Source organism: Microbacterium canaveralium (assembly GCF_047238045.1).
Taxonomy (GTDB): Bacteria; Actinomycetota; Actinomycetes; order Actinomycetales; family Microbacteriaceae; genus Microbacterium.
Map to the genome: position 1 here is coordinate 736,243 of NZ_JBDFMA010000003.1, position 229,997 is coordinate 966,239.

Consider the following 229,997-nt stretch of genomic DNA (forward strand, 5'->3'; position numbering starts at 1 on the left):
AGCTTCAGGGCCTGACCCGCCTCGAGCGCGGCGAACGCGTCACCGGTCTTCTCCAGGGGAACCACGTCGGTGATCAGCGTGTCCGTCGGGATCGCGCCGCCCGCGAGCAATTCGACGGCGGTCTCGAAGTCGCGGCGCTGGTAGACGCGCGCACCGAGGAGTCGCAGCTCGCGCCAGAACACACGCTGCAGGTCGATCTCGCGAGGCTGCGAGTGGATGGCCACCACGACGATGGTGCCGCGGACCTTCGCCAACGCGGTCATCCCGCGGACAGCCGCGGCGGCACCCGACACCTCGAACACGACGTCCGCGCCGGCACCGCCCGTCCATTCCTCCACCCAGGCCGCCTGGTCGGTCGCGCGCGGATCGAGCGTGCGGAACCCGAGGTTCTCGATCGTGCCTCGGCGCCCGGCATCCGGCTCGATGACGACGACATCCGCCCCCGTGTGCCGGGCGACGCTCGCGATGAGGACGCCGATGGGGCCGCCCCCGATGACGACCGCGGTGTCACCGGCGGACAGCTCCGACCGACGCACGTCATGGACGGCGACGGCCACCGGCTCCACGAGAGCTCCCTCGCGCAGGTCGAGGTCCTCGGGCAGACGCACCACGGTGGATGCCGGGACGTTCCACAGCTCCTGCAAGGCGCCGGGGGAGTCGATGCCGATGAAGTCGAGGTTCTGGCAGATGTGCTCGTTGCCCGCGAGGCACGCGGGGCACGTGCCGTCCCAGTCCAGCGGCATCACGGTAACGCGGTCTCCCGGCATCCATTCGTCCACCTCATCACCGACGGCGGTGATGACTCCGCTCATCTCGTGGCCGAAGACGAGGGGTCGCTGGACGCGGGCATCCATGTCACCGTGGAAGACGTGCAGGTCGGTGCCGCAGAGGCCGGTGTACGCCACGCGGATCTGCACCTGTCCCGCGGTAGGAGCCTCCGGCGGGATGTCCACAGGGTCGACGGTTCGAGCCGAGATGTAGTGAAGTGCGCGCACGACGGGTCCTCTCCGATGAGAGCGGATGAGGTCGACATCCGCCCCTTCACCATACGGGGGTTTTCCTCATAGGTCACATGTATGATCTAATGAATGCGCGCCGCATCGCGGTGAGTCGTCAACGACGTCGACCATGTGAGGACTGGAAATGGCAACACAGCACCGTCGCTTCATCCGTTTCGCCCGATTCGGAGCCTTGGCCCTGGCGGGGGTGACCGCTGTCGCTCTGAGCGCCTGCAGCCCCGGCTCCGGTGGCGGAGACACTTCGCTGGGCTTCCCGCAGGCCGAGCAGGAGGCCGGCAGCCCGATCACGGTATGGGTGGATGCCACCCGCGAACCGATCATCGATGCCTTCAAGAAGGCGCACCCCGACATCCAGATCAACGCCGAGACCTACGACGGCAACGCCAGCGGTTCGGCGAGCCTCCAGACACGCATCGCGCTGTTCGACCAGGCCGGTGAGGGCTGGCCCGACGTGGTGTTCTCGACGCAGAACAACGACGCGTCCTGGGCCTCGAAGGAGTCCAACGGACAGCAGGCGTTCGCCGCTCCCGTGAACAAGGGCTGGTTCGACGAGGACTTCCTCGCCGGGTTCACCCCCGGATCGTTGGACCCGCTCACCATCGACGGCACCACCTATGGGCTGCGCAACGATCTCGCCCAGGTCGTGTTCTGGTACGACCAGGCCCTCTTCGACCAGTTCGGCTACGACGTTCCCACCACCTGGGAGGAGTACGAGCAGCTGAGCGACCGCGTCGCCCAGGAGCACCCCGGTTACCTGCTGGGCTCGGTCGGAGACGGGTTCCTCGGGTCGTACGTCTACTACTGGGGTGCGCAGGCGCCGATCTTCCAGCTCGACGGCAACGACTTCACGTCCGACTTCGGGGCCGAGAACTCGCAGAAGATGACCGACCTGCTCGACCACATGGTGGCGAACAAGACGCTGTCGACGGCTTCGGTGTTCGGTTCCGACTTCATCCAGCAGGCGCAGGGCAAGCTCCTCGGCATGCCGGGGCCCGTGTGGTTCACGGGCGCGCTGTTCCAGAACCCGGACAGCCTGAACGTCCCCTCCGGTCAGCTGGGTGCCGGCACCCCGCTGCACTGGGAGGGTGAGGACATCGGGACCGGAAACGTCGGCGGCGGCACGTGGCTCGCGTCGAGCCACTCCAAGAACTTGGATGCCGCCAAGACCTTCATGGAGTTCGCCACCAGCTCCGACGAGTACCAGGTCGACCTCGCGCCCGGATACCCGGCATACGCCGAGGCCGGCGAGAAGTGGATCGCCAAGCAGGCCGCGGACGGCTACTTCGTCGGCGACTTCGAGAAGAACGTGATCGACGCCGGCGGCCAGGTGTGGAGCGGATGGGGCTTCCCGAGCTTCAGCGCAGAGACCGCGTACAGCAAGGTGGTTCTGCCGGCACTCGCGGCGGGCAAGTCCATCGGTGACGTCACCAGTGACTGGCAGGCCGAGATCCTGAACGAAGCCCAGGTGCAGGGCTACACCGTCACTCGCTGACCCCGCTCGATCCCACGAAAGGCCAGGCCATCGTCACTTCCACGATGACGCCCCTCTCCGCCGGCGCCGAAACGCGCCGGCGGGGAGGCGAGCAACGGCGTCGAAACCCGAACCGTTCCCAGTCGGCGATGGCGTACGCCTTCAGCTCGGGGTACGGCATCCTGCTGCTGTTGTTCGGCCTCGGTCCGGCCCTGTACGCGGTGTATCTCGCGTTCACCAAGGCCGGAAGCTTCGCGGGCGTGGACAACTTCGTCCGTGTCTTCGGCGACTACCGCTTCTGGCCCGCGGTCCAGCACGTCTCGGCGTACCTGGTGATCTGGCTGATCTTCCAGATCGTGTTCGTCGTGCTGCTCGCGCTGATCGTGCACAACTTCGCGTCGCGGTGGCTCTCCACGTCGGTGCGGTTCGTCTACTACATCCCGGGAGCGCTCGCGGGCGCGTCCAGCGTCCTGCTGTGGCTGTTTCTGCTCGATCCCAGCGTGAGCCCGGTGTCCGGCATCCTGCGGGGTCTCGGCTTCGACTCCTTCGTGGCCACCGTCTCGCTGGACAACCTCCCCGTCATCTTCACGATCGTGTCGTTCTGGACGGGCGCGGGGCAGTGGATCGTCATCATGTACGGCGCCCTCAACAACATCAGCCCCGAGATCATGGAGGCGTCGCGGATCGACGGCGCCGGCCCGGTGCAGACCGCGTGGTACATCCAGCTGCCCCTGCTGCGGAAGTGGATCTCGTACATGGTCGTCATGTCGATCGCCGCGGGCAGTCAGCTCTTCGTCGAGCCCCGCGTGCTCTCCCAGGCGAGCAAGGGCGTCGTCCCGCAGGACTACTCGCTCAACCAACTCGCCTACCTCTACGCCTTCCGGCAGAACGACTTCAACGGTTCCGCCGCGATCTCCCTCATCCTTCTGGCCGTCGCCCTGATCCTGGCTGCCTTCTTCGTCTTCCGAGGAGGACTCTTTGAGCGCGACTGAAACCGCGACCCTGCTGCGCGCCGACGAGCGCGCCTTGGCCGCCCGCACGCGTCGTCGTCGGATGACGCCCGGCGAATGGCTCGGGCGTGCGCTCGTCGTCATCGTCGCCCTGTTCTTCGTCGTGTTCTTCCTGCTGCCCCTGGTGTGGCTGCTGCTGGCCCCGACGAAGACCCCGCGCGAGCTGCTGCTGAACGGCCCGTTCGACTTCGGGGCGTTCTCGACGCTGGCCGACAACTGGAACGCCCTCATGGCCTTCCAGAACGGCATCGTCTGGACGTGGCTCGGCAACGCCGCGCTCTATACCGGCGGCGCGCTCATCCTGACGTTGCTCGTGACCATCCCCGCCGGGTATGCCCTCGCGATGATCGACTTCCGGCTGCGTCGCACGCTGCTGGCGGTGACCCTCGTGGTGATGCTCATCCCGAGCACCGCCCTCGTGCTGCCGACCTTCCTCGAGCTGAGCGCCGTGCGGCTCATCGGCAATCCGCTCGCCGTGATCCTGCCGTTCTCGTTCTTCCCCTTCGGCGTGTACCTGACGTACATCTACTTCTCGACGAGCATTTCGAAGGACCTCCTGGATGCCGCCCGCATCGACGGCGCGGGGGAGTGGCGGGTCTTCTGGCGCGTTGCCATGCCGTTGGCGACCCCGGTCATCGCGCTCGTCGGCTTCTTCAACGTCGTCGGGAACTGGAACAACTACTTCCTGCCGTTCGTCATGGTGCCGGGCCGTCGCGCCCCCATCCAGGTCGGGCTCGCGGAACTGTTGTCGAACGTGCCGCTGTTCAACCCGACGTCGGCCGGTTCGGTGACCATCGAGCTTCCCGTGCTCGCGCTGGCGACCCTGGTCTCGGTCCTCCCCGTGCTGCTGATCTTCCTGTTCTCGCAGCGGTTCCTGGTCACCGGCATGACCGCCGGCGGGACGAAGGAGTGAGCGTGCTGCGCGTGGGCATGGTGTGCCGGATGGTGCCCGAGAAGCGCGAGGAGTATCTCGCGCTCCACCGCGCCGTGTGGCCGGGCGTCGAGCAGACGCTGCGCGAGGGGAACATCCGCAACTTCACGATCTTCGTGCGCGGCGACGTGCTGTTCGGCTACTACGAGTACGTGGGCGACGATCTCGCCGCCGACGATGCCAAGATGGCCGCCGATCCGGTGACGCAGGAGTGGTGGGCCCGGACCGGGCCGTGCCAGGTGCCGTTCGACGACGACGGGTCGGAGCCGAACTGGCAGATCATGACCGAGGCCTGGCACCTGGACTGACCCGGATGCCGACCCCGGTCGGTGTCCGCGCGTACCGTGCGTACGCGGTCGACCTCAGCGTTCGCGTGCGGTGGGGAAGCGGCGGCGCTGCCAGGCGTCGAGGATGTGCGCCCGCATCGCCGCCTCGGCCGCGGCGGGATCGCCCGCCGCGATCGCGTCGTGCACGCGCCGGTGCTCCTCGAGCGTGATGTGGAACGCGTCGGTGGACTGGTTGCCGACGAAGCGCGCGGATTGGCGCGCGCGCGAGAACAGGATCTTCGTGATGCTGCTGGCCAGCTCGTTGCCGGACAGCGTCATGACGAGGAAGTGGAAGTCGAGGTCGGCGTCCGGGAAGACCTCCGGGTCTTCGACCGATTCCTCCATACGCGCCAGGGATGCCGTGATCTGGGCGATCTGCTCGGGCGTGCCGTGCTGGGCGGTCGCCGCCGACATGGATCCTTCGAGCGCGGCGCGGATCACCGAGATCTCGTCGAGCACGCCGAGCGACGAGTCGTTCTCGAGCAGGACCGCGAGCACCACCGGATCGAGGACGTTCCACGAGGTCTTCGGCTGCACGGTCGTGCCGCGGCCGGGGGCGACGCTGATGAGCCCCTTCTCCTCGACCCGCTTGACGGATTCGCGGATGACCGTCCGGCTGACGGCGAAGTGCTGGGCCAGCTTCTCTTCGGGTGGCAGCGTGTCGCCCGGGGGGACGTCGCCCTTGACGATGGCCTCCACCAGGTCGTGCACCACGGCGACCCCGAGCCGGGCGGTCGGCGTCCGCGGCGTCGAGCTGCGCAGGGCCGACCCGATGCCGGTGGGCACGGTCTCCTCGCTCATGCGGTCAGCCTAGTCGCGCGTCATCTCGGCGTCGGGCCGTTCGTGCCGATCGGCTTCGGGCACCAGTCGGAGCCCCGCGCGGTCGGGGCGCACGTGCGGGCCCGCGCCCACGAGCCAGCTCGCGCCCCGGTCGCCGCCCTCGGCGATGAGCGCTTCGTCGACGCTCACGCCGTGCCCGGGAGTGTCGCCGAGGACGATCCCGCCGTCGGCGAAGTGCTGGTCGATGTGCAGGCCGAACGGTGCCCCGAGGTCCTGCACCTCGGCGCTGAGGTGATTCGGTACAGCGATGGCGGCGTGGGCGACGGCCTGGTTGGCCGTCACGCCGACGGGGCTGATCGGCAGGTCGCGGCCGTGGGCGAGGATGGCCACACGAAGGAAATGCGTCACGCCCCACGTGCACCCCACTTGCACGACGTCGACGCCCCCGGCATCCATGATCGGGCGGAACTGCTCGAGGCCCGTCAGGTTCTCGCCCGTCGCGACGGCGGCGCGGATGCTGCGGGAAAGGCGCGCGTGCCCCTCCGCGTCCCACCGCCGCAGGGGCTCCTCGACCCAGGTCAGGTCGATGTCGCGCTCGAGTTCGCTGACGTAGCGGACCGCCTGCTTGAGGTTCCACGACTCATTGGCGTCGAACATCACGGCCGGTCGCCGGGAGTTGCGGCCCATGGCGTCGCGCACGATGTGCAGGCGGCGACGGTCGGCGTCGAGGTCGCGTCCGCCCTTGAGCTTGCCGCTGCTGAAGCCGAGGTCGGCCATCTGGGCGTAGAACGCGGCGAGTTCCTCGTCGGAGAGGGCGATGTCGAGGCCCGAGGCGTACCCGGTGACGAAGCGGTCTCGGGCGCCGAGCAGGCGCCAGAGGGGCTCGCCTGCGGCCTTGGCCTTGATGTCCCACAGCGCCATGTCGAACGCGCCGATGCTGCCGAAGGTCGCGCCGGCGTGACCGGCCTTGAAGACGCGGGCGAGCATGCGGTCGTAGAGGGCGGTGACCGCGCGGGGGTCCTGGCCCTCGATGGCGGGGAAGAGGCGCGCGAGATCGGCGACGTGGCCCGTGCCGACACCGGTGATGCCCGCGTCGGTCTCGACGAGGACCACGGCTTCTTCGGTGATGCCCGACGCGATGTGTCCGTTCACGTCGCCGATGGGGCGTCCCCATTCGCGGAACGTGCGGAGCACGCGGTAACCGGTGACCTTCATATCGCCCTTGACTTCCTGCTGGGGGACTCGGAGCGAGCCCACAAAGAACATACATCATATGTTACTGTTCGATCGGAGCGACCGACAGGCCGGGCTCCCCGACGGAGGCGAAGATGCAGACGCGATCAACGGCGAGGACGCCGGTCCTGACCGAGATCGGCTTCGGCGGGGCGCAGATCGGGAATCTTTCGCGCGAGGTCGACGACGCCACGGCGCGCGGTGCCGTCGATGCGGCGTGGGATGCCGGCATCCGATACTTCGACACGGCTCCGCACTACGGACTGGGGCTCTCGGAGCGCCGTCTGGGGGCGGCGCTGCGTGACCGCCCTCGCGACGAGTACGTGCTGTCGACGAAGGTCGGACGCCTGCTCATCGACTCGCCTGACACCGCCGATCGCCAGGATGACGACGGGTTCGCCGTGCCGGCCACGGTCGTCCGGCGGTGGGACTTCTCGCGCGACGGCATCCTGCGCTCGGTCGAGGAGAGCCTGACCCGCCTCGGCCTGGACCGCATCGACATCGCGTACCTGCACGATCCCGACGAGCACTGGGATGCCGCCTCCACCACCGGTGTCGGCGCGCTCATCGAGCTGCGTGAGCAGGGCGTGGTTTCCGCGATCGGCGCGGGCATGAACCAGGTGCCGATGCTCGCCGACTTCGTCGAGCGGTGCGACGTCGACATCGTGATGGTCGCGGGCCGGTACACGCTCCTCGATGACGCGGCGGCGGATCGGCTGCTGCCCCTCGCGGCCGAACGCGGCGTCGGCGTGGTGGCGGCAGCCGTGTACAACTCGGGGCTGCTCAGCGTTCCTCGCCCTGCGCCCGGCGCGAGCTACGACTACACGAGCGCCCCGGACGCGTTGATCGAACGCGCGAACCGCATCGCCGACATCTGCGAGCGCTACGGCGTCGACCTTCCGTCCGCCGCGTTGGGGTACCCCCTGCGGCGTCCGGAAGTGGTCTCCGTCGTCGTGGGTGTGCGAACGCGGGCGCAGGCCGAATCGACGCTGCAGCGCTACCTCGCCACGGCGCCCGAGGAGATGTGGCGAGAGCTTTCCGCGGCGGGACTCGTCGCGGCATGACGCGTGCGCGGCGGGTGCACGCGACGACCCGACGGAAGGACGCTGACGCATGAGATTCGCCCGACGAGGAGTCGACGGCTCCGAACGGCTGATCGTCGAGATCGACGGCGAGGGCTACATCGTGCCCGCCGAACTCGGCGACCTGAACGGTCGCTTCCACGAGGACGGCCGGCTCGAGCGCCTCGCGGGGATGGATGCCTCGACCTTCCGCCCGTACGACCTGACCGGCGACGAGCGGTGGGCGGCACCGATCGCCACGCCCGGCAAGGTCGTCTGTGTGGGACTGAACTACCGGGATCATGCGGCCGAGACCGGTGCCGATATCCCGGCGGAGCCCGTCGTGTTCATGAAGGATCCGTCGACCGTCGTGGGGCCGTTCGACGACGTGCTCATCCCGCGCGGCTCGGTCAAGACCGACTGGGAGGTCGAGCTCGGCGTCGTCATCGGTCGCACCGCGCGCTACCTCGACTCGGTCGAGAGTGCGGCGGACTGCATCGCCGGATACGTTCTCTCGCACGACGTCAGCGAGCGCGAGTTCCAGCTCGAGCGCGGCGGCCAGTGGGACAAGGGCAAGAGCTGCGAGACCTTCAATCCGTGTGGACCGTGGTTCGTCCCGGCATCCGAGGTCGGTGATCCGCAGACGCTTCGGCTCTGGGCGAGCGTCAACGGTGAGATGCGCCAGGACGGCACGACGGCCGACATGGTCTTCTCCGTGCACGAGATCGTGCGCTACCTGTCGCAGTTCATGGTTCTGCGACCGGGTGACCTGATCAACACCGGTACACCGGCCGGGGTGGGGCTCGGGATGCCGACTCCCGTGTACCTCCGCGAGGGAGACGTCGTGGAGCTGGGGATCGACGGACTCGGAACCGCCCGGCAGCGGATGGTGCAGGCGTGACCGGCGGGCCGCTCGCGGGGCTCGTCGCGGTCGTGACCGGCGGGGGCTCGGGCATCGGCCTCGCCACGGCGCTGCTGCTGCGCGACCGAGGTGCCTCGGTGTGGTGTCTCGACGCCGCCGAGGGCGAGACCGCGGAGGGGACCCGACGCGTGCGGTGCGACGTGCGCGACGGGGCGTCCGTCGCCGCGGCCGTGGCCGAGGTCGGAGAGGCCGAGGGTCGCATCGACATCCTGGTCAACAACGCCGGGATCAGCGCCGTCGGGACGGTCGAGGCGTTCGACGAGGACGAGTGGGCGCGGGTGCTCGACGTCAACGTCGTGGGCATGGCCCGCGTGAGCGCGGCGTCGTTGCCGTTACTTCGGCGGTCTGCACACGCGTCGATCGTGAACGTGTGCTCGATCGCGGCCCTGAACGGGCTGCCCGAGCGTGCGCTGTACTCGGCATCCAAGGGCGCCGTCTATGCGCTGACCCTGGCCATGGCCACCGACCACGTGGGCGAGGGCATCCGCGTCAACGCGGTCAGCCCCGGCACCGTCGAGACGCCCTTCGTCACGCGCATGCTCGAGGGCTTTCCCGATCCGGTCGCGGAGCGGCGCGCCCTCGAGGCTCGCCAGGCCACCCGACGGTTGGTGCAGCCCGAGGAGGTCGCCCGCGCGATCGCCTACCTCTCCGACCCGGATGCCACGTCGACGACCGGCACCATACTCGACGTGGACGGCGGCGTGACCCGCCTCCGTGTGAGGGCGGGGACCGCATGATCGACGCGCACGTGCACCTGTGGGACCCTTCGGTGCTGACGTACGAGTGGCTCGAGGGGTCGGAGCTGCGGCGCCCGATGCTGCCCGCGGAGTACGACCGCGGGGGAGTGCGGGTCGACGGCGCGGTGTTCGTGCAGGCCGCCGACGGCCCGTCCGACCCCGTGGCCGAAGCGCGGTGGGTCGATGGGCTCGACTGGCCCGAGCTGGTGGCGATCGTGGCTGACGCTGATCTTGGGGCGCCCCCGGGTGCTCTAGAAGAACAGCTCGAGGCCCTGGCGGCGATTCCGCGCGTGACCGGGGTGCGGCATCTGTTGCAGGACGTCGCCGTCGACGCCTTTCCCGCGCTCGCGCCGGGGCTGGCCGCACTCGCCGCCCGCGGCGGGACGTTCGACGCATGCATCCGTCATGCGCAGCTGCCTGCGCTGATCGCGCTGCTGCGCGAGGTGCCCGAGCTGACCGTCGTGGTCGACCACGTGGCGAAGCCGCCCATGGGCGAGGGCATCGACAGCGCTGCGGGGTCGGCGTGGGCTCGTTCTCTCGCCGTCCTGGCTGAGCGGCCGAAGACGTTCGTCAAGCTCTCCGGCCTGACGGGCGAAGCACACGACACCGCGGAGGTCGAGCGGCACGCGCCCGCCTTCCTCGCGCACGCCGTCGCGGTCTTCGGCTCGGAACGCTCGATGATCGCGAGCGACTGGCCCGTGAGTTCGCACTTCGGCGCGGCGGGTTCGTTCGCGGAGTGGGTCGAGCTGGTGCGGGGAGTAGTCCCGGCCGCGGGGTGGGACGAGGTCGCCGAGGGCACGGCCCGGCGGGCGTACCTGCCCGGCGGCGCGCCGGCGCTCGCCCGCGGCGTGTAGGTCGGCACCGACGCCGCATGGTGTGTCAGCGCTCTCGACCTACTGCGGTAGGGACGCGCGAAGGCGCCGCGTCACTTCGGCGGCCGGCATCCGGCGGGGGAAGGCCGCGACGATGAGGTCGTCGCCCGCGGCATCGTTGCCGTCGGGGTGCACGCCGTAGCGGCGCAGCACGTCGTCGAGTGCACGACGGAGAGTGGATGCCGGCACCCGCGCGCCGCGCATCAGGCGGCGCAGCACATGGTTGTGTACGGCAGTGACGAGGGCAGCGAAGCCGACGGCATCCAGGGGGTCGAGTCCGGGGAGGGCCTCGCGCAGGTACTCATCGAAAACGCGCTCGTACCGGAACACCGTGACGATCTCGCGGTCGCGGAGCACGGGCACCTCGCGCACGATGGCGTAGCGGCTCCGAGCCAGCTCGGGGTCGGCGGCGAAGTGCCGGAACACCCGCATCGACGCGTCGCACACCGCGGCCCAGGGGTCGTCGTGCGGCTGCGAGAGGAAGGCGCGCGTCTCGTCGATGAGCACCTCGTGGTCGGCGAACACCACGTCCTCTTTGCCGCCGAACTGCCGGAAGAACGTCGACCGCGACACGCCCGCGGCCTGCGCGATCTGCTCGACCGACGTTTGGTCGTACCCGCGCTCCGCGAACAGCGCGATCGCGGCGGCCGCGACGGCGGTACGGCCGGGAGGGGCGGGGACGTCGGTCATGAGGGGAAGCCTAACGGCGGGGCCTTCGACCGATCATGCGCGACCGGCGGCTCGCCGCGTCGGGGTGCAAAGCTCACACGGTCCGCGCGCTGTCGTGAGAGAAAAGTTCGCCGGAGGTAACGCGGGCGAAGAGGTCGGCGAAACCTCACCTGTCTACCGTCGAGGCATGGTCACTTCGAACTCGTCGTCCGGTTCCGTCGTCGTGGTCGGTGCGGGAATGGTGGCGCACCGCTTCGTGGAGAGCCTGACCGCCCGCGACACCGAAGGCCGCTGGTCGGTCACGGTGCTCGGCGACGAGAAGTACGAGCCGTATGACCGCGTGGGTCTCACGGGATACTTCGGCGGCAAGACCGCCGAGGATCTCGCTCTCGACGCCCGGGTCCTCGCGCACGATCGGGTACGCGTGCACACCGGTGCGCGCGTGGTGAAGATCGACCGGGCGCAGCGCGAGGTCACCACCGTCGGTGGCGGCACCCATCGGTACGATCGCCTGGTCCTGGCCACGGGCTCGTTCGCGGCCCGGCTGGCGCTGGACGGCTTCGATCACGAGGGCTGCTTCGTCTATCGCACGCTGGACGACGTCGAGGGGATCCGGGCGTGGGTGGCACGCCGGGGTGCACAGCTCGGTCGCCCTCTCCGCGGTGCGGTGGTCGGTGGCGGTCTGCTCGGGCTCGAGGCCGCGGGAGCGCTTCAGGCCGAGGGCGTCGCCCCCTTCGTCCTCCAGTCGAACGAGCGCCTGATGTCGGCGCAGCTCGATCTCGGCGGGGCCAAGGCGCTGGAGCGTCTGATCGAGGCGCGGGGCATCGACGTCCGCACGTCCTCGGTGACGACCCGGGTGGATGCTGACCGGTCGGGGGCCGTGCGCGGACTGGAACTGCGCGACGGCAGCTGGGAGCCCGTCGACATCGTCGTCTTCACGGTCGGCGTGCGGCCCCGCGACGAACTGGCCCGCACCGCCGGCCTTCGTGTCGACCCGCGGGGCGGCGTCGTGATCGATGCGGGCTGCGACACCTCCGACCCGGCGATCCTCGCGATCGGCGAGGTCGCCAGCTTCGACGGCCAGTGCATCGGCCTGGTGGCCCCGGGCTACGCGATGGCCGAGGTCGCCGCGACTCGCCTCCTCGGCGGAGAGGCGGCTTTTCCCGGCTTCGACACCTCGGCCAAGCTCAAGCTCTCGGGTGTCGAGGTCGCCAGCTTCGGCGACGCGTTCGCCGAGACGCCGAACGCCCTCGACGTCACCTACGCCGACCCCGTGTCGGGCGTGTACAAGAAGCTCGTGCTGAGCGACGACGCGCAGACTTTGCTCGGCGGCATCCTGGTCGGCGACGCTTCGGCGTACACCTCGCTCCGCCCGCTCGTCGGTCGCGCGCTCGGCGGCGACCCGGCGGCCTACCTGCTCCCCGAAGGTCTCGCGCCCGCAGCGCAGGGCGACCTGCCCGCCGACGCGATCGTCTGCTCGTGCAACGGCGTCACCGCCGGGACGGTCCGGGCTGCCGTGACCGAGCACGACTGCGCGGATGCCGCCGAGGTCAAGGCGTGCACGAAGGCCGGGGCGGCGTGCGGTTCGTGCTTCACGCTGGTCAAGAAGCTCGTGGCGACCGAGCTGGCGGCATCCGGCAAGGAAGTCTCCGACGGGCTGTGCGAGCACTTCTCGTTCACCCGCGCGCAGCTCTTCGACGCCGTGCGAGTGTCGGGGCTCAGAACCTTTACCGCCATCGTCGAGCGCTTCGGCACCGGCCGCGGCTGCGATATCTGCAAGCCCGCACTCGCGAGCATCCTGGCGAGCCTCTACTCCGAGCACGTGCTCTCGGGTGAGCTCGCGACGATGCAGGACACCAACGATCACGTCATGGCGAACATCCAGAGGGACGGCAGCTACAGCGTCGTGCCGCGCATCCCGGGCGGCGAGATCACGCCCGAGGGGCTCGTCGTGATCGGCGAGGTCGCGCGCGATTTCGGGCTCTACACGAAGATCACCGGCGGCCAGCGCATCGACCTGTTCGGGGCCCGCCTCGACCAGCTGCCCGCCATCTGGAAGCGACTGGTCGACGCCGGGTTCGAGTCCGGGCACGCGTACGGCAAGTCGCTGCGCACCGTGAAGTCGTGCGTCGGGTCGACGTGGTGCCGCTACGGCGTGCAGGACTCGGTCGGCATGGCCGTCCAGCTCGAGCTGCGGTACCGGGGCCTGCGCTCGCCGCACAAGCTGAAGTTCGGCGTCTCGGGCTGCGCGCGCGAGTGCGCCGAGGCCCGCGGCAAAGACATCGGCGTGATCGCGACCGAGGCCGGGTGGAATCTCTACGTCGGCGGAAACGGCGGCTTCACGCCCCGCCATGCGGTGCTGTTCGCCGAGGGACTCGACGATGACGGGCTGCTGCGTGCGATCGACCGCTTCCTGATGTTCTACATCCGCACCGCTGACCGGCTGCAGCGCACGGCGCCGTGGGTCGAGGAGTACGAAGGAGGGCTCGAGGCACTCAAAGGCGTCGTGTTCGACGACACGCTCGGCATCGCCGACGATCTCGACCGGGCCATGGCATCCCATATCGACGCGTACGAGGACGAGTGGGCAGCGACCCTCGCCGACCCCGAAAAGCTGAAGCGCTTCCAGAGCTTCGTGAACGCCCCTGAGGTCGCCGACCCCTCGCTCGCCTACGTCGCCGAGCGCGGGCAGGCCCGACCCGCCACTGCAGACGAACGCAGCGCGGGCGCGGTCTTCATCGGTGGCACGACCCTGGCGGTGCGCTCATGACGATCCTGGATGCCACGCCCCCCGAGGCCGACACCATGACCACCGACCCGTGGACCCGCGTGTGCCGCGTCGACGACTTGCTCGTCGAGCGCGGGGCCGCCGCGCTCATCGACGGCCGTCAGATCGCGCTGTTCCGCACGTTCGACGGTCGCATCTACGCCACCGACCAGATCGACCCGTTCAGCGGCGCGGCCGTCCTCTCGCGGGGGATCGTCGGCGATCGTGCGGGCGTGCCGACCGTGGCATCCCCGATGTACAAGCAGGTCTTCGACCTGCGCACCGGCGTGTGCCTCGACACGCAGGGCAAGGAGCCGCTGAGCATCCGGGTGCACCCGGTCGCGGTGACCGACGGCGACGTGTTCGTCCGAATCTCAGGAGACCCCCGATGATCGCACTCGCAGGACTCGACTTCACTGACCGCCTCGTCGTGTGCGTCGGCGCAGGCTCCGTCGCCGAGAAGCGCATTGCACGTCTCCGTGCCGCCGGTGCCCGCGTGCGCCTGGTCGCCCCGGTCGCGACCGCGGGCCTTGCGGCGCTCGCCGCTGCCGGCGACATCGAGTGGCGCGGGCGCCCCTTCGCTCCCGAAGACCTCGACGACGCGTGGTTCTGCCACACGGCGACCGGGTCGGCATCCGTGGATGCCGCCGTCGTCGCTGCCGCCGAGGCGCGGCGGGTGTGGTGCGTCAACGCGGGGCACGGCGGCAAGGGCACGGCGCGCCTGGCCGCCGAGACCACGAGCGGTGACGTCATGGTCGGCGTCGTCTCGGCCGCGGGTGCCGACCCGCGCCGCACGGTCGCCGTGCGCGACGCCATCGCCCAGCGCCTCGCCGAAGGCGCCCTTCCGCTCCGCCGCCGACGGCGCCCGCTCGTGGGGAGCGTGGCGCTCGTCGGCGGCGGCCCTGGCCCGGTCGACCTGCTGACCGTGCGTGCCCGTGCCCTGCTGGCCGAGGCCGACGTCGTCGTGCACGACCGGCTCGGGCCCACGGGCGTCCTCGCCGAACTCGGCGACGACGTCGAGCTCATCGACGTCGGAAAGCGCCCACAGCACCACCCCGTGCCGCAGGAGGAGATCAACGCGATCCTCGTCGACCGCGCGGCCCGGGGGCTTCGTGTCGTGCGGCTGAAGGGCGGCGACCCGTTCGTCTACGGGCGGGGCGGGGAAGAGGTCATCGCCTGTCGCGCCGCCGGCATCCCGGTCGAGGTGGTGCCCGGTATCTCGAGCGCGATCGCGGTACCCGCGGCCGCCGGCGTGCCGGTGACCCACCGGGGCGTCGCCGGTACCCTTCATGTTGTGAACGGTCAGGAGCACCCCGGTGAGGCGACTCTCGCTGCACTGCGTGATGACCGCGCCACCGTCGTGGCGTTGATGGGCGTGAGCGCGCTTCCCCGCTTCGCCGCGGCGGCGCTGGCCGCCGGTGCCCCGCCGTCGCGCCCCGTCGCCTTCGTCGAGAACGGCCACACGCCGGCGCAGCGGACAATTCGTACAACGCTGGGATCGGCGGTTCAGGATGCCGAGGCGCAGAGCCTCGCCAATCCCGCGGTGCTCGTGTTCGGCGACGTCGCGCGCCCTGATCTTCTCCTGCCGACGTCGGACGCGGCGCCCGTGGCCGTGCTCGTCCGGGCGGCACCTTCGCAGGGCATCGGGTGACGGAATCTCCCCGCGCGATCAGCACGGTGCTCCTCGGATGCACCGTGCTGCTTCCCGTCGACCGGCGGTCGGGGGAACTGTCCGCCGCGCTCGAACGCCACGGGGCGCGCGTCCGCGTGGCGCCGGCGCTGACGATCGTGCCGCACGTCGACGATGAGGAACTGATCGCGAAGACCCGGGCGCTCGTTGACGACCCGCCCGACGTCGTCGTCGCCACCACGGGAGTGGGGTTCCGCGCCTGGATGGAGACGGCCGACGAGGCGGGGCTCCACGACGCCCTCGCGCCCGTGCTCGACACCGCGCGCATCGTCGCCCGTGGCCCCAAGGCGCGCGGGGCGATCCAGCAGGCGGGGTTCGAAGCCGACTGGGTGGCCGAGAGTGAGACGGCGGCGGAGCTGCGCGACTTCCTCGTCGCCGAGGGCATGGACGGCCTGCACGTCGCCGTCCAGCACCACGGCTCGGGTGCCGACGGCCTAGACGATGCCTTTGAGGCCGCCGGGGCGCGCGTGACGAGCCTGACGATCTACCGGTGGGGCCCGCCGCCCGACCCCGAGGTCGTCGCGGCGTCGACGCAGCAGGTCGCGCGCGGAGAGATCGACGCGGTGCTCTTCACCTCGGCGCCCGCGGCCCGCGAATGGATCCTCGCCGCCGGACGGGCTGACGCGCTCGAGGGTGTGGCATCCCGTGCCGCGCGGGGGCAGGTGCTGGTCGCCGCGGTCGGCCCCATCACCGCGGGCCCCCTGATCGAGGCGGGAATCATCCCGCTCATCCCCGACCGGGGCCGCCTCGGCGCGCTCGTGCGCGCCGTAGTCACGCACTACGGCGGGCCCGGCGCACCGCTCATCCCGACCACGGCCGGTCGACTCGGCATCCGCTCCTCGGGGATCGTGCTCGACGGGACGTTCACCGCCCTGCCACGCACGGGGGTGGAGCTGCTGCGCGCCCTCGCGATCCAACCCGGGGCCGTCGTCTCGCGAGCAGACCTGGTGGCCGTGCTGACGAATGCGGGGGCGTCCGCTCACGCGGTGGAGGTCGCGGTGGCCCGCACGCGCGAGGCACTGAACGGCACCGACCTCATCCGCACCGTCTACAAGCGGGGATATCGGCTTGATGTCGTCGAGGAGGCGGATTCGTGACCGCTGTGCTCATCGCCTGCGCCCACGGGACGCGATTCGAAGAAGGACGCGTGGTCGTCCGCGAGTTGCTCGACATCCTGCGCGCCACCGCGCCCGATGACGTCGAGGTGCTCGAGGCCTACGTCGACGTGCACGGGCCTTTCGTCACCGACGTGGTCGAGACGGCGCGCGAGCGCACGTCCGACATCGTGATCGTGCCGCTGCTGCTGTCGACCGGCTACCACACCGAGGTCGATCTGCGGGAGGCGGCGGCCGGCCTTCCCGTCGCTGCGCCCCTCGGCCCGCACCGGCTGCTCGCCGAGATCCTCGCCGACCGCGTCCGCGACGCCGGAGCGGGGCCGGACGACACCGTGATCCTCGCGGCCGCCGGTTCCACGCGGCCCGGCGCGGAGGTCGATGTCGAGGGCATGGCGGCGATGATGGCGAATGCCGGGGTGCGCGGGCCCGTCGTCGCGGCCTACGCCGCCGCATCCGAGCCACGGATCCCCGACGCCGTGGCGTCGGCGCGGGCCGACGGGCGGCGGACGGTGGCGGCGAGCTACGTGCTCGCGCCCGGGCATTTCTCGCGCGTCATCGAGACTGCGGATGCCGATCTGACCTCGGCCCCCATCGGGGCGGATCCGCGCGTGGCGGCCGTGGTGTGGGAGCGGTGGCGCGCGGCGCGCGAGGGCGCATCTCTGCCCGACAGCGGCGACCGGCCCTGACCCGCGCGTCCGCGCGATGCTCTCGCGCGCAACGGACGCTCAGACGGTGACGGTCTCGCGGGCCAGCAGTTCGGTGATCCGTCCGACGCACCCGCCGCATCCGGTTCCGGCGCGTGTGGATGCCTTGACGCAAGCGACCGTCGGCTCTCCGGCCGCGGCGGCGTCGCGAATCGCGCCCGCGCTGACGCCGTTGCACCAGCACACGGTCGCATCCGCGGCGAACGGGTCGGCGCTCACCGCCATTCCGGCGTCGTCCGCGTCGAGCCGCAGCAGTGACGACCGGTCGGCGGGCAGCTCCGACCCGCGCTCGAACAGCAGGGTCAGCTCGGCGCCCGTGCGCGGCATCCCGACGGCGACGAAACCCGTCAGAACGCCCTCGACGGTGATCAGCTTGACGTAGGCGCCGCGCGCGGGGTCCGCCCAGATCGTGACCTGGGGGCCGTGGCATCCCGGGGTGTGCGTGAACGGGTCGGCGTCCACCGCTCCACCAGCGACGACATCGATGCCCTCGGCTTTGAGCATGACCACCGCGGGGCGTTCGGCGGGTGCCGGGGCAGCGGTCGGCGCCGTCTCCGACGACAGCAGTGCCGCGAGTCGGTCGGCCTGCCGCCACCCCGGCCCGACGAGTCCGCTCGGCCCACCCGGCACGTGGCCGTGCGCGTCGGCGTTCGCCCGGTCGGCGACGTGCGCGCAGTCGCCGATCGCGTAAACCCGCTCATCGCTCCATGACCGCGACGCGACGTCGACCAGGATGCCGGTCGAGGTCGCGAGCCCGGCGTGGAAGGCGAGTTCGGTGCGCGCGCCGACTCCGCACGACAGCACGAGCAGGTCGCCCGCGAGCACTCGGCCGTCGGCGCACGCGAGGCCGTCGAACCAGGCCTGGCCGTGATCGTCGTAGCGGTGCACGATGCTCTCGGCGCGCGCGTGATGCGCCATCGTGACGCCCGCCGCGCTCGCCGCGGCCGCCAGCACGCGTCCGCCGTTCTCGTCGAGGGTCCGGTTCATGGGAGCGGCGGAGTGGTACGCCACGGTCACCTCCGCACCTGCCTCGGCCGCGGCGAGGGCCAACTCCATTCCGAGCACGCCCGCACCGAGAACGACGATCCGCCGCCCGGCGGTCACCGCGGCGCGTACCTGTTCGGCGTCGGCGAGGTCGCGGAGGGCCACGACTCCGCGCGGGAGCGGCGCGGCCCCGAGGTCGAGCGCCTCCGGGGGCGCGGGGCGCGCGGCGCGGTCGCGGCGCGATCGTTCCATTCCGGCGAGCGTCGGCACGTTCGCGCGGGCGCCGGTGGCGAGCACCAGCCGGTCGTAGGGCATCCGGATGCCATCGTGCAGGCGCACCGCACCCGGGTGGCGGTCGATCCCGACCACCGCACTCCCGAGATGGAACCGCACGCCGGCCTCTTCGGCCGCGCGGCGGTCGCCCATGTCGAGGGCGTCGCGGTCCAGGCGTCGAACGGCATACTCCGCCAGAAGCACGCGGTTGTAGACGTCGTGCGTCTCGGCGCCGACGACCGTGAGGTCGACGCGCCCGTCGCGGACCGCGGGCAGCATCCCCTCGACGAATCGCGCGCCGACCGGTCCGTATCCGACCAGAACCACCCGCTCAGGCATGCGCGCCCTCCTCGATCGACAGGCGCACGCGCGTACGTTTGAACTCCGGCATCGCCGATGTGGGGTCGACGATGGCCTCGGTGAGCCTGTTGGCGCACGCGTCGCCGGCGTAGTGGAACGGCAGGAACACGGTGTCGTGCCGGATGTCGGTCGTCACGCTCGCCCGCGCCCGCACGGTGCCCCGCGCGTTCGACACGGCGACGAGATCGCCTTCCCGGATGCCGAGACCCGACGCCGTCGCCGGGTGGATCTCGAGCCGCGCCTCCGGGCGGGCCGCGTTCAGCTCGGCGACCCGTCGCGTCTGCGTCCCGGACTGGTACTGCTGCAGATAGCGGCCGGTAACGAGGGTCAGCTCGCCACCGCCGTCGGTGGGCGTCGGGGGAGTGGCATCCACCGGCACGAGCCTGGCGCGACCGCCGGGGTGCGCGAAGCGCTCTGCGAACGGCCGCGGGGTGCTCTCCGAGCGGTACGGCCAGTACGCCTCGACGCCGGTGTCGAGCAGCGCGTGCGACAAGCCGGAATAGTCAGCGGTGCCGCCCTCGGACGCGCGGGCGAGTTCGTCGAAGACCTCTGCCGGATCGGTGGGCCACGTGGATGCCGCGCCCAGGCGCCGCGCGATCTCCGACAAGATCCACAGCTCGCTGCGTGCTCCCTCGGGCCCGGGCAGCGCGCGGCGACGGCGGATCACGCGGCCCTCGAGGGAGGTCATCGTGCCCTCCTCCTCGGCCCACTGCAGCACCGGAAGCACGATGTCGGCGATCTCGGCGGTCTCGCTGAGGAAGAAGTCGCAGACGATCAGGGTGTCGAGCGCCTTCAGCCGCGCCCGCACCGCCTCGACGTCGGGAGCGGAGACCAGGACGTTCGACCCCACGACGAGCAGCGTCTTCACCGGCCCGCCGAGTTCGGCGAGCAGAGCGGTGGCCGGGATGCCGGCATCCGGGATCTCGTCCGGGTCGATGCCCCACACCCCGGCGACGTGCCGGCGGGCGTCGGGGTCGCGGATCGAACGGTAGCCGGGGAGTTGGTCGGCTTTCTGTCCGTGCTCGCGACCGCCCTGGCCGTTGCCCTGGCCGGTGAGCGTGCCGTAGCCCGAGCCCTCGCGGCCGACGAGACCGAGGACGAGCGCGAGGTTGATCGCGGCCGTGGCGGTGGCGGTGCCGTCGACGTGCTGCTCGACGCCGCGTCCGGTGAGGATGTACGCGCCGCCCTCCGCGAGGCGCCGCGCGGTCTGCCGCAACAACGCGACCGGGGCGCCCGTCGTCGCGGACGTCCGCTCGGGCCACCACGCGGCGACGCTGCGGCGGACGGAGTCGAAGCCGGTCGTGCGCTCCTCTAGATAGGCGTCGTCGGCCAGTCCTTCGGCGATCACGATGTGCGTCAGGCCGAGCAGGAGCGGCAGGTCGGTGCCGGGCGCGGGCTGCAGGTGAGTGCCGGCGCCGTCTTCGGTGAGGCGCGCGGTCGCCGACCGGCGCGGGTCGACGACGATGAGTCCGCCGTTCGCGCGCGCTCCGGCCAAGTGCGCGAGGAACGGGGGCATGGTCGCGGCGACGTTGGATCCGAGCAGCAGGATCGTCCGTGCGTCATCGAGGTCGGTGACCGGGAAGGGCAGGCCCCGGTCCATCCCGAAGGCCCGATTGGATGCCGCGGCCGCCGACGACATGCAGAACCGGCCGTTGTAGTCGATGCGCGACGTGCCGAGGGCGACGCGGGCGAACTTGCCGAGCTGGTAAGCCTTCTCGTTCGTGAGGCCGCCGCCGCCGAAGATGGCATTGGCGTCGGGTCCGTGGGCGGCGCGTGTGTCGCGGAACGCCGCGGCGACGGCATCCAAGGCGTCGTCCCAGGTGGCTTCGGCGAGGGTGCCGTCGCTCTGCCGGAGCAGGGGCATCCGGAGTCGGTGGGGGGATGCCAAGAGCTCCGCCGACGTCCAGCCCTTGGCGCAGAGTCCTCCCCGGTTGGTGGGGAAGTCGCGTCCCGTGACCGTCGTCTCGCTGTTGTGGACGACGGTCATCGCGCACTGCAGAGCGCAGTAGGGGCAGTGGGTGTCGGCGGAGCTCCTGGACATCAGATGCGGGTGCCGGTCTTCTTCGACATCGTCAGGTAGACGCCGGCGGTGATCGCGAGGAAGACGCCGTACGCGCCGATGAACCACGTGAGGGCGGGGACGTACGAACCGAACGACGTCTTCGACAGGCCGAGCAGCTGCGGGATGAAGAACCCGCCGTACGCGCCGATCGCCGAGATGAGTCCGAGGGCGGCGGCGGCCTTGCGCTGCGCGCCGACGCCGTCCGTCGCGCGGAGGGCGAAGATCGTCGGGATCATGCGGTAGGTCGATCCGTTGCCGATACCCGCCGCGGCGAAGAGCACGAGGAAGCACAGCAGGAAGATCGCGAAGTTCTGCAGCGGCAGCGTGACGACGACGCTCAGGATGCCGAGCCCCATCGCCGTGAAGGCGCCGATCGTGATGACGGTGCCGCCGAAGCGGTCGGCGAGCTTGCCGCCGTACGGGCGTGCCAGGGAACCGACGAGCGCACCCAGGAACGCGAGGGTGACGGTGGCCGTACCGATCGCGATGCCCTTGAAATCGGGGAACGTGTCGGCCAGCAGCTTCGGGAAGACGCCCGCGAAGCCGATGAACGAGCCGAAGGTGCCGATGTAGAGGATGGCGAGGATCCACAGGTGCGGCTCTTTCAGAGCGGCGAGGGATGCCGCGATGTCGGACTTGGCAGTCGAGAGGTTGTCCATGCGGAAGTACGCGCCGACCATGGCGACGAGGATCAGCGGAACCCAGATGAGACCCGCGAGCGGCAGGTTCAGGGTCGCCGCGGCGCCGACGGTGATGACGATGGGCACGACGAACTGCGCGACCGAGGCGCCGAGGTTGCCGCCGGCGGCGTTGAGTCCGAGCGCGTACCCCTTCTGGGCGGCCGGATAGAAGAACGTGATGTTCGCCATGGAGCTGGCGAAGTTGCCGCCGCCGAAGCCGGCGAGGGCGGCGATGAGGAGGAGCACGCCGAACGGGGTCGTGGGGTTCGACACCGCGATGGCGAGGCCGATGCTTGGGATGAGCAGGAGTCCGGCCGAGACGATCGTCCAGTTGCGGCCGCCGAAGCGCGGAACCATGAAGGTGTAGGGGATGCGCAGGGTCGCGCCCACGAGGCTCGGCATCGAGATGAGCCAGAAGATCTCACCGGTCGAGAGCTGGAATCCCGCCGCCGGGAGCGAGACGACGACGACCGACCACAGCTGCCAGACGACGAAGCCGAGGAACTCGGCGAAGATCGACCACCGCAGGTTGCGGGCGGCGATGGCCTTGCCTTCTGCAGCCCACTGCTGGGCGTTCTCAGGGTTCCAGTTGTCGATCCAACGGCCGGGGCGGTGGTGGAGCTCTGGTGCTGCTTCTTGCGTTGCGGCCGCGGGCGGCGTTGCGGTTTCGGGGCGCGGGTCGGTGACGGTCACGGGGATCCTCCGGTCGGCGATGGGGGAGGTGCAGCGCCCCGTATCGGAGGGGCGTGCCGTCAGCGTAGGGAGGAGGCGTTACCCCCGACCGCGTCGGGTGGGGCGGCGGGGTAACGATGTGCTCACCGGGGGAGGGGGTGGGGGAGAGGGGGAGTTTACGTGCGCGTTACATGCGCAGGGGAAGGACGTGAGTGCTCAAGACCGACGTCAATCAGACGCGTTGAACCGCCCCGAGTCCAACACTCGACAACCTGGATCGGTCCGATCAGCATCAGAGGTGACCGCGGTAGGAAGTGCGTCGTCAAATACTATGCGGTGAGGGACTTCGTTCCCGCTTCGCTAGTTGTCCTGCAAAACGTTCGACGCAGCTTGCGGCTGAAATGACGGTGCGTCGCCTGCGGTGGTGCCGGAGGCTCGACGTCTCCGATCCGGAAAGCCGGCCCACATCTTCGCAAATTCACCCGTGAATCTCCTGGTGAAGCGCAAGACTTCATTTGGATCTCCGAAGCTTGCTGACGTCATCAGGTGCTGGGGGCTCTTTAGCCCGGGCAAACCCATCCAATCCAGGGTGGTTGGTCGAACGAAACTGTGTTCGTAACTTCGAGGGCCGGTAAAGTCGTGCCGCGCTTGGCCCCATTCGTCACGACGCATTGCTGTGGGCGTGTATAGCAATCTAGCAAAGCCCAGGTTCTCGATTCGTGTGACGCTCGATCGGGTAGCTTCCAATGCGTGTTCCACTCTGGAAATGTCCGGTGCCGAACGTCGGTAGTGCGCGTAGTCATTTCTGACCATGTACACTTCCGCTTTCGCCATTGAGTCAGAAATCGCCCGCAATCCCTCGATGATTCGGTCTTGACTCGGACGTGACAGATCCAGGAAGGGTATCGTTGACCTCAACGCGAATCTCTTGAGGTCGGTTTTTCCATCATAGAGTGGGAATTCTGACCTCTTTCTCGCGTAAACGGCCGGGCTCTGGCGACACTCTTCAAGGCGTCGGGCTAGGGCGTTGAATCCTTCGATCAAATTCCGAAGCTCGACTTTCTCGCTCGGGAAGTTGGGAGTGAAGGCCGAGGTCTCGGCTCCATCCGTAAATGCCGTCTGGAGTAGCGCAAGCCCATCCCGGCGGTCATCTTCGTCGTCGTAAGAGAACGGGTACGCACTCTGAACATGATCGAAGAGAAGGGCCCATGCTGTGAATGCAAGCGAGTTCAAGAGAATGCCCTCAAGCTCGGCGAAGTACGGGGCTGCTGCTTCGATGAAGCGCTCAGAACTACCAAAGGCGGAAGACTGCGTCAGTGCCCAAAGTCGTTCGTGGCGCCTCCAGAAATCCGCATGGGGGTCGTCTTCGGGGTGCGGCTGAAATCCGAGCTTCCAAAGCAGGGCGTCGACGAGTTCAGTGTCGGAGAGTTCGTCCCCGTTCTCGATTCCGACTTCGTGGCAGGCCGTGACCATGTTGGTCTTGCGGGCCAAGACCAGCCGTTGTAGGGCTTCTTTTGGCGATCTTGTTTGAAAGAAGTTCTCAAGTCTCTCGTCGAGATCTTCAATTTCAATGCCGCGTAGCTGCCACTCAAGTTCCTGCACATCGGCGCTCGCGTCTCGCACGTAAAGCTGGTTGAGCAGTCGCCGCTGGCGGAGGAGGGCGACCCCTAGGTCGTCAGCCACGAAGCGAACCCCGTAGTGTCCCAATTCTGCGCGTAAAGAAAATGCCCCAGATCGACTGTTGGCGGTGACGGTTCGCCGGACGTCTCCGAGGGGGACGCTGATGTCCCCTCGGCGCACCAGACGGTCGAGCGCGGCGGCTACCGCATCTTCCTCGGCGAGAAGGGTTAGCTGCAATAGCTGGGCTCGCGATAGCCCCGCGGTCATTTCCGCAGCGCTTCCGGGTTCGATCAGCCCGACAACTGCTGTGCGAAGTGAGCCTTTCGTCGAGTCGAGCAGCTCTGCCACAAGCCCGGCTAGCTCGGTGTCGGTCAGCGCGTCTCCGATTAGTGGGAGTAGGACGCCAGCGCGTTTGTCGCCATAATATGAGGCCGTTAGCCCGCTCAGATCATCAGCCAGTTCCCACCATTCACTTGCTTCCCCGCCGATCGACTGCAACACCGACTCAAGTTTGCCGCGGTCGCGATTGATGGGAGCTTCCTGCGATGTCTGGAGCACGACGGGGTGGAGGGCGGGGCAACTGGTTACAGCGCAGTGGTAGGCCGCGACACGCTTCGAGGCGTTGATCTTTCGCGCGGTACTACTCCTTCGTAGCCCGAACGGACCGATTGTGAACCTTCCATACTGAAATACACCGGGTGGCAGAGCCTGAAGAAGCTTCTGTGTTTCTTCGACTGTCAGGAAGTCCTTCTCGCCTTCGTGCTGATTTGCAAAAACGTCGTATAGGGCGCGCCCAAGTATGTATGGAAACTTTATGGCACCCTCAAGCAGCTCTTCGTGAATAGCTTCCGCGATCTCGGTCAAGTCCGTGGCCAGCAAGTCGACGAATATCTCCGAATGGCCAAGGTGTAGGGCGCACATCAGTGGTCCGTCTTTGGCATTGACTTTTTCTTTGCGAGAGAGCTTGTCGAGGACCGCTTGGCCAGCCTCTGATAGCTTTATGGCGGCGTTGAGACGGTCGGGCACAACATAACTGTCGTCGATGATGCAGTCACCAAGTAGATCCATCAGGTCGGCGAAGTCCACAAACCTTTGCCGCCACTCAGCGTCCGTGCGCTCAATCTTCAGTTCGTCCACAGACCGCGCCATGACTTTCCCCCTGGTGTCCTGTCCCTTGACTAACCGTAGTGCGGAAGCGGGGGGACGCACAAAGACCATCGCCTTCTCGTGGCGGTCCTTCATGTTCGCCGAGTATCGCTCGCTGGACCGGGCCGCAGTCCGGTCTTCGAGGGTGAATCATTCGCTGCGGATGGAGAGAAGTGCTGCTGGGACCAATCGTAACGGGTGCTGTCCACGTCCTTCGACGACCTATGGAGGCCACAGATTCGGCGCGCGCAGCGCGGCCCCTCCTGTGTGCCTTGCCCGAACTTCAGATCGGATCATGCCGTTGACGGGTTGCCCCGGCGTTAGGGTCCAGGTGGTTGTGGACGAGTGGTGCGTGTATCGGCGTGCTGCTGATCGCCTGACGCATTGTGCGGCCTGCCGTCGAGCGTTCATCCGAGTAGGGGGCGCCTTAGGCCCAAGTCCGCCAGGCTCCGTGAAAACGGGGCTAGAAATGCTCAAAACCGCGGCGTGGCGTTCCTCAGATTACCCGCCGAAACCGCGGCCCCACATACCCGTCCCGCTCCACATGCGCCACGAACATTTCCACCGGCCGCACCCAATACGAGTAGTCGTCGTAGAGCTTGCGGTACGAGACGAAGACCTCCTCGGTCTCCGAGTGCCGCGCTGTCCCTAACACCTCGTACCGCTGGCCCTTGAAGTGCTCGTAGATGCCGGGTTCGATGTCCATTCGCCCGTCCCCTTTCCGTAACGCCCCATCGAGTCTGTCAGCCGTGCGAACCTTGGCACTGCGCGCGCCCTGTTGAGGCTCTCCGGCATCCCGCCTCGTCGCCATTCCTTCTCGCGGCGATCGCAGGGGAGGACACCACGTGGTCGATCGCATCGAGCACATCTGGGGCACCCGCACGCAGTTCGGGCGAGGGGAGTGGTGACCGGTCCGCGTCGATACGGCCTTCACTGAGTGCTCATCAAGCGCGACACCGATTGTGTCGGGTGCGGTCGGCCGCGTGCTCGCGGGTAACCGCTGCGCCCCGATAGCGCGGTCGCTTGGTCACCGTGAGCGCGGCAGCCTCGGGAGACGTGGCTCGTGGGTATTGGCATCCTGAATCAGCTCGCAGAGGATGTCGGCGGCGGGGGCTATCGTCTTGAGCGCAGTGTCGAAATGGTGTGCTGCTCGGACGTCGGTGAAACCCCGCCGGCCCCGGTCTCAGCGGCCAGTGCCCCGACGGAACACGACGCGAATGGAGACGACCGGGATGGGAAAGCGCAAGAGCCCGGAGGAGAAAGCCGACGAAGAACGCCGTTACGCGCGTGCGTCGGCGGCGAGTTCCGTTGAGGATTTCGAGCCCTTCTTCACCGATCCGAACCAGGCGATCCGCAACGTCGCCGCGCTGAATCCGCACGCCAGCGCCGAGGTGCTGGATCGCTTCGCCGACGACCGCTTCTGGAGCGTCAGGATCGCCGTGGCCGAGCATCCGACGACGACGCGAGAGACTCTGCTGCGTCTGCTGGAACCCGACCCGCGGCGGCGGGGCGTCGTGCACCACGCCGCACGTGAGCGGCTCGAAGCCGAGGGCGTCAGGTTCGACGACGAGGGCACGATCGTCGCCGAGTGAGATTCTCGGCCGGCTGGGGCTCCGATCGCTGGATGACTCAGCTCTCGTGCACCACCGCCGTCAGCTCGGGCAGCAGATCCCGCGCGAGGAAGCCGATACCCACCCGCTCGGTGAGGCGGTCGCCCGCGCGGGCGTGCGTCCACCCGCCCCACACGGCGGCGCGTTCGGGCTCCATGCCGAGAGCTGCGAACCCGGTGATCGCGCCCGAGAGCACGTCTCCGCTGCCGGCGGTGCCGAGGCCTGAGCTGCCCGGCTCGGCCTGCCAGGTGCGGCCGTCCGGGTGCGCCACCGTGCCGAAGCAGTGCACGACCGCGTCGTATCGCCGCGCGATCTCGGCCACGTCGGCCGAGCGGTCGTCGCCGAGGTCGCGTTCGAGCAGGAGCGCGGCCTCCTCCTCGTTGGCGTTGAGCACAAGGTCGTCGGGAAGGATGCCGCGGTCCACCGATCCCAGGATGCCGAGCGCGAACGCGTCGAGCACCAGCCGATCGATCTCGGCGTCGGCGACGGAGTGGAGCGCCGCGCGGGTGGCATCCGGGTCGTCGAATCCCGGGCCCAGAAGCACGGCATCCGCGGACCCGAGTGCGGAGCGCAGGAAGTCGTCGATGGGTGCCGAACCCGGCGGCAGGGGATAGAGGCCCGCTTCCGGCATCGCGGGGCCGAGGTACGGCGCGATGTCGGCGGGGACGGCGAGGCCTACGCGCCCCGCTCCGACGCGGAGCGTTGCTTCGGCGGAGAGCAGGACGGCGCCCGGCGAGCGCGTCGAGCCGCCGACCACGATCACCTGACCACGTGACTTCTTCGAGCCGCCGGCATCGGGGAGCCCCCACTCCCGCAGCAGGGCGAGATCGACCCTCTCAGTCGTGCGCGACATCATCATCTCCGGAGTGCGTCGTGATGTCGGCGCCCTCGGCGGCGAGGTGCTCGACCGACGAGAACGTCATGAGCTTCCACCCGTCGTCCGTGTGCACGAGCTCGGTGACCGAGGCGTTGCGCACCGTGTGTTCGGAGGCGAAGGCGAGCAGTTCGGCTTCGCTCATCTCCAACAGCACGTACAGCGCGAGCATGATCACCGCGTCGTGAGCGACGACGAGCACGGTGGCCGGTGACGCCTCGAGCCGCTCCGAGAAGAACGACCGGAGGCGCAGCGTGACATCGGCCCATGACTCGCCGCCCGGCGGCCGGTGGAAGAACTTGCCGAGGTGCCGGCGTCGTGTCGCCTCCTCGGGGTGCAGCTCCTGGACCCCACGCGTCGTCAGGAGATCCAGGATGCCGAGTTCCCGGTCACGAAGTCGTTCGTCGACGATCGTCCGAGGCGACGCGGGCTGCCCGCCGAGCGCGAGCGACAGAGTCTGCCGTGCCCGAAGGTACGGCGACACCCAGTACTCGTCGACGGGCGCATCGAGCGAATCGACCCAGGCGCGCAGCGCCTCCGCTTGCTCCCTCCCCACCGGGGAGAGTTCCACGTCGGCATCCCGGGTGTCGAGCTCGATGACCGGCGCGCCAGTTCGCTCGGCCGCCGACGCGGCGACGTTGCCTTCGCTTTCCCCGTGCCGGATGAGCAACAGTCGTGTCACTGCCATACCGGGAAGGTAGGTCAGCGGCGGTGGAGTTCGCGCGGGCGTTGACAGAAGTCACGCCGACAGGCAGACCGCCACCATTCTGGGAGCCGGGGATGCCACGGGCTTGGGCCGGACTCGGCCTCACTCACTCGCCCGCGGGCGGGGGAGGAGTGAGACCGAGATCCTCGTCCAGTTGTTCTTCGGTGACCGTGTCGCCGGGGACCGGCGTCCGGAACGGCGGCGCCTCGGCCGACGAAGGGACCACGTCATTGCCGTCGTCATCCGCCTCGTCGAAGAGGACGTCGACGTCGTGGTCGATGTCGATCTCGCGCCCGTCCCGGTCTGGGGCGCCCTGGTGCGCGGGCAGGAACGGGTCGCTCATCGCCACGGTCGTGTCCTCTCCCTCGTCGTTGGGCTCAGCCGATCTCGGCGATCGCGTCGGTGATGACCTTCGCGACCTCGGCCGGGTGCGACTGCATCACGAGGTGCGGCGCGTCGATCTCGACGACCGAACGGAGACCGGCGCGCGTGTAGCCGAAGCGTTCGACATCGGGGTTGATGGTGTGGTCGGCGCTGGACACGATGCCCCAGGCCGGCTTCGTCTTCCACGCGGCGACCGGTGCGGGCTCGCCGAAGGCGAGCGCGGCCAGGGGCCGTTGCGACACCGCGAGCACCTCCGCCGTCTCGAGGGGCACGCCGTGCGCGAAGACGTCGGGGAAGGCCGAGATCTCCACCGTCACGTCGGTGCCGTCCTCCGCCCCTTCGACGGGGAACGGCGTGTAGACGAGGTTCTGCGCGAGGTCGGAGTCGGGAAAGCCGCCCTGGAGTTGCCCCAGGCTCTCGCCCTCCTCCAACGCGTAGCCGGAGACGTAGACGAGGCCGACAACGTTCTCTGCGACACCGGCGACGGTGATGACGGCGCCGCCGTAGGAGTGTCCGGCGAGCAGGACGGGTCCGTCGATGTGCTCGACGACCGAGCGGATGTACGCGGCGTCACCGAGGAGACTGCGGTTGGGGACGGCGGGCACTCGGACCGTGTAGCCCTGGTCGAGGAGCGCTCGCGTGACGGGCGCCCAGCTCGCGGAATCGGCGAAGGCGCCATGGACGAGGACGATGGTGGGGGAATCGGACATGGGGAACTGCTCCTCTCACGAACGGCGGAGGTGCCGCGCAGCCGGAGATTAAGACCTCGGCGGGGCGGGAAGCTATGGACAGGAGTCGAAATCCGGTGCGACCGGCGACGGAGGGTTCTGTCTCCTGCGCCGAACCCGTGACACGTGCCGACATCGACCTGGGATCATCGACGCATGCCCGACACCCTCACCCCGACCGAGCTCGCCCACCTCCGCCGCGCGATCCAGGTGTCCGTCGATGCCCGCGCCCACGGCAACCACCCCTTCGGCGCGATCCTCGTCACCGCGGACGGCCGGGTCCTCGAGGCCGAGAACACCGTCATCACCGACCGCGATGTCACCTGCCATGCCGAGACGAACCTCGTGCGCCTCGCCTGGCGCGAGCGGGATGCCACCGAGCTGGCGGCATCCACTCTCTACACGTCGTGCGAGCCCTGCGCGATGTGCGCAGGTGCCATGTTCTGGGCGGGCATCGGGCGCATGGTCTACGCCCTCTCGGGCATCGGACTCATCGCGCTCGCCGAGTCGGAGGACGGGGGGCGTGAGCTCGACCTGCCGTCGCGCGAGGTCTTCGCCCACGGCACCCCTCTCGTCGAGGTGTCGGGCCCGCACCTGGAGGACATCGCCGCCGAGCCGCATCGGGGATTCTGGGGCTGAGCGCCGTCGCTGTCGGCGATCCGCCGAAGCCTGGCAGTCGTCCGGCGGCGGAGACGCCGACGAGACCGTAGCGTCGGCGTCATGATCGTCCGTGTCTCCGAAGCGCATGTGCGGCCCGGGAGGGAGGCGGAGTTCGTATCGGTCCTCTGCGAACTCGTCGCCACGTTCCCCGCGCGGTACGCGGGGCTCCTCCGCCACGAGGTGCTCGTGGACCTGGCCGACTCCAGCCGGGTGCAATACGTGAGCGTCTGGAGCGACGCGGAGGCGCTCGTCGCCTACGCCGGGGAGAGCTGGCGCACCGACCCGGTGACGTTCCCCGACGAGGAGACGTATCTCGCCGGGCCACTCGTGCTCCGGCACTTCGGGTCGGTCGCCATCCCGGGCTGAGGCATCCGCGGGCGTCACGCCACGGCGCGGATGACCCCCGTGATGATCAGAGTCACCACGGTCGTCCACAGGGCGATCGCCGTTGCCTGCCACGCGATGACCCGCACCGGCGGCACACCCGTCGCCGTCAGCGCGGCGGCCGTGAACTGCGTGGGCAGCAGCAGGGGGCCGAGCAGGCTCACCCCCGCCGTGCCGTAGCGGTGGTAGGCGCGGTCGAACTTCTGCCGACGCGGGGACAGCGGCTCGGCCGCGCCACCCCGGCGCGTTGTCACGGCGGTGCGGACGCGCGAACTGACCAGCACGACGACAGCGACGCAGACGAGATTGCCGATCGCACCCGCCCCGGCCGAGAGGACGGGGTGGATGCCACCGACGATCCCGATCGCGGCGGCTCCTTCACCCTCGATGAACGGCACAGCGCCGGCGAGGGCGACGATGAGCGGCTGTACGAGGTCGGGCACCCCGGCGACGAGGTTCTGGAAGCCGAGGACGAGGTCCGAGACAGGGTTCGACATGAGTGCTCCTGGGGGATGAGGTGCGGTGTTTTCCGCGGTGGTTCCACTTCACCGGCCCCACGCGCGTCGCGGCAGTGTCGCCGTGTCACGGGCGAGCGGGAAGATGCTCCGATTCACCCGTGACGAATGTCACGGAACTCATCCGCTCGCGCACATTCGTTTAGCCTGGGGACGTGGGTTCGATAAACAGCGCGCTCCTGACGGGGCGCTTCTTCACTTTCCGCGACCGCCGCGCCTGACGGCGCGCTCGCTCCCGCTCGCATAAGCGCGCCGTCCTTCCGAGACGTCATCCGCACCTCGGAGGGTTTTTCGCGTACCCACCGACGCTGCCCTACGGGGTGCTCCCCTTCCCACACTCGGAGCACCGCTCATGTCTCGTTCCCCCCGTGGCGGCCGCCACGAACTCGGCCAGAACTTCCTCGTCCACTCGCCGTCGATTAAGACCATCACCGACTTGGTGAGATCGACGAGCGGCCCTCTCCTCGAGCTCGGCGCCGGAGACGGTGCCCTGACGCGCCACCTCGCCGCCTTGGGGAGACCCCTCACTGCGATCGAGATCGACGAGCGATGTGTCCGCCAGCTCGCCGCACGACTCCCCACCGTCGACGTCGTCCACGCCGATGCTTTGCACGTCGACCTCGACGCGCCGACCATCGTGGGCAACATCCCGTTCCACTTGACCACACCGATCCTCCGTCGTCTCCTCCGTGCACAGCGGTGGAAGCAGGCCGTGCTTCTGACTCAGTGGGAGGTCGCGCGGAAACGCGCCGGCGTAGGCGGCGGAACCCTGATGACCGCGCAGAATGCGCCGTGGTACCGGTTCGCGCTGCGCGGTCGCGTGCCACGCGGCGGATTCGCTCCGGCGCCGAGCGTCGACGGAGGCATCCTCACGATCGATCGCCGAGCCTCGCCGCTGATCGGAGCCGACGACAAGCGAGCGTACGAGCAGTTCGTCGCCGCGGTGTTCGCCGGGCGGGGCGGACGTCTCGAACGCATCGTTCATCATGCGACCCGATCGAGCCCATCCACCGCTCGGAGCGCGGTTCTGCGCGCGGACGCCCGCGGTGCGCTTCCCCGCGACCTGACGGCAGAGCAGTGGGCGCTCCTCTGGTCGGCGCTGCGCGGCTGAACGTGTGGCCTCGGCGACTTCGACTCCCGCCCGGCTTCGCACCCATGACGAATGTCACGGACGTACAGTGGCCGGGGTGAGCACACCAGCCGCCAGCACCGCGTACGCCCGCGACGTGAGCGTGACGTGGTGGTACACGGCATCCTCGATTCTGTTCTTCGTCATATTCAGCCTGGTGGTGTGGGCTTTCCCTGTTGCCGCCGACCCCGTCGTCTTGTCGGTGCCGTTCGCGATCACCGTGTACGCCGTCGGCGCCGCGGGGGCGATCGCGGTCTCCGTCCTCTTGCTCCGGAGTTACCGGCGTGAGCCCGTCGACGAGGAATCCCCGCCGCGGATGCCTCGGCTCCTCGTTCTCGCCGGGATCGCCTCCGCGGCCCTCGTCGGCTTCGGTGCCGGGTCGCTGATTCTCGGCACATGCTTCGCGGCGTACTTCCTATGTCTGGTGCGGTGGCGCAACGGCATCCGGCTTCGGCTGGTCGCTCTGCTGATCCTCGTGATCGTCGCGGTCTGGTACGTGGACGCCGCGCACGTGACGCCGCGTCGCGACCAGGCGCCGATGCTCGGTCTGGTGCTGTTCATCGCGATGATCCCCGCGCTGACCGCCGCGTCGCTGTGGTGGTGGGACATCGTCCGCGAACTCGACCGCGCACGCCGCGCGGAGGGGAAGCTCGCCGCCGCCCAGGAACGGCTGCGGTTGGCCGGCGACCTGCATGACCTCCAGGGCCACCACCTGCAGGTGATCGCGCTGCAGCTCGAGCTCGCCGAGAAGCTGCTCGAACGCGACCCTGCCGCAGCCGCCGACCAGGTGCGGGCGGCGCGCGTCAGCGTCGATGAAGCCCGACGCGGTACCCGCGATCTCGCCACTCGCTTCCGCGGGGTCCCGCTCCCGGACGAGCTCGCGAACGCCGCCGACCTCCTCCGGGCCGCGGGTCTCACGGTCGAACTGCGCGTCGACGCCGAGGCTCACCGCGCTCCCGCCGACGTGCTCGGACCGGTCGTGCGCGAGGCCACGACGAACGTGCTCAAGCACGGCGGGGGAGGCGTGGCATCCCTCTCTCTCGGCCGCCACCGCGACGACTGGGTCCTCGTCGTCGAGAACGACTCCGGCGCCGAGGGGTCGCCCGTCCACGGCAGCGCGGGGCTGCGCGGGATAGCCGAGCGCGTCGGAACGGTCGGCGGATCCATGGATGCCTCCCGCGCCGACGCCGTGTTCCGTCTCACCGTCCGTGTTCCCGAGGCGGTGACCGCATGATCCGTGTGCTGATCGCTGACGACGAGGACATGATCCGCACGGCACTCGCCGCCCTCCTGCGGCTGGAGGACGACCTCGAGGTCGTCGCCGAGTGCCGCGACGGAGAGAGCGCGCTCGCCGAAGCCGAACGCCTACGGCCCGACGTCTGCCTTCTCGACCTCGAGATGCCCGGACTCGACGGCGTGGACACTGCCGCGCGAATCCTGCGGCGCGTGCCCTCGCGCTGCGTCATCGTGACGCGGCACGCGCGGCCAGGGGTGCTGCGCCGTGCCTTGGGTGCCGGGGTCGACGGCTTCCTGCCGAAGTCGAGACCCGCGGATGACGTGGCCGCAGTCATCCGAGAGGTCGCCGCCGGGCGTCGCTACGTCGACCCCGAGATCGCGGCCGACGCCCTGAGCGACGAACGCAGTCCCCTCACCGACCGCGAGCTCGATGTGCTGCGCGCCGGCGCACGTGGGGAGACGGTCGCCGAGATCGCGGCATCCCTCCACCTCTCGGCCGGGACGGTGCGCAACCACGTGTCGTCGGTGCTCGGCAAACTCGGGCTCGCGAGCCGGCAGCAGGCGACGATCCACGCGCGCGAGCGCGGCTGGATCTGACCCGCACTTCGATCACGGCCGCCCACGCGCAAGACTGGGGCGATGCCCCTCTTCGACCATCTCAGCGTCAGCGTCCACGACGTCGAGCGCGCGATCGCGCAGTTCGACCCGATCCTCACCGCGCTCGGCCTGGAGCGGACCGACGGCGGCAACGGCGCCTCGTGGTACGCCGAAGGTGAGACCGAGTTCGTCGTGCTCCCCGCCCGCGATCCGGCATCCGGTCCGCACGAGCACGGCCGCGTCGGGTGGCAGCATCTCGCGTTCGCGGTGGCGTCGCGTGCGGAGGTCGATCGCATGCACGCCCTCGCCGTCGATTCGGGCTGGACCGTCGTCCGCGAGCCGAAAACCTACCCGCGGTTCACGCCGACGTACTACGCGTCGTTCGTGGAGGAGGCCAACGGCATCCGCGTGGAGTTCATGCACAACCCGGGGTGAGCCGGCGGCGTCCCGCTCTCACGCGCTCTTCCCCACCCGCGCCGATCCATGGGGCGCCCGTTCAAGATGGCAGGCCCGACTCGACGTCGTCATCCCCCGCTCAGGTATCGATGGACGAGCGTGACGGCCATGGCCCCCTCGCCGACGGCCGACGCGACCCGCTTGATCGAGTTCGAGCGGACATCGCCGGCCGCGAAGATCCCCGGCACGGACGTCTCCAGGAAGAAGGGGTCCCGCGCCAGCGGCCACGCCGCCCGCTGCTCCGCGGTCAGGTCTGGCCCGGTCGCGACGAAACCCCGGGCGTCGAGCTCGACGTCCGTCTCCGCCGCCCACCGCGTGTTGGGTTCCCCTCCGATGCAGACGAAGAGGTGCCGGGCATCCCGCGTCGTGCGGGTTCCGCTCTCGTCCAGGACGATCTGCCGCAGTCGTGTGTCGCCGTCCAGCTCGACGACACGGGTGTCGGTGAGCACCCGGATGCGGGGGTGCGTGAGCACGCGGGTCGAGAGGTAGCTCGACATGGTCGACGACAGAGAGGGACCCCGCACGACCAGGGTGACACGTCGCGCGTAGGCGGCGAGGTTCATCGCGGCCTGGCCCGCGGAGTTCGCGCCGCCCACGACGTAGACGTCCTGATCGGTGCAGGCCGGCGCCTCGCTGGTGCCGGCGCCGTAGTAGACGCCCGCCCCGACCAACTCCTCTTCGCGCGCCAGTCCCAAGCGCCGCCACTGGATGCCGGTGGCGCACACGGCTGCGTCCGCCGTCAGTCGAGAACCATCCGCGAGGACTGCGCGGACATCGTGGTCGCGAAAGGTCCGGTCGACCCCCTCGCGCATGAGGATGAACTCCGCTCCGAAGCGCACGGCCTGCCGGCGGGCGTGATCGGCGAGTTCTGCGCCGGAGATGCCGTCCGGGAAGCCGAGGTAATTCTCGATGAGGCTGCTGGAGCCGGCTTGTCCTCCGACCGCGTCCCGTTCGATGACGGCGACGTTGAGCCCCTCGGACGCGGCGTACACCGCCGCCGACAGCCCGGCGGGCCCGGCCCCGAAGATCAGGAGGTCGTAGGTCTGCCGCCGGGGCGGCATCACCCAGCCGAGCTGCGTCGCCACCTCGGCCGGCGACGGGTCTTCCATCACCACGCTGTCGTCGATGATCAGGAGGGGAAGTCTCCGGTGCGTCAGATCCACGCCGTGGACCACGCTCACGGATGCCGGAGTCACCGTCTCGGAGGTGAACGCGAGAGCACTGCGTGTCAGGTAGTCCCGAAGGGCGAAGCCGTCGCGGCTTTCGGCGACGTCGATGAGATGGAGGCGGGGCGCGATTCTGTCGCTCATGGCGTCTGCCGTTCGTGGTGCGCGGGACGGGTGCGCCCGAAACTAGCCCAACGCCGGCGGTCGCGCCTGCGACGAGCGTCGAAAGCTGCAGCGACGGGTATCGGCCCCCGCCCGGGCGGCACCCTCTCACGGTCGAGTGGCCGTGGCAACCCGCGAGAGGGACGTGATCGGCCGTCCCTAGCGTGGACGCATGAGCCAGAAGACGACCCATCGAATTCTGTCCGCCGTCCTCACCACCTCCGCCGCGGGAGTGCTGCTCGCCGGGTGCGTCGGCTCTCCCGACGCCGCCCCGGCGACCTCTCTCCCGGCGGCGTCGGCATCCGCGCCGACGTCGAGCGAGACGGCGACGCCTCCCGCGTCGGACGCCGCGGTGTCGCAAGACGACGCGATCGCGGTCGTCAAGAGCTACCTGTCGGCCGTGCAGGCCGAGCAGTGGACGGACGCCTACGCGCTGCTGTCGGACGGCGCGCGGACGGCCGTCGGCTCCGAGCAGCAGTTCGCGGATGCCGCGGCATCCGGCATCGTCCGACCGGATGCCGCCGCGGGGTATCTCGGTACGGACGGTGTGATCGAGGCGACGGAGGGCCCCGTCGCCGGGTCCGTGCTCGTGACGGCCGTCCGAGACCGCATCGCCGACGCCTGGCTGGTCCGGCCCGCAGACGGAGACGCGCGCATCGACGACGCCGGCGTTCCCCCCACGGGACAGAGCCCCTACGAATGGGTGAACCCCGCCGCCGGTCCCGAGGACGTTCGCGACGTCGCGCCACTCGATCCGAGCGCGCCCGCCGCGATAATCTTCACCGACCTGGCAGAGGACGCGGGGGAGAACCTCGTCGGGTACCCCGATGAGCTGACCGCCTACCTCGGGACCACCGAGGCGGCGGCGTCCCTCGCATCCAGTGAGGATCAGCTCCGATGGGACATCCCGGTCGACACCGAGCAGCTGGCGAGCGGGACTGTGCCGCTCACCGTGGTGTGGAAAGCCGGCGGCGACGGCGATCTGTGGCGCACGAGCACGACGGCCCTCTTCCTCCCCTGATCGTGGAGTTCTCGTCCGGGCCGTTCAGCCCCGTCTAGTAGGGTGGACGACGGGCGAGATCTCTTGATATCGAGAGATATCCCGCCATCTCCCACCACCGATCGCCCAGCGAAGGATCATCCGTGGATCTCTACGAGTACCAGGCACGAGACCTGTTCGAAAAGTACGAGGTGCCGGTGCTCGCCGGCATCATCGCCGACACCCCTGAGGAGGCGAAGGCGGCCGCGGAGAAGCTCGGCGGAGTCGTCGTCGTCAAGGCTCAGGTCAAGACCGGAGGCCGCGGCAAGGCCGGCGGCGTCAAGGTCGCGAAGAACCCCGACGAGGCGTTCGAGGCGGCACAGGCCATCCTCGGCCTCGACATCAAGGGTCACGTCGTCAAGCGCGTCATGGTCGCCGCGGGCGCCCGTATCGCCAAGGAGTTCTACTTCTCGGTGCTGCTCGACCGCGCCAACCGCTCCTACCTGTCGCTGTCCAGCGTCGAGGGCGGCATGGAGATCGAGGAGCTCGCCGTCGAGCGTCCCGAAGCTCTCGCCCGGGTCGAGGTCGACCCGCTCGAGGGCATCTCGCCCGAGAAGGCGCTCGAGATCGCGAAGGCCGCGAAGTTCGACGACGAGCTGGCCCCCAAGGTCGCCGACGTGTTCGTCAAGCTCTTCAACGTCTACAAGGGCGAGGACGCCACGCTCGTCGAGGTGAATCCGCTCATCCAGTCCGAGGACGGCGACATCATCGCTCTCGACGGCAAGGTCTCGCTCGACGAGAACGCCGGTTTCCGCCACCCCGAGCACGAAGAGCTCGAAGACAAGGATGCCGCCGACCCCCTCGAGGCGAAGGCCAAGCAGCACGACCTCAACTACGTCAAGCTCGACGGTCAGGTCGGCATCATCGGCAACGGCGCGGGCCTGGTCATGTCGACCCTCGACGTCGTCGCCTACGCCGGTGAGAACCACGGTGGCGTCAAGCCCGCCAACTTCCTCGACATCGGTGGCGGCGCCTCGGCGACGGTCATGGCCGCCGGTCTCGACGTCATCCTCGGAGACGAGCAGGTCAAGAGCGTCTTCGTCAACGTCTTCGGCGGCATCACCTCGTGCGTCGCTGTCGCGGAGGGCATCGTGAAGGCGCTGGAGATCCTCGGCGACGCCGCCACCAAGCCGCTCGTGGTCCGTCTCGACGGCAACCAGGTCGAAGAGGGTCGCGCGATCCTCGCCGCCGCCAACCACCCGCTCGTCACGCTCGCCGCCGGTATGGACGAGGGCGCCGACAAGGCCGCCGAGCTGGCGAACGCCTGAGCCGCGGCATCGGAACAAGGAACTAGGACTATGTCGATCTACCTCAATAAGGACTCCAAGGTCATCGTCCAGGGCATCACCGGCGGCGAGGGCACCAAGCACACCGCGCTCATGCTCAAGGCCGGCACGAACGTCGTCGGCGGCGTGAACGCCCGCAAGGCCGGCACGACGGTCACGCACAAGGATGCCGCCGGCAACGACGTCGAACTGCCCGTCTACGCCTCGGTCGAAGAGGCCATCCGCGAGACCGGCGCCGACGTGTCGATCGCGTTCGTGCCCCCGGCGTTCACGAAGGACGCGATGGTCGAGGCCATTGACGCCGAGATCCCGCTGCTCGTCGTGATCACCGAGGGCGTGCCCGTCGGAGACACCGCCGAGGCGTGGGCGTACGCGAAGTCGAAGGGCGAGAAGACCCGCATCATCGGCCCGAACTGCCCCGGCATCATCACGCCCGGTGAAGCGCTCGTCGGCATCACGCCCGCCAACATCACCGGCAAGGGCCCGATCGGCCTCGTCTCCAAGTCGGGCACCCTGACCTACCAGATGATGTTCGAGCTGCGCGACCTGGGCTTCTCGACCGCCATCGGCATCGGCGGAGACCCGATCATCGGAACCACGCACATCGACGCGCTCGCCGCGTTCGAGGCCGACCCCGAGACCAAGGCCATCGTCATGATCGGTGAGATCGGCGGCGACGCCGAGGAGCGCGCGGCCGCGTTCATCGCCGAGAACGTCACCAAGCCGGTCGTCGGCTACGTCGCGGGCTTCACCGCCCCCGAGGGCAAGACCATGGGCCACGCCGGCGCCATCGTCTCCGGCTCCGCCGGTACCGCCCAGGCGAAGAAGGAGGCCCTCGAGGCCGCCGGCGTCAAGGTCGGCAAGACGCCGTCCGAGACCGCCGCCCTGATGCGCGAGATCATCGAGGCCCTCTAAGCGGTTCTGTTTCCGGGCCCGGATGCCACTGGCATCCGGGCCCTTTCGCGTGCCTCGCGTGTTCGCGGCGCCCCGGGGTCGAGGCCCCGGTCGAGCGCACACGTTCGGGTCGAGCGCACACGGTCGGGTCGGCCGAATCGTGGGCGCTCGGCCGGATCGTGGGCGCTCGCGCTGTGAAGCGGGCCGGGCCGCGGGTCAGCCGAGCAGCGCCTCGACCGGGCCGCGCGCGAAGAACACGACGAAGCCGGCGGCGACGATCCACAGCAGGGGGCTCACGCGGCGTGCGCGACCGGACAGGGCTTGGATGACGACCCAGCTGACGAAGCCCGCGCCAATGCCGTTGGCGATCGAGTAGGTCAGGGGCATGATCGTCACGGTCAGGAACACCGGGATCAGCACCGACAGATCGCTGAGGTCGACGTGGCGGATCTGGCCCATCATGAGCGCACCCACGATGACGAGCGCGGCGGCGGCGATCTCGGTGGGCACGATGCTCGTCAGCGGCGTGAAGAACATCGCCAGGAGGAACAGCGCTCCGGTGACGACGTTCGCCAGACCCGTGCGGGCGCCCTCGCCGATGCCCGACCCGGACTCGATGAACACGGTGTTCGACGATGACGAGGTGGCACCGCCGGCGACGGCACCGATGCCCTCGATGATGAGGGCCGAGCGCAGCCGCGGGAACGTCCCGTCGGGGGCGGCGAGGCCCGCCTCGCGGGAGAGGCCGGTCATCGTGCCCATGGCGTCGAAGAAGTTGGTGAAGACGAGCGTGAACACGAGCATCAGCGCGGCGAGCACGCCGATGCGGCCGAACGAGCCGAAGAGGTCGACCTGGCCGACCAGCGACAGGTCGGGGAGCCCGACCCACTGCGCGGGCACGGTCGGGACGCTGAGACCCCAGCCCCCGGGGTTCTCGGCGGAGCGGGCGCCGAGCTGGGCCACGGCCTCGACGATCACGGCGATCACGGTGCCGCTCAGCAGGCCGATCAACAGCGCCGCCTTGACCTTCCGCACCATCAGCACGGCGGTGATCAGCAGCGTCAGGACGAAGAGCGCGGTGGGGATCGTGGCGATGGATCCCTGAACGCCGAGTCCGACGGGCGGCGACGACAGGCCCGTCGCGGTGACCAGGCCGCTGTCGACGAAGCCGATGAACGCGATGAACAGGCCGATGCCCACCGTGATCGCGGTCTTGAGAGCGAGCGGCACCGCCTCGAAGATCATGCGACGCAGGCCCGTGACTGCGAGCAGCACGATGATGAGCCCGTTGATGACGACGAGGCCCATGGCCTCGGGCCACGTCACGCCGCCGACGATGCCGACGGCGAGGAACGAGTTGATACCGAGACCGGCGGCGAACGCGAACGGCAGGCGCGTGACGAGGCCGAACAGCATCGTCATGACGCCGGCGGTGAGGGCCGTGACCGCCGCCACCTGCGGGAAGCCCAGAGCGTTCCCGGCGACATCGGGGGTGCCCGACAGGATGATCGGATTCAGGATGACGATGTAGGCCATCGTCACGAAGGTCACCACCCCGCCGCGCACCTCGGCGCTGACGGAGGAACCCCGGGCGGTGATCTCGAAGAACCGATCGAGCGCGTTCTTCGGTGCGGGGGCGGTGGTGGTCTCGGGAGCGGGCGTGCTCATGGGGGCTCCAGGAGGGGGGATGAGTCGGTGCCGAGGGCGGAAACGGGCCGTATCGTGGGGGACATGCCGCTTTCAGGACAGTATCTGCCCAGCACCAGCGAATGGGCCCGTTCGCAGGCCGAGACCTTCGAGGCCACCGGGGGTCAGGAAGGCGCCGAACTGCGCGGCGTTCCCATCATCGTCCTCACCACCGTGGGGGCAAAAACGGGTGGGCTGCGCAAGACGGCGCTCATGCGTGTCGAGCACGACGGCCGCTACCTCGTCGTGGCATCCAAGGGCGGCGCCCCCGAGCACCCCGCGTGGTTCTACAACCTCGTGAAGAACCCGCGTGTCGAGCTCCAGGATGGCGACGTCAAGCGCGAGTACGAAGCGCACCAGGCCGACGGCGCCGAGCGCGACGAGTGGTGGGACCGTGCCGTCGCCGTCTGGCCCGACTACGCCGAGTACCAGAAGAAGACCGAGCGTCGCATCGAGATCTTCGTCCTGGAGCCGGTCGACTGATCCGTTCGCGTGAGGGGTCATTTTTGTCGCCGCGAAGCCCTCCAAGCGACGGAAACTGACCCCTCACGCGGGTGACGGAGGGGGATGCCGCCGCGCCTGAGGGGCCCGGCGGGACAGCGCGGGTAGGGTCGGTCTGCTCATGCATCGTCTCCTCGTCGCCCTCCTCGCCGCCCTCGACGCGCTCCTGGCCGCCGCGGTCGGCATCGCCGTCGTGCTCGCCCCGCTCGCGCTCCTGTGGGTGGTCGCGCTGGGCGACGCCGATTGGTCGGCCCTCTGGCCCGCCGCCGCCGCCGTGTGGCATCTCGGTCACCTCGTCCCCGTCACGGTGACGCTGCCGGACGCCTACCTCGCTGCGACCGGCGTCGACCCGTCGCTCGCGACCTTCACGCTGTCCCTTGCGCCGCTCGCGTTCGCCGCGTTCACGGGCTTGTTCGCCGCCCGGTCCGGCATCCGCGGCGCCGAGTCGGGGGCCGCGCTCACCGGGTGGCTCTCCGGATCCCTCGTCTTCGCCGGAATCGCGGCCCTCGTGGCGTTCACGTCTACGGCTCCGCTGGTGTCGTTCGAAACCTGGCAGGCGATTCTGTTCCCGGCCCTGATCTTCGCCGCCCCGTCGTTGATCGGCGCGTTCGCGGGCGCGTGGCGGGTGGGCGACGACGGTCCGGTCGACCGCCTGCGTGCCTGGCGCGATCGGATGCCGACCGCCTGGGCGCTCGTTCCGACCCTGGCGCTGCGCGGTGCGGCGCTCACGACGTTGGGTCTCGTGGCCGTCGGCGGTGTCGTCGTCACCGCGGGGCTCCTCGCCCGGGGAACGCAGATCATCGCGCTGTTCCAGGCGAGCAACGTCGACGCGATCGGTGCGACTGTGCTCGCCCTCGGTCAGCTCGTCTACCTCCCGACACTCGTGCTGTGGGCGGTGGCGTTCGCCGCCGGCCCCGGGTTCGCGCTCGGAACCGACACGGCCGTGACCCCCGCGGCCACCCAGGTCGGAGCGCTGCCCGGCATCCCGATCCTCGGAATCATTCCCGAGACGTCGTCGTCATGGCTCCTGCTCCTCGCCCTGCTGCCGGTCGCCGTCGGTGCGGTGACGGGGTGGATCCTCCGTGCGCACATGCCGGAGCGCGACGGCCGCGAGCCGGTCGCGCCGCGGGTGACGGTCGCGGTTGCGGTCGCCGCCCTCACCGGGGGCATCGGTGCCCTGATCGCGGTGTTCTCGGGCGGGTCCGTCGGCCCGGGCAGACTCGCTGAGACCGGCCCGCAGCCCGGGCCCCTTGCGCTCGCGCTCGGTCTCGAGGTCCTCGTCGGCCTCGCGATCCTGCTGCTCGCGCCGCGCACCTCCCTTCCACGGCGCGCGTCGCAGGAGCGAACGGATGCCGACCGCGTGCCCGAGACCGTGGGCGTGTTCCGCGATCGCCCGTCCGAAGCGATGCTCACCGCGGCGGCCGCGGCGCCGTGGATCGCCGATCACCGACTCGAGGACACGACCACCCCCGCGCCGTCCGTCGACGCCGCCGACGACGACGTGCAGGCCCGGATCCGCGAGGCCTGGTCGCGCGCCGAGCCCCTGCCGGACGGGTGGGGGCAGGCCCCCGACACCGACGCGACCGGTGGCCGAGACGCCCGCCCCGTAGACTGACCCCCGTGCTCACGGTCGCCGTCCTCATCTCCGGCACCGGCTCCAACCTCCGCGCCCTGCTCGAGGCGGCCGCCGCCCCCGACTTCCCGGCGCGCGTGATCGCGGTCGGTGCCGATCGCGAAGCCGACGGCTTCGCCCACGCCGAGCACTTCGGCATCCCGACCTTCCTCGTCCCGTTCGATGCCTTCGAATCGCGCGCCGAGTGGGGTGCCGAGCTCGGGGCGCAACTGCGCGTCTGGCAGCCCGACCTCGTCGTGCTGAGCGGACTCATGCGACTGCTTCCCGCCGACCTCGTCGCCGAGTGGGAGCCGCGCATCATCAACACGCACCCCGCCTACCTGCCGGAGTTTCCGGGCGCGCACGGCGTCCGCGACGCTCTCCGAGCGGGCGTCGCGCAGACCGGCGCGAGCGTCATCGTCGTGGACTCGGGCGTCGACACCGGCCCGATCCTCGCGCAGGAGAGGATCCCCGTCCTCCCCGGCGACGACGAGGACGCCCTGCACGAGCGCATCAAGCCCGTCGAGCGGCGCCTCCTCATCGATGTCGTCCGTCGTATCGCCGAGGGCGACCTCGACCTGGATGCCACGGCATCCCGCCACCCTTGAACCCCCGCGGGCTTACACCCGCGTTCCGCACCCCACGAGACACAGGAGCCGCAGCCATGGCCGGACCCCGCCACGACCCCGCCGACTACCGTCCCCGTGACGTCGTCCCGATCCGCCGCGCGCTGGTGTCGGTGAGCGACAAGACCGGCCTGCTGGAATTCGCGCAGGCGCTCGCCTCGGCCGGTGTGGAGATCGTGTCGACCGGCGGTTCCGCGACGCTGCTGCGCGACGCCGGGCTCGCCGTCACCGACGTCTCCGCCATCACCGGCTTCCCCGAGTCCCTCGACGGGCGCGTGAAGACGCTGCACCCGAACGTGCACGCGGGCCTCCTCGCCGACCTGCGGCTCGCCAGCCACGAGACGCAGCTCGAAGACCTCGGCATCCTGCCCTTCGAACTCGTGGTCGTGAACCTCTATCCGTTCGTCGAGACCGTGGCATCCGGTGCCGAGGGCGACGACGTCGTGGAGCAGATCGACATCGGCGGCCCCGCGATGGTGCGCGCGTCGGCGAAGAATCACGCCAACGTCGCGATCGTGGTCTCGCCCGAGTCGTACCCGGCGATCGTCGAGTCGCTGCGACGTGACGGCGGCACCTCGCTCGTGCAGCGTCGCGAACTGGCCGCGCGGGCGTTCTCGCACACCGCCGCCTACGACACCGCGGTCTCGACCTGGTTCGCCGAGGGAACGATCGGCGACGACATCGACCTGCCCGCGCACCTGACGATCCAGGCGGAGCGTCTGTCGACCCTCCGCTACGGCGAGAACGCGCACCAGCGCGCCGCGATCTACACCCGCGTCGGCGGACACGGCATCGCCCAGGCGACGCAGCTGCAGGGCAAGGAGATGTCGTACAACAACTACGTCGACGCCGACGCCGCCCTGCGCGCCGCGTTCGACATGGTCAAGCCGGCCGTCGCGATCATCAAGCACGCCAACCCGTGCGGCATCGCTGTGGCGGCCCCGAACGCCCTCGACCCGATCGCCTCGGCGCACCTGCGCGCGCACGAGTGCGACCCCGTCTCGGCGTTCGGCGGCGTCATCGCCGCAAACCGCACGGTCACGCTGAAGATGGCGGAGAACCTCCGCGACATCTTCACCGAGGTCATCATCGCGCCCGACTTCGAGCCCGAAGCGCTCGAGGTGTTCAAGCTCAAGAAGAACCTGCGCGTGCTGCAGCTCCCGGCCGACTGGCGTCAGGAGCCCATGGACGTGCGCCTCGTCTCGGGCGGCCTGCTGCTCCAGGATGCCGACCGGTTCCCCGCCGACATCGAGTCGGTCGCGAAGAACTGGGAGCTCGTTTCGGGGGAGCGCCCCGCCGACGAGGACATGACGAACCTCATCTTCGCCTGGAAGGCGTGCCGCGCCGTGAAGTCGAACGCCATCGTGCTCGCGAAGGGTTCGGCGACGGTCGGCATCGGCATGGGTCAGGTCAACCGCGTCGACTCGTGCCGCCTCGCCGTCGAGCGCGCGGGCGACCGTGCGGCCGGTTCGATCGCGGCATCCGACGCCTTCTTCCCCTTCGCCGACGGGCCCCAGGTGCTCATCGACGCCGGGATCTCGGCGATCATCCAGCCGGGCGGTTCGGTGCGGGATGCCGAGGTCATCGACGCCGCGCGCGCCGCCGGCGTGACGATGTTCTTCACGGGCGAGCGCCACTTCTTCCACTGACGCGCTGTTCCCTCGCGATAAACGCGCTGTTCCCTCGCGATAAACGCGGTTTCTCGCGAGACACGCTGCGGCGCGGCGAGTCTGGGAAGAATCGGCGTTTATCGCCGTGGGCGTGCGGCAGCAGAGCGCGTGCGCGGGTGGGGCGGCGGGTGGGTGTCAGGCGCTCAGGTCGATCAGCTTGGCGATCGTGTTGGCGTTGCGCGCGGTACCGGTGACGCCGAGACGCTTCTCGAACCAGCCGGCCTGCAGCTTCGACCCGCCGATCCCCTCGGGGTAGCGCACGAACACCTCGCGCCCGTCGAGAACGGCTTCTTCCGGGATGCCGGGAGGCACAGCCAGCACGGTGGTGGGCGCGGCGTCGAGGAAGACCGTCTGCACCCACCGCCCCTCCGCGGCGTCGGCGAACGGGTTGCGGGCGCGGGCGTCGGCAAGCTCGGCGTGCGAGCGCACGATCACCGGTAGGTCGTGGCCGAACGCCCGGCGCACCGCATCCCGGATCGTCTCGGCCGTCTCGTCGTGTGAGCGGCCCCCGTCGTCGAGCACGACGTTCCCCGCCACCTGCAAAGTGACGACCCCACCGAGCCCCGCGGACGCCAGCACTTGGCGCAGCGCGGGCATCTTCAGTGCCGTGGGTCCGCCGACACCGCGGATGAGTGCGATGGCCTTCGGCATCCCGTCTTCTTCCTTCGCGGGTGAGGAGCCGTGATGTCTCGGAGACTTACGCCGAATCGCGGCCCAGAGTCTCGAGAAGGCGCAGCCACACCTCGCTGACCGTCGGGTACGAGGGGACCGCGTGCCACAGTCGCTTCACGGGCACCTCGCCGACGATGGCGATCGTCGCGGAGTGCAGGAGTTCGGCGATGTCGGGGCCGACGAACGTCGCGCCCACGAGGACGCCGCGGTCGAGGTCGACGATCGCGCGCGCCTTGCCGACGTACGCGTCGGACTGCTCGCTCGATCCGGCGACGTGGGCGAGGTCGTAGTCGAGCACCTTCACGGTGAGTCCGCGCTCCTCGGCCTTCTTCGCGGTGAGGCCGACGGATGCCACTTCCGGGTCGGTGAACGTGACCTGCGGCACGGCGTCGTGGTCGGCGGTCGCGACGTGGGCGCCCCACGGGGCGTCGTCCACCTCGCCGCCCTGCGCGCGGGCCGCGATGACGTCGCCGGCGGCACGCGCCTGGTACTTGCCCTGGTGGGTGAGGAGCGCGCGGTGGTTGACGTCGCCGACGGCGTAGAGCCAGTCGAAGCCCCGCACGAGGAGGGTGTCGTCGACGTCGAGCCATGAGCCCTCCTGAAGCCCCACGGTGTCGAGGCCGAGGTCGATGGTGCGGGGGACGCGACCGGTGGCCACCAGCACCTCGTCGGCAGTCACAGCGCTGCCGTCGGACAGCTCGAGGACGCGGCGCCCGGCGTCGTCGCGGCGGGCGGCGGTGGCACCCACCCCCGTTTTCACCGTCACCCCGCGCTCGCGCAGCGAGTCGGCGACGAGTTCACCGGCGAACGGCTCGGTGCCGCCCAGCAGCCCCGAGCGCGCGATGATCGTGACCTGCGCGCCCAGGCTCGCGAAGGCCGTCGCCATCTCGGCGCCGACGACGCCGCCGCCGAGGATCGCGAGCGAGCCCGGGACGCTCTGCACCGCGGTGGCCTCGCGGCTCGTCCACGGCTCGATGTCGGCCAGGCCCGGGATGTCGGGGAGCAGCGCCGCGGAACCGGTGCACACCGCGACCGCGTGGCGGGCGACGAGATCGGTGGTGGTGCCGTCGTCGGCGGTCACGCGGACCGTCTTCTCGCCGGTGAGTCGGCCGTGTCCGCGAACGAGCTCGATGCCGGCGCCCTCGAGCCACGAGACCTGCCCGGCGTCGTTCCAGTTGCTGGTCATCGAGTCGCGGCGGCGGAGCACGGCCGCGACGTCGAGGTCGCCGGTAACGGCCTGCTTCGCGCCGTCGACGTCGCGGGCGGCGCGAAGGGCGGCTCCGCTTCGCAGCAGGGCCTTGGACGGCATGCACGCCCAGTACGAGCACTCGCCCCCGACCAGTTCGGACTCGACGATCACGGCGGAGAGCCCCGCCTGCACGGCGCGGTCGGCGACGTTCTCTCCGACGGGGCCGGCACCGATGACGATCAGGTCGTATTCGCGTTCGCTCATGCCGCTCACGCTACCGACGGCCGGCGACATCGGGGAGGGGTTGCGGCGCGGGATGCCGGAGGGTGCGGCGCAACGCGACGCCCAGGAGGAGAACACCCAGGGTTGACGCTCGCCCTGAACCGGTTTAGCCTTACATCACTGAACCGGTTTAGATCGATGGATGCCACAACGAGGTGAAGCATGACGAACGAGACGCGACCCACGATCGCCGACGTCGCGCGCCGCGCCGGGGTCAGCAAGGGACTGGTGTCGTTCGCGTTGAACGGCCGGGCCGGTGTCGCCCCCGACACCCGCGACCGCATCCTCTCGGTCGCCGCCGAGATGGGGTGGAGCCCCAGCCTGCGAGCCCGCTCGCTCAGCGTCGGCCGCGCCTTCGCCTGCGGTCTCGTGATCGGCCGCAGCCCCGACGTCATCGCCGCCGACCCCTTCTTCCCGTCGTTCATCGCGGGCGTCGAGGACGAGTTCTCCGTCTCGGGCCAGGTGCTCGTCCTGGCGGCCGCGACCCCCGGTCGCCACGAGGAGGAGACCTACCGCGGACTCGCGGCGGATCGCCGCGTCGACGGCGTGATCCTCTCCGACCTCCGCGCCGGCGACCCGCGCATCGACCTCGTCGCGAGCCTCGGCATCGCCGCCGTGACGCTCGGCGTCCCCGACGTCGACAGCCCCTTCACGTCCGTCTCCGTCGACGACGGCGCCGGCATCCGGCTCGCGGTCGACCACCTCGCCGACCTCGGGCACACCGACATCGCCCACGTCGCGGGACCCTTCGCAATGCTGCACGGACGCCACCGCGCGGCCGCGTTCGAGGCCGCGGCGCGGGCGCGTGGCATCCATGCCCGTGTCGTCGAGACCGACTTCAGCGCGGCCGACGGCGCGCGGGCCACCACCGCCCTGCTCGACGCGGACGTGCCGCCCACGGCGATCGTCTACTCGAACGACAACATGGCCATCGCGGGCCTCGGCACGGCGCAGCGCCGCGGCCTGTCCGTTCCCCGCGACCTCTCGATCACCGGCTTCGACGACACCGAACTCGGCCGGCACCTGTTCCCCGCGCTGACCAGCGTCTCCACCGATGCGCGCGGCTGGGGCGCGGTCGCGGCACGCGCGCTGCTGCAGGCCATCGCGGGAGCCGAGCCCGAGGCGCTCGTCCTCGCCGACCCCGCACTCCGCGTGCGCGACTCCACCGCGGCGCCGAACCGAAGCTGACACCCGCGGGCCCCCGCCCGCCCCACAAGGAGGAAGACATGCGACGACGCATTCTCGCCACAGCAGTAGCCGCCACCGGCATCCTCGCCCTCTCCGCGTGCAGCGGAGGCGGCGGAGGTGCCTCGGGCCTGGACGCCAGAGGCCCCATCACGATCTGGTACTCCAACAACGAGGCCGAGATCGCCTGGGGCCAGCAGATGGTCGAGGCCTGGAACGCCGACCACCCCGACGAGCAGATCACCGCGCAGGAGATCCCCGCCGGCTCCTCGAGCGAAGAGGTCATCGGCGCGGCGATCACCGCCGGGAACGCGCCGTGCCTGGTGTTCAACACCTCGCCGGCGGCGGTCCCCGGGTTCCAGCGTCAGGGCGGGCTCGTGAACCTGTCGGAGTTCCCCGACGGCGAGCAGTACATCACCGACCGCAGCGGCGACTTGGCCGACCAGTACCGGTCGGACGACGGCGGCTTCTACCAGCTGCCGTGGAAGAGCAACCCCGTGATGATCTTCTACAACAAGGACCTGTTCGCCAAGGCCGGGCTCGACCCCGAGAACCCGCAGCTGTCGACGTACGACCAGTTCCTGAGCGCCGCGCAGAAGCTGAAGGCCGCGGGCGTCTCGGACTACGCCATCAACCCCGCGCCCACGAGCGAGTTCTTCCAGTCGTGGTTCGACTTCTACCCGCTCTACGCCGCCCAGACCGGGGGGAAGCAGCTCGTCGAGGACGGCAAGGCCACCTTCGACGACGCCGACGGTGAGGCCGTCGCCGACTTCTGGCGCACGATCTACGCCGACCAGCTCGCCGGCAACGAGCAGTATCAGGGCGACGCGTTCGCCGACGGCAAGGCCGCCATGGCCATCGTCGGGCCGTGGGCCGTGTCGGTCTATAAGGACAAGGTCAACTGGGGTGCCGTGCCCGTGCCGACCGAGAAGGGCACAGCGGCCGACCAGACGTGGACCTTCAGCGACGCCAAGAACGTCGGCCTCTTCACCGCGTGCGAGAACAAGGGCACCGCGTGGGATGTGCTGAAGTTCGCGACGAGCCAGGAGCAGGACGGCAAATGGCTCGAGGAGACGGGTCAGATGCCTTTGCGCACCGACCTGACCACCACGTACGCCGACTACTTCAGCGCCAACCCGGCATACCAGCAGTTCGGCGACCAGGCCGCGCGCACCGTGGAGGTGCCGAACGTCACCAACTCGGTCGAGATCTGGCAGGCGTTCCGCGACGGCTACTCCAAGGCGGTCATCTTCGGCGAGGGAGACGTGAAGACCTTCCTCTCGGATGCCAAGACCCAGATCGACCAGCTCACGGCGGGGCAGTGACATGACCGCCGACCTCACCCGCCCGACCGGGAGGACCGGGGGCGACCCCGGCCTGCCCGGTCGGGCGGGGGGAGCGGGGGATGCCAGGAAGAAGCGGCGCCGTCCCTTCGGAGCGCAGCCGCTCGGCATCCTGTTCTCCGCTCCGTACGTCATCTTCATCGGGGTGGTGTTCGCCTACCCGATCGTGTTCGCGGTGTGGATGTCGTTCCACGACTACTTCTTCACCGCCCCGGGCGCGAAGGTGGACCGTCCGTTCGTCGGCCTCGACAACTACGTCACGGCGCTGAGCGACCCCGCCGTGTGGCGGTCGTTCGGCAACGTGGGGATCTTCCTGCTCATCAACGTCCCGCTGACGGTGGTGCTCTCGATCGTGCTGGCCACGGCCCTGGACCGAGTGGTGCGCGCCCGCGCGTTCTTCCGCGTCGCGTTCTACGTGCCCTACGTCACGGCATCCGTCGCCGTGGTCGCGGTGTGGCTGTTCCTGTTCTCGAACTCGGGGATGATCAACAACGCGCTCGGCCCGCTCGCGCCGAGCCCGTCCTGGCTGGTGAACTCCGCCCTGGCGATGCCGACGATCGCGCTGTTCGTCACGTGGAAGGGTCTCGGGTTCTACATCCTGCTTTACCTCGCCGCGCTGCAGAACGTTCCGCGTGAGCTCCACGAGTCGGTCGCCGTCGACGGTGGCGGACGTATCCGGCAGTTCTTCTCCGTCACGGTGCCCGGAGTGCGTCCGGCGACGTTCCTCGTGGTTCTGCTGGCCACGATCACGGGCGCGAACCTCTTCACCGAGCCCTACCTGCTCACCAACGGCGGGGGACCCAACGGTGCGTCGACCTCGCCCGTGCTGCTGATCTACCAGAAGGGCATCGAACAGCAGAATCCCGACGTGGCCGCGGCCATCGGGGTGGTGCTCATCGTGTTCGTGCTGATCATCGCGGCGCTCCAGCGCCGGTTCGTGGGGAGGGAGGAATCATGAGGACCAAGGTCGTCACCTACGGTGTGCTGACGCTCGGCGCCCTGGCGTTCCTGTTCCCGTTCTATTACATGGTGGTCGGCTCGTTGCAGACGAGCCCCGACACCTCGATCGCGGGCGCGTTCCCGCACCCGTCGAACCTGACGCTCGAGAACTACACGGCGATCGACGGGCGCATCAACCTCCTGAAGGGCCTGGTCAACTCGGGCATCTTCACCGGAGGAGTGATCCTCGGCACGATCGTGTTCGGCGTGCTCGCCGGGTACGCGCTGGCGGTGCTGAAATGGCGCGGCCGGTCGGCGACCTTCGCGCTCGTGCTGCTGGTGCAGGTGATCCCGTTCCAGCTGCTGATGATCCCGCTGTACGTGATGATCGCCCGCGACTACGGCCTGTCGGACAGCTACCTGGGCATGATCCTGCCGTTCTTCATCAACTCCACGGCCGTCGTGATCTTCCGGCAGTACTTCCTGCAGCTCCCCAAGGAGCTGTTCGACGCCGCCCGCATCGACGGCGCCAACGAGTTCCGGCTGCTGTGGAGCGTCGCGCTGCCGCTCGTGCGCCCTGCGTTGCTGACGGCCGTCCTGCTGACCTTCATCGGTCCGTGGAACGAGTTCCTGTGGCCCTTCCTCATCACGAAGGACGCCACGATGCAGCCGCTGGCGGTGTCGCTGGCGAACTTCATCTCCACCATCGCGGCCTCCACCGCCAACCCCTTCGGCGCGATGATGGCCGGCGCCGTCGTGCTCGCCGCCCCCGCCGTGGCGCTGTTCCTGATCTTCCAGCGCTACTTCACCTCGAACGACCTCGGATCCGGAGTGAAAGGATGACAATGACCCCCGATTCCCCCGTCCCTTACCGCCTCACACGTGTGGGTGTGGTGATGACCCCCGAGCCCGGCAACACCGACGAAGCCGAGGGCGTGCTCAACCCGGCCTCGGGCCGTGGCCCGGACGGCGAGCTGTATCTGCTCCCGCGTCTGGTCGCGGAAGGCAACGTCTCGCGCGTGGGCATCGCCCGCGTCGTCGTCGAGGACGGCGTGCCCGTCGCCGTCGAACGCGAGGGCGTGGTGCTCGAGCCCGACCGGGGGTGGGAGCGCGGAGCCGACAACGCCGGCACCGAAGACCCCCGCACGACGTGGGTCGAGGCCCTCGGGCTGCACGTCATGACGTACGTCGCGTACGGCCCGTTGGGTCCGCGCACGGCTCTCGCCGTGTCGGAAGACCTGCGCGAGTGGCGTCGCCTCGGCCCCGTGCTGTTCCGGTACCAGGACGATCTCGACATGGACCTGAACCTGTTCCACAACAAGGACACGGTCTTCTTCCCCGAACCGGTCACGGCCCCCGACGGCACCGAGGCGTTCGCGGTCCTCCACCGCCCCATGTGGGACCTCGGCGAGACCAAGCCCGGGCAGGGCGTGCGGGTGCCGGCGGGCATCGACGACCCGCGGCAGTCGATCTGGATCAGCTACGTGCCCGTGGCATCCGTCCGCGAAGACCTCGCGAACCTCGCGCTGTGGGAGCAGCACCGGTTCGTCGCGGGCCCCGAATTCCCGTTCGAGGCCGTGAAGATCGGCGGGGGGCCGCCGCCGCTGCGGATCCCCGAGGGCTGGCTCGTGCTGCACCACGGCGTGACCGGCGTCATCGACAGCGCGTTCTCGCAGCAGCAGAAGGTCAACTACGCCGCGGGCGCTCTCATCCTGGATGCCGACGACCCCAGCCGCGTGATCACCCGGACGCCCGAGCCGCTGCTGGCCCCCGAGACCGACGACGAGCGCAGCGGCATCGTGCCGAACGTCGTCTTCCCGACCGCGATCGAGGAGATCGACGGCCGTCACTTCGTGTTCTACGGCATGGCCGACTCGAAGATCGGCGTCGCCCTGCTCGAGCGCACCGACTGAGGCCCGCGTCGCGTCCGACGCCAGTGGCGGCTCGGGCGCGGCGCGGTCACGACTCCTGCGATCTGCCGGCAGCGTCCGTTCGACGCGCCGGCGACCGATCGTGGGAGTCGTGCCCCACCCCCATCGAAAGGATCCCCCCATGAACGCACGATGGAGTGCGCGCGGCCTCGCCCTCGCGGGCGCGGTCGCCCTGGCGGTGCCGCTGAGCGCCGCCCCCGCGTCGGCTCTGGCGCCCACCACCGCCCCGGCGGCCGCGACCCCGGCCGGGCCGCTGACGAACCTCGACCATCTCGACTTCCTGCTGGGCGACCCCACGCCGCCCGCGGACGTCGCCGGTCACACCACCTACCGCCTGGCCGAGGAGCCGATGCTCCTCGCGCCGTGGACCTACGCCGACGCCCGCGACGGCGGGACGTTCGAGCGCGTCGGCGGCGGCACCCTCGACCCCGCGACCGGTGACTGGGGTCAGGGCGCGTACAACGCCGACGACACCACCCGCGCCGCCGTGGTGTACCTCCGCCACTGGCAGCAGACCGGTGACGCCGACAGCCGCCACAAGGCGTACGAGCTGCTCCGCACGGTCGCGTATCACCAGACCCTCGACGGCCCCGACGCCGGCAACGTCGTGCTGTGGATGCAGCCCGACGGCGAGTTGAACCCGTCCGCCGAGCCTGTGGAGCTGCCCGACCCGTCCGACTCCGGCCCCAGCTACTGGCTCGCTCGCACGGTGTGGGCGCTCGGCGAGGGGTACGCCGCGTTCGCCGCCGACGACCCCGACTTCGCCGCGTTCCTGAAGGAGCGCCTGGCCCTGTCGCGCGGCGCGATCGAGCGCGACGTGCTCTCGAAGTACGGACAGTACGTCGAGTCCGACGGCATGCGGGTGCCCGCCTGGCTCATCGTCGACGGCGCGGATGCCTCGGCCGAAGCCGTCCTCGGATTGACCGCCGCCGTGCGGGCCGGCGACGAATCCTCGACCACCGCGGCGCGTCAGCTCGCCGAGGGTGTGGCGGCGATGGCATCCGGGTCCTCCCGTGAGTGGCCGTACGGCGCGGTGCTGCCATGGGCGCAGTCGCCGGCCATGTGGCACGCGTGGGGCTCGCAGATGCCCGCGGCGCTCGCCGTGGCCGCGGACGTGCTCGACGACCCCGCACTCGCCGACCCCGCGATCGCCGACGCCACCGGCTTCACCACGACGCTGCTGACCGCGGGTGGCCCCGACAACGGCTGGTTCCCGAGCCCCACCGACCGGGTGCAGATCGCGTACGGTGCGGACTCGCGCGTGCAGTCGCTCGTGGCGCTCGCCGACACCACCGGATCGAGCGCGTTCGCCGACCTCGCCGGCATCCAGGCGGCCTGGTTCTTCGGCGGCAATCACGCCGGCGCGCGGATGTATGACCCCGCGACGGGTGTGACGTTCGACGGCCTGCAGCCCGACGGCACGGTGAACCGCAACAGCGGGGCCGAGTCGACGATGCACGGCCTGCTCACCGCTCTCGCGCTCGACGCCCATCCCGGCATCGCCGCGCGGGCGACCGCGCTCACGTCCGTCGCCGAGCGCGTGGGCCTGGAGTTCGTGCAGGCCGAGGATGCCACGGCGACCGACGGCACCGTGTCGGCGCCCGAGTCGTGGACGGGGGAGTCGAGCTGGTCAGGTGACGCGCTCACCCTGCAGCCCGGACAGAGCGCGTCGTGGGATCTCGGTCCCTCGGACTCGCGGCGCTGGGTGGAGCCGGTCGTGTTCTCGCGGTCGGGGGAGACCTCGATCTCGCGATGGCGGGGCAACGGCGTGCTCAAGGTCACGGGTCCCGCGCAGGGCATCTCGCCGACGCCCGGCGCGCTGCTGCCGCACGCGCTCACCGCAGCCGTGCCCGAGCGCCGAACCGAGCTGAACGTCACCGCGCTGCGCGGCGACCTCGTGCTGGACGGGCTCATCGTGCGGCCGTGGGTGTCGCGCCTGGTGTTGGAGGGCGGCGACAGCCGCAGCGAACTGATCCAGTCCAGTGCCCCGTCCCCCCAGCGGACGATCGTGTCGGGAGGCGGAACGGTCCGCGTCTACGACGCCCGCGGCACGCTGCGGCGCACGACCGCGTTCGACGGCGAGATCTCGGTGATCCTGCCCGCGGGAGGCTTCGCGGTCGCCGAGCGCTGAGTCTCGGGTGACCCCGGTTCGGGGCGCGATTCTTCGTTCGGGGCGTGCACTTCGTGCCCCGAACCGAAGAACCGCCCCGAACCCGTCCGCGGTGAGCCCGTCGCGGCGGGCAGCGGCGGTCCCTCAGCGGGCCGCGTGGATCGCCTCGACCACCGCCTGCACGTGCCGGCGATGGACGGCGGACGGGCTGACGGTCAGCGAGACGGTCCACGGTGGGAGGTCGTCCGCGACGGGACGGACATGGCATCCGGCCATCGATACCACGTCGGGGATGACGGCCACCCCGAGGCCGGCGGCGACGTACTCCGGTACGGCGGCGAGCTCGCCGACCTCCGCCACGACGTGTCGCGTCACGCCGCGGCGCGCGAGCTCGCCGTCGAGCTGCACGCGATTCCCGAATCCCGGCAGCACGTCGATCCAGTCGTCACCGGCGAGTTCCGTCAACGAGATCGGGCCGTCGACGCGGGCGAGGGGATGCGCCTCGGGCAGCACGGCCACGTAGGGGTATGAGCGGAGCGGTCTCGATACGGCACCGGATGCCGGGGGCAGAGCCGTCAGCGCGAGGTCGAGGCGGTCGCGGTCGAGGTCGTCGAAGAGTCCGCGCGAGCCCGCGGCCGAGACCGTGACCCGCACGTCGACGAGCGGGTGCGAGCGGCGGAGGCGGCCGAGGATCTCGGGGAGATCGATGACCCGCAGCCCCGCGAAGGTGCCGATGCGCACGAGTCCGCGGAGCCCGGTGCCGGACTCGGATGCCAGGCCGCGAAGCGCGTCGACGTCGGCCAGTAGCGTGCGGGCGAGGGGGAGGAGCGCCTCGCCCGCGGCCGTCGGTCGCACGGACTTCGTCGAGCGCTCGAAGAGGCGCACACCGAGGTCGCGCTCGAGGCTCGCGAGGCCCGCCGAGACGGTCGACTGCGCCGCGAACAGGCGGGTCGCCGCGGCCGTGACGTTGCGCTCGTCGGCGACGGTGACGAAGTACTCGAGGAGGCGTGTCTCCATGCGGTGATCATAGATGCAAACGATTGTTGTCATCGGAAACGTTCGTTTCCCTCGATGGTCGGATGGAGGCATCCTGAGGTCATGACTTCCTCGATCGCCCTTCCGGTGGCCGCTCCCGCGACCTCCGCGCGCCTCTCGCACCGGACCGGGTTCTGGGTCACGGCCGCCACGTTCCTCGCGCTCATGGCCTTCAACACGGTGCCGACCCCGCTGTACGCGCTGTACCAGGCGCGGGACGGCTTCCCCACCTTCCTCATCACGGTGATGTTCGCCGCGTACTCCATCGGCGTGATGGTGTCGTTGTACCTCGCCGGGCACCTCAGCGACCGCCTCGGTCGTCGCCCGCTGATCCTGGCGGCCACGGTGCTCGAGATCGCGGCCGCCGTGGTGTTCGTCCTGCGCGCCGACGTGGCGAGCGTGATCGCCGCCCGTCTCGTCGCCGGGCTCGGCATCGGTCTGCTGACCGCTTCGGCGACGGCGCACCTCGCCGATCTGCGCCGGGTGTCGCACCCGGCGTCGCCGGGCTTCGCGGCCACGGTCGCGGGCGTCGCCAACATGGGTGGCCTGGCCCTCGGACCCCTGGTCGGCGGTCTCTTCGCGGAGTTCACCCCCGCGCCGCTCGTCCTCCCCTACGTCGTCTTCCTCGTCGGGTTCCTCGCGCTCGGCCTCGCGTACGTGTTCGTGCCCGAGACCGTCGAGGTCGACCGCTCCTTCCAGTACCGCCCGCAGCGCGTCCGCATCCCGGCCGATGGGCGCCGCGCCTACTGGGCGGCGGGGACGGCAGCGTTCGCCGCCTTCGCGGTGACGGGCCTCTTCGGCTCGGTCGCGCCCACGTTCCTCGCCGGACGGCTCGGCGTCACCGACCACCTCGTGGCGGGTGTCGTCTCGTTCTCGGTCTTCGGTGCCGCGGCCGTGTCGCAGGTGGTGTTCGCGTCCCGCTCGACGCGCACGCAGTTGCGGCTGGGCCTGGTCGCCATGATCGTGGGCCTCGTCAGCCTCGGCGGCGCCGACCTGCTGACCTCCGGTCCGCTGTTCGTGGTCGGTGGCATCGTCGCCGGTGCGGGTGTCGGACTGCTCTTCCGCGGCGCTCTGGCCACGGCCGGGTCTCTCGCCGACCCTCGCGCCCGCGGCGAGATCACCTCGGGCGTGTTCCTCCTGGCCTTCGCCGGAATGACTCTCCCGCCGCTGGCCGTGGGCATCGCGCTGCTGGCGCTCCCGCTGGTGCCGGTGTTCCTCGGATTCGTGGTGCTCGTCCTCGCCCTCGTCGTCTGGGGTGGCGTCGTGATCCTGCGCGAGACCGCGGCGACCGCCTGACGCCGGGGCGGGTCGGTGCCCCGCCCCGCGCCCGGCCTTCGCCCGATGAGTGTCCAAGACACGCCGTATCGGCCCCACCCGACGCGGCGTGTCTTGGACACTCGACATCGTCCCCGCCCTCGTGTCCGATTTCCGCCGGAGGATGTCGGCGGTCGGTGGCAGGGTGGATGCCATGACCTTCACCGCCGCCGATGCCCGGGGCTTCGACGAGCGCTACCGCGTGATCCAGTCGCGCGACCGGCGCTTCGACGGGCAGTTCGTCACGGCGGTCCGCTCGACCGGCATCTACTGCCGCCCCAGCTGCCCGGCGCGGACGCCGAAAGAGGCGAACGTGACGTTCTACCCCACGTCCGCGGCCGCGCACGAGGCGGGGTACCGCGCCTGCAAGCGCTGTCTGCCCGAGGCCGCGCCGGGGTCTCCGGCGTGGGACGTGCGCGGTGACGTCGCCGCTCGGGCGATGCGGCTGATCGCGGACGGCGTGGTCGACCGCGAGGGCGTGCCGGGGCTCGCGCGGCGACTCGGGTACTCCTCTCGCCACCTTGGGCGGCTCCTCACGGCCGAACTCGGCGCGGGCCCCCTCGCCCTCGCCCGTGCGCAGCGCGCCCACACGGCGCGCGCGCTCCTCGTCGGCACCGATCTCTCGGTGACCGACGTCGCTTTCTCTGCCGGGTTCTCGAGCGTGCGGCAGTTCACCGAGACGATCGGCGAGGTGTTCGGCATGTCGCCGACGGTGCTCCGCGCGCGCCGCGCCCGCGCGGCCGGCGCCCTCCCCGCCGGCGAGATCGACCTGGCACTTCCCGCCCGCGGGCCCATCGACACCGTCGGCCTCTTCGGCTGGATGCGGGCGCACGCGATCCCGGGCGTCGAGGTCGGCGGCGACGCCTCCTTCGCGCGAGTCGTCCGGATGCCGGGTGGTCCGGCGTGGTTCGAGGTGCGGCGCGACGCCGACTCCCGTCTGCGCCTGCGGGCGCGGCTCACGGCGCTCGCCGACCTCGGCACCCTGATCTCGCGCGTGCGGCGTCTGTTCGACCTCGACGCCGACCCGCTCGCGATCGACGAGGCCCTCGCGCGGCATCCCGAACTCGCCCCCGCCGTCGCCGCGGTCCCCGGCGTGCGGGTGCCGGGAGCGATGGATGCCGCAGAGATGCTCCTGCGCGCGATGATCGGGCAGCAGATCAGCGTCGCCTCGGCGCGCACGATGCAGGGGCGCCTGTCCGCCGAGCTGGGCGAGCGCACCGACATCGGCGGAACCGCGATGACGTTGTTCCCCGATCCCGCGGTCATCGCGGAGCACGGCTTCGGCGTGCTGCGCGGACCCGAGGCCCGCCGCCGGGCGATCGTCGAGGCCGCCCGCGCGCTCGCGGACGGGACACTGGCGATCGGACCGGGCGACGACGGCGTCGAGCAGCGGCACCGGCTGCTGGCGATGCGGGGGATCGGTCCGTGGACGGCGGATTACGTGCGCATGCGCGTGCTCGGCGACCCCGACGTCCTGCTCCCCGGCGACGTGGCCGCGCGTGCCGGCGCCGCGGCCCTCGGCCTGCCGTCCGATCCGGCGAGCTTCACCGCGTGGTCCGAACGCTTCGCACCCTGGCGCAGCTACGCGATGGCCCACTACTGGTACGCGGCCCCGGTCACCCAGGCGTGGCGCAGCCCCGTGGCATCCCTCCCTCTCCCACCCGCCCCCGTCGAAAGCGAGCCCGCCCCGTGAGCACCGCGACCGCCCCCGCCACCTCCGTCGGAACCGCGACCCTCCAGTTCGTCGACACCCCCGACGGTCCGTTCGCGATCCTCGCCGACGCCGCCGATCGCGTGCTCGTCGCGGGATGGACGGACGACACGGATGCTGTGCTCGCGCGCCTTCGCCCGCCCCACCGGCCGGGGGAGGTCTTCGCGGGGGAGACCCGCGCGGCGACGGCGGTCGCGGCGTACTACGCCGGAGACCTGACCGCCATCGACGATGTCGAGGTCGTGCAATTCGGCACACCTCTGCAGCGTCGGGGGTGGGACGCGCTGCGGAGCATCCCGCCCGGGCGGCCGCTGACCTACACGGGGTTCGCCACGGCTCTCGGTTCGCCCACCGCCGTCCGCGCGGCGGCATCCATCTGCGCCCGTAATGCGCCCGCCCTGTTCGTCCCGTGCCATCGTGTGCTGCGCGGCGACGGCACGATGGGCGGGTTCGCCTGGGGCGTCGAGGTCAAGCGTCGCCTGCTCGAACGCGAAGCCGCCGGTTGACGCCGTGGTGCGCCGCGCATCCCTGCGCTGCGCATCCCCCCGGGCGCCGGGCGCCGCTCCGCGCGGCGCAATCTCAGTGATTCGCGCGATGTCCGTTGGATGGCGTGGGATGCCGCTGAGCTGGTGCAGATCGCTGAGGTTGTGCCGCGGCACGTCGGCCCGCCCCCGGCCACCCCGGCTCCACCCCGCAACCGCACCCCGATCCATCGAATTCGGTCTTGCCCTCAGCGAACTCTCAGTCATATCCTGAAAAGCTGCCGCGCCCCCCGGCGGCTGCGCACCGACTGAGGAGGATGCCATGGACCAGATCGACGTCACCGTCGTACGTGCCGCTCTCTCTGTCGCTGCCCGCCCCGCGCGGCGCCCGTAGCGCTTCGACCGCCCCCGCGTCGCACGTCCCGGCGGATTCCGCCGGAACCTGGCATCCCTTCTTCCGCGCTGCACACTGGCGCGTCGCTTCGACCCCACAAGGATCATGACCACCGCAGAAAACCGCCCTCAGCTGTCGACGCTCCGTTCCCTCGCCCGCCTCCTGCCGATCGCTCGGCCCGTGCTGGGGCGACTCGTCCTCGGCGCCGTCAGTGCCCTGGGAGCGAGCGTTCTCGCCCTGGCGATTCCTCTCGTCCTCGAGCAGCTCGTCGCCGGGCCCATCGGGTCCGGCGACCCGGGCCAGCTCGCGTGGGGCGCGCTCCTCATCCTGGGTCTGGGTCTGGCCGAGGCCGGCATGGTGTGGCTGCGCCGCTGGTTCGTCCTCGCCCCCGCGACGAAGGTCGAGTACGACCTCCGCCAGTCGTTCTACGCGCGGCTCCAGCGCCTCCCCGTGGCGTTCCACGACCGCTGGCAGTCGGGTCAGCTCCTCTCGCGCATGATGCAGGACATCAGCATGCTGCGTCGCTGGCTGGCGTTCGGCCTGATCCTGCTCATCGTCAACGTGCTGACGATCCTCATCGGCGCGGTGCTGTTGTTCCGCTGGCACTGGCTGCTCGGCACGCTGTTCCTCATCGCCTCCGCACCCCTGTGGTACTCCGGCTACCGCTTCGAGAAGCGCTACGGCGCGCTCACCCGCCAGAGTCAGGACCAGGCGGGTGACCTGGCGACCTCGGTGGAAGAGAGTGTCCACGGTATCCGGGTGCTCAAGGCGTTCGGTCGCGGGAAGCACGCGCTGCAGAAGTTCACGCGGCAGGCGGAGTCGCTGCGCGAGACCGAGCTCGGCAAGGCGCGCGCTGTCGGCTGGATCTGGTTCTGGCTGGTGCTGCTGCCCGAGATCGCATTCGCGGTGTGCTTGGGCGCGGGCATCGTCCTGACGCAGGTGGGCCAGCTGCAGGTCGCCGAGCTCGTGGCGTTCTTCGCCATGGCCACCGTCCTGCGCTGGCCGATGGAGTCGATCGGCTTCCTGTTCTCGTTCCTCCTGGACGCCCGGACCGCGACCGACCGCATCTTCGAGGTGTTCGACGAGCAGAACACGATCGTCGACCCTGCTGAGCCCCGCACCATTCCGGTGGCTCGCGGCGAGCTCGTGCTCGAGGACGTCCATTTCCGGTACCAGGATGCCGCGGACACCGAACCGGACCTGCTCGACGGCGTCGACCTGAGCCTGCGACCGGGGGAGACCATGGCGCTCGTGGGCCTCACGGGGTCGGGCAAGACCACCCTGACCACGCTGCCGGGTCGCCTGTACGACGTCACCGGGGGTCGCGTGCTCCTCGACGGCGTGGACGTGCGCGACCTGCGCCTCGCCGAGCTCCGGCGGCACGTCGGGATGGCCTTCGAGGATGCCACGTTGTTCTCGCAGACCGTCCGCGCCAACGTCCTGCTGGGTCGGGAAGACCTCGAACCCGGTTCGCCGGAGGCCGAGGCGGTGCTGAACGAGGCCCTGGAGGTCGCGCAGGCGCACTTCGTCCACGACCTGCCCGACGGTCTCGACACCGTCATCGGCGAGGAGGGGTTGAGCCTGTCCGGTGGGCAGCGCCAACGTCTCGCCCTCGCCCGTGCCGTCGCGGCCCGTCCCGCGGTCCTCGTCCTCGACGACCCGCTGTCGGCGCTCGACGTCGACACGGAGGCCCTCGTCGAAGACGCTCTCCGCCAGGTGCTGAGCGAGACCACCGCGCTCGTCGTCGCGCACCGCCCCTCGACGGTGACGCTCGCCGACCGCGTCGCGCTGCTGCAGGACGGCCGCATCACCGCCGTCGGCACGCACTCCGACCTGCTGCGCGAGAGCGACGCCTACCGACACGTCATCTCGAGCCTCGAGGAGGCCGAGGCCGAGCGCGAGGCGCAGACCGGCGCCATCCCCGTCCTGCGATCGGACGGTTCCCCCGCGGCATCCGCCGACGATCCCCGGCCCGCGAAGGAGGCGACCCGATGAGTGCCACGACCGTCACCGGCACGAGCGGCGAAGACCGCTCGGACTACACGCGCGAAGAGAGTCGCGCGATCCGCCAGCGCTCGCTGCGGCTCCTCGGCTCGCTCGTGTCGCCGTTGCGCTGGCAGCTCGTGCTGGCCGCCGCCGTGCTCGTCGTCTCGACCGCGCTGCGCGTCGCCGGACCCGCGCTGATCGCGATCGGCATCGACACGGCCCTGCCCGCGGTGATCCAGAACAACGACTGGATGCCGACCATCCTCGTCGTCGCGATCTACCTCACCGCCGGGATCGGCGGCGCGGTGCTGATCGGCTGGTACGTCGTGGTCGCTGCGCGACTGACGCAGGCCATCATGCTCGACCTGCGCAAGCGGATCTTCCTCCACACGCAGCGGCTGAGCCTCGAGTTCCACGAGTCGTACACGTCGGGCCGCATCATCTCGCGTCAGACGAGCGACCTCGACACGATCCGCGAACTCCTCGACGGTGGCCTGAACGAGCTCGTGTCGGGAGTGCTGTACGGTCTGTTCACCCTCGGGGCGTTGTTCCTGATCGACTGGCAGTCCGGTCTGGTGCTGACGGTCATGGGGATTCCGCTGTACCTGCTGATGCGCTGGTTCTACGGCCGCTCTCAGATGGTGTACCGGGAGTCGCGGGTGATCAGCGCGAAGGTGATCGTGAAGTTCGTCGAGAGCATGACCGGCATCCGCGCGGTGAAGGCCTTCCGCAAGGAACCGCGCAACGACGAGGAGTTCGGCGATCTCGCCGGCCAGTACCGCGACGTGAACATGCGCTCGATCCGCCTGTTCGGCACGTTCGAGCCCGGCCTCATGGCCGTGGCATCCGTCTCCGTGGCGCTCGTGCTGCTGTGGGGTGGTGGCCGTGTCATCGGCGGCGCGCTCGAGATCGGTGTGCTGGCGGCCGCCGTGCTCTACGTGCGGAACTTCTTCGCGCCGCTGCAGGAGGTGGCGTTCTTCCTGAACTCCTACCAGTCCGCCACCGCCGCGCTCGAGAAGGTGTCCGGCGTCCTGGAGGAGGAGCCCACGGTTCCCGACCCCACCGATCCGGTCGATCTGTGGACCGCCCGCGGTCACATCCGCTTCGACGAGGTCACGTTCGGGTACTCGGAGGATCGCGTCATCCTGCCGCACTTCTCGCTCGACATCCCCGCGGGGCAGACGATCGCGCTGGTCGGAACCACGGGTGCCGGCAAGTCCACGCTCGCGAAGCTCGTGTCGCGGTTCTACGACCCGACGAAGGGTGCCGTCACGCTGGACGACATCGACCTGCGTCGACTGCACCCGAAGGACCTCCGTCGCGCGATCGTCATGGTGACGCAGGAGGCGTACCTGTTCAGCGGCACGGTGGCCGACAACATCGCGCTCGGCAAGCCCGACGCGACGATGGAGGAGATCCGCGCGGCGGCGCGAGCGGTGGGTGCCGACGGCTTCATCGAGAAGCTGCCCGACGGGTACGAGACCGACGTGAACAAGCGCGGCGGGCGCGTTTCGGCGGGTCAGCGGCAGCTGATCTCGTTCGCGCGGGCGTTCCTCGCCGATCCCGCGGTGCTGATCCTCGACGAGGCGACCGCGTCGCTCGACATCCCCAGCGAGCGGCTCATCCAGGACGCGCTGCAGACGCTGCTGGCCGATCGCACGGCGATCATCATCGCGCACCGTCTGTCGACGGTGGCGATCGCCGACCGCGTGCTCGTCATGGAGCACGGCCGCATCATCGAGGACGACACCCCCGCGGCGCTCATCGCCGGGACGGGCAAGTTCGCTCAGCTGCACGCGTCGTGGCGGGAGTCGCTCGTCTGACCCCTCCCGCGTGAGGAGAACGGATGCCACGGCCTCGACGCCGTGGCATCCGTCCGTTCCGCTGGGGAAAGTGACACCCGCGGGCTGCGGTGGTGATCACTCTCGAACGCCGGGGTGATTCGCTCTCGCGTGGCCTCGCCGCCACCGATACACACGTATACATTCCCTTACGGGTCCCCCTCCTGAGGAGGGCCCCCGCGCTCCGGAAGTGCGCGGCGCAGTGGCGAGGGGATGGACGCGGTGACCCGACGGGCAGCGGATGCGCGCGACGCGCGCATCGTCGTGGAATGGATCACGGGGCGGCACGTGTCGTTCCAGCGCGCGGTGTTCTGCTCCCGAGGCGCCTCGACGGCCACGGCGGGCGCATCACTGGGTGTCGACGACGTCCTGTTCGCGCCCGTCGGCTCTCCGGTCGAGACGGCGGCGCACGTCGTCCGCTACGACGGCGACTTCGGCGATATCGGTGACGTCCTGCATGTGGCGGGGCACGCGGTCGAGCTCCAGCACTACTCCGCCGCCGCATACGTCGAACTCTTCGGACCCACCGCGATGCGCTTCCTCGATGCCGACGGGTGGCGCGCCTTCCTGGCCGACGCCGACCTCGCGCGCTCCGCCGGCGTCTTCACGTCGCCGATGACCGACGCCCGGCTGCGCCTCGCGGACGCCGAGGTCTTCAGTGCGCCGTTCACAGAGACGGCCCCCGTCTCCGTCCACGTCCGCGCCGACGATCGAGTGACTGTGGGTGCTCAGGGTTGGGCGATCGGGACGCTCGACGACGTCGATCGTGTGCTCTCGATGCCCCAGCCCCGCTGGGCGGCGTTCGCCGGTGTCGTCGAGCCCGGTGATCTCATCCGCGACCTGACCTCCCGTCCCTGGCTGGCGCGCTACGTGGGTGCCGCCGGACTGTCGAGCGTCTCGGGGCTCGCCCCCACCGATCGAATCGACGGCTTCGGGTGGTCTGCCCTGTCCGACCCCTGCCCCGGAGCCATCGCGCGGTTCGACGACCCCTTCCTCGCGCGGACGTCCGAGGGTCTCCTCCTGATCTCCCCTCGCACCCGGCGCCGTCAGCGTCTCTCCGAAACGACGGCCGTCGTCGTGGCGACGCTGCACGCGTCGGTCGATGTCTCGGATGCCGTCGACCGGCTGGCGCAGACGCTCGACCTGACCGTCGTGAAGGCTCGTGCCCTGTGCGGCGAGGCGGAGGAGCGCCTGGGTGTTCACTGCGGTGTGTCGATCGAGGCATCCGCCGCCATCGCCGGGGGAGAGGCGTGACCGCTGTCTGGCCGGCGATGTCGCCCGTCGACGTCCCGCTCGGTCCGGAGCGGATCGCGGTGTCGGCGAAGGGTCACCACGTTCGATTCGCCGACGACTCCGTCCGGCTCTGCGCGACGAGCGGGTTGTGGAACGTCCCCCTCGGATACGGCCACGCCGGCGTCGCCGAGGCTGTCGCCGCAGCCCTGCGGGATGCCTCCTACCTCACGCTTTTCCGAGCTGTGCACCGTCCCGCGGAGGACGCCGCTGCCGCGTTGCTCGATCTGGCCGGTGCGGACGCTTATCGCTCCGTGGTCTTCTCGACGTCCGGTGGGGCGGCGAACGACGCGGTGATGAAGCTCGCGCGCCAGTTCCACGGCGAACGGGAAGACCCGGCGCGCACGATCGTCGTCGGCCTCCGCGGCAGCTACCACGGGACGATGTACGGCAGCCACGCGCTGAGCGGCGATGCTCTGGGGCAGGGCGCGTACGCCCTCGACCGACGGGCCGTGCGCCACGTCGACGCCGACGACCCGGCCGAGCTCTCCGCGCTGCTCCAGAGGGAGGGATCCCGGGTGGGCGCGGTGGTCGTCGAACCGCTCCTCGGCAGCGGCGCGCACCCGCTCTCCCCGGCGTTCATCGAGGCGGTACTCGATCTCCGCGACGAGCACGGTTTCCTCCTCATCGCCGACGAGGTCGCGACCGGTTTCGGTCGCACCGGGCCGCTCTTCGCCTCGGGGGAGTGGTCGCGCACGCCCGACCTGCTCGTCCTGTCCAAGGCCCTGACCAACGGTGCCCTCGGCGCCGCGGCGATCCTCGTCGGTCCCCGCGTCTCGTCGCTCTTCGCGGAACGGCGGGCGATCTTCGTCCACGGCGAGACGCAAGCCGGCACGCCGGCGGTGGCCGCGGCGATCCTCGCGGTAGTTGCGGAGTTCCGACGACCCGACGTCCTTCTCGCGGTGGACCGCGTAAGCGAGGGCGTCCGCTCCCTGGCCGATGCTCTCGTCCGCGACGGACTCGCCGTCGAGATCCGGGGGCGGGGGGCGTTCGTCGCGATCGCTCTGACCGGACCCGCCGGCGCGCGTCTCACCGCCGACCGCGTGCCGGATGCCGTCGCCGCGATCGCTGCGGCCGGCGCCATCGTGCATCCCGGGGTCGACGGCATCCAGCTCATTCCCGGGTACGGCTACGGCGACGCCGAGTTCGCCGAGCTCGACCAGGCGATCCGCGTGGGCTGGGCTCGGATGACGGAGGCCTGGTCGTGAGGGCGGCCGTGACCCGCCGGCGCACGACGCTGGTGGCGGGATCCTCGATCGCCCGCTCCGCGTGCAACCGCTGGGTCGCCGGTCGCCGCGCGGTGGTGGTCGCGGATGCCGGTCTCGGGGGACTCGTCGAGGGGCTCGGGCGTTTCGTGACGGCCGTTCCGCTCGACGCCGGTCACGTGGATGCCGAAACCGTGAGAGACCTCGGCGTTCGGCTGCGCGCGTTGCGGCCGGAGGTCGTCGTGGCAGTGGGCGGCGGAACCGTCCTCGATGCCGCGACGATCGCGGCGATCGGCGTGGCCGCGCCCGCCACGCTGTCCTGGGCGCTCGACCGGACAGAGAGGGCGGCCGTCGTCTCCCTTCCCGCGCCGGAACCGGACGCGGTCGAGGTCGTGGCGGTTCCCACGACGGTCGGTACGTCGGCCGAATGCAACGCCGTCGCGATGATCCGGACGCCCCACGGCCACCGACTCCTGCTCGGTGACGCGCTGCGGCCGCGCTACGCCGTGCTCGACGCGGTGCACTACGCGACGCTACCGCCCGCCATCGTGCGCGCCGGATGCCTCGAGGCGCTCCTGCGTCTCGCCGGGACCAGCACCTCCGAGCGCGCACATCCCCGCGCCGGCGCCCACGCCATCGCGATCGCCCGCGCACTCATCGCTCTCGGCGATGGAGGGCTGTCGGCCGAATCGCGCTTACGCATCGCTCGCTTCAGTGCGGCCACGCAGCGCAGCGCTGCGCTGCGGGGGCGTGCACCGTTCAGTCCCCGCCAGTGGTACGTCGCCAACGAGGTATCTTTCGTCGCCCGAACGACGAAGATGCGGGCGACCGCCTCGGTCGTCGCCGGTGTGTGGCGGCGCATCGAGGAGGGCGACACCCGCTGGGGGTCGATCGAGCCGCTGGAGGCGTTCTGGCGTGGAGCAGTCCGCGACGCGCGGCTGCCTCTCGCCCCGGCGGCGGGCATCGATGCCCTCATCACGCGGTGGGGACTGCCGCTCGCCCCGCGATCCGACGCGGAGGCCCTGACGTCGATGTCCGTCAGGGCAGAGCGGTGGTGGGGCGGGCGGGGGCCCGCGCTTCCCGGCATCTCGGCCCCCGACGTGCGGGACGTTCTCGATCGAGCGTGGTGGGACCCGAACCCACCCGCCGAGGCATCCCGTTTCCGCCCCATGGACACACCGACACACGCGGGGGGAGGTGAACACATATGACGAGCCTCACGACCAGTCCGCTCCTGCAGTTCGAAGAACTGGACGCGCTGGAGGCGCCGAGCTGGGAGAGCTTCTACCAGGGAGTCCTGGCCGGACTCACCGTCGTCGGCATCACCGTCGCGGTCGCGACCTGAGACGTCACGACCGCGACCTGACGCACCGCGTCGACCCGTACCCGCCGAAGGAGGTGACTTGCACATGACTTCCGCTCTCGAATTCGTCGAGCTCGACGCCCTCGACGCCCCTGACGACGGATGGGACTGGTTCCGCGGCTTCAGCTACGGAGTGGCCCTCGGATTCGTCGCCCTGGCCGCCACCTGAGCGTCCTGCGGGTGCCGGGGTTTCCCGGCATCCCGATCCCTTCATGCACCCGAGGAGGTGACTCATGTCCAACGATCTCGCACTGCGCTTCGAAGAGCTCGACGAGCTCGACGCGCCCCTGGAGTGGTGGGAGCACGCCAGCTACATCATCGCCATCGTCGCCGGGACGGTCGCCATCGCCACGTGAACCGTCGAGGGGGAGACGTCGCTCACGTGTCCCCCTCGACTCCCCCGAATCCCCAGAGAGAGGTTTCATGACCGCCCCGCTCACCGATTCCGTGCGTCGCCGCCTGGCAGATGCCGGTTGTGTCGCGGCGCCCAGCGACGTGTACGCCGGCGATGGCGCCCGGTTCTACGACGACCTCGTCGGCCCCGATCGGTCCGAGATCCGCGAGGTGCTCGACATCGCACGCCGCGTCGGGCCGGACGTGCTCGACCTCGCCGCCGGAAGCGGCCGGATAACCCTTCCGCTCGTTCGGATCGGCAAGCGCGTCACGGCGCTCGACCTGTCGGCCGACATGCTGGCCCGCCTGCATGCCGCGCTCCCGACCGGCATGTCCTGCGACGTCGTCGTCGCCGACATGTGCGACGTCGAGCTCGGCCGTGACTTCGACCTGATCGTCCTCGCCGCGACCTCGATCACGCTGCTCGGGCCGACCGACCGCCGCAGAATGTTCGCGACCGTGCGCCGACACCTCGCGCCGGGCGGGTCGTTCGTGCTCTCGGTGGCGGGAGCCGGCGCCCTGCCCACGTTGCAGGAGTCGGGGGACCGAGAGATCCCGGTGGGCTCGACCCCCTACCTGCAGTCGCAGCAGATCGAGCGCGACGGTGCCCACCGGGTCGTCAATTGGATGCCGCTTCCGCTGCCACAGCCGGCCGGTCCAGTGCCCGTGCTCACGACACGCCTGCACATCCTCGACGAGACGTTCGTGACGGGGGAGCTGCGGGATGCCGGGTTCGCGCCGCCTGACGTGATTCCGGTGCTGACGAACGGAATCCGCTCGGGCGAGGGCATGGTGCTGCTGAGCACCCGGATCGATGACGGGGTCGCCGATGTCGCGTGACACTCCCGCCCTCGAGGACGCGGCTCCCCGGCTGGCAGACTCCGTTTGCATCGAGTCGGCGGCGAACGGGGAGCACTGGCTCGTGAGCGTCGACGGCGTGCCCGTCTCGCGCGCCTCCTCGACCGTCGCGGCGACGCTGCGGGCAATGGATGGAAAAGCAAGCCTCGATGCGCTGCGTCGGCGGTTCGCGCCCGACCAGACGCCCGAGGAGTTCGCCGCACTCGCAGACCGCTTCCGCCGGGCCGGTCTACTCCACGGCTCGGAACGCAGGACTGCGGGCCGCGTCACGTACCGCCCGCCGCTGACGATCCAGTTCGCGACGCTTCGCGCACCGCGCTTGTTCGACCGTCTCCACCGGCTCGTCCGTCCGCTGCTGCGCGGATGGGCCGTGTGGCCGCTCGCCGCGCTGATCGTCGGTGGTCTTGTCTTTCTCGGCCTTCAGGCCGCCGACGCCGTCGCGGCGCTGACATCGCCACTTCCGCTGCTCGACGTCGTCATCGTGGCCCTCGTGCTCGTCTTCGCAACGTTCGTGCACGAGGCCGCCCACGGAGTGACCCTCACCCACAGCGGTGGCCGCCCTCGACGCGCCGGGCTCATGCTGCTGTACCTCGGTCCGGCGTTCTTCGTCGACGTCACGGACGCCTGGCGGCTCCCGTCCCGCGCGTCGCGCGTCAGGGTCGCTCTCGCCGGCCCCGCCGTTCACGCGGCACTGGCGGGCGCGGCGGCGCTCTGCGCGCTCGCGGCGCCCGATCCCGATGGGCGGCGATCACTGCTCGTCCTCAGCTGTGCGTGCGTCGCCGTCGTCGCGCTCAACCTGCTCCCGTTCGTGCGGTTCGACGGGTACATCGCGCTCATGAGTGCGCTGGACGAACCGAATCTCCGCGCGCGGGCTCTGGCGGATGCCGCCGATGCACTGCGTCGCGGACTGTTCGGGGGAGCACCAGGGCACCGGGCTCTCGCCCGGTGGTGGAGCGTCCCCTTCGGCGTTCTGAGCGCCCTCGTGCCGGTCGTGCTCGTCGGGGCCGCGATCGAACGCACCGTACGTGCTCTGGCGGGAACGGGGCCGGTCGGTGCGCTCGTCGTGCTGGCGCTCCTGACGGCCGTGGCCGTCGCGGTCGGCGTCGTCGTGGTCCGCTGGCTCCTCGTCGGCTGGACGCGAGGACGCGGGCGAGCACGGTTCGTCTTGGTGACCCTCGCTGTCGCCGCGACCGTCCTGGGCGTCGCGGTAGCGATCCCCGTGGACGACACTCGAACCCTCGGCTTCACGTCCACCGGCGGCCGCATCGAGCTGGTCGTGCCCGTGGGCGAGGTCGACGATGATGCCCTCCCCATCGGCCTCCCGGTCGACCTGACGACCCGTGGGCTCCTCGCCGACGCCGTCGTCGCCCAGGGAATCACCCGCGGCGCACCCTCGCGGACGGTGACCGCGCCGCTCACGGCGTTCTCGCCGGTCGACGTGCGCGGCCTCGAGGTGGCGGCCCGGGCGATCGGCACTGTCGACGCGCCCGTCGTGACGATCCCCGCCTCCGGCCGCGCCGTCGTGCACCTCGGTTCGCGCTCTCTGCTGGAGACCGTGTGGTCGACGCACGTCGTCGATCCCGCCTCCGTTCTGATCTCCCTCTTCGGCCCCCCGCTGTCCGACACGAAAGAGTCCCGATGACCGACCACGCTCTCGAGGTGCGCCACCTCACCAAGACCTACGGCTCCCGCGTCGCCGTCGACGACGTCTCGTTCGCCGTCCGTCGCGGCAGCATCCTGGGACTTCTCGGCCCGAATGGAGCAGGCAAGTCCACAACACTGCGGACGATCGTCGGGCTTTCGGCACCGACCCGTGGCGAGGCCCTCGTCGACGGGATGCCGTTCGCGCGCCTCGGCCAGCCGTCGGCGCACATCGGCGTCCAGATGGACGGCTTCGGCTTCGAGGTGGGCATCACCGCACGTCGACACCTCGAGATCGCGCGCCTTGCCGTCGGTGCCCCGCCGCGACGGGTCGACGAGGTCCTCGACGAGGTGGGGCTCACCGCCGACGCCCGTCGGCGTGTGAAGTCGTTCTCGACCGGCATGGTGCAGCGGCTCGGCCTCGCCACGGCGCTCGTCGGTTCGCCACGGACGCTCGTGCTCGACGAACCCTCGAACGGCCTCGACCCCGATGGCATCCGCTGGCTCCGCCGCTATCTGCGGGCGTTCGCGGATGCCGGTGGCAGCGTCCTCGTCTCGAGCCACCAACTCGCCGAACTCGAGAACACCGTCGACGAGGTCGTGATCCTGAGGCAATCCGTACTGTATTCCGGTGCCCTGAGCGACCTCGTCTCGGGCTACGGTGGCGCGTCGCTCGAGGCGCGCTACTTCGACCTCGTCGAGGGGCGCGGCGCGTGATCGGCGTGATTCGCTCCGAACTCCTCCGAGCCCGCAGCGGCGCGAACACCCTCGCGGTCCTTCTTCTCGGTGCGTTCATCCCGGTCATCGTCCTGACCAGCGAAGACACGCTCGGACAGATGACATCGATGGATGCCACCACCGCGACGCAGCGCCTTCTCGCACCGCTCGCGTGGTCGTTCGTCGTGGCGGCGTTCGCCGGCGCCTTCGGGGTGACCCGCGAGTTCTACTACGGCTCGATGGGCCGCACGATCGCGCAGATCGGCTTCCGGCGCGCGTTCCTGGGGAAGGGGATCGCGGCGATCGGTGTCGCGGTCGCTCTCACGGCGGGAGTCGCCGCCGTGTGGTGCGGGGTCGCGGCGGTCGTCCTGGGCGTTAACGGTCTGGCGTTCAGCCCTAGCTTCGGGGCAGCGCGGACTGTGCTCGGGGCGCTCCCGGGAGCGGTCCTCGGCGCGGTCCTCGGCGCCTCGATCGGCTGGATCGTCGGCAACTACTACGCCGCGGCGGCGATCGTGTTGGCGGGACCGATCGCGTTCGAGCGGGCGTTCCTCGGGTCGGCGTCTGAGGCCGCCCGCTTCTCACCGGGGCTGTCTCTCGCTGCCCTCGCGTCGCCGAGCGACCACCCGGCCCTCCTCGAACCGTGGGCCGGCCTCGCCGTGGCCCTGGGCTGGACTCTGATCCTGGCCGCCGGGGCGTGGGTCGTCGGGTATCGGAGGTTCCGATGAGCGGGTCCGCGGCTCCGCTGGTCGGACTCGGGCGGGCTCTCCGGGCCCAGGCTCTTGTCGCGGTGGGCGATCTTCCCCTGGCCGGGACCTGCGTCGCGGCGATCGTGCTGTCGGCCTCGATCGGCACGAGTGTGCCCGGCGATCTCGTTGCGGCGCCCGATGCGGCGAAAGAGGCGATCGCAGCGGCGCTGTCGACCGTGATCGCGGTCTATTCGGCGGTGATGGCGGCGATCTATGGCTCGTTCCGGTACACGATCGACCGGCGCGGGGGAGTCGTCGCCCACCGCGCGACGCTCCAACCGCGACGGTGGGGCCTCGCCGCGCGGATCCCCTCCACCGCGCTCGGCGGTGCACTCGTCGGCGTGGCCTCTCTGGTCGGCGGCCGCGCGGCCGTGGTCGTGGCCCTGGGCGCGCGCGGTCTCGAGCCCGCCACCGTCGGCACGGTCGCGGTCGTCGGTGCCGCCGCGGCGGTGTGGGGACTGAGCGCGGGGCTTCTGGTGCAGGCACACCTGCCGTCGCTGTTCGTCGCCCCGCTGTCTCTCAGCGCGCCGCTGCTGATCGCGCCGCTCTGGCCCGCGGTCGCGGCGTGGTTCCCGCTGCCGACGCTCCTGCGCGCCGCAAGCTTCGACCTCACACCGCTCGGGATCGGCGCCGCCGTCGGCCCGGCAGCCGGCGCCGCGGTGGCGCTCGCCGTCGCGTGGGGTGTCCTGCTGCTCGCCGCGGGCGCGGTCTCGTTCCTCCGCCGCGACCTCCGCTGACCCGCCACGCGGCCCCTCGTCACGCGCCCCCTCGACGTGATCGAGGCGGCCGCCGGGGCTCGCGGGTTTCCGGACCTCAGACGCGAACGCGCGCCACCGTCTCGCCGTACTCCGTCTCGCCGACGGGCTCGAAGCCCGCGCGCAGGAAGAAGGCTTCGGGGCCGCCGACACCGGGTTCGTAGATGACGTCGACGTGGTCCATGCCGCGACGCCGCGCCTCTTCCAGAAGCTCGCCGAGCGCGAAGCGGCCGACGCCGCGCCCCTGATCGTCGGCGTCGACGTTGATGCGCCACAGCACCGACCGGAAGTGCTCCTCCTGCGCCTCGGGGTCGAAGTTCGCGCTCACGAACCCGACGACCTCGTCACCGTCGAGCACGACGCGCTGCCACGACGTCTGCGGATCCATCACGGTGGCGGCGATGCCGTAGCTGACCGGGGCGAGGAACTGTTCCTGCCCAGGCTTCAGCGACAGGTTGTTCACCGCCACGATCGTGGAGGCAGAGAGTTCGACGAGACGAAGGTCGGCCATGCGCCCAGGCTATCCGCCCCGCTGCCCCGCGCAACATTCCGGATGCCATTGCCCCGTCATCGCCCCCGCCCCCGCGGCGATAAACGCAATCCATGACGAGAAACGCGGTGCCGCACCGTTCCTCGTTGCGAATCGCGTTTATCGCCAGGAGTACGGCCGCGAAGTATCTCGACATCAAGAGACTTTGCGCCGGTGCGATAGGCTGAGAAGCAACCCTGGCCGCCTCTACGGAGAGATTCGACGTGCCCGATTCCACCATCATTTACACGTACACCGACGAGGCGCCGGCGCTCGCGACCGCGTCGTTCCTGCCGATCGTGCAGGCCGTCACGACGCAGGCGGGTGTCGACGTCGAGACCCGCGACATCTCGCTCGCCGGCCGCATTCTCGCGGCCTTCCCGCAGCGCCTCACCCCCGAGCAGCACGTGGGCGACGCCCTCGCCGAGCTCGGCGGTCTCGCTACCCTGCCCGAGGCGAACATCATCAAGCTGCCGAACATCTCGGCATCCATCCCGCAGCTCAAGGCGGCGATCGCCGAGCTGCAGTCGCAGGGCTACGACATCCCCGACTACCCCGACGACGCCGCGAGCGTCGAAGACAAGGACGTGCGGGCGCGCTACGACCGCATCAAGGGTTCCGCGGTGAACCCGGTACTCCGCGAGGGCAACAGCGACCGCCGTGCCCCGCTCGCGGTGAAGAACTACGCCAAGAAGCACCCGCACCGCAACAAGCCGTTCGCGGAGGGCTCGAAGACTCGCGTCGCGACCATGGGTCACGACGACTTCAAGAGCAACGAGAAGTCCTGGGTCGCCGCCCACGACGACGTGCTCACGATCCGCCACACCGCCGAAGACGGCACGGTCACGGTCCTCAAGGACTCGCTCAAGGTCCTCCCGCGCGAGATCATCGACGCCACGTTCCTGTCCGCCGCAGCCCTCGACGCGTTCCTCGCCGAGACGGTCGCGCAGGCGAAGGCCGACGACGTGCTCTATTCGGTGCACCTCAAGGCCACGATGATGAAGGTCAGCGACCCGATCATCTTCGGCCACGTCGTCAAGGCGTACTTCGCCGACGTGTTCGCCCAGTACGGCGACGAGATCGCCGCCGCCGGGCTCAACCCCAACAACGGCCTCGGCGGCATCCTGTCGGGCCTGTCCTCGGTCGAGGGCGGCGACGAGATCGCCGCGGCGTTCGAGAAGGCCGTCGACGAGGCTGCGCGCCTGTCGTACGTCAACTCCGACAAGGGCATCACCAACCTCCACGTCCCCTCCGACGTCATCGTGGATGCCTCGATGCCCGCGCTCGTGCGCAACGGTGGCAAGCTGTGGGGCGTCGACGGGGGAGAGGGTGACACGCTCGCGGTCATCCCGGACTCGTCGTACGCCGGCGTCTACCAGGCCGTGATCGATGACGTGATCGCCAATGGTCCGCTGAACCCGGCCACGATCGGCACCGTTCCCAACGTCGGCCTCATGGCGCAGGCGGCCGAGGAGTACGGCAGCCACGACAAGACCTTCGAGATCGCCGCCGCCGGCCGTGTCGAGGTCGTCGACGGCGACGGCAACGTCGTCATCGAGCACGAGGTGCAGCCGGGCGATATCTGGCGCGCGACGCAGACGAAGTACGTCGCGATCGTCGACTGGGTGGGTCTCGCCGTGCGCCGCGCCCGTGCCACGAACGTCCCCGCGGTGTTCTGGCTCGACGTCAACCGCGCCCACGACGCGCAGATCATCGCGAAGGTGTACCAGGCCCTTGCCACGATCGACACGCAGGGCCTCGAGCTGCTCATCCTGCCGCCGGCCGAAGCCACCCGCTACACGCTCGCGCGTCTGCGCCACGGCCTCGACACCATCTCGGTGACCGGCAACGTGCTGCGCGACTACCTCACCGACCTGTTCCCGATCCTCGAGGTCGGCACGAGCGCCAAGATGCTCTCGATCGTGCCGCTGCTCGCCGGCGGTGGTCTGTTCGAGACCGGTGCGGGCGGATCGGCGCCCAAGCACGTGCAGCAGCTCCTCGAAGAGGACTACCTGCGCTGGGACTCGCTCGGCGAGTTCTTCGCCCTCGCCGCGTCGCTCGAGCACTACGCCGGCTTCACCGGCAACGCCCGGGCGCAGGTGCTGGCGGACACGCTGGATGCCGCGACCGGCACGTTCCTCGAGAACGACAAGTCGCCCGGCCGCGCGCTCGGCACGATCGACAACCGCGGCAGCCACTTCTACCTGGCTCTCTACTGGGCGCAGGAGCTGGCGAAGCAGACGACGGATGCCGACCTCGCCGCCGTCTTCACACCGGTCGCCGAGGCCCTCGCCTCGAACGAGGACACCATCGTCGAGGAGCTCCTCGCCGTGCAGGGGCACCCGGCCGAGATCGGCGGCTACTACCGCCCCGACGTCGCCCTGGTCGAGAAGGTCATGCGTCCCTCCGCAACACTGAACGGGATCATCGACGGCCTGCGCTGATCGCCTGAACCCCGAGGGGCGGATGCCATCGGCATCCGCCCCTCTTCCGTTCCCGCCGCACGTTCCCGCCGCACGTTCCCGCCGCACGACTCCCCGCCGCGCGACCGCGCTGTACAACCGCGCGCACAACCGCCCGCCGCCCGAGCGTCCACGCCCGTCGCGCGCGCCCTGCGCCGCCTGTCCCCAACGAAGAAGGGGCCGGATGCCCTGGCATCCGACCCCTGTCTGCGGGTGGCTCAGTAGTGCACCGACACCTCGGTGCCGCGGTAGGCCCAGTCGTAGAGCAACTTGGCGTTGGCGATCGTGAGGTTGATGCAGCCGTGGCTCATGGGCGTTCCGAAGTTGTTGTGCCAGTAGGTGCCGTGGAAGCCCTCGTCGCCGTTGAAGTAGGCGACCCACGGGACGTCCTTGGTGCACCAGTCGTAGCCGGGCGCGCAGCCCATGTCCTGCAGGTCGGTCTTCCAGCCGATGCGGAAGTTGCCGGTGTGGGTCTCCCACCCGCTCTTGCCGGACGACATCGACCAGTGCTGGTACACCTGGCCGTTCTCGTACAGGGTGACGGTCTGCGCGCTGAGGTTGACGTCGATGTTGCGCTCGGTCTTGGTCGTCTCGAACGGCGTCTCGGCAACTGTCAGGACGTACTTGCCGTTGCCCTCGGCCAGCTGCGCGGCGAAGGCGGCGGCGACACCGGCCGTGTCGCCGAGCGAACGACCCGTCTGACCCTCGGTGAGCGTCTTGATGACCTCACCGCCGGTGTCGACGATGACGTCGGCGTTCACGGCGCCGCGGTCGACCGTCCCCGCGAGGCCATCGACGACCTTCTGGATGCCGGCCTGATCGGCGGAGATCGCGAAGGCACCGGTGCCGTCGGAGGTCACGGTCAGCCACGAGGCGGCGGTCGAACGGTCGACGGGAACGGTTCGCTCGTCGCCGATGTAGAAGCCGACCGAGTCGAGGATGCCGTTGAGCGTTGCCACCGCCGCTCCGGCCTCGTCGGTGCTGACGGGAGCGTCGACCGCGACGACCCCGGCATCCACGGAGGTCGTCGCCGAGCCGGCGTCGAAGGCGGATTGCAGGGCAGCCGTAACGGTGGCGACGTCGATGCCCTCGCCTGCCTCAGCGGGCGTCGAGACGTAGGACTGCGAGCCGGAGTCGAACGCGACGGTCGCATCGACCGGCGCGCGATAGGTCGAGGGTGCGCGCTCGCGCAGAACCGCCGAGGCCTCGGCGGGGTCGACCTGGATCTCCACGCCCGTGCCGGCGGGGAACCACGACGAGGGCTTCCACATCGGGTTGTCGGCGAAGGCCTTCTCGGCGATCGCGGTGGCGTCCACGGTCGCGCCCAGGTCGGCGCCCGAGACGGTGACTTCTCCCGCGGGGCTCTGCACGGTCACTTCGGTGCTCGCGAGTCGGGCCGAGATGGCCTGGGCCGCGGCGCCGGCGGTGAGACCGCCGATCTGGACTCCGGCCACCGAGGCGCCGGGCGCGATGAGCACCAGCGAAGCCGCGATCAGCGCGACCGCGGTCGCTCCCGCGGGAATCCCGATCCACAGCCCCGAGCGGTTCTTCCGCTTGGCGGGCTCGGGCGGAGCCCAGGCGTACGTGGCTCCGTCGGTGCCGTTCGCGCCGTCGGTCATGAGTGAACCCCCCGGGAAAGTCAGTCTTTCCATGCTAGGTGGGCATCCTCCGGCGCAGCCGTGAGGTTTGTCACGTTCTGGTTACACCGCTGCGCGATGCGTCACGTCGCGAAGACCTTGCCCGGATTCAGGATGCCGAGCGGGTCGAACACGCGCGCGATGTCGCGCTGCAGGAGCCACTGGTCGTCGCCGAGCTCGTCGGCGAGCCACCGTCTCTTGAGTACCCCGATGCCGTGCTCTCCGGTGAGGGTGCCGCCGAGGGCGAGGGCGGCGCGGAACAGGTCTTCCGCCGCGGACCAGACGACGTCGGGCACATCAGGGCCATCGAAGACGAAGTTCGGGTGGAGGTTGCCGTCACCGGCGTGGGCGACCGTGGGAATGACGAGGCCGTACTGCCGTTCGATGCGCGCGATCGCGTCGAACATCGCGGGAAGCGCGCTCCGAGGAACGGAAACGTCCTCGATGAGCGTCGCCCCCAGGGTCTCCATCGCGGGATGGAGCGCTCGGCGCACGGCGAGCAGCGTCTCACCCTCGGCCTCGTCGGCGGCGACGGACACGTGGCCGCCGGCGAGGTGCAGCACCTCGGCGATCGCGCGCGCCTCGTCGCCGGCGGCGGGCCCATCGGTCTGGATGGTCAGCTGCGCGGCACCCGGGGGAGGAGTCGACAGCGACAGCAGGCGGTGCACGGCCGCGAGGCTGGTGGCATCCATTAGCTCCATGACGGCGGGCTGGATGCCAGACGCCGTCACCGCGGCCGAGGCCACCGCCGCCGACCGGACGCCGTCGAACAACGCGGTCAGTGTCACGCGTTCACCGACGACCAGGCGGCGGAGCTTGAGCGTCGCGCCGACGACGACGCCGAGGATTCCCTCGGACCCGATGACCAGCGACGTGAGATCGAGGCCCGTGACGCCCTTGACGCTGCGGTGACCGAGCCGGAGGAGGCGTCCGTCGGCGAGCACGAGGTCGAGGCCCAGGACGGCGTCCCGGACGACGCCGTACTTCGCGCACAGCAGGCCACCGGCGCCCGTCGCGATGTTGCCGCCTACGGTCGAGATCGCGCGACTCGCGGGGTCGGGCGCCCACCACACCCCGTGCGGCTCGAGGAGCGCGTTGAGTTCGGCGTTCAGGATGCCGGGCTCCACCACCGCGAGCAGGTCGGCGGGGCGGATCTCCCGCACAAGGTTCATCGCTCGCAGAGACAGCGAGATCTCACCGCCGCCGGTGTTGGCACCCCCGGCGAGGCCGGTGCCGGCCCCGCGCGGGACGACGGGCGTCCGCGTCGCCGTCGCGATCCGCATCACTGCCTGCACGTCCTCCACCGAGGCCGCGTGGACGACCGCGAGCGGGGTGCCCGTCGCCGCATGGCCGGATTTGTCGGCGCGTGCGGCCGAGAGGGAGGCGGGGGAGACGTCGACGCGGTCGCCGAGTTCGGCCCTCAGCAGCGTGACGACGTCGACGGTCACGCCAGGCGCCGGCGGCCGTTCAGGGCACCGAAGGTGACGGCGACGATCGCGAAGATCAGCCCGATCCAGGCGTGCCCCATGCTCCACCAGGCGATGGTCGCCGCCGCGTAGACGAACAGCTCGACGATCGCGCGGATGAACGGGTGCACGGCGAGGACGGCGCGCGGCGAGACGAACAGGGCCCACACGACGAGCGCGAGGAGAGGTGCGCCGATCCCGGCGACGAGGTTCCAGGGGAAGGGCCAGCCGGTGAAGCCCCAGATGGCGAGCGTCACGAACGCGGCGATTCCGCACAGGACGCTGCCGATCTCGACCGCCGTCGGACGCGGGCGCATGCCGGGGGCGAGGGGCGCCTGCGCGCGGACGTGGGGAGAGTCGGTCACGCCGCCATTTTACGCGGGCGTCGCCGGCGCGCCTGCGGGATACCTCGCGGACGAGCGACTCGCCCGGGCGCGTCGCGCGCGAAACCCGGTAGGGTGAGGGCGTCGCGACTGGCGTTGAGGTGGGGAACCACCGGGGAGCGACCGCTTGACGGTATTCGACCGCACGCCTGGGTCGGTGCGGTATCTCCGCGGACTCGCCCGAGCCTGCGGCATCCGGAACCATCGTCAAGGAGATCGCATGACCGATCCGTACTTCAACGCCCCGCTCTCGGAGGTCGACCCCGAGATCGCCCAGGTGCTCGAGCGCGAGCTCGACCGCCAGCGCGGTTATCTCGAGATGATCGCGTCCGAGAACTTCGTTCCCGTCTCGGTGCTGCAGTCGCAGGGGTCGGTGCTGACCAACAAGTACGCCGAGGGTTACCCGGGTCGCCGTTACTACGGCGGATGCGAAGAGGTCGACGTCGCCGAAGAGCTCGCGATCGAGCGTGCGAAGGCGCTGTTCGGTGCCGGCTTCGCCAACGTCCAGCCGCACTCGGGTGCAACCGCCAACGCCGCGGTGCTGCACGCGATCGCCCGTCCCGGCGACACGCTGCTCGGTCTCTCGCTCGACCAGGGCGGTCACCTGACCCACGGCATGAAGATCAACTTCTCGGGCCGCCTCTACGACATCGTCGCCTACGGCGTCGACCCCGAGACCTCGATCATCGACATGGACGAGGTCCGCCGCCTCGCCGTCGAGCACAAGCCGAAGGTCATCATCGCCGGCTGGTCGGCGTACCCGCGCCAGCTCGACTTCGCCGCGTTCCGCGCGATCGCCGACGAGGTCGGCGCGTACCTGTGGGTCGACATGGCCCACTTCGCCGGTCTCGTCGCCGCGGGCGTGCACCCGTCCCCGATCCCGCACGCCCACGTCGTCTCGACCACCGTGCACAAGACGATCGGCGGCCCGCGTTCCGGCCTCATCCTCACGAACGACCCCGACCTGGCCAAGAAGATCAACACCGCGGTCTTCCCGGGCCAGCAGGGCGGCCCGCTCATGCACGTCATCGCCGCCAAGGCCACGGCGTTCAAGCTCGCGATGACGCCCGAGTTCAAGGAGCGCCAGGAGCGCACCCTCCGCGGCGCCTCGATCATCGCCGACCGCCTCACGCAGGACGACGTGAAGAGCGCCGGCATCGCCGTCCGCTCGGGCGGCACCGACGTGCACCTCGTCCTCGTCGACCTACGGGATGCCGAGATCGACGGCAAGCAGGCCGAAGACCTGCTCCACGAGATCCACATCACGGTCAACCGCAACGCCGTCCCCAACGACCCGCGCCCGCCGATGGTCACGTCGGGGCTGCGCATCGGCACCCCGGCGCTCGCGACGCGCGGCTTCGGTGACGCCGAGTTCACCGAGGTCGCCGACATCATCGCCCTGGCCCTGATCCCGGGCGCCGATGTCGAGGCGCTGCGCACCCGCGTCGCTGCGCTCACGGCCGCATTCCCGCTGTACCCCGGCCTGCAGCAGTGAGCCCCGCCGGGGCTCGACGTCGCGTGTTCCGCGGCGCCGGGCCCCGGCATCCGGCCTCGTCGCCGCCGTGTACGGCGTCGCGGGGAAGGTGGCCCGCGTCGGCGCCACGACGCGACACCCTACGAACGACAGAGACAGAACGAGGGATGCCATGACGGCGACGATTCTCGACGGCAAGGCCGCTGCGGCGGCGATCAAGACGGAGCTCGCCGAGCGCGTCGCCGCCCTGCGCGAACGCGGCATCGTGCCCGGCATCGCGACGGTGCTCGTCGGCGCCGACCCCGCCTCGCAGCTGTACGTCGGGATGAAGCACAAGCAGTCCGAGGCGATCGGCATGAACTCGATCCAGGTCGAGCTTCCCGCGGAGTCCACGCAGGAAGAGGTCGAGGCGGTCATCGACGGCCTGAACGCCGACCCGTCCTGCCACGGGTACATCGTGCAGCTGCCCCTGCCGAAGCACCTCGACACCGACGCGATCCTCGAGCGCATCGATCCGGCGAAGGATGCCGACGGCCTCCACCCCACGAACCTCGGGCGCCTCGTGCTCAACGTCAACGCCCCCATCACGACGCCCCTCCCGTGCACGCCGCGCGGCGTCATCGAGCTGCTGCTGCGCAACGGCTACGACCTGAAGGGCAAGGATGTCGTCGTCGTCGGACGCGGTGTCACGATCGGCCGCTCCATCGGGCTGCTGCTGACGCGCCGCGAGATCAACGCGACGGTGACCCTCACGCACACCGGAACCGCCGACCTGGCGAAGCATCTGCGCGAGGCCGACGTCATCGTCGCTGCCGCGGGCGTGAAGCACATCGTGCGCGCCGAGGATGTCAAGCCGGGCGCCGCGGTGCTGGACGTCGGTGTGACGCGCGAGATCGACCCCGAGACCGGCAAGAACCGCGTGTACGGCGACGTGCACCCCGATGTGGCCGAGGTCGCGGGGTTCCTTTCCCCCAACCCGGGCGGCGTGGGGCCGATGACCGTGGCCCTGCTGATGACGAACGTCGTCGAGGCGGCGGAGCGCGCGGCGACCGTTTCGGACTGAGGCGCGTTCACGCGTTTCGTTGCGGCCCCTCCTCCACAAGCGGCCATACGGACGCTCGTGGAGGGTGACCGTTCGGGTGATCGATAGGTCGCCCCGCCGAGCGGTGCACTGTGATGGGGCTGAATTTTCGGCGCTCCTGCAAAGTCACCCGCTCCCGTGACGCGACCCCCGCGTCTGTTCTGTTTCCCCGCAGCCTGTTACGTCGTCTCCGAGGCATACCCGATGCCTTCATTCGTATCTCGGGGCCGCACTGGGCGGCCCCCTCGATAGGGGAGACATTGTGACGATTGACGTGCCCACGCGGGGAGACCACCTCGAGGGAGACCCGCGCCCTTCGAAATCCGTCGGACGCCGCACCGTTCTTGCCGGCGCAGCCTGGACCGTTCCGGCCGTCGCTCTCGCGGCCGCCGCGCCCGCTCACGCAGCGTCCGGTCTCATGCTCGCGTTCGACAAGACCTCGTATCCAGCGGTCGGCTGCTCCACCGTTACGGGCATCACCCTGACGCTGATGAATGGAACGAGCCCCGCGCAATCCAAGGGTGTCACGGTCACACTCCCGGCCGGTTTCGCCTTCCTCTCCGGCGGGACAACCGTGAATGGTGTAACGGACGCGAACGGTGTCTATGTCGTCCCGGGCATCTCGGTTCCCAACGCCTCGAGCACGGCCGCGATCACCGCCATCGCCGAGGGGGTGACCGCGGTCTCCACGCTCCGCGTCCAAGCCAACAGCACTGCGGAAGAAGCCCGGCTCGCGCAGACGGCGAATCGCACGTGGCCCAACACACCTCCGGGATCGATCGCGATCGGAGCCAACTACTTCCTGTCGCCGACAAACCAATTGTGGTTCGAAGGCGTCAAGGTCGAAGAAGAGGTGGTCGAGGCCGCCGGGTGGCTTTACGCGCCGAATGGTACGCAGTACGCGGACTACCTTCTCCCCGGCAACGGCGGCATGAGACGTGCCTCCGGCACCGCACACGAAAACCCCTACCCGTCCGGTCTACCCACGGATGCGCGTCCGATCGGGCAGGCGTACTTCCTCACCGCCGACGGCGATCTCTACCACTACACCTCCCGGGTGACGGGAAACGTCAAGTCGGTCGTGACCTGGTGTGGTTCTGATGGACATCACGCGGACATCGAACTCAGAACGGGCGTGCTCCTTCGCGCTACCACATACACGATCGATCGGACTTTCTCTCCCTTGCCGGAGACTGCGCGGCCCATCGGCGCGGACTACTTCCTCTCAGACGATGGTGACCTCTTCTTCCGGAGGGATTTCGTGGCCACTCAGGTCACTTCGGCCGTCGGATGGTTCTACAACGGTGGGCCGCTTTATGCCGACTACACGACGGAGTCCGGCGAGGCGCTTCGCGCCTGGGAGAAGGCCCCGCGCGACTCGGTCTACATCGGTACCCCGGCGGGTGCACGCGCCCTCGGCACGATGTACTACCTCACAGACGTCGGCCAGCTCTACTGGAACGGGAAGTTCGCGATCAATGGCGTGGACAAGGCGATTGCGTGGTCCGCTGGCCATCAGATGACAGCTGACGTCCGCACCTTCTCGGGATTGTCGCTCCGTCTGTGGGACCAGACCATCGACTCTCAGTGGTCACCGATGCCCGAGAATGCGTTGTCGATCGGCGCTTCGTATTACTACGAGGCCGAAAAGCAGGAGTTGTACTACCAGGGCAAGCTCCTGGTGACGGGCGTAACGAGCGCGGCGGGGTACCACATTCGTGGTGCGGGAGATTTCTGTGGATACACCACGACCGCTGGTGAGTCGATCCGCGCATTCAACGCGAACCCTCGGGAGTTCGTCCACCAGAACGTCCCCGAAGGTGCGAAGGCGATTGGTTGCTTCTACTTCTTGCTCGACAAAGTGCTCTATCACCTCAACAGAGGAGCTGTTCTCCACGGTGTCTCCGCCGCGGTGTCCTGGGTCAACGGGGTGGAATCGGCGGACGTCCAGCTGGAGTCGGGCACCCTCGTGCAGATGATTGACGGCGCGATCGCCAAGACGTACTCGCCGATGCCGGCGAGCGCGGCTGCTGTCGGGGCCGACTACTTTCTCAATGACAAAGGTGAACTGTACTGGCAGGGCTCACTCATCGCGACGAATGTCGCGTCCGCAGCGGGTTTCTACATGCACAACTGGGGGCACCAGGTCTGCGACTACGTCACGCGCGACGGTGTCGGTCACCGGGCGGGCGACGCGCGGCCGGCGGACTGGACGAAGGCCGGTATCGGGTACGAGATAGCGCTTTCGCGCGGGTATTTCCTTGCGGCGGGTGGCGCACTCTATTGGTATGACAGACCCGTCCTGTTCTCGGACGGCACCCCCGTCACGTACGACCAGATCACGCCCTGGTCGGATCAGTTGTACATGCATGCTGACATCCACGCCAAGAACGGCAATCACTACCGCTTGATTGAGCAGAGTGTGCAGTACCAGTACTGGCGGAACTCGACCGCTCCGAGCGGCGTTCAGGCGGTGGGGATCTACTACTTCCTCACGCCCACCGGTGACCTCTACTACTGCGGCGCTGACGATAACCCGGTTCTCGTCGCGAACGGCGTCGTCGAGGCGAAGGGGTGGTACGACGCGACTCGAACCGTCGCCTGCGCGGACTACCGTGACGGCGGAGGGGTCGTGCGCCGCGCGGATGGGGGAACCCCGAACGTGGCGACGTACTCGGGAGCGCCCGTCCAGGCCGAGTTGCTCGGGTCGGGGTACTTCCTGACGTCGGCCAAGGTCTTGTGGTTTGGCGGCACCACCGTCACCACCAACCCGGCATCATTGGACGCCTGGAACGACAGCAGCTCCGCCGGATATCACGTCACGTACCGCACCTCGGATGCCCGGGCGCTACGTGCAAAGGGCGCCGACCCCGCCGAGCAGACGTGGCTCGCGGGTGGTGCACCCCTCAATTCGAAGCTCGTCGGTTCGAAGTACGCACTGGCGGCGGACGGCGAGCTCTGGTTCGCGGGAACGTCCGTCGCAACCGGGGTGAAAGACGCCGTGGGGTGGTCGCAGCAGGCCGACAGCGGACGCTTTTTCGCTGACTACTTTGATGCAAGCGGCGCGGGTCGAGTGGACTTGCAGAATGGAGTTCCGCTGTCGTCGCCCTACAGCAACGTGCCTCTCACCGCGACGCTTCTGGGGTACGGGTTCCAGCTCGCAGGAAGCGATCTCTTGTACCAGGGGAGCACCGTTGCGGCAAATGTCGCGTCGGGGGCCGCGTGGATCGATGGCGGATATCTGCCTTTCTGCGACTACCGGACGCAGGATCTGGGTGCTTATCGGCTTCAGGAGACGAACGGTGAGCTCAAGGACTGGACTCAGGGCCGCACGCCGGTGGGGTCGGAGCCGCGCGGCGCCGACTATTTCGTCAGCGGCGATGGTGTCCTCAGCTTCGAGGGGCAGATCGTGGACACGAATGCGACTGACGTCGTCGGCTGGAACTGGGGAGGAGATCGGTACGCGGATTACCGCGTTCCGAACTCCTCGTCGACGAAGCGTGTCCAGGCAAAGGCTCTCGACAAGACCGCCTTCGTGTATGCGTCGCCAGCTCTGGGAACCGAACCCGTGGGAGCGGGGTACTGGTTGAACGGCAAGACCGGCCAACTCTGGTACGCCAACGCGATCATCGTGGACGACGTCGAGATCTCGGACCTCGTGGGCGAAGAGGTTCAGATGGCGCGGGGATGGGTGTACGGGCAGCCCGCGGTCAACTATCGGGAGAGGGATGGTGCCGCCCGCCGTCGAGAGAAGAACGCGAATCCCTTGGTCACGACCTTCGTCCAGGGCAGTACCCCTCTGGGGTCTAAGCCGATCGGTGCAGAGTACTTCCTCAATGAAGGCGATCTCTGGTTCCAGGCAGGACAACCTGGTCCCGGTCAGATCGGCCCCGTGACGGGCGGCGTGGCCCGCGCGATCGGTTACTGGATCAACGGCTACTTCGCGGACTTCATGACGACGGACGACGTTGCGTCTTCTGCGGGGGGCTCGGACGTCACTGGCATCGACGGATCGAACACGGATCCCGCCGCGGTTCCGGTCGGCGCCCTGTATTTCCACGTCCCCAACGGCAAGCTGTACTACAACGGCGAGGCGCTCAAAGACTCACAGAACAACGAGCTCGGTTACGTGGCCAGTGTGGTGAGTTGGGGTCCAGGAGAACGGCGCGCAACATATGCATTGATCCAGGACTGCACTCCCGGTCGGTGAGATCAGCGGAGCGGGGGTACCGGAAACGGTGCCCCCGCTTCGTCGTTCCGTCGCCGAACGAGGGGTGACGGGCGGTTGAACTCCTCCCGCATCGTTGGCAAGGGGTGCGCGGAGGTCGCCGAACGTGGCATCGTCGTCTCATGACTGACTCCGTGCTCAACGACCTCCTCCGCCGCGTCACCGAGAGCGGCCTGCTCGACGAGCCGACGATCGACGAAGACACCGTGGTGGGCCTCGCCCACTTGGATGCTGCGGGCGTCGAGGTGGAGGTCGATCTCGACCCCGAGATCGAGGACGTCGACGACCCCGATGTCGACGCGATCGTGGCATCCCTCTCCGACATCCTGACGGTCAGCGAGGATCGTTGGCGCGCGATCGTCGATGAGGTCGCCACGGAGATCGAGGAAGCCGTCGAGGACGACGAGGTGGATGCCGAGATCGACCTGCGTACCGACCTGGAGGCCGTCGGGGTGGGAGTCTTCGCGGACGCGATCATCGTGGTGTTCGCGGGGGCGACGTCGTTCCCCGACTCGCTCGTGCACGTCCAGCTCACGCCCGAACTCGAGGTCGAGGACATCGAGATCGTGAGCGACGACGACGAGGATGACGAAGACGACGACGAGGACTGAGCCTCACCGCAGGCGAGAACGGCCGGGACGTACCCACGGGTACCCCGGCCGTTCGTTTTTCCGTGGAGGTCACCCCGGCGGGTGCCATCGGCGTCCGAGATCCCCCGCCTGGTCGCTCCACGCCGGTGTCTGGTGCAGGGGCGCGACGGTGAGGCGACAGCATTCTGCATCCGTGTTCGAACATCTACCGTCGGGGGCACACGGTGCGCAGAGAGGCGCTCCGCGAGAGCATCCACAGGAGGACGCATGACGAACATCGGCGTCGTCGGCGCTGGAACGGCGGGCCTGCATCTGGGCCTTCTGCTGCGGCAGCACGACATCCCCGTCACCATCTACACCGACCGCACCGCCGATCAGGTGGCCGAGGGCCGACTGCCCAACAGTGTCGCCCACCACGCGGTCACGATCGAGCGCGAGCGCGAGCTGGGTGTCGACCACTGGCCGGTGGAGGAGTTCGGCTACTTCTGCCACCACCACTGGGTGGGAGGCGCCGGCCTCTTCTTCCGTGGGAACTTCCACAACCCGTCACGCGCGGTGGACTACCGCATCTATCAGCCGACGCTCATGGGCGATTTCGAGGACCGCGGCGGTCGGATCGAAATCCGCTCGGTCGAGGCGGAGGACCTCGACGCCCTGAGCGAGAAACACGACGCGATCGTGGTCGCTTCAGGCAAGAAGTCCCTCGGCGACTTCTTCGGCATCAACGAAGCGAAGACCCCCTACGCCGGACCGCAGCGTCGCCTGATGGTGGGCCTCTGGCACGGGGTCGCGAACGAGGACACCAAGAGCGTGACGCTCAGCATCGCCCCCGGACACGGCGAACTGCTCGACATCCCGCTCTACAGCTTCGCCGGACACACCCACGCGCTGCTGTTCGAGAACGTCATCGGCGGAGACACCGAGGTGCTCGCCGATGCGCGGTACGACGACGATCCCGAGGCGTTCCGCCGTCTCGTGCTCGACAAGGTGCGGCAGTACCACCCGACCGTGTCGGCCCGCATCGACGAATCCACGTTCGAACTCGCCCGACCTCAGGATCTTCTGCAGGGCGCGGTGCGCCCGGTGCTGCGCAACGACTATCGCGTCCTCGACAACGGCACGGTGGTCATCGCTGCCGGTGACGTCCACTCCGTGCTGGACCCCGTTATCGGTCAGGGCGGGAACTCGGCCTCCTACTCGGGATACACCGTGGGCCAGGAGATCCTCGAAGACCGTGGCTTCGGCGCCGACCTCGGCCGCCGGGCGGCGGCACGGCGCAGTGAGCGCGTCGAGAAGGTCAGCGACTGGACGAACCTCATGGTCCAGGTCCCCCCGGCGGCGCACATGATCGATCTGCTGGGCGCGATGAGCCAATCGCCGACGTTGGCCGACGAATTCACCCAGAACTTCAACGACCCCATCGCCCAATGGGACGATGTCGTCGGATCGCCGGAGATCGCGGCCGCAGCCATCGCGCGCACCGCGGCCCACGACGCGAGCGAGGAGCCCGCCCATGCATAAGCTGCTCGTCCTCTACCCGGAGCCGGTCGATCGGGTCGCCTTCGAGGAGCATTACCGGACGGTGCATCTGCCCCTGTGCGAGAAGCTCCCCGGGGTACGCGAGATCTCGTTCACCCTGGCGGTCGACCCGGGGCCCGCTCCGTCGCCCTATTTCGCGGTGTTCGAGGCGACGTTCGATTCCGCGGACGACCTCGGGGCCGCGCTCGCGTCGCCCGAGGGCGAAGCCGTCCAGGCCGACGTTCCCCGCTACGCGACGAACGGCGCGATCGTGATGACCTTCGCCGTGGAGCAACTCGTCCGCGTGTGAGGAAGGCCCGCGCCGGGGCAGGAGCATCCGTTCCCGCCCCGGCGCGTCGTCGTGCGCGCGGCGGTCCCCCTCGGCGGGGATGCCGCGGCAGTTCAGCCGACCGTCGCCCCGCGGTACTCGCTGGGGGAGACGCCCATCTCCGCTCGGAACAGCTTGCTGAAGTGCGACGGGTCGGTGAAACCCCAGGCCGCCGCCACCGCCGCCACTCCTTCGCGGGCGTGCCGCGGATCGCGAAGATCGCGGCGCACGTGGTCGAGCCGGCGGTCGCGGACCCAGTGGGACACCGTCGTCCCACGCCGCTGGAACAGTGTGTGCAGGTGGCGCGTGGAGATGTACGCCGCCGCCGCGATGCGCTCGGGGCCCAGATCGGGTTCGTGCAGGTGCGCGTTGATGAACGTGTCGATGCGGAACATCAACTCGGCGTGCGGGTCCGACCAGGGAGCGTCGCGGAGTTCCTGTCCGACCATCGTCGCGATCAGATCCATCGTGTTGTGCGTCACCTGCACGCCGGTGGCATCGTCGAGGGTCGGCAGCGCGCTCGCCAGGCCGGCGAGGAAGTGCCCGACCGCACGGGCGAAGCCCTGGTCGCCCGGGATGCGCACCGCCGTCAGTCCGCGCAGGATCGTCGCATCGACATTGATCATGCGGTGCGGGAACATCACGACCACGGCCGCGAGGTCGTCGGCGAACGCGAGCGTGTAGGGACGGCTCGTGTCATACAGCACGATGTCGCCGGGGGAGAGCAGGGCGGTGCGATCGTCCTGCGTGAGGACGCCGGTCCCGCTGAGCTGCAGCGTCAGCTTGACGTACGACTCCGCCGACGCGTCGACAAGATCTTGCGAGCGGGTGACCGAATGTCCGCTGGCGCGAACGGTCGAGAAGAGGATGCCGTCGCTGACACGCCCCTCCAGATGTGCGCTGAAGCGCGTCCCCCGCGGGGATTCCACGGTGAGGGGGACGAAGGACCGGGAGGCGATCGCCTGCCACTGTTCCTTTCCCAGAGCGTGCTCGCGGATCAGGCCGGGGACCACCGCGGACGGCGTCGGGGATTGCATCGTCACTCACCTCACAACGTTGTGATCGAGCGAGCCGACATCGGCTCGGACACAAAGAGCGTACGTCGCCGCGCCCGCCACGCGGAGGGAACCGGCATCCATCCCGGCACTGGGAGCCAAGCCTCGTACGCGCATTCACCAGACGCTCACGCCACGGGCGGCGCACGATGGTCCCACCCGGTCAGAGAGGACCCCCCCCATGATGATGAGCTCCATCGAGACGTTCCCGCCCGAGTCGACGCTCTTCCGCCCGACCGCGCACTTCTTCCGTGGGGGACTCGGCCGGTTCGCGACGGGCGTCGCCGTGGTCACCTTCCACACGGCGGATGCCGAGGGCGAGCGGCCCCGTCACGGGATCACGGTCAACTCCTTCACATCGGTGTCGATGGAACCGCCTCTCGTCCTCGTGTCGATCCAACGCACCGTGCGAACGCACGAAATGCTGCACGACACGCCTTTCACCATCAATATCCTCGGCGCCGAGCAGCAGGGACTGGCCTTGACCTTCGCGGGTCGTCCGCAGGTCGAGCCGGTGTGGGAGGACGGGGGCGGGGCTCCGCGGCTCGCGGGGGTGCTCGGCTGGTTCGAATGCGAGCCGTGGGCGGAGTACGACGGCGGCGACCACACGCTCTTCATCGGGAAGGTCGTGGACTTCGGCTATCGGGCCGGCGACGCCCTCGGCTTCGTCAACGGCCAGTTCACGACCGTGCACGAGGCGCCCCGAGGGCACGAGCTGCTCTTCTGACCCGCGCGTCGACTCGTCCCGTCACAGGCTTTGCTCCCCGAAAGGTTCCCCCATGCCCGCACGCCCCGGTTCCGATTACCTCGCCCGCCTGAACGCTCGGCACCCGGAGGTGCACCTCGACGGCGAGGTCGTCACGGCCCGCATCGCGGAACACCCGGCGTTCGCGCCGGTCGCCCGCGAATACGCTCGGCTCGCGGACCTGTCCAACGACCCCGCGCGCCGCGACGAGGTCACGTTCGTCAGCGACACCGGTGAGGTCGAACCGATTGCTCACCTCGTCCCGCGCGCCCCCGAGGATCTGGCGCGCCGACGCCGCGGGATGCAGGTGTGGGCGGGGGAGAGCGCGGGGTTCCTGGGTCGCACGGGCGACTACCTGTCATCGGCGCTCGCCGCGTTCGCGGGCTCGTCGGCGTTCTTCGCGCGGGCGGGTGATGTCTACGCCGAGCGCGTGCTCGCCTACGCCGAGCGCGTGCGCGCCGGCGACCTCGTGCTCTCGCACACGCTCCTGCCGCCCCAGGTCAACCGCGCGGTGCCCGCCGTCGGACAGGGCGACGGGCAGCTCGCGGCACGCGTGGTCGAGGAACGCGCCGACGGCATCGTGGTCCGCGGGGCGCGGATCCTGGCGACCTCGGCTCCCGTCGCCGACGAGCTGCTCGTGCTTCCCTCGACCGTGCTGCGCAACGTCCCCGAGGATGCCGCCTACAGCTTCGCCTTCGCGATCCCCACTGATGCCCCCGGCCTCCGGCTGCACTGCCGCACTCCGCTGCACCGCGGAGGCTCCGCGTTCGACGAGCCCCTCGCATCCCGCTTCGACGAGATGGATGCCGTGGCCGTCTTCGACGACGTGTTCGTCCCCGCGGAGCGCGTGTTCATCCTGGGCCGACCCGATCTCTGCAACACGCTCTACAGCGAGACCGGTGCGGGAGCGCTCATGACCCACCAGGTCGTCACGCGCACCTTCGTGAAGACCGAGTTCTTCCTGGGCCTGGCGTCCACGATGGCGGAGGCGATCGGCATCCAGGGGTTCCCTCACATCCAGCAGCAGCTCGCCGAGCTCATCACCTACGTCGAGATCGAGCGGGCCCTGCTCCGTGCCGCGGAGGTCGACGGGGAGGCGAACGAGTTCGGCGTGTTCCTGCCGCGCTGGGCGACGCTGAACGCGGCCCGCAACTGGTACCCCACGCACGTCGCCCCGCGTCTGACCGACATCATCCGCACGCTGGGGGCATCGGGACTCATGGCGACCCCGAGCGACGCCGACTTCGCGTCCGACGTCCACGGCGATCTGGAGCAGTACCTGCAGTCGGCGACGCTCGGAGCGCGCGAGCGCACCGCCCTGTTCCGTCTCGCGGCCGATGCCGCCGTCTCCTCGTTCGCCGGCCGGCAGTCGCTGTACGAGTACTTCTTCTTCGGCGATCCGGTACGCATGGCGTCCGCGCTCGTGGGCTCGTACGATCTCGGCGGTGCGCGTGCGCGGGTGCGCGGCATCCTCGACCGCTCGGAATGACGCCCGCGCCGCCCTCACGGGGTGACGGATGACGCACCGTCATGCCCGGACGGTGAAGTCCTCCAGCGGCGTGCCCGCCTCGTAGGGGCCGAAGAACAGATCAGCGCCCGCCGCCGTCAGCGAGACGCCCGTGCCGGTCGATCCGTCGAAGCTCGCGACCTCGGCGAAGGGCAGCCGCAGCGCGGCGTCGTCGGGGTCGGCGATCTCCAGCATCCAGGTCTCCCCGTGCGCGGTGAGAGACGGGTCGGCGAGGACGACGCGCATCATGCCGCCGTGGCCAGTGAAGGTGACGCTGCCCGAGAAGACCACGCCCTCGCCGGGGAAGACGAAGCCGGCGGGGTCTTCGTGGGCGCCGCTCGTCGTCGCCACCTCTCCGTCGCTCATCCCGCGCACGTACGCGAGCAGCGAGCGCTTCACGGCCCACACCAGGGCGCTCACGCCGACGTCCAGCTGATCGAGCGGGCGAAGGACACCAGGGCTCGCACGCGCTCGGGCGGATCGATCGTCGCCGACCAGATCACGTCGATGCCGACGGGCTCGACGGGCGGGGAGATCTCCTTCATCGCAACAGGGTAGCCCTCGTAACTCGCCGGATTCGCGGGACGTTGGACGAGGATGCCGTACCCCAGCCCCCTTCCCACGAGCGTGCGAACCGCCTCGTAACTGGCGGTGCGATGACGGATGCGAGGGGTGAGTCCGCGGGCTTCGAACAGGGAGAGCGTGTGCGCGGAGGACGGAGGCGCGTCCAGCAGGATGAGGTCTCGCGACGCGACGTCCTCGAGCCGGACGGTGTCGGCCTGGGCGAGCGGATCGTCAGCGGCCAGCAGCACGTGTGCGGGCAGCGCGAACAGGCGTTCGCGGCGTGGGTGGCCCGGGACGAGCGTGTCGTAGACGAACGCGACGTCGACCTCGCCCGATTCGATCCGCCCCTCGAGCTGGTCGTGGGTGGCCTCGCGAATGTGCAGGTCGACGCGGGGATGGGCCTCCCCGAAGTCGTGCAGGAGCGGGGGGAGGACGGTGGGGGCGAGGGTCGGATAGCAGCCGATCGTGATCGGTCCGACGAGCTCCCCGGGATCCGCGCGGAGCCCGATCATGATCTCGCGCGAGGCCGCCAGCAGCGGGCGGGCGCGGTCGACGACGTGAACTCCCGCGCTGGTCAGGGAGACGCCGTGCGCGCGCCGCCGCACGGTGAGCGCGGTGCCGACGACCCGGTCGAGTTCGGCGAGAGCCTCGGAGAGCGTCGAGGAAGACACGCGCAGTTCGGCGGCCGCGGCGGCGATCGTGCCGGCATCCGCCACCGCCGTGAGGTATCCGAGTTGCCGCAGGGTGAAGTCGGGAACGGGGAGCACGGGGACACCTCACATCGGATATGACGAAGACAAAACCCGGAAAAAGCCGCTTTCCCCGGTGTTTGACTCGAACGATACTCGAAGTGTTCGCCGCTGAACCACGACACGAGGAAGTGCGCCGTGAGCCGACCCGCCCCCATCGCCGACTGGGTGACGATCCCCGATCTCTACCGTGACCCGTTCCCGATCTACGACCGTCTGCGTGCCGAGGGCGGCGTGCACTGGGTGCCGAACGTCGGGCGTTACCTCATCACGAGCTACGACGCGGTGCACACGACCGAGTTCGACCAGGAGACGTTCTCGGCGAACGAGGAGGGATCGCTCCAGATCCGCGCCATGGGGCACTCGATGCTTCGCCGCGACGATCCGGAGCATTACCCGGAGCGAAAGGCCTGGCAGCCGGTGCTGCGGCCAGGCGTGGTCAAGCGCACGTGGACGAGCGTGTTCGAGCGCAACGCGGATCGCTACCTCGACGAGATGATCGCGAAGGGACCCGGAGCCGACATCGTCTGGGACTTCGCCGCGCCCTACTCCGCGGAGAACCTGCGGGAGATCCTCGGCTTCCACAATGTGCACCAGGAAGACCTGCAGCGCTGGTCGCAGACACTGATCGACGCCACCGGCAACTACGCCGACGACCCCGAGGTCTGGGCCAAAGGAAAGCGGTCGTTCGACGAAGTCGACGCCGCGCTGGACGAGATGCTCGCGTGGCATGCGAAGAACCCCGACCACTCGCTCATCTCGACGCTGCTGCGGATTCCCGACTACGAGATGCCGATCGAGAAGATCCGGGCGAACGTCAAGATGACGATCGGCGGTGGCCTGAACGAGCCACGCGACGCCCTCGGCGTCGCCGCGTGGGCGCTGCTCGAGCACCCGGATCAGCGCCGGGCGGTCGAGGCCGATCCCTCCCTCTGGCCCGCGGTCTTCGACGAGGCCATCCGCTGGATCGCGCCCATCGGGCTCTATTCGCGGCAGGTCACCACCGACACCGTGCTCGCCGGGGTGCAGCTTCCCGCCGGGGCGAAGCTCGGCATCTGCGTGCTCTCGGCCAATCGCGACGAGAACGTCTGGGCGGATGCCGCGCGGTTCGACATCCGCCGTGAGGTCAAGCCGCACCTGGCTTTCAGCAAGGGCGTGCACGTGTGCCTGGGGGCGTGGGTGGCGAAGGCCGAGGTCGCCACGGTCGGCCTTCCGCGCCTGTTCGAGCGCCTTCGCGGGGTCGACCCGCATCCCGAACGGCCGGCCGTGATCGGCGGCTGGGTGTTCCGCGGCATGCTGGAGCTGCCGGTCACGTGGGACGCAGCCGCTGCCGCCACCCCCGCGACAGAGATGCGACCCACTGATCCCGGCGTGGCGGCGCCGCGTGTCGCCATCGTCGGGTCGGGTCCCGCGGGCTGCTTCACCGCGCAGGCCGTCCGCCGCTCCTTTCCCGCAGCGGAGATCGACGTCTTCGAGCGGCTGCCCGTACCGTACGGTCTCGTGCGCTACGGCGTCGCCGCCGACCATCAGGGCACGAAATCGGTGGCACGCCAGTTCGACCGACTCTTCACCGAGGAGGGCGTGCGTTTCCACGGGGGCGTCACGATCGGGCAGGAGGTCTCGCTGGACGCGATGCGCTCGGCCTTCGACGCCGTCGTGCTCGCGTCGGGGCTGTCCGCGGACGCGCGCCTGAACATGCCCGGGGCCGATCTCCCCGGGGTCGTCGGCGCGGGAACGCTGACACGCGTGCTCAACGGGCACCCCGATCACTCGGACGACGACATCGCTCTCGGGCGGCGGGTGGTCGTCATCGGCCACGGCAACGTCGCTCTCGATGTCGTGCGACTGCTATCGCGCACGAGCGCCGACCTCGACGGGAGCGATGTCGACGACGCCGTCCACGCGCGGCTGGCCGGCGCCGTGCGCGTCGTCCACGTCGTCGGACGCTCCGCCCCCCAGGTGGCGAAGTTCGATCCCGTCATGGTGCGCGAACTCGCGAGCATCGCCGGGGTGGGGCACACGGTGCACCAGCCCGACCTCCTCGGCGTCGCCGACGGGAAGGATGCGCGGGTCGACGCCGTCCGCGCCCTGGCAGCCGCATCCGACGATCGCGCGCGAGTGCAGGTGCACTGGTGGTTCGGTCTCGCTCCGCAGGAGATCCAGGGTGCGGCGTCGGTGCAGAGCGTGGTGTTCCGGGGGGACGGCGGTGAGGTGCGCCTCGAAGCCGATGCCGTGGTCACCGCCGTCGGCTTCGCCGCCGGCCCGGCCACCCTCGTCGAGCCGGGAGCGCACCCGGATGGCCGCATCGACCCCGGGCTCTACGTGGCGGGCTGGCTGCGGCGGGGGCCGCGAGGGACGATCCCCGACCAGCGTTCGGACTCGCGCGCCCTCGCCCGCGCCCTCGCCGACGATCTCGCCTCGGGCGCGCTCGCCGGGGGCTCGAGAGGCATCGACGCACTCGAGCTGCCCGCGCGCGTCGACTTCGACGGATGGCGGCGCATCGACGTCCGCGAGACGCTCAGTGCGGCGCCCGGGCGCGTTCGCGCGAAGCTGCGCACGCGCGAGGAACTTCTCGCCGCCGCGACGGACCCGTCGATCCCGCTTCCCGTGGCCGAGGTGTCGCGCCCGGGAGCAGGCGGCGCGGGCGCGGAGCACGTCACCATTCTCTTCGGCACCGAGTCGGGCAACGCCGAGCTCGTCGCGGAGGATCTCGCGCGCCACCTCGGCGATCGCGGCGAGACCCGTGTCGTCGACCTGGGCGACCTGGACCCCGCCGATCTCGACCCCCGACGCGTGCACCTGATTGTGTGTTCGACCTACGGCGACGGTGAACTGCCCACCAACGTCCGGGGGCTGCGTGAACGCCTCCTGGCCGAGCGTCCCGCGCTGGATGGCATCCGGTATGCGGTGTTCGGTCTCGGCGACCGCAGTTATACGAAGACGTACTCGCGGGGCAGCGAGATGATCGACGAGGCACTCGCCGCGTGCGGGGCGTCGCGGGTCGGCGAATACGGTCGCCACGATGCCGGCGGCCCGTTGGATGCCGCCGAGGTGGCGCGCGAGTGGGCGGACGGCGTGCTCGCCGAACTGTCCGCCCGCGAACTCGCCACCCGCTGAGGCGGACAGGAGGTCAGTAGCTCGCGCGCCCCTCGTCGGCGGCGTCCGACGACCAGCGCGCCGCGAGGGCCTCCGACCCCCGGGCCAGGAGAGCGACATCGGCGCCGACGAGGAGGAATGACGCTCCCGCCTCCACGTACGCCTGCGCGGCGAGGGGGTCGAAGGCGTTCACCCCCACCGGCTTCCCGACCGTGCGCACCGCCTCGAACGCCCGCAGCGCGGCGGCGACGACATCCGGGTGCGTCTGCCGGCCGAGGAGGTCCATGGATGCCGCGAGGTCGCTCGGGCCGACGAAGACGCCGTCGATGCCGTCGACGGCAGCGATCTCGCCCGCCGCGTCGACGCCGTCCAACGTCTCGACCTGGACGAACAGCGAGACGTGATCGTCGGCGCGGGTGAGGTAGTCGTCGACGCGGTTCCACCGGGCCGAGCGCGCGAGCGCCGACCCCACGCCCCGGACGCCCCGGGGCGGGTAACGCACCGCGGAGACGAGCTCCCGCGCCTGGTCGGCGGAGGACACCATCGGCACGAGGATGTTCTGCGCGCCGAGGTCGAGCACCTGCTTGAGCGTCACGGTGTCACCGATGGGGACGCGCACCACCGGCGTCGCCGGGTACGCGGCGATCGCCTGCAGCTGGCCGAGGACGGAGGTGAGCCCGTTGGGGGAGTGCTCCATGTCGACGAGGACCCAGTCGGTGCCCGACCCCGCGACGATCTCGGCGACGAGCGGGCTGCCCGAGCACACCCAGATTCCCGCGAGGGGACGGGAGGCGTCGGCCAGACGCTCGCGGAAGGTGGGGTCTAGACGAAGCGGCATTCGATTCTTCCCATCGGTCCGTAGTCGCACAGCACGCTATCGCCCCGCGACACCCACATCGGCCGAGTGAACGAACCGGCCAGGATGATCTCGCCGGCTTCGAGCCGGGCACCGTGCTGCGCGAACTTGTTGGCCAGCCACGCGACGCCGGTCGCGGGGTGTCCGAGCACGCCCGCGGCGACGCCGGTCTCTTCGATCTCGCCATTGCGGGAGAGGACACCGGGTACCCAGCGCAGGTCGATCTCGTCGGGACGCTTTCGGATGTCGCCGAGCACCATCGCGCCGTAGGCGGCGTTGTCCGAGATCGTGTCGACGATCGTGCGACCCTCGAGCTCGATGTGGGAGTTCAGCACCTCGAGCGCGGGGACCGCGTAGTCGATGGCCGCGAGAGCCTCCTCGAGCGTGCAGCCGGGCCCCTCGAGGGGATGCTTCAGCACGAATGCGAGTTCGACCTCGATGCGGACGTTCGAGAAGAGCTCCACCGGGATCTCCTCGCCGGAGCGGTATACGGTGTCGTCGAACATGACACCGTAGTCCGGCTCGGTGATGCCGGTGGCCTGCTGCATCGCCCTTGAGGTCAGCCCGATCTTGCGCCCCACCAGGGTGCGCCCGGCGGCGACCTGCGCGTCGCGCCAACGGCCCTGGATCGCGTACGAGTCCTCGACCGTGGCATCCGGGAATCGCGCCGTGATGCGCGGGATCACCGAGTGGGTGCGGTCGGCCTCGGCGAGCTCCGCCGCGATCGTGCGGATCTGATCGTCCGACAGCATGTCAGAGCTGGTTGCCGAGCTTGAACTCGGGCGTGGGTGCGGTGTCCTCGGGAGCACGCGTGTAGCTGAAGCCGTCCGCGCCGATCGTCACGGCCATCTCGCTCGCGTCGGTGCGCGCGCGCACCGGCTGCGGGTTGCCGTCGAGGTCGAGGACGAGCGAGGCCTCGGTGTACCAGGACGGCACGACGGGGTTTCCCCACCAGTCACGTCGCTGGTTGTCGTGGACGTCCCACGTGACCACGGGGTTGTCCGGGTCGCCGGTGTAATAGTCCTGCGTGTAGATCTCGACGCGGTGACCGTCGGGGTCGCGGAGGTACAGGTAGAACGCGTTCGAGACGCCGTGGCGGCCGGGACCCCGCTCGATGGCATCCGACCGCCGGAGGGCGCCGAGCTTGTCGCAGATCGCGAGGATGTTGTGCTTCTCATGGGTCGCGAAAGCGACGTGATGCATGCGGGGACCGTCACCCCCGGTCATGGCGGTGTCATGCACGGTGGGCTTGCGGCGCATCCACGCGGCATACACCGTTCCCTCGTCATCCTGGATGTCCTCGGTGACGCGGAAGCCGAGCGACTGCATGAAGTTCACCGCGCGGGGCACGTCGGGGGTGACCTGGTTGAAGTGGTCCAGGCGCACGAGTTCCCCGGGGGTGTGCAGGTCGTAACGCCACGACAGGCGCTCGACGTGCTCGGTGGCGAAGAAGAACTCGTAGGGGAACCCGAGGGGGTCTTCCACGCGGACCGAGTCGCCGATGCCCTTCGTGAAGCCGCCGGGGCGCCGCTCGACGCGGCATCCGAGTTCGGAGTAGAAGGCGACCGCTTTGTCGAGGTCATCGGCGCTGCGCACGCGGTACGAGAACGCGGCGACGGCCGCGACCGGGCCCTCGCGCAGCACGAGGTTGTGGTGGATGAACTCCTCGGTGGAGCGGAGGTAGATCGCGTTCCCGTCCTCCTCCGTGACGTACAGGCCGAGCACGTCGACGTAGAACTCGCGGGATGCCGCGAGGTCGGTCACCACGAGCTCCATGTACGCGCAGCGAAGGATGTCGGGCGCCGGCGCCACGGGTGTCGGGATGGGGTTCTCGGCCTGGATCGGCGCCTCCTGCGAGACGAAGAACCCCGAGGAGGTGCGGGTCATCTGGCTGCGGTCGGTCATCTCAGGCTCCTTTGCCGAAGGTGGGGTTGTGGGCGGGTCCGAGCGTGATGTGCACGGCCTGCTGGTCGGTGTAGAAGTCGATGGAGCGGTACCCGCCCTCGTGGCCGAGACCGGAGGCCTTCACCCCGCCGAACGGCGTCCGGAGGTCGCGGACGTTGTTGGAGTTCAGCCACACCATGCCCGCCTCGACGTTCTGCGCGAACAGGTGGGCGCGCTTCAGGTCGTTCGTCCACACGTAGGCGGCGAGGCCGTATCTGGTGTTGTTCGCCAGCGCGAGGGCTTCCTCGTCGGTGTCGAAGGGCGTGATCGCGACGACCGGGCCGAAGATCTCCTCCTGGAAGATGCGGGCGTCGGGGGCGACGTCGGCGAACACCGTGGGACGGACGAAGTTCCCCTCGGCGAAATCGTCCGGACGACCGCCACCGGCGACCAGGCGCCCCTCGGTCTTGCCGAGCTCGACGTACGACATGACCTTCTCGTAGTGCTCGGGGTGCACGAGCGCGCCGACCTCGGTCTCGGGGTCGTCGGGGTACCCGACCTTGACGCGGTCGGCCTGGGCGGCATACCGCTCGACGAACTCGTCGTACACCGACCGCTCGACGAGGATGCGACTCCCCGCGGTGCAGCGCTCGCCGTTGAGCGAGAACACGCCGAAGATGGTCGCGTCGATCGCGGCATCCAGGTCGGCGTCGGCGAAGACGATCGCGGGGCTCTTGCCGCCCAGCTCCATCGAGAGGCCCTTGAGGAAGGGCGCGGCGTTGGCGAAGATGATCTGCCCCGTGCGGCTCTCGCCCGTGAACGAGATGAGCGGCACGTCCGGGTGCTTCACCAGGGCGTCGCCGGCGTCTTCGCCGAGGCCGTTGACCAGGTTGAAGACGCCCTCCGGGAGTCCCGCCTCCTCGAAGATCCCCGCCCACAGCGAGGCGGACAGCGGCGTGAACTCCGCGGGCTTGAGGACGACGGTGTTTCCCGTCGCGAGGGCCGGACCGAGCTTCCACGACTCGAGCATGAACGGGGTGTTCCACGGCGTGATGAGCCCCGCGACGCCGATGGGCTTGCGGTTGACGTAGTTCAGCTGTCGCCCGGGCACCTTGAACGCGTCGTCGGTCTGCGCCACGATCAGGTCGGCGAAGAACCGGAAGTTCTCGGCCGCGCGCCGCGCCTGCCCAAGCGCCTGGGTGATCGGCAGGCCCGAGTCGAAGGACTCGAGCTCCGCGAGGCGTGCGTCGCGCGACTCGACGATGTCGGCGATGCGGTGCAGCACGCGGGAGCGCTCGCGGGCGAGCATGCGCGGCCAGGGCCCTTCGGTGAAGGCGGTGCGTGCGGCAGCGACGGCGGCGTCGATGTCGGCCTTCTTGCCCGCCGCGGCGCGGACGTACGTCTCGTTGGTGACGGGGTCGAGGACGTCGAACTCGTCACCGTCGATCGAGTCGACGAAGCGTCCGCCGATGTAGTGCTGGATGCGCGTGGGCAGATCGGCCGGAGTGCGGCGGGTCATGGATGCTCCTTCGATGGAGGGGTGGATGCCGGTGGCATCCGGTTCAAAAGGCGGGGAGACCGAGCGACTCGTCGGGGTGCTCGTGGATGAGGTAGGCGTCGAGCGTCGCGGACCTGTGGCGACGGGCGGTCTTCTCGATCTCGGCGAGCGGAGCGCCGGTCTCGATGAGGACGAGGATGTTCTCGTGCTCACGCACCGACTCGGCGGCGCGACCGGGCACGAAGCTGAACGTCGAGTCGCGCAGATGCCCGAGGCGGGCCCATTCGGCCCGAACGAGCTCGAGCATGCGCGGGTTCGCGCACTTCTCGAAGAGGATGGCGTGGAACTCCTGGTTCAGCGCCGTGAAGGCCCGGGGGTCGAAATGCTGCAGGGTCTCGACCATGAGTTCGTTCACGGCGCGGGCTCGACGGACGTCGTCGACGGTGAGCGATCTCGCCGACAGCGCGGTCGCGGCCCCCTCGAGGATGCTGAGCGACTGCATGCTGAACCGGTACTGCGAGTCGTCGACCATGGACACCCGCGCCCCGACGTTGCGCTCGAAGGTCACGAGCCCCTCGGCCTCGAGCTGGCGGATCGCCTCACGCACGGGGACGACGCTCATGTCGAGGTCTCCCGCGATCGAGCCGAGGACGAGCCGATAGCCGGGGGTGAACTCCTGACGAGCGATGCGCTCCTTGATCCAGTGATACGCCTGCCGTGACTTGCTGAGCGTCGCGTCGGGGGTGCTCACGAGCGCTCCTCCTCGAAGCGGGCGCGCCACTGCGCGTTCATCGGAAAGAGCCCCTCCACGGGGTGCCCGGCCGACACCTGGTCCGCGATCCACGCGTCCTCCTCCTCCTGGGCGAGCGCGGCGTCGACGACCTCCTCGACGAGCGCGGGCGGGATGACGATGACCCCGTCGCGGTCGCCCACGATGACGTCGCCGGGCTGCACCGTCGTTCCCCCGCATCCGATCGTCACGTCGGTGTCCCACGGCACGTGCCGCCGGCCCAGGACGGCCGGGTGGGCGCCCCGGGAGAAGACCGGAAGACCGACATCCGCGACGGCGGCGTAGTCGCGCACGCCCCCGTCGGTCACGATGCCGGCAGCGCCGCGGGCCTTCGCGCGCAGCGCCAGGATGTCGCCGAGCGTGCCGGACCCCGACTCGCCACGGGCCTCGATCACGATGACCTCGCCCTCGCCGACGGTGTCGAACGCGCGCTTCTGAGCGTTGTAACCGCCGCCGTGCGAGGCGAAGAGGTCTTCGCGGTGGGGGACGAAGCGGAGCGTGCGGGCGAGCCCGACGAGCGGGAGGCCGGGGTGCATCGCCGCCACGCCATCGATCGTGACGTCGTTCAACCCGCGCTTGCGCAGTTGTGCGGATAGACCCGCGACGGGGACGCGCCGGAGTTTCTCCCGCAGCTCGCTCGTCAGGCGGAACGGTTCGGGGACGGGGGGAAGGCCCGCGCTCTCGCGCGAACCCCATGCCTCGGTGCGCTGGTGGTCGTCGACCGACGGCAGGGAACCGAGTGCGCCGTCGAACGCCGCGTCGCCCTGGACCACGGTCGTGACCAGGCGTCCCGAGCTCGGGGCGCCGGGCGCGCCGGGTGCGTCGACCACGACCTCGACCACCGACCCCGGGAGAACCACGCTCGACCCCGCCGGGGTGCCGGTGAGGATGACGTCCCCCGGTTCGAGGGTGAAATGCTGCGAGAGATCGGCGACAAGCTGCGCGAGGGGGAAGAGAAGATCGCGGGTCGTGTCGTCCTGGACGAGCGCGCCATCGACCCACGTGCGCACGCGCAGTTCGGTCGGAGCGACGGTCGCCGCGGGAATGAGCCGAGGGCCGAGCGGGGTGTACCCGTCGCGACCTTTCGACCTCACGTTCGAACCCTTGTCGTTCGCGCGCAGGTCGTAGACGCCGAAGTCGTTCGCGGCCGTCACCGCGGCCACGTGGCTCCACGCGTCCGCCGCGGAAACACGGCGAGCGGGGGCTCCGATCACGAGGGCGATCTCGCCCTCGAAGGCGAGGAGCTCGGTGCCCGCGGGACGCTCGATCGTCGAACCCGAAGGTGCGAGCGAGCTCGAGGGCTTGAAGAAATAGGAGGGGTCGGCCGGACGTCGACCCCGTTGGTCAGCGCGAGAGCGATAGCTCAGGTGGACCGCGATGATCTTCCCGGGCCGGGCGGGCAGCGCCGCGAATCGCGGGTCGGCGGCATCCGTCGTGCTCACCATCGGGCTCCTTCGCTCATTGCGTCGTATTCGAAATCGTATATGATCCGAGACGGCGGTTCAACCGACCACCTGACAGTGACGTCGAAAAGGGACACCCAACGATGAGTTCTCCAACCTCACCCACAGCGGGCGGATTCACGCCCACCGGCACCATCTCCACCACCGCCGACCGGAGGCGCGTCGTCTTCGCCACCGTCGTCGGCACCACGGTCGAGTGGTACGACTTCTTCATCTACGCGCAGGCCGCGGGGCTCGTCTTCGCCGCGGTCTTCTTCGAACCCGCGGGCCCGGGTATCGCGCTGATCCTGTCGTTCCTGACGGTGGGTCTCAGCTTCCTGTTCCGCCCCCTGGGCGCCTTCCTCGCCGGACACTTCGGCGACAAGTACGGGCGCCGCGTCGTCCTCATGGTCACGCTGATCCTCATGGGCGTGTCCACCACCCTCGTGGGTCTGCTCCCGACCTACGCGGCGATCGGCATCGCCGCTCCGATCCTGCTCATCTTCCTGCGCATCCTGCAGGGGATCTCCGCCGGTGGAGAGTGGGGCGGCGCCGTACTGATGGCCGTCGAGCACGCCCCGAAGAACAAGCGCGGGCTGTTCGGCGCCTCCCCGCAGATCGGCGTGCCGATCGGCCTCCTCCTGGCATCCGGGATGATGGCGATCATGGCGCTCATCGCGCCCGGGGACGCCTTCCTCGAGTGGGGATGGCGCGTGCCGTTCCTCTTCAGCGTCGTCCTGATCTTCGTCGGCTACTACATCCGCAAGCGCGTCGAGGAGAGCCCGGTGTTCGTCGAACTCGCCGAGCGCCGCGAGGGGACGAAGACCCCCATCGTCCAGCTGTTCCGCAAGCACTGGGCGCTCGTGATCATCGCCGCGTTCGTCTTCGCGGGCAACAACGCCGCGGGGTACATGTCCACCGGCGGGTACATCCAGAACTACGCGACCAACCCGGCGGGCCCGCTCGGTCTCGACCGTGGCCCCGTGCTGTGGGCGGTCGCGGGAGCCGCGGTGGGCTGGCTCGCCTTCACGTGGGTGTCCGGTTGGCTGAGCGACATCATCGGCCGGCGCACCACGTACATCATCGGCTGGATCGCCCTGGCGATCGGTGCGGTGACGCTGTTCCCGCTCGTGAACACCGGCTCGATCGGCCTGGTGTTCTTGGGGCTCCTCATCCTGACGGTGGGCCTCGGCTTCACCTACGGCCCGCAGGCGGCGCTCTACGCGGAGCTGTTCCCCGCCTCCGTGCGCTTCTCGGGGGTGTCGATCTCGTACGCGATCGGCGCGATCCTCGGCGGCGCGTTCGCCCCCACGATCGCCACCGCGCTCGTGCAGTCCACCGGCACCACCTGGTCGGTCTCGATCTACCTGGTGGGGATGGCGGCGCTCGGTCTGATCGCCACCCTCCTGCTGCGGGATCGCCGTGGCATCCCCCTCGGACCCGACAACGAGGCAGAGCAGGCCGTGTCGCCGATCTACGGCGTGTCCCGGTCCTGAGACCGCGGGTCGTCGCCGACCCTCACCGGCGCACCGGATGGGCACACGCCCACCCGGTGCGCCGGCGTTCACCGCCGGAATCACCGCGTGATGACCTTGGGGGCGGCGACGGCCTTCAAACCCTCCCGGCCGAACTCCATCCCGTACCCCGACCCCTTCACGCCGCCGAACGGGACGAGCGGGTTGAGTGTGCCGTGCTGGTTGATCCACACGGTGCCGGCCTCCAGTCGCGCCGCCACGACGAGCGCTTCGTCGACATCGGCGCCCCACACGGAGGCGCCGAGTCCCTGGTCGGTCGCGTTCGCCCGGGCGACGGCGTCATCCAGGTCGGTGTAGCGCAGGACCGGGATGACGGGGCCGAACTGTTCCTCGGCCACCAGTGCTGCGTCGTCGTCGATGTCGGCGACCACGGTGGCGCGGTAGAAGTGCGGGCCCAGTTCGGGGGCCGCCTCACCGCCCGTGACGATGCGTGCGCCGCGCGTCCGAGCGTCGTCCACCAGACGGGAGACGATGTCGAACTGCTGCGCCGTCGACAGGGGACCGAGGGCGCTGCCCTCGTCGGTGCCCGCACCCATGGGCGTCGTCTCGGCGAGCTCCGCGAGCGCCGACACCACGTCGTCGTACAGCGAGTCGTGCACGTACAGGCGCTTGAGCGCCGCACACGTCTGACCGGTGTTGATGAAGATGCCCCAGAACAGTCCCTGGGCGATCGCCGCGACATCCGTGCCCGGCAGCACGATGCCCGCGTCGTTCCCGCCGAGTTCGAGGGTGAGCCGGGCCAGATTGTGCGCCGAGCCCTCGATGATGCGGCGGCCCGTGGCGGTGGAACCGGTGAACATGATCTTGTCGAGGTCGGGGTGCGAGGCGATCGCCTCGCCCACGTCGCGCCCGCCGGCCACCACCGTCAGAACACCGTCCGGCAGGTGCCGATTCAGCAGCGCCGCCACCGCGAGAACGCTGAGCGGCGTGTACTCGCTGGGCTTCGCGACCACCGTGTTTCCCATGCGGAGCGAGGGAGCGATCTGCCAGATCGCGATCAGGGCCGGCCAGTTCCACGGGCCGATCGCGCCGACGACGCCGAGCGGGGCGTAGTGCAGCTCGGAGCGCGTGCCCTCGGCCTCGAACAGCACCTCCGGCTCGAGCGCGGTGTCCGCCGCTTGACGGATCCACACGGCGCAACCCCCGGCTTCGAAGCGGGCGCCGGGGCCGTTGAGCGGCTTGCCCTGCTCGCGCGCGATGATCTGCGCGAGCTCTTCGGCGTGCAGATCGATCTCGTCGGCGGCCCGATGCAGGATCGCCGAGCGTTCGGCGTGCGTGAGGGCCGCCCACGCCGGTTGGGCGGCGCGCGCCGTCGCCACCGCCCGATCGAGGTCGGCCGCGGTGTGAACGGGCGCGTAGCCGATGGTGTCTCCGGTGGCGGCATCCGGGATCGCTCGGCCGACCGCTTCGTCGACCGTGATCTCGGCGAGCAGCGTCGCCGTCTGTGTCTGAGTCATCTGATCCTCCCTGAGCAGATTCGTGCGCCCAGTCAAGCCGCGCGGGCCGGATCGCTCTCGGGCTGTGGCGCACGCCACGTGTCGTGGAGCGAACAGTCCCGCGGCGCCGGGGATCAGCCGGCCAGAGCTGCGGCGTCGAGGTGCTGCAGACGGTGGTCGCGTGGGCCGTGCCCGTAGGTCGACTTGAACAGCTTGCTGAAGTGGCTCGGGTCGATGAAGCCCCAGGCTTGGGCGATCTGCACGATCGACCGTGAGGTCTGCGCGGCGTCTTCGAGATCGAGCCGGCAGCGCTCGAGGCGCCGGGAACGGATGTAGCCCGAGACGGTCTCGCCCTCCTCTTGGAAGAGGTACTGCAGCTGTCGAGCGGAGATGAAATGCGCCCGGGCGATCGAGTCGGTGTTCAGGCCGGGGTCGTCCAGGTGTCCGTCGATGTAGTGCGCGACGGCGTCGAGTGTCACACGCCAGGGTTCGCGGGCGGTCGAGCTCTGCAGCTCCGCCGAGAGCAACGCCGTGATGAGGTCGAAGGCGCTGCGGATGATGCGGGCGCCGTTGACGCCGTCCAGCTGATCGAGGTCCTCGGCCAGGTGCTGCATGAACGGGCAGATCACGCGGCCGATCCCCGTGTCACCGCGCAGGCGTACGGCCGTGACGGTGGGCACGAGGTTGGCGGAGAGCCCGAGCATGCTGTGGGGGAAGATCATCACGAGCGAGCGCATCTGACCGGCGTACTCGAGCGTGTACGGGCGGGCCGTGTCATAGATGGCGACGTCGCCGGGGGAGAGGTGGGCGCTGCGGCCGTCCTGCATCACGAGCCCGGTGCCGGTGAGCTGCATGCTGAGCTTCAGGTGGTGGGGGTCGTCGTCGCTGATCGATGCCCGGGAGCGGTGCACCCGGTGCGAGGATGCCGCGATGTCGGTGACGCACGTGCCGTCGACGACCCGCGTCCGAAGACTTCCGGAGAATCCGTCGGGGTCGATCGTCGACAGGACGAGGGGCACGAACCGGTTGCCGACCAGTCGGACCCATTCGTCGAACCTCACACCGTCGTAGTTCTGCATGTCGCGTGCGGTCGTGTCGGTGTGCTCCATCGCCTGCCTCCTTGCAGTGACGTCGAAACGTGAACCCAGACTAAGTGCGCTCGCGCACGGGGGCGCGGTCACCCGGTCGGCGTGCGCCGAACACCATGGCGCGTGCGCCGCCCGCCATGTGGTCGTGGCATCCGACCCGCCACACTGGTCCGACGGGACGCCGGTCCCGGACGAATCCATGCGAGGGAGCATCAGGTGATCCGCGACGAACTGTACGACACCGGTCTACGCCAGCGGCGTGACATGTTCGGGCCCGAGGGGGCGGAGGGACAGGTCGAGCACACGACCGACCTGAACGACAAGATCCAGGACTTCGTCACCCGCTACTGCTTCGGTGACATCTGGCAGCGCGACGGCCTGACCCTCACGGACCGCAGCAAGGTGACCCTCGCGATGCTCATCGCTCAGGGCAAGTCCCACGAGCTGCGCATCCACGCGCGCGGCGCGCTCGCCAACGGCGTGTCCGTGCTGGAACTGCGCGAGGTCATCGTGCACTCGATGCTCTACTGCGGGATCCCCGCCGCGGTCGAGGGGCTCCGTGCGCTCGAGGAGGTGCTCGCCGAGAAGGGGCTGCCCTCCAGCGTGGACGGCGAGGCGGCGAAGGCCGGGGTGCCGGCATGACCGGGGGCACCTCCGCGGCGGCCGACACGACGACCACGCGCGTGCGGACCGTCGGGTTCATCGGTCTGGGCACCATGGGCGACCCCATGGTCACCAACATCGCCGGGTCGGGCTCGTTCGAGCGCGTGCTCGTGCACGACGTCGATGTCGAGCGCGCCGCAGCCCTGGCCGCGCGCATCGGCGCCGAGGCGGCGGCCGACATCACGCAACTCGCGGACTGCGAGGTCGTCGTGCTCATGCTGCCCACGAGCGCGATCGTGCGCTCGGTGCTCGTGGACGACCATGGGACGCCGCGCATCCCGTCCGCGCGTGGCACGGTGTACGTGGACATGAGCTCGTCCGATCCGACCGAGACGGTCGAGACCGGACGCCTTCTCGCCGCGGCGGGACTGCACCTCGTGGACGCTCCCGTGTCGGGCGCCCGAGAGCGCGCGATCGCGGGCACCCTCGCGATCATGTTGGGGGCGGACGACGAGGATGCCGCCGAACGTGCGGTTCCCGTCATCGACACCATGAGCGCCCGCATCTTCCGCACCGGCGGCCTGGGCACGGGACACGCGATGAAGGCGCTGAACAACTTCGTGGCGGCGGCCGCGTACACCGCGTCGACCGAGGCGCTGACGGCCGGCGCCCGATTCGGACTCGACCCCGCGGTGATGGTCGACATCTTCAACGCGTCGACCGGGCAGAGCTTCGTGACAACGCACGTCCTTCCCGACCACATCGTCGGCGGCCGGTTCGCCTCGGGCTTCGCGCTGCCGCTCATGACGAAGGACGTGAGGATCGCGCAGAAGGTGCAGCGGGCGACCGGACACGAGGCTCCCGTGTGCGACGCGGTCGCCGGTGCGCTCGGCGATGCGCTCGATGCCCTCGGCAACGTCGACCACACCCGCGCGTACGAGTTCTGGAACGAGCGCTGACATGACCGTCACCGCCCCCGCGCCGGTGAAGACGTCGCGCTTCGACACCTACCTGCGTCGACAGAGCGCCGTCCTCGGGGTCGTCGCCGCCGGCGCGCTCGTCGTGCTGATGCTCGCCACCGTCCTCGACGTCGTCGTGCGCTTCATCGCCCGCGCGAGCGTTCCCGGAATGCTCGAGGTCGCCGAATCGGCCCTCATCGCCTCGGTGTTCCTCGGCCTGGCGTGGACGTCGATGCAGGGCGGGCACGTCGCGGTGTCGATCGTCACGGACCGCCTGCGACCCGCGCTCGCGCGCGCCGTGTCCGTCGTGATCTGGGTGCTCAACGCGGGACTGCTGGCCTGGATGACGTATGCCTCGGTCGCGCGCGCGGTCCAGGCGACGACGCGGAACGAGACGCGATTCGGTCTGGTCCAATGGCCGGTCTGGCCCCTGCGCTGGGTGATCGCGATCGGACTCGGGCTGTGGCTCGTCGTCGCGCTCGCGAACGTCGTGCGCACCATCCGAGGACGTGGGGCCTACGGCGACGACGCCGAGGCCACGGTCGACGCGTGAGCGCCGGCCGGAACGACAAGGGAGTGAATCCATGCTGGTGACGATCATCGTGCTCGCGATCGTGGCGCTGCTCATCCTGCTGCTGATGGCCCGGATGCCGGTGGCCCTCTCACTCGGTCTGTCCGGGGCCGTGGGTCTCGCGGTCCTGCAGGGCACCACGTACACGACGAACGTGCTCGGATCGGTGCCGTTCTCCGCCACCGCGAGCTTCTCGCTGACGATCATCCCGATGTTCATCCTGATGGGCATGCTGGCGATGCGCGCGCGGATCGCGGAGCACGTGTTCGCCATCGCCAACCATTTCGTGAGCCGGTTCCCGGGGGGCCTCGGCGTCGCGACCGTCATGGCGTGCGCGGGGTTCTCGGCCGTCTCGGGCTCGAGCATCGGTACGGCCGCGACCATGTCGAAGCTCTCCGTCGGCGAGATGCGCGCCTACGGCTATCCGGCGGCACTCGCGACCGGCATCGTCGCCATCGCCGGCACCCTCGGCGTCATCATTCCGCCGAGCACGTTCCTCGTGCTCTACGCGATCATGACGGGTGAGTCCGTCGCGCAGATGCTCGCGGCCGGCATCATCCCGGGCCTGCTGACGGCGGCGGGCTACATCACGTACATCTTGATCCTCGGCCACCGCCAGATCGTGCGGAACGACGTCGGGCTCGCCGACGTCGTGGTGGAGGCGCGCGCGGCGGCGGCGACCGCCGCGCGCGGCGGTGCCGGAGAGCCCGCGCCGGTGCACTCGGCGTCGGTCGACGCCGCGCTGCACGCCGCGCCGACGACGGGGGTGGTCCGCCAGTCCTACGGCCTCACCGCACGGACCCTTCCGTGGCGCGGACTCGTGCGCCTCGGGGTGATCTTCCTCATCATCCTCGGCGGAATGTTCTCGGGGGTCTTCACCTCGACCGAGTCGGCCGCCATCGCCGCGTTCGTCGCCCTGCTCATCCTGTTGTGGGAGTTTCGGCGCGCGGGCGTCGCCTCCCTGTGGAGCAACGTCAAGGGCGCGCTCCTGGACACCGCGCAGACGACGTCGATGGTCTTCATGATCCTCGTCGGCTCGAGCATCTTCTCGACCTTCCTCATCGCCGCCCACGTTCCCGACACGATCACGACGTGGATCGCCGGTCTCGACATCCCGCCGCTTCTGACGATCGGGCTCCTTCTGCTCCTGCTGTTGCCGTTGGGCACGGCGCTGGACGAGATATCCGTACTGATCATCACCATCCCGATCATCTATCCGGTCGCGATGGAGCTGGGGTTCGACGGCGTCTGGCTGGGCCTCATGATCGTCAAGCTCACCGCGATCGGGATGGTCACTCCGCCGGTGGGCATGACCTGTTTCGTCGTCTCGGGGGCGACCGGAGTGCCGACCGAGACGGTGTTCCGAGGCGTCCTGCCGCTGATGTCGATGGACATCATCGTCTCGGCGGTGCTGTTCTTCGTTCCCGCGATCGTGCTCTGGCTCCCCTCGCTCGTCGCGCAGACCGCGGGGTGAATCGGACGTGCGCGGATGACCCGGCGGTATGCGGCTGCAGCCATGGGGATGCCGCCGCGTGCCGCGCAGACTGAACCCATCCGCGACCCGTTTCCCGGCGGTGCGGACCGACAGAAAGGACGATGATGTTCTCACAGCACCTCACCCGCCGCTCGCGGCGAACCCTCGCGCTGGCCGGGGGTCTGGCCGCGGCCGCGCTCACGGTCTCCGGCTGTGCCGGTATCCAGAACTCGGCCGGCGGCGATGCCGGCGGCGACAGCGTGACCTTCACCCTCGCCACCGGCGCACAGGCGGGGACGCCGAACGCCGCGGTGCAGGACTGGTTCCTGGACCGCGTCGAGGAGGTGACGGAGGGGCGTATCTCCTTCGAGCGCACAGCGACCGAGGCGCTGTGCAAGGCCGCCGAAGTCGCCGACTGCGTCCGCGACGGCCGCGCGCAGATCGGAGTCACCGTGCCCGACTACACGCCGCAGTACTTCCCGTCGACCAGCATGGTGAGCATTCCGTTCCTGAGCCAGAACTCCCAGGCCATCATGCAGTCCATCTACGATCTGCACACCGACTACGACCCCGCGATCGCGGTGATGGACGGCAACAATCTGCACCACGTCGCGACGTGGCCCGTGGGGCGTTTCCTCCTCGGCAGTCGGGAACCCCTCACCGCCGCGGAGCAGTTCGCCGGGCTGCAGATGCGCGCCTCCGGCCCGATCATCCAGCAGGTGCTCAGCGACGCCGGCGCCAACATCGTCGCGATCACGGCGCCGGAGACGTACGAGGCCGTCGAACGCGGGGTGGTCTCCTCGATCGGCGGCGCGATCGACTTCCCGGTGAACTACAAGATCATGGAGCTGCTGCCGTACTGGAGCGACCCGGGTGTCGGTCAGTACTCCACGTTCGGCATGTGGGTGTCGAAGGACGCCTACGACTCCCTGCCCGACGACCTGCGCGCCCAGTTCGACAGCGTCGTCGAGGAGCTGAACACCGGTGCGGGCATCGCGGCGTTCAACGAGACCGCCGCCGGCCAGTGCCAGGAGATGCTGGACGCGCCCACCGTGGAAGGCCTGACCGCGTGGGACGAGTCGGCCACGAAGGCCTGGCAGGACTCGGTCGGCGACACCGGCGCCCGGAAGTGGGTCGAACTCGCCACGGGCCAGGGGCTGCAGGATGCCGAGGGCGTGCTCGAGCAGTACAGGGCCGGCCTCGACACCTACGCCGACGCTGAATACGACGACGCGACCAGCGACTGCGTGACGGCGTTCGCCGGCCGCTGACCGTCTGACCCGTGCTGTCGGGCCCCGGCATCCGGCCCGGGCCCGGCAGCACCCGCTTCATCGAGAGGATGCCGTGATGCACAAGATCGTGGTGCTGTACCCGCCGCCCGCCGACCGTGCGCACTTCGCGGAGTACTACCGCGAGACGCATCTCCGTCTCGCCGCGCGGCTGCCGGGTGTCGTCGAGATGGGCTATGCCCTCGATCTCGACGCCCGGGGCGGTCCGTACTACGCGATGTTCGAGGCGACCTTCGCCTCGCCGGAGTCCGCCCAGGCGGCGATGGCCTCGCCGGAAGGCCGCGCGGTGGAGGCCGACGTGCCGAACTACGCGACCGGAGGAGCCGTGGTCATCGGGGTGCCGCTCGTGGCCGTGAGACCCGCCGTCGCCCGCCCTCCGCTCGACTGACGACACGGTCACGCCCGTGCTGGCCCTCGCGGCCTCGCCCGGCGCGCCGGGCGACTAGGAGTTCACCCGGATGATCTCGCGCTGGTACGGCGCGATGACGTCCCCGCTGATCCGGAGATCGAGGAGGAGGAACGGGCGTTCGTGCGGCTCGCGCGCCGTCCACCGAGCGAGGGCGTCGAGGTCGGCCAGGTCGCGCACCACCACACCCTCGGCGCCGAATCCTCGGGCGACGGCGGCGAAGTCGACCTCGGGGATGAGCATCGGCTCGCGCGCGAGTCCCTTCAACCCGTACAGGTTCACCTCGGCGCCGTAGGCGGCGTCGTTCCAGACCACGGCGAGTCCGCGACCGCCCGCGACGCGCACGGCCGATTCCAGGTCGGCGATGGCCATGAGCCCCCCGCCGTCGCCCGTGGTGAGGACGATGGTCGATTCGGGTCGGGCGGCCGCCGCTCCCGGCACGCTCGGGAACCCCAACCCGATGGACTGGTACGCCGTGCCGACCATCATGACGCGGTCGGGGGAGGCCACCGGCCAATACATGTTGGACCAGCCGAGGAAATGCCCGCCGTCCGACACCACGACCCTGTCCGCCGGGAGGAGCTCGCCGATGCGCTGCGCCACCGTGCGCGGGTCGAGTCGACCGTCGGCGGCGATGCCGTCGCCCGTCTCGTGGGCGCGCAGCGCCGCGATGTCGACGCTCTCCCGCCATCCGGACGGCTGTGCGCCCCGGGACCGCAGGCGTTCCAGGATCGCGGTGGCGGCGTCGGCGGCGTCCGCGCGCACGAAGCCCCCGACCTGGGGGTGTGTCGCCGAGGCGGCCGTGTCGATCTGGAACACCCGCGTCCGCGGGTCGAAGAGTTCGCCGAAGCGCATCGTGAACTGGTTGAGGCCCGCGCCGAAGACGACGGCCACGTCGGCCTCACGGATGAGCTGCATCGCTCCCTCGGCGCCGAAGCCGCCGGTGACGCCGAGGTCGTAGCGCTGCTCGGGGAAGATGCCTCGGCCAAGGGCCGTGGATGCCGTCACCGCCCCGGTCGCTTCGGCCAGGGCGCCCAAGGTCTCCCCGGCGTCGGCGAGCCAGGCGCCCCGGCCGGCGAGCAGGAACGGGCGCTCCGCGCGCGCGAGCGCGTCGGCGACCCGCTCGATCGCCGCCGCGGTGAAGGGGATGGCGGGTGTCGCCGGGGCCGTCGGCGTCAGCGGGGTCGCGGAGGGAACCTCGCCCGCCTCGCGGGCCGCCACGTCGTACGGGATGGCGAGGATCGCCGGCCGACGGTAGGTCAACGCATGCTCGAGCGCGATGGCTGTCGTGGCAGCGGCATCCCGATCGCCCACGGTGTACGTGCGCACGCCGATGGCCGAGCCGAGCGCGATCTGGTCGACGCCCCAGGGGCGCGGGCCCGACGTCGGCTCGTCGCCGACGACGAGCACGAGTGGTGTTCGGGCTTGCGCCGCCTCGGCCAGGGCGGTGAGCGTGTTCGTGAACCCCGCCCCGTAGGTCGCGGTCGCCGCCGCGATGCGGCCGCTGGCACGGTGGTAGGCATCCGCGGCCACCACGCCCCCGGCCTCGTGCCGCATCGCGGTGAACGTTGCGCCGGTGCGGTCGAGCTCGTCGAGGAAGTAGGCGTTGCCGTTGCCCATGACGCCGAAGACGTGGTCGACGTGGGCGGCGAGGGTGCGGGCGACGTGCGCGGAGACAGAGGGCATGGGGGAGCCTTTCGAGACGGAACGGGAATCAGCCGTATGTGTCTCGCGCTCCTCGCGCTACGTGCCCCTTTTTCGAGCAGCGACGCACCGCTTCGTGCGCCTGACGGGACGAGTATAGGCCGCGATCGTCGCCAGGGCTCGTCGCTTACGGGGACCCCCGGCGACGCATCCTGGTGACTCACGCGGGGAGGCCGACGCGGGTCAGAGGCCGAGGCGGATCTCTTCCCGCGCGGAGGTCAGCCGAGCCGCGATGGCGGCGTCGTCGAGATCGGTTGCGACGTAGACGGCGGCGACGGCCGCGGGTGGGCGCCCCTGCACCGCGAGCGGCACCGCGACCGCACGCAGCGACGGCACCACCTCGTCGTGACTGGTCGCCCAGCCGCGCTCGGCGGCATCCGCCACTTCCGCCGCGAGCCTGGCGTCGACCTCGTCGGGCCAGCGCCGCGGCGGCAGCTGTGCGAGGACGGCGCGTCCGGGCGCGCCGCGGGTCACCGGATGCCGAGCCCCCGGCCGCTGCGCCACCGCGGTCACCGCGTGCCGCGGTTCGACGCTCGCGAGGGTGACGCACTCGTCGTGGTCGAGCACGACGAGGAAGCAGGTCATGCCCAGGTCGTTCGCCGCGGCGGTGAGCTCGGGCAGGGCCTCTGATTGCAGGTCGGCGGCCACGCCGGCGGCGAGGGCGGCGAGACCCGTCCCCAGGCGTACGGCGCCCGTGGCATCCCGCGACACCAGGCCGTGATCTTCGAGCGTGCGCAGCAGTCGATAGGCCACGGAACGGTGCAGGCCGACGCGCGCGGCCAGGTCGTCGATCGACAGGGGAGTGCCGGCCGCGGACAGTTCTTCGAGCAGCCGGATGCCACGGCTCAGCGTCTGCGACGCGGGCGCGGCGTCTTGCCGTGCGGACATGGAACGGCTAGCCTCTCGTTCGATAGGAGAACGTTGCGTTCGAATATAGAACACCGCATCGCCGCGGTGCAACCCGACATCGACGTCAGGAGAGGCATGCAGTTCCACCACCACGGATACGTCTCGGGTGATCCGCGCATCCAACCCGCCGCGGGCACGGGCATCGACCGTCCGGCGGACCTGCCCGACGAGCTCGACGTGCTGATCGTGGGGTCCGGGCCCGCGGGCATGCTGCTGGCCGCCCAGCTGTCGCAGTTCCCGCAGATCACGACCCGGCTCATCGAGAAGCGCGACGGTCGGCTCGTCCTGGGGCAGGCCGACGGCATCCAACCCCGTAGCGTCGAGACCTTTCAGGCGTTCGGGTTCGCCGACCGCATCACCGCCGAGGCCTACAACATCGGCTGGATGAACTTCTGGGCGCCCGATCCCGAGGCGCCCGATCGCATCGTCCGCACGACGCGCACCGAGGACTACGCCCTCAAGATCAGCGAGTTCCCGCACCTCATCGTCAATCAGGCGCGCGTGCTCGACTACTTCGCCGAGGCGGCCGCGAACGGCCCCGCGCGCCTCACCCCCGACTACGGCGTCGAATTCCTCGGCCTCACCGTCCAGGCCGACGGTGAGTATCCCGTCGAGGTGCGAGTGAGGGATGCCGACGGTGAGCGGACCATCCACGCGAAGTACGTCGCGGGATGCGACGGCGCCCGCAGCGGCGTGCGCCAGGCGATCGGCCGCACGCACGTCGGCGCCGCCGCGCAGCACGCCTGGGGTGTCATGGACGTGCTCGTCGAGACCGACTTCCCCGACTGGCGCATCAAGTGCGCGATCACCGCCGCCGCGGGCAACATCCTGCACATCCCGCGCGAGGGCGGATACCTCAGCCGCATGTACATCGACCTCGGCGAAGTCGCCGCCGACGACGACCACCGTGTCCGGCAGACGCCGATCGACGAGGTCATCGCCCGGGCGAACGCGATCCTGCACCCGTACTCGATCGACGTGAAGCAGGTCGCCTGGCACAGCGTCTACGAAGTGGGGCACCGGGTGACCGATCGCTTCGACGATGACGAGCAGAACCCGCGGGTCTTCCTCACGGGTGACGCCTGCCACACGCACAGCGCGAAGGCCGGACAGGGCATGAACGTCTCGATGCAGGACGGCTTCAACCTCGGCTGGAAGCTGGGCCACGTCCTCACCGGCCTCGCGTCGGCCGACCTGCTGCGGACGTACTCCGCGGAGCGCCAGCCCGTCGCCCAGCAGCTCATCGACTTCGACCGCGAGTGGTCGTCGCTCATGGCCCGTAAGCCCGGTGAGATCACCGATCCGGACGAACTGTCGACGTACTACCTCGCGACCGCCGAGTTCCCTTCGGGGTTCATGACGCAGTACGGTCCCTCGTCGATCGTCGGGGCTGACGCGGCGCAGGAACTGGCATCCGGGTTCCCCGTCGGCAAACGTTTCCAGAGCGTCGAGGTGGTTCGGGTGTGCGACGGCAACCCCGTGCACCTCGGTCATCACGCGAGAGCCGACGGACGCTGGCGCCTCTACGCCTTCGCGGATGCCGACGGCGGGGCGCTGCGGACCTGGGCCGAGGCCGCGCGTGGGATCGTCGAACGGTTCACCCCTGACGGGGCGGACCTCGACGCGGTGTTCGATGCGAAGGTCGTGTACCCCGGCCGGTGGGAGGATGTCGTCGACGTTCCGGAGCTTTTCCGGCCGCGGTCGGGCCCGCTCGGGCTCACCGACCTCGAGAAGGTGTTCGCCGCGACCCCCTCGGCGTGGACGACCGCCGACATCTTCGCCGAGCGGGGGATCGGCGCCGGCGGCGCGGTTGTCGTCGTCCGCCCCGACCAGTACGTCGCGCACGTGCTGTCGCTCTCGGATCCCGAGGGTCTCGAGCGCTTCTTCGACGGCGCCATGGCGCCCGCCGTCGCCCACTCCGGGCGATAAACGCGCGCGGCACTCGGACACGCTCGTCGCGAGCGTTTCCCGGTGCAGGACGCGTTTGTCGAGAAGGCCGCACGACCGGACGTCGCGGCGACCCACGCGCCACGGTTGTACGGCACGTATATCGGCACCGCCGCGCGGGCTGACCAGAATGAGCGGGGAGACCCGCACCGACCCAGGAGGACCCATGACCGATTCGCGCGAGAGCGAGCTGCTGGCATCCGTACCGACCGGCCTGCTGATAGGCGGCGAGTGGCGCGCGGCCGAAGGCGGCAAGACCGTGAAGGTCAGCGACCCCGCCACCGGCGAGGTCATCCGCGAGATCGCCGACGCCTCCGTGGCCGACGGTGTGGCCGCGATGGATGCCGCCGCCGACGCGTTCCCGTCCTGGGCGGCGACCCCCGCGCGCGAGCGGGCCGAGATCCTTCGCCGGGCCTTCGACCTGCTGCAGGAGCGCAAGGAGGACGTCGCGCTGCTGATGACGCTCGAGATGGGCAAGCCCCTCGCCGAGGCGCGCGGCGAGGTCGGGTACGGCGGCGAGTTCCTGCGCTGGTTCAGCGAGGTCACCGCGCACGCGCAGGGCCGTTACGGCGCGAACCCCGAGGGCACCGGCCGCATGATCGTGACGCAGCACCCCGTGGGGCCGTGCTACCTCATCACGCCGTGGAACTTCCCCCTCGCCATGGCGACGCGCAAGATCGCCCCCGCGCTCGCCGCGGGCTGCACCGTCGTGATCAAGCCCGCGACGCTCACGCCGCTGACCACGCTGTTCTTCGCGCAGATCCTGCAGGACGCGGGCGTTCCGGCCGGTGTCGTCAACGTCGTGACCACCACGAGCACCGCCGCGGTCTCGGAGCGCATCATCTCCGACCCGCGCCTGCGGAAGCTCTCGTTCACGGGCTCGACCCCCGTCGGAGTGAAGCTCCTGCAGCAGGCGGCCCCCGGCGTGCTGCGCACGTCGATGGAGCTCGGCGGCAACGCCCCCTTCGTCGTGTTCGAGGACGCCGACCTCGACAAGGCGGTCGAAGGGGCGATGCTCGCGAAGTTCCGCAACATCGGTCAGGCGTGCACGGCGGCCAACCGCTTCATCGTGCAGCGCTCCGTCGTCGAGGAGTTCACCCGCCGCGTCACCGAGCGCGTCCAGGGCATGAAGATCGGCCGGGGCACCGAGGACGGCGTGCAGATCGGACCCCTCATCGACGACCGTGCGGTCGACAAGGCCAAGACCCTCGTGGGGGATGCCGTCGAGCGCGGTGCCACCGTCACCACCGGTGGTTCGCCGATCGACGGACCCGGGACGTTCTTCGAGCCGACCGTCGTGTCCGACGTGCAGCCGGGGAGCGAGATCCTCCGTGAGGAGATCTTCGGACCGGTGCTGGCGATCGTCCCCTTCGACACCGAGGACGACGCCGTGCGCATCGCCAACGACACCGAGTACGGCCTGGTCTCGTACGTCTTCACCGAGTCGCTCGCGCGGGGGCAGCGCATGATCGAGCGTCTCGAGACCGGGATGATGGGCCTGAACGTGGGCGTCGTCTCCAACGCCGCGGCTCCGTTCGGCGGCTGGAAGCAGTCCGGCCTCGGCCGCGAGGGCGGCGACGAGGGCATCCACGAGTACCTGCAGACGAAGTACACGCTGACCGCGAACCCCTTCGCCTGAGAACACCGGATGCCACGGCCCCGGCGCCCTTCGGGTCGTCGGCGCCGTGGCATCCGTCGTTCTGCCGCCTCGCGTCGGGCGAAACTCCTGAGTTTCGGACGGGGATCGCGCGCGGGAGCTGAGGGAGGCTCGGGCGACTCAGGTTTCTCAGGAGTTTGGCCCGCTCACGCTGCGCGACTCATTCGTCCGATGGGGAGGCGTGACGATCAAGGAAGGCGAAGACCTCGGCGTCGTCGACGCCGGGGAACATGCCGCGGGGGAGCGGCGAGAACATGTGCCGGTGAACGCGGGCGCTCGGCCACGCCTTGCCCTGCCAGCGCTGCGCGGCCTCGGAGTCGGGGCGGCGGCAGCACGACTCGTCGGGGCAGCGTGAGATTCCGCGCGTCGTGGTCTCGCGGCCGCGGAACCACCGTGCGTCGTCGAAGGGCACGCCGACGGTGATGGAGAAGTCGCCGTCCGAGGTCGTGCCGGTCTGGGTCGAGCACCAGAACGTCCCGGCGGGGGTGTCGGTGTACTGGTAGTGCTCGGTGGTGCGGTTGTGCTCGGCGAACGCGGCGCGCGCCGAGAACTTCTTGCACACGATCTGCCCCTCGACCGACCCCGTGACGTCGGTGGGGAGCGGGAGGCCATCGTTCTCGTACACGCGCGAGATGGCACCGTCGCCATCCACGCGAAGAAAATGCTGACGGATGCCGAGGTGAGTGGTCATGAGGTTCGTCATGCGCATCGCGGCTGCTTCGTGCGTCACGCCGAACGCGTCGCGGAAGTCCTCGACGGCGAGGTTGCGGTCCTTCTTCGCCTGCGAGAGGAAAGCGACGGAGTTCGTCTCGGGCATCAGGCAGCACGCGGCGTAGTAGTTGATCTCGAGTCGCTGCTGCAGGAAGTCGGCGTAGTCGGTGGGCGGGCGGTGGCCAAGGAGCCGGTGCGCCATCGCCTGCAGCGCCATTGAGCGCAGGCCGTGGCCGCCGGGGATGGATGCCGGGGGCAGGTAGATGCGGCCGTTCTCCAGGTCGGTCACCGAGCGCGCCGAATGGGGGAGGTCCGCGACGTAGATCAGCTCGAAGCCGAGCTGCTCGGCCATGATGCTCACGGTGCGGTGGGTCAACGCGCCAGAAGTGTGCCCGGCGGCGCGAAGCTGCTTCTCGGCGAGCTTCTCGATGTCGGGGAGGTGGTTGTCGAGTCCGCGCATGCGCAGGCGCAGCTCGGTGTTCGCGCGCCGGGCTTCTTCGGGGCTGGCGATCGTCTCGCGCTCGCGGCGCTGGAGCTCGCGGTGAAGACCCAGTACCGCCTCGATCGTCTCGTCGCTCGTTCCCTTGGTGATCTTGATCGCCGGGATGCCGAGCTGCCGGAAGAACGGGCTCGACTGGGCCCGCTCGAGCTCGATCTCCAGCGCCGCGCGCCGGTTCGGCGGCTCGGTCGAGAGGAGCTCGGTGACCTCGGTCTCGGTCGCGCGCGCGATCTCCTGGAGCAGCGACAGCTTCGGCTCGCGCTTGCCGTTCTCGATCAGGCTCAGCTGGCTGCCGGCGACACCGACGAGCGCTCCGAGTTCGTCGAGTGTGTAGCCGCGGGCCAGGCGATGGTGCCGGATGCGGTGTCCGAGCGTGGTCAGTTCGAGCGACGAGGCCATTCCTTGACGTTACCGAAAGATCAGCGATTCTTGCGGAGGAAATCTGCTGAAAGTCGAGGAGGATCGTCCCACAGTGGAGGAAGACCACCGAATTCGCTCTCAATCGAGGAGATCGACATGGCACTCGCCGACATCTTCGCCGGACGCCCCTCCGGCCGCTCCGCCGCAACGTCCGCGGTTCGGGCCACTCGCCCGGGGCACGGCATCCGCCCCTCCGTCGAGGGTCCGGGCCTGGCAGCGCTCACCGCCTGGGTCGACCAGGTCGCCGCGCTCACCCAGCCCGACCGCATCCACTGGGTCGACGGCTCCGCGGCCGAGAACGACGCGCTCCTGCGCGAGATGGTCGACGAGGGGAAGCTCATCAAGCTCAACCCCGAGTGGCGTCCGGGCTCGTACCTGGCCCGCTCGCACCCGAGCGATGTCGCCCGTCTGGAGTCGCGCACCTACATCGCCTCCGAGCGCGAGGAGGATGCCGGTCCCACCAACAACTGGATCGCGCCGGCCGAGATCCGTCAGACGCTGGACGGCGTCTTCGAGGGCTCGATGCGCGGACGAACGATGTACGTCGTGCCCTTCTCGATGGGTGCCGTGGGCGGGCCCCTCAGCCACATCGGCGTGCAGATCACCGACAGCGCCTACGCCGTGGCATCCATCGGCATCATGACGCGCGTCGGCACGTCGGTGCTCGAGCGGATCGCCGCTGGCGCGCCGTGGGTCAAGACGGTGCACTCGGTCGGTGCGCCGCTCGCGCCGGGCGAGGCGGATGTGGCGTGGCCGTGCAACGACGACAAGTACATCGTCCACTTCCCGGACACCCTCGAGGTGTGGTCGTACGGGTCGGGCTACGGCGGCAACGCGATCCTGGCGAAGAAGTGCTTCGCGCTGCGGATCGCCTCGGTCATCGGTCGCGACGAGGGATGGCTCGCAGAGCACATGCTCCTCATCCGCGTCATCGACCCGAAGGGCAAGGCGTACCACGTCGCGGCCGCGTTCCCGTCGGCGTGCGGAAAGACGAACCTCGCGATGCTGCGCCCGACCATCCCCGGCTGGCGCGTCGAGACCCTCGGCGACGACATCACCTGGATCCGTCCCGGCGAGGACGGGCGGCTCTGGGCCATCAACCCCGAGGCCGGCTTCTTCGGCGTCGCCCCCGGGACCGGGGAGTCCACCAACGTCACCGCCGTCGAGACGCTGTGGGGCAACACGATCTTCACGAACGTCGCGCTCCGCCCGGATGGCGACGTGTGGTGGGAGGGACTGACGGACGAGGCTCCGCCGCAGCTCATCGACTGGGAGGGCAACGACTGGACCCCGGCATCGGGGCGTCCGGCCGCTCACCCCAACTCGCGCTTCACCGTCGCCGCCGCGCAGTGCCCGCAGATCGCGGCCGACTGGGAGACCCCCGAGGGCGTTCCGCTGGATGTCATCCTGTTCGGCGGTCGTCGCGCCACGAACGTGCCGCTCGTCCTCGAGGCCACGGACTGGTCGCACGGCGTCTTCCTCGGCTCGACCGTGTCGAGTGAGAAAACCGCGGCCCAGGAGGGCACCGTCGGCGAGCTCCGCCGCGACCCCTTCGCCATGCTGCCCTTCTGCGGCTACAACATGGGCGACTACTTCGGGCACTGGCTCAAGGTCGGCGAGAAGCTGCGCTTCGACCGCGCCCCCCGGATCTTCCAGGTGAACTGGTTCCGCAAGGGCGACGACGGTCGGTTCCTCTGGCCGGGCTTCGGCGACAACGCGCGCGTGATCGACTGGATCATCCGCCGGGTCGACGGTCAGGTCGAGGCGGTCGACAGCCCGATCGGCCGGCTGCCCCGCGTCGAGGACCTCGAGCTGTCCGGTCTCGACCTGCCGGCCGCCGACCTCGAAGAGCTGTTCTCGATCGACACGGAATCGTGGTTGGCCGAGGCCGACCTCACCGAGGAGTTCTTCGACACGTTCGGCAGCCACCTCCCGGCGCCGCTCCGCGCCGAACTCGCCGCGCTCCGCTACCGTCTGCAGCGCGCGTAGCCGCATCGACCCGCTCGCCCCGCCCGCCGCGTCGCGGTGCGGGGTGGGCGCACGCTCGACGCCCCTCCCTGCTCTTGGCGCGCGGGAGGGGCGTCGTCCTTCCTCCGCGCCCCCCGTGCGCCTTCCGCGGGTGGCGCCGCCGCGCCCCCCGTGCGCGTTCCGCGGGTGTTCTCCCGCGAGACTCCATCGCGCCGACGATTCCCTTGCAGCCTGCGCCGCATTTGTCGGCGCGATGAAGTCTCGGCGACCCGACAGGGGCACCGAGGGGGCAGAACGCGGACCTCAGACGAGGAGCTGGTGCTTCGCGAGCTCGCGGTAGAGGGGGACGGATGCCACGAGCTCGCTGTGCGTTCCCTGGCCGACGACGCGTCCGTGCTCGAGGACGACGATGAGGTCGCTGTCGACGACGGTCGAGAGGCGGTGCGCGATGACGAGCAGCGTTCGGCCGGTGGCGACGGCGTCGATGGCCTCGCGCATGCGCTGCTCGTTCACGCCGTCGAGCGACGACGTCGACTCGTCGAGCAGCAGCACGGGAGGAGCGGCCAGCAGCGCCCGCGCGATCGCGAGCCGCTGACGTTCGCCGCCGGAGAGCATGACCCCGTCCTCGCCGACCGGTGCGTCGACGCCGAGCGGGCTCCGCTCCAGGACGTCGCCGAGGTTGACCGCGCGGAGCACCCGCTCGCAGTCGGCGTCGGATGCCTCGGGCGAGGCCAGCCGGAGGTTGTCGGCGATCGTGCCGGCCAGGGTCGGGGCGTCCTGTTCGACGTAACCGAAGCGTGCGCGCAGCGCGTCGCGGGGCAGCTCGCGGGCGTCGATGCCGTCGACGAGGATCGCTCCCGCCGTCGGGTCGTAGAACCGCTCGACGAGCGAGAGCACCGTGCTCTTGCCGGCGCCGGACGGCCCGACGAGGGCGACGCGCGACCCGCGCGGAACGGTGAACGAGACCCCGCGCAGGACCTCGTGCTCAGTCTCCTCCGCCTCGACCGCGGTCTCGTCCGCCGCGCGGTCGAGATGCGCCTGGGCGAGCACGGAGCGCGCTTCCTTCGCCGCGGCCTCGCGCGCCTTGATGACGTGGTCGGGGTAACGGAACCGCACGTCGCGGAACTCGATCGCCGCGGCATCCGCCCGGGGTTCCGTCGCGCCCGGCTGGTCACCGTCCTCCTCGAGCGGAAGGTCGAGCACCTCCTGGATGCGGCCGAGTGCGCCCAGGGCCTGGTTGACCGACGTGATCGCGCCGATCGCCGAGGCGAGCGGCTGCACCAGCAGGAACAGGAAGATGACGAAGGTCACGAGCGCGGCGACGTCGATGGCTCCGGATGCCACGCGGAAACCGCCGACGCCGAGCACCACGAGCAACGACACCTGGAGGGCGATGCCGGCGACCGGAACGATGAGGGCCGACACCTTCGCAATGCGCACCCCCGCGCCGTACGCCTCGGTCGCGGCACCCGTCACCGACGCGACCTCGCGCTCGGTGGCGCCCGCGGCGCGGATCGTGCGGATCGACCCGACGGCGCGCTCGACCCCGGATGCCAGCTCGCCCACCTTCTCTTGCTGGGCGGCCGACGCGGCACGGATACGGGTGCTCAGGATGCCCACGGTCGCGATCGACGCGCCGAGCACCAGCACGATCAGGCCCAGGAGCAGCGGGTCGATGAACGCCATGGCGATGATCGCCCCGACGAGGATGAGCGCGTTGCCGACGGCATCCGCGAGCCCCTGTGTGAGGACGGCGTAGAGCAGCGTCGTGTCGGTACCGACGCGCGAGACGAGGTCACCGGTGCGGCGCGCGTCGAACTCGCTGACCGGCAGGTGGAGGATGCGCGCGATGAGGCGCCGTCGCGACGAGTAGACGACGGCGGTGCCGGTGCGCTGCAGGAGGTAGTGCTGGTAGCCCGAGATGACCGAAGACAGAACGACGAACCCGACCAGGAGCCACACGAGCGCGCCGAGCGGCACGGACGCCTGAACGCGCGAGATGACCTGACCCACGAGGAGCGGCTGCACGAGCGTGGCTCCCGCACCGAGGATGCTCAGCACCCCCACGACGACGAGCGTGCGGGTGTGCTCGGTCAGGAAGGGCAGGAGTTGGCGGAAGGACGCGCGCGGGCCCTCGGGGGCGCGACGGCCGCGACGGCCGCGCGCGGGAGCGGACAGAGACATGCTCACCTCGTTCTGGGGATCAGATTCGACCGTACTTCTTATGGGCGGCCTGTTTGGTCACGCCGAGGGCGCTCGCGATGGCGAGCCAGGAGTATCCGCGCAGCCGAGCGCGGCGCACCTGCGCTTCTTCGAGACGCGCGATGTCCCGTCGCAGGACCCCGAGGCGTCGGAGCTCGGCGAGAGGCTCGTCGTCGCCGAGTCCGCCGAGGGCCGTGTGGATCGCTTCGCTCATGCCGTCAATCCTGGTTGACATCCTCGGGTGTGTCAACTCACGTTGACTTCGCCCTGAGTGAACGACGGATGCCACGAGGCCGGGGCCCCGTGGCATCCATCGATCCGGTCGCGGGAATTACGGCGCGGTCGCTCCGGCGGCGATGTTGGCGTCGTAGTCGACGTCCTTGGTCTCGGGCGAGAGCGCGACCGCGATGAGCGTCAGCACGCCCATCACCGACAGGTACACGCCGACGAGCCAGGGGTTGCCTCCGCCCGCGGCCCACAGGGCCACCGCGACGATCGGCGCGAGAGCCGCACCGAGGATCGACGACACGTTGTACGAGATGGCCGAGCCGGTGTAGCGGGTGTTCGTCGGGAACAGCTCGGGAAGCACGGCCCCCATCGGGCCGAACGTCGTGCCCATGAGCAGGAACCCGATGATGAGGAACGCCTGCACGTAGACCCGAGTCAGGTTGGCATCCGCCTGCGGCAGCAGGAAGAACGCGAACGTCAGGCCGAACAGGATGATCGCGATCGTGACGCCCGTGAGCAGGCGCTTGCGTCCGATGCGGTCGGCGAGCGGGCCGGACAGCAGCGTGAAGATGCCGAAGAACACGACGCCGATGATCTGCATGATCACGAAGTCGGTGTAGCCGAAGCCGAGGCCGGGGACGTACACGGCGGCATCGAACGGCGTTCCCGCTTTCTCGGCCGCAGCCGCGGCGCCCGCCGCGGTCGGCTTGGTGCCGTACGACAGCGTGAAGCTCGTCATGAGGTAGAACAGCACGTACGTCGCCAGCATGATGAACGTGCCGAGGATCAGCTGCACCCAGTTGCGACGGATGACTTCGCCGAGCGGGAACTTGCGGATCACGCCGCTCTTCTCGGCCTTGGCGAACGACTCGCTCTCGACGAGGCGGAGTCGCACCCACAGGCCCACGATGACCATCACGGCCGAGAACAGGAACGGCACGCGCCAGCCCCACGCGAGGAACTCGGCCGACCGCTGCGCGGTGCCGTCGGGGTGGGGAAGGGCGAAGTTGATGATGAGGAAGACGCCGTTGGCGATGATGAAGCCGATGGGCGCGCCCAGCTGCGGGAACGTGCCGTACCAGGCGCGCTTGCCCTTGGGGGCGTTCTCCGTCGCGACGAGTGCCGCCCCCGACCACTCCCCGCCGAGGGCGAAGCCCTGCGCGAGGCGCATGATCAGCAGAAGCACCGCCGCCCAGACGCCGATCTCGTTGACCGTCGGGAGGCACCCGATGAGGAAGGTCGCGACACCCATTGTGAGCAGGGATGCCACGAGCGTGGCCTTGCGGCCGAAGCGGTCGCCGAAGTGGCCGAACACGATCGCGCCGAGGGGACGCGCGACCATGGCCGCGCCGAAGACGCTGAAGGACAGCAGGAGCGAGGTCGTCTCGTTGCCGGTGGGGAAGAAGAGGACCGGGAAGACGAGGACCGCGGCCGTGGCGTAGGCGTAGAAGTCGTAGAACTCGATCGTCGTGCCGATGAGGCTCGCGGTGATGACACGCGAGCGGGGATTAGCGGGAGTCGACGAGGAGCGGGTGGCGGGGGACGAGGAAGTGGTCATGGGGGCCTGACGAGAGATCGAGCGATCGCGTCCGTCGTGAGGGCGCAGCGGTGGCGCGGAGTCGGAGACGGTGGTGTCGTGTCCGAACGCGCGAGGGGCACCGGGGGAGGACCATGGTGGGGGTCCAGACCCTCCAGTCTATGCGCTCGCTCAGAGGGCGTCGGCGCTGAGGCGGCGTCAGCGCCAGATGACAGCGATGGCCGCATTCGCCAGCGTCAGCGGGCCGATGAGCCAGAAGAGGATCGGCGGCACCGCGCCGGTGCGCTTCTGCCGCGCCGAACCGATGCCGAGGAGCGCGCCGATGACGATGAGCACGACGAGCTTCACACCGAGCTTGGTGTAGTTGAGGTCGTACTCCAGCCCCCAGGGAGCCGCGAGAGCGAGCCCGGCCACGAGCGAGATCAGAAGCCCGTAGCTCATGAGCCGCGTCACCTGGACGCGGCGCGCGACGGCCTCCGCGACCCATGCGCCGAACAACACCGCGAATCCGACGAGGTGGATGACGACGACGACGTGACGCAGGATCTCCATGCCCGTCACCTTAGGGATGCCGGCACCCCACCGCCAGCAAGGCGCGCCTCACCCCGCGGGGAGGCGCGCCGTGCGGGGGACGGTCAGCCGCGCAGGTCGCGCAGCAGGAGCGCGGTACGCAGGGCGGCGTCGGCCGCTTCGGCGCCCTTGTCCTCCTTCGAGCCGTCGAGTCCGGCCCGGTCCAGACCCTGCTGCTCGTCGTCGAGGGTCAGCACGCCGAACCCGACGGGCTTCCCGGCGTCGATCGCGACACGGGTCAGACCGTCGGTCGCCGCCGACGAGACGTACTCGAAGTGCGGGGTCCCGCCGCGGATGATGACGCCGAGCGCCACCACCGCGTCGGCGCCGCCCGCGAAGGCGGCGACCGCGGCCACGGGCAGCTCGAACGAGCCCGGCACGCGCACCACGCGGTACGTCGCCCCCGTGGCATCCAGAACTCGCTTCGCCCCGGCGATCAGGCCGTCGGTGATGACTTCGTGCCATGTGCCCGCGACGACGACGACGTTCAGTCCCGTCGCGTCGACGCCGCCGGTCTGAGGTGCTCCGCTTCCCGCCATCAGACGAGTCCTTCCTTCATGTGCGCGAGCGCGTCGCGCAGATCGTCCTCGTCGATGATGTGACCCATGCGGTCGCGCTTCGTCTCGAGGTACTGGTGGTTGTTGGGACCGACGCCCACGAGCAGGGGAACCTGCTCGACGACGTCGAGGCCGAGGCGGCGCAGTTGCGCGACCTTGTCGGTGTTGTTCGTCAGCAGACGCACCTGCTCGACGCCGAGATCGGTGAGGATGCCGGCGGCGGCGGCGTAGTCGCGGGCGTCGGCGGGCAGGCCCAGGGCCAGGTTGGCATCCACCGTGTCCAGGCCGCGTTCCTGCAGGCTGTAGGCGCGCAGCTTGTTGATGAGGCCGATGCCGCGACCCTCGTGGCCGCGCATGTAGATGACGATGCCGCCCTCGCGGTCGATCGTGTCGAGCGCTGCCTCCAGCTGCGGGCCGCACTCGCACTTGAGGGAGCCGAACGCCTCGCCCGTCAGGCACTCCGAGTGCACCCGCACGAGCGGAGCCTCGTCGGTGATCTCGCCCGACACGACCGCGAGGTGATCGGTGCCCGTCACGCGGTCCTTGTACGCGAGGAAGCGGAACGTCCCGTGCGAGGTCGGCACATGCGCTTCGGCGCGGAGGCTCACGCGCCGCCGGGGGACCGGTGCGGTCGCGACGGGCTCGGTCTCGTTGAGGTAGGCGATGAGCTGTTCGATCGTCACGACAGGAACGCCGTCGCGCTCGCCGAGCTCGATGAGCCCGGGCAGGCGCATCATGCTGCCGTCTTCGGCCACGACCTCGGCGATCGCGCCGACCGGCTGCAGACCCGCGAGGCGCATCAGGTCGACGGCCGCCTCGGTGTGACCCGCGCGCTCGCGCACGCCGCCGTCGACGGCGCGCAGCGGCAGGACGTGACCGGGGCGGATGAGGCTCGACGGGACCGACTCGGGGTTCGCCAGGACGTTGAGCGTGCGAGCGCGGTCGGCCGCGCTGATGCCCGTGCCGACGCCCTCCGCCGCGTCGACGCTGACCGTGTACGCGGTGCCGCGGGCGTCCTGGTTGACCTCGACCATCGGGGGGAGGTCGAGACGGTCCGCCCAGTCGGCGGGCATGGGCGCGCACACGTAGCCGCTCGACCAGCGCACGGTCCACGCGAGCCATTCGGGTGTTGCGAGCTGGGCCGAGATGATGACATCGCCCTCGTTCTCGCGGTTCTCGTCGTCGGCGACGAGGACGGGTCGTCCGGCGCGGAGGGCCTCGAGGGCCTCGGGGATGGTGGACAGGCTCATGCGGAGCCCCTCTCGGTCGATGCGGCCGCGGCCGCGGAGTTCTCAGTGGTGCGGAAGGCGAGCATGCGCTGTACGTGGCGGGCGAGGATGTCGGTCTCGAGGTTGACGGGTGTGCCCGCCTCGGCGCGGCCGAGAGTCGTCGCCTCGAGGGTCTCGGGGATCAACGAGACCTCCAGCCACGGCTCAGGGTCGCCGGCCTCGCTCACGTCGCTCACGGTGAGCGAGACGCCGTCGATGGCGATCGAGCCCTTGTCGACGACGAGCGGGGCGAGGTGGGCCGGGATGCCGATGCGCACCACGCTCCACTGGGCGCCGGGACGCACCTCGCGCACGACGCCCGTGCCGTCGATGTGCCCCTGGACGATGTGACCACCGAGGCGTCCGTGCGCCGCGGTGGCACGCTCGAGGTTCACTGGGCGCCCGGCGGCCACGCCGGCGAGCGTCGACATGTCCAGCGTCTGCTTCATGACGTCGGCGGTGAACCAGTCGGGTCCTTGCTCGACGACGGTGAGGCACACGCCGCTGACCGAGATCGAGTCGCCGTGGCCGGCGTCCGACACCGACAGGGGCGCCTTCACGGTCACCCGCACGCCGTCTCCGGCGGGCTCGACCGCGGTGATCTCGCCGATCTCTTCGACGATTCCGGTGAACATCAGGAATCTCCTTGGGTGTCGTGGACGGGACGGGCGACGACGCGGATGTCGTCGCCGAGGATGTCGATGGATGCCACCTCGAGCCGCCGCGCGGCCGAGATGTCGGGGACGCCGAGGTCGCCGAGCGCGAGTCGCGACCCGCCGAGCAGGACCGGGGCGACGTAGACCAGCACCTCGTCGGCGAGCCCTTCGCGGACCAGGGCGCTCTCGAGAGTCGGCCCGCCCTCGACGAACACGCGCTGGATGCCGCGGCCGCCGAGGTCGTCGAGGACGGCGGGGAGATCGCGGGTGGGGAAGAACAGCGCTTTGCGCGGGTGGCGACGCACCGCGGCACCCGCGGGGATCGGGGTTTCGCCCACGATCACGGGCACGGGTTGCGACGGCAGGAGCCCGCCGTCGGCATCGCGCGCAGTCAGTGCCGGATCGTCGCCGACGACGGTGCCGGTGCCGGCGAGGATCGCGTCAGCGGCGGCCCGGCGCTCGTGCACGTCGCGGCGCGCTGCGGGTCCGGTGATCCACTGGCTCGACCCGTCGTTCGCCGCGGCGCGGCCGTCGAGGCTCTGTGCCCACTTCACGGTCACCCACGGGCGTCCCGTGAGCTGCAGGTGCACCCAGTCGCGGATGAGCTCGGTCGCGGCCTCGCGCTCGAGACCCGCCTCGACGTCGACGCCCCCGCCGCGCAGTCGCTCGGCCCCGCCCGCCGCAGCATCGGTCGGGTCGTCGAGCGCGTAGACGACGCGCGCGACGCCTGCCTCCAGCAGCGCGACGGCGCAGGGACCGGTGCGACCCGTGTGGTTGCACGGTTCGAGCGTGACGACCGCCGTGGCCCCACGGGCGGCGCCGGGCGCGAGCTTCGACAGGGCGTCGACCTCGGCGTGCGCGGTGCCCGCTCCTCGGTGGTAGCCCTCGGCGAGGACGTCGCCCGCGGGGGAGAGGATCACGGCGCCCACCTGCGGATTGAGTCCGCGGGGGCCGTTCCGCGCGAGACGCAGCGCGTGGCGCATGGCGTCTGTTTCGGCGGCGGATGCCATCTTCTCTGTCCTTCCCGTCGTCAAACGGGGCAGGAGGGCAGGACGACGCAGCGCGCCGACCGTGCTACCTCCTATCCGGACTAGAGGAGATCTCTCGCCTCATCACCGTCGGTTCCGGAATTCCACCGGATCGGCCCCACCGCGTGATGCGGAAGGGTTCGCGGACTGTCACCGCCGGTTCGGATTCACACCGACCCCGGAGCACGTATTGCTTGGTCGAAGTCTAATCAACACCGCCGACACGGATTCATTCCCGCCGACTCGGGGCGAAACCGTGCTACTTCAGCAGCCGCGACAGTCGCCGGTCCGCGAGGATCTTGCCGCCCGTCTGGCACGTGGGGCAGTACTCGAGGGAGTTGTCGGCGAAGAACACGCTGCGTACCTCGTCGCCGCACACCGGGCACGCCTCGCCGCGTCGACCGTGCACGCGCATGCCTCGGCGCTTGGCATCCTTCAGATCCGCCGGAGGCTTGCCGCGGGCGGCCTCGATCGCGTCGGTCAGTGTGCTGATCATCGCCGCGTACAGCGTGTCGATCTCGGCGTCCGTGAGGGCGGCGGCGAGGGCGTACGGAGACATCTTGGCGGCGTGCAGGATCTCGTCGGAGTACGCGTTCCCGACACCGGCGATGATCGACTGGTCGCGCAGGACGCCCTTGATCTGGGTGCGACGGCCCGCGAGCAGCGCCGCGAACGCGTCGCGGTCGAGGGAGGCGTCGAGGGGATCGGGCCCGAGACGCGCGATGCCGGGCACGTCGACGGGAGAGCGGACGACGTACACCGCGAGCGACTTCTTCGTCCCGGCCTCGGTGAGGTCGAATCCCGAGCCGTCGTTGAAACCGACGCGCAGCGCGATCGGGGTCTTGCCCGGTTTGATGAGCGTCGTCGGCAGCGCGTCGTACCACCGGAGCCATCCGGCCTTGGCCAGGTGGAACACCAGATGGATGTCGCCGCCCGCGGTGAGGTCGATGAACTTGCCGTGGCGGTTGACGCCGGTGACGGCCGAGCCGACGAGCGCGTCGATCGGCGGGTCATACGTCTTGAGGGCGCTGATCGCCGACACGGCGGCCTTCGCGACCGTCAGCCCCGTGATGCGGCCGCGGAGGAACTCGACGAGTCCTTGAACCTCGGGCATCTCGGGCATGGGACACATCATGGCATCCATCCCCACCGGCGGGGAGGGGGTGGCGCGGCAGGCGGGAGGGTCATCGGGTCGTTGCCGATGACCCTCGCCCTCACGCCGCTGAGCGACTCGGGAGGGGGCGCCGTCGAAGCGGGGGATCGGAGACCTCGGGCCCGCGGTAGACCATGTCCATCGCGCCGATGGACTCGCCGGGCGGGACGATCTCGTCGATCCGGTCCAGAACGTCGTCGCTCAGGACGACGCCCACGCACGACAGGGTGTCCTCGAGCTGTTCCATCGTCCGCGGGCCGGCGATGGCCGCCGTGACTCCGGGGTGGCTGATCGCGAAGGCCATCGCGAGATGGGACAACGGCAGACCGGCATCCTGCGCCAGTTCCACCAGCTGCTCGATGACGGCGAGCCGGCGCTCATCGCGGAAGTGTCGCATGCCCGTCTGTGCGCGGAACGTCGCGTTCTCCTGCCCGGCGCGATAGCGGCCGCTCAGCGCTCCACCGGCCAGCGGGCTGTAAACCAGCGAGCCCATTCCGTAGCGCTGGACGACGGGCAGGATCTCCCGCTCGATCTCGCGATCGAGGATCGAGTAGTTGGGCTGCTCGGTGCGGAAGCGTTCGAACCCTCGGCGTTCCGCCGCCCACTGCGCCTCGACGATCTCCGAGCCCCGCATCGACGACGTACCGATCGCGCGTACCTTCCCCTGGTGGACCAGATCGGTGAGCGCGGACAATGTCTCTTCGATGTCGGTGTCGGGGTCGGGACGATGCAGCTGGTAGAGATCGATCCAGTCGGTGCGCAGATTCCGCAGAGAGCGATCGACCGTCTGGACGATCCAGCGCCGGGACGCACCGCGGTGGTTGATGTCGTCATCCACCGGTCCGAAGAACTTCGTCGCGAGGACGACCTCTTCACGCCGTCCCTGAATCGCCTCCCCGACCACCTCCTCGGAGTCTCCGTAGCGATCAGCCGTGTCGATGATGTTGATTCCGGCGTCGAGGGCCCGACGGATGATCCGGATGCCCTCCTGTCGGTCGGGATTCCCGAACGAGCCGAGCATCATCGCGCCCAGTGCGAGCGGCGTCACCTTGATTCCGGTGCGTCCCAGGTTTCGGTACTGCATGGCGTCTCCTCTAAGCTGTATCGGAACGTTGTTCCGTATCAAGCACTATACGGAACGTTGTTCCGTTTATGCAAGGGGTCATCATGACGGCGACGCGGGCTCGGGCCGCACGCGCGGATGCGCGGCAGAACCTCAACGCGTTGCTCGACGCTGCGCGGGACGTTTTCGCGCGCTCCGGTGTCGACGCACCGGCGCGCGAGATCGCGGCCGAGGCCGGTGTCGGCGTCGGCACGCTCTATCGGCATTTCGCCAATCGTGCAGCGCTCGTCGCCGCAGTCTTCACCAGTGAGATCGACGCGACCGCGGCGGCGGCGGCTGAGCTCGCAGCCGCCCACCCGCCCGGCCGAGCCCTCGACCTCTGGGTGGAGAGGTTCACGCGGTTCGTCGCCACGAAGCAGGGGCTGTCCGCCGCGCTTCACTCCGACGATCCCGCCTTCGCGGCGCTGCCCGCACATCTCATCGACACGCTCGGGCCGGCGATGACGACACTGCTGGACGCCGCCGCCACCAGCGGGGAGGTGCGGGCCGGGGTCGATCCGCTCGACTTCCTGATGGCCGTCGCCGATCTCAGCCACCGCGCGCCGTCGAACGACGGCAGCCCGAACCAGATGGTCCGGCTGCTGCTCGACGGGTTGCGCACCCCGCCGGAGGAACGGCGCGGCGACTGAGACGGCCGCCCGGCGCGGTCGCTGTGGTTCGTCAGATGACGTCTCGAGTCGCGCTCGCCCGCGACGGAATCACCGTGGCCCGTGGCCCGTGGCCCGTGGCCCGTGGCCCGTGGCCCGTGGCCCGCGGCGGTCGGCCTTCAGCCGAGGGCGAGCGGCCAGTCCTGAGCTGTGCGGTCGTCGTTCCGCAGAAGGCCGCCGATCCACAGGTCGGCGCGACCGAGGCTGTTGATGTGCGCGTGACGGAGCAGACCCTCGTAGCGGAAGCCGAGACGACGGGCGATCCGCGCCGAGCCGATGTTGCCGACCACCGCCCGCCATTCGATCCGTTCGACCGCGGGTCGGTCCTCGGCGAACGCCCAATCGATCACGGCGGCGGCCGCTTCGACGGCGACCCTCTGCTGCCGCGATTCGCGCGCCACCCAGTAGCCGATCTCGGGCGCGCCGCTGTCGAGCTTCGCGAGACCGATCATTCCCGCGAGGCGCCCGTCGCATCGGATCGCCCACGTGGGCTGCGTCCCGTCCGCCCACCACTCGCCCGTCAGCTCGACGAAGCGCACCGCGTCCTCGAGCAGGTACGGGGACGGAACCGTCGTATAGCGCTGCAGGTCGGCATCCTGACACGCCGCATGAATGGACGCGATGTCGGCTGTCGTCGGGGCCGAGAGCTCCAGGCGGGCGGTGTACAGGTGGTCGGGCTCCATCCGCCCACGGTATCGGCCGTCGGTGGCGGAGCCCGGGATCAACCGCGGCGCAGCAGACCCACGCGGTCGTAGACGTCGGCGAGGGTCTTCTCGGCGACGGATGCCGCCCGCTCCGCGTTCGACGCCAGGACGCGGTCGAGTTCGGCGGGGTCGTCGAGCAGCTCGAGGGCGCGCTCTCGCACCGGCTCGAACTCGGCGACCACCACCTCGGCGAGGCCCTTCTTGAAGTCGCCGTAGCCGCGCCCGGCGTACTCGTCCTCGATCGACGAGATCTCGCGGCCGGTCAGGGCCGAATAGATCACGAGCAGGTTCGAGACACCCGGCTTGGCCTCGCGATCGAAGCGCACCGCGCCCTCCGAGTCGGTAACGGCGCGCATGATCTTCTTCGCGCTCACCTTCGGCTCGTCGAGCATCCACAGCACGCCCGCGTCGGACTCGGCCGATTTCGACATCTTGGACGTCGGGTTCTGCAGGTCGTAGATGCGGGCCGTCTCGCGCTGGATCATCGGCTTCGGCATCGTGAAGGTCTCACCGAATCGCTGGTTGAAGCGCTCGGCGAGGTCGCGCGTGAGCTCGATGTGCTGCTTCTGGTCGTCGCCGACCGGCACGACGTCGGTCTGATACAGCAGGATGTCGGCGGCCATCAACACCGGGTAGGTGAAAAGGCCGACATTCGTGGCATCCGCGCCGTAGCGGGCCGACTTGTCTTTGAACTGCGTCATGCGTCCGGCCTCGCCGAAGCCCGTCAGAGTCGACAGCACCCACTGCAGTTCGGCGTGCGCCGGGACATGCGACTGCACGTACAGCGTCGAGCGCGACGGCTCGATGCCGGCGGCGATGTACTGCGCCGCGGTGCGACGCGTCTTCTCGCGACGCTCGGCCGGGTCGCCGGGCTGGGTCAGGGCGTGCAGGTCGACGACGGAGAAGAACGCGTCGTACTCGTCTTGCAGCGCGCGCCACTGCAGAAGGGCCCCGATGTAGTTGCCGATCTGGAGGCTGTCGGCGGAGGGCTGCATTCCGGAGTAGAGGCGCTGCTGGGTCACCGTACGATCCTAGGCCGCTCAGCCGGTGCGGATCATGCTGCGGCTGCCGCCGCGGGACTCACCTGCCGAGCGTGTAGTCGGCGATGACCGGGGCGTGGTCGCTCCATCGCGTGTCGTACGAGGGGGCGCGGTCGACGCGGTAGTCGGTGACCCGCTCCGCCAGGGCGGGGGTGACGACGTGATAGTCGATCCGCCAGCCCGAGTCGTTGTCGAACGCCTTACCTCGCATCGACCACCAGGTGTAGGGACCCTCCACCTCGCCCGCGTGGCGACGGCCGACGTCGACCCATCCGAGCCCGGGCCCGGTGGAGCCATCGGCTCCCTCGACCTGTTCGCCGGCGGGCCCGAAGAACCGGTCGAAGTAGGCGCGTTCGCGCGGCAGGAACCCCGCGTTCTTGCGGTTGCCCTTCCAGTTCTTGATGTCGAGCTCGCGGTGCCCGACGTTAAGGTCGCCCATGACGATGGCCAAGGGCTGCGCCGCCGCGAGCTCGGCGAGACGCGCTTCCATGGCGTCCAGGAACAACCACTTCGCGTCTTGCTTCGGGGTGTCGACCTCACCGCTGTGCACGTAAGCGCTCACGACGGTCAGGGTCTCACCGTCGATGTCGAAGTCGGTCTCGATCCAGCGGCCCGAGGCGTCCAGCGGCTCGGGGCCGAGGTGGGTGCGCGTCTCGACGCCGGGCAGGCGGCTGACGATCGCGACGCCCGCGCGGCCCTTCTGCAGGGCCTCGTCGTTGACGATCTGCCACCCGGGAAGGGCTTCGGCGAGCTGTTCGGCGGTCGCCCGCACCTCTTGCAGGGCGAGGATGTCGGCGCCCGAGGCGTCGAGCCATTCAGTCATGCCCTTGCGGACGGCGGCACGGATGCCATTGACGTTGACGGAGACGATGCGTACGGAACGAGCCACCCGTCGAGCCTAACGGCGGCCTCCGACATGGCGAGGCGTGGGCCGACCTGCCGCCGAATCGCGGCCGCTCGAGCGCCCCGCCACCTGCGGCGCCGGGCGTCGCCGCCCCGCCACCTGCGGCGCCGGGCGTCGCCGCTCCGCCACCCGCGGCGCCGGGCGTCGCCGCCCCGCCACCTGCGGCAGATGGCGTCGCGCTCAATCCAGCAGCAGGGTCGAACGCCGCGGTGCGGGCAGTTCCGCCTCCAGCCGTGCCAGGTGGGCTCGGGCGGCCCGGAGGCGGCGCCGAGCCATCCACCGCCGGGGCCAGGGGGCGAGCGCTGCTCGTTCCTCGGCTTCGCGAACGGCGACCTGCGCGGCGATGACGAGGGCGGTCTGCTCCATCGCCCGCCGATCCTCGGGAGAGCGCAGGGGCACGTCCCGGTCGTCGGCCGCCACCGCGATCCACGCGGCAGCGACGAGGATCACGATCCCCACGAGCCGGAACCACAGCAGGAACCCGATGAGCACCGTGAATGTCGCCAGCAGCGGGTTCGAGGGGGTGTAGACGAACAGGAAACCCGCGGCGACCTGCAGCACGACGAGTCCGGCCGAGCCGACGAGCGCGCCGGGCCAGGTGCGCCGCCAGGTGAGCGCCGTGCCGGTGAGGAAGCGGAACAGCGACGCCAGGGCGAGGGTGTTCACGCCGAACGCGATGATCAGCGACACGCCCCGTGCGCCGAGCGACCACCACGCGGTCTCGCGCGTCCAGCCGATGAGACCGAAGATCAGGTCGACGGCGCCCGTCGTCACCGAGCCGAGCAGAGCGCCGATCAGCAGCGCGACGCCGAACAGCACCGACGCGAAGAAATCGCGCGCCTTCAGCAGGAGATAGTTGCGCAGATCGAAGGGGAGACCGAAGGTGTCGCGGACGGCCCGCCGGGTGAAGGTGACGAACCCGATGGTCGTCCAGATGACGACGACGCCGGCCACACCACCGGTCACGCCGAGGAGCTTGCCGCTCTCCTGCGCCACTGCCTCGACCTGCTCGGGCTTGACCAGGCCGTTCGCGCTGATGATGCCGGGAATGTAGCTGTTGACGATGCGGATGAGCCCGTCGATTGCCGTCTTGCTGCCGCCCAGCCAGATGCCGACCCCGGCGAAGGCGAGGTACAACGCCGAGAACATGGCGAAGAGGCCCTGATAGCTCATCCCGGCGGCGAGCAGGAATCCGTTGTGCCGCAGGAAGTGGCGCCACACGCGCACCGGGAACAGCTGTGCGACCTTCGCGGCCCGCGCGAGGGGCTGGTCCAGACGTCCTCGCACGGCGCTCTGCGCCGCCTCGAGACGCTCGCGCAGCGACGTCTCCTCGCTGGCCGCGCCGGGCAGCGGTCGAGGGTCGCGGCGGTCGTTCACCTGACGAGCCTAATGAATGGATGCCTCGGCCGGCATGCGTCCGGCCTCGCGCCGCGTCCTCTCGCAACGACGAACGCCGGGGCGCCGAAGCGCACCCGCCGTTCGAGAGGGCCAGGCTCAGCGACCGCGAAGGACCGCCTGCTTGACCTCGGCGATGGCCTTGGTGACCTCGATGCCGCGGGGGCACGCCTCGGTGCAGTTGAAGGTGGTGCGGCAACGCCACACGCCTTCCTTGTCGTTGAGGATGTCGAGGCGCACGTCGCCCGCGTCGTCGCGCGAGTCGAAGATGAAGCGGTGCGCGTTGACGATCGCCGCGGGGCCGAAGTACTGGCCGTCTGTCCAGAACACGGGGCACGACGACGTGCACGCGGCGCAGAGGATGCACTTGGTGGTGTCGTCGAAGACCTCGCGGTCGACGATCGACTGGATGCGCTCCTTGCCCGGCTCGGGCTTGCTGTTCGCGATCAGGAAGGGCTGCACCTCGCGGTAGGAGGCGAAGAACGGCTCCATGTCGACGATGAGGTCCTTCTCGAGCGGCAGGCCCTTGATCGCCTCGACGTAGATCGGCTGCGAGATGTCGAGGTCCTTGATCAGCGTCTTGCAGGCCAGACGGTTACGGCCGTTGATGCGCATGGCATCCGATCCGCAGATGCCGTGCGCGCACGAGCGGCGGAACGACAGCGTGCCGTCGACCTCCCACTTGATCTTGTGCAGGGCGTCGAGCACGCGGTCGGTGGAGTACAGCTCCACGTCGTAGTCGACCCAACGCGGCTCGTCGTCGACCTCGGGATCGAAGCGGCGGATGTTGAACGTGACCAGGAACGACTGGATGCCGGTGTCTTCCGGGGTCTGCTCGACGTCGTCGGAAGTGTCGACGGTCTCAAGGACGGTGGATGCCATCTCAGTACTTCCTCTCCAGGGGCGGGTAGCGCAGTTCGCCGGCGTCGTTCTTGGTGAAGACGACGGGCTTCCAGCCGAGTTCGATGTGGTCGGCGGGGTGCGACGAGTGCGGGTCGCCGGTCAGATACGCCATGGTGTGCTGCATGTAGTTCTCGTCGTCGCGCGTCGGGAAGTCGTCGCGCATGTGACCGCCGCGGCTCTCTTCCCGGTTCTGCGCCGAATAGACGACGACCTCGGCGAGGTCGAGGAGGAACCCGAGCTCGACGGCCTCGAGCAGGTCGGTGTTGTACCGCTTGCCCTTGTCGTCGACGTGGATGTTCTTGTAGCGCTCGCGCAGGTCGGCGATGATGTCGAGCACCTCGGCGAGGGAGTCGTGGGTGCGGAACACCTGAGCACCCTTGTCCATCTCGTCCTGCAGCGTCTTGCGCAGGACCGCGATGCGCTCGGTGCCACCGTTGTTGCGCAGGCCCTCGATCATCTCGCGGACCTCCTTCGCCGGGTCCTCGGGGAGGGCGACGAAGTCGGCGGTCTGGACGTACTCGACGGCGTTGCGACCGGCACGCTTGCCGAAGACGTTGATGTCGAGCAGCGAGTTGGTGCCGAGACGGTTGGAGCCGTGCACGGAGACGCAGGCGCACTCGCCCGCGGCGTACAGACCGGGCACGACCGTGTCGTTGTCGGACAGGACCTCGGCCTTGATGTTCGTGGGGATGCCGCCCATCGCGTAGTGGGCGGTCGGCATCACGGGAACCGGCTCGACGACCGGGTCGACGCCCAGGTACGTCCGGGCGAACTCGGTGATGTCGGGGAGCTTGGTCTCGAGGACCTCGGCGCCCAGGTGCGTGCAGTCCAGCAGCACGTAGTCGCGGTGCGGGCCGGCGCCGCGACCCTCGGCGACCTCCTGGACCATGCAGCGCGCGACGATGTCGCGAGGCGCCAGGTCCTTGATCGTGGGCGCATAGCGCTCCATGAAGCGCTCACCGCTCGCGTTGCGCAGGATCGCGCCCTCACCGCGGGCGCCCTCGGTCAGCAGGATGCCGAGACCGGCGAGTCCGGTCGGGTGGAACTGGAAGAACTCCATGTCTTCCAGCGGCAGGCCCTTGCGCCACACGATGCCGACGCCGTCGCCGGTGAGAGTGTGGGCGTTCGACGTGGTCTTGAAGATCTTGCCGAAGCCGCCGGTGGCGAAGACGACCGCCTTGGACTGGAAGACGTGCAGGTCGCCCGTGGCGAGCTCGTACGCCACGACGCCGGCGACCTGAGTGTTGCCCGCGTCGTCCTTCACCGTGATGAGGTCGAGTACGTAGAACTCGTTGAAGAAGTTGATGCCGAGCTTGACGCAGTTCTGGAACAGCGTCTGCAGGATCATGTGGCCGGTGCGGTCGGCCGCGTAGCAGGCTCGGCGGACGGGCGTCTTGCCGTGGTCCGCGGTGTGCCCGCCGAAGCGACGCTGATCGATCTTGCCCTCGGGCGTGCGGTTGAACGGCAGGCCCATGTTCTCGAGATCGATGACCGCGTCGATCGCCTCTTTGGCGAGGATCTCGGCGGCATCCTGGTCGACGAGGTAATCGCCGCCCTTGATCGTGTCGAAGGTGTGCCACTCCCACGAGTCCTCTTCGACGTTCGCGAGCGCCGCGGCCATGCCGCCCTGCGCCGCGCCCGTGTGGGAGCGAGTCGGATACAGCTTCGAGATGACGGCCGTTTTGGCTCCCGGCCCGGCTTCGATCGCCGCGCGCATCCCGGCGCCGCCGGCGCCGACGATCACGATGTCGAACTGGTGGTAGTGCACGCCGTCCTTGACGATCGTGTCCGCGCTGTTCTGGGTGCTCACGTGTGCAAAGCCTCTGCTGTCTCAGTCGGGAAGGAGGATGCCGCGGCTCACGCCTGGCAGATCTCCCACAGGGAGCTGCTCTCGGTCACGCCGAGGCAGGGGTCGAAGGTGAAGACGACGAGCGTGCCGAGCAGGATGAGGAACGCCGCGGACAGCACGATCGCGCCGACGAGGATGCGACGGACCTGGGGCGTCGTGACGTAGTCGTTGACGATGGTGCGCATGCCGTTGGCGCCGTGGATGAGCGCGAGCCAGAGCATCAGCACGTCCCACCACTGCCAGAACGGCGAGGAGAGCTTGCCGGCGACGAACGCGAAGTCGACCTGGTGGATGCCGTCGCCGGTCATCAGGTTGACGAAGAGGTGACCGAAGATCAGGACGATCAGCAGCACGCCCGAGGCGCGCATGTAGATCCATCCCCACTTCTCGAGGTTGGAGCCCTTCTTCCGCACGGCGGGCGTGCGGGGTGCGGGGATCGTGCTGGCTTCCTGGGCGACGGACATCAGTGGCTCCCCGTGACGGCGCTGAAGACGTTGATGAGGTGGCGCGGCGTGAAGCCGAGCATCGTGACGACCCACAGGCCCAGCACGCCCCACCAGAGCTGACGCTGGTGACGCGTGGCCCACGGCCAGAAGTCGACCAGGATGATGCGCAGGCCGTTGAAGGCGTGGTAGGCGATCGCACCGACCAGGGCGACCTCGCCCAGGCCCATGATCGGGTTCTTGTAGGTGCCGATCACGGCGTCGTATGCCTCGGGGGAGACGCGGATGAGGGCCGTGTCCAGGATGTGGACCAGGAGGAAGAAGAAGATCGCGACGCCCGTGATCCGGTGCAGGACCCAGGACCACATGCCTTCGCGGCCTCGGTAGAGAGTGCCGCGTGGCCTCTTCGAGGTGGTTTCTTTCACCGACGGCGTGGCACGTGCTGGTGCTGACACGGTCGTCCTCCCTGATCGAACACGGTGTGGGGGCCTGCGCAGGCCCTGAGCGTCACACGGGCGCGACTGAATACTACGTCGGGGCTATGAATCCGGGGGATGAGGGTCGCCTAACACTCTCTCGATGTCGAGATAGTTTCGCCTCCGTTTCTTCCCGATTTTGTTTCCCGCCGGGTGGGGGAGGGCGGCGGCTCGCCCGTTAGTGTCGGTGCCATGGCCGAACCTGCTATCGACGACTTCTACGCCGTGATCCCCGCCGGTGGGATCGGCAGCCGCCTCTGGCCGCTCTCCCGCGCGGACGCCCCGAAGTTCCTCCACGACCTGACGGGCTCGGGGCAGACCCTGCTCCGCGACACGTGGGACCGGCTCGCGCCGCTCTCCGGTGCCGACCGGATCGCCGTGGTCACCGGCCGCGCGCACCGCGCCGCGGTGGAGCGCGAGCTGCCCGGCGTGCCCGACCACAACGTGTTCCTCGAGTCCGAGCCGCGCGACTCCAGCGCCGCCATCGGCCTGGCCGCGGCCATCCTCGTGCGCCGCGAACCCGACGTCATCATCGGCTCGTTCGCGGCGGATCACGTGATCCGCCAGACGCGACAGTTCGATTTCGCCGTGCGTCAGGCGGTGGCCGTCGCCCGCGCCGGTTACATCTGCACCATCGGCATCCAGCCCAGCGAGCCCTCGGTCGGGTTCGGCTACATCAAGAAGGCCGACGAGCTGATCGTCGACGGGGCGCCCGAGGCGTACACGGTCGAGCGCTTCGTCGAGAAGCCCGACCTCGACACCGCGAAGGAGTATTTCTCCGACCGCGCGTACCTCTGGAACGCGGGCATGTTCATCACCCGCGCCGATGTCCTCTTGGCGGAGCTCGCGGTGAACGAGCCCGAGCTCCACGCGGGACTCATCGAGCTCGCCGAGGCGTGGGACGACCGCGATCGCCGAGGCCCGGCGGTCGATCGCCTCTGGCCCAGCCTGAAGAAGATCGCGATCGACTACTCCGTCGCCGAGCCCGCGGCCGAGAAGGGTCGCCTGGCGGTCATCCCGGGCCACTTCGACTGGGATGACGTCGGAGACTTCGCGAGCCTGTCCAAGCTCAACTCCTCCGGCGGGCGAAACGAGCTGGCGATCCTGGGGGAGGACGCGCGTGTCCTGGCCGATTCCTCGAGCGGGATCGTCGTGACCCAGACCAAGCGCGTCATCAGCCTCATCGGGGTGCGGGACATCGTCGTGGTCGACACCCCCGACGCGCTTCTCGTCACCACCAGCGAGCACGCTCAGCGCGTCAAGGGCGTCGTGGACGCGCTCAAACTCACCGGTCGCGGAGACGTCCTCTGACACTGGATGCCGCTGTCCGAGGCATCCAGTCCCGGATCGACGGTCGCTGTGTGGCGCGCGCGTCACGCGAGATTGCGTCTTTGTAACCATTGGCGTGGACGGCACGTCCTGGTACGCAACCGGTTCGTCACAGTGGGTAACGTGACTCCATCGTCCCCCGAACCCGTTGGGGGCCCCCGTCTTGGAGGACCATTCGTGAAGACCACGAAGAAGGCCGTCGTCAGCGGCCTCGCGATGATCGGCACGGCCGTGCTGCTGGCCGGCTGCGGTGCCGCGCCCGAGAGCACCGATTCGTCGGCGGCCGCCGGTGCCAGCGACTACCTGCCCTGCATGGTGTCGGACTCGGGCGGGTTCGACGACAAGTCGTTCAACCAGCTCGGCAAGGAGGGCCTCGACGCCGCCGCCGCCGAGCTCGGCTCGAAGAAGCCGATCGAGGTCCAGTCGCAGGCCGAGACCGACTTCGCCTCCAACCTCTCGAGCCTCGTCGACCAGGGGTGCAACACGATCATCACGGTCGGCTTCCTCCTCGCTCCGGCTGCCCTCGAGTCCGCGAAGGCGAACCCCGATCTGCAGTACGTCTCGATCGACGACACCGTCGACCAGGACTTCGACGGCAAGACCGATGCCGACAACATCAAGCCGATCATCTTCGACACCGCGCAGGCCGCCTACCTGGCCGGCTACCTCGCCGCGGGCGTGTCCAAGACCGGTGTCGTCGGTACCTTCGGCGGCATGAACATCCCCACCGTCACGATCTTCATGGACGGCTTCGCCCAGGGCGTCGAGAAGTACAACACCGACAACGGCACCTCGGTGCGCGTGGTCGGTTGGGACCGCGCCGCGAAGGACGGCTCCTTCACCGGTGGCTTCGAGGCCAACGACACCGCCCGTCAGACCGCTCAGGCGATCATCGACCAGAACGTCGACGTGCTCCTGCCCGTCGGTGGCCCGATCTACCAGTCGGCCGCCGTCGCGATCCAGGACGCGGGCCGCGAGATCGCGCTCGTCGGTGTCGACGCCGATGTGTTCGAAACCGACCCCTCGATCGGCAGCCTGCTGCTGACCTCGATCCTCAAGGGCATCGACGTGGGTACGAAGGACGCCATCGTCGCCGCCGGTAACGGCGAGTTCGACACCACCCCGTTCATCGGCACGCTCGAGAACGACGGCGTCGGAATCGCTCCGTACCACGACTGGTCGGACCGGGTTCCCGCCGACCTGACCACGAAGATCGACGCCCTCAAGGCCGACATCGTCTCCGGCAAGATCACGGTCGAGTCCTACCTGGCCGGCTGAGGCATCCATTCTCCTGGGGGAGGCCGGCTCCGTGCCGGCCTCCCCTCCCTTATGGGGTCGTCGTGCGGCCCCTGGACCGGACCCGCTCACGAGGCGGTTCCTCCGCCCGCACCCCGGATGCGGTGCCACAGAACTTAGGATCGGGAACATGAAGCTCGAACTCCGCGGGATCACGAAAACCTTCGGATCCCTGGTGGCGAACGATCACATCGACCTCACCGTCGAGGCCGGCGAGATCCACTGCCTGCTCGGTGAGAACGGTGCAGGCAAGTCCACCCTGATGAACGTCCTGTACGGCCTGTACCAGGCCGACGGGGGAGAGATCCTGCTGGATGACGCCGTCCAGCACTTCGCCGGGCCCGGCGACGCCATGCGCGCCGGCATCGGCATGGTGCACCAGCACTTCATGCTCATCCCCGTCTTCACCGTCGCCGAGAACGTGATGCTCGGACACGAACCCACGAAGTTCGGCGGACGACTCGACCTCGCGGCGGCGCGCGCGAAGGTGAAGGAGATCTCCGACCGCTTCGGTTTCGACGTCGACCCCGACGCGCTCGTCGACGACCTGCCCGTGGGTGTGCAGCAGCGCGTCGAGATCATCAAAGCGCTGTCGCGGGATGCCAAGGTGCTCGTGTTCGATGAGCCGACCGCCGTGCTCACACCGCAGGAGACCGATGAGCTGATGGCGATCATGCGTCAACTCAAGGCATCCGGGACTTCCATCGTCTTCATCACGCACAAGCTCCGCGAGGTCCGCGAGGTCGCCGACCGCATCACGGTGATCCGCCTCGGCAAGGTTGTCGGCGAGGCCGACCCGCGCGCCTCGAACGCTGAACTCGCGTCGCTGATGGTCGGCCGCGCGGTCGAGCTCACGGTGCAGAAGGAAGCGCCGACACTCGGTGACGTGGGCCTGTCCGTCTCGCACCTCACCGTGGTCGACGCGATCGGTCAGCTCGTCGTCAACGACGTGAGCTTCGACGTGCGGTGCGGTGAGGTCTTGGCGATCGCCGGCGTCCAGGGAAACGGCCAGACCGAGCTCACCGAGGCGCTGCTGGGACTCCAGGAACGCGTCGAGGGATCCATCGTGCTCGATGGCGCCGAGCTGAACGGGCAGAAGGTCCGGGCGGTGCTCGACGCCGGCGTCGGATTCGTTCCCGAGGACCGTAAGGAAGACGGGCTCGTCGGGGAGTTCTCGATCGCGGAGAACCTCATGCTCGACCGCGCCGACGGTGCACCGTTCGTCAAGGGCGGGGCCCTCCAGCTCTCGACGCTCGCCGACTTCGCTCGCGAGAAGGTCGACGAGTTCGATGTGCGCACGCCCTCGATCGAGACGCCCGTCGGCCGTCTCTCAGGCGGCAACCAGCAGAAGGTGGTCCTCGCGCGTGAGTTGAGCCGCGACCTGCGTCTGTTCGTCGCTGCCCAGCCGACCCGAGGTGTCGACGTCGGCTCGATCGAGTTCATCCACAAGCGCGTCATCGAGACCCGTGACACGGGGGTCCCGGTGATCGTCGTCTCCACCGAGCTCGACGAGGTCACCGCTCTCGCCGACCGCATCATGGTCATGTACCGGGGCCGCGTCGTCGGCATCGTCCCGGGCGACACCTCGCGCGACGTCCTCGGCCTCATGATGGCCGGCGAAGCGCCTCAGACCGAAGGAGTCGCCGCGTGAGCGATTCGCACAGCCCGCACGACCCGACGGCCGCTCGTGCCGAGCGCGCGACCGATGTCGCATCCGCGACCGACGCTGACATCGCGCTCGAGGGCGGGGCGGCCGTCGACCCCGCTGCCGGCGCCCGCGTCGTGACGCCCCCGCCGGCACCCGAAGAGAACCGGTGGAGTCGCGCGCTGCGCGAGATCGCCACGGGCAACGCGATCATCTCGGTGCTCGCCGTCATCCTCGCCCTGGTGGTCGGCGCGATCATGATCGCTGCCACCGACGAGAACGTGCAGGCCGCCTCGGCGTACTTCTTCGCCCGGCCGGGTGACACGCTCGCTGCCATCTGGCAGTCCGTGTCCGGGGCCTACGCCTCCTTCTTCCAGGGGGCGATCTACAACTTCCGCCGCCCCGAGTTCGCCACCGGCATCAAGCCGTTGACCGAAACCCTGACCTTCGCGACGCCCTTGATCGCGGCGGGCCTGGGTGTGGCCCTGGCGTTCCGCGTCGGCATGTTCAACATCGGCGGCCGTGGGCAGATGCTCGTCGCCGCGGCCGCGGGCGGGTGGGTCGCCTTCTCCTTTGACCTGCCGTGGGGCATCCACATGCTGATTGCCCTCGTCGCCGGTGTCGCCGCGGGCGCGATCTGGGCCGGTATCGCGGGCGTCCTGAAGGCACGCACGGGCGCGCACGAGGTCATCGTGACGATCATGCTCAACTACGTGGCGTACTACCTCGTGTACTACATGCTGCGCACGCCCGGCCTGCTGCAGGCGCCGGGGTCGAGCAACCCCACGACGCCGCCGATGAAGGACACCGCGGTCTTCCCCGACCTCTTCGGCTCGGGCTACAACCTGCACTTCGGGTTCATCCTCTCCCTCGTCGCCGTTGTGCTGGTGTGGTGGATCCTGGAGCGTTCGTCCCTCGGCTTCCGGTTCCGCGCGGTCGGCTTGAACCCGAACGCGGCGCGCGTGGCCGGCATCAACGTCAAGTCCATGTACGTCTACGCGATGCTCATCTCCGGTGCCCTCATCGGCCTCGCCGGCGTCGACCAGGTGCTCGGCACCGTCACGACCGGATTCTCCAGCGGCATCGACGCGGGTATCGGGTTCGACGCGATCACGGTGGCGTTGCTGGGCCGCTCCACCCCGGTCGGCGTGCTCGTGGCCGGCATCCTGTTCGGTGCGTTCAAGGCCGGCGGCTTCGCCATGCAGGCGGCGAACGGTGTGCCGATCGACATCGTCCTGGTCGTGCAGTCGCTCATCGTGCTGTTCATCGCCGCACCCCCTCTGGTGCGTGCGATCTTCCGTCTGCCGGCTCCCGGGGCACGCCAGCCCAAGGTCCGCGCCGCCAAGAAGAAGGAGGCGGCCCGGTGAGCACCACAGCCGCACACCCCCAGGCCGCTCCCGCGGCCGATGCGCTCGACACCGCCGTGGTCGTCAGCTGGAAGGCTCCGATCGTCTATGGCGTGATCACGGTGCTCGCCGCCGTGCTGTTCGTCGTCGCGCGGCAGGACGGCGACGCCGTCTTCCGCATCTCGAGCCCCGGAGAATTCATCCAGCTGCCCGAACTGGTTCTCGGCGGCGTGGTCACCGGCGCCGTGTGCACCGTTCTGCTCGCACTGGTGACGGTCGCGAGCGTCCTGATCGTGCGCGCGCACCGTCGCCCGCCGATCTGGTTGGCCGTGATCTTCGCGGTCGTGTTCATGGTCGGGTTCCTCACGTGGGCGGCCGCCGGCGCGACGACGGCGGTCATCCCGCTCACGGGTCTGCTCGCGGGCGGACTCAGCCTGTCGGTGCCCCTCATCTTCGGCGCCATGGCGGGCGTGCTCAGCGAGCGTGTCGGCGTGGTCAACATCGCCATCGAGGGTCAGCTGCTCGCGGGGGCATTCACCTCTGCGGTCGTGGCCACCGCCACGGGCAACCTGTTCCTCGGTCTTCTCGCCGCCTGCATCTCGGGCGTCCTGGTGTCGTTCGTGCTGGCCGCGTTCGCGATCAAGTACTTCGTCGACCAGGTGATCGTCGGTGTCGTGCTCAATGTGCTGGTCGTGGGGCTCACGAGCTTCCTGTTCTCGCAGCTGCTCTCCCCGCACGCCGACACGCTGAACTCGCCGCCGCGCTTCGCACGCCTGCCGATCCCTGTGCTGGCCGACATCCCGATCATCGGGCCGATGCTGTTCAACCAGACGATCATCGTCTACCTGATGTACGTCACGGTGGTCGCGGTGTACGTCGGGCTCTTCCACACCCGCTGGGGCCTGCGTCTGCGCGCCGTCGGTGAGCACCCGCAGGCGGCGGACACCGTGGGCATCAACATCGCCCGCACGCGATTCTGGAACGTCTCGCTGGGTGGTGCGATCGCCGGTCTCGGCGGCGCGTTCTTCACGCTCGGCTCGGTGGGAGCGTTCAACAAAGAGATGACCGCCGGCGCCGGTTACATCGCGCTCGCGGCGGTCATCTTCGGTCAGTGGGACCCCATCCGCGCGACCCTCGCGGCGCTGCTGTTCGGCTTCGCCTCGAACCTGCAGAACACGCTCGGCGTCATCGGCTCTCCGGTGCCCAGCGAGTTCATGCTCATGCTGCCGTACGTCGTGACGATCTTCGCCGTCGCCGGTCTCGTCGGGAAGGTCCGCGGCCCCGCGGCCGCCGGCAAACCGTATATCAAGGGCTGATCCGGCCCACCTTCCCCTTCACGAGAGGACCCTCCGCTCCACGATGACCGACATCGACTGGGACGAACTCCGTTCCGCCGCCACCGAGGCGATGCACCGCGCCTACGCCCCCTATTCCCGTTTCAAGGTGGGCGCCGCGGCGCTCGTCGCCGACGGGCGCATCGTCGCGGGCTGCAACGTCGAGAACGCCTCGTACGGGGTGACCCTGTGCGCCGAGTGCGGTCTGGTCTCCGAGCTGCACATGACCGGTGGCGGACAGCTCGTGGCATTCGTCTGCGTCGACGGTGAGGGGCGCACGCTCATGCCGTGCGGCCGGTGCCGTCAGCTCCTGTTCGAGCACGCGATCCCGGGCATGCTGCTCGAGACCGTCAGTGGCATCCGGACGATCGACGAGGTCCTCCCCGACGCCTTCGGTCCCCGCGACCTCGAGGAGGCCGCCCGGTGAGCGCCGAGCAGTACGACGCCGTCGACATCATCCGGGCCCAGCGCGACGGTCGCGCGATCTCGGAGGGGGAGATCCGCTGGCTGGTCGACGCGTATACGCGCGGCTACGTCATGGACGCGCAGATGTCGGCGTTCACGATGGCGGTGCTCCTGAACGGTCTCGGGCGCGATCAGATCCGCGTGCTGACGGATGCCATGATCGCCTCGGGCGAGCGGATGGACTTCTCGTCGCTCGGAAAGCCCACGGTCGACAAGCACTCCACCGGCGGCGTGGGTGACAAGATCACGCTGCCGCTGGCGCCGCTCGTCGCCTCGTTCGGGGTGGCCGTACCGCAGCTGTCCGGCCGCGGCCTCGGGCACACCGGCGGGACGCTGGACAAGCTGGAGTCCATCCCGGGCTGGCGCGCCGCGCTCTCCAACGACGAGATCCTCGCGCAGCTCGCCGAGGTCGGTGCCGTCATCTGCGCGGCGGGCACGGGACTCGCCCCCGCCGACAAGAAGCTCTACGCGCTCCGCGATGTCACCGGGACCGTCGAGGCGATCCCGCTGATCGCGTCGAGCATCATGTCGAAGAAGATCGCGGAGGGCACCGACTCGCTCGTGCTCGACGTCAAGTTCGGTTCCGGTGCGTTCATGCAGGACATCGACCGGGCGCGCGAGCTCGCCGAGACGATGGTCGCCCTGGGCACCGATTCGGGAGTGAACACCACGGCACTGCTCACCGACATGAACACCCCTCTCGGTCGCGCCATCGGCAACGCCAACGAGGTGCGCGAGTCTGTCGAGGTGCTCGCCGGAGGCGGTCCCGCCGACGTCGTCGAGCTCACGGTCGCGCTCGCCCGCGAGATGCTCACGCTCGCGGGGCAGCCCGACGCCGACGTCGAGGCCGCCCTCGCCGACGGCCGTGCGATGGACGTCTGGAAGCGCATGATCCGGGCGCAGGACGGCGATCCGGATGCCGCTCTCCCCACCCCCCGCGAAACGCACACGGTCGTGGCCGATCGCGCCGGCGTCGTCACCCGCGTCGAGGCTCTGCCGTTCGGCATCGGAGCGTGGCGCCTGGGCGCCGGGCGCGCGCGGGCCGAGGACGCCGTCGTGCACGCCGCGGGTATCGATCTCCACGTGACGGTGGGCGACTCCGTCGCGGCCGGTCAGCCGCTGTTCACCCTGTCGGCCGATGATGAGGCGCGCTTCGATCGTGCGCTCGCCGCGGTCGACGGTGCGTGGGAGATCGGCGACACCGCTCCCGCGCGCACCCCGCTCGTGCGCGAGCGCATCACCGCGTGATGGCATCCGACCCGAGGAGCACCATGGCAACCGACGACGTCCGCATTCAGGGCAAGAAGCTGAAGAACCTGCCGAAGGTGTCGCTGCACGACCACCTCGACGGGGGAATGCGGGCGCAGACGGTGCTCGAGCTCGCCGACGACATCGACCTCGAGGTTCCCGCCGACGATGCCGAGGGCCTCGCAGATTGGTTCTCCGACCACATCGAGTCGGGCTCGCTCGAGGACTACCTCGAGAAGTTCTCCCTCACCGTCGGTGTGCTGCAGACCCGTGAAGGACTCGTGCGGGCCGCGAAGGAGTTCGTCGAAGATCTCGCCGACGACGGCGTCGTCTACGGCGAGGTGCGGTGGGCGCCCGAGCAGCACCTCACGCGCGGCCTGAGCCTGGACGAGGTCGTCGACGCCGTGCAGGAGGGCATCGAGGAGGGCGAGGATGCCGCGGACGCACGCGGCAAGGACATCCGGGTGGGGCAGCTGCTCACCGCGATGCGGCAGGGGTCCCGCTCCCGCGAGATCGCCGAACTGGCGGTCGCGTGGCGCGGGCGCGGCGTCGTCGGCTTCGACCTCGCCGGTCCCGAGGACGGCTTCCCGGCCTCGAACCACCGTGCGGCGTTCGACTACCTCGCCGAGCAGTTCTTCCCCACGACGGTGCACGCGGGCGAGGGTGCGGGGCTGGCATCCATTCGTTCCGCCCTCATCGACGGTCGGGCCGTCCGTCTCGGGCACGGTGTGCGGATCGCCAACGACCTCGACGTCGTCTCGCGGGAGGGCGAGGAGGTGCTCGTCACGTTCGGCGACATGGCGCGCTGGGTGCGCGACCGCGAGATCACGCTCGAGCTGTCGCCGACGTCCAATCTGCAGAGCGGCGCCATCACGGCGTGGGGCGACACCTTCGACGCCCACCCGTTCGATCTGCTGTATCAGCTGGGCTTCTCGGTCACGGTGAACGTCGACAACCGCCTGATGAGCCGCACCACGCTGACGCGCGAGCTCGGGCTGCTGGCGCAGGCGTTCGACTACGACCTCGACGACCTCGAGGCGTTCCAGCTCAATGCCGCCGCCGGCGCTTTCCTGCCGGTCGAGGAGCGCGAGGAGCTCATCGAGATCATCGCCGAGGGCTTCGCGCGCTGACGCCACGGCCCTGCCGGGCGCGGGCGCTCGTGCGCGGCGGGAGGTGTGGCGCGTGTACCGCGTTCCGGCGGCGGCGCGGGAGGGCGCGGCGGCGGCGGTGCGTGCGGCGCGGGAGGGCGCGGCGGCGGCGGTGCGTGCGGCGCGGGAGGACGCGGCGGCGGCGGTGCGTGCGGCGCGGGAGGGCGCGGCGGCGGTGCGTGCGGCGCGGGAGGGCGCGTGCCGAACTCCTGAGTTTCCGGGCCGGATGCCGCTCTGTGCGGCGTCCCGCGAGGCTCGAGCGAGTGTTTTCAGGAGTTCGGCACGCGGCACTGTCGTCCGCCGGACGGCGGCGTCCCGATCCCACGGCGGTGTCGCCCGGGCCGAACTCCTGAGAAACCGCTCCTCCGCAGCTCCGGCCCCGGCAGCGCGGCGCCCGCGGGCCTGAACCTCAGGAGTTCGGGCCGGGCGCTCCGTGCGCGACGATCCGTTCGAGAGCGGCGCGGACCCGATCGGGGTGGAACAGAACGTCCTCGGCCAGGAGTCGCACGGTCGCGAAGCCGCGCTCCAGGGCGGCGAGGTCGCGTCGGCGGTCATTCTTGTGGCTGTGCCAGGCGCCGTGGAACTGCTTGCTGTCGCACTCGACGATGAGCCACCCGTTCACGACGAGGTCCACCCGCCCGACCCCGGCAATCCGCACCTGCAGTTCGACATGGCATCCGAGGCTCTTCAGGATGAGTCGGACGAGAGTCTCGGTTCCCGTCTCGCTGCGCGGGTCGAGCAGCCGCTGCAACACCTGAAACCTCCGTGGCAGGCGCTGGAACACCTCCGCGATGCCTGATTCATCGACGAGCCCGAGGTGCCACGCGCTGTCGAGGGTGGCCACCGCTGCTCGCGGCGCCTGGCATCGGACGGCTTGAGCCAGTGCCTCGACGATGTCGACGACGGGAGTCGTCGGCGTCGCTCGCGTCGGACGCCAGTGGTAGCGCACGCCGCGGGCGGCAGGAGGACGACGGCTGGCGAGCGGATCCTGCTGAAGGTGGAGACCGTCACGGTGCAGAACGAATACCCCCGACATCTCGAGCAGACTGATGCAGTCCAGGCGTCCGCCGACGCGAGCGGCCTCGACGATGCGGGGATCCGTGTCGGCGGCGAGGTACCGCCCCCGGCGGACCCGGATGAGCATTCCGTCTTCGGCGGCGCGCGCAATGGCACGCTTCGACCACCCCACAGCCCGCAATCGACGGGTCGACCAGACGACGGGTGCCGCGTGATGCGGGAGAAGGGATGCCATCGAGCCACCCTCGCCGCACCGGACGTGCGACGTCGGGGCCTCAGGGGGATCTGTGGATGACCGCCCGGGCTGTGGAGGAGGGGTGACCACGCCGCGCCGAACTCCTGAGTTTCTCGCCGCGTTCGGCTAAGCGACACCACGCACCGGCGAAACCGCGGGAGAACTCAGGAGTTCGGCGCGGAGGCCGAGCCGGGGCGACCAGGCCAGGGCGACCAGGCCGGCGCGGGGTTTGGCGCGGGCGGCGGGCGCGGGCGGCCGGCGCGGGCGGTCGGGGGCGCGGCCGGCGCAGGGTTCGGCGCGGAGGCCGCGGGGCGACCGCAGCACGGCGCGCCCCGGCGTCAGGGGGCGGGCAGGAAGACGTCGAGCTGCTCGGCGATGATCCGATCGACGTCGGCGGGGTCGGCGGTCGGGGTACCGTCGCCGGGCTGGGGTCCGTAGGCGCCGAACGACGCGTGCGAGGCGCCGGGGATCTCGACGAAGGCCGCGTCGGCGGGGAGCTGCAAGGCGGCGTCGGCGATTTTCTGTGGGGTCGAAAGTCCGTCTTCTGAACCCGAAAGGCTGAGGACGGGCAGTCCGGATGCCGACAGGTCGTTCGCGCAGTACGAGGCGAACAGCACCAGGGCATCGGCGTCCCCGGCGAGCTGGCAGGCCCGCACGCCGCCGAGGGAGTGCCCGCCGACCGCCCACGCCCGGACGTCGGGGGCGAGGTCGGTGAAGGTCGACAGCGGTCGCGGGTCGAAGAAGGCCAGGTTCAGCCACGGGCGGGTGATGACCACCGTCACGCCGTCATCGACCACGGTGTCCGCGAACGTTGCGACGTAGCCCAGCGCATCGACCTTCGCACCCGGGAGGAAGACCAGACCACGACCGGTGTCGCCGGCAGCGGGGGAGAGCACGATGCCCGCGCCGTCCTCGGTGATCGTCAGGCCCGGGTTCGCACGGGCCTCGGCGAGCGGATCGGGTTCGGCACCCATCACCCCGACTTGGCTGTAGATCAGGATGCCGGCGACGAGCAGCAGCACGACCCCGCCCAGCCCCGCGAGGACCCATCGCAGGACACGAAAACGCCGACGGGGCGCACGGGGCGCCCCGTCGGCGGACGGGCTGGTGTCGGTCACCTCACGAGCGTAACGCCGCCTGTCGTGCGGCGACGATCTCCTCGACCCGGCCGAACAGCGGGTGCTCGGGGTCGAGCCCGGTCACCTCTGCCGTGAAGCCGCGGGCGTCGAGCTCGCCGAGCAGCCGCTGCAGTTCCACGGCCTGCGCGTCCTCGGCATCCTGGAACTCCAGGGCCGCGGCCATCGCCGCGACGAGTGCGTCGACGGACAAGTCCCGTTCGATCGCTTCGGCGGCGGGACCGACGAAGCGCTCGTGGCGCGACAGCTTCCGCAGGGGCTGACGACCGACCCGCCACACGGTGTCGGGCAGCGCCGGGTTGCGGAAGCGCCGCAGGATCGTGTGGCGGTACTCGCTCTGCACCTCGGGGTCGAGTTCGTGCTTCTGCACGAGCAGCGCGCTGGTCTCCTCGAGCGCCGCCTCGACCTTCGCCGCGATCGCGGGGTCGGCGAGAGCGTCGGAGATGCGCTCGATGCCGGCCTGCGCCCCGAAGTACGCCGTGGTGGCGTGCCCGGTGTTCACCGTGAAGAGCTTCCGCTCGATGTAGGGCGTGAGGTCGTCGACGAAGTGGGCACCCGGGATGTGCGGCGGGTTGTCACCGAACGGACCACGCTCGATCGCCCACTCGTAGAACGGCTCGACCGTGACGTCGACGCCGCCGACGGCCTGCGCGGGGACGATGCGGTCGACCGCGGTGTTGGCGAACACGGCGCGGGAGTCCAGCGCATCCCACGATTCCGCGGCGATGTCGACGACGTGCTCGCGCAGCTGGTCGGTCGCGCCGATCGCGTTCTCGCACGCCATGATCTGCAGCGGCGGAAGTGAGGGGTCGCGGAGGGCCAGGCCCGCCACGATGTGCGGGGCGACGAACTTCAGGATCGTCGGGCCGACGGCGGTGGTCACGACGTTCGCGGTAGCGATCTCGTCGATCAGCTCCGCGGCGTCCGTCGAGCTGTCGATGGCACGGAAGCCGGTCACCGTCTTGTCGGTGCCGCCCTCGCCGACCTCGTGGACGGTGTACTCGGATGCCGCGTTGATCGCGGCCACGAGCGCAGCGGAGACGTCGGAGAAGACGAGCTCGTAGCCGCCCTCGTGCAGGAGCAGGCCGACGAAGCCGCGACCGATGTTGCCGGCGCCGAAGTGGACGGCCTTCATGCGTTGACGGAACCCGAGAGGGCCTCGAACAGCTCCTCGGGGGAGGAGGCGGCCTTCAGTCGAGCCACGTCGTCCTCCTCGGAGAAGAGGATGGCGATCTGCGACAGGATCTCGAGGTGCTCGTCGCCCTTGCCCGCGATGCCGATCACGAAGGTCACGGGCTCCCCGCCCCAGTCGACGCCGCCGTCGTAGCGGACCACCGACAGGCCGGAGGAGAGGATCGCCTGCTTGGTCTCGTTGGTGCCGTGCGGGATGGCGAGCTCGTTGCCCATGTACGTGGACACCGTCTCCTCGCGCTGCTGCATGGCGGCGAAGTACTCGCCGGTGACAGACCCGGCGGCCTCCAGCAGGTCGGCGGCTTCCTTCATCGCCTCCTCGCGGGTGGCGCCGCCGGGGTGGATACGAACGGATTCGATGCGCAGGACGTTGCTTGCCATGGATCTCGCCTTTCTCGTCGTACCGCCAGCCTCGCAGGAAGCGGGGCGGACGGGAAGCCGGAGGGGCCGGAACGAATGCCCCGGCCCCTCCGTGTGGGTGTTACTTCGTTTCGTGCTGGGCGCGGACCATCTCCACGACCTCGTCGTACTTCGGCGAGTTCATGAAGTTGTCCACCGAGACGTGGATCGCCTCAGGGTTCTGCGCCTTGGCGCGGTCGGTGAGCTGGTTCTGCGTGATGACCAGGTCGGCGGTGCCGTCGAGGTTGGCGATCGCCGCATTCGTGACGGTGACCCCTTCGATGCCGGCCTTCTTGATCTTGTTGCGCAGAACGCTCGCACCCATCGCCGAGGAGCCCATGCCGGCGTCGCACGCGAACACGATCGCGTTCACCTGCTTGGTGGCGACCGAACCCTCGAGGCCGCCCAGGGCGCCCTCGACATCGCGGTCGGCCGACGCGGTCACGTCGCTCGAGCTGCGGTTGCGGAGCGCACCGAGAGCCGAGGACTCCTTGCCCTTGTTCGCCTCGGTCTGGTCGATCGCGGCGGCGAAGGTGTCGCCCTCGGCCGCGAGGTCGCGCTTGCGCGACGCACGCAGGATGACACCGGCGACGAGGAACGTCACGACGGCGGCGACGATCACCGAGAGGTACACCACGAGCAGGTTGCCCGGCCCCGCACCGATCGCGGCGGCGGTCACGGCGATGATGCTTCCGGGGGCGGCCGGGAAGACCAGTCCACCGCCGAAGATCATGTTGGTCGTGACACCGGCGGCGCCACCGGCGATGAGCGCGAGGATCGTCATGGGCTTCGCGAGGGCGTACGGGAAGTAGATCTCGTGGATGCCACCGAAGAACTGGATGATGATCGCGCCCGGTGCCGAGGCCTTTGCCGCGCCGACACCGAAGAAGGTGAAGGCGAGGAGCAGACCGAGGCCGGGGCCGGGGTTGGCCTCGATGAGGAACAGGATCGACTTGCCCGACTCAGCGGCCTGTTCGATGCCCAGCGGGGTGAAGACGCCGTGGTTGATGGCGTTGTTGAGGAACAGGACCTTCGCCGGCTCGACGATGATCGACAGCAGCGGGAGCAGGTTGAACTGCACGAGCCACCCGACGATGCCGCCGAGGACCGCGCTGATACCGAGGAACACGGGACCGAAGGCGAAGAAGCCGACGATCGCGAGGATCATGCCGAGGATGCCGGCGGAGAAGTTGTTCACCAGCATCTCGAAGCCGGGGCGGATCTTGCCGTCCCAGATGCGGTCCATCTGCTTGGTGATCCAGGCCGCGAGCGGTCCCATGATCATCGCGCCGAGGAACATCGGGATGTTCGTGCCGACGATGACACCCATGACGGCGATCGTGGCGACCACGCCACCGCGCGCACCGTAGACGATGCGTCCACCGGTGTTGGCGATGAGCAGGGGCAGCAGGTAGGTGATCATGACGCTCACCAGACCGACGTAGCCCTGGTAGGTGCCGTCGGTGCCCTCGGTGAGCGCTGTCATCGCGCCCGGCCAACCGATGGCGGCCGCGTCGCCGCCGCCGCCGATGATCTCGGCGACGGGGGCCCAGTGCCAGCCGAACGGGCTGTTCGCACCGAAGAACCCGGCGGGGATGAAGAGCATGGTGATGAAGCCCCACGCGATGAAGGCCGCGATGTTGGGCATGATCATGCCGGAGAGGAACGTGCCGAATCGCTGGACCGCGACCCGTGCACCTCCCGGCTTCTTGGCTGTAGACGCCGTCGTCATTGCTGTGTCTCCTTGTTGTGGGATGCGACCGGGGTCGCGGGGATGGGGACCCGCGGCTCAGGCCGCGGTGGATGCGGAGGCTGCGTGGGCGGCCTCCCGGGCGGAGGCCGCGTCATCGGCGGCCAGGGCTGCCTCGGCGATGCGGCGTGCGTCGTCGAGAGTGTGGGTGAGCAGGGAAGCGCGCACGTCGGCGAGGGCGGTGGGTGCCATCGACAACGTGGTGGCGCCGAGCCCGACGAGGACGACCGCGAGCAGCGGGTCGGCCGCGGCCTCGCCGCAGATCCCGACGGGCTTGTTGTTCGCCCGGCCGGCGGCGCCGACCTCGCGGATCAGGCGGAGCACGGCCGGATGCCACGGGTCCTGGAACGACGCGACCGACCCGAGCAGCCGGTCGGCGGCCAGGGTGTACTGCGTCAGGTCGTTCGTCCCGATCGAGGCGAAGTCGGCGATCTGCAGGATGCGATCGGCCAGCAGTGCCGAGGAGGGAACCTCGACCATGACACCCGTGGTCTTCAGACCGTAGTCCTTCGCCAGAGCGGTGAAGTAGCGCGTCTCCTCGACGGTCGAGACCATCGGTGCCATGACCCACAGGTCGGCCGGGCCCGCTTCGGACTTGCGGGTCTCGGCATCCGCCTCGGCAAGGGCCGTGAGCTGCTCGCGCAGGATGTCCTCGCTGGCGCGGAGGGCGCGCAGGCCTCGGAGGCCGAGGGCCGGGTTCTCCTCGTGCGCGTCGTTGAGGAACGGCAGCGGCTTGTCAGCGCCGGCGTCGAGCACGCGCACGACGACCTTCTTGCCGGGGAAGGCGCTGAGCAGCTCGATGTACGCGGCACGCTGTTCTTCGACGGTGGGGGCCGAGCTGGAGCTGAGGAACAGGAACTCCGTGCGGAAGAGGCCCACGCCCTCCGCCCCGAGCGCGACCGCCTCGGCGGCGCCGCCGGGCTTGCCGAGGTTCGCCAGCAGCGGCACCTTGGTGCCGTCGGCGAGAGCGCCGTCGGTGATGGGCGCGGCGGCGGCGGATGCGCGGGCCTCGGCGCGGTTCGCGGCGCGCGCGAGATCCTCGTCGCTCGGATCGACCGTGACGACGCCGGCGGCGGCATCCACGATCACCGTCTGACCGTCGACCAGGTCTTTCGCGCCGGAGGCGCCGACGATGGCGACGATGGACTTCTCCCGCGCGAGGATCGCGGTGTGCGAAGTGGGGCCGCCCTCGGTCGTCACGAGCGCCAGGACCTTGTCGAGGTCGAGCAGCGCGGTGTCGGCGGGGGCGAGGTCCTTCGCCACCAGCACGAAGGGGTGGCCCGGGTCGGGCACGCCGGGAGCCGCGACGCCGCTGAGGCGCGCGATGACGCGCTGGGCGACGTCGTCGAGGTCGGCCGCGCGCTCGCCGAGGTAGCCGCCCAGGGCGACCAGCTGCTCGCGGAACGAGGCGAAGGCGTCGTGGACGGCGAACTCGCCGGTCTTGCCGGCCGCCAGGCGGGAGTCGACCTCGGCTTCGAGGGTCGGGTCCTCGGCGATCATGGCCTGCGCCTCGAGGACTTCGCGTGCCGCGCCGCCGGCCTGGGCGCCGCGCGCCTCCAGCTCGCGCGCGACCGCACCGACGGCCTCGCGCACCCGCGCCGTCTCCTCGTCCACCGAGCGCTCGCTGGGGGTGTCCTTCGGTGCGGGCAGGGGTTCAGCCATGCGCGCGATGGGTCCCTGGGCGACGCCCAGTCCGATTCCGACTCCGCGAAGTTCCGTCATAGTCCTGTGTGTTCCTTTACTCGGCGTCGTGGTCGGTGGTCAGCAGTTCGGCGAGGCGCTCCAGCGTCGCCTCGGCGCTGTCGCCGTCTGCGGTGAGCGTGACGTAATCGCCCTGCTCGAGGCCGAGGGCGATGATCCCCAGGATGCTCGCGGCGTTCACCGGGGCTCCGGCATCCTTCACCAGCGTCACCGGGATGCCGGACTCCTTCGCCGCCTGGGCGAAGAGCTTCGCGGGGCGGGCGTGGAGGCCGTGCGACGAGCCGATCCGGACCGTCCGGGTGATGTGGGGCATGCGTGTTCCTTTCCGGCGGCGGGTCAGACGGTGTCCGCGGATTCCCGCGCGCCCATCGCCTCTTCGACGAGAGCGAGCGTGCGGGTACCGGTCAGGTCGGAGAAGACGTCCTCGGGGAGCAGCGCGACACGCACCCCTCGTGTCGCGGCATCCTGTTGGATCCGTTCGAGCTCGGGACCGAGGTGCGGGCCGACGAGAACGATGTCGGTGGCGAGCAGGTCGATCGGGTACGACTGCACGGTCCCCGCCGAAGCGGAGTAGGGGAGGCCGCGATCGTAGGCTGCGCGTTGAACGCGCTGTGCGACGAATGTGCTCGACGCACCCGCGCCACACACCACGAGGATCTTCATCGACCCGCCTCCTTTCCCTCGATTCTGTGCGTCGCGGTTCACAGGAGACAACCAGGTTCGTTTCCCACCCCCCGGAACGCGGATGCCGCGGTCCCGCGCCGCGAAGGGAACCGCGTGGTTGGATGGAGGGAGCGCTGCCATTCGGGGACGGCGCGGAGGACGGATCGTGACGACGAAAGCTCGCCAAGACCGCCTGCTGGCCCTGTTGTTGCGGGACGCGGAGTGGTCCACGGCCGCGTCGCTGGCGGATGCGCTGGGCGTGACGCCGCGCAGCGTGCGCTCGTACGTCACCGCGGTCAACGCCCGTGTGGCCGGAGGATCGGCGATCGAATCCGGCCCGCTCGGATACCGCGCCGGGGCGGATGCGGCCGTCGCGCTGCGCGCCGGTTCGCCCGCCGACAGCGGCACACCGCGCGACCGTCTCCACACGCTCGTGCGGCGCCTGCTCGATTCCGCGGAGGGCATCGACGTCTACGAGACCGCCGACTCGCTTCACGTCAGCACGGCGACCCTCGAAGCCGATCTCGCGCGCGTGCGCGGCCTGCTGGGCGGCACCGAACTGACCCTCGAGCGCTCGGCATCCACGGCCCGCTTGCGCGGAACGGAGGTCGCCCAGCGGCGGCTCCTGTCCAAGCTCGCACACGACGAGATGGATGCCGGGATGTTCGACCTCGACGCCCTGCGGCGAACGCTCGGCGAGAGGTCCGTCGGGGCGCGGGCGTTCGGACCGTTCAAGGCCGAGCTCGTCACCGAGCTCGGTGCGCTCGGCTACTTCGTGAACGAGATCGGCATCGGCGACGTCGTCATGCACATCGCGATCGCCGCGGACCGCGTGACGCGTGATCGGGGCCTCGGGGCTGCGGCGGGGGAGCGCTCGGATGCCGTGGACGCGGTCGCGGACCTGCTCGACCGCCTCACCCTCAAACACATCGGTGTCCAGCTCGGCGCGGGGGACCTCCGACACCTCGCCACCCTCGTGCTCACCCGCATCGTGGCACCGGGTGCTCCCGCGGCCGACGACGTCCGCTCGCGCCTGGACCCCACGGTCGAGGAAGCCGTGCGCGCGGTCGTCGAGGCAGCGGCATCCCAGTTCCTCGTCGACATCGCGCACGACGACTTCGTTCTGCGCCTGGCGCTGCACGTGCAGAACCTCCTGCACCGATCGCGGGAGCAGGCGTGGTCGCGCAACCCCCTGACCCGGTCGCTGAAGTCGACGTACCCGATGATCTTCGAGGTCGCCGTGTACATCGCCAAGGGCCTGCAGGATGCGCTCGGCATCCCGATCCTGGATGACGAGATCGCCTACATCGCGATGCACGTCGGTGGGCGGCTCGAACGCAGCCGCCGCTCCGACCAGCTGCTCACCGCCACGATCGTGTGCCCCGGGTACTACGAACTCCACGAGCTGCTGCGCTCCAGCGTCGACCGTTCGCTCGGTCAGGCCATCGAGGTGGTCGGTGTCGAAACCCGGATCGATCCGACCTGGGATTCCATCGACACCGACCTCGTGCTGACCACCATCGACCCGCCGCGTCCGAGCGAGCGGTTCGTCCGCATCCAGCCGTTCCTCACCGACGCCGACATCGAACGCGTTCAGGCCGCGGCTTCGAGGGTGCGTCGAGGGCGCCGCCTCGCGCGGCTCCGAGCCGAGCTGGAGCGGTACTTCTCGCCAGACGCCTTCGTGCGGGGCCTGGATGCCGCCGAGGGCGAGGCCGGTGTCATCCGTCGGCTCGGTGGCCTCCTGGTCGCCGAAGGGGTGATCGACGACGACTACGTGGCACGGGCCGTCGAGCGCGAGGCGATCTCGTCGACGGCGTTCACCGATGCGCTCGCCGTGCCGCACGCGATGGGGATGACCGCGACCCAGACCCGCATCGCGATCGGCATCGCCGACCCGTCGGTCGTCTGGGGCGAGGGGCGCGTGCAGGTCGTGGCGCTCGTGGCGTTCTCGGAGGCCGACCGCGAGGCGTTCCAGACGGTGTTCGAGCAGTTCGTCGAGGTGTTCAGCGAGCGCGACAGCGTCCAGCGCATCGTCCGCCGCGCGACGGATTTCCCCGCGTTCCTCGACGAGCTGGTCGCGGTGATCGACGGCTGACGCTCCCCGCTGCCGGGGGATTCGGCGGTCCCTGTCTTGGGGCGGAATTCGTGCGCCGGGGCGGTCATTGTGCGCCCCGCTGCACGGATCGCGCCCCGGCGAGAGCGGGCCGGGCCTGTGGGATGGCGTCGCACGCCCCGCTGCACGGATCGCGGCCCGAGGACTCTCTGGTCAGGGCGGTGTGATGCCGAAGGCGGCCAGACGGCGCCCCAGCGTGGCCGCATCCCCCACGTGTTCCCACCCCCATCGAGCGAAGCGACGTTGAGTCGTGCCGCGGATCCAGTCCTCTCGGCGCTTCTCGTCATCGATGACGCGGTGCGGCGTCCGTCCCGCCGCGGAGGCGAGTCCACGGTACTTCGCCCTTCCGTCGAACTCACCCCAGGCGTTGACGTCGTCCAGGCCGAAGTCGACCCAGAACGTGCTGCCCCGTGGACCGGCGACCGGTACCTGGAGGGACGGCGGCGCGAAGCCGAGGTCGAGGAGCCGCAACCGGCTCAGACTCTCGCCCGGGAGCTGCGCCCGCCCGTCGGCGAGGAGCAGAGCCCGCTCTGCGGCGCGGCGACCGCGGGTGGAGAGCCGGGCCCACCTCAACGCCTCTTCGCGGAAGCGCGCCGCCTCTTCGACGTCGTAGGCGCCGGGCGGACGGAACGCTCGCTGCCGGAGTGCGGCGTCGGCGATACTCACCGCGACGTCGCGTGCTTCGGTCCGGGCGACATCCGCCACCGTTCGGGCCAGAGGTGTGCAGCGGATCCCGTCCAGCTCGACGTCGCGCCCGTGGCCGGCGACGTTTCGATGCCGGACGACCCCGACGGCACCGCTCGGGCGGGAATCGGGGGTCAGGACATGCAGCAATCCGTCGTCTCGTAGACAGGGCAGCCCGTGCATGGCAGCGGCCGTGAGGCCGCAGAACGTCGGACGCGTTGCGCTCACGAGGTCGAGCGCTCGCGCCCGGACGATGATCTTCTCCTCCCGGGTCAGCCCGTCGACATCGGCACCGCGGGCGTACACTCCGGGTCGGATCGCCCGCAGGTACCCGGTCTCGACCTCACGGCGGATACGGCGAGAGTGCCACCCGTGCTCGTCGAGGTGGGAGCGCCGGATGAGAGGCACGGTACCCGCTGTCATGCCTCCACTGTGGCGCTGTTCCGGGCTGCGCGAAGCGCCGATCCGGCGTTCTGTGGGCAGAAGTGTGTCCGCCGCGGCGGGGGAGGAACCACGCCACGATGCGGAGCGGGGCGCGATCCGTGTATTGGGGCGAAGGATGACCCCCCCACTACACGAAACGCGCCCCAAACCCGAGCAGCCCCGGGCCTCCTCAGCGCAGTGACGCGAGCAGATCCTCCGCACCGGCGCGTAGCGCGTCGAGGCGACGGCGGGCCTTCTTCGCCGTAGACCCGCGCACGTCGAGATACAGCTTCAGCTTCGGCTCGGTGCCGCTGGGACGCACGATGAGGCGCGAGCCGTCCTCGAGCCAGATGCGCAGCACGTCACCCGGGGGCAGCCCGTCGACGCCCTGCAGCAGGTCGTCGACCTTCGACACCGCGACCTCGCCGACCGCGGCGGGCGGCTGGGCGCGGAGGGATGCCATGATCCCGCCGATCTCGCTCAGGTCGGTGACGCGCACCGAGATCTGATCGCTCGCGAACGCGCCGAAGGTGTCGCGGAACTCCAGCAGCAGATCGGCGACCGTGCGGCCCTCGGCGCGAGCTGCGGTCGCGAGCCCGAGGAACGCCACGGCGGCCGAGATGCCGTCCTTGTCGCGCACGGTGTCGGGGTTGACGAGGTAGCCCAGGGCCTCCTCGAAGCCGTAGATGAGACCCGGGGCGCGCGAGATCCACTTGAAGCCCGTCAGGGTCGCGTGGAAATCGAGGCCGTAGTGCTCGGCCACGACCTGGAGCCCGGGCGACGACACCAGCGAGCAGGCGAGCGAGCCACCGGATGCCGAGCGGGCGGCGCGCCACCCCAGCAGCAGGCCGATCTCATTGCCGGTCAGGCGACGCCAGCCGCCCTCGGCCTCGGCGTCGGGGAGGGCGACGGCGAGGCGGTCGGCATCCGGGTCGTTGGCGATGACGAGTTCGGCGTCGACGGACCGGGCCGTCTCGAACGCCAGGTCCATGGCCCCGGGCTCTTCGGGGTTGGGGAAGGCCACGGTCGGGAAACGTCCGTCGGGCTCGATCTGCGCCTCGACGACCACGGGCGCGGGGTAGCCGGCCGCGGCGAGGACGCTCGACACGGTCTCCCACCCGACGCCGTGCATGGCGGTGTAGACCCACCGCAGGCCCTCGGCGCCGGCCGGCGCGGGTGCCACGGCGGCCGTCGCGGCGACGTACGCCTCGACGAGCGACTCCGGCGCGTTCTCGTAGCCGACCGAGCGGGGGAGGATCGTGACGTCGCCGGCATCGGCCACGCGCTGGATGTGCGCGGCGATCTCGGCGTCGGCGGGTGAGACGATCTGCGCGCCGTCGTCGGCGCCGCCGAGGTAGACCTTGTAGCCGTTGTCGTCGGGCGGGTTGTGGCTCGCGGTGACCATGACGCCGGCGTCGGCCCCGAGGTGCCGCACCGCGAACGCGAGCACCGGCGTGGGCAGCATGCGCGGCAGCAGGATCGCCCGGAGCCCCGCGCCGGCGAAGATCTCGACCGAGTCCCGCGCGAAGACGTCGGAGTTGCGGCGTCCGTCGTACCCGACCACGACCGTGGGCGTCCCCTCGGGCTGCTTCTCCCGCAGGTAGGCGGCGAAGCCCGCCGCGGCCTGTGCGACGAGCACGCGGTTCATGCGGTTCGACCCGGCGCCGAGCGTGCCGCGGAGCCCCGCGGTACCGAAGGCGAGACGCGTCGCGAAGCGATCCTGAAGGTCGGCGGCCGCCTCGGCATCCCCTTCGTCCACCCGGGAGAGCAGCGAGGTCAGCTCCTCGCGGGTCGTGGCATCCGGATCCTGGGCGAGCCACGCGCGGGCCGCCGCGACGAACTCGCTCACAGCGCGCCGATCACACGGGCCAGGAGCGCAGAGATCACGGGCTCGGCCTCGCGCCCGGCCTCCAAGACCTCCGCGTGGCTGAGGGGCGTCTTCTGGATGCCGGCGGCCAGGTTCGTGATGAGCGAGAAGCCGAGGATCTCCATACCCGCCTGCCGCGCCGCGATCGCCTCGAGCGCGGTGGACATGCCCACGATGTGCCCGCCGATGGTCTTGGCCATCTGCACTTCGGCAGGCGTCTCGTAGTGCGGGCCGCGGAACTGCGTGTAGACGCCCTCGTCGAGGGTGGGGTCGATCGTCCGCGCGAGGTCGCGCAGCCGCTTCGAGTACAGGTCGGTCAGGTCGATGAAGGTTGCGCCCTCCAGGGGCGAGTCGGCGGTGAGGTTGATGTGGTCGCTGATGAGGACCGGCTGACCGGGCTTCCAGGTCTCGCGGATGCCACCGGCGCCGTTGGTGAGGATCATCGTCGTCGCACCGGTGGCCGCGGCGGTGCGGACGCTGTGGACGACCCGGCGCACGCCGTGGCCCTCGTAATAGTGGGTGCGGGCGCCGATGACGAGGACGTTCTTGCCGCCGGGGGTGCGGACGCTGCGGAGCGTGCCGACGTGCCCCTCGAGGGCGGGCTTGCTGAAGCCGATGACCTCGGTCGCGGGGAACGCCGCGGTCTCCTCGCCGATGAGCTCTGCGGCGCGACCCCAACCGCTGCCGAGGGTGACCGCGATGTCATGACGCTCGACGCCGGAGAGGCGTGCGATGTCGGCGGCCGCCGCCGCGGCGATCTCGAACGGGTCGGCCGCCGGGTCGTCGAGCGGGTGAAGTGTGCTGTGTGCCATGGACCCACTCTAGAAAGCCGCGGCAGCAGAGGCCAGGCGAACGGGGCGCGCGTCGCACTAGGCAAGAATGGATGTCATGGTGCAGAGCTTCGAGCGCAAGCAGTCCGTCGCGATCGTCGGCGGTGGCCCCGGTGGCTACGAAGCGGCACTGTCGGCCGCGCAGTTGGGTGCCGACGTGACCCTCGTCGAACGCGCCGGCGTAGGCGGTTCCGCGGTCATCACCGACGTGGTGCCCTCCAAGACGCTCATCGCGACCGCCGATGCCGCCGTCGCCATCCGCAACGCCAGCGAGCTCGGCGTGCAGCTGTTCGCCAAGGACGACCGGGGCAAGCCGATGACGCCCGAGGTCGCGATCAACCTCGCCGCCGTGAACCAGCGTCTGCTCTCGCTCGCTCGGCAGCAGTCCGACGACATGCGTTCGTCGCTGCTCGAAGCCGGAGTGCGGATCATCTCCGGTCACGGACGTCTCGACGGCTCCGGCGCCGTGGTCGTCTCGACCGAAGCCGGCGGCACGGATTTCGACCGCATCGAGGCCGAGACCCTCGTCGTCTCCGTCGGCGCCTCGCCGCGCGAGTTGCCGTCGGCCCGGCCCGACGGGGAGCGCATCCTCACCTGGACGCAGCTCTACGGCATGAAGTCGGTGCCGCAGCACCTCATCGTGGTGGGCTCGGGTGTCACGGGCGCGGAGTTCGCGTCGGCGTACATGAACCTCGGCGCCAAGGTGACTCTGGTCTCCAGCCGCGACCAGGTGCTTCCCGGCGAAGATCAGGATGCCGCCGCCGTGCTCGAGCGCGTCTTCCAGCGCGGTGGCATGACGCTGCTGGCGAAGGCCCGCGCGGACTCGGTCGTGAACACCGGCAAGGGTGTGACGGTGACCCTCGCCGACGGCCGCACGATCGAGGGCAGCCACTGCCTCATGGCGGTCGGCTCGATCCCCAACACCGCGGGCATCGGCCTGGAGCAGGCGGGCGTCCAGATGACGCCGTCGGGACACATCCGCGTCAACCGCGTCGCCCGCACCTCGGTGCCGAACATCTACGCCGCGGGCGACTGCACGAACTTCTTCCCCCTGGCCTCGGTGGCATCCATGCAGGGCCGTCAGGCCGTGTTCCACGCGCTGGGCGACGTGGTGATCCCGCTCGAGACGCGTCGTATCACCGCGAACATCTTCACCGCGCCCGAGATCGCCACGGTCGGCTTCAGTGAGCAGGACGTCGTCGACGGCAAGATCGCCGGTGTCGTGAAGAAGCTGCCGCTCTCGGCCAACCCCCGCGCCAAGATGCAGGGCATCACCGACGGCTTCGTCAAGATCATCGCGCGGCAGGGGAGCGGCACCGTCATGGGTGGCGTCATCGTCGCCCCGCGGGCGTCCGAGCTCATCTACCCGATCGCGATCGCGGTCGAACGTCGCCTCACCGTCGACCAGGTCGCCCGCGTCTTCGCTGTGTACCCGTCACTCACGTCGAGCATCACCGACGCCGCTCGCGCGATGCACATCGTCGATCGCGACGACCCCGGCGAGGACTGATCGATTCCGGATGCCGGGTCTCCCGGCATCCGTCCCCGCCCGGGCCGGTCCCGGCCCAGCGGAGCGACGCGCGCGAGGACGCTGCACTGCGGCGAGGTCGACGTGGCGAGGCCGCGGTGCGAGGCGTGTGCGGTGATAAACGCGCGCTGCACGGACAAACGCCCTCGGCGCGCGTGTCTCGGTGCAGGGGGCGTTTATCAGGCCCGGGCCGGCCCGCCTCAGCCCGCCCCCGCTCCGCCCCGCGCTCCCGGCCCGCCTCAGCCCGCATGAACGACGGCGCCGCACCCCCGGAGGGACGCGGCGCCGTCGATGAAGGGATGCCTCAGCTGATGAGCAGCAGCTGGTGGCCCGCCGACACCGTGGCACCGGGGCTGGCGTCGATACCGCCGATCGTGCCGTCCTTGTGGGCCTGGATGGGCTGCTCCATCTTCATGGCCTCGAGCACGACGACGAGGTCGCCCTTGACGACCTGTTGACCCTCCTCGACCGCCACCTTGACGACGGTGGCCTGCATCGGCGACTTCACCGCGTCGCCGGTGGCCCCGGCGGTGGGCGCCGCGGAGTGCGACCGGCGCGAGGGCGGAGCGGCCGCGGGGCGCCCGGTCTTCGCGGCGGGAGCGGAGATGCGGTCGGGGAGGCTGACTTCCAGACGCTTGCCGCCGACCTCGACGACGACCGTGTGACGGCCGGGAGCCTCGCCGGGGGCCTCGAGCTCGCCGTCCCACGCCGGGATGTCGTTGACGAACTCGGTCTCGATCCAGCGGGTGTACACGCCGAACCGCCCGTCCTCGGCGGTGAAGGCGGGGTCGCGCACGACTTTGCGGTGGAAGGGGAGGACGGTCGGAAGACCGGCCACCTCGAACTCGTCCAGCGCTCGGCGCGCGCGTTCGAGGGCTTCGACGCGGTCGCGGCCGGTGACGATGATCTTGGCCAGCAGCGAGTCGAAGGCGCCCGAGACGCTGTCGCCGGCGGTCACGCCCGAGTCGAGTCGCAGACCCGGCCCGCCGAAAGTCTTGAAGACGTGGATCGGGCCGGGCTGGGGAAGGAAGTTCCGGCCCGGGTCCTCGCCGTTGATGCGGAACTCGATGGAGTGGCCGACGGGGGCGGGGTCGTCGTATCCGAGCTCCTCGCCCTCCGCGATGCGGAACTGCTCGCGCACCAGGTCGAGTCCCGTGACCTCCTCGGAGACCGGGTGCTCGACCTGCAGGCGCGTGTTCACTTCGAGGAACGAGATCGTGCCGTCGGCCCCGATGAGGAACTCGCACGTCCCGGCGCCGACGTAGCCGACCTCGCGGAGGATGGCCTTGGATGCCGAGTAGAGGACGGAGATCTGCTCCTCGGTGAGGAACGGTGCCGGGGCTTCCTCGACGAGCTTCTGGTGCCGGCGCTGCAGCGAGCAGTCGCGCGTGGAGACGACGACGACGTTGCCCGCGGCATCCGCCAGGCACTGGGTCTCGACGTGCCGGGGCTTGTCGAGGTACTTCTCGACGAAGCACTCGCCGCGGCCGAAGGCGGCTACGGCCTCGCGCGTGGCGGATTCGAACATCTCGGCGACCTCGTCGAGTTCGCGCGCGACCTTCAAGCCGCGACCGCCGCCGCCGTACGCGGCTTTGATCGCGATGGGCAGACCGACCTGTTCCGCGAACGCGATGACCTCGTCGGCCCCGGCCACGGGGCCCGGGGTCCCGGGTGCGAGCGGTGCGCCGACCTTCTCGGCGACGTGACGCGCGGTGACCTTGTCACCGAGGGCCTCGATGGCCGCCGGCGACGGACCGATCCAGATCAGACCCGCATCGATGACGGCGCGCGCGAAGTCGGCGTTCTCCGCGAGGAAGCCGTACCCGGGGTGAACGGCGTCGGCGCCGGAGCGGCGGGCGATGGAGAGGATCTTCTCGATGGAGAGGTAGGTGTCGGCGCTGGTGGCGCCGTCGAGCGCGTAGGCCTCGTCGGCGAGGCGGGCGTGCATCGCGTCTCGGTCCTGGTCGGCGTAGACGGCGACGGAGGCCTTGCCCGAATCGCGTGCGGCGCGGATGACACGGACGGCGATCTCGCCGCGGTTGGCGACGAGAACCTTGGCGATCTTCGGCATCCTCCCAGCCTAGCGACGGGCCGCCCGGGTCTTTTGACCCACCTCCACAAGAAACGCCGAAAAACGTGTGGGAATGTCTACGAACGGTTCCAGAGGGCGGTCCACGAGCCGCCGAGCTCGCGAACGAGCCCGCGGATGGTGGACAGTGACATGCCCACGACGGTCGACGGGTCGCCCTCCACACGCTCGATGAAGGCACCGCCGAGACTGTCGACGGTGAACGCCCCCGCCACGTGCAGGGGTTCGCCGCTGGCGACGTACGCCGCGATCTCGTGGTCGTCGATGTCCGCCGCGAAGCTGACCGAGGCCTCCGCGACGGCGAACGCCTCCTTCGGCTCAGCACCGGGGACGAGTCGGAAGACGCTGTGCCCGGAGTGCAGCACACCCGTGCGCCCGCGCATGTCGCGCCAGCGGGCGGTCGCCGCTTCCTGCGTGTAGGGCTTGCCGAGGATCTCGTCGCCGAGCGCGAACATCGAGTCGCCGCCGATGACGAACCCGTCGAACGACGGGTCGTCGGCGCGCAGCCGCATTGCGACGTCGGCGGCCTTGCGTCGCGCGAGCAGCAGCACGTGCTCGGGGGCGGGGAGGGTACGGGCCTCGGCGGCCTCGACCGCGGCGATCACCGCTTCCTCGTCGACGTGCGGGGCGAGAGCCTCGGGTTCGATTCCGGCCTGCCGCAGCAGCATGAGACGAGCGGGGGAGGTGGATGCCAGGCACACGCGCATGCGCCCACGCTACCGACGACGGGACCCCGGGGTGTCGCCGTGTGACAGGCTCAGGGGATGCAGAACGGCGACCTCATCGATCTCGACATCACCGGAGTCGCCCACGGTGGCATCTTCGTCGGGCGCTACGACGGCCGCGTCGTCTTCGTTCCGGACACTCTGCCGGGCGAGCGGGTGCGCGTGCGGCTGACCGACACTCGGAAGAAGGCCTTCTGGCGCGCGGAGGCCCTCGAGGTGCTCGAGCCCGCCCCGGAGCGGCGGCCGCACGTGTGGGCCTCGGCGGCGATCGATCGATCCCCCGAAGAACGCGTGGGCGGGGCGGAATTCGGCCACATCGAGCTCGGCCACCAGCGCGCCCTCAAGGAGCGGGTCCTCCGAGAGTCGCTCGAGCGGGTCGGACGGCTCGAACTGCCCGTCGCGGTGAGCCCCGCCGGCGCCGACGAGACGAGCGACGGCACGGGATGGCGGACCCGCGTGAGCCTGCACGTCGACGAGCACGGAAGAGTCGGTGCCTTCGCTCCGCGAACGCACCGGATCGTGGAGACCCCTGACCTGCCCCTCGCCACGGCCGCGCTCGCCCGGGTCGCCGCCGATCTTCGCGGCGCTGCGCCCGGCCGCATCGACCTCGTTCAGCCCGCCGACGGGCGTGTCCGTGTGATTCCGCGGCCCGACGGCGCGCGCACCGCCCCGGCGGGAGAGGTCGTGGAGGAGCGCGTCGGCGACCGTGTCTTCCGTGTCGATGCGGGTGGGTTCTGGCAGGTGCACCGGCTTGCGGCCGATGCCCTGACCGAGGTGGTTGCCGATCGCATCCGCGCCTCCGCCGGAGATCTCGACCCGGATGCCACTCACCTCGACCTCTACGGAGGGGTGGGACTGTTCGCGGCCACATTGGCTGGGCTCGGCGGTCCCTCGACTCGCGTCGTGAGCGTGGAGAGCGACGCACGAGCGACCGAACACGCGGGGGAGAACCTCGCCGAGTGGATCGGAGCCCGGGCGGAGACGGCGCGGGTCGACCGATACGTCGGACGGCTGCGGGCCGAGGCTTCCGAACGCGAGCGGGAACGCCTGTCTCGCGGTGTCGTCGTGCTCGACCCTCCGCGAGCGGGCGCGGGTCGCGAGGTCGTCGACGGGATCGCCGCCCTGGGCCCGCGTGCGGTGGTCTACGTCGCCTGCGATCCGGTCGCGCTGGCGCGCGACCTCGCGACCTTCGCCGCACACGGGTATCGCGCCGATGGCGGGGTCCGCGGGCTCGATCTCTTCCCGAACTCTCATCACGTCGAAGCCGTGGTCGCGTTGAGGAGATGACCCGCCGATCGGCGGGTGTGCACTCCCGGCCGGGAGGGGGTCGCGCGGATACGATATGGGGATGACGCGCGTCGCCCTCATCGATGACCATGAATCGGTCCGGCTCGGCCTCGAGGCGGCGCTCGCTCAGACCGAGTCCTTCCACGTGGTCTCCTCCGGCGCGAACGTGGCCGCCTACCTCGATTGGCGTCGTACGGCGGGCGAGGCCCCGGCGGACGTCGTCGTCCTCGACCTGACTCTCGGTGACGGGACGACGGTGTCCGAGAACGTCGACCGGGTGGTCCGTGACGGCTCGAGCGTCATCATCCACAGTGTCGCCGACCGTCCGGCCGCGGTGCGCGAGGCGCTCGCCGCCGGTGCGGCGGGCATCGTGAGCAAGTCGTCTCCCACGCACGAGGTCCTCGCCGCGATCGACACCGTCGCCCGCGGCGAACTCCTCGACAACGTCGAGTGGGCCAGCGCCGTCGAGGGCGACCGTGATTTCGCCGATGCGCAGTTGTCTGCGCGCGAGCGCGAAGTGCTTCGGCTGTACGCGGCGGGTCTTCCGTTGAAGGCTGTCGCGGAGCGTCTGGGCGTGGCATATTCCACGGCGAAGGAGAACATCACGCGTGTCCGCGTGAAGTACGTGGAGGTGGGCCGGCCCGCCCCCACGAAGGTCGATCTGCTGCGGCGGGCGATGGAGGACGGCATCCTTCACGAGACGCCCGAGACGCCCCGAGATGCCTGACGTCGACCGATCCGTTCTCGACGAGGCCTGGGGTCGCATTCCCCACACTCGCGAGACCAGCGATGACCCCGGTTCCTTCACGCAGAAGCGCATCGAACGCGTCATCACACTGTTGGTAGGCCCCGCGTGTCTGGTCCTCGGCGTGCAGGCGTTCGTGGCCGCTTTCGGGCCGAGCGATGAGGCGGAGGGGTGGCACCTGCCGCTGGTCGTCGGGGTGTTCGTGCCGCTGGTGGCGATGGTCGTGGCGTGCGGCGTCGGCCGGTTCGCGCGCCTGTTCTCCGGTGTTTTCGCTGTCCTGTTCATGGTCGCTCTGGCCCTCTGGCCCCTCGCCACGTCCGGCGGGCAGGCGCCCTCGCCGACCGAGAACCCCTGGATCTTCTACCTCATCAACGTCGCCACGGTGGCAACCGTGGTCGCGTTCCCGCTCTCGCTCCAGGTGGCGTGGACGGTCGCCGCGCCACTTCTGTTCGGAGTGGTCCGACTGCTGCAAGCCGGCGGCCGTCCCGAATTCCTGCTTCCCGTTGCGCTCGACGTCTCCTTCGCGTTGCTGCTGGGCAGCGTCCTGGTGACACTGACGTGGATGTACCGGTCGATCGCGGCCAATGTCGATGAGACCCGGGCACGCGCCGTCGCCAGCTATGCGTCGGCGGCGGCGACCGCGGCGACCGAACACGAACGTGTCGCCGTGGCCGCGCTCATGCACGACAGCGTCCTCGGGGCGTTGCTCGCCGCCGAGCGCGCGAGCACCCCGCGTGAGCGGACGCTCGCGGTCAGCATGGCGCGCGAGGCCCTCACCCGGCTCGCCAACGCAGAGAAGGATGCCCTCGAAGGCAGCGACGAGCCGATGGACGCCACCGCTCTCGCCGACGACATCGAGACCTCGGCGCGTGATTTCGGTGTGGAGCTCGTCGTGACGCGGCGGGTGCAGGAGGGCGCGCCGCGGGTTCCGGGTCGCGTCGCACGCGCATTGGTGTTGGCGGCGATGCAGGCCGTCGCGAACGCGGTGCAGCATGCGGACGCGCAGGCGCTCTCGGTCGAGGTGAGCGGCTCTGCCGAGCCCGGTGGCGTCACGATCCGAGTGCGCGACGCCGGTCGCGGGTTCGACGTGAACGCGATCCCCGCCGACCGGCTCGGCATCCGTGGCTCGATCATCGCTCGCGTGACCGCCGTCGGGGGTCGCTCGACGGTGGATTCCTCTCCCGCCGGCACGACGGTGACGCTCGAGTGGGAGAGCGGGGACCGCTGGTGACGGTCCGCTCCATCCTCTCCGGCATCGCCCTGGCCTTCACTGCGTATCTGTCCGCGCGCAGCCTGCTGTGGACGCTGCCCGAGACCGTCGAGCGCGGGTGGCTCCTGATCGCCGCGCTCGTGATCTATCTCCCGATCACGTGGCTCTGGGTGCTTCTGCCGACGCGGCACCACGAGGCCGCAACCGGGGGTGCGAGCGCGGACACGCGCGCTGCCCCTCCGCGCTGGGCTCTCGCTCTCGCCGTGCTCGCCGCTGTGCTGGTGCCGAACGCGGCGTTCGCCGCGGTGAATGACGCCGGCCGGGCGCAACCGTTCGTGACGTGGGTCATCGGCGGTATCGGCGCGCTCATGACCGTGGTGATGGTTCGTCGACGTCCCGCCATCGCGTGGATCGGGACGGGCTTGTTGTCCCTCTCGGCCGCCGTGTGGCTCGGTCCGCTGTCGGCCCTGAGTCTCGGCCTCGTCGGTTCCCTCGTGTGGGTCGCTGCGGCGCAGTTGATCACGTTTGCGCTCGATCGTGTCGCCCGCGACGCCGAGCAGCTCTCGGAGCTGCAGCAGGCGGCGTCGGCGTGGCAGGCTTCGCAGAGCGGGCGTCAGCGCGAACGTCGCCTGCACGTGCAGCGCGCGCTGCATGTCGCCGGCCCCGTGCTGGGCCGCACGATCGAAACCGGGGGCAATCTGCGCCCGAGCGAGAAGAGCGCCGCACGTCTGGCCGAGCAGAGTCTCCGCGATGAGCTGCGCAGCCCACGCCTCCTCGACGACGGCGTCCGCGCGCAGATCGACGCGGCCCGCCGGCGCGGGACGATCGTGATGCTCTTCGACGAGGGCGGGCTCGAAGATCTCCCGGCGTCCGCTCTCAGCGACATCCGCACCGAGCTGGCTCGCGTCGTTCGCGACGCGGCGTCCGAACGCCTCATCATCCGCACGTCGCCGCATCACGAGGTCGCCGTGACCGTCGTGGGGCGCACCGCGACGGCCGGTGCCGGCGCCGACGAGGACGACGTCGACCTGTGGCGGGAGATTCGTCGCCCCTCATGAGGCGAGACCAGAGTGCCCCCGCGGCGCGAACGCCGCCGGGGGCACCATCGGGTATTTGCATCCGGGGAAGAGTGCGAAAGATGAGGGGTGAGGGGCGGCGATGTCGCCTGCCCCTCACCCATGCGAACGGCTACCCGAAAACCGTCCGCGTGGCCGGAACCGGCTCGATGGAGCGGTCCGACCGAACGCGTGATGCGTTCCAGCTCCTCCAGTATTCGCGAACGATCTCGCGACGTCTGTAGGTATTTCGGGGGACAGTCAGCCTGTGAAGCTGTGCCACCCGGCCAGGCGATTGAGGGGGCGGCGCAGTCCGCGCGCGGAGAGCTCCCATCGGGACCGCGGGGCGGCCTCGGGTGCCGTGGCGTCCGCGGTCTCGCGGGCATACGCCTCACCCACGACGACGATCGCCGCGGCGAGCTCTTCGGGGGTCGCTGTCCCGCGGATCACCCGCGCGACGGTCTCTGCCGAGGGGGCGGCGACGTCGCTCACAGCGGGATGTTCCCGTGCTTCTTGGCGGGCAGGCTCGCCCGCTTGTTGCGCAGGGCACGCAGAGCCTTGGCGATCGACACGCGCGTCTGCGCCGGCTCGATGATGCCGTCGAGCTCACCGCGTTCGGCGGCGAGGAACGGTGAGGCGACGTTGTAGGTGTACTCGTTCGCCAGTCGCGTGCGGACCGCCGCGACGTCCTCGCCCGCCTCCTCGGCGCGCTTGATCTCGCCGCGGTACAGGATGTTCACCGCTCCCTGACCACCCATGACGGCGATCTCGGCGGTGGGCCAGGCGAGGTTGATGTCGGCTCCGAGCTGCTTGGAACCCATGACGATGTAGGCGCCGCCGTAAGCCTTGCGGAGGATGACGGTGACCAGCGGAACGGTCGCTTCGGCGTAGGCGTAGAGAAGCTTCGCGCCGCGGCGGATGACCCCGGTCCACTCCTGGTCGGTGCCGGGCAGGTAGCCGGGGACGTCCACGAGCGTCACGATCGGAACGGAGAACGCATCGCAGAAGCGGACGAAGCGGCTGGCCTTCTCACCGGCGTCGATGTTCAGCGTTCCTGCCATCTGCGAGGGCTGGTTCGCGATGATGCCGACGGTGCGTCCCTCGATCCGGCCGAAGCCGATCACGATGTTGGGCGCGAACAGCGGCTGAACCTCGAGGAACTCCGCACCGTCGACGATCCCATCGATGACGGTGTGGATGTCGTACGGCTGGTTGGGGGAGTCCGGGATGACGCTGTTCAGAGCGCGATCGGCATCCGTCGTCTCGAACTCGAACGGCGTCTCGTAGAGCGGGAGCTCGGCGAGGTTGTTGTCGGGAAGGAAGCCGATGAGCGTGCGAGCGTAATCGAGGGCGTCGTCCTCGTCCTCGGCGAGGTAGTGCGCCACGCCCGAGCGGGTGTTGTGCGTGTGCGCACCGCCGAGCTCCTCCATGCCGACGTCCTCGCCGGTCACGGTCTTGATGACGTCCGGGCCGGTCACGAACATCTGGCTGGTCTTGTCGACCATGATCACGAAGTCGGTGAGGGCCGGCGAGTAGACGGCACCGCCGGCCGCGGGTCCCATGATGATCGAGATCTGCGGGATCACGCCGGAGGCGGCGGTGTTCAGACGGAAGATCTCGCCGTACTTGCCGAGCGCGACGACACCTTCTTGGATGCGCGCGCCGCCGGAGTCGAGCATGCCGATGATCGGGATGCCGCTGCGGAGAGCGAGCTCCATCACCTTGATGATCTTGTCGCCGGCGACCTCGCCGAGCGAACCGCCGAAGGTGGAGAAGTCCTGGGCGTATACCGCCACGGTGCGGCCGTGGATCGTGCCGGTGCCGGTGACGACGGAGTCGCCGTAGGGGCGGGACTTGTCCATGCCGAACGCCGTCGTGCGGTGACGCACGTACTCGTCGAGTTCAACGAAGGAGCCGGGATCGACCAGCATCTCAATGCGCTCGCGGGCGGTGAGCTTGCCCTTCGCGTGCTGCTTGGTGCGCGCGGCGGTCTCGGCGTCGACGACCGCCTCCTGGAACCTCGTGCGCAGGTCGGCGATCTTGCCGGCGGTCGTGAAGAGATCGGGCTGGTCGGTCACGCTTTCCACCCTAGCGACCGGTTCCCCGCCGATGTTGGAGGGTGCGCACAAGCGCCCGGGCGGGACGCTGTGGCATCCATCCATCCCGTGCCCGGAGTGGCGCGGCCGATCACGGCAAGTGGATGCCGAGCCCCCCGCGTCGTGCCTAGGGTGTGCACATGCCGATCCACGCTGCCGGGTACCCCCTCACCGCCGCGCTCAGCCCGCGCGTCCAGGTCGTCGAGACCACCGATTCCACGAACGCCGACGTCGTCGCCGCCGTCACATCCGACCCCGCGGGGTGGCCGCATCTGTCGTTGCTCGTGACGGACGACCAGCGCGCCGGGCGTGGACGTCTCGACCGCACGTGGACCGCCCCGGCGGGCACCGCGCTCGCGGTGTCGGTCGTCGTGGACGCCGGTCGCATCCCTCCGGAGATGCGCGGGTGGATCCCGCTGGCCGCCGGCGCGGCGATGACGCGTGCGGTCGGTGCACGTCTGGCCGGCCACGGGTCGAGCGCGCAGCTCAAGTGGCCCAACGACGTGCTCGTGGACGGCGGCAAGATCTGCGGCATCCTCGCCGAGGCCGTTCCGGGCACGCTGGACACGGTCGTCGTCGGGTCGGGCGTGAACACGCGCATGACCCGTGCGGATCTGCCGGTGTCGACGGCCACGTCGTTCGCCGCGATCGGCGTCGAGGTCGACGAGGACCGGCTGCTCGCGGACTACCTCGAGGCCTTCGCGGGATTCCTCGCCGCTCTCTCCGAGGGTGACATGGCGCGCGTGCACCGGGACATCGAGAAGGCGTGTTCGACGGTCGGACGCGAGGTGTCGGTGTCCCTCCCCGATGGGACGACCGTTCAGGGACGAGCCGATCGCCTCGATGCCGAGGGACGTCTGGTCGTGGAATCGGGCACGATCCAGACCGTGGTCGCCGCGGGAGACGTCGTCCACGTTCGCTGACCCGCGCCCTCCCCGCGTGTGCGGGCGGCGGCGGGGGCCCGGCCCCGCAGAATGGGTACGTGACCCAGCCGACCAGCTACGGAGGGCGCCCGCGCACGCCGGCGCCCGGCACGGCGGCGCCCGAGCGGCGCATCGCGCGCTTGCGAGGACACGGGCGTCGGCTGCTCTTGTCGGCGGTCGTTCTCATCGCGGCGTCGGGGGCGACCGCCTACTACTACGACAATCTCCCCGCACCGTTCGAGAACTGGATGCTCCTGAGCGCGGCCGGTGCGACCGTGCTGTTCCTCGTCGTCATTCCGTACTTCTCCTGGTTGTCGCGATCGTGGACGATCACGACGCGCCGGGTGATCGAGCGCTCGGGCTTCTTCGGGTCGAACAGTCGCGAGATCTCGCACGTCCGCGGATACGCGATCCAGATGCGTCGCGGCATCCTCCAGCGCTTGTGGGGTGCGGGGACCCTCACGCTCTCCAACGGAGCCGAGCCCCCGATGCGCTTGAAGAACGTCCCCCACGCGGCCCTGGTCCACGAGACGCTCGTCGACCAGGTCGAGGTCAACCAGATCCTCGCGCACCGCGACTCGCAGGCGCAGGGATCGGGTTCCGTCGAGCTCTGACCTCATCGCCCCGGTGTGCGCGTGCGCGCTGCGGCGTCCACAATGGACGGGACGGAAGGAGCGGCATGGCGCTGCGAGTCGGAGTGGTCGGTGGCGGACAACTGGCGCGGATGATGATCGCGCCCGCCGAGGAGCTCGGGATCGACATCCGCGTCCTCGCCGAAGCCGAGGGCATGTCGGCCGGCCTCGCCGCGACCGCCGTCGGTGACTACCGCGACGCCGACACCGTCCTCCGGTTCGCGAAGGACGTCGACGTCCTGACCTTCGATCACGAGCACGTGCCCCAGGACGTGCTGTCGGTGCTCGTCGGCGCCGGTGTTGCGGTGCACCCGGGTCCGACGCCGCTCGCCGTCGCCCAGGACAAGCTCGTCATGCGCTCTCGCATGGCGGAACTCGGGATGCCGCAGCCCGAGTGGGCCGCCGTCTCCGACGTCGCGGCGCTGCAGGACTTCCTCGATGCCCACGGCGGCCGCGCTGTCGTGAAGACCCCGCGGGGTGGCTATGACGGAAAGGGTGTGCGCGTGGTCTCGGCCGCCACGGAAGCGGACGACTGGTTCGCCGCGCTCGCCGAGGACGCCAACGGCGGCGCGCTGTTGGTGGAGGAGCTGGTCGACTTCACGCGCGAACTGGCTCAGCAGGTTGCGCGCCGCCCCTCCGGCGAGGTGCGGGCATACCCCCTGGTGGCCACCACTCAGCGAGACGGCGTGTGTGCCGAGGTGATCGCCCCGGCCCCCCGCGCGGGGGAGCGTCTCGAGCGCGCGGCGGCCGAGATCGGTGTCGCGGTCGCCGAGGGACTCGGCGTCACCGGAATGCTGGCGGTCGAGCTGTTCGAGACCTCCGACGACCGCATCCTCATCAACGAGCTCGCGATGCGTCCGCACAACAGCGGCCACTGGACGCAGGACGGCGCCGTCACGAGCCAGTTCGAGCAGCATCTCCGGGCGGTGCTCGACCTTCCTCTTGGATCCACGGATGCCATCGCTCCATGGACGGTCATGATCAACATCCTCGGGGGGCCGGCCGAAGGCGGGCTGACGGAGCGCTTCGCCCCCGCCATGGCGGCGCACCCGACGGCCAAAATCCACACGTACGGCAAGGATCCGCGACCGGGTCGCAAGGTCGGCCACGTCAACGTCTCGGGGGACGACCTGGACGACGTCGTGTACGAGGGTCGTGCAGCCGCGGCATTCTTCGACTGAGCGCGCCGTTCCGGGATCTTCCAGCCACCCGCCCTACCCTGGACCGGTGACCCGGCCGCTGCATTCCTCCGAAACGCCGCTGGTCGGCGTCGTCATGGGCTCCGACTCCGATTGGCGCGTGATGAGCGACGCCTCGCAGGTACTCACGGAGTTCGGCATCCCCCACGAGGTGGAGGTCGTCTCGGCGCACCGCACACCCGACAAGCTGATCCGCTACGGCCGCGAGGCGCGGGCGCGCGGGCTCCGCGTCATCATCGCCGGGGCAGGCGGCGCCGCGCACCTGCCGGGGATGCTCGCGTCGGTCACGGCTCTGCCGGTCGTCGGCGTCCCCGTTCAGCTGGCGACGCTCGACGGACTCGACTCGTTGCTGAGCATCGTCCAGATGCCGGCCGGGATCCCGGTCGCGACCGTCTCGATCAACGGTGCGAAGAACGCCGGTCTGCTGGCGGCCCGCATCCTCGGCACCGTCGACGCCGCGCTCGGCGACCGCGTCGAAGCGTACGCTGCCGACCTCGAGGGACAGGTCGAGGAGAAGAACCGCCGCCTGAAGGAGTCCCTGTGAGTGTGGCGGCTCCGCCACGCCCGCGGCCTCGGGAGTCGCTCACGGAGTCGCGCCCGATGCGGAACCCGGATACCTCTTCCCGCGAGGTCATGACCCGGCGCGGGTGGTGGCTCGTGGTGCTGAACCTTCTCGTGCCGGGATCGGCGCAGATCCTCGCGGGGAACCGCCGGCTCGGTCGGTTCGGTCTCGGCGCGACGCTCTTTCTCTGGGCCGCCGTCGTCCTGGCGGCGCTGGGTGCCCTGCTGTGGCCCAGCGGGCTCTTCGCCCTGGCCACCGGTTCGTTCATTCCGGACTTCCTCTCCTGGTTCCGCTGGGTTCCGCTCACCCTCGTGCAGATCGTGCTCGTGGCATACGTGGTGCTGTGGGTCGTTCTCACGATCGACACGCTCCGAATCGTGCGGCTGGTGCGCACGGGCCCGATCGCGCGATGGGCCATCGCCGTGGTGTCGGTCGGCATGCTCGTGCTCACCGGTTCCGGGGCGGCGTGGGCCGCTCAGGCAGCCGGAACGACGAGGGACGCGTTCGCGCAGATCTTCGCCGAATCGGCTCCCGTCGTCCCGCCCTCCGACGGGTACTACAACATCCTCCTTCTGGGGGCGGATTCGGGTGAGGGCCGCGACTCGATGCGGTTCGACTCCATCTCGGTGGTGTCGGTCAACGCGTCGACGGGGGCCGTCACCATCACGGGGATTCCGCGAGACATGCCGAACTTCCCGTTCGCCCCCGGGCCGATGCAGGACGAGTATCCGAACGGCCACGAGGGCAAGTTCGGCGAGACCTGCGGCTGGGGCAGCGGCATCAATCAGCTCCGTACCGAGGTCGAGGTGTGTCAGGACGGCGACGCACTGTACCCGGACGCGCGGGCCAACGGTTCCGAGCCGGGCATCGAGGCGACGAAGGATGCCGCCGAGGGCATTCTCGGCATCCAGATCCCGTACTACGTGCTCGTCGACATGAAGGGTTTCGCCGACCTCGTCGATGCGCTCGGCGGCGTCGACATCACGGTCGACGAGCGCCTTCCCAAGGGCGGGCCCGCGTACGACGGCCAGCCCGTCGACGACTGGGCGTTCGGCTGGATCGAGGCCGGTCCGCAGCACATGGACGGCGACACCGCGCAGTGGTACGCGCGTTCGCGCTACACCACGAGCGACTTCGACCGCATGCGCCGTCAACGTCAGCTGCAGGAAGCGATCCTCGCTCAGTCCACGCCGCAGAACGTGCTCCAGCACTTCCAGCAGGTCGCGGCCGCGGGGACCAACATCGTCGAGACCGACCTCCCCCAGGGCCTGATCGCCCCGACCCTGGTCGACCTGGCTCTGAAGGCGAAGGACCAGCCGGTCACGACGATCGAGCTCACCCCCGAAGGCGGCGTCGACGAGTTCGACCCCGATTACGCGCAGGTCCAGCAGATCGTGCGCGACAAGCTCCACCCCCCGACCGAAACGGAGAGCCCTGCGCCGTGACCGTCACCCTCCGCGTCGTCCTCGACCAACTCGTCGCACCGACCTCGCGAGATCTCGAAGAAGCCTCGGCCTCACTCACTCAGGCCCTGGTCGACACCGCTCCCCGCGGCTGCGACGTCGCAGCGATCACGCCCTCGCCGGGTCTGCCCGACGACGCGAGAATCACCGGGCTGTCGGCCGAGACCCGTCTGTCGATGCGGCGTCGCGAGCTCGCGGCGTCGTGGCAGCTGGGGGTCGCCCCCGGGATCGGCCGGGGCCTCATCCACTCGCCGACCCCGCTCGCGCCCCTCGTCCGCCATGACCGCGTGAACGAGACGCACCAGATCGTCGTGACCCTGTGGGACCTTCGCGCGTGGGAGACTCCGGACGAGTTGCCGCGCGCCGAGGTCCTCGCGTCGCGTGCGCTGCTTTCGAGGATCGGCAAACACGCCGACGCCGTCGTGGTGCCCTCGCACGCCATGGCCGAGCGGCTCGCCGAGATCGCCAAGGCCAAGCTCGTGGCGAAGGTGCGCGTGATCGGCGGTGCTCCCGCCACGGGCTTCCGGGTGCCCACGGATGCCGTCGGGCGTCTGCGCGCCCTCGACCTCCCGTCCTCCTTCCTCGCCGTCTCCGGCGGCGCGGCGACCTCGGACGGGCTGTCCGCGGCCTTCGCCGGGATCGCCGCCTCCGGGTGGGACGGCGACGTCGTGGTCCTGGACGTCCCCGAGGGGGAGGAACCGGCCGTCGTCGACCTGGCCTCCGCCGCGGGGATCGCCGAAGCCCGCGTCCACGCGCGCGGGTCCCTCGATCAGTGGGATCGCGCCGCGGTGCTTTCTCATGCCCGGGTGTTCGTCGCCGGCAGCACCCGTACCGACTGGCCGTGGCGCGCCGTCGACGCGCTCGCTCTGGGTGTGCCGATCGTTGCGGCCGACACCGTCATCCATCGCGAAGTGCTCGCGGATGCCGCGCTGTACGCTTCCGGCGACGACTTCGGCTCCTCCGTCGCCGGCGCCCTGAGCGATGATGCGGATCGCCTGCGGGTCCTCGCCGGTGATCGGGCGAAGGGCTTCTCCTGGCAGGCGAGCGCCGACCGCGTGTGGGCGTTGCACGCCGAAATTTGACGGGCCTCCCGGCCGCGCAGGGTCTGCAGCCGCCGAGAGATCGTCCGTTCACCCCGCGAGGTAGGCGTTCAGGGCGGTCCGCCCGTCGCTCGGCCGAAAACCGGTCTCCTGGATCTTTCGGAGGTCGAGCGCACTGTTGCGGGGGCGGGGCGCCACCGCTCGCTCGGATCCGGCGAAGTACTCCTCGGTCGTGGTGTCGAGGACTCGTGACGGGTCAGACCCGACGCGTTCGAACACCGCTCTCGCCACATCCGCCCACGTGATCACGTCACCGGTGCACGAGAGGTTGTACGTCCCGTACGGTGCTTCCGAGTCCACCAGGTGCCGCACGGCCCGAGCGATGTCGGTCGCGAACGTCAGCCGGCCGTACTGGTCGTGGACGACGCGCGGCGACACACCCTTCGCCGCCAGACCGGCCATGGTCCGGACGAAGTTCGCTCCGTCGCCGATGACCCAGCTGGTGCGCAACACGTAATGGCGAGCGGCGGTGGCCGCCGCGACGTCGCCGGCTGCCTTCGACTGACCATAGACACCGAGAGGACTGAGCGGCGCGTCTTCCGGGTACAGCCCCTCGTGGGTGCCGTCGAAGACGTAGTCGCTGGAGATGTGCACCAAAGTGATCCCGTGCGCGGCGGAAATGATCGCCAGTCGCGCCACGCTCGCGGCGTTGACCTCCCAAGCCCGGACGCGACCGCTCGGCGTCTCCGCCTCATCGACCGCGGTGTAGGCGGCGGCGTTCACGATGACCGCGTAATCCTGCCAGGGCCGCGCCGCCGCCAATGCGGGATCACCGAGATCGATCTCCGCTCGCGTGGCGAACTCGACCGACGAATCGTCCCCGAAGGACGAGCGCAGCGCGCGGCCCACTTGACCGTCCGCACCGAGGACGAGCGTGCGGCGGGGCGCCATGGGCGCCACGGCGTCCAAACGCGGATGCTGAAGGTCCTTATCGCTGATCTCCGCCTGGGACAGGGGGATCGGCCACGGGATCGCGGCGGTCTCATCGGCGAGGTTCAACAGTGTGTAACGAGCATCGGGCGACCAATGCGCCGTCACGAGGTAGGAGTAGGCCGTGTCGGGTTCGAGGGTCTGGTAGGCGTTTCCGACCCCGCGGGGCACGAACACCGCCTTCGACGCGTCGATGACGGTCGAGTACGTCCTTCCGAATGCGGGCCCGGGTCGCAGGTCAACCCAGGCGGCGAACACTCGTCCGGTCGCTACGGAGACGTACTTGTCCCACGGTTCGGCATGGATGCCACGGGTGGTACCCACGGAATCGTTGAACGAGATGTTGTGCTGGACGGGAACGAAATCGCGCAGACCCTGCGCGGCCATCTTCTCCCGCTGCCAATTTTCCTTGAACCATCCACGGTTGTCTCCGTGAACCGGGAGATCCAGCAGCAGTAGTCCTTCGATTGTCGTCGGCGAGACCGTCAGTTCTTTCGCGAACTCGACCATGCCTCATTGCCCCCGTGCCGCGTAGAAAGCCTCGACACGGTCCTTGTCGGCGGCCCACCAGGACTCGTTGTCGCGATACCACTGGATGGTCGCCATCAGCCCCGCGTCGAAGTCGCGGTAGCGAGGCTCCCACCCGAGCTCGGCGCGGAGCTTCGAACTGTCGATCGCGTAGCGCAGGTCGTGACCCGGCCGATCGGCGACGTGGTCGTACGCGTCCGAAGATTCACCCATCAGGCGAAGGATCAGCTCGACGACGTCCTTGTTATTCCTCTCTCCATCCGCGCCGATGAGGTACGTTTCACCGATTCTTCCGGCCTCCAGAATGCGCAGGACAGCGCTCGAGTGATCGTCCGCGTGGATCCAGTCGCGCACGTTGTGGCCGCTGCCATACAGCTTCGGCCGTATGCCCCGGAGGACGTTGGTGATCTGCCGGGGGATGAACTTCTCGATGTGCTGGTATGCGCCGTAGTTGTTGGAGCAGTTGGACAACGTGGCCTGGACGCCGAAGGATCGCACCCATGCGCGCACGAGGAGGTCGGATCCCGCCTTCGTCGACGAATAGGGGGAGGACGGGTTGTAGGGCGTCGATTCGGTGAATCGCGCGGGGTCGTCGAGTTCGAGGTCGCCGTATACCTCGTCTGTGGAGATGTGATGGAACCGGACGTCCCGACGTCGCGCGGCCTCCAACAGCGTGAAGGTACCGATGAGGTTCGTCTCCAGGAACGGCCGCGGATCGTTCAGGCTGTTGTCGTTGTGGGACTCCGCGGCGTAGTGCACCACGGCATCGGCCTGGGCGACCAGGTCATCGACCAGAGCAGCATCCGCAATATCGCCCACGACCAGCGACACTCGGTCGTCGGGCAGGTCTGCGATCGAAGCGGGATTGCCCGCGTACGTGAGCTTGTCCAGGACCACCACGTGATAGTCGGTGTGTTCGACAATGTGGTGCACGAAGTTCGAGCCGATGAAGCCGGCGCCGCCGGTCACGAGGAGGGTGGTCATCCGCGGCCCCTTTCCAGGACGTCGAGAAGGTACGAGCCGTAGCCGGACTTGGCGAGGCCGGCGGCACGGGCGCGAAGGTCGTCGTCGCTCAGGAAGCCCTGGCGCCATGCCACCTCTTCGGGGACACCGATGCGCAGCCCCGTGCGCCGTTCCATCGTCCGCACGTACTCGGCGGCATCGGTCATCTGATCGAAGGTGCCCGTGTCGAGCCAGGCGGTTCCGCGCGGCAGGACCTCCACGAGGAGTTTTCCCCGGGACAGGTACTCCTTGTTGACATCGGTGATCTCGTACTCGCCGCGAGCGGACGGGGACAGGTGACGTGCGATCTCGACCACGTCGTTGTCGTAGAAGTACAAGCCGGGCACGGCGTAATTGCTCTTCGGCTCACGCGGCTTCTCCTCGAGCGAGACGGCGCGCCCCTCGTCGTCGAATTCCACGACGCCGTAGGCGGACGGCTCGGCGACCCAGTAGGCGAACACCGCTCCACCGTCGATCTGCGTGTAGCGCTTCAGCTGCGTGCCGAGTCCCGGACCGTACAGCAGATTGTCGCCCAGGACGAGCGCCACCTTGTCGTCGCCGATGAAATCGGCACCCAGAGTGAAGGCCTGTGCCAGCCCGTCGGGGGAGGGCTGCTGCGCGAAGCGGATCGTGATGCCGAACTGGGACCCGTCGCCCAGCAGCCGCTCGAAGAACGGCGCGTCGTGCGGCGTCGTGATCACCAGGATCTCGTCGATGCCCGCGAGCATGAGCGTCGATAGCGGGTAGTAGACCATCGGCTTGTCGTAGACCGGTATGAGCTGTTTGGAGACGCCGAGAGTGATCGGATGCAGGCGTGTTCCCGAGCCCCCGGCGAGAATGATTCCCTTCACACCCTCATCCTGGCATTTCGCGCGAGCTCGTCATTCCTGACCCGACGTGCCGCGGCCGGATGATTCGCGATCACGCGCGGAGCAGCGCGACGGCTTCCTTGCTGTCACCGTCGAAGACCGCCCGACCTTCGCGCATCAGGATGCCGCGGTCGCACAGGTCTGAAACCATGTCGAGGTCGTGGCTGACGACGACGAGGGTCTTGCCCTGACTGTGGAGTTCTCGGATGCGCGCGAGGCACTTCTGCTGGAAGGGTTCGTCTCCGACGGAGAGGATCTCGTCTATCAGGAGCACGTCCACCTCGGTGTGGATGGCGACCGAGAAGGCGAGACGGAGGAACATACCGGACGAGTAGTGCTTGACCTCCGTATCGATGAACTTCTCGATCTCGCTGAACGCCACGATCTCGTCGTAGCGTTCTTCGATCTCTCGTTTGGTCATCCCGAGGATGGCGGCATTGAGGAAGATGTTCTCTCGACCGGACAGATCCGGGTGGAAGCCCGCCCCGACCTCGATGAGGCCGGCGACTCGCCCGCGCGTCAGCACTCGTCCCTGATTCGGCTGAAGCACCCCCGAGATGAGTTTGAGCATCGTGGACTTGCCGGAGCCGTTCAGCCCGAGGAGTGCGACGGACTCGCCCTCGTCGATCCGGAAAGTTACGCCGTTGACGGCGTTGAAATTCGTCGTCAACGGCTTCCTGCGCACCGCGGCGAGGAACGTCTCCTTGATCGAGTGGGTGTGCCGGAGGGTGAATTCCTTCTGCACGTCCTCGACGATGATGCTGGGCTCGGTGGCCTCAGAGATCCTGGGCAAAGCGACCCTCCAAGCGACGGAAGACGAGCTGACCGACGATCAACGCGAGGACGGCTGTGCACCCCGCCAGTCCCGCAGCCAGCGGCAGGGATGGCATGACTTCGGCGCCCTTCGGGTTCAAGGGGAACCAGATGCCGTAATGGAACAGCTCGACCGCCGGGGTGAGGGGATTCAAGCGATAGAGGTCGAACGCCCAGTTCGGAAGCTCATCGGCGACCATGTGCCACTGGTACATGACCGGGGAGGCCCAGACCGCGCACATTGCGATGATCTCGACGAAACTCTGGGCGTCACGGAAGGTGACGTTGATCGAGCCGAAAAGAAGGCTCAGCCCCGTCGCCAACACTCCGACGATCACGAGGGCGAGGATGATCGCGCCGACCTGCAGAAGCGAAGGAGCCCACCCGAAGAAGAGGGAGATGACGATGAGCACGAGGATCTGCGGAAGCGTGTTCACGATCGCGATGAGCATGCTCGAGACGGGGAACATCTCGCGGGGGAGGTAGATCTTCTTGATCAACGCGGCGTTGTCGACGAGCGATCTCGTTCCGTTCGAGAACGCCTCGATGAAGAAGGTGACGACTGTGATTCCGGCCAGAAGGTACAGGGGGAAGTACTCGACCTGTCGGTTCTGCCCGAGGAACACGCCGATCGCCAGGTAGAACACAGCGAACTGCACCAGCGGTTTGACGTAGGACCAGAGCCACCCGAGGACCGAGCCCCGGTAGCGGATCTGCACTTCCTTCCGCACGATGAGGGACAAAAGGTAGCGTCGGCGGAAGACGTCGAGAAGACCGCCTCGCGACCCGGGACTGGTCATCGACCCGATGTCGGGGCCACGTTCGTGCATGCGGGTTTCGTCCTTCGCCGTTCGCTCGGTCGAGCAGCGTTGATCATATCGGCCGAGCCTGGGTACCCGGCTGAAGCCCAGACTCGGGCGCGCCTCCGGCGTTCCGGAGCCTCCCAGGACCGAGTGATAGCCTTCAGCGGTCCTCGGCCGACCTCAGGGATGGATGCAGCATTTGGTGAAGTATGTCGAGACCGCTTCCGCTTTCGGGTACCCGGCGCTCTTCGAAATCCTCGACGGTGCCGATATTCCCGAACTCAGCCCTCGGGAGCGGCGCATCCTCGCTGGCGCTGTGAACTTCCACACCGCGGTCGTCCCCGATCGTCCGTTGCGGTTCCACGTTTACGACGGTCCCGACGACCTGACTCCGCGCACGACGGACGACCGAACGTTCGACGGTCGAAGCCGAGTCTTCCGCCATCGCCTGTACAGCTTCACGGCGCAGCGGCGGGGCGCGTCCTCGAGCGTGCGGGGCTCCGCGGAATTCGAGGAACTCGTGCGCGGGACGGAGCGGCACCTCCACATCTCGCCGGATTCGGTGCTCGATCATGACCCCCGCAGGTGGGAGCCGAAGGATCCGCTCCGCAAGCTGGCGCGTCGCGTGCGGGCAGGTGCGCCTCTCCTCTATGACGAGCTCCGCGACCTCGAGCTTCGCCGCCACACGCGCGTGCTCCGCCACCCCGCCAAGAGGCGGAATTACCTCGCCGAGTTCATGCCCGGAGGGCAGCACGAAGAGGATGTCCTCGAACTCGCAGGCCCCGCGATCGCGGGCGCTCAGCCCGCCGTGCTCGTCGGCCTGCACTGGTTCGAGCTCGGCGGCGCGGAGCGCTGGGCGTTCGAGACGATCCGTGCGATCCGGGACGCGGGGCTTCTGCCGATCATCTTGTCCAGCGTCGACTCGCACCACCCCTACATCGCGCGAGCCGAACTCGACGGCGCGCTGATCATCCCGTTCTCCGAGCCGACCGCCGTCTCGCAACCGGCCGGTCAGGAGCCACTCCTGCGCCGACTCCTCGAAGGATTCGACCTCCGCGGAGTCGTCGTCCACCACAATCAGTGGTTGTACGACCGCCTCCCGTACCTAACCCTTTCCCGCCCCGGCATCCCGGTCGTCGATTCGACGCACATCGTCGAGCACCGCGGTGGCGGTTATGCGATGAGCGCGGTTCTCGCGGATGACTACATCACCACGCACCACGTCATCTCGCCCGCGTTGAAGAGATGGATGACGCAGGTTCAGCAGGTCGACGCGGCCAAGGTCATGATGGCTCCGCTCACCGGGCTCACCGTCGACCAGGCGGAGCGCCGTTTCTCGGAGCGAAAGCCCGGTGCTCCGTTCACCGTGGCGTTCGTCGGGCGCATGGCGCGGCAGAAGGCTCCGGAGATCTTCGTGGAGGCAGCGCGCCTGGTTCGCCGCGTGGACCCCGAGATCCGCTTCATCGTCCACGGCGACGGTGAGCACCAGGGCTGGGTCGGCGATCTCATCGACCGTGGCGGCCTGGGTGAGGCCGTCCTCCGGCGAACGTCGGCGGTGCCGGTCGCCCAGACGATGGACGAATCCGATCTGCTCGTCGTGACATCGGCGAACGAGGGTCTGACCCTCACGACACTCGAGGCGCTGGCTCATGGTATCCCCGTGGTGTCCACCGATGTTGGGGCGCAGTCGGACATCATCCCGCCCGAGGGGCTGGTGCCGCCGAATCCTCATCGTGCGGTGCGCGAGACGGCCCGGATCATCCTCGACCTTTCCAAGAATCCCGCGGCGCGGCGGAGTCTGTGGGATCACGAGGTCGCCCGCGAGCGAGCGCTCCTGTCCGAGACCCCCGCATCCACTTGGTTCGAAAGGATGGTGAAGGAATGGTCGATGTTGCAGCAGTCGTCGTGACGTTCAATCGCCTGGAAAAGCTCAAGACCGTCCTTCAGCGCGTGGAAGGTCAGACCCTCGCGCCCGCGCGTGTGGTCGTGATCGACAATGCCTCCACCGACGGCACAGCCCAGTATCTCGACGAGCGGGAGTTCTCGATTCCCTTCGAGGTCGTGCATCTGCCGACGAACACCGGCGGTGCCGGAGGTTTCGCCGAGGGAATGCTCCGGGGCTACGTCGCGGGTGCCGATCACGTCTGGATTATGGACGATGATTGCTACCCCCAGCCCACGGCGCTCGAGAACCTGGTTCGTGGTTTCGACGACGCCGTCGGCGAGCTGGGCGGGGACGTACCGTTCGCGTGTTCGGTAGTGGAGTTCGTCGATGGCTCGATCTGCGAAATGAACAATCCCGTCCCGACGTGGGACTGGGCCCGGCTCCTGGTGAAGGGGCAGTCCAGCGTCATGGTGACAGCTTGCTCCTTCGTGTCGGTCCTGATTCCGAGATGGGCCATCGCCGAATACGGCCTGCCCTATCGCGACTACTTCATCTGGTTCGACGACCGCGAGTACACCATGCGTCTCACTCGCCGGTGCCCGGGTGTCCAGGTCATGGACAGCACGGTCATTCACGACATGGGGGAGAATCGCGGGGTCAACTTCGCGATGGTGACGAAGCAATCGCTGTGGAAGTTCGCTTACGGGGTCCGCAACGAGTCGTCGTATCAGCTGCACCACCGTGGCTTCCTCTATTACATCGAGTTCGGTGCGCGCCTGTTCGTGAGCCTGCACCGAGGACGCGTTTCGTGGCCGCTGCGCCTTCGACTCCTCGGGCGATGGCTTGCGGGAGCGACCTTCAATCCGCCGATCGAATATCCCGACCGCGTTCCCGCAAAGGACGACAAGAGAGAGAAGCCGCTCGTTCGAATCGGGGGGTGAGCCGCTGCGTACCGGTGCGGACTCGAGTCTCGAGGGCCCATGGAAGAAGAGAGCCGGCCAAATACTCTCATTCTGATGTGACTTCCGTCACACTGGTCGCATGCACCTCCGCCTTCGGGTGACCCTTCGTCAGTTCGCGAACGTCGCTCTCGCTCTCCTCGTCGTCGGGGGCTCGCTCACCGCTTCCCCCATGCCGTCCGTTGCCGCGGAGGCTCCCATGACAGCGCGGACCGTTGTCGCGTCGCAGAGTGCGTCCGTGCGTCCGATGGCGGATCTGTCGCTCTTCACCCCGGGCAACGTCATCAGCGACGCGATCTTCTTCGATCGCACCGCGATGACGGCGGACCAGATCCAGCAGTTCCTCGAGGCGCGCGTCCCCCGGTGCGCGTCGGGGTACACGTGTCTTCGCGACTGGCGCGACACCTCACGCACGACATCGGCCGACGCGATGTGCAATGCGTATCAGGGGGCGGCGGACGAGCGCGCCTCGACGATCATCTACAAGGTCGCCCAGGCATGCGGGATCAGCCCACGCGTCATCCTCGTGACGCTGCAGAAGGAGCAATCGCTCGTCACCGATTCGCAGCCCTATCCGTCGAAGTTCACGATCGCGATGGGTCAGGGCTGTCCGGACACGGCGGAATGCGACTCCCGCTATTACGGCTTCTTCAATCAGGTTTACGGGGCGGCGTGGCAATTCAAACGCTACGCGAATCCCCCCGGCACCAGTCAGTACTTCACCTGGTACGCGCCAGGAAAGACCTGGAACATCCGCTACTCGGTCAACGCTTCGTGCGGCACGTCGCCAGTTCGCATTGAGAATCAGGCGACGGCGAACCTGTACTACTACACGCCTTATCAGCCGAACCGGGCGTCGCTGGCGGCGGGCTACGGCCGCGGTGACGGCTGTTCCGAATACGGCATCCGCAACTTCTATCAGTACTTCACGGATTGGTTCGGGTCGACCCGATCGTTCCCGGTGTCGGGTGGAATCGGCGACGCGTACGCCCGCGCGGGCGGTGCGTCGGGTTTTCTCGGGCTCGCCACAAGTGCCGAGACCTGCGGGCTGACTCAAGGTGGGTGTTTCCAGCTGTTCCAGGGTGGCCAGATCCACTGGACGAATGCGACGGGCGGCCATTCCACCCACGGCGCGATTCTGCAGCGGTGGAGCGACAACGGGTACGAGCGCGGGTGGATGGGCTTCCCGACATCCGATGAGAACTGCACTCTCGTCAAGAGCGGCTGTGTCCAGCTGTTCCAAGGCGGCCAGATCCACTGGACGAACGCCACCGGGGCCCAGGCAACGCGGGGAGCGATTCTGGAGCGCTGGGCGGCGACCGGCTACGAGGGCGGCGAGCTGGGTTACCCGACCTCGTCAGAGAGTTGCGGGCTCGTCGGCTCCGGCTGCATTCAGAGCTTCGAGAACGGTCAGATCATCTGGAGCGCTGCCACCGGTGCGCGTGTCCTGAGCGGCGGCTACCGCCAAGCCTGGATCGCTGCGGGCCGAGAGTCCGGTTCGCTGGGGTATCCGACGTCCGATGTCGCCTGCGGGCAGGCCGGTGCGTGCCAGCAGAAGTTCGAGCACGGCGGTCTGATCCGCGCCGCCGACGGTGCGATCTCGGTGGTGAGCGGTCCCATCGGCGACGCCTGGTCGGCCGCCGGAGGGCTTGACGGCGACCTTGGGAAGCCCACCTCCGCGCAGGTCTGCGGGCTCGCGCGGTCGGGATGCTTCCAGTACTTCGCCGGTGGCCAGATCCACTGGAGCCCGAACTCGGGTGCGCACGCCACCCGCGGTGCCGTCAAGGACGTGTGGGGGTCGTTGGGGTGGGAGAACGGCTCGCTCGGCTATCCGAAGGGTGACCTGACGTGCTCCTCCGATGCTCGCTGCGTGCAGGACTTCGAGCGTGGCGCCATTGCGGGGCCGAAAGCCGGTCCGTTCTTCGCGGTGATGGCGGGCATGATCGACACGTGGCGCGTCCGAAGCGTCGGTGACGGAGGACTTGGCATCCCCACCAGCAAGGAAACGTGCGGGCTCGCGCGAGGTGGGTGCTTCCAGTACTTCGCGGGCGGTCAAATCCACTGGAGCCCGACGACCGGCGCCTGGGCGACCTCGGGTGCCGTGAAAGACGCGTGGGGCGCCACAGGGTGGGAGAACGGAAAGCTGGGCTACCCCACGAGCGAGCTCGTGTGCGGGATCCGTGACGGCGGGTGTTTCCAGCACTTCGAGGGCGGTGATGTGCACGTCTCGAAGGCCGGGGCCTTCCCGACGTGGGGCGCGATCCGCAACGCGTGGGCGGCGAGCGGGTGGGAGAACGGTGATCTCGGTTACCCCACCGGCTTCGAGCAGTGCTCATCTCCGTCGTCGTGCACTCAACAGTTCCAGCGCGGGACAATCTCGTGGACGGCGCAGGGGGGCGCGGTGCTGCGTCGCGCGTGAGCCCAGGTCGCCCGGATAGGATGGGCGACCGTGTCCACCCAGCTTGCGTCCGCACGCCCGGCCGAGCGCCGCGAGACTGCGGGCCGGATCCTGCCGGAGATCCAGGGTCTTCGGGCCGTCGCGGTGGCGCTGGTCGTCCTGTTTCACCTGTGGCCAAATCGACTGCCCGGCGGGTTCGTCGGTGTGGACGTGTTCTTCGTCATCTCCGGGTTCCTCATCACGGCCCATCTGCTTCGTGAGGTCGAGCGCACGGGCACCGTGCGCATCGTGCAGTTCTGGGGGCGCCGCATCCGTCGTCTGCTCCCCGCGAGCTTGTTCGTCCTCGCCGTCATCGCCGTGGCCACGTGGGCGCTCGGCCCTCTGAGCGCCTGGCCGACGATCTACCGCCACATCGCCGCGGCGAGCGTGTACGTCGAGAACTGGGCGTTGGCGGCCGACTCCGTCGACTACTGGGCTCAGGCGGTGGCCGCGCCCCCGACGCAGCACTACTGGTCGCTTTCGGTCGAGGAGCAGTTCTACTTCCTCTGGCCCATCGTCTTCGCCGCCGTGGCTCTGGCCGTTCGCTCGGCTCGATCGCGCTTCCGCGGCGTGGCCCGCGTGACGCTCGGTGTGATCGTCGCGGCCAGCTTCGCCTACTCGGTGTGGTACTCGATCACCACTCCTTCCGTCGCGTACTTCTCGACCTTCACCCGTGCGTGGGAGTTCGGCCTTGGCGGGATGCTGGCTCTCGTTGGGCTGCAGAGCGTCCGTCTGACGCCCCTCATGCGCCTCGTCGTCGGGTGGATCGGTATCGCGGCGATCGCTCTCTCCGCGATCGTCATCCGGTCGAGCGACCCGTTCCCCGGAGCGATCGCGCTGCTCCCGGTGCTCGGTACGATCCTGGTCATATTCGCGGGTACGACGGGTGTGCGGGGCTCCTTCGACCAGGCGGCCGCCTGGCGTCCGGTGCAGTTCACGGGTGACATCTCCTACTCGGTCTACCTTTGGCATTGGCCGCTGATCGTCATGCTGCCCTGGGTTCTGGGTCCGCTCAGCACGGTGGCCAAGCTCGGCATCATCGTGCTCAGCGTGGTCCTGGCCTCTCTCACGAAGAATTTCATCGAGGATCCGTTCCGCAACGCCCGCTGGCTCACCGCCCGTCGCGCCGTCCCCACGTTCGCGGCTGCGGCAGCGGCGTCCGCCCTGATCGTCGGCGCATCCTTCGCGGCCCCCGCCGTCGGTCAGCAGATGGTCGGTGCCCGGCTCGCGGAGGCGAATGCGTTCGCCGTCACATCGTGCGCCGGCGCTTCGGCGGTCGTCGATCCGTCGTGCTCGGTTTCGACGCCGCCCGTTCCCGAGGCCGACATCGTATTCGGCGACGCCGATCCCGACATCGAGAAGTGCTTCAGCCAGGATGACAACGCGGAGATGATCCGCTGCAGCTTCGGCGACCCGAACGCGCCTGCCGGGCGGGTCGCCCTGGTGGGAGACAGCCACGCGGGCGCGATGGCCCCGGCGCTCATGCGATTGGCGCAGGAGCGCGGGTGGGGCCTGGACGTCTATCTCAAGCCCGGCTGCCCATGGTCCGAAACGCGGCGCTTCCGGCCGGACAACAACGTGACCGCGATCGAGAATTGCGTGTCGTGGCGCGACCAGGTGTCCGCTGCCGTCGTGGATGCAGAACGTCCGTATCGATTCGTCGTCACCACGTCGTACGCGATCGTCGGAAACATGGTGGATGCCGGCGGTGAGGGCACGCCGTACGATGCGTCGGTGGCGGGTCTCCGCTCGACCTGGGGTTCTTTCATCGCGCAGACGGGGACACCGGTCGTGGTCCTGCGCGACAACCCGAATTGGGATCGCTCGCCGGTGCAGTGCCTGTCGGAGACCAAGAACCCGGATGCCTGCACCGAGACGACCGCTCAGGCATTCTCGAACCCCGATCCGCAGATCGCTGCCGCCGAGCAGACGCCCGGGGTCGCGCTCATCGATATGTCGGACGTCTACTGCCCCGAGGGGACGTGCCGCGCCGATCTCGGCGGGATCACCGCGTACCGCGACGCCCACCACTTCAGCAAGTCGTTCGCCCTGTCGCTCGCGCCGGTGCTGGGTCAACGACTCGATGACGCCCTCTCCGTGCACACCGTCCCTTCGAAAGGCGCCTCCGGATGACTTGGACCCCGCTGATCCTGCCGTTCCTCGTGGGCGCGCTCGTGCTGCTCGTTCCCGGGGTGGTGATCATGGCCTTCTCGGGCCTGCCGGCACGATGGTGGGGGCTCAGTCCAGCCCTCAGCGTCGGCACGATCGCGGGAAGCGGAATCGTCTGGGGCGTCTTCGGCTGGGCATGGGGACCGTCATCCGTCCTAATCGTCACCGCCCTCATCGCGATCGCGGCATGGGCGCTCACCCGGCGCCGCCCGTCCCTCGCCTCGCCGACCGGGGGAGCCGCCCGTGCGCTCGTCCCGCTCGTGGTCGCCTTCGTTTTCGGGCTCCTGGTCTTTTGGCGGATGTACATGTCGGTCGTCCCTGGTCCGGAGGCGATCGGCCAGTTGCAGGACACGATGTTCCACATCGACGTCGTCCGATACATCATCGAGAATCAGGACGGATCGTCGGCCCACACCGGCTACATGGACGGCTCTGCCAACGCGTCAGGTTTCTACCCGGCGGGATGGCACGCGACCGCGGCTCTCCTGGTCGAGCTCACGGGCGTATCGATCCCGCTCGCGGCGACGGCGTTGTCGGCCCTGCTCACGGTGTTGGTGTTCCCCCTCTCGGCCGTCACGCTCGCTGTGACGGTTTTCGGGAACTCCCGTCTGCTGATCGGGTCGGTTGGTGTAGCCGCACAGCTGATGGGGGCGTTCCCGTGGCGATTCCTCAGCTGGGGTCAGCTGTACTCGAACCTCATGGCCATGTCGTTGCTGTCCGCTGTGATCGCTGGGCTTGTCCTGGTGTTCCGCACCTGGGCGTCGTCGTCGGCCACACAGCGGGTTCTCCGCATCGCGCTGGTGGGTCTCGCCCTCGTGGGCACCGCTCTCGCCCAGCCGAACACTGTCTTCGCGCTCGTCGTCGTCGGGTTCGCCTTCCTGGTCAACGCGATCGTCCTACGGCCGCGCTCGCCGTTGCGCAAGACCCTCTGGGTAGGGGCGTTGGCGCTCGGCTTCCTGGCTGGGTGGACCGTCCTGTACGTCGCCCCGTTCATGCAGCGCACCGTGACTTGGGTGTGGGACTCGTTCGAGACTCCGGCGCAAGCATTCGGGGAGTTCGCTTCTCTGGGTTTCAACGGGGGAGTCGGGCAGTTCGGCCTTGCGGCGCTCGTTCTGGTCGGGGGGATCCTCGTCGTTCGGCGCCGCCCTGCCGAGGCGTGGCTTCCCGGCAGCGCGCTCGCGTTCGGAGCCCTCTACGTCCTCTCGGCGGGCAGTGAAGGACGCGTCCGAGATTTCCTCACGGGATTCTGGTATCACGACTCCTACCGGCTGGCCGCCCTGGTCGCCTTGCTCAGTGTGCCTCTCGTCGGGTTCGCGGGCGCGGCGATCCTTCGAAGCCTCGGTCGCGGTTCGACGCGAAGTCGAGGCATTGTCTTCGTCGCAGCCGCGATGGTTCTCGCGGTGCTGACGGTCTTCATGCCGGGTGCGTCGCAGCAGCGCGAGTGGATCCGTCTCAGCTTTGCGACAGATGACGCCTGGATGATCTCGCCCGCCGAGGAAGACTTCCTGGCTCGCGTCGCCGAGGTGGTGCCACCAGGTACGATCGTCGCGAACAATCCCTATGACGGGTCAGGGCTGGCATACGGGCTGTTCGGCACCGACGTGCTGTTCCCGGCCATGGACGGCAACTGGCTGGGGGAGTGGGATCCGCAGAAGAAGACCATCGCTTCCGAGCTCACCACCTCTGGATTCTCCTCAGAGGTCTGTTCCGCAGTCAGGGACCTTGACGTCACGTACCTGCTGCAGCTCGACGACCGGTGGTACTCCGCGGGGGGCACGCTGCCCGAGTGGTCGGGTCTGCGCGTCGACGGTAGCGAGCCCGGATTCGAGCCGGTGCTCAGTGAAGGGGACATGGCCCTCTACCGCGTGACGGGATGCACCTGAGGGACACCTCGTGGGTCCGTAGATCGCACCAAACGCAGAAGAGGACGTCCCCCGCTGAGGACGTCCTCTTCCGCGTTGCCCGTTCGCTACGCAGCCGGGGGAGCCGAGTACGTCAGGTAGTTGAGCCGACTGACCTCTCGGCGCGCCTTGAGGACGCCGTCGAGGATGAGGCCGATGACGGCGGCGAGTCCACCGGCGAGCACGATGCCGATGGCGAGCACTGCCGAGGGGAGGCGCGGAACGAGTCCCGTGGCGAGAAAGTCGGCGACGACGGGGATGCCGACGAGGATGCCGATGAGCGCGAGGACGGTCGCAACGATGCCGTAGAAGAGCATGGGACGCTCATGCCGGACCAGCTGGGCGATGAGGTTCAGGATACGGAAGCCGTCATGGTACGTGCGCAGCTTGCTCTCGCTCCCCGCGGGACGGTCCTTGAAACCGACGCTCACTTCAGCCTGCGGTGCGCGCACGCTCATGGCGTGGACCGTGAGCTCCGTCTCGATCTCGAACTCCCGGGACAGCGCGGGGAAGCTCTTGACGAAACGGCGCGACATGACGCGGTATCCGCTGAGCATGTCGGAGACCTCGGAGCCGAAGATGTTCCCGACCAGCCAGTTGAAGCCACGATTACCCAGAGCGTGCCCGGGGCGATAGGCGCTCTCTGTCGTCTCTTGGCGCACGCCGAGGATGTGGTCATACGGGCCGCTCTGGAGTGTGCGGATCATCTTCGGCAGCGCGGACGCGTCGTAGGTGTCATCCCCGTCGATGAGGACGTAGATGTCGGCTTCGACGTCCGCGAAGGCGCGGCGTACGACGTTGCCCTTCCCCTTGCGCTCTTCCCGGCGGACGATGGCGCCGGCCTCCTTCGCGACTTCTGACGTGCGGTCAGTGCTCGAGTTGTCATAGACGTAAATCGCCATGTCGGGGACGGCAGCACGGAGGTCCCGGACGACGGAGGCGATCGACAGCTCTTCGTTGTAGCAAGGGACCAAGGCCGCGATGGTGGGGGACGTGGACATGTCCGGACGAACCTCGCGAGTATGATCTGAGTAGATGGAACCTCGGTGAGCAACCGCCGCCGAAGCCGCATCAGGCTATCACGGTCGCCATATCCGCCTTCGCCGAGAGGTAGCCATGAGCTCATCAGTCCGCGCGCACGCCGCGAAGATGGCGTCGTTCCTCGTCGTCGGCGGAGCGGCCTTCGTCGTCGATGCCGTCGTGTTCAATCTGCTGACGTTCTGGGTCACCGGGCGCGGACCGCTCTTCGATCAGCCGCTGCTGGCGAAGACCATCGCCATCGTTCTCGCATCCGTGGCGACCTACGTGGGCAACCGGTATTGGACGTTCGCGCGGCGCCGTCTCCGTCTGCGATTCTCGCGATACGTCATGTTCGCGGTGCTGAATCTGGTGGCTATTGGCATCCAGCTGGGCTGCCTGGCGTTCTCACGGCATGTGCTTGGCCTGGAAGGACCGATCCCCGACAACATCTCGGGGACGCTCATCGGACAGGCTCTCGCCACCATCTTCCGCTACCTGACCTACGACCGGCTCGTCTTCCGCGAGGACGAGGGTGATCCCGAACTGCTGACGGAGGAGACCGCGTGAGCGATCAGACCATCGACGTCGACGAGAGGGCGGAGCGCCAGCGTGCCGCTCTCGGGAACGGCCGGTGGGAGGGATCGGCGGCGGCGATCCTCTTCACCGTCGTGTCGCTCGTGATCGGGACGCTCTTCGTCCTGGTCAACCCGCCGTTCTGGGGCAACGACGGCCTGAGCCAGTACGCGCGGGCCTACCAGATCTCGCACGGTCACCTGCTGCCGGAGAAGATCGAGTGGTACGGCAAGGGAGACTCGTACGGAGGCGAGATCCCCGCATCGGTGTGGGCGCTGTACGGCCACGCCGCGACTGATCTGGGCGCCAACCCCGAGGAACCGCAGCGCTGGATCCTCGAGCCCGAGCAGTACCAGAATCTCGGGGGTGCACGCTATGCCGACTCGGAGCGCAACCTGATCTGGTTCTCCAACACGGCGGCTTACTCGCCGGTGCCCTATGCGCCGGCGGCGGTCGCGTCCCTCGTCTCCGAAGGGTTGAACCTCTCGGTCACGAGCGCCCTGCGCTTGATGGCGTTGTCGAGCCTGCTGGCCTACATCGTGCCGGTGGCGGCCTCTCTCTTCATGATCCGGCGATCGCGCCTGAGGTGGCTTTTCCTGGGGCTCGCGCTTCTGCCCCCGGCGCTCCTCCAATCCGCGACGATCACCGCAGACGCCTTCACCAACGGCCTGGCGTTCCTGTTCACCGTTCTGCTGGCCAAGACCATGCTCGAGAAGACCTCGTTGAATCCTCTCGAGACCGGGCTGCTGTACGCCAGCGCCGTGGCGCTGCCGCTCGGGAAGCCGTCGTACCTGCTCCTGGCCGCGCTGCTGGCGTTCGCGAGCGTACGCAGGCTGCGTGGCGGTGCATGGCTGAAGTGGGCGACCCTCGGCGTCTCGCTGGCGGCGTGGACGATATGGTTCTTCGTCACCCGAGGCATCGGCGACGTCTTGGCGTTCTACCGGTCCGATTATGAGACGAAGGAATTCGGCACCATGCCGATGATCCTGCATACCTTGGGAGATCCACTCGGGTTCCTCGGAAACGTGGTGCGCACCTTCGTCTACCGCGACAACTTCTTCTTCCTCGACCTCATCGGCTCGTCGAACGTGCGTGTTCCCAGCTCCGCGATGCTGCTCGCGGTGATCGGTGTCGTCATCGCGGCTGGCTGGCTGCCGCGGTTCGATGTCAGCCGCGTGACGCGCTGGGGCTGGGTCGCGGTGAGCGTCGTCTCGGTCCTGGGGCTATTCGGGACTCTGTACGTGACGTTCACACCGGTCGGTTTCTACCTCATCGACGGAGTGCAGGGCCGTTACTTCTTCCCCTTGTGGCCGCTCCTCGTACTGACGATCTTCCTGTTCTTCCCGCTGCGCTGGACTGACAGTGCGCGCAGCGCGCGAGTCCTGGCTTGGACGGTCGGGAGCATCGCCGTGGTCACCCCTGCCCTCGCGCTGTTCAAGTTCTGGTACGTCGTCTGGGTCGGTGCCTGAGCAGGACTTCGAAACCCCCGTGAGGTAGGTTGTTCAAGTTTGGTGAGCGTTTGCTGCCGCCCCACCCGAAGGAAGTACTGCACTCATGGACCTCATCGTCGTCGGCTCCGGCTTCTTCGGCCTCACGATCGCCGAACGGGCGGCCGCTGCGGGCCGGAAGGTAACCGTCATCGACCGTCGTCATCACATCGGTGGCAATGCCTACTCCGAGGCCGAGGCTGAGACCGGAATCGAGGTGCACCGGTACGGAGCGCACCTCTTCCACACGTCCAACCCGACCGTGTGGGAGTACGTCAATCGCTTCACCGACTTCACCTCCTACGTTCACCGCGTCTACACCACGCACAAGGGCGTCGTGTATCCGCTGCCCATCAACCTGGGCACGATCAACCAGTTCTTCCAGGCCGCGTACACCCCCGATCAGGCGCGTGCCCTCGTGCACGAGCTGGCGGGCGAGTTCGACGCGAAGGATGCCGCGAACCTCGAGGAGCGTGCGATCGGTCTGATCGGCCGGCCGCTCTATGAGGCATTCATTCGCGACTACACCGCGAAGCAGTGGCAGACGGATCCGAAGGATCTGCCGGCCGAGGTCATCTCGCGCCTGCCCGTGCGGTACACCTACGACAACCGGTACTTCAACGACACGTGGGAGGGGCTCCCGGTGGACGGGTACACCGCGTGGCTCGAGCGCATGGCCGATCACCCGAACATCGAGGTCGAGCTCTCCACCGACTTCTTCGACGAATCGCAACCGCTGAACAGGAAGGCGACCGTCGGCCAGGTGCCCGTCGTCTACACCGGTCCCGTCGACCGATACTTCGATTACGCCGAGGGCGAGTTGTCGTGGCGCACGCTCGACTTCGAACAAGAGGTGCTTCCGATCGGCGACTTCCAGGGCACCAGCGTCATGAACTACGCGGATGCCGATGTGCCCTACACGCGCATCCACGAGTTCAAGCATTTCCACCCCGAGCGCGCTGACCGGTACCCCACCGATAAGACCGTGGTCGTCCGGGAGTACTCCCGTTTCGCCACGCGCGCGGACGAGCCGTACTACCCCGTCAACACCGCCGACGATCGTGCGGGTCTCCTTGCCTATCGCGAGCTGGCGAAGGGCGAGAAGGACGTGCTGTTCGGCGGACGACTCGGGACGTATCAGTACCTCGACATGCACATGGCGATCGGTTCGGCGTTGTCGATGTGGAACAACCAGCTGGCGTGAGTCCCGCGGTCGAGGTCACCTCCCACCCGGCTGCGACGCGGCTCGGGGGTTCGAGACCACCGCGACGCGCAGACCTCGACGGTCTGCGCGCGGTCGCGATAACGCTCGTCGTCGTTTATCACGTCTGGATCGGACGGGTTTCCGGCGGGGTCGACGTCTTCCTGTTCCTCTCGGCGTTCCTACTCACCGGATCGTTCGTGCGCCGGATCGACGCGGGAGAACCCCTCCGTGTCGGCGACTACTGGCTGCGGCGCTTTGCGCGCCTCCTGCCGCTCGTCGCCGTGACGCTCGTCGGCGTTCTCGTCACCGCGATGCTCGTCTACCCGCCCGAGCGGTGGCGCGCGGTATGGGATCAGACGATCGGCTCGGTGCTCTATGTCCAGAACGTGGTGCTGTCGGGCGCCGCAGTGGACTATTACGCCCGCACCGATCAGACGAGTCCTCTCCAGCATTTCTGGTCGTTGTCGATCCAGGGGCAGGTATTCCTGCTGTGGCCGGTTCTCCTCCTGCTGGTCGCCGCGATCGCCCGTCGGTCACGACTCACGGCGCCCCGCGCCGCCGCTGTCGTTTTCGGCGTCGTGTTCGTATCGTCCTTCGCCTACTCGCTCGTGCTGACCTCGAGCAATCAGCAGGCTGCCTACTTCAGTACTCCCGCGCGGCTGTGGGAGTTCGCGCTGGGGTCGCTCGTCGCCGTCGCCGCATCTCGTGTTCGGGTGAGCGCCCTGACCGGCGCCATCCTCGCCGCGGTGGGTCTGGTCGGCGTCATCGCCTGCGGGATGGTCCTGGATGTCGAGAATGCCTTCCCGGGCTGGGCGGCCCTGTGGCCCACCGTGTGCGCTGCCTTCATCGTGGTCGGCGGCGCGTCGAGTCCGAGGTCGCTCCCCGTCCGACTGCTGTCTGCCGCGCCGCTCCAATGGCTCGCCGGTATTTCGTACGCCTTCTACCTCGTGCACTGGCCGATCCTCGTCACCTGGATGGTAGTGAGTGAGCGTGATCGACCCGGCATTCTCGCCGGCGGCTTCCTCATCGCCCTCTCGGCGGCGGCGGCGTGGGCGCTCAAGCGCTGGGTGGACGCTCCTGTCCAAAGGTGGCTCCGCCGGGGCGGCACCGTGGGGGCCGCCATCGCGATCGTGGTGAGCGTCGTGGTGGTGGTGGCGCCGACTCTCGCGTGGCGTCACCTCGAAGTCTCCTCTTCGGCGCAGCTGGGGCCGGAGCATCCGGGCGCGGCCGCCGTCCTCAGCGGCCAGGTGTCTGCGGAGTTCGGGGCGCCGCCACGTCCGTTCGCCGCGGATATCGCGTGGCCGTGGTTCGAACCGGGGGAGGACTGCTCGCGCGACGACCGCGGCCTGGGGGAGACGTGCTTCCACCGTGCCAGCGGGGTCGACGACCCCTACCGCGTCGCAATCATGGGGAACTCTCATTCCCAGCAGTGGGGCGCGATGCTCGACCCGGTCGCGTTGGATCGCGATTGGGATGTCACGCTTCTCGTCGCCGGCGGGTGCCCGCTGGGTCTCGACGATGTCGGCACGCGCGCTCCCGGGATCTGCGACGCGTGGCGCGAGGGCGCGTTCTCCGCCCTTGCGGACCTGCAGCCCGACCTCGTCGTCACGGTCGGCTCGACGACAATCGCCGGGTCTAAGGAGGAGTACATCTCGCCCGGTCTGGACCGCGCGATCGACCGTATTCGCGAGACGACGCATGCCGACGTGTGGGTGCTCCGCGACAACCCGCGATTCGATTTCGACATGTGGGAATGCGCGCACAGCGCCGATGCCGACACCTGCGAGGTCGACGCGTCGACGCTGCTCGCCGACGAGAATCCGCTCGACGCGTTCGATGACGGCGAGCGGGTGCGAGCGATCGACGTGACCCCGTTCGTATGCCCGGACGGCGTGTGCCGCCCGCTCGTGGGAAACATCTACGTCTTCTTCGACGACAACCACGTCACCACTGATTACGCTCGCTCCCTGTCGTGGGCGATCTCGGACGAGCTGCCCGCATGACCGTGACGCTCACCGCTGGACGTGCCGGATGACCTGGTTCGATCTCGGCCTCGCCGTCGCCGCGGGCATGGTTTCCCTTCTGACGCCCGGATTCATCGTGCTGGCGCCGGTGCGTGTGACGGTCGTTCCTCGCCTGGCTGTCGCCGGGATCACGGGAGTCGGCAGCGCCGGCCTGGCAGCCATCGTGTTCGGCGCCGTCGGCTTGGCCTGGTCGCCGTGGCAGCCGCTCGTTCCGGCAATCCTGGGTGCCGTGTTCGTCGCGGCGTTCACACGCCGAACCGTCCGCACGGCCGTTCCCTCCATTTCGTGGCGGGATGCCGGCCTGGCGGTCGCCCTGGTGATAGTGGGCGTCGTGGCCGCTGCGACCCTGTTCTGGATGCTTCCCGGGCCGGATCGGCTCTCTCAGACGTACGACAATGTCTTCCATATGTCGGCGATCGCCCACATCCTGGACGGGGGCAGCGCCTCGCCGCTGACCCTGCGTTCGCTCATCGAGACCGACACGACCTTCGCCTTCTACCCGTCGGCGTGGCATGTGATCGTGGCATCGATCGTCCAGATGACGGGGTTCTCTCCAGCGGTCGCGGTCAACGCCGCGTGGGTCTGCGTCGTCGTCGGAGTCTGGGCCCCCGGGTGCGCCTGGCTTACCCAGGTCCTCCTCCCCGGAGTCTCCCGCCGGCTGTCGGCTATAGTCGCGCTGCCGCTCAGCATCTCCTTCGGTGCGATGCCGTACGCCCTGCTGACCTGGGGTTCGCTTTATCCGACTTTCCTGGCGACGGCGCTGCTGCCTGCCGCCGTCGCCGTACCTCTCATCAGTACGCGCGTCATCCGTGAGGCGCGGTCGCTTCGGCAGTGGCGGGCCACGGTGCTCGGTGTGGCGGCGACATCGGGTGTGGTGTTCACGCTCGCGCTGGCACAGCCGCGCATCCTCGTGAGCTGGTTCGTCCTCATCGCCCCAGCGGCCGCCGTCGGCGTCTGGCGCGTGACGCGTCGGGCGTGGCGGGACCGCCGCAGCCACCGCCGGAGCAGGCAGATCGCTTCCGCCGTGGGTGTGACAGCGGTGGCGATCGGTGTGATCTCCGCCGGGGCGGTGCTCGCGATACGTCTGCAGATCTTCTCGCGGCCGATCGCAGATCGACTCAGCGGGCCGCAGGCCGCAGCATCTCAGTCCGTTCCGGAGGCCGTATGGAGCGCCGTGCTCCACGCCTGGCCGACGGGTGTCCCCGAGATCGCGCCGTGGGCCTCACCCCTACTGGGCGTCGTCGTCATCGGGGGCCTGATGATCGCGGCGCGCACTCGCGGCCTGCGCTGGGTCGCCGTGGCGTACGTCGCCGTCGTCGTGCTCTACGTTCTGGCGGCAGGGTCGGACGGCGTCTTCGCGAAGCTCGCGACCGGCGCCTGGTACAAGGACCGCTTCCGGTTGGCATCCGTTGTCCCGGTCTTCGGTGTGGTGCTGGGCACCCTCGCCCTGACCGAGTTCGCCCGTTGGCTTGCACGGGTCACTCGGCGAGTGTGGGTAACGCGCGCGGCCGCGATCGGCGGATCGGCGATCGTCGCTGGGGTGAGCATCGGATGCCTGGTGGTGCCCTTCGGTTCGGCCGCCGCGGAGGTGCTGCGCCTCCCAGAGAGTCCCGAGCGGGGCGTGGTGGTCGGCGCGAAGCAGATGCGGTTCCTGTCGTCGATCGGGGATGTCGTGCCCGCGGATCAGCGTGTCCTCGGCGACCCCTGGGACGGATCGGCCTGGACGGAGCTCCTCGGTGGTCGGGAACCGGTGTTCCCCCACGTCAACGGGCAGTGGGATGAGAACAGATCGGTGCTCGCGTGGAATCTCGCAGACATCGACACCGATCCCCGCGTGTGTGCCGCTCTCGACGCGCTGCGTGTCCGGTACGTGGTCACCAACCCCCACGAGCTGGGCGGCGGGGACCCTTCGGGCAATCACTTTCCCGGGCCCGGCGCAGCGGTGCGCGCGGGGTTGTTCACGGAGGTCCTCACGGACGGGGAGTCGTCGTTGTACCGCATCGATCAGTGCGGACCGCTCGTAGAAGAGGTTCCCACGGGTCGGTAAGGCGCCGTGATAGCGTCGAAACGCCCGATTCCCCCCCCCCCCCCCCCCCCCGGGGCCTGTGCCTTGGTCGCCGCACGCCATACGCGGCCGTGCGTGTCGCGCGCGCACCGCACACGTCCCTGCGTGTCTCGGACCGCAGAAGAGCCGGGCCAGGAGACCCGAATGACCCCACTGCTTCCCGTAGCGCGCTCGCGCGCTCCCGCTGCGGCGAGGCGGCACGACCTGGACGGCCTGCGGGCGCTGGCCGTGCTCCTCGTGGCGGTTTCGCACGTCTGGATCGGGCGTGTGTCCGGTGGCGTGGACGTGTTCCTGCTGCTTTCGGGGTTCTTCGTCGGGGGCGGCATCGTCCGCGCGGTGCTCCGCGGCGATTTCGCGATCGGGGCGTTCCTCGTGCGGACAGGGCGTCGTTTGCTGCCAGCCCTGTTCTTCGTCCTGCTGGTGATCCTCGCCGCGACGGCGGCGTTCGCCCCGGTGCCGCGATGGTCCGAGGCGGCCCGTCAGACCCTGGCATCCGCTTTCTCGGTGGAGAACTGGTACCTGGCCGGTTCCGGCCGCGACTACGGTGCGGCCGCCGCGGTGGACTCGCCCTATCAGCACCTCTGGTCGATGTCGGTGCAGATGCAGCTCTTCGTCGCGATGGCCACGGTCGTGGCGATCGTCGCCGTCGTCCTTCGACGACGATCAGTTCAGCCCACGTGGCGCGCGGCGTTTACGGTGACCGCCGTGGCGTGCGGAGCATCCTTCCTCTGGGCGTCGGTAGGGGTGGCGATCGACCCGGCGTGGGCGTACTTCGACACCGTGGGGCGCGCGTGGGAGTTCCTCTTGGGCACGATGCTCGCCCTGCTCCTCGACCGCGCGCGGTCGACGGGATCGCTGATGACGGAGTGGGTAGGGCCGGCGATCGCCACCGTTCTCGCGTGGTGCGGTGTGGCGGCCATCCTCGTGACGGGCCTCGTGGTCGACGGTGGAACCGCGTTCCCTGGCCCGGCAGCGCTTCTTCCGTTGACGGGCGCCGTGCTCCTGGTGCTGTTCCCGGGCGGTTGGTGGGGCCCGTCTCGGTTGCTCGCGTGGCGGCCGGTCGCCGCCGCCGGACTCTACGCATACGCGTTCTACCTGTGGCACTGGCCCGTTCTGGTCTTCGCGCTGCGCCTCCGCGGCGGTGAGGAGCTGGGGTGGCTCGGGGGCTCGGCCGTCCTGGGATTCAGCGCGGTGCTGGCGTGGGGGAGCGTTCGCTTCGTCGAGAGGCGCTTCGCGCCCGGACCGTCCGCGGCGCCCCGGGAACAGTCGCGCCCGCACCTCGCCGATCGGCGCGCCGGTTCCTCGCGTCCCACCGCACGTGCCCTCGGAATCTTGGCGATCGCCGGTGCGCTCGTCGTCGCAGTCCCTACCGCGTGGTTGACGCACGTCGAGGCCGAACGTGCTCAGCTCGGGGTCGTCGCCAGCGACCTCGACCGATACCCGGGGGCGTCCGTGGCCGCCTTCCCGGGGCAGTTCTCCTGGGACCCTTCGCACGGCCGCATCCCGTCGTCCGCCGTCGCCGCCGGCGATACGTCGAAGGCGATCAAGGACGGATGCAATGCGGTGGACGCCGAAGTGGTGCTCTGTTCCTACGGGGATCTGGATGCCACCCGCGTGCTCGCGGTCGTGGGCGGCTCGCACACAGAACAGTGGGCGGATGCTCTGTCCGCTCTGGGCGAGGAGCACGGCTTCCGCGTCGACACGATGATCAAGTGGAGTTGCGAGCTGGTCGACGGTCGAGAGGGCGTCGAGTTCTTCGACGACGCGTGCGTCGAATGGTCCGCCCACGCGCTCGACGCCCTGCTCGAACACCATCCCGACGCGGTCTTCACGACCGGGACGCGGCCGAACAACACCGACGAAGATCGCCAGGAGATGGTCCCCTGGGCGTACGAGCGGGCCTGGGCGCGCCTCGCGGAGGCGGGGATCCCGATCGTGACGATCCGCGACAACCCGTGGACGGGTCGTGATCCTGTCGACTGTGTCACCGCGTCGGAGACGCCGGACGAGACCTGCGGGATCCCGCGGGCCGACGTGCTCGACGAGTCCCCGCCTCCCACCCGGACGGACCCCGCGGCGTTAGGGCTCCTGCCTCTCGATCTGACCGACGTGCTCTGCTCGCTCGAGTGGTGCGCTTTCGCCCAGGGCGGTCGACTCGTCTATCGAGACGACCACCACCTGACCAATTCTTGGGTGATGTCGACCGTGCCGATCCTGCGCGAACGGATGCTGCCGCTGCTCGGCTGGTGACCCGCGGCTACCCGACGGGCTGAGCCGGGGCCAGCGGCGGCATCGGCCGCCACGACGCGTCGCGCGAGATCCGGCGCCCCTCTCGCAGGCCGCGGAAGAGGTGGCTGGTTCCGCGGAGCTTGCGCTCGACGACGACGAGGCGGATGAGCTCCTTCACGAACGTCAGCGCGGTACCGGCAGTGAACGGCAGGGGCTTGTAGACGCCGAGCTCGCGGTAGTACTTCGCGAGATAGGCGCGGTTGCGCATGATGTAGAACCGGTAGGCGTCGCTGGAGGCGTTCATGTGGCGGATGCCCATGTCCCACTGCTTGATCTCGCGGGTGCGCCGCAGGACGAACTCGTCGACGATCACGGAGTCGGTCACGCGGGACGCGAGCCAGCCGTACAGCTGGTCGTCCCAGTAGATGAAGAAGCGCGGATCGGGCAGGCCGATCGTCGCAACGACGTCGCGGTGGATGAACATCCCCTCGAAGCATCCCGAGTTCATCGGCTTGAAGCCCGAGGAATCGAATCCCGCGGGGGCGAACGGGATGGGGATGGCCATCGACTCGGCGACCCGGTACTGCCAGTAGAACTCGCTGCCGTCGTAGTCGTAGCGGCGTCCCTGGATGCTGCGGAAGCGCGGGGCCCAGCGGCCCATGCGCGCGAGGCCGTCCGCAACGACCTCGACGTCGTCGTCCATCAACCAGATCCACTGCGAGCCCAACTCGTAGGCCACCCGCATGCCCTCGCTGAAACCGCCGGAGCCGCCGGTGTTCGTCTCGAGACGGCGGTAGACCAGCTCGGTGGGGAGCCGGTCGCGGAAGGACTCGACGACCTCGGTGGTGTCATCCGTCGACGCGTTGTCGATGATCACGAGGTGGCCGGGGGCCGGCGACATCCGTTCGATGCTCTCGAGCAGCCGGGTCAGCAGCGGCGTCCGGTTGTACGTGACCACCACGATCGTCGCCGACGCCGGGTCGAAGGGGGAGCTCGGGGGGGCTGGGGTGGCTTCGGCGTGCGAGGTCATAGCAGCCCCGATCATAGCTGGCCCACCTGCGTCCAACCCGTGGCCGTGCGCCTGTCTCGACGGCGAGAGCGGCGCGGGTCAGGGGCGACGCCGGTTCGCGACGAGCGCCGCGTGAAACTCGCCGCGCTCGATCGCGATGCTCTGCTCGGCGGGACCCACGCCCACGAGAGGGGATTGCTTGATCTTCGCTCCGAAGAGCACCACGAACAGCCAGCCCCACAGCAGCAGCGGAGCGGAGTCGGTGAGCCCCTGCACGACCAGGAGTGCTCCGATCAGCGTCGGCAGCAGAGTCAAGGGTGAGTAGGGGCGGTCGTCGCGCAGATCCCACCGCGGACGATCGATCGCGAAGAACCACGACCGCCACACGTAGGCGAGGAACACGAGCGCCAGCAGCACGACTCCCACGCCCCCGAGCTGGAAGTACGCGTCGAGCCACATGCTGTGCGCCTGCACCACCGTCTGTCCGTTGTCGACGATCCATCCGTCGATGACGGGTTCGGAAGCCAGCCACGGAGTCGAGAAGCCCCAGCCGAGGATGGGATGCTGGTCGGCGCGGGCGAGCACATCAGCCCAGACGCCTTCGCGTCCCGTCAGATCCGCACCCCGCCCGAGGAGCCCGAAGATCCCCTCGCGCCCGAACCACAGCGCGGCACCGCCGCCCACGCCGATGAGGGCGTACAGCACGTACCACCGGGTGCGCTCGCCGGGTCGACGTGCCGTGCGCATGACCAGCACGGTCGCGAGCACGAGGGCGACGAAGGCCGCGGCGACGACGGCCGTGACGGAGCCGGCGCGGAAGAACAGGAAAGCGGCGACGGCAATCCACCCCCACAGCAGCGAACGGCGCGGAGCTCGAGCGGCATAGCGGATGCCGAAGACGATGATCGCGACGACCATCACGGCACCCAGCAGGTCGGCGTTTCCGAAGATGCCCCGGAGGGGGCCGCCGTCGAAGAGGTTGCCGGCGGACCACGGCGCGATCGGATCCGCGTCGCTCTCCGCCATGACGAAGCCGGGAAGGAGGGGCCCGCGTACGAAGAGCGCCACGGCGAGTTCGAACAGCAGCGATGACGCGACGATCCACTTGGCGGCGGATGCCACGGCGCCCACGACGTCGCGCCACGTCAGGACGGCGCCGATGAACAGGCCCTGGAGGGTCGTGACGACCAGGAGGAGCCAGGTGAGGAGGGATGCCGCCGGCCACGCGCTCCAGATGATCGACAGACCCGCCCAGGCGACGTAGCCGAACGCGAGGAAAGGCAGGCGTCGCAGTGCCACCGGAGGGCGGATCGAGGCCCACACCGCGCCCGACACGACCGCGGAGGCGAGGGCCACGACGCCGGCGGCGGTGGGGCCGATGGCGTGGACGACGCCGACGCCGCCCAGCGCGAGGACGAGGACGACGACGCACCACGCGCGCAGCAGAAGATGCCCCGTCGTCTCGCGCGGCGGCGCGGTCGGCAGCGCCGAGACCGGGTGGGTGGTGTGCATCGCCATCGTGAGTTCAGGCTACCGCCCGTCCTCTCGGGAGCCGAGGGTCGCGACGCTAGGCTGACGCCCGTGCTGATCGAGATCTCGAACACTCCCCGTGACTACGCGTGGGGCAGCTCCACGCTCATCGCCGGCCTCGAGGGCCGGACGCCCTCCGGGGCTCCCGAGGCCGAGGTGTGGTTCGGGGATCACCCCGGGTCGCCCGCGCTCGTGCACGACGGCTCCGATCGGACCCTCGACGCCTGGCTGTCCGAGCACGCGGCCGCCGCGGGCGTGCCCGCCCGGCTTCCCTATCTCTTGAAGCTCCTGGCGGCGGGGGCGCCGCTGTCGATCCAGGTGCATCCGTCGAAGGATCAGGCCGTCGCCGGTTTCGCCCGGGAGGAAGCTGCCGGGGTGCCGCGCGAAGCGGGGGACCGCAACTACAAGGACGACAATCACAAGCCCGAGGTCATCGTCGCGCTGAGCGACACCTTCACCGCGCTGGCGGGACTGCGCGATCTCGGCGCCACTCGGCGGCTGCTCGCGACGCTCGGCGAGAGCGACGGGGTCCGCGCCCTTCGTGAGCGACTGGATGCCACGGAGCCCGCCGACGCTCTGCGCGCGGCGATCGGGTGGGTGCTGGGGGAGGCGGACGTCGCCCTTGTCGAGCAGATCATCGAGGCCGCGGCATCCGCGGAGTCCGACGAGTTCGCCGCCGAGTCAAAGCTGACTCGCACGCTGGCGTCCGCCTACCCCGCCGATCCGGGCATCGTCGTCGCGCTGCTGATGAACCTCGTCGAACTGCGACGCGGTGAAGCGATCTTCGTTCCGGCGGGGGTGCTGCACGCTTACGTCGGGGGCCTGGGGGTGGAGATCATGGCCGCCAGCGACAACGTGCTGCGCGGTGGCCTGACCCCCAAGCACATCGACGTGGCGGAGCTGCTCACCCTCGTCGACTTCCGGCCCGCGGCCCCGCCGGTCCTCGCGGCGCGCGACGCGGGCGAGGGGGTCGAACTGTTCGCACCCGGCATCCCCGACTTCTCGTTGGCGCACGTGACCGGTGCCGGAACGGTCGACCTCGACGGCGTGTCCATCGCCCTGTCGGTCGACGGCGAGGCCGTGGTCACCGGCGCTTCGGGAACGCGTGTCGCTCTCGCGCCGGGACGGGCCGCGGTTCTCACCCCGGACGAGTCTCCGGTAGCAATCGCGGGCGGTGAGGTGTTCGTCGCGATGCCGGGGAAATGACGCGCGACACGCCGAGACGCCGTCGTGAAGGTTCACCTCGCCCTTGAGGGTTTACGATCCGCGACTTGACCAAACCGAATGACACGGGTGTAATTACTCGTACGCGGCAGCGTCTGGGATCGAACGAGGGGGAGGACGAGATGGCGACATCGCAGTACCGGTCCGGTGTCCCGGACAACTGGTTCGTCGATCCGGTAGACCTCGGTGTCCCCGGCGTCCGCCGTGACATCGATGTCACCGAAGAGAACACTCTCGCCTGGCAGACCGATGCCCTGTGTGCGCAGACCGATCCCGAGGCCTTCTTCCCCGAGAAGGGCGGCTCGACCCGTGACGCCAAGCGCATCTGCACCTCGTGCGATGTGCGCTCCGAATGCCTCGAGTACGCCCTGCAGAACGACGAGCGCTTCGGCATCTGGGGCGGCCTCAGCGAGCGCGAGCGCCGCAAGCTCAAGCGTCGCGCCTGACACACGGCATCCGTTTTCCTTTCCTGAGGATCCAGGGCGGATCGGCGCGGCGTCCGCGATCACCGAGCCCCCCGCCTAGGCTGACCACGCCATGCCCGCCCGTGTACACGCCGTCCTCGTGGTCCGCCCCGAAGGGCGCATCCCCACTGCCCCTCATCTCACGCGCACCCTCGATGCGCTGGCCGCTCAGACGCGTCCGGTGGACGCGCTCACCATCGTGCTGTGCGGGAACGACCCCGCGCTGACCCGCATCGCGGCGGAGTCGGGCGCCGAGGGAGTCATCACGGCATCGGCGGGCACGTCCTTCGCCGCGGCGACGGCCCTGGCCACACCCCGTCTGACGGGGGATGCCGTCTGGCTCCTGGCCCAGGACACTGCGCCTGACCCTGACGCCCTCCTTCGTCTGGCCGGGGCGCTGGAGCTGTCGTCGTCACTCGCGCTTGCCGCTCCCAAGCTCGTGGCGTGGGACGACCCGGCCGAGATCGTCTCCCTCGGCGTGAGCATGACCCGCTACGGTCGCGCCGTCGAACTGGCCGCGGGTGAGCTCGACCAGGGCCAGCGCGACGGAGACGCCGACGTGCTCGGTGCGGACGTGCGCGGCATGCTCGTGCGCCGAGAATCGTGGCGGGCGCTCGGCGGCCTCGACCCGGCGCTCGGCGGCGCGGACGAGGGCCTCGATCTCGCGGTCCGGGCGCGGCTCGCGGCCGACCGGGTGTCGCTCGTGCCCGCCGCGCGAGTCGCCGTTGCGGGCGACGGTGTCGCGGCGATGGCGCGCGGGCGCAAGTTCGCCCGGCGCCGGGCGTTCTCCGAGCGCACGGCGGCGCTCCACCGCCGCCTGGCCTACGCGCCCGCGGCGACCGTCCTTCTGCACTGGTTGTCGTTGCTGCCGCTCGCGCTCTGGCGCACGATCGCCCACTTGGTCGGCAAGGTCCCGCACAAGGTGATCCCCGAGTTGGCGGCGACCCTGCTCGTCATGGTCAGGGTTGCCGCGGTCGCCCGCGCGCGGCGCCGGATCCGGGCGGTGCGGACCGTGGGATGGTCACGGCTCGCGGCCCTCCGCGTGTCGCGGTCCGAGATGCGGCTGCGGTGGGAGAGCGACGCCGTCGAGAGCGACGCCCCGGTGCGATCCGAACTCCGCTTCTTCGTCGGCGGCGGAGCCTGGGCCGTCCTGGGGGCGCTCGCCGTCTCCGCTCTGCTGTTCGCCCCGCTCCTGGCGTGGCCCGTGCTCGGTGGGGGCGGCCTCGAACCGTTGCGCGCGACGGTCGCGCAACTCTGGCAGGACGCCGCGTGGGGTGCGCGCCCGCTGGGGCTGGACGTCGTCGGTCCGGCGGACCCGTTCTCGGCCCTGCTGGCCCTGATCGGCTCGCTGTCGCCGGCGGAGCCGTCGCGCGCGCTCGTCGTGCTGTGGATCCTCGCCCTGCCGCTGGCGGTTCTGGGCGGATGGTTCGCCGCCACCCGCGTCACCGAGTCCTCCCTCCTCCGGATCACCGCCGCGTTCGCGTGGGCGCTGGCCCCGACCTTCCTGGCGGCGATCGTCGAGGGACGTCCCGCACCGCTGCTCCTTCATCTGCTGCTGCCTTGGCTGTTCTTCGCGGGGAGTGTGGCGCACCGATCGTGGGCGCCCGCGGGAGCGGCATCCATCGTTCTCGTCGCCGTGCTCGCCTGCGCGCCCTCGCTGGCGCCGGCGGTCGTGGTGCTGTGGTCGGCCGCCCTCGTCGTGGTGGCGCTCGTCGCGCCGCGCGGGATTGCTCGGGTCGTCTGGTTGCTCGTGCCGTCGATCGTGGTGTTCGCCCCGCTGATCTGGACGCAGGTCAGGCTCGGCAACGCGTGGGGGCTCCTGGCCGACCCGGGCGTGCCGTTCGCCGGCGACGAAGCCACCGCCGATCCGCTCGGGCGCGCTCTGGTCGCGGCCGGGTTCCCCAGCGCCGACCCGGGTGGCTGGGCGGCCCTGACCGATGGCCCGGTGTGGTGGGTGGGTCTGCTGGTGGCCCCCCTGGCGGCGCTCGCGCTGCTCGCGGTTCTGACCCCCCGCTGGCTCACCGCGACGGGCTTGCTGCTGATCGCCGCGACCGGGTTGGCGACGGCGTTCGCCGCGGTCGGGATCGCGGTCTCGTTCGATCACGCGACGCCGGTGGCGCTGTGGCCCGGTTCGGGCCTGAGCCTGGCGTGGATCGGCGTGGTGGGGGCGGCGGTCACGGCCCTGGACGCCGGCATCGTCGAGCGCGTGCGTGCACTGCGACCGATCGGCGCCGTGCTGGCGCTCGTCGCGCTGATCGTCGCGGTCGCTCCGTCATTGACCGCGATGACGCCCGAGACGCCGCGCGCCGCGCTCACCAACGGCCCCGTCTCGACCCTTCCGGCGTTCGTGGCGGCGGAGGGGCGCGGCTCGACAGCGGTGGGGACCATCGTCCTCGATCCGCGTGCCGACGGACTGCGCGTCGACGTGGTCTGGGGCGGAAGCTCGACCCTCTCCGGGCAGAGCACTCTCGAAGCCACGCGCACCGAGGCTCGCCCTGCCGACCAGGAACTGGCCTCGTTGGCCGCGGACCTGGTGACACCGTCCTCCCAGGATGCCGTCGCCGCACTCGCCGCCCGCGGTATCGGTTTCGTCCTGCTCGAGCCCGGCCCCGCGGGTGAGGACGACGTCATCCGGGGAGCCCGCCTGAGTGCGGCGACCTCGCTCGACCAACGGGACACCCTCGACGGCGTGGGCGCAACCGCGCGCGGCGACCTGTGGCGGGTGACGACGGACGTGGAGCCTCGCGCCGCCCTCAGCGCTCAACAGGTGCGTCTGCAGCAACTCGTGGCGGCGGGGTCGCTCGGCGTGCTCGCCGTGGCCCTGCTTCTGGCCGTTCCCACGGCCGCGTCGCGCCGCGTCGCGCGCCGCACCCCGCGCACCGTCGGTATCGTCCGGGGAGGTTCTCGATGAGCGACCGTCGCGTGGCCCGGTGGGCCACCACCAGTGCCCGCGTCATCGCGGGGAGCGCCGTCGCGGCGGCCGTCGTCGTCGGAACCGTCGCCGGCATCGCCGCCCCGTGGCCCACCAGGGTCGCCGATCCCGTCCGCGTGCAGGTGACGCCGGCCCCGTCCGACACGGTTCTGGCGTGCGACGGTCCCCTCTTCGCTCTCGGTCGCACCGCCGAGTCCGCCGGAGGGCTGAGCGTCGCCGCCGCGCAGGACATCGTCGCCGGTCCCGATTCGGCCGGGGCGGAGACGTCGCGTCTGACGGGAGCGACCGGCGACGGATCGGGGGATGCCACGGCGTTCCGCGCGTCCCCGACGGACCGCACGGCCACCGCGTACGCCGCCGCCGGGTCGGCCACGGCCGCCTCGAGCGACCTCATCGGCTTCAGCGCTTCCGCCTGCCGGCCGCCCCTCGCGGAGTCGTGGCTCGTCGCCGGCGCCAGCACGACGGGAGCGAACGATCTCGTGATCCTCAGCAACCCGGGCGACGTGGCGGCGACGGTGCAGCTGTCGATCTATGGGGCGCAAGGCGTGTCGTCGCCGCCCTCGGGTGCGGACATCGTCGTTCCCGCCCGCGGCCAGCGCGTGATCCCTCTGGCGGGACTGCTGCTCGGTGAGGAGAGCCCGGTCGTGCGTGTCGTCGCCACCGGCGCACCGGTCCGAGCGTCCCTGCAGGCCACTCTCACCCGCGTGCTGCTGCCCGGCGGCAGCGATCAAGCCGCGCCCCTCGCCCAGGCAGCGACGTCACTCGTCCTCCCCGGCGTGCAGGTGCTCACGAGCGGCGGAGGGGATACCAGTGCGCTCCTGCGGCTCCTCTCTCCCGGGACGGACGCGTCGGCAACGGTCACGATCACGCCCGTGGGCGGTGACACCCCGGCCGAGGAGCCGCGGACGATCGACCTCCCCGCCGCGACACCCACCTCGCTCGACCTGTCCGGACTCGCGCCCGGCGCCTACACCGTCTCCGTCGAGGCGACGCAGCCGATCGTCGGCGGCGCGTGGTCGACCACGGGGTTCGGCGAGGGCGCCGACTTCGCCTGGTACGCCCCGGCCCCGGCCTTCCCGGCATCCGGTCTCGTGGCCGTCGCCCCCGGTGCGGGCGGATCGCTCGTCATCTCCGCGGATGCCGCCGGGGGAGCCGCCTCCGTGACACTGACACCGCTGGCGGGCGGCGACCCGCTCACCGTGTCGGTGCCCGCGGGCGGGTCCGCGGCGGCGAGCGTGGCCGCCGGAGTGTACGAGCTGGCGCCCGATCGACCCGTCCACGTCGCGATGTCGTACTCGGCGCCGGGAGCGCTCGCCGGTTATCCGCTCTGGCCGGCGGACGCCGCCGCGGGAGCCCTCACGGTTCTGCCGTGAGCCGGTAGCCGTCAGAGCCCCAACACGGGCTCAGAGGAAGCGGAAACGCTCGGAGCCCAGATCCCACGGGTCGCGGTCGAGATACTCCGCGGCCGCCCGGAAGACGGCCGCTTCGATCATCATGCGACGGTGCAGGTCGTCGTCGATGTGCGGGTGCCCGAGGCGTTCGATCGGCACGCGGTAGAGGATGATGCGCTTCTGCTCCCGCAGCACCTGCCAGCGCGGAATCGCTCCGGTCGCGGCGGGCGGCATGATGCCGATCTCGAAAGACACCTCGCGCAGGTCGCTCCACGCGGAGCGCAGGAACTCGGCCGCGGTACTCACCGCGACGTCGAACCGTTCGATTCGCGTGTCCAGCGGCGGGAGCGGCGGCCGGACGACGGGGCTGCGGTTCTCGCGACCGTGGCGGCCGTGGCGCGAGGGGCGCGCGACCGGCCGGGCCTCACGGGTTCGACGACGCATGCGCCCATCCTACGTTCGTCGGGGTGGTCGAGCGGTCCGCTGCCCGGCTGCGCGCCGACCCGCCCCGGTCCGCGGCGGCGCGGCGTCGACGGCCGCGCGCCGGGTCGGCCTAGGCTGACCCCCGATGCGCGACAGACTCTGCTCGAAGGTGGCCTGCGCCCGCGAGGCGGTGAGCACCCTCACGTACGACTACGGCGACCAGATGGCCGCCCTCGGCCCGCTCGGTCGGGCCGGAGATCCGCACGCCCACGATCTGTGCGCCCTGCACGCCGATCGCCTCTCGGTTCCGCGCGGCTGGGTTGTCGTGCGGCACGAGACGCTGCGCACCTGACGCTGTCGCGCCGCGCCTCACGCCTGACGCTGTCGCGCCGCGCCTCACGCCTGACGCTGTCGCGCTCACGCGGGGGTGGTGAGGGCGGCGGCGCGCTCGTTCTCCAGGACCAGGGCTCGGTATTCGCGCTCGCGTCGGACGGCCGCCACGGCGCGGACCAGGGTCTCGGGGTCGACGGCGGGAAGAGGCGCGACGTAGGGCCTCACCGCATCCGCGAGACCCGCGGCCACGCGCGCGCGGGCGGCCGGTTCGAGGCTGTCGGCCCCGCGCACGAAGTGCGCCATCCGCGCCGCCACACGGTCGGGGAGCCGTGACACGTCGGCGACCGCCGCCCACCCTTCCATCGCCGGCGGGATGCCCGGCGCGGCGGCCGGCAGGGGGCGGGTGCGGGTCCGTTCGGATGCCGTTCCCGCCAGCAGGTCGCCCAGCCGCTGCGCCCGCGGGGTGAACATGCCGACGATCGCCGCGATGCCGCCGATCGTGAACCACAGTTCCAGCACACCGACGAGCGCGCGAATGAACGCCTGTCGGAAGCCGGCGGCCCCGCCGTCGACGCGCACGATGCGACCCCCGACCGCCCAGCGGCCCAAGCTGCGCCCGCGCGAGAGCGTCTCGACGGTCGTGGGGACCACGACCATCACGACCACGAGGAGGGCGACGAACCCGATGCGCAGGGCGCTGTCGGGGATCGTTCCGCTCGCGACGAGCGCCGTGAGCAACAGCGCGCCCGCGATCAGCAGCACGATGCCCGCGACCATGTCGATGAGGCATCCGACCGCCCTCAGGAAGAACCCGAGCGGCTGGATGTCGAGCGCAACGGCTTCTCCGGTGAGCGTCTCGTCCTCCGCGGCGTGCACGCGCACGGTGGCGGGAGTCGGGACCGTCGGGGATGCCGCGGGGGATGCCATGCGTACAGTTGACCACATGGACCTCGACGCCCTCACGGCTGCCCGGCGGGAGGAGTGGGCGCGACTGGATGAGCTGGGTCGGACGCGGCGGCTGACCGGGCCGGAGGTCGACGAACTCGTCACCCGGTATCGCGCCGCCTCGGCGGACCTCGCCGACATCAAGACCTCGGCGGGGCGGACGCCGCAGGGGGACCACGTCTCGATCCTCCTCGCGCGCACCCGGCTGCGGCTCACCGGGGTTCGCGAGAACGTGCTGCGCCAGGCGCCGCGCTTCTTTCTCCGGCAGCTTCCCGCTGCCCTCTACCGCGTCCGCTGGACGACGATGACCATCGCTCTCGCCTTTCTCGTCGTGGCGACCCTCGTCGCGCTGTGGATCTCGTCGGACCCGCAGGCGGTGGCGGCGCTGGGCTCGCGGAGCCAACTGCAGAACTACGCCGACGAACAGTTCGTGCAGTACTACCGCGAGAACCCCAACGCGATCTTCGCCGGCACGGTGTGGACGAACAATGCTTGGATCGCCGCACAGTGCGTGCTGTTCGGCGTCACCGGCTTCTGGCCGCTGATGGTGATGATGCAGAACGCCGTCGGGGTGGGATCGTCGGCGGCGATCATGATCGCGTTCGACCGCGCCGACGTGTTCTTCCAGTTCATCCTCCCGCACGGGCTCCTCGAGCTCACGGCGATCTTCGTCGCCGGGGCCGCGGGGTTGCACATCTTCTGGGCGTGGGTGGCGCCGGGCCGTCGCACGCGCGCGGCGGCGCTCGCGGCGGAGGGTCGCGCGCTGGCGACGGTGGCGGTGGGGCTGGTGTTCGCCCTCGGTCTCTCGGGGCTCGTCGAGGGGTTCGTCACGCCGTCGATGCTGCCGTGGCAGGTCAAGATCGCGATCGGCGCGGTGGCTCTCGGCGTCTTCCTGGCGTACATGCTCGTGCTCGGCCGGCGCGCCTTCCGGGCGGGGGAGATGGGCGACGTCACCGAGTACGAGGGCGGCACTCCGACGCTCACCTCGGGCTGAGGCATCCGAGATTCTCGCCGTTCCCCGGCGCGTCATTTTTGATTAACTCAAAAATACGTAGGGTGGAGACATGCTCGACGATCGGACGGATGCCACCGCGGACGCGCTCCTGCGCGGCGCGGGGCTGCGGGTCACCGCGACCCGCATCGCGGTGCTGGGGGCCTTGCGTTCCCGCCCGCACGCGACCGCCGACGACGTCTTCGACACCATCCGGGGCACGCTCCCGGGTACCAGCATGCAGTCGGTATACAACGCGCTCGGCGACCTCGCCGACGCGGGGTTGGCGCGACGCATCGAGCCGGCCGGGCACCCCGGCATGTTCGAGTTGCGCGTCGGGGACAACCACCACCACGTCGTGTGCACCGGCTGCGGTCGGGTCGACGACGTGGACTGCGTCGTCGGCGAAGCCCCGTGCCTGCACGTGCCCGAAGGCAGCGGTTTCCTCATCGAGACCGCCGAGGTGACGTTCTGGGGCGTGTGCCCCGATTGCCGAGCGAAGTCCGAAGCCGAAAAACCGAGAGGATCCCGATGAGCGACGCTCTGAACGGGTGCCCCGTCTTCCACGACGGTGCCGCCCCCGACGACAACCGACTGCCGGTGGGCGAAGCCCCCGCCGACAGCGAGCCGGCCGGTGCCCTGCCCCACCCGACCCGCGGGTCGGCCAACCGCGTGTGGTGGCCCGACAGCCTGAACGTGAAGATCCTCGCGAAGAACAACGAGAAGCGCGATCCGCTCGACGCGGGCTTCGACTACGCGGCCGCCTTCGAGGCGCTCGACCTCGCCGCCGTGAAGGCCGACATCCAGCAGGCACTCACCACATCGCAGGACTGGTGGCCCGCCGACTTCGGTCACTACGGTCCGCTCATCATCCGCATGGCGTGGCACAGCGCGGGCACGTACCGCGTGACCGACGGCCGCGGCGGCGCCGGCGCCGGCATGCAGCGGTTCGCGCCGCTGAACAGCTGGCCCGACAACGTCAACCTCGACAAGGCCCGCCGTCTGCTGTGGCCGATCAAGAAGAAGTACGGCCAGTCGATCTCGTGGGCCGACCTCATGATCCTCGCCGGCAACGTCGCGCTCGAGGACATGGGCTTCCCGACCTTCGGCTTCGCCGGTGGACGCGCCGACGTCTGGGAGCCCGACGACGACGTGTACTGGGGCCCCGAGACCACGTGGCTCGGCGACGAGCGCTACGCCGGCAACCGCGAGCTCGAGAAGCCGCTCGCGGCCGTGCAGATGGGTCTCATCTACGTCAACCCCGAGGGCCCCAACGGCAACCCCGATCCGCAGCTGTCGGCACACGACATCCGCGAGACGTTCGGCCGCATGGCCATGAACGACGAGGAGACCGTCGCGCTCATCGCCGGTGGCCACACGTTCGGCAAGACCCACGGTGCCGCCAGCGACAGCAACGTCGGCCCCAACCCCGAGGCATCCGACATCGAAGACCAGGGCTTCGGGTGGAAGAACAGCCACGGCACGGGCAAGGGCGACGACACCATCACGAGCGGTCTGGAGGTCACCTGGACGTACCACCCGACGCGCTGGGACAACGAGTTCTTCCACATCCTCTTCGCGTACGAGTGGGAGCTCTTCCAGAGCCCCGCGGGTGCTCACCAGTGGCGTCCGAAGAACGGTGGGGGCGCCGACATGGTTCCGCTCGCCCACTCCGAAGGCCGGCGAGAGCCCCGCATGCTCACCAGCGACCTGGCGCTCCGCGTCGACCCGGCGTACGAGAAGATCTCGCGCCGGTTCGCGGAGGACCCGGCCGCCTTCCAGGATGCCTTCGCCCGCGCGTGGTTCAAGCTCACCCACCGCGACATGGGCCCCCGCGCCCGCTACCTCGGCTCCGAGGTCCCGGCCGAGGTCCTCGACTGGCAGGACCCCGTGCCCGCCGTCGACCACGCGCTCATCGACGCCGCCGACGCGGCGGCGCTGAAGCAGCAGATCCTCGACAGCGGTCTGTCCGTGCAGCAGCTCGTCACCACGACGTGGGCCGCCGCCTCGACCTTCCGCGGCAGCGACAAGCGCGGCGGCGTCAACGGCGCGCGCATCCGTCTCGAGCCCCAGAAGAACTGGACGGTCAACAACCCCGAGCAGCTGGCATCCGTGCTCTCGGTCCTCGAGGGCATCAAGGCCGAGTTCGACGCGCAGGCGGCGGATGGCAAGAAGGTCTCGATCGCCGACCTGATCGTGCTCGCCGGCAACGCCGGTGTCGAGCAGGCCGCCCGCGCCGGCGGCGTCGAGGTCGAGGTGCCCTTCACCCCGGGCCGCACCGACGCGACGCAGGAGCAGACCGACGTGGAGTCCTTCCGCTGGCTCGAGCCCCTGGCCGACGGCTTCCGCAACTACGCCTCGCGCGAGACACGGCTCCCGGCCGAGTACCTGCTCCTCGACAAGGCGAACCTGCTGACGCTCACCGCGCCGGAGACGACGGTGCTCGTCGGCGGCCTCCGTGCGATCGGCGCGAACTGGGACGGCTCGGACTGGGGCGTGTTCACCGCGACCCCCGGTGCGCTGACCAACGACGTGTTCGTGAACCTCCTCGACCTCGGCACGACGTGGAAGCCGCTGGATGCCGGCAAGCACGCGTTCGAGGGGACGAAGGACGGTTCGGGCGAGAAGGTCGGCATCGGCACCCGCGTCGACCTCGTGTTCGGCTCGAACTCCGAACTCCGTGCGATCGCCGAGGTCTACGCCTCCGACGACGCGAAGGAGAAGTTCGTGCGCGACTTCGTCGCCGCGTGGCGCAAGGTCACCGAGCTCGACCGGTTCGACCTGGTCTGAGTCCCGCATCCGGAAGGCCCGTCCCCGCTGGGGGCGGGCCTTCCGCGTCCCGTCTGGACTTCCGATAAACGCCGTACCTCTCGAGACACGCGACGACACCGCGTGTCTCGAGAGGAATCGCGTTTATCGGAGGGGCCGGGAGCCGGGGGACGGATGCCGGGTGTCAGGCGATGGAAAGGCGGCGCAGGCCCTCGTCGATCGAGACGGCGGGCGTCCAGCGCAGGTCGCGGCGGATGTCGGTCTGATCGAACCAGTGCGCTGTGGAGAGCTGCTCGGCGAGGAAGCGCGTCATCGGCGGCTCGTCGCTGCCCGGGCGCACGGCCCACACCCGCTCCACGAGCCCACCGGCCGTACGGGCCAGCCCCGCGGGCACGCTGAACCGCGGAGGTCGCACGCCCGAGGCGCGGCAGATCCCCGCGAGCAGGTCGCCGACGGGCCGCGGCTCGCCGTTGGTGAGGACGTACACGCGACCGCTGACCTCGTCGACGCGATCGAGGGCGGCCACGATGCCGCTCGCGGCGTTGTCGACGTACGTGGAGTCGATGAGGGCCGTGCCGCCGTTGAGCAGCGGCAGCCGCCCGCGACGTGCGCGGTCGACGACGCGTGCAATGAGCTGCGTGTCGCCCGGTCCCCACACGAGGTGCGGCCGGATCGCGACGAGCGAGGTCGCGTCGCCGCTCCGGGACAGGGCGAGCAGTTCGGCCTCGGCCTTGGTCCGGGCGTACTCGCCGCGGGCGGCGGACGGGTCGGCGGGCTCGGCGCCCACCCCGGCCAGGGCGTGTCCCGCGTGGGCGACCGAGGGCGACGAGACGTGCACGACGCGCGACACCCCGGCCGCGGCGGCTGCGTCCAGAAGTGTCCGGGTGCCCTCGACGTTGACGGCATGGAACTCGGCGGGATCGCCCGCGAGCGACACCTTCGCGGCCAGGTGCACCACCGCGTCGACCCCGGCAACGGCGGCGGATGTGGCATCCGGGTCGGTCACCGAGCCCCGGTGGTCGTCGGCGCCGGGAACGCCCGAGGGGCGGCGCTGCAGGGTGCGGACGTCGTGCCCGTTCTGCTGCAGCGCGCGCACGACCGCGCGCCCGAGGAACCCGGACGCGCCGGTGGCCAGGACCTTCACGGTGCCGTCGGCCGTTCGCCGGCGAGCACGCGCGCGGCCCAGGCCGCGAGCCGTGTCCGGTCGATCTTGGAGTTGTGCCGGATGTCGGTCGGAAGGGTTGGCACGGCGAGCACGGCCGCGATCTTCTGATCCGTCGCGCCCCGCACGACCTCGGTGAGACCCGCGGATGCCACTCCCGCACGCCGCACGCCGGGGTCGCGTTCGATCACGACGACGACCACCTGACGGCCGACGGGGCCGACGCCGACCGCGGCGGCGCGCACGACGCCGGGCACGGCTTCGACGTCCTGCTCGATGCCGACGGGCGTGACCGGCCCCTCGGCGGTCGTGATGACGTGGGGGAGACGCCCCTCGATCCACAGGCGACCAGCGGCGTCGAGGTGTCCGACGTCGCCCGTCCGGTGCCACCGGCCGCGCAGATCGCCGAGGTCGCGGGTGGCCTCGCGGTCCGTGAGGAAGAGGCGGAAGTAGCCGCGCTTGAGGTGGGGTGCGCTGATCACGACCTCGCCGGTGACCCCCGCTTCCGTCGTCGGTGCGCCGGTCGCGCGTCCCTCGGCGTCCACGGCGGAGATACGCACGCGACCGCGGCCGATCGGGGTTCCCACGCAGACGCCGTGAGCGCCGGAGGCGGTGGCATCCTCGATCTCCGGGAGCGTGACGTCGGCGACCAGGAGGCACTCGGTCATGCCGTACGGGGTGTGCGCCGTGGCGTTCGGCATGAGCTCCTGCGCCCGCCGGAGAAGCGCCGTGCCCACCGGGGCACCCGTCGACAGGAACGTGCGCACCCGCGCGAGCGCCGCGCGGTCATCGGCGGTGAGCACATCGGCGGTGGCGACGACGTTTCGGACGGCGGCGGGGGAGAGGAAGACGATCTCCGCGTCCGAGGCGCGGACGGCGGCGGCCACGGCGGTGGCGGTGAGCGTGCGCGGCGCCGAGACGTCCATGTCGGGCGTCGCCGAGCGCGTCCCCAGCGTCGGCCCCAACAGGGCGAACGGGGCGAACCCGGTCACGAGTCCCGTGTCGGGCCGCACGGCGAAGTGCTCGGCGAGGGCATCGCGCAGCCCCGAGAGTTCGCGATGCGTGTAGACGACGCCCTTCGCCGGTCCCGTCGATCCGGAGGTGAACAGGATCGCCGCGTCGGCGTCCGCGGTAGGTGGCGCGGGCAGCGTCCGCCCGCGGCCGGCGCGGGCCACGTCGGCGAGCGTCGCCTCGACGCCCAGCGCGCGCATCGCCGCGGCCGGCAGAGCCGCGGCCGACAGGCGGCGTCCCGGCCAGCCGAGCGCCCGCGCGGCGGCGAGGCCGGCGACCTCGCCGATCACGACGTCGGGCACGGCGCCTCGGACGGCGCGGGAGAGCCCCCGGATGCCGAGCCCCCGGTCCGCCACGACGACGACCGCGCCGATGCGCAGACACGCGTACAGCGCGGCCGTGAGCGTGGGCCCCGGGGGGACCAGGAGCGAGACGCGGTCGCCCGCGCGGACGCCGAGGACATCGAGTCCCGCGGCGAGCTCGTCGACGCGGGCGGCGAGCTGCCGCCAGCTCACCCGCAGCGGGGCATCGCCGCGGCGCGTGGCCATATCGATGACCGCGACATCGTCGTCGTCGCGACGGGCCGTGAGCGCGTCCCACAGGGGAGCCGGCGCGGGGGTCTCGTCGACGGGCGCGGGCGCGGGGGCGGCCGCGCCGGGGACGACCCGCTCAGCGAGCCAGTCGAGCACCGCGTCGGCGTAGGGGCGCTCCTCGGCCATCAGATGCCCGGCACCCTCGTACCGGTGGACATCGGCGTGCGGCAGCCGGTCGACGAGATCATCGAGGTGCATCTCGAGGAACACCGGGTCTTTCGGTCCGCGGAGCAGGAGCGCGGGCACCGCCAGGTCGCGCAGACCCTCGGCCAGCGCACGCAACGCTGGGGTGCTCTCGTCGGCCGCCGTGGCGGGGATATCGGCGACGAACGCACCGACGCCGCTTCGGCGTGCGGCCGTGGCATACGGCGCGCGGAACGCCGCGCGCACCGCCGGGTCGAGGTCGGCGAGCGCGAGGGTGGTGTCCAGGAATGCCGTCGTCCCGGTGGTCCCGGCCGCGAGCACCCCGCGCGCCGTGGCGACACGGAGCGGGAAGGGGAGCGGAGCGTCCTCGGGATGATGCACCGCGGTGTTCAACGCGATGACGGCGGCCACCCGTTCGCTGTTCTGCACGGCCCACCCGAGCGAGACGGGGCCGCCCCAGTCGTGCCCGATCGTCACGATCGGCTCGTGGATGCCGAGGGCGTCGACGAGGCCGGAGAGATCGGTGATGCGCTGCGCGAGCGTGCGCCGCAGCTCGGTGCGCTCGGAGAAGCCCATCTCGAGCTGGTCGATCGCGACGACGCGCCACGCGGGGCCGTTCGCCGTGGCGCGCGCGAGGGAGGCGTTCACGAGCGCTCGCCAGAGGTAGGACCACGTCGGATTGCCGTGCACGGCGATGATCGTGCCGACCGGGGTGAGGCCGCGTTCCGCGAGCGCGGCACCCGTGTCGAGCACGTGCCACGTGCGCCGGTTTCCGGCATCCGCACCGCCGCCGTCGACCTCGACGAGTCGGGAGAGGGAGGGGTCGAGGCCCGGGAGGCCGACCGGGGGGAGAGTCGCGGAGAGGCCCGTGACCGTCACCAGGCCAGCTCCAGCATCCCGGTGTTCAGCCCGGAGCCCACTCCCATCAGCAGCACGCGATCGCCGCGACGCAGGGTCTTCTGCTCGGCGGCCAGGGTGATCGGGATCGACGCGGGGCCCACGTTCCCCAGGTGCGGGTACGTGACCGGGACCCGGGCCCGATCGAGCTTGGCGGCGCGGACGATCGCCGAGGTGTGCACCGAAGAGACCTGATGGGTGACGTAGCGGTCCATGCCCGACCACGAGAACTCGCCCCGCGCCTCCTTCCACGCCGAGACGACGAGATCGAGACCGCCCTTGAGCAGGGCTTTCGCGTCCGTGAACATGCCGTCGACGCTCCCGACGCAGAGGTCGTAGAACTCCGTCGCGGCGCGCGTGACGCCGCCGACGATCCGGTGCCCCTCGGGGTGGTCGCTCGCCCGGCCGAGCACCGCGGCGGCCGCACCGGAGCCCAGCGTCAGCGAGGCGAATTCCTGCATGAACGCGTCGCGGTCGAGGTCTTCGCGCACCAGTCGGTTGATCGTGTTGACCTGGATCTCATCGGCATCCTCGCCATTGACGATGAGAGCGTACTTGACCTGGCCGGACTGGATCATGCCCGCCGCGAGGCTCATGCCGTTGATGAAGCCGAGGCACGCGTTGGCGACGTCGAAGTTGATCGCCGAACTCGGCAGACCCAGGCCGTGGTGCAGCCGCACCGCGACGGACGGCTCGAGGTGCTTGCGCGTGACGGAGGTGTTGATGATGAGCCCGATCTCGCTCGGGTCCACTCCCGCTTCGGCGAGCGCCTGCTTGCCCGCGGCGATCGTGGCCTCGTCGGACGACTCGCCCTCCGCCCAATTGCGGCGCTCCACCACTCCGGCCACGCGTCGGAGGAGTCCCGGCTTCAAGCGGAGACGCGAGAGCGCGGGCGCGAGTCGCTCCTCGATGTCATCGGAGGTGGTCACGCGACTGGGCAGCACGCTCGCCACCGACACGAGGGCCACGTCGTCGAAGCGGGTGGTGGCGTTTCCTGGCAAGAGAGCTCCGCATCCTGTGCGTAGACGGCCGAACCCAGCGCGAACGGACGCGCCGGCGGCGGGAAGGGTACCCCCCAGGATAAGCCGCGATGTATACGAGCGGATGCATGGCCGGCTGTGTGCTACTCCCGGAACGCCTCGGGGCTCGCTCCGCGGGGCCGGTCCGCGGTTCGACGCCGCCAGCCGCGACGTGCGGTGCGCGCCGCGGTCGGGCGGCCGCTCCTACAGACGCCCGGCGGCTTTGAGCGCGAGGTAGCGGTCTGCCACGAGGGGCGGCAGGTCGTCGGCCGACGCGGCGACGGCATCGCCGCCCGCGCGCTCGACCGCCGAGCGCACACGCTCGGCGTCGGACCGGGCCCGTTCGACGGCCGCGGCGGCGTAGACGGCCGCCGCGTCGTCGCGCGCCGGTGGCTCGCCCGGTCCGTCGGTGGCCGTCGCCACGAGGAGGCGGGAGCGTGCCGCGATGGCCGGCAGCGATGCCAGGAACCCGCGCGCGGCCTCCGGATCGTCCGCCGCGGTCAGCAGCACCACGAGGGCCGGGCGCTGAGTGAGACCACGGACCTGGGCGAAAGCGGCATCCCAATCCGTGTCGATGAGCTGCGGCTCGACGGGGGCCATCGCGTCCACGAGGGCGGGGAGGAGCTGCGCGCCGTCGACGCGCGTGACGCGGGCCCGCGTGACACGGTCGAACATGAGCAGGTGCACATGATCGCCCGCGCGCGCCGCGAGCGCGGACAGCAGGAGCGCCGCTTCCATCGCGGCATCCAGGCGCGCCCCGTCGCCCACCCGCGCCGCCGCCGTGCGGCCGGTGTCGATGAGGATCACGACGTGACGATCGCGTTCGGGTCGCCATGTGCGCAGCATCGTCGTCCCCGCCCGTGCCGTCGCCCGCCAGTCGATCGAACGCACGTCGTCGCCGCGAACGTACTCGCGCAGACTGTCGAACTCGGTGCCGGCACCGCGCACATGAAGGGTGGTGTTTCCATCGAGCTCGCGCAGACGTGCGAGCCGCGAGGGCAGGTGCCGTCGCGAGGTGAACGGGGGAAGCACGCGCAGGCGGGCCGGGGCCGGGATCGTCGCCTGTCGTCCGGCCAGGCGCAGCGGCCCTTCGGAACGGATGACGACGAACTCGCTCCGCAGCTCTCCTCGGCGTCGCGGGAGCAGCGACAAGGCGGCGCCCCGGCGTTCACCGGGCGGCACGGCGAGCGACAGCCGTTCGAGCGGTGCGCCCGCGGTCGGCTGCCACGCATCGCGGACGCGTGCCCGCAGCATCCGTCGGCCGCCGTTGCGCACGCGAAGCTCGCCGGTGACCGGCTGATCCCGCAGCGCACGCTCGGGGAGCACGCGGGAGACCTCGAGGGTCCGCGCGTTCGCGGCGAGAAGGACGTCGGCCGCCGCAAGCCCGGCGCACAGCAGCACCCATCCGCCGACCACGGCCCAGGGCGAGGCCCCGGCAGTGGTCAGCAGGATCACGGGGACGACCCCGAGCGCGACGAGCAGGGCCAGACGGCCGGTGACGTACATCAGAGGGGGACGCGGGTCTGCTGCAGAACCGACGTCAGAACGGCATCCACCGACACGCCCTCGATCTCCGCCTCGGGACGAAGTCGGATGCGGTGGCGCCACACGGGCACGAGCATCGTCTGCACGTGGTCGGGCGTGATGGCGGGGTATCCGCCGAGCCACGCCCACGCCTTCGCGGCGGCGAGCAGGCCCGTCGAGGCGCGCGGGCTCACCCCGAGCAGCACGGACGGGCTCTGCCGCGTCGCGCGGGCCAGATCGACGACGTACCCGAGCACGTCATCGGCCACCGAGACGGATGCCGCTGCGCGCTGCGCCGCGAGGATCTCGGACGGCGTGATGACGGCATCCACTCCCGCCTCGCCGAGACGGCGGGGATCGAATCCGTCGGCGTGGCGACGGAGCACGTCGACCTCGGCGTCACGGCCGGGCAGATCGACGACCAGCTTGAGGAGGAACCGGTCGAGTTGCGCTTCGGGCAGCGTGTAGGTGCCCTCGTGCTCGACGGGGTTCTGCGTCGCGGCGACGAGGAAGGGGTCGGGGAGCGGCCGGCTCACGCCGTCGGACGAGACCTGACGCTCCTCCATCGCCTCGAGGAGCGCGGCCTGCGTCTTCGGCGGGGTGCGGTTGATCTCGTCCGCCAGCAGCACGTGCGTGAAGACGGGGCCGGCGCGGAACTCGAACTCTCCGGACCGGGCGTCGTACACCAGCGATCCCGTGACGTCGCCGGGCATCAGGTCGGGGGTGAATTGCACCCGTCGCGTGTCCAGCCCGAGCGCGCGGCTGAACGAGCGCACGAGCAGCGTCTTCGCGACCCCCGGCACACCCTCCAGCAGAACGTGGCCGCGGGCGAGCAGCGCGATCAGGAGGCCCGTGATCGTGCCGTCCTGGCCGACGACCGCTTTGCCGACCTCGGTGCGAACGCGGTGCATCGCCTGCCGCAGTTCGGCGTCGCGAACCTCCCGGCGAGGAGCGACCGAGGCGCTCGGCGAGGGCTCGACGGCGTCGGCGGCGGCCGGGAGGTCGTCGGAGGCGGGGGAGCCGAGAGGACTGTCGGTCATCGGGGGGTCCTTTCCGTTCGGAGGGTCGCACGCACGCTCGTCTCGAGATCGCGCAGGCGGTCGCTGGCCGCGACGAGCTCGCGGTCGGTGCGGGGGGAGTCGTCGATCAGGATGCCGCGTACCACCGCGCGGTCGGCGCCGAGCCGTTCCGCGACGGCGTCGGCCACCTGTTGCGCCGGTGTGCGCGCGGAGAGGCCCAGAAGGCGCACGAGGCGGCGGCGCGCGGCGCGACGCAGTTCGTTCAGCGCGTGGTCCGCGTCGCCCGAGGCGGCGTAGAGGCGGGCGCGGCCCTCCGTCGTCTCGCTCACTCGCACCGTCACGGGCAGCCGCTCGGCCACGAGCGGTCCGAACCGTCGTCCGCGCCAGACGGCCGCCGTCAGCCCCGCCACCAGCAGGAGCACCATCGCCGGCGTCACCCACGGGGGAGTGAGGTCGCCGAGGGTGGGAACGGCCGTGCCGGTGTCGGCATCGGCGGGCGACGGGACGTACCACACGAGCGTGGGGGACCGGCCGAGGAGGCCGACAGCGACAGCGGCGTTGCCGTCGAGGGGGAGAGCACGATTGGTCAGGACCGACAGGCCGTCGAGCGCCGCCGTCGTGCCCTCGCCGTTCTCCCGGACGAGGACGCCGAACCCGCCCTCCGCGGGATAGCAGCCCGTCACCCCGTCCCCCGGACGGTAGAGCTCGCCGACGCGGCTGGGTCCGGCCGCTCGGGCCGCGGGCACGTCGCAGGACGGATCGACCGGACGCTCCTCGACGACATCGGCGAGCGACGAACCGTTCACCAGCAGGTCGAGACTCCGGGAGCGGGGCTCGATGAGCACCACGTCGCGAGCTTCCGCCGCGAGCCGCGCCAGGCCGGCATCCGAGAGCATCGGAGCGTCGCGCAGGACCAGCGTGGCGGGGGCGGCCGCGAGTTCGCGCTCTGCGGTGGCGCGATCGCGCGCGATGACGACACGCACGCCCTGCTGCTCCAGGACGCGGACGAGCGCACGCGTGCCCTCGGGCGCGGGGGAGCCGGGCTCGAGGGCGTCGCGCGGAGTCCATCCCCCGAACACCAGCGTCGTTCCGATCAGCCCGACGACCGCCAGCGCGGCGACGAGGGCGAGCCAGCCCGCGCCGATCCGACGGCGGGTCTTTGAAGCGGTCGTGGACGTCACGGGACGACCGCCCCGGCGCCCGGTGCCCCTACGCGGGATCGCACGGCGTCGTCATCGAGGCGGCGGACGAGGTCGTAGGCGGCGGCGGTACCGGCGCGCCCGAGGTAGCGGACGTCGTCGAACGCCGCGGCGCCCCGCGCAGCGGAGGCATCCAGAGTCGGGAGTGTCTCGCCGGCGGACCGGGCGAAGGCGCGCGCGGTCGCTCCCGGCGGGGGATCCACGATGCCGCGCTCGGTGAGTCCTCGAGCGAACGCGCGGAAGCGCAGAACGATCGCCTCGTCCCAGTCGGCGCGGTCCGCTGCGGTCGCGGCGTCTGCGCGGAGCTCGTCGGCGGAGCGCCCGTCGTCCTCGTCGAACACGGCACGTGCGGGTGGTCGGCCTCGAGTAGGCGTGCGGGGGCGCCCCCAGATCAGCAGGCCGACGATGATCGCCGCGACGACGAGGACGGCCAGAACCACGAAAGCCCACGGGCCCCAATCGCCCGAGAGGGGAGCCGTGAACAGCCCCTCGATGAAGTCGCGGACCGCCCGCGCCGCACGGTCGAAGGCCGTCGGTTCGGCCGCGCGATAGACAGGGTCGGCGAGTTCGCGCTCCGCCCACTCCCGCGCCTGGTCGGCGTCGGGGAGCAGCGGCACGAACGTCGACCGCGACCCGATGCCCAGGATCACGGGCTCGGGGGAGGGCCGCCGGGAGCGGCCCAGGCGGTCGGGTCGGACGACGCAGGAGGGGTGGGGGGCTGCGGCGGGCGGGGCGCCTGCGCCGGTGCGCCGGAGGGCTGGACGGGTGGCGGCGGCGCGGGCCACGACCCGTGGGGAGCTCCGGTGCCGGGGGCTCCCGGGACGGCCGATGCCGGTGCCGGCCAGGATGGCGCGGCGGCCCCGGGTACGGGCGACGCGGGGAACGGGGCCGTCCTCCACGCGGGCGCGGGCCGGGGCGCGCGACCGAGCCCGATCCGGTACGGGTCGATGAGCCCGGCTGCACCCCCGTCGCGCGCCTCCACGTAGGTGGCGAGGTCGTGGTCGAGACCCTCCACCCGCATCCGCGCGTCGACGTACACGAGCACCGCGGACGTCGACTGGACGACGACGGCGATGCACTGCACGAGCAGGATGCCGATCTGCCCGACGAACTGGATGACGACGAAGGCGACGAGACCGCTCGGGTCGTCGGCACCGGTGGGCGCGACGATGGCCGAGATCCCGCCGGACAGAAGGCTCAGGGGGATCGAGATGACCTGCGCGACGAACCCGAACGCGAGCGAGATGATGACGATCACGCCGAACGTCGACCAGAAGCGCCGACGCGTCAGCACCCAGGATCGGACGATGGCCCGGCGGATGCCCACGCCCTCCAGGATCATGGCGGAGGGGACGAGGAACAGCTTCGTCGCCAGCCACAGATACAGAGGGACGAGTCCCAGCGCGAAGAGGACCCCCAGCACGATTCCGAGCGGAAGGACCGCGAGTCCGACGAGGACGGCGATCCCGCCCAGCACCGCGATCACCACCGTCGCGGCGAGCAGGGTCAGCAGGGCGTACCCGAGGAGGGGGAGGAAGACCGGTCGAACGCGGCGCCACGCGTCGCGCAGCGTCGGCTTCTCGGCCACGACGGCGGAAGCGACCTCGGAGACCACGACCGCTTGCACGAGCACGCTCAGGGTGCCGGCGAGGGCGCCGAGCACGAGAGCTGCGACGCCCGTGAGGGCGATCGATCCGGTCAGGACGGCGTCGAACTCGTCGCTGCCCTCCACGAGTGTGTCGAGTCGCGAGAAGCTGGCGACGGCGACGGCGGCGAGCGCGGCGCTGACGATCAGATAGGCGACCGTCTGGACGACGAGGGCGAAGCCCAGCAGCACCCGCGGATTGTGGCGCAGTGCCACGAAGGAGCGGCCGAGGATCGTCCCGAAGCCGTAGGGGTGCAAAGGCACGATCCCGGCGCGCGAAGCCGGCGTCCAGG

197 protein-coding genes and 2 riboswitches (2 of these 199 only partly in view) are annotated in these 229,997 nt (G+C 69.9%); of the genes, 109 read left to right on the forward strand and 88 right to left on the reverse strand.

Translation table 11 applies throughout. The annotated features are described in order from the left end of the window. Positions 1 to 995: the 5' portion of a zinc-dependent alcohol dehydrogenase gene (locus tag ABC271_RS04460; RefSeq protein ID WP_412923686.1), read on the reverse strand. Its footprint begins 28 nt before the window's first position; only the first 995 of its 1,023 coding nucleotides appear in the window; it begins with the start codon at positions 993 to 995; the stop codon falls past the left edge of the window. 148 nt (positions 996 to 1,143) lie between these two features. Between ABC271_RS04460 and ABC271_RS04465 the strand changes: the two genes are divergently transcribed. Genes ABC271_RS04465 through ABC271_RS04480 form a run of 4 tightly spaced genes read left to right on the forward strand, consistent with a single transcriptional unit; the run spans position 1,144 to position 4,739 of the window. Continuing rightward, the gene (locus ABC271_RS04465) at positions 1,144 to 2,511 is read left to right on the forward strand and encodes an ABC transporter substrate-binding protein (protein WP_412923687.1); all 1,368 of its coding nucleotides are present in this window, start codon (positions 1,144 to 1,146) and stop codon (positions 2,509 to 2,511) included. A gap of 44 nt (positions 2,512 to 2,555) precedes the next feature. Continuing rightward, on the forward strand, positions 2,556 to 3,482 hold the full coding sequence (locus ABC271_RS04470; protein WP_138176171.1) for a carbohydrate ABC transporter permease: 927 nt from the start codon (positions 2,556 to 2,558) through the stop codon (positions 3,480 to 3,482). After that, entirely contained in the window at positions 3,469 to 4,413 is a 945-nt protein-coding gene (locus ABC271_RS04475) for a carbohydrate ABC transporter permease (protein WP_412923688.1), read from the forward strand. The genes ABC271_RS04470 and ABC271_RS04475 overlap by 14 nt, the downstream gene beginning before the upstream one ends. Positions 4,414 to 4,415: 2 nt before the next feature. Next, positions 4,416 to 4,739: an L-rhamnose mutarotase gene (locus ABC271_RS04480; RefSeq protein ID WP_412923689.1), complete on the forward strand. Its 324-nt coding sequence runs from the start codon at positions 4,416 to 4,418 to the stop codon at positions 4,737 to 4,739. Between the two features lie 54 nt (positions 4,740 to 4,793). Here the strand turns inward: ABC271_RS04480 and ABC271_RS04485 are convergent, their stop codons facing one another. Both ABC271_RS04485 and ABC271_RS04490 read right to left on the reverse strand, forming a co-directional pair. Further along, the gene (locus tag ABC271_RS04485) at positions 4,794 to 5,558 is read right to left on the reverse strand and encodes a FadR/GntR family transcriptional regulator (RefSeq protein WP_138176173.1); all 765 of its coding nucleotides are present in this window, start codon (positions 5,556 to 5,558) and stop codon (positions 4,794 to 4,796) included. A gap of 9 nt (positions 5,559 to 5,567) precedes the next feature. Beyond that, entirely contained in the window at positions 5,568 to 6,803 is a 1,236-nt protein-coding gene (locus tag ABC271_RS04490; protein ID WP_412923690.1) for a mandelate racemase/muconate lactonizing enzyme family protein, read from the reverse strand. Positions 6,804 to 6,865: 62 nt separating this feature from the next. Between ABC271_RS04490 and ABC271_RS04495 the strand changes: the two genes are divergently transcribed. The 4 genes from ABC271_RS04495 to ABC271_RS04510 are packed head-to-tail and all read left to right on the forward strand — an operon-like array spanning position 6,866 to position 10,344. After that, positions 6,866 to 7,834 carry an aldo/keto reductase gene (locus ABC271_RS04495; RefSeq protein WP_412923691.1) on the forward strand — a complete coding sequence of 323 codons (969 nt, stop codon included), beginning with the start codon at positions 6,866 to 6,868 and terminating at the stop codon, positions 7,832 to 7,834. Positions 7,835 to 7,883: 49 nt separating this feature from the next. Continuing rightward, positions 7,884 to 8,732 carry a fumarylacetoacetate hydrolase family protein gene (locus ABC271_RS04500; protein ID WP_412923692.1) on the forward strand — a complete coding sequence of 283 codons (849 nt, stop codon included), beginning with the start codon at positions 7,884 to 7,886 and terminating at the stop codon, positions 8,730 to 8,732. After that, positions 8,729 to 9,490, forward strand: a complete 762-nt coding sequence (locus ABC271_RS04505) for an SDR family NAD(P)-dependent oxidoreductase (RefSeq protein ID WP_412923693.1) — start codon at positions 8,729 to 8,731, stop codon at positions 9,488 to 9,490. The genes ABC271_RS04500 and ABC271_RS04505 overlap by 4 nt, the downstream gene beginning before the upstream one ends. After that, positions 9,487 to 10,344 (forward strand): amidohydrolase family protein, encoded by an 858-nt coding sequence (locus ABC271_RS04510; RefSeq protein ID WP_412923694.1) that lies wholly within the window; start codon positions 9,487 to 9,489, stop codon positions 10,342 to 10,344. Before ABC271_RS04505 ends, ABC271_RS04510 begins: the two co-directional genes overlap by 4 nt. 39 nt (positions 10,345 to 10,383) lie before the next feature. Here ABC271_RS04510 and ABC271_RS04515 read toward each other — a convergent pair whose 3' ends face one another. Continuing rightward, on the reverse strand, positions 10,384 to 11,052 hold the full coding sequence (locus ABC271_RS04515; protein ID WP_412923695.1) for a TetR/AcrR family transcriptional regulator: 669 nt from the start codon (positions 11,050 to 11,052) through the stop codon (positions 10,384 to 10,386). A gap of 166 nt (positions 11,053 to 11,218) precedes the next feature. On the opposite strand from ABC271_RS04515, the gene nirB reads away from it, so the two are divergent. The 5 genes from nirB to ABC271_RS04540 are packed head-to-tail and all read left to right on the forward strand — an operon-like array spanning position 11,219 to position 17,289. After that, a complete protein-coding gene (gene nirB / locus ABC271_RS04520) occupies positions 11,219 to 13,801 on the forward strand; it encodes a nitrite reductase large subunit NirB (RefSeq protein ID WP_412923696.1) in 2,583 nt (860 codons plus the stop codon). Further along, positions 13,798 to 14,190, forward strand: a complete 393-nt coding sequence (nirD, locus tag ABC271_RS04525; protein WP_412923697.1) for a nitrite reductase small subunit NirD — start codon at positions 13,798 to 13,800, stop codon at positions 14,188 to 14,190. The genes nirB and nirD overlap by 4 nt, the downstream gene beginning before the upstream one ends. Next, positions 14,187 to 15,449, forward strand: a complete 1,263-nt coding sequence (gene cobA / locus ABC271_RS04530) for a uroporphyrinogen-III C-methyltransferase (protein ID WP_412923698.1) — start codon at positions 14,187 to 14,189, stop codon at positions 15,447 to 15,449. The genes nirD and cobA overlap by 4 nt, the downstream gene beginning before the upstream one ends. After that, a complete protein-coding gene (locus ABC271_RS04535; protein WP_412923699.1) occupies positions 15,446 to 16,585 on the forward strand; it encodes a uroporphyrinogen-III synthase in 1,140 nt (379 codons plus the stop codon). The genes cobA and ABC271_RS04535 overlap by 4 nt, the downstream gene beginning before the upstream one ends. Then, positions 16,582 to 17,289 (forward strand): sirohydrochlorin chelatase, encoded by a 708-nt coding sequence (locus tag ABC271_RS04540; RefSeq protein ID WP_412923700.1) that lies wholly within the window; start codon positions 16,582 to 16,584, stop codon positions 17,287 to 17,289. Before ABC271_RS04535 ends, ABC271_RS04540 begins: the two co-directional genes overlap by 4 nt. Before the next feature lie 39 nt (positions 17,290 to 17,328). On the opposite strand, the gene ABC271_RS04545 is transcribed toward ABC271_RS04540, so the two are convergent. The 5 genes from ABC271_RS04545 to ABC271_RS04565 all read right to left on the reverse strand — a co-directional run bounded on the left by ABC271_RS04545 (position 17,329) and on the right by ABC271_RS04565 (position 25,810). Then, the gene (locus tag ABC271_RS04545; protein ID WP_412923701.1) at positions 17,329 to 18,903 is read right to left on the reverse strand and encodes an FAD-dependent oxidoreductase; all 1,575 of its coding nucleotides are present in this window, start codon (positions 18,901 to 18,903) and stop codon (positions 17,329 to 17,331) included. Then, entirely contained in the window at positions 18,896 to 20,965 is a 2,070-nt protein-coding gene (locus tag ABC271_RS04550; protein ID WP_412923702.1) for a molybdopterin oxidoreductase family protein, read from the reverse strand. Before ABC271_RS04550 ends, ABC271_RS04545 begins: the two co-directional genes overlap by 8 nt. Next, on the reverse strand, positions 20,965 to 22,359 hold the full coding sequence (locus tag ABC271_RS04555; RefSeq protein ID WP_412923703.1) for an MFS transporter: 1,395 nt from the start codon (positions 22,357 to 22,359) through the stop codon (positions 20,965 to 20,967). The genes ABC271_RS04550 and ABC271_RS04555 overlap by 1 nt, the downstream gene beginning before the upstream one ends. A gap of 339 nt (positions 22,360 to 22,698) precedes the next feature. Beyond that, entirely contained in the window at positions 22,699 to 25,095 is a 2,397-nt protein-coding gene (locus tag ABC271_RS04560) for a hypothetical protein (RefSeq protein ID WP_412923704.1), read from the reverse strand. 505 nt (positions 25,096 to 25,600) lie between these two features. Further along, positions 25,601 to 25,810, reverse strand: a complete 210-nt coding sequence (locus ABC271_RS04565) for a DUF1653 domain-containing protein (RefSeq protein WP_412923706.1) — start codon at positions 25,808 to 25,810, stop codon at positions 25,601 to 25,603. 526 nt (positions 25,811 to 26,336) lie between these two features. Here ABC271_RS04565 and ABC271_RS04570 point away from each other — a divergent pair. After that, positions 26,337 to 26,696 carry a hypothetical protein gene (locus tag ABC271_RS04570; RefSeq protein WP_412923707.1) on the forward strand — a complete coding sequence of 120 codons (360 nt, stop codon included), beginning with the start codon at positions 26,337 to 26,339 and terminating at the stop codon, positions 26,694 to 26,696. Between the two features lie 37 nt (positions 26,697 to 26,733). Here the strand turns inward: ABC271_RS04570 and ABC271_RS04575 are convergent, their stop codons facing one another. The 4 genes from ABC271_RS04575 to ABC271_RS04590 form a co-directional block, all read right to left on the reverse strand. Beyond that, positions 26,734 to 27,567: an ADP-dependent NAD(P)H-hydrate dehydratase gene (locus ABC271_RS04575; RefSeq protein WP_412923708.1), complete on the reverse strand. Its 834-nt coding sequence runs from the start codon at positions 27,565 to 27,567 to the stop codon at positions 26,734 to 26,736. After that, complete coding sequence (locus ABC271_RS04580) at positions 27,551 to 28,276, reverse strand: histidine phosphatase family protein (protein WP_412923709.1); 726 nt, start codon at positions 28,274 to 28,276, stop codon at positions 27,551 to 27,553. Before ABC271_RS04580 ends, ABC271_RS04575 begins: the two co-directional genes overlap by 17 nt. A gap of 124 nt (positions 28,277 to 28,400) precedes the next feature. Beyond that, positions 28,401 to 28,643 carry a hypothetical protein gene (locus ABC271_RS04585; RefSeq protein WP_412923710.1) on the reverse strand — a complete coding sequence of 81 codons (243 nt, stop codon included), beginning with the start codon at positions 28,641 to 28,643 and terminating at the stop codon, positions 28,401 to 28,403. Positions 28,644 to 28,671: 28 nt separating this feature from the next. Then, a complete protein-coding gene (locus tag ABC271_RS04590; protein ID WP_412923711.1) occupies positions 28,672 to 29,388 on the reverse strand; it encodes an alpha/beta hydrolase in 717 nt (238 codons plus the stop codon). Between the two features lie 174 nt (positions 29,389 to 29,562). Here ABC271_RS04590 and ABC271_RS04595 point away from each other — a divergent pair, with 174 nt between their 5' ends. Beyond that, positions 29,563 to 30,045: a nucleoside deaminase gene (locus tag ABC271_RS04595; RefSeq protein WP_412923712.1), complete on the forward strand. Its 483-nt coding sequence runs from the start codon at positions 29,563 to 29,565 to the stop codon at positions 30,043 to 30,045. Between the two features lie 81 nt (positions 30,046 to 30,126). After that, positions 30,127 to 30,432, forward strand: a complete 306-nt coding sequence (locus ABC271_RS04600) for a putative quinol monooxygenase (RefSeq protein WP_412923713.1) — start codon at positions 30,127 to 30,129, stop codon at positions 30,430 to 30,432. A 14-nt stretch (positions 30,433 to 30,446) separates the two neighbouring features. Here ABC271_RS04600 and ABC271_RS04605 read toward each other — a convergent pair whose 3' ends face one another. Beyond that, positions 30,447 to 30,947 carry a small multidrug efflux protein gene (locus ABC271_RS04605; RefSeq protein WP_412923714.1) on the reverse strand — a complete coding sequence of 167 codons (501 nt, stop codon included), beginning with the start codon at positions 30,945 to 30,947 and terminating at the stop codon, positions 30,447 to 30,449. Positions 30,948 to 31,317: 370 nt separating this feature from the next. Between ABC271_RS04605 and erm the strand changes: the two genes are divergently transcribed. The 4 genes from erm (at position 31,318) to ABC271_RS04625 (ending at position 34,362) form a co-directional block, all read left to right on the forward strand. Continuing rightward, positions 31,318 to 32,076 (forward strand): 23S ribosomal RNA methyltransferase Erm, encoded by a 759-nt coding sequence (gene erm / locus ABC271_RS04610; protein ID WP_412923715.1) that lies wholly within the window; start codon positions 31,318 to 31,320, stop codon positions 32,074 to 32,076. A 76-nt stretch (positions 32,077 to 32,152) separates the two neighbouring features. Beyond that, positions 32,153 to 33,328, forward strand: coding sequence for a sensor histidine kinase (locus ABC271_RS04615; protein ID WP_412923716.1), 1,176 nt, complete (start codon positions 32,153 to 32,155; stop codon positions 33,326 to 33,328). Further along, entirely contained in the window at positions 33,325 to 33,927 is a 603-nt protein-coding gene (locus ABC271_RS04620; RefSeq protein ID WP_134124874.1) for a response regulator transcription factor, read from the forward strand. The genes ABC271_RS04615 and ABC271_RS04620 overlap by 4 nt, the downstream gene beginning before the upstream one ends. Before the next feature lie 42 nt (positions 33,928 to 33,969). Then, on the forward strand, positions 33,970 to 34,362 hold the full coding sequence (locus tag ABC271_RS04625; protein WP_412923717.1) for a VOC family protein: 393 nt from the start codon (positions 33,970 to 33,972) through the stop codon (positions 34,360 to 34,362). A gap of 89 nt (positions 34,363 to 34,451) precedes the next feature. On the opposite strand, the gene ABC271_RS04630 is transcribed toward ABC271_RS04625, so the two are convergent. Beyond that, the gene (locus tag ABC271_RS04630) at positions 34,452 to 35,693 is read right to left on the reverse strand and encodes an NAD(P)/FAD-dependent oxidoreductase (protein ID WP_412923718.1); all 1,242 of its coding nucleotides are present in this window, start codon (positions 35,691 to 35,693) and stop codon (positions 34,452 to 34,454) included. A 190-nt stretch (positions 35,694 to 35,883) separates the two neighbouring features. Between ABC271_RS04630 and ABC271_RS04635 the strand changes: the two genes are divergently transcribed. The 3 genes from ABC271_RS04635 (at position 35,884) to sucD (ending at position 38,951) form a co-directional block, all read left to right on the forward strand. Beyond that, complete coding sequence (locus ABC271_RS04635; protein WP_412923719.1) at positions 35,884 to 36,732, forward strand: hypothetical protein; 849 nt, start codon at positions 35,884 to 35,886, stop codon at positions 36,730 to 36,732. Between the two features lie 122 nt (positions 36,733 to 36,854). Continuing rightward, a complete protein-coding gene (gene sucC / locus ABC271_RS04640) occupies positions 36,855 to 38,018 on the forward strand; it encodes an ADP-forming succinate--CoA ligase subunit beta (RefSeq protein ID WP_076491137.1) in 1,164 nt (387 codons plus the stop codon). Between the two features lie 30 nt (positions 38,019 to 38,048). Beyond that, a complete protein-coding gene (sucD, locus tag ABC271_RS04645) occupies positions 38,049 to 38,951 on the forward strand; it encodes a succinate--CoA ligase subunit alpha (RefSeq protein WP_412923720.1) in 903 nt (300 codons plus the stop codon). A gap of 195 nt (positions 38,952 to 39,146) precedes the next feature. Here the strand turns inward: sucD and ABC271_RS04650 are convergent, their stop codons facing one another. Next, a complete protein-coding gene (locus ABC271_RS04650; RefSeq protein WP_412923722.1) occupies positions 39,147 to 40,598 on the reverse strand; it encodes an NCS2 family permease in 1,452 nt (483 codons plus the stop codon). Between the two features lie 63 nt (positions 40,599 to 40,661). On the opposite strand from ABC271_RS04650, the gene ABC271_RS04655 reads away from it, so the two are divergent. The 4 genes from ABC271_RS04655 to purH all read left to right on the forward strand — a co-directional run bounded on the left by ABC271_RS04655 (position 40,662) and on the right by purH (position 45,004). Next, entirely contained in the window at positions 40,662 to 41,099 is a 438-nt protein-coding gene (locus tag ABC271_RS04655) for a nitroreductase family deazaflavin-dependent oxidoreductase (RefSeq protein ID WP_412923723.1), read from the forward strand. Positions 41,100 to 41,238: 139 nt separating this feature from the next. After that, a complete protein-coding gene (locus tag ABC271_RS04660; protein WP_412923724.1) occupies positions 41,239 to 42,732 on the forward strand; it encodes a cell division protein PerM in 1,494 nt (497 codons plus the stop codon). Between the two features lie 5 nt (positions 42,733 to 42,737). Beyond that, entirely contained in the window at positions 42,738 to 43,337 is a 600-nt protein-coding gene (purN, locus tag ABC271_RS04665; RefSeq protein WP_412923725.1) for a phosphoribosylglycinamide formyltransferase, read from the forward strand. A 56-nt stretch (positions 43,338 to 43,393) separates the two neighbouring features. Continuing rightward, the gene (gene purH / locus ABC271_RS04670) at positions 43,394 to 45,004 is read left to right on the forward strand and encodes a bifunctional phosphoribosylaminoimidazolecarboxamide formyltransferase/IMP cyclohydrolase (RefSeq protein ID WP_412923726.1); all 1,611 of its coding nucleotides are present in this window, start codon (positions 43,394 to 43,396) and stop codon (positions 45,002 to 45,004) included. Positions 45,005 to 45,160: 156 nt separating this feature from the next. Here purH and ABC271_RS04675 read toward each other — a convergent pair whose 3' ends face one another. Both ABC271_RS04675 and ABC271_RS04680 read right to left on the reverse strand, forming a co-directional pair. Next, on the reverse strand, positions 45,161 to 45,676 hold the full coding sequence (locus ABC271_RS04675; protein WP_412923727.1) for a DUF1697 domain-containing protein: 516 nt from the start codon (positions 45,674 to 45,676) through the stop codon (positions 45,161 to 45,163). Positions 45,677 to 45,722: 46 nt separating this feature from the next. After that, positions 45,723 to 47,150, reverse strand: coding sequence for a dihydrolipoyl dehydrogenase family protein (locus tag ABC271_RS04680; protein ID WP_412923729.1), 1,428 nt, complete (start codon positions 47,148 to 47,150; stop codon positions 45,723 to 45,725). Positions 47,151 to 47,330: 180 nt separating this feature from the next. On the opposite strand from ABC271_RS04680, the gene ABC271_RS04685 reads away from it, so the two are divergent. The 6 genes from ABC271_RS04685 (at position 47,331) to ABC271_RS04710 (ending at position 54,697) form a co-directional block, all read left to right on the forward strand. Beyond that, on the forward strand, positions 47,331 to 48,356 hold the full coding sequence (locus ABC271_RS04685) for a LacI family DNA-binding transcriptional regulator (protein ID WP_412923730.1): 1,026 nt from the start codon (positions 47,331 to 47,333) through the stop codon (positions 48,354 to 48,356). A 38-nt stretch (positions 48,357 to 48,394) separates the two neighbouring features. Further along, positions 48,395 to 49,678, forward strand: a complete 1,284-nt coding sequence (locus ABC271_RS04690) for an extracellular solute-binding protein (protein WP_412923731.1) — start codon at positions 48,395 to 48,397, stop codon at positions 49,676 to 49,678. A 1-nt stretch (position 49,679) separates the two neighbouring features. After that, positions 49,680 to 50,654, forward strand: coding sequence for a carbohydrate ABC transporter permease (locus tag ABC271_RS04695; RefSeq protein ID WP_412923732.1), 975 nt, complete (start codon positions 49,680 to 49,682; stop codon positions 50,652 to 50,654). After that, complete coding sequence (locus tag ABC271_RS04700; RefSeq protein ID WP_412923733.1) at positions 50,651 to 51,478, forward strand: carbohydrate ABC transporter permease; 828 nt, start codon at positions 50,651 to 50,653, stop codon at positions 51,476 to 51,478. Before ABC271_RS04695 ends, ABC271_RS04700 begins: the two co-directional genes overlap by 4 nt. 2 nt (positions 51,479 to 51,480) lie before the next feature. After that, positions 51,481 to 52,548 (forward strand): glycoside hydrolase family 130 protein, encoded by a 1,068-nt coding sequence (locus tag ABC271_RS04705; protein WP_412923734.1) that lies wholly within the window; start codon positions 51,481 to 51,483, stop codon positions 52,546 to 52,548. Positions 52,549 to 52,687: 139 nt separating this feature from the next. After that, on the forward strand, positions 52,688 to 54,697 hold the full coding sequence (locus ABC271_RS04710) for a hypothetical protein (protein WP_412923735.1): 2,010 nt from the start codon (positions 52,688 to 52,690) through the stop codon (positions 54,695 to 54,697). A 123-nt stretch (positions 54,698 to 54,820) separates the two neighbouring features. Here the strand turns inward: ABC271_RS04710 and ABC271_RS04715 are convergent, their stop codons facing one another. After that, positions 54,821 to 55,693 carry a LysR family transcriptional regulator gene (locus ABC271_RS04715; protein ID WP_412923736.1) on the reverse strand — a complete coding sequence of 291 codons (873 nt, stop codon included), beginning with the start codon at positions 55,691 to 55,693 and terminating at the stop codon, positions 54,821 to 54,823. Positions 55,694 to 55,774: 81 nt separating this feature from the next. Between ABC271_RS04715 and ABC271_RS04720 the strand changes: the two genes are divergently transcribed. The 16 genes from ABC271_RS04720 to ABC271_RS04795 all read left to right on the forward strand — a co-directional run bounded on the left by ABC271_RS04720 (position 55,775) and on the right by ABC271_RS04795 (position 72,389). Further along, on the forward strand, positions 55,775 to 57,007 hold the full coding sequence (locus tag ABC271_RS04720) for an MFS transporter (RefSeq protein WP_412923737.1): 1,233 nt from the start codon (positions 55,775 to 55,777) through the stop codon (positions 57,005 to 57,007). A gap of 172 nt (positions 57,008 to 57,179) precedes the next feature. Further along, complete coding sequence (locus ABC271_RS04725) at positions 57,180 to 58,718, forward strand: DNA-3-methyladenine glycosylase 2 family protein (RefSeq protein WP_412926103.1); 1,539 nt, start codon at positions 57,180 to 57,182, stop codon at positions 58,716 to 58,718. After that, positions 58,715 to 59,242, forward strand: a complete 528-nt coding sequence (locus ABC271_RS04730) for a methylated-DNA--[protein]-cysteine S-methyltransferase (protein ID WP_412923738.1) — start codon at positions 58,715 to 58,717, stop codon at positions 59,240 to 59,242. Before ABC271_RS04725 ends, ABC271_RS04730 begins: the two co-directional genes overlap by 4 nt. A gap of 475 nt (positions 59,243 to 59,717) precedes the next feature. Further along, the gene (locus ABC271_RS04735) at positions 59,718 to 61,607 is read left to right on the forward strand and encodes an ABC transporter ATP-binding protein (protein ID WP_412923739.1); all 1,890 of its coding nucleotides are present in this window, start codon (positions 59,718 to 59,720) and stop codon (positions 61,605 to 61,607) included. Then, entirely contained in the window at positions 61,604 to 63,421 is a 1,818-nt protein-coding gene (locus tag ABC271_RS04740; protein WP_412923740.1) for an ABC transporter ATP-binding protein, read from the forward strand. The genes ABC271_RS04735 and ABC271_RS04740 overlap by 4 nt, the downstream gene beginning before the upstream one ends. A gap of 240 nt (positions 63,422 to 63,661) precedes the next feature. Next, positions 63,662 to 64,693 (forward strand): daptide biosynthesis RiPP recognition protein, encoded by a 1,032-nt coding sequence (gene mpaB / locus ABC271_RS04745; protein WP_412923741.1) that lies wholly within the window; start codon positions 63,662 to 63,664, stop codon positions 64,691 to 64,693. Then, complete coding sequence (gene mpaD, locus ABC271_RS04750) at positions 64,690 to 65,937, forward strand: daptide-type RiPP biosynthesis aminotransferase (protein ID WP_412923742.1); 1,248 nt, start codon at positions 64,690 to 64,692, stop codon at positions 65,935 to 65,937. The genes mpaB and mpaD overlap by 4 nt, the downstream gene beginning before the upstream one ends. An 8-nt stretch (positions 65,938 to 65,945) precedes the next feature. Continuing rightward, the gene (locus tag ABC271_RS04755) at positions 65,946 to 67,145 is read left to right on the forward strand and encodes an iron-containing alcohol dehydrogenase (protein ID WP_412923743.1); all 1,200 of its coding nucleotides are present in this window, start codon (positions 65,946 to 65,948) and stop codon (positions 67,143 to 67,145) included. Next, a complete protein-coding gene (gene mpaA1 / locus ABC271_RS04760; RefSeq protein ID WP_412923744.1) occupies positions 67,142 to 67,279 on the forward strand; it encodes an MpaA1 family daptide-type RiPP in 138 nt (45 codons plus the stop codon). The genes ABC271_RS04755 and mpaA1 overlap by 4 nt, the downstream gene beginning before the upstream one ends. 64 nt (positions 67,280 to 67,343) lie before the next feature. Beyond that, the gene (mpaA2, locus tag ABC271_RS04765) at positions 67,344 to 67,466 is read left to right on the forward strand and encodes an MpaA2 family daptide-type RiPP (RefSeq protein WP_412923745.1); all 123 of its coding nucleotides are present in this window, start codon (positions 67,344 to 67,346) and stop codon (positions 67,464 to 67,466) included. A gap of 64 nt (positions 67,467 to 67,530) precedes the next feature. Continuing rightward, positions 67,531 to 67,653, forward strand: coding sequence for an MpaA3 family daptide-type RiPP (mpaA3, locus tag ABC271_RS04770; RefSeq protein WP_412923746.1), 123 nt, complete (start codon positions 67,531 to 67,533; stop codon positions 67,651 to 67,653). A gap of 67 nt (positions 67,654 to 67,720) precedes the next feature. After that, positions 67,721 to 68,530 (forward strand): daptide-type RiPP biosynthesis methyltransferase, encoded by an 810-nt coding sequence (mpaM, locus tag ABC271_RS04775; RefSeq protein ID WP_412923747.1) that lies wholly within the window; start codon positions 67,721 to 67,723, stop codon positions 68,528 to 68,530. After that, positions 68,520 to 70,190: a daptide biosynthesis intramembrane metalloprotease gene (gene mpaP / locus ABC271_RS04780; protein ID WP_412923748.1), complete on the forward strand. Its 1,671-nt coding sequence runs from the start codon at positions 68,520 to 68,522 to the stop codon at positions 70,188 to 70,190. Before mpaM ends, mpaP begins: the two co-directional genes overlap by 11 nt. After that, positions 70,187 to 70,906, forward strand: coding sequence for an ABC transporter ATP-binding protein (locus ABC271_RS04785; protein WP_412923749.1), 720 nt, complete (start codon positions 70,187 to 70,189; stop codon positions 70,904 to 70,906). The genes mpaP and ABC271_RS04785 overlap by 4 nt, the downstream gene beginning before the upstream one ends. Further along, on the forward strand, positions 70,903 to 71,631 hold the full coding sequence (locus tag ABC271_RS04790; protein ID WP_412923750.1) for an ABC transporter permease: 729 nt from the start codon (positions 70,903 to 70,905) through the stop codon (positions 71,629 to 71,631). Before ABC271_RS04785 ends, ABC271_RS04790 begins: the two co-directional genes overlap by 4 nt. Continuing rightward, on the forward strand, positions 71,628 to 72,389 hold the full coding sequence (locus ABC271_RS04795; RefSeq protein WP_412923751.1) for a hypothetical protein: 762 nt from the start codon (positions 71,628 to 71,630) through the stop codon (positions 72,387 to 72,389). Before ABC271_RS04790 ends, ABC271_RS04795 begins: the two co-directional genes overlap by 4 nt. A gap of 76 nt (positions 72,390 to 72,465) precedes the next feature. Here the strand turns inward: ABC271_RS04795 and ABC271_RS04800 are convergent, their stop codons facing one another. Continuing rightward, a complete protein-coding gene (locus ABC271_RS04800; protein WP_412923752.1) occupies positions 72,466 to 72,918 on the reverse strand; it encodes a GNAT family N-acetyltransferase in 453 nt (150 codons plus the stop codon). Between the two features lie 242 nt (positions 72,919 to 73,160). On the opposite strand from ABC271_RS04800, the gene ABC271_RS04805 reads away from it, so the two are divergent. Beyond that, a complete protein-coding gene (locus ABC271_RS04805; RefSeq protein ID WP_412923753.1) occupies positions 73,161 to 75,380 on the forward strand; it encodes an NADP-dependent isocitrate dehydrogenase in 2,220 nt (739 codons plus the stop codon). Between the two features lie 236 nt (positions 75,381 to 75,616). Here the strand turns inward: ABC271_RS04805 and ABC271_RS04810 are convergent, their stop codons facing one another. From ABC271_RS04810 to ABC271_RS04820, 3 genes are all read right to left on the reverse strand, one after another. Further along, complete coding sequence (locus ABC271_RS04810; protein ID WP_412923754.1) at positions 75,617 to 77,017, reverse strand: L,D-transpeptidase family protein; 1,401 nt, start codon at positions 77,015 to 77,017, stop codon at positions 75,617 to 75,619. A gap of 101 nt (positions 77,018 to 77,118) precedes the next feature. After that, positions 77,119 to 78,483: an FAD-binding oxidoreductase gene (locus tag ABC271_RS04815; protein ID WP_412923755.1), complete on the reverse strand. Its 1,365-nt coding sequence runs from the start codon at positions 78,481 to 78,483 to the stop codon at positions 77,119 to 77,121. Then, on the reverse strand, positions 78,480 to 78,866 hold the full coding sequence (locus ABC271_RS04820) for a YrdB family protein (RefSeq protein WP_412923756.1): 387 nt from the start codon (positions 78,864 to 78,866) through the stop codon (positions 78,480 to 78,482). The genes ABC271_RS04815 and ABC271_RS04820 overlap by 4 nt, the downstream gene beginning before the upstream one ends. A 94-nt stretch (positions 78,867 to 78,960) precedes the next feature. Then, positions 78,961 to 79,046, forward strand: a riboswitch (ZMP/ZTP riboswitch). Positions 79,047 to 79,104: 58 nt separating this feature from the next. Here ABC271_RS04820 and glyA point away from each other — a divergent pair. The 6 genes from glyA to ABC271_RS04850 all read left to right on the forward strand — a co-directional run bounded on the left by glyA (position 79,105) and on the right by ABC271_RS04850 (position 88,085). Then, entirely contained in the window at positions 79,105 to 80,379 is a 1,275-nt protein-coding gene (gene glyA, locus ABC271_RS04825; protein ID WP_412923757.1) for a serine hydroxymethyltransferase, read from the forward strand. Between the two features lie 151 nt (positions 80,380 to 80,530). Further along, on the forward strand, positions 80,531 to 81,421 hold the full coding sequence (locus ABC271_RS04830; RefSeq protein ID WP_412923758.1) for a bifunctional methylenetetrahydrofolate dehydrogenase/methenyltetrahydrofolate cyclohydrolase: 891 nt from the start codon (positions 80,531 to 80,533) through the stop codon (positions 81,419 to 81,421). Positions 81,422 to 81,857: 436 nt separating this feature from the next. Further along, on the forward strand, positions 81,858 to 85,649 hold the full coding sequence (locus ABC271_RS04835) for a hypothetical protein (RefSeq protein WP_412923759.1): 3,792 nt from the start codon (positions 81,858 to 81,860) through the stop codon (positions 85,647 to 85,649). 140 nt (positions 85,650 to 85,789) lie between these two features. Then, a complete protein-coding gene (locus ABC271_RS04840) occupies positions 85,790 to 86,278 on the forward strand; it encodes a cytochrome C5 (RefSeq protein ID WP_412923760.1) in 489 nt (162 codons plus the stop codon). A gap of 246 nt (positions 86,279 to 86,524) precedes the next feature. Next, complete coding sequence (locus ABC271_RS04845; protein WP_412923761.1) at positions 86,525 to 87,778, forward strand: styrene monooxygenase/indole monooxygenase family protein; 1,254 nt, start codon at positions 86,525 to 86,527, stop codon at positions 87,776 to 87,778. Beyond that, positions 87,771 to 88,085, forward strand: coding sequence for an EthD family reductase (locus tag ABC271_RS04850; RefSeq protein ID WP_412923762.1), 315 nt, complete (start codon positions 87,771 to 87,773; stop codon positions 88,083 to 88,085). Before ABC271_RS04845 ends, ABC271_RS04850 begins: the two co-directional genes overlap by 8 nt. 92 nt (positions 88,086 to 88,177) lie before the next feature. On the opposite strand, the gene ABC271_RS04855 is transcribed toward ABC271_RS04850, so the two are convergent. After that, entirely contained in the window at positions 88,178 to 89,140 is a 963-nt protein-coding gene (locus tag ABC271_RS04855; RefSeq protein WP_412923763.1) for an AraC-like ligand-binding domain-containing protein, read from the reverse strand. Positions 89,141 to 89,339: 199 nt separating this feature from the next. Here ABC271_RS04855 and ABC271_RS04860 point away from each other — a divergent pair, with 199 nt between their 5' ends. Together ABC271_RS04860 and hpaB are read left to right on the forward strand one after the other, a co-directional pair. Beyond that, positions 89,340 to 89,885, forward strand: a complete 546-nt coding sequence (locus tag ABC271_RS04860) for a flavin reductase family protein (RefSeq protein ID WP_412923764.1) — start codon at positions 89,340 to 89,342, stop codon at positions 89,883 to 89,885. A 52-nt stretch (positions 89,886 to 89,937) separates the two neighbouring features. Then, complete coding sequence (gene hpaB / locus ABC271_RS04865) at positions 89,938 to 91,392, forward strand: 4-hydroxyphenylacetate 3-monooxygenase, oxygenase component (RefSeq protein ID WP_412923765.1); 1,455 nt, start codon at positions 89,938 to 89,940, stop codon at positions 91,390 to 91,392. A gap of 39 nt (positions 91,393 to 91,431) precedes the next feature. Here hpaB and ABC271_RS04870 read toward each other — a convergent pair whose 3' ends face one another. Then, positions 91,432 to 91,830 carry an HtaA domain-containing protein gene (locus ABC271_RS04870; protein ID WP_412923766.1) on the reverse strand — a complete coding sequence of 133 codons (399 nt, stop codon included), beginning with the start codon at positions 91,828 to 91,830 and terminating at the stop codon, positions 91,432 to 91,434. Then, entirely contained in the window at positions 91,827 to 92,741 is a 915-nt protein-coding gene (locus ABC271_RS04875) for a LysR substrate-binding domain-containing protein (RefSeq protein ID WP_412923767.1), read from the reverse strand. The genes ABC271_RS04870 and ABC271_RS04875 overlap by 4 nt, the downstream gene beginning before the upstream one ends. Before the next feature lie 120 nt (positions 92,742 to 92,861). Between ABC271_RS04875 and ABC271_RS04880 the strand changes: the two genes are divergently transcribed. Further along, positions 92,862 to 95,840, forward strand: coding sequence for a cytochrome P450 (locus tag ABC271_RS04880; protein ID WP_412923768.1), 2,979 nt, complete (start codon positions 92,862 to 92,864; stop codon positions 95,838 to 95,840). Positions 95,841 to 95,853: 13 nt separating this feature from the next. Here ABC271_RS04880 and ABC271_RS04885 read toward each other — a convergent pair whose 3' ends face one another. The 6 genes from ABC271_RS04885 to ABC271_RS04910 are packed head-to-tail and all read right to left on the reverse strand — an operon-like array spanning position 95,854 to position 102,292. Continuing rightward, the gene (locus ABC271_RS04885; protein ID WP_412923769.1) at positions 95,854 to 96,657 is read right to left on the reverse strand and encodes an HpcH/HpaI aldolase family protein; all 804 of its coding nucleotides are present in this window, start codon (positions 96,655 to 96,657) and stop codon (positions 95,854 to 95,856) included. Continuing rightward, the gene (locus ABC271_RS04890; RefSeq protein WP_412923770.1) at positions 96,642 to 97,427 is read right to left on the reverse strand and encodes a 2-keto-4-pentenoate hydratase; all 786 of its coding nucleotides are present in this window, start codon (positions 97,425 to 97,427) and stop codon (positions 96,642 to 96,644) included. The genes ABC271_RS04885 and ABC271_RS04890 overlap by 16 nt, the downstream gene beginning before the upstream one ends. Position 97,428: 1 nt before the next feature. Then, a complete protein-coding gene (hpaD, locus tag ABC271_RS04895; protein ID WP_412923771.1) occupies positions 97,429 to 98,580 on the reverse strand; it encodes a 3,4-dihydroxyphenylacetate 2,3-dioxygenase in 1,152 nt (383 codons plus the stop codon). A gap of 1 nt (position 98,581) precedes the next feature. After that, entirely contained in the window at positions 98,582 to 100,078 is a 1,497-nt protein-coding gene (gene hpaE, locus ABC271_RS04900; protein WP_412923772.1) for a 5-carboxymethyl-2-hydroxymuconate semialdehyde dehydrogenase, read from the reverse strand. A 43-nt stretch (positions 100,079 to 100,121) separates the two neighbouring features. Beyond that, the gene (locus ABC271_RS04905) at positions 100,122 to 100,808 is read right to left on the reverse strand and encodes a GntR family transcriptional regulator (protein ID WP_412923773.1); all 687 of its coding nucleotides are present in this window, start codon (positions 100,806 to 100,808) and stop codon (positions 100,122 to 100,124) included. Then, positions 100,805 to 102,292 carry a fumarylacetoacetate hydrolase family protein gene (locus ABC271_RS04910; protein ID WP_412923774.1) on the reverse strand — a complete coding sequence of 496 codons (1,488 nt, stop codon included), beginning with the start codon at positions 102,290 to 102,292 and terminating at the stop codon, positions 100,805 to 100,807. The genes ABC271_RS04905 and ABC271_RS04910 overlap by 4 nt, the downstream gene beginning before the upstream one ends. A 101-nt stretch (positions 102,293 to 102,393) precedes the next feature. Here ABC271_RS04910 and ABC271_RS04915 point away from each other — a divergent pair, with 101 nt between their 5' ends. Next, positions 102,394 to 103,785, forward strand: a complete 1,392-nt coding sequence (locus ABC271_RS04915) for an MFS transporter (protein ID WP_412923775.1) — start codon at positions 102,394 to 102,396, stop codon at positions 103,783 to 103,785. 80 nt (positions 103,786 to 103,865) lie between these two features. Here ABC271_RS04915 and ABC271_RS04920 read toward each other — a convergent pair whose 3' ends face one another. Together ABC271_RS04920 and ABC271_RS04925 are read right to left on the reverse strand one after the other, a co-directional pair. Further along, positions 103,866 to 105,281 (reverse strand): aldehyde dehydrogenase family protein, encoded by a 1,416-nt coding sequence (locus ABC271_RS04920; RefSeq protein ID WP_412923776.1) that lies wholly within the window; start codon positions 105,279 to 105,281, stop codon positions 103,866 to 103,868. A gap of 113 nt (positions 105,282 to 105,394) precedes the next feature. Next, positions 105,395 to 106,369, reverse strand: a complete 975-nt coding sequence (locus ABC271_RS04925) for an AraC-like ligand-binding domain-containing protein (RefSeq protein WP_412923777.1) — start codon at positions 106,367 to 106,369, stop codon at positions 105,395 to 105,397. 195 nt (positions 106,370 to 106,564) lie between these two features. Here ABC271_RS04925 and ABC271_RS04930 point away from each other — a divergent pair, with 195 nt between their 5' ends. The 6 genes from ABC271_RS04930 to ABC271_RS04955 all read left to right on the forward strand — a co-directional run bounded on the left by ABC271_RS04930 (position 106,565) and on the right by ABC271_RS04955 (position 111,632). Further along, positions 106,565 to 106,990 (forward strand): carboxymuconolactone decarboxylase family protein, encoded by a 426-nt coding sequence (locus ABC271_RS04930; RefSeq protein WP_412923778.1) that lies wholly within the window; start codon positions 106,565 to 106,567, stop codon positions 106,988 to 106,990. After that, the gene (locus ABC271_RS04935; protein ID WP_412923779.1) at positions 106,987 to 107,910 is read left to right on the forward strand and encodes an NAD(P)-dependent oxidoreductase; all 924 of its coding nucleotides are present in this window, start codon (positions 106,987 to 106,989) and stop codon (positions 107,908 to 107,910) included. The genes ABC271_RS04930 and ABC271_RS04935 overlap by 4 nt, the downstream gene beginning before the upstream one ends. A 1-nt stretch (position 107,911) precedes the next feature. Continuing rightward, positions 107,912 to 108,463 (forward strand): TRAP transporter small permease, encoded by a 552-nt coding sequence (locus ABC271_RS04940; protein WP_412923780.1) that lies wholly within the window; start codon positions 107,912 to 107,914, stop codon positions 108,461 to 108,463. Positions 108,464 to 108,494: 31 nt separating this feature from the next. Then, positions 108,495 to 109,955, forward strand: coding sequence for a TRAP transporter large permease (locus ABC271_RS04945; protein ID WP_412923781.1), 1,461 nt, complete (start codon positions 108,495 to 108,497; stop codon positions 109,953 to 109,955). A gap of 125 nt (positions 109,956 to 110,080) precedes the next feature. Continuing rightward, positions 110,081 to 111,226 carry a TRAP transporter substrate-binding protein DctP gene (gene dctP, locus ABC271_RS04950; RefSeq protein ID WP_412923782.1) on the forward strand — a complete coding sequence of 382 codons (1,146 nt, stop codon included), beginning with the start codon at positions 110,081 to 110,083 and terminating at the stop codon, positions 111,224 to 111,226. A gap of 76 nt (positions 111,227 to 111,302) precedes the next feature. Beyond that, positions 111,303 to 111,632 (forward strand): EthD family reductase, encoded by a 330-nt coding sequence (locus ABC271_RS04955; protein ID WP_412923783.1) that lies wholly within the window; start codon positions 111,303 to 111,305, stop codon positions 111,630 to 111,632. Between the two features lie 54 nt (positions 111,633 to 111,686). On the opposite strand, the gene ABC271_RS04960 is transcribed toward ABC271_RS04955, so the two are convergent. Both ABC271_RS04960 and ABC271_RS04965 read right to left on the reverse strand, forming a co-directional pair. Continuing rightward, a complete protein-coding gene (locus ABC271_RS04960; RefSeq protein WP_412923784.1) occupies positions 111,687 to 113,336 on the reverse strand; it encodes a thiamine pyrophosphate-binding protein in 1,650 nt (549 codons plus the stop codon). A gap of 201 nt (positions 113,337 to 113,537) precedes the next feature. After that, positions 113,538 to 114,242, reverse strand: a complete 705-nt coding sequence (locus tag ABC271_RS04965; protein ID WP_412923785.1) for an IclR family transcriptional regulator — start codon at positions 114,240 to 114,242, stop codon at positions 113,538 to 113,540. Positions 114,243 to 114,338: 96 nt separating this feature from the next. Here ABC271_RS04965 and ABC271_RS04970 point away from each other — a divergent pair, with 96 nt between their 5' ends. Both ABC271_RS04970 and ABC271_RS04975 read left to right on the forward strand, forming a co-directional pair. Then, positions 114,339 to 116,192, forward strand: a complete 1,854-nt coding sequence (locus tag ABC271_RS04970; RefSeq protein ID WP_412923786.1) for an FAD-dependent monooxygenase — start codon at positions 114,339 to 114,341, stop codon at positions 116,190 to 116,192. 184 nt (positions 116,193 to 116,376) lie between these two features. Then, on the forward strand, positions 116,377 to 117,849 hold the full coding sequence (locus ABC271_RS04975; protein ID WP_412923787.1) for an NAD-dependent succinate-semialdehyde dehydrogenase: 1,473 nt from the start codon (positions 116,377 to 116,379) through the stop codon (positions 117,847 to 117,849). 178 nt (positions 117,850 to 118,027) lie between these two features. Here the strand turns inward: ABC271_RS04975 and ABC271_RS04980 are convergent, their stop codons facing one another. Beyond that, the gene (locus tag ABC271_RS04980) at positions 118,028 to 119,476 is read right to left on the reverse strand and encodes a helix-turn-helix domain-containing protein (RefSeq protein WP_412923788.1); all 1,449 of its coding nucleotides are present in this window, start codon (positions 119,474 to 119,476) and stop codon (positions 118,028 to 118,030) included. Positions 119,477 to 119,593: 117 nt separating this feature from the next. Here ABC271_RS04980 and ABC271_RS04985 point away from each other — a divergent pair, with 117 nt between their 5' ends. Then, on the forward strand, positions 119,594 to 121,486 hold the full coding sequence (locus ABC271_RS04985) for a phosphoenolpyruvate carboxykinase (GTP) (RefSeq protein WP_412923789.1): 1,893 nt from the start codon (positions 119,594 to 119,596) through the stop codon (positions 121,484 to 121,486). 282 nt (positions 121,487 to 121,768) lie between these two features. Here ABC271_RS04985 and ABC271_RS04990 read toward each other — a convergent pair whose 3' ends face one another. The 10 genes from ABC271_RS04990 to ABC271_RS05035 form a co-directional block, all read right to left on the reverse strand. Then, the gene (locus ABC271_RS04990; protein ID WP_412923790.1) at positions 121,769 to 123,649 is read right to left on the reverse strand and encodes an ABC transporter ATP-binding protein; all 1,881 of its coding nucleotides are present in this window, start codon (positions 123,647 to 123,649) and stop codon (positions 121,769 to 121,771) included. 19 nt (positions 123,650 to 123,668) lie between these two features. Beyond that, positions 123,669 to 123,881 (reverse strand): AsnC family protein, encoded by a 213-nt coding sequence (locus ABC271_RS04995; RefSeq protein WP_412923791.1) that lies wholly within the window; start codon positions 123,879 to 123,881, stop codon positions 123,669 to 123,671. 117 nt (positions 123,882 to 123,998) lie between these two features. Further along, positions 123,999 to 125,453 carry an MFS transporter gene (locus ABC271_RS05000; protein WP_412923792.1) on the reverse strand — a complete coding sequence of 485 codons (1,455 nt, stop codon included), beginning with the start codon at positions 125,451 to 125,453 and terminating at the stop codon, positions 123,999 to 124,001. Between the two features lie 177 nt (positions 125,454 to 125,630). Further along, on the reverse strand, positions 125,631 to 125,984 hold the full coding sequence (locus ABC271_RS05005; protein ID WP_412923793.1) for a Fe-S protein: 354 nt from the start codon (positions 125,982 to 125,984) through the stop codon (positions 125,631 to 125,633). A gap of 83 nt (positions 125,985 to 126,067) precedes the next feature. Further along, positions 126,068 to 126,541, reverse strand: coding sequence for a 6,7-dimethyl-8-ribityllumazine synthase (ribH, locus tag ABC271_RS05010; RefSeq protein ID WP_412923794.1), 474 nt, complete (start codon positions 126,539 to 126,541; stop codon positions 126,068 to 126,070). Next, positions 126,541 to 127,809: a GTP cyclohydrolase II gene (gene ribA / locus ABC271_RS05015; protein ID WP_412923795.1), complete on the reverse strand. Its 1,269-nt coding sequence runs from the start codon at positions 127,807 to 127,809 to the stop codon at positions 126,541 to 126,543. Before ribA ends, ribH begins: the two co-directional genes overlap by 1 nt. Further along, positions 127,806 to 128,462, reverse strand: a complete 657-nt coding sequence (locus ABC271_RS05020; protein ID WP_412923796.1) for a riboflavin synthase — start codon at positions 128,460 to 128,462, stop codon at positions 127,806 to 127,808. Before ABC271_RS05020 ends, ribA begins: the two co-directional genes overlap by 4 nt. Next, the gene (gene ribD, locus ABC271_RS05025; protein ID WP_412923797.1) at positions 128,462 to 129,493 is read right to left on the reverse strand and encodes a bifunctional diaminohydroxyphosphoribosylaminopyrimidine deaminase/5-amino-6-(5-phosphoribosylamino)uracil reductase RibD; all 1,032 of its coding nucleotides are present in this window, start codon (positions 129,491 to 129,493) and stop codon (positions 128,462 to 128,464) included. The genes ABC271_RS05020 and ribD overlap by 1 nt, the downstream gene beginning before the upstream one ends. Before the next feature lie 58 nt (positions 129,494 to 129,551). Continuing rightward, a riboswitch (FMN riboswitch) is annotated at positions 129,552 to 129,701 on the reverse strand. 69 nt (positions 129,702 to 129,770) lie between these two features. Next, positions 129,771 to 130,634 (reverse strand): Fpg/Nei family DNA glycosylase, encoded by an 864-nt coding sequence (locus ABC271_RS05030; RefSeq protein WP_412923798.1) that lies wholly within the window; start codon positions 130,632 to 130,634, stop codon positions 129,771 to 129,773. 91 nt (positions 130,635 to 130,725) lie between these two features. Further along, on the reverse strand, positions 130,726 to 131,748 hold the full coding sequence (locus ABC271_RS05035; protein WP_412923799.1) for an aldo/keto reductase: 1,023 nt from the start codon (positions 131,746 to 131,748) through the stop codon (positions 130,726 to 130,728). A gap of 83 nt (positions 131,749 to 131,831) precedes the next feature. On the opposite strand from ABC271_RS05035, the gene ABC271_RS05040 reads away from it, so the two are divergent. Then, positions 131,832 to 132,416 (forward strand): TetR/AcrR family transcriptional regulator, encoded by a 585-nt coding sequence (locus tag ABC271_RS05040; protein ID WP_412923800.1) that lies wholly within the window; start codon positions 131,832 to 131,834, stop codon positions 132,414 to 132,416. 137 nt (positions 132,417 to 132,553) lie between these two features. Here the strand turns inward: ABC271_RS05040 and ABC271_RS05045 are convergent, their stop codons facing one another. The 8 genes from ABC271_RS05045 to sdhC all read right to left on the reverse strand — a co-directional run bounded on the left by ABC271_RS05045 (position 132,554) and on the right by sdhC (position 140,127). Further along, the gene (locus ABC271_RS05045) at positions 132,554 to 133,117 is read right to left on the reverse strand and encodes a GNAT family N-acetyltransferase (protein ID WP_412923801.1); all 564 of its coding nucleotides are present in this window, start codon (positions 133,115 to 133,117) and stop codon (positions 132,554 to 132,556) included. A 38-nt stretch (positions 133,118 to 133,155) separates the two neighbouring features. Then, a complete protein-coding gene (gene trpS / locus ABC271_RS05050; protein ID WP_412923802.1) occupies positions 133,156 to 134,160 on the reverse strand; it encodes a tryptophan--tRNA ligase in 1,005 nt (334 codons plus the stop codon). 58 nt (positions 134,161 to 134,218) lie between these two features. Continuing rightward, on the reverse strand, positions 134,219 to 135,067 hold the full coding sequence (locus ABC271_RS05055; protein WP_412923803.1) for an exodeoxyribonuclease III: 849 nt from the start codon (positions 135,065 to 135,067) through the stop codon (positions 134,219 to 134,221). A gap of 195 nt (positions 135,068 to 135,262) precedes the next feature. After that, entirely contained in the window at positions 135,263 to 136,459 is a 1,197-nt protein-coding gene (locus ABC271_RS05060) for a YihY/virulence factor BrkB family protein (protein WP_412923804.1), read from the reverse strand. Positions 136,460 to 136,576: 117 nt separating this feature from the next. Next, positions 136,577 to 137,359, reverse strand: coding sequence for a succinate dehydrogenase iron-sulfur subunit (locus ABC271_RS05065; protein WP_412923805.1), 783 nt, complete (start codon positions 137,357 to 137,359; stop codon positions 136,577 to 136,579). Position 137,360: 1 nt separating this feature from the next. After that, positions 137,361 to 139,190 (reverse strand): succinate dehydrogenase flavoprotein subunit, encoded by a 1,830-nt coding sequence (gene sdhA, locus ABC271_RS05070; protein WP_412923806.1) that lies wholly within the window; start codon positions 139,188 to 139,190, stop codon positions 137,361 to 137,363. 47 nt (positions 139,191 to 139,237) lie between these two features. Then, complete coding sequence (locus tag ABC271_RS05075) at positions 139,238 to 139,693, reverse strand: succinate dehydrogenase hydrophobic membrane anchor subunit (protein ID WP_412923807.1); 456 nt, start codon at positions 139,691 to 139,693, stop codon at positions 139,238 to 139,240. Further along, positions 139,693 to 140,127 (reverse strand): succinate dehydrogenase, cytochrome b556 subunit, encoded by a 435-nt coding sequence (gene sdhC / locus ABC271_RS05080; RefSeq protein ID WP_013583715.1) that lies wholly within the window; start codon positions 140,125 to 140,127, stop codon positions 139,693 to 139,695. Before sdhC ends, ABC271_RS05075 begins: the two co-directional genes overlap by 1 nt. 213 nt (positions 140,128 to 140,340) lie before the next feature. On the opposite strand from sdhC, the gene ABC271_RS05085 reads away from it, so the two are divergent. From ABC271_RS05085 to ABC271_RS05120, 8 genes are all read left to right on the forward strand, one after another. Beyond that, positions 140,341 to 141,459, forward strand: coding sequence for a mannose-1-phosphate guanylyltransferase (locus ABC271_RS05085; protein ID WP_412923808.1), 1,119 nt, complete (start codon positions 140,341 to 140,343; stop codon positions 141,457 to 141,459). A gap of 195 nt (positions 141,460 to 141,654) precedes the next feature. Then, the gene (locus tag ABC271_RS05090; RefSeq protein WP_412923809.1) at positions 141,655 to 142,755 is read left to right on the forward strand and encodes a BMP family lipoprotein; all 1,101 of its coding nucleotides are present in this window, start codon (positions 141,655 to 141,657) and stop codon (positions 142,753 to 142,755) included. A gap of 148 nt (positions 142,756 to 142,903) precedes the next feature. Beyond that, positions 142,904 to 144,424: an ABC transporter ATP-binding protein gene (locus tag ABC271_RS05095; RefSeq protein ID WP_412923811.1), complete on the forward strand. Its 1,521-nt coding sequence runs from the start codon at positions 142,904 to 142,906 to the stop codon at positions 144,422 to 144,424. Next, positions 144,421 to 145,785, forward strand: a complete 1,365-nt coding sequence (locus ABC271_RS05100) for an ABC transporter permease (protein WP_412923812.1) — start codon at positions 144,421 to 144,423, stop codon at positions 145,783 to 145,785. Before ABC271_RS05095 ends, ABC271_RS05100 begins: the two co-directional genes overlap by 4 nt. After that, complete coding sequence (locus tag ABC271_RS05105; protein WP_412923813.1) at positions 145,782 to 147,080, forward strand: ABC transporter permease; 1,299 nt, start codon at positions 145,782 to 145,784, stop codon at positions 147,078 to 147,080. Before ABC271_RS05100 ends, ABC271_RS05105 begins: the two co-directional genes overlap by 4 nt. A gap of 43 nt (positions 147,081 to 147,123) precedes the next feature. After that, positions 147,124 to 147,525, forward strand: a complete 402-nt coding sequence (locus ABC271_RS05110) for a cytidine deaminase (RefSeq protein ID WP_412923814.1) — start codon at positions 147,124 to 147,126, stop codon at positions 147,523 to 147,525. After that, a complete protein-coding gene (locus ABC271_RS05115; protein WP_412923815.1) occupies positions 147,522 to 148,811 on the forward strand; it encodes a thymidine phosphorylase in 1,290 nt (429 codons plus the stop codon). Before ABC271_RS05110 ends, ABC271_RS05115 begins: the two co-directional genes overlap by 4 nt. Positions 148,812 to 148,834: 23 nt before the next feature. After that, the gene (locus tag ABC271_RS05120) at positions 148,835 to 149,941 is read left to right on the forward strand and encodes an adenosine deaminase (RefSeq protein ID WP_412923816.1); all 1,107 of its coding nucleotides are present in this window, start codon (positions 148,835 to 148,837) and stop codon (positions 149,939 to 149,941) included. Positions 149,942 to 150,368: 427 nt separating this feature from the next. Here the strand turns inward: ABC271_RS05120 and ABC271_RS05125 are convergent, their stop codons facing one another. The 8 genes from ABC271_RS05125 to ABC271_RS05160 form a co-directional block, all read right to left on the reverse strand. Beyond that, the gene (locus ABC271_RS05125) at positions 150,369 to 151,211 is read right to left on the reverse strand and encodes an endonuclease domain-containing protein (protein ID WP_412923817.1); all 843 of its coding nucleotides are present in this window, start codon (positions 151,209 to 151,211) and stop codon (positions 150,369 to 150,371) included. 338 nt (positions 151,212 to 151,549) lie between these two features. Next, a complete protein-coding gene (locus tag ABC271_RS05130; RefSeq protein ID WP_412923818.1) occupies positions 151,550 to 152,329 on the reverse strand; it encodes an alpha/beta hydrolase in 780 nt (259 codons plus the stop codon). Between the two features lies 1 nt (position 152,330). Next, entirely contained in the window at positions 152,331 to 153,482 is a 1,152-nt protein-coding gene (locus ABC271_RS05135) for a mannitol-1-phosphate 5-dehydrogenase (protein WP_412923819.1), read from the reverse strand. Further along, entirely contained in the window at positions 153,479 to 153,919 is a 441-nt protein-coding gene (locus ABC271_RS05140; RefSeq protein WP_412923820.1) for a PTS mannitol transporter subunit IIA, read from the reverse strand. Before ABC271_RS05140 ends, ABC271_RS05135 begins: the two co-directional genes overlap by 4 nt. Positions 153,920 to 154,019: 100 nt before the next feature. Beyond that, the gene (locus tag ABC271_RS05145) at positions 154,020 to 155,669 is read right to left on the reverse strand and encodes a PTS mannitol transporter subunit IIBC (RefSeq protein ID WP_412923821.1); all 1,650 of its coding nucleotides are present in this window, start codon (positions 155,667 to 155,669) and stop codon (positions 154,020 to 154,022) included. A 57-nt stretch (positions 155,670 to 155,726) separates the two neighbouring features. Further along, positions 155,727 to 157,409 carry a phosphoenolpyruvate--protein phosphotransferase gene (ptsP, locus tag ABC271_RS05150; RefSeq protein ID WP_412923822.1) on the reverse strand — a complete coding sequence of 561 codons (1,683 nt, stop codon included), beginning with the start codon at positions 157,407 to 157,409 and terminating at the stop codon, positions 155,727 to 155,729. Positions 157,410 to 157,425: 16 nt separating this feature from the next. Further along, positions 157,426 to 157,701: an HPr family phosphocarrier protein gene (locus ABC271_RS05155; RefSeq protein WP_412923823.1), complete on the reverse strand. Its 276-nt coding sequence runs from the start codon at positions 157,699 to 157,701 to the stop codon at positions 157,426 to 157,428. A 23-nt stretch (positions 157,702 to 157,724) separates the two neighbouring features. Further along, positions 157,725 to 158,051, reverse strand: coding sequence for a PTS sugar transporter subunit IIB (locus ABC271_RS05160; RefSeq protein ID WP_412923824.1), 327 nt, complete (start codon positions 158,049 to 158,051; stop codon positions 157,725 to 157,727). A gap of 166 nt (positions 158,052 to 158,217) precedes the next feature. On the opposite strand from ABC271_RS05160, the gene ABC271_RS05165 reads away from it, so the two are divergent. Beyond that, positions 158,218 to 160,146 (forward strand): BglG family transcription antiterminator, encoded by a 1,929-nt coding sequence (locus tag ABC271_RS05165; RefSeq protein WP_412923825.1) that lies wholly within the window; start codon positions 158,218 to 158,220, stop codon positions 160,144 to 160,146. A gap of 171 nt (positions 160,147 to 160,317) precedes the next feature. Here ABC271_RS05165 and ABC271_RS05170 read toward each other — a convergent pair whose 3' ends face one another. From ABC271_RS05170 to ABC271_RS05180, 3 genes are all read right to left on the reverse strand, one after another. Further along, positions 160,318 to 161,271 carry a hypothetical protein gene (locus tag ABC271_RS05170; RefSeq protein ID WP_412923826.1) on the reverse strand — a complete coding sequence of 318 codons (954 nt, stop codon included), beginning with the start codon at positions 161,269 to 161,271 and terminating at the stop codon, positions 160,318 to 160,320. A 190-nt stretch (positions 161,272 to 161,461) separates the two neighbouring features. Beyond that, complete coding sequence (locus tag ABC271_RS05175) at positions 161,462 to 163,120, reverse strand: phospho-sugar mutase (RefSeq protein WP_412923827.1); 1,659 nt, start codon at positions 163,118 to 163,120, stop codon at positions 161,462 to 161,464. Further along, positions 163,117 to 163,950, reverse strand: a complete 834-nt coding sequence (locus tag ABC271_RS05180) for a purine-nucleoside phosphorylase (protein ID WP_412923828.1) — start codon at positions 163,948 to 163,950, stop codon at positions 163,117 to 163,119. The genes ABC271_RS05175 and ABC271_RS05180 overlap by 4 nt, the downstream gene beginning before the upstream one ends. A 67-nt stretch (positions 163,951 to 164,017) precedes the next feature. Between ABC271_RS05180 and ABC271_RS05185 the strand changes: the two genes are divergently transcribed. Beyond that, positions 164,018 to 165,478, forward strand: coding sequence for an NAD(P)H-quinone dehydrogenase (locus tag ABC271_RS05185; RefSeq protein WP_412923829.1), 1,461 nt, complete (start codon positions 164,018 to 164,020; stop codon positions 165,476 to 165,478). A 322-nt stretch (positions 165,479 to 165,800) separates the two neighbouring features. Here the strand turns inward: ABC271_RS05185 and ABC271_RS05190 are convergent, their stop codons facing one another. Together ABC271_RS05190 and ABC271_RS05195 are read right to left on the reverse strand one after the other, a co-directional pair. Beyond that, positions 165,801 to 167,567 carry an ATP-binding protein gene (locus tag ABC271_RS05190; protein ID WP_412923830.1) on the reverse strand — a complete coding sequence of 589 codons (1,767 nt, stop codon included), beginning with the start codon at positions 167,565 to 167,567 and terminating at the stop codon, positions 165,801 to 165,803. 77 nt (positions 167,568 to 167,644) lie between these two features. After that, positions 167,645 to 168,292, reverse strand: a complete 648-nt coding sequence (locus ABC271_RS05195) for a Maf family protein (RefSeq protein ID WP_412923831.1) — start codon at positions 168,290 to 168,292, stop codon at positions 167,645 to 167,647. Between the two features lie 57 nt (positions 168,293 to 168,349). On the opposite strand from ABC271_RS05195, the gene ABC271_RS05200 reads away from it, so the two are divergent. The 4 genes from ABC271_RS05200 to ABC271_RS05215 all read left to right on the forward strand — a co-directional run bounded on the left by ABC271_RS05200 (position 168,350) and on the right by ABC271_RS05215 (position 172,610). Next, positions 168,350 to 169,597: a class I SAM-dependent RNA methyltransferase gene (locus ABC271_RS05200; protein ID WP_412923832.1), complete on the forward strand. Its 1,248-nt coding sequence runs from the start codon at positions 168,350 to 168,352 to the stop codon at positions 169,595 to 169,597. A 61-nt stretch (positions 169,598 to 169,658) separates the two neighbouring features. Beyond that, entirely contained in the window at positions 169,659 to 170,324 is a 666-nt protein-coding gene (locus ABC271_RS05205) for a response regulator transcription factor (protein ID WP_412923833.1), read from the forward strand. After that, entirely contained in the window at positions 170,317 to 171,573 is a 1,257-nt protein-coding gene (locus ABC271_RS05210) for a sensor histidine kinase (protein ID WP_412923834.1), read from the forward strand. Before ABC271_RS05205 ends, ABC271_RS05210 begins: the two co-directional genes overlap by 8 nt. Beyond that, positions 171,570 to 172,610, forward strand: coding sequence for a hypothetical protein (locus ABC271_RS05215; protein WP_412923835.1), 1,041 nt, complete (start codon positions 171,570 to 171,572; stop codon positions 172,608 to 172,610). Before ABC271_RS05210 ends, ABC271_RS05215 begins: the two co-directional genes overlap by 4 nt. 258 nt (positions 172,611 to 172,868) lie before the next feature. Here the strand turns inward: ABC271_RS05215 and ABC271_RS05220 are convergent, their stop codons facing one another. Further along, positions 172,869 to 173,099: an acyl-CoA carboxylase subunit epsilon gene (locus tag ABC271_RS05220; RefSeq protein WP_412923836.1), complete on the reverse strand. Its 231-nt coding sequence runs from the start codon at positions 173,097 to 173,099 to the stop codon at positions 172,869 to 172,871. After that, complete coding sequence (locus ABC271_RS05225; protein WP_412923837.1) at positions 173,096 to 174,685, reverse strand: acyl-CoA carboxylase subunit beta; 1,590 nt, start codon at positions 174,683 to 174,685, stop codon at positions 173,096 to 173,098. The genes ABC271_RS05220 and ABC271_RS05225 overlap by 4 nt, the downstream gene beginning before the upstream one ends. A 158-nt stretch (positions 174,686 to 174,843) precedes the next feature. Between ABC271_RS05225 and ABC271_RS05230 the strand changes: the two genes are divergently transcribed. The 6 genes from ABC271_RS05230 to ABC271_RS05255 all read left to right on the forward strand — a co-directional run bounded on the left by ABC271_RS05230 (position 174,844) and on the right by ABC271_RS05255 (position 180,564). Then, on the forward strand, positions 174,844 to 175,626 hold the full coding sequence (locus ABC271_RS05230; protein ID WP_412923838.1) for a biotin--[acetyl-CoA-carboxylase] ligase: 783 nt from the start codon (positions 174,844 to 174,846) through the stop codon (positions 175,624 to 175,626). Positions 175,627 to 175,685: 59 nt separating this feature from the next. Then, the gene (locus ABC271_RS05235) at positions 175,686 to 176,240 is read left to right on the forward strand and encodes a PH domain-containing protein (RefSeq protein WP_412923839.1); all 555 of its coding nucleotides are present in this window, start codon (positions 175,686 to 175,688) and stop codon (positions 176,238 to 176,240) included. A 65-nt stretch (positions 176,241 to 176,305) separates the two neighbouring features. Further along, the gene (locus ABC271_RS05240; RefSeq protein WP_412923840.1) at positions 176,306 to 177,439 is read left to right on the forward strand and encodes a 5-(carboxyamino)imidazole ribonucleotide synthase; all 1,134 of its coding nucleotides are present in this window, start codon (positions 176,306 to 176,308) and stop codon (positions 177,437 to 177,439) included. Between the two features lie 94 nt (positions 177,440 to 177,533). After that, a complete protein-coding gene (gene purE, locus ABC271_RS05245; RefSeq protein WP_412926104.1) occupies positions 177,534 to 178,001 on the forward strand; it encodes a 5-(carboxyamino)imidazole ribonucleotide mutase in 468 nt (155 codons plus the stop codon). Between the two features lie 56 nt (positions 178,002 to 178,057). Beyond that, positions 178,058 to 179,464, forward strand: coding sequence for an LCP family protein (locus ABC271_RS05250; protein WP_412923841.1), 1,407 nt, complete (start codon positions 178,058 to 178,060; stop codon positions 179,462 to 179,464). Then, a complete protein-coding gene (locus tag ABC271_RS05255; protein ID WP_412923842.1) occupies positions 179,461 to 180,564 on the forward strand; it encodes a glycosyltransferase in 1,104 nt (367 codons plus the stop codon). Before ABC271_RS05250 ends, ABC271_RS05255 begins: the two co-directional genes overlap by 4 nt. Positions 180,565 to 180,612: 48 nt before the next feature. Here the strand turns inward: ABC271_RS05255 and ABC271_RS05260 are convergent, their stop codons facing one another. The 5 genes from ABC271_RS05260 to ABC271_RS05280 form a co-directional block, all read right to left on the reverse strand. Continuing rightward, positions 180,613 to 182,022, reverse strand: coding sequence for a sugar nucleotide-binding protein (locus ABC271_RS05260; protein WP_412923843.1), 1,410 nt, complete (start codon positions 182,020 to 182,022; stop codon positions 180,613 to 180,615). Positions 182,023 to 182,025: 3 nt separating this feature from the next. Further along, positions 182,026 to 183,024 carry a dTDP-glucose 4,6-dehydratase gene (rfbB, locus tag ABC271_RS05265; RefSeq protein ID WP_412923844.1) on the reverse strand — a complete coding sequence of 333 codons (999 nt, stop codon included), beginning with the start codon at positions 183,022 to 183,024 and terminating at the stop codon, positions 182,026 to 182,028. After that, positions 183,021 to 183,893, reverse strand: a complete 873-nt coding sequence (gene rfbA, locus ABC271_RS05270) for a glucose-1-phosphate thymidylyltransferase RfbA (RefSeq protein WP_412923845.1) — start codon at positions 183,891 to 183,893, stop codon at positions 183,021 to 183,023. Before rfbA ends, rfbB begins: the two co-directional genes overlap by 4 nt. Positions 183,894 to 183,963: 70 nt before the next feature. Next, positions 183,964 to 184,704, reverse strand: a complete 741-nt coding sequence (locus ABC271_RS05275) for an ABC transporter ATP-binding protein (protein WP_412923846.1) — start codon at positions 184,702 to 184,704, stop codon at positions 183,964 to 183,966. Next, complete coding sequence (locus tag ABC271_RS05280) at positions 184,688 to 185,554, reverse strand: ABC transporter permease (protein ID WP_412923847.1); 867 nt, start codon at positions 185,552 to 185,554, stop codon at positions 184,688 to 184,690. Before ABC271_RS05280 ends, ABC271_RS05275 begins: the two co-directional genes overlap by 17 nt. Positions 185,555 to 185,729: 175 nt before the next feature. Here ABC271_RS05280 and ABC271_RS05285 point away from each other — a divergent pair, with 175 nt between their 5' ends. The 5 genes from ABC271_RS05285 to ABC271_RS05305 all read left to right on the forward strand — a co-directional run bounded on the left by ABC271_RS05285 (position 185,730) and on the right by ABC271_RS05305 (position 194,860). Further along, entirely contained in the window at positions 185,730 to 187,436 is a 1,707-nt protein-coding gene (locus tag ABC271_RS05285; RefSeq protein WP_412923848.1) for a glycosyltransferase, read from the forward strand. Next, positions 187,409 to 188,353, forward strand: a complete 945-nt coding sequence (locus tag ABC271_RS05290) for a glycosyltransferase family 2 protein (RefSeq protein ID WP_412923849.1) — start codon at positions 187,409 to 187,411, stop codon at positions 188,351 to 188,353. The genes ABC271_RS05285 and ABC271_RS05290 overlap by 28 nt, the downstream gene beginning before the upstream one ends. Positions 188,354 to 188,453: 100 nt before the next feature. Continuing rightward, positions 188,454 to 190,790: a hypothetical protein gene (locus ABC271_RS05295; protein ID WP_412923850.1), complete on the forward strand. Its 2,337-nt coding sequence runs from the start codon at positions 188,454 to 188,456 to the stop codon at positions 190,788 to 190,790. A gap of 30 nt (positions 190,791 to 190,820) precedes the next feature. Continuing rightward, the gene (locus tag ABC271_RS05300; protein WP_412923851.1) at positions 190,821 to 192,941 is read left to right on the forward strand and encodes an acyltransferase family protein; all 2,121 of its coding nucleotides are present in this window, start codon (positions 190,821 to 190,823) and stop codon (positions 192,939 to 192,941) included. Then, complete coding sequence (locus tag ABC271_RS05305; protein ID WP_412923852.1) at positions 192,938 to 194,860, forward strand: DUF6541 family protein; 1,923 nt, start codon at positions 192,938 to 192,940, stop codon at positions 194,858 to 194,860. Before ABC271_RS05300 ends, ABC271_RS05305 begins: the two co-directional genes overlap by 4 nt. An 86-nt stretch (positions 194,861 to 194,946) precedes the next feature. Here the strand turns inward: ABC271_RS05305 and ABC271_RS05310 are convergent, their stop codons facing one another. Continuing rightward, positions 194,947 to 195,879 carry a glycosyltransferase family 2 protein gene (locus tag ABC271_RS05310; protein ID WP_412923853.1) on the reverse strand — a complete coding sequence of 311 codons (933 nt, stop codon included), beginning with the start codon at positions 195,877 to 195,879 and terminating at the stop codon, positions 194,947 to 194,949. A 115-nt stretch (positions 195,880 to 195,994) separates the two neighbouring features. Here ABC271_RS05310 and ABC271_RS05315 point away from each other — a divergent pair, with 115 nt between their 5' ends. The 6 genes from ABC271_RS05315 (at position 195,995) to ABC271_RS05340 (ending at position 205,501) form a co-directional block, all read left to right on the forward strand. Then, on the forward strand, positions 195,995 to 196,465 hold the full coding sequence (locus ABC271_RS05315; protein ID WP_412923854.1) for a GtrA family protein: 471 nt from the start codon (positions 195,995 to 195,997) through the stop codon (positions 196,463 to 196,465). Beyond that, the gene (locus ABC271_RS05320; protein WP_412923855.1) at positions 196,462 to 197,940 is read left to right on the forward strand and encodes a DUF2142 domain-containing protein; all 1,479 of its coding nucleotides are present in this window, start codon (positions 196,462 to 196,464) and stop codon (positions 197,938 to 197,940) included. Before ABC271_RS05315 ends, ABC271_RS05320 begins: the two co-directional genes overlap by 4 nt. A gap of 85 nt (positions 197,941 to 198,025) precedes the next feature. Continuing rightward, positions 198,026 to 199,162, forward strand: a complete 1,137-nt coding sequence (glf, locus tag ABC271_RS05325) for a UDP-galactopyranose mutase (RefSeq protein ID WP_412923856.1) — start codon at positions 198,026 to 198,028, stop codon at positions 199,160 to 199,162. Beyond that, positions 199,159 to 201,165: an acyltransferase family protein gene (locus ABC271_RS05330; protein ID WP_412923857.1), complete on the forward strand. Its 2,007-nt coding sequence runs from the start codon at positions 199,159 to 199,161 to the stop codon at positions 201,163 to 201,165. The genes glf and ABC271_RS05330 overlap by 4 nt, the downstream gene beginning before the upstream one ends. Before the next feature lie 28 nt (positions 201,166 to 201,193). Continuing rightward, complete coding sequence (locus tag ABC271_RS05335; protein ID WP_412923858.1) at positions 201,194 to 203,233, forward strand: DUF6541 family protein; 2,040 nt, start codon at positions 201,194 to 201,196, stop codon at positions 203,231 to 203,233. A 162-nt stretch (positions 203,234 to 203,395) separates the two neighbouring features. Next, the gene (locus ABC271_RS05340; protein WP_412923859.1) at positions 203,396 to 205,501 is read left to right on the forward strand and encodes an acyltransferase family protein; all 2,106 of its coding nucleotides are present in this window, start codon (positions 203,396 to 203,398) and stop codon (positions 205,499 to 205,501) included. 7 nt (positions 205,502 to 205,508) lie between these two features. On the opposite strand, the gene ABC271_RS05345 is transcribed toward ABC271_RS05340, so the two are convergent. Both ABC271_RS05345 and ABC271_RS05350 read right to left on the reverse strand, forming a co-directional pair. Continuing rightward, positions 205,509 to 206,510: a glycosyltransferase family 2 protein gene (locus tag ABC271_RS05345; protein ID WP_412923860.1), complete on the reverse strand. Its 1,002-nt coding sequence runs from the start codon at positions 206,508 to 206,510 to the stop codon at positions 205,509 to 205,511. Positions 206,511 to 206,588: 78 nt separating this feature from the next. Next, positions 206,589 to 208,007, reverse strand: a complete 1,419-nt coding sequence (locus tag ABC271_RS05350; protein ID WP_412923861.1) for an O-antigen ligase family protein — start codon at positions 208,005 to 208,007, stop codon at positions 206,589 to 206,591. 63 nt (positions 208,008 to 208,070) lie between these two features. Between ABC271_RS05350 and manA the strand changes: the two genes are divergently transcribed. The 4 genes from manA to ABC271_RS05370 all read left to right on the forward strand — a co-directional run bounded on the left by manA (position 208,071) and on the right by ABC271_RS05370 (position 214,012). After that, a complete protein-coding gene (gene manA, locus ABC271_RS05355) occupies positions 208,071 to 209,225 on the forward strand; it encodes a mannose-6-phosphate isomerase, class I (RefSeq protein ID WP_412923862.1) in 1,155 nt (384 codons plus the stop codon). 140 nt (positions 209,226 to 209,365) lie between these two features. Next, positions 209,366 to 209,689, forward strand: a complete 324-nt coding sequence (locus tag ABC271_RS05360) for a WhiB family transcriptional regulator (RefSeq protein ID WP_412926105.1) — start codon at positions 209,366 to 209,368, stop codon at positions 209,687 to 209,689. A gap of 91 nt (positions 209,690 to 209,780) precedes the next feature. After that, positions 209,781 to 212,618 carry a glycosyltransferase gene (locus ABC271_RS05365; protein ID WP_412923863.1) on the forward strand — a complete coding sequence of 946 codons (2,838 nt, stop codon included), beginning with the start codon at positions 209,781 to 209,783 and terminating at the stop codon, positions 212,616 to 212,618. After that, positions 212,615 to 214,012 carry a DUF5719 family protein gene (locus ABC271_RS05370; RefSeq protein WP_412923864.1) on the forward strand — a complete coding sequence of 466 codons (1,398 nt, stop codon included), beginning with the start codon at positions 212,615 to 212,617 and terminating at the stop codon, positions 214,010 to 214,012. Before ABC271_RS05365 ends, ABC271_RS05370 begins: the two co-directional genes overlap by 4 nt. A 30-nt stretch (positions 214,013 to 214,042) precedes the next feature. Here ABC271_RS05370 and ABC271_RS05375 read toward each other — a convergent pair whose 3' ends face one another. Continuing rightward, positions 214,043 to 214,474, reverse strand: coding sequence for a hypothetical protein (locus ABC271_RS05375; protein WP_412923865.1), 432 nt, complete (start codon positions 214,472 to 214,474; stop codon positions 214,043 to 214,045). Between the two features lie 124 nt (positions 214,475 to 214,598). On the opposite strand from ABC271_RS05375, the gene ABC271_RS05380 reads away from it, so the two are divergent. Beyond that, entirely contained in the window at positions 214,599 to 214,805 is a 207-nt protein-coding gene (locus ABC271_RS05380) for a DUF3499 family protein (RefSeq protein ID WP_412923866.1), read from the forward strand. Between the two features lie 65 nt (positions 214,806 to 214,870). On the opposite strand, the gene ABC271_RS05385 is transcribed toward ABC271_RS05380, so the two are convergent. Further along, the gene (locus ABC271_RS05385; protein WP_412923867.1) at positions 214,871 to 215,713 is read right to left on the reverse strand and encodes an RDD family protein; all 843 of its coding nucleotides are present in this window, start codon (positions 215,711 to 215,713) and stop codon (positions 214,871 to 214,873) included. Positions 215,714 to 215,729: 16 nt separating this feature from the next. Between ABC271_RS05385 and ABC271_RS05390 the strand changes: the two genes are divergently transcribed. The 3 genes from ABC271_RS05390 (at position 215,730) to katG (ending at position 219,512) form a co-directional block, all read left to right on the forward strand. Further along, positions 215,730 to 216,725, forward strand: a complete 996-nt coding sequence (locus ABC271_RS05390) for a stage II sporulation protein M (protein ID WP_412923868.1) — start codon at positions 215,730 to 215,732, stop codon at positions 216,723 to 216,725. A 70-nt stretch (positions 216,726 to 216,795) separates the two neighbouring features. Next, on the forward strand, positions 216,796 to 217,257 hold the full coding sequence (locus ABC271_RS05395; RefSeq protein WP_412923869.1) for a Fur family transcriptional regulator: 462 nt from the start codon (positions 216,796 to 216,798) through the stop codon (positions 217,255 to 217,257). Then, positions 217,254 to 219,512, forward strand: a complete 2,259-nt coding sequence (gene katG / locus ABC271_RS05400; RefSeq protein ID WP_412923870.1) for a catalase/peroxidase HPI — start codon at positions 217,254 to 217,256, stop codon at positions 219,510 to 219,512. Before ABC271_RS05395 ends, katG begins: the two co-directional genes overlap by 4 nt. A 163-nt stretch (positions 219,513 to 219,675) precedes the next feature. Here katG and ABC271_RS05405 read toward each other — a convergent pair whose 3' ends face one another. The 8 genes from ABC271_RS05405 to ABC271_RS05440 form a co-directional block, all read right to left on the reverse strand. Beyond that, the gene (locus ABC271_RS05405; RefSeq protein WP_412923871.1) at positions 219,676 to 220,635 is read right to left on the reverse strand and encodes an NAD-dependent epimerase/dehydratase family protein; all 960 of its coding nucleotides are present in this window, start codon (positions 220,633 to 220,635) and stop codon (positions 219,676 to 219,678) included. Beyond that, positions 220,632 to 223,280, reverse strand: a complete 2,649-nt coding sequence (locus ABC271_RS05410) for an alpha/beta fold hydrolase (protein ID WP_412923872.1) — start codon at positions 223,278 to 223,280, stop codon at positions 220,632 to 220,634. The genes ABC271_RS05405 and ABC271_RS05410 overlap by 4 nt, the downstream gene beginning before the upstream one ends. Further along, positions 223,277 to 224,299 carry a 3-oxoacyl-ACP synthase III gene (locus ABC271_RS05415; protein WP_412923873.1) on the reverse strand — a complete coding sequence of 341 codons (1,023 nt, stop codon included), beginning with the start codon at positions 224,297 to 224,299 and terminating at the stop codon, positions 223,277 to 223,279. Before ABC271_RS05415 ends, ABC271_RS05410 begins: the two co-directional genes overlap by 4 nt. Positions 224,300 to 224,521: 222 nt before the next feature. Beyond that, positions 224,522 to 225,823, reverse strand: a complete 1,302-nt coding sequence (locus ABC271_RS05420; protein WP_412923874.1) for a DUF58 domain-containing protein — start codon at positions 225,821 to 225,823, stop codon at positions 224,522 to 224,524. Continuing rightward, positions 225,823 to 226,752 carry an AAA family ATPase gene (locus ABC271_RS05425; RefSeq protein ID WP_412926106.1) on the reverse strand — a complete coding sequence of 310 codons (930 nt, stop codon included), beginning with the start codon at positions 226,750 to 226,752 and terminating at the stop codon, positions 225,823 to 225,825. The genes ABC271_RS05420 and ABC271_RS05425 overlap by 1 nt, the downstream gene beginning before the upstream one ends. Positions 226,753 to 226,877: 125 nt before the next feature. Then, complete coding sequence (locus ABC271_RS05430; RefSeq protein ID WP_412923875.1) at positions 226,878 to 228,041, reverse strand: DUF4350 domain-containing protein; 1,164 nt, start codon at positions 228,039 to 228,041, stop codon at positions 226,878 to 226,880. Next, positions 228,038 to 228,709 carry a DUF4129 domain-containing protein gene (locus ABC271_RS05435; RefSeq protein ID WP_412923876.1) on the reverse strand — a complete coding sequence of 224 codons (672 nt, stop codon included), beginning with the start codon at positions 228,707 to 228,709 and terminating at the stop codon, positions 228,038 to 228,040. Before ABC271_RS05435 ends, ABC271_RS05430 begins: the two co-directional genes overlap by 4 nt. Continuing rightward, positions 228,706 to 229,997: the 3' portion of a glycerophosphoryl diester phosphodiesterase membrane domain-containing protein gene (locus ABC271_RS05440; protein ID WP_412923877.1), read on the reverse strand. The gene runs 52 nt beyond the window's last position; only the last 1,292 of its 1,344 coding nucleotides appear in the window; its start codon lies off the right edge, out of view — the gene reads right to left on this strand; its stop codon occupies positions 228,706 to 228,708. The genes ABC271_RS05435 and ABC271_RS05440 overlap by 4 nt, the downstream gene beginning before the upstream one ends.

Excerpts from the sequence above, each read along its gene's own strand:
- ABC271_RS04465 (WP_412923687.1), top strand. The coding sequence starts at position 1,144 with ATGGCAACACAGCACCGTCGCTTCATCCGTTTCGCCCGATTCGGAGCC.
- ABC271_RS04470 (WP_138176171.1), top strand. The coding sequence starts at position 2,556 with ATGACGCCCCTCTCCGCCGGCGCCGAAACGCGCCGGCGGGGAGGCGAG.
- ABC271_RS04485 (WP_138176173.1), bottom strand. The coding sequence starts at position 5,558 with ATGAGCGAGGAGACCGTGCCCACCGGCATCGGGTCGGCCCTGCGCAGC.
- ABC271_RS04490 (WP_412923690.1), bottom strand. The coding sequence starts at position 6,803 with ATGTTCTTTGTGGGCTCGCTCCGAGTCCCCCAGCAGGAAGTCAAGGGC.
- ABC271_RS04495 (WP_412923691.1), top strand. The coding sequence starts at position 6,866 with ATGCAGACGCGATCAACGGCGAGGACGCCGGTCCTGACCGAGATCGGC.
- ABC271_RS04500 (WP_412923692.1), top strand. The coding sequence starts at position 7,884 with ATGAGATTCGCCCGACGAGGAGTCGACGGCTCCGAACGGCTGATCGTC.
- ABC271_RS04510 (WP_412923694.1), top strand. The coding sequence starts at position 9,487 with ATGATCGACGCGCACGTGCACCTGTGGGACCCTTCGGTGCTGACGTAC.
- ABC271_RS04515 (WP_412923695.1), bottom strand. The coding sequence starts at position 11,052 with ATGACCGACGTCCCCGCCCCTCCCGGCCGTACCGCCGTCGCGGCCGCC.
- nirB (WP_412923696.1), top strand. The coding sequence starts at position 11,219 with ATGGTCACTTCGAACTCGTCGTCCGGTTCCGTCGTCGTGGTCGGTGCG.
- nirD (WP_412923697.1), top strand. The coding sequence starts at position 13,798 with ATGACGATCCTGGATGCCACGCCCCCCGAGGCCGACACCATGACCACC.
- cobA (WP_412923698.1), top strand. The coding sequence starts at position 14,187 with ATGATCGCACTCGCAGGACTCGACTTCACTGACCGCCTCGTCGTGTGC.
- ABC271_RS04545 (WP_412923701.1), bottom strand. The coding sequence starts at position 18,903 with ATGCCTGAGCGGGTGGTTCTGGTCGGATACGGACCGGTCGGCGCGCGA.
- ABC271_RS04550 (WP_412923702.1), bottom strand. The coding sequence starts at position 20,965 with ATGTCCAGGAGCTCCGCCGACACCCACTGCCCCTACTGCGCTCTGCAG.
- ABC271_RS04565 (WP_412923706.1), bottom strand. The coding sequence starts at position 25,810 with ATGGACATCGAACCCGGCATCTACGAGCACTTCAAGGGCCAGCGGTAC.
- ABC271_RS04570 (WP_412923707.1), top strand. The coding sequence starts at position 26,337 with ATGGGAAAGCGCAAGAGCCCGGAGGAGAAAGCCGACGAAGAACGCCGT.
- ABC271_RS04575 (WP_412923708.1), bottom strand. The coding sequence starts at position 27,567 with ATGTCGCGCACGACTGAGAGGGTCGATCTCGCCCTGCTGCGGGAGTGG.
- ABC271_RS04580 (WP_412923709.1), bottom strand. The coding sequence starts at position 28,276 with ATGGCAGTGACACGACTGTTGCTCATCCGGCACGGGGAAAGCGAAGGC.
- ABC271_RS04590 (WP_412923711.1), bottom strand. The coding sequence starts at position 29,388 with ATGTCCGATTCCCCCACCATCGTCCTCGTCCATGGCGCCTTCGCCGAT.
- ABC271_RS04595 (WP_412923712.1), top strand. The coding sequence starts at position 29,563 with ATGCCCGACACCCTCACCCCGACCGAGCTCGCCCACCTCCGCCGCGCG.
- ABC271_RS04600 (WP_412923713.1), top strand. The coding sequence starts at position 30,127 with ATGATCGTCCGTGTCTCCGAAGCGCATGTGCGGCCCGGGAGGGAGGCG.
- ABC271_RS04605 (WP_412923714.1), bottom strand. The coding sequence starts at position 30,947 with ATGTCGAACCCTGTCTCGGACCTCGTCCTCGGCTTCCAGAACCTCGTC.
- erm (WP_412923715.1), top strand. The coding sequence starts at position 31,318 with ATGTCTCGTTCCCCCCGTGGCGGCCGCCACGAACTCGGCCAGAACTTC.
- ABC271_RS04620 (WP_134124874.1), top strand. The coding sequence starts at position 33,325 with ATGATCCGTGTGCTGATCGCTGACGACGAGGACATGATCCGCACGGCA.
- ABC271_RS04625 (WP_412923717.1), top strand. The coding sequence starts at position 33,970 with ATGCCCCTCTTCGACCATCTCAGCGTCAGCGTCCACGACGTCGAGCGC.
- ABC271_RS04630 (WP_412923718.1), bottom strand. The coding sequence starts at position 35,693 with ATGAGCGACAGAATCGCGCCCCGCCTCCATCTCATCGACGTCGCCGAA.
- ABC271_RS04635 (WP_412923719.1), top strand. The coding sequence starts at position 35,884 with ATGAGCCAGAAGACGACCCATCGAATTCTGTCCGCCGTCCTCACCACC.
- sucD (WP_412923720.1), top strand. The coding sequence starts at position 38,049 with ATGTCGATCTACCTCAATAAGGACTCCAAGGTCATCGTCCAGGGCATC.
- ABC271_RS04650 (WP_412923722.1), bottom strand. The coding sequence starts at position 40,598 with ATGAGCACGCCCGCTCCCGAGACCACCACCGCCCCCGCACCGAAGAAC.
- ABC271_RS04655 (WP_412923723.1), top strand. The coding sequence starts at position 40,662 with ATGCCGCTTTCAGGACAGTATCTGCCCAGCACCAGCGAATGGGCCCGT.
- ABC271_RS04660 (WP_412923724.1), top strand. The coding sequence starts at position 41,239 with ATGCATCGTCTCCTCGTCGCCCTCCTCGCCGCCCTCGACGCGCTCCTG.
- purH (WP_412923726.1), top strand. The coding sequence starts at position 43,394 with ATGGCCGGACCCCGCCACGACCCCGCCGACTACCGTCCCCGTGACGTC.
- ABC271_RS04675 (WP_412923727.1), bottom strand. The coding sequence starts at position 45,676 with ATGCCGAAGGCCATCGCACTCATCCGCGGTGTCGGCGGACCCACGGCA.
- ABC271_RS04680 (WP_412923729.1), bottom strand. The coding sequence starts at position 47,150 with ATGAGCGAACGCGAATACGACCTGATCGTCATCGGTGCCGGCCCCGTC.
- ABC271_RS04685 (WP_412923730.1), top strand. The coding sequence starts at position 47,331 with ATGACGAACGAGACGCGACCCACGATCGCCGACGTCGCGCGCCGCGCC.
- ABC271_RS04690 (WP_412923731.1), top strand. The coding sequence starts at position 48,395 with ATGCGACGACGCATTCTCGCCACAGCAGTAGCCGCCACCGGCATCCTC.
- ABC271_RS04695 (WP_412923732.1), top strand. The coding sequence starts at position 49,680 with ATGACCGCCGACCTCACCCGCCCGACCGGGAGGACCGGGGGCGACCCC.
- ABC271_RS04700 (WP_412923733.1), top strand. The coding sequence starts at position 50,651 with ATGAGGACCAAGGTCGTCACCTACGGTGTGCTGACGCTCGGCGCCCTG.
- ABC271_RS04705 (WP_412923734.1), top strand. The coding sequence starts at position 51,481 with ATGACCCCCGATTCCCCCGTCCCTTACCGCCTCACACGTGTGGGTGTG.
- ABC271_RS04710 (WP_412923735.1), top strand. The coding sequence starts at position 52,688 with ATGAACGCACGATGGAGTGCGCGCGGCCTCGCCCTCGCGGGCGCGGTC.
- ABC271_RS04715 (WP_412923736.1), bottom strand. The coding sequence starts at position 55,693 with ATGGAGACACGCCTCCTCGAGTACTTCGTCACCGTCGCCGACGAGCGC.
- ABC271_RS04720 (WP_412923737.1), top strand. The coding sequence starts at position 55,775 with ATGACTTCCTCGATCGCCCTTCCGGTGGCCGCTCCCGCGACCTCCGCG.
- ABC271_RS04725 (WP_412926103.1), top strand. The coding sequence starts at position 57,180 with ATGACCTTCACCGCCGCCGATGCCCGGGGCTTCGACGAGCGCTACCGC.
- ABC271_RS04735 (WP_412923739.1), top strand. The coding sequence starts at position 59,718 with ATGACCACCGCAGAAAACCGCCCTCAGCTGTCGACGCTCCGTTCCCTC.
- ABC271_RS04740 (WP_412923740.1), top strand. The coding sequence starts at position 61,604 with ATGAGTGCCACGACCGTCACCGGCACGAGCGGCGAAGACCGCTCGGAC.
- mpaA1 (WP_412923744.1), top strand. The coding sequence starts at position 67,142 with ATGACGAGCCTCACGACCAGTCCGCTCCTGCAGTTCGAAGAACTGGAC.
- mpaA2 (WP_412923745.1), top strand. The coding sequence starts at position 67,344 with ATGACTTCCGCTCTCGAATTCGTCGAGCTCGACGCCCTCGACGCCCCT.
- mpaA3 (WP_412923746.1), top strand. The coding sequence starts at position 67,531 with ATGTCCAACGATCTCGCACTGCGCTTCGAAGAGCTCGACGAGCTCGAC.
- mpaM (WP_412923747.1), top strand. The coding sequence starts at position 67,721 with ATGACCGCCCCGCTCACCGATTCCGTGCGTCGCCGCCTGGCAGATGCC.
- mpaP (WP_412923748.1), top strand. The coding sequence starts at position 68,520 with ATGTCGCGTGACACTCCCGCCCTCGAGGACGCGGCTCCCCGGCTGGCA.
- ABC271_RS04785 (WP_412923749.1), top strand. The coding sequence starts at position 70,187 with ATGACCGACCACGCTCTCGAGGTGCGCCACCTCACCAAGACCTACGGC.
- ABC271_RS04795 (WP_412923751.1), top strand. The coding sequence starts at position 71,628 with ATGAGCGGGTCCGCGGCTCCGCTGGTCGGACTCGGGCGGGCTCTCCGG.
- ABC271_RS04800 (WP_412923752.1), bottom strand. The coding sequence starts at position 72,918 with ATGGCCGACCTTCGTCTCGTCGAACTCTCTGCCTCCACGATCGTGGCG.
- ABC271_RS04810 (WP_412923754.1), bottom strand. The coding sequence starts at position 77,017 with ATGACCGACGGCGCGAACGGCACCGACGGAGCCACGTACGCCTGGGCT.
- glyA (WP_412923757.1), top strand. The coding sequence starts at position 79,105 with ATGACCGATCCGTACTTCAACGCCCCGCTCTCGGAGGTCGACCCCGAG.
- ABC271_RS04830 (WP_412923758.1), top strand. The coding sequence starts at position 80,531 with ATGACGGCGACGATTCTCGACGGCAAGGCCGCTGCGGCGGCGATCAAG.
- ABC271_RS04835 (WP_412923759.1), top strand. The coding sequence starts at position 81,858 with ATGCTCGCGTTCGACAAGACCTCGTATCCAGCGGTCGGCTGCTCCACC.
- ABC271_RS04840 (WP_412923760.1), top strand. The coding sequence starts at position 85,790 with ATGACTGACTCCGTGCTCAACGACCTCCTCCGCCGCGTCACCGAGAGC.
- ABC271_RS04845 (WP_412923761.1), top strand. The coding sequence starts at position 86,525 with ATGACGAACATCGGCGTCGTCGGCGCTGGAACGGCGGGCCTGCATCTG.
- ABC271_RS04850 (WP_412923762.1), top strand. The coding sequence starts at position 87,771 with ATGCATAAGCTGCTCGTCCTCTACCCGGAGCCGGTCGATCGGGTCGCC.
- ABC271_RS04855 (WP_412923763.1), bottom strand. The coding sequence starts at position 89,140 with ATGCAATCCCCGACGCCGTCCGCGGTGGTCCCCGGCCTGATCCGCGAG.
- ABC271_RS04860 (WP_412923764.1), top strand. The coding sequence starts at position 89,340 with ATGATGATGAGCTCCATCGAGACGTTCCCGCCCGAGTCGACGCTCTTC.
- hpaB (WP_412923765.1), top strand. The coding sequence starts at position 89,938 with ATGCCCGCACGCCCCGGTTCCGATTACCTCGCCCGCCTGAACGCTCGG.
- ABC271_RS04885 (WP_412923769.1), bottom strand. The coding sequence starts at position 96,657 with ATGCCGCTTCGTCTAGACCCCACCTTCCGCGAGCGTCTGGCCGACGCC.
- ABC271_RS04890 (WP_412923770.1), bottom strand. The coding sequence starts at position 97,427 with ATGCTGTCGGACGATCAGATCCGCACGATCGCGGCGGAGCTCGCCGAG.
- hpaD (WP_412923771.1), bottom strand. The coding sequence starts at position 98,580 with ATGACCGACCGCAGCCAGATGACCCGCACCTCCTCGGGGTTCTTCGTC.
- hpaE (WP_412923772.1), bottom strand. The coding sequence starts at position 100,078 with ATGACCCGCCGCACTCCGGCCGATCTGCCCACGCGCATCCAGCACTAC.
- ABC271_RS04910 (WP_412923774.1), bottom strand. The coding sequence starts at position 102,292 with ATGGTGAGCACGACGGATGCCGCCGACCCGCGATTCGCGGCGCTGCCC.
- ABC271_RS04915 (WP_412923775.1), top strand. The coding sequence starts at position 102,394 with ATGAGTTCTCCAACCTCACCCACAGCGGGCGGATTCACGCCCACCGGC.
- ABC271_RS04920 (WP_412923776.1), bottom strand. The coding sequence starts at position 105,281 with ATGACTCAGACACAGACGGCGACGCTGCTCGCCGAGATCACGGTCGAC.
- ABC271_RS04925 (WP_412923777.1), bottom strand. The coding sequence starts at position 106,369 with ATGGAGCACACCGACACGACCGCACGCGACATGCAGAACTACGACGGT.
- ABC271_RS04935 (WP_412923779.1), top strand. The coding sequence starts at position 106,987 with ATGACCGGGGGCACCTCCGCGGCGGCCGACACGACGACCACGCGCGTG.
- ABC271_RS04940 (WP_412923780.1), top strand. The coding sequence starts at position 107,912 with ATGACCGTCACCGCCCCCGCGCCGGTGAAGACGTCGCGCTTCGACACC.
- ABC271_RS04945 (WP_412923781.1), top strand. The coding sequence starts at position 108,495 with ATGCTGGTGACGATCATCGTGCTCGCGATCGTGGCGCTGCTCATCCTG.
- dctP (WP_412923782.1), top strand. The coding sequence starts at position 110,081 with ATGTTCTCACAGCACCTCACCCGCCGCTCGCGGCGAACCCTCGCGCTG.
- ABC271_RS04955 (WP_412923783.1), top strand. The coding sequence starts at position 111,303 with ATGCACAAGATCGTGGTGCTGTACCCGCCGCCCGCCGACCGTGCGCAC.
- ABC271_RS04960 (WP_412923784.1), bottom strand. The coding sequence starts at position 113,336 with ATGCCCTCTGTCTCCGCGCACGTCGCCCGCACCCTCGCCGCCCACGTC.
- ABC271_RS04965 (WP_412923785.1), bottom strand. The coding sequence starts at position 114,242 with ATGTCCGCACGGCAAGACGCCGCGCCCGCGTCGCAGACGCTGAGCCGT.
- ABC271_RS04970 (WP_412923786.1), top strand. The coding sequence starts at position 114,339 with ATGCAGTTCCACCACCACGGATACGTCTCGGGTGATCCGCGCATCCAA.
- ABC271_RS04975 (WP_412923787.1), top strand. The coding sequence starts at position 116,377 with ATGACCGATTCGCGCGAGAGCGAGCTGCTGGCATCCGTACCGACCGGC.
- ABC271_RS04980 (WP_412923788.1), bottom strand. The coding sequence starts at position 119,476 with ATGGCCTCGTCGCTCGAACTGACCACGCTCGGACACCGCATCCGGCAC.
- ABC271_RS04985 (WP_412923789.1), top strand. The coding sequence starts at position 119,594 with ATGGCACTCGCCGACATCTTCGCCGGACGCCCCTCCGGCCGCTCCGCC.
- ABC271_RS04990 (WP_412923790.1), bottom strand. The coding sequence starts at position 123,649 with ATGTCTCTGTCCGCTCCCGCGCGCGGCCGTCGCGGCCGTCGCGCCCCC.
- ABC271_RS04995 (WP_412923791.1), bottom strand. The coding sequence starts at position 123,881 with ATGAGCGAAGCGATCCACACGGCCCTCGGCGGACTCGGCGACGACGAG.
- ABC271_RS05000 (WP_412923792.1), bottom strand. The coding sequence starts at position 125,453 with ATGACCACTTCCTCGTCCCCCGCCACCCGCTCCTCGTCGACTCCCGCT.
- ABC271_RS05005 (WP_412923793.1), bottom strand. The coding sequence starts at position 125,984 with ATGGAGATCCTGCGTCACGTCGTCGTCGTCATCCACCTCGTCGGATTC.
- ribH (WP_412923794.1), bottom strand. The coding sequence starts at position 126,541 with ATGGCGGGAAGCGGAGCACCTCAGACCGGCGGCGTCGACGCGACGGGA.
- ribA (WP_412923795.1), bottom strand. The coding sequence starts at position 127,809 with ATGAGCCTGTCCACCATCCCCGAGGCCCTCGAGGCCCTCCGCGCCGGA.
- ABC271_RS05020 (WP_412923796.1), bottom strand. The coding sequence starts at position 128,462 with ATGTTCACCGGAATCGTCGAAGAGATCGGCGAGATCACCGCGGTCGAG.
- ribD (WP_412923797.1), bottom strand. The coding sequence starts at position 129,493 with ATGGCATCCGCCGCCGAAACAGACGCCATGCGCCACGCGCTGCGTCTC.
- ABC271_RS05030 (WP_412923798.1), bottom strand. The coding sequence starts at position 130,634 with ATGCCCGAGATGCCCGAGGTTCAAGGACTCGTCGAGTTCCTCCGCGGC.
- ABC271_RS05035 (WP_412923799.1), bottom strand. The coding sequence starts at position 131,748 with ATGCAGTACCGAAACCTGGGACGCACCGGAATCAAGGTGACGCCGCTC.
- ABC271_RS05040 (WP_412923800.1), top strand. The coding sequence starts at position 131,832 with ATGACGGCGACGCGGGCTCGGGCCGCACGCGCGGATGCGCGGCAGAAC.
- ABC271_RS05045 (WP_412923801.1), bottom strand. The coding sequence starts at position 133,117 with ATGGAGCCCGACCACCTGTACACCGCCCGCCTGGAGCTCTCGGCCCCG.
- ABC271_RS05065 (WP_412923805.1), bottom strand. The coding sequence starts at position 137,359 with ATGGCATCCACCGTCCTTGAGACCGTCGACACTTCCGACGACGTCGAG.
- ABC271_RS05075 (WP_412923807.1), bottom strand. The coding sequence starts at position 139,693 with ATGTCCGTCGCCCAGGAAGCCAGCACGATCCCCGCACCCCGCACGCCC.
- ABC271_RS05085 (WP_412923808.1), top strand. The coding sequence starts at position 140,341 with ATGGCCGAACCTGCTATCGACGACTTCTACGCCGTGATCCCCGCCGGT.
- ABC271_RS05095 (WP_412923811.1), top strand. The coding sequence starts at position 142,904 with ATGAAGCTCGAACTCCGCGGGATCACGAAAACCTTCGGATCCCTGGTG.
- ABC271_RS05110 (WP_412923814.1), top strand. The coding sequence starts at position 147,124 with ATGACCGACATCGACTGGGACGAACTCCGTTCCGCCGCCACCGAGGCG.
- ABC271_RS05120 (WP_412923816.1), top strand. The coding sequence starts at position 148,835 with ATGGCAACCGACGACGTCCGCATTCAGGGCAAGAAGCTGAAGAACCTG.
- ABC271_RS05125 (WP_412923817.1), bottom strand. The coding sequence starts at position 151,211 with ATGGCATCCCTTCTCCCGCATCACGCGGCACCCGTCGTCTGGTCGACC.
- ABC271_RS05135 (WP_412923819.1), bottom strand. The coding sequence starts at position 153,482 with ATGAAGGCCGTCCACTTCGGCGCCGGCAACATCGGTCGCGGCTTCGTC.
- ABC271_RS05140 (WP_412923820.1), bottom strand. The coding sequence starts at position 153,919 with ATGGCAAGCAACGTCCTGCGCATCGAATCCGTTCGTATCCACCCCGGC.
- ABC271_RS05145 (WP_412923821.1), bottom strand. The coding sequence starts at position 155,669 with ATGACGACGGCGTCTACAGCCAAGAAGCCGGGAGGTGCACGGGTCGCG.
- ptsP (WP_412923822.1), bottom strand. The coding sequence starts at position 157,409 with ATGACGGAACTTCGCGGAGTCGGAATCGGACTGGGCGTCGCCCAGGGA.
- ABC271_RS05155 (WP_412923823.1), bottom strand. The coding sequence starts at position 157,701 with ATGCCCCACATCACCCGGACGGTCCGGATCGGCTCGTCGCACGGCCTC.
- ABC271_RS05160 (WP_412923824.1), bottom strand. The coding sequence starts at position 158,051 with ATGAAGATCCTCGTGGTGTGTGGCGCGGGTGCGTCGAGCACATTCGTC.
- ABC271_RS05170 (WP_412923826.1), bottom strand. The coding sequence starts at position 161,271 with ATGACAGCGGGTACCGTGCCTCTCATCCGGCGCTCCCACCTCGACGAG.
- ABC271_RS05180 (WP_412923828.1), bottom strand. The coding sequence starts at position 163,950 with ATGGCACACAGCACACTTCACCCGCTCGACGACCCGGCGGCCGACCCG.
- ABC271_RS05185 (WP_412923829.1), top strand. The coding sequence starts at position 164,018 with ATGGATGTCATGGTGCAGAGCTTCGAGCGCAAGCAGTCCGTCGCGATC.
- ABC271_RS05190 (WP_412923830.1), bottom strand. The coding sequence starts at position 167,567 with ATGCCGAAGATCGCCAAGGTTCTCGTCGCCAACCGCGGCGAGATCGCC.
- ABC271_RS05195 (WP_412923831.1), bottom strand. The coding sequence starts at position 168,292 with ATGCGCGTGTGCCTGGCATCCACCTCCCCCGCTCGTCTCATGCTGCTG.
- ABC271_RS05200 (WP_412923832.1), top strand. The coding sequence starts at position 168,350 with ATGCAGAACGGCGACCTCATCGATCTCGACATCACCGGAGTCGCCCAC.
- ABC271_RS05205 (WP_412923833.1), top strand. The coding sequence starts at position 169,659 with ATGACGCGCGTCGCCCTCATCGATGACCATGAATCGGTCCGGCTCGGC.
- ABC271_RS05210 (WP_412923834.1), top strand. The coding sequence starts at position 170,317 with ATGCCTGACGTCGACCGATCCGTTCTCGACGAGGCCTGGGGTCGCATT.
- ABC271_RS05230 (WP_412923838.1), top strand. The coding sequence starts at position 174,844 with ATGCCGATCCACGCTGCCGGGTACCCCCTCACCGCCGCGCTCAGCCCG.
- ABC271_RS05240 (WP_412923840.1), top strand. The coding sequence starts at position 176,306 with ATGGCGCTGCGAGTCGGAGTGGTCGGTGGCGGACAACTGGCGCGGATG.
- purE (WP_412926104.1), top strand. The coding sequence starts at position 177,534 with ATGGGCTCCGACTCCGATTGGCGCGTGATGAGCGACGCCTCGCAGGTA.
- ABC271_RS05250 (WP_412923841.1), top strand. The coding sequence starts at position 178,058 with ATGCGGAACCCGGATACCTCTTCCCGCGAGGTCATGACCCGGCGCGGG.
- ABC271_RS05260 (WP_412923843.1), bottom strand. The coding sequence starts at position 182,022 with ATGGTCGAGTTCGCGAAAGAACTGACGGTCTCGCCGACGACAATCGAA.
- rfbB (WP_412923844.1), bottom strand. The coding sequence starts at position 183,024 with ATGACCACCCTCCTCGTGACCGGCGGCGCCGGCTTCATCGGCTCGAAC.
- ABC271_RS05280 (WP_412923847.1), bottom strand. The coding sequence starts at position 185,554 with ATGCACGAACGTGGCCCCGACATCGGGTCGATGACCAGTCCCGGGTCG.
- ABC271_RS05290 (WP_412923849.1), top strand. The coding sequence starts at position 187,409 with ATGGTCGATGTTGCAGCAGTCGTCGTGACGTTCAATCGCCTGGAAAAG.
- ABC271_RS05295 (WP_412923850.1), top strand. The coding sequence starts at position 188,454 with ATGCACCTCCGCCTTCGGGTGACCCTTCGTCAGTTCGCGAACGTCGCT.
- ABC271_RS05305 (WP_412923852.1), top strand. The coding sequence starts at position 192,938 with ATGACTTGGACCCCGCTGATCCTGCCGTTCCTCGTGGGCGCGCTCGTG.
- ABC271_RS05310 (WP_412923853.1), bottom strand. The coding sequence starts at position 195,879 with ATGTCCACGTCCCCCACCATCGCGGCCTTGGTCCCTTGCTACAACGAA.
- ABC271_RS05315 (WP_412923854.1), top strand. The coding sequence starts at position 195,995 with ATGAGCTCATCAGTCCGCGCGCACGCCGCGAAGATGGCGTCGTTCCTC.
- glf (WP_412923856.1), top strand. The coding sequence starts at position 198,026 with ATGGACCTCATCGTCGTCGGCTCCGGCTTCTTCGGCCTCACGATCGCC.
- ABC271_RS05335 (WP_412923858.1), top strand. The coding sequence starts at position 201,194 with ATGACCTGGTTCGATCTCGGCCTCGCCGTCGCCGCGGGCATGGTTTCC.
- ABC271_RS05340 (WP_412923859.1), top strand. The coding sequence starts at position 203,396 with ATGACCCCACTGCTTCCCGTAGCGCGCTCGCGCGCTCCCGCTGCGGCG.
- ABC271_RS05345 (WP_412923860.1), bottom strand. The coding sequence starts at position 206,510 with ATGACCTCGCACGCCGAAGCCACCCCAGCCCCCCCGAGCTCCCCCTTC.
- ABC271_RS05350 (WP_412923861.1), bottom strand. The coding sequence starts at position 208,007 with ATGGCGATGCACACCACCCACCCGGTCTCGGCGCTGCCGACCGCGCCG.
- ABC271_RS05360 (WP_412926105.1), top strand. The coding sequence starts at position 209,366 with ATGGCGACATCGCAGTACCGGTCCGGTGTCCCGGACAACTGGTTCGTC.
- ABC271_RS05365 (WP_412923863.1), top strand. The coding sequence starts at position 209,781 with ATGCCCGCCCGTGTACACGCCGTCCTCGTGGTCCGCCCCGAAGGGCGC.
- ABC271_RS05370 (WP_412923864.1), top strand. The coding sequence starts at position 212,615 with ATGAGCGACCGTCGCGTGGCCCGGTGGGCCACCACCAGTGCCCGCGTC.
- ABC271_RS05375 (WP_412923865.1), bottom strand. The coding sequence starts at position 214,474 with ATGCGTCGTCGAACCCGTGAGGCCCGGCCGGTCGCGCGCCCCTCGCGC.
- ABC271_RS05380 (WP_412923866.1), top strand. The coding sequence starts at position 214,599 with ATGCGCGACAGACTCTGCTCGAAGGTGGCCTGCGCCCGCGAGGCGGTG.
- ABC271_RS05385 (WP_412923867.1), bottom strand. The coding sequence starts at position 215,713 with ATGGCATCCCCCGCGGCATCCCCGACGGTCCCGACTCCCGCCACCGTG.
- ABC271_RS05390 (WP_412923868.1), top strand. The coding sequence starts at position 215,730 with ATGGACCTCGACGCCCTCACGGCTGCCCGGCGGGAGGAGTGGGCGCGA.
- ABC271_RS05395 (WP_412923869.1), top strand. The coding sequence starts at position 216,796 with ATGCTCGACGATCGGACGGATGCCACCGCGGACGCGCTCCTGCGCGGC.
- katG (WP_412923870.1), top strand. The coding sequence starts at position 217,254 with ATGAGCGACGCTCTGAACGGGTGCCCCGTCTTCCACGACGGTGCCGCC.
- ABC271_RS05420 (WP_412923874.1), bottom strand. The coding sequence starts at position 225,823 with ATGTACGTCACCGGCCGTCTGGCCCTGCTCGTCGCGCTCGGGGTCGTC.
- ABC271_RS05425 (WP_412926106.1), bottom strand. The coding sequence starts at position 226,752 with ATGCACCGCGTTCGCACCGAGGTCGGCAAAGCGGTCGTCGGCCAGGAC.